The organism is Ottowia sp. VDI28, assembly GCF_049532675.1.
GTDB lineage: Bacteria > Pseudomonadota > Gammaproteobacteria > Burkholderiales > Burkholderiaceae_C > Ottowia.
Window position 1 is genome coordinate 5,405,001 of record NZ_CP149820.1, and the last position, 230,686, is coordinate 5,635,686.

Below are 230,686 nucleotides of genomic sequence, written 5' to 3' on the forward strand. Positions count from 1 at the left end.
AGAGCGCAACCGCTTGCTGCTGGCACGCCTGTTTGCGCGGCCGGCGAATGTGCTGGTGCTCGACGAGCCGACGAACGACCTGGACATCGACACCCTGGAACTGCTGGAAGATCTGTTGCAGACCTATGAAGGCACAGTGTTTCTGGTCAGCCATGATCGCGCGTTCCTCGACAACGTGGCGACCAGCACGCTGGCGTGGGAAGGGCCCGGCTTGTGGCGCGAGTATGAAGGCGGGGTGCAGGATTGGCTGACTCAGAGCGCCCGGTGGCGGGCGCTGCAGGCGCCGGCGGCGAGACGCCGCGCCCACAGAGGCCTCTACTGAAACTGCGGCGCCCGCCGGCAAGGCCGCTGAGCCTTCAGCGGCTGCCACGCCGCTGAAGAAAAAACTCTCCTACAAGGACCAGCGGGAACTGGATGCGCTGCCGCAGCGCATCGAAGCGCTGGAAGAAGAGCAGAACCAGTTACGGGCCGCCCTGGCCGATGGCTCGCTGTATCAAACCGATCTGGACAAAGCGATTGCCATGCAGGCGCGCGAGACCGAGATCGATGCGGAACTGACGGCGGCGCTGGAGCGGTGGGAGATTCTCTCGGCTTGAGAGAACCCGCGCACCTTTCTCAGAGCGTGTTCACGTTCTCAGCCCCTCGTAAACGGCAGCACCAATCGTGAAGGATGCAAGGCATCCCGGTAGATCTTGTGCGTCACAGGCCGGCCGACCGGAAGGTGATAGGCATCCGGCGGCAGCAGTGAGTTGTGTTCGTCGGCCATCGGCTCGTCGTTCATCAGCTCCACCGTCAGCTTGTGGCCGGACAACAGCGTGGCCGCGAAGGGATACAGGCGCAGCACATATTCCTCGATCTTTCCTGGCTCCACCGGCACTGCCCGGGTGTGAGGATGGTGGGGGTTGCCCTCCGTGGTGCGCTCGTCCAGCTCGCGGTGCGACGCCTTCAGGAAACCGGTGGTGAGAAGCTGGCGTTTGCCGTTGGGCGCTTCATCCCACAGGCGCAGAATGAGGTTCGTATCTTCCTGGTCAATCTCCACGAAAAGATGCGCGGCCCCTGTGCCGATCATTTCCACTGGCTTCTCGAAGGCCGCGGTACTCCAGCGCACGCTTTCCACCTGATCGGTGACAGTGAGCGGCGCTTGGTAGAAGCCGTCTGGCGCCGCGTGCTCGGGTCCCATGAGTTCCGGTTCCATGGAAAGCTTGCGGCGCGGACGCAGGTACAGCGGCTGGTAGGCGATCTCCTTGGGCGGCCACTGCGCGGCGCTGGCCACCGTGCGCGTTCCTTCCACGAAGACCTGGACGGCAGGCTCGTCCATGATGCCGTTGTCGATGCCCTTGAGCCAGTAGTCGTACCAGCGGAACATCTTGTCGTGCTCCTCGATCCAGGGGCGCGACTGCATGGGCGGATAGGGGCCGATATCGAGTTTCTTCGGGCCCTTGAGCACGTTGAACAGCTCGATGTGGCCATCGACGGTCCAGCCGCGGCCCTGATCGATCTGCAGGTACACGGGGATGTCGATGTTCCTGGCCAATGTGACCGGGTTGCGTTCTTCATACCACGGGCCGTCAAGGGGGTTCATCACGATGTCGAACCAGAACTCGCGGTTCTTGGGGTACTTCAAAACGTGGACCAGATTGGGCCACGCCGCCACATCGGGATCGCGCAATCGCGCATCGACCAGCTTCTTCAACGCTTCCGGCGGGTAGACCTCCCGCATGCGCGAGCGGACATTGGTATGCGCGATGCCGGAGTCGCCCCCTCGCCCTTCGCGCGCAGCGCGGGGCATGAACCACATGATGCCGCCATGGTAGGTGGTCTCGTAGAAGTCGAAGTGTCCGCCGCTCACGAAGATCGCTTTCAGATGCGGGGGCCGCTCAGCGGCCGCGAGCACCTGCATGGAGCCGAAGTAGGAGATGCCGATCATGCCGACGTTGCCATCGCACCAGGGCTGCGCCGCCACCCATTCGATGAGGTCGTACAAATCCTGGCCTTGCGAGACGCCGCCAAAGTTGTAGTTGCCGATCATCACGCCACCGGAGTCACCGGTGCCGCGCATGTCGCCGATGACATGGACATAGCCCTCGCTGACGACGCGCGCGATGTCTCCAGCCTCTATGCACCCATCCCACATGGGGCTGGGACGGCGCTGTGGCGGCATGGAGAGCGCAAGCGCCTGCAACTCCTTGCCGTAGGCGCTCATCGCGATCAACGCGGGCCGGGGCTTGTCTTCAGGGCCATGGTAGGCGTCTATGGCCAGTTCAACGGCATCGCGCATCGGTACGCGCAGATCCTTGCGGACGGCGATGCGCTTGCCGCCGGCGTTCAATACTTCTTGTGTGCTCATGTCCTTGGGAATCAATCGAGAGTGACGCCGATCTTGCGGACCACGTCGCCCATGCGCACGTACTCCTTCTTCACGAAGCCGGCGAAGTCCTTGCGAGGCAGGCTAGCCAGGGTATAGCCGCGGTTGGCCATGGTTTCGCGAAACTCCGGATTGGCCAAGGCGCGAGTGGTAGCGTCATGCAGCTTGTCCAGCCGTGCCATGGGCGTGCCCTTGGGAGCGAACAGACCATCCCACGAGAAGATCTCGTAGCCTGGCACCGTTTCGGCGATGGTGGGCGTATCAGGCAACATGGAGATGCGCTGCTTCAGGGACACAGCCACGGCACGCAGTTTGCCGCCCTTGACCTGTGCCGCCAGCGGCGGCACCACATCGATCATGAAAGACACCCGGTCGGCCATCAGATCGACGTAAGCGGCAGAAGAGGCCTTGTAGGGCACCGGATTGACTTCGATGCCAGCCATCTGCTGCAGCAAGGCACAGGCCAGATGCGATACCGTGCCGTTGCCGCCGAATGCACAGCTCAGCTTGCCCGGATGCTGCTTGCCATAGGCCACGATGTCCGCGACCGAGCGGAACGGAGAGTTAGGCCCCACGACCAGCACCAGAGCGGTTGAGCCGAACATGGCGACAGGTTCGAAATCGTCGGGGGAATAGCCCGTTTTCTTGTACAGCGCGTGGTTCGTCCCCATGGTGCCCATGGTGCCGAAGATCACCGTGTTGCCGTCGGGCGCGGCCTTGGCGACGTAAGCCGTGCCGATGTTGCCACCCGCCCCAGGACGGTTCTCGACAATGATGGTGGTCCCAAGTGTTTTACCCAGCTCATTGGCGAACAAGCGCGCCAACGTATCTCCGCCCCCGCCGGGCGAAAACGGGGCGACGAAGGTGATCGGCTCCTTAGGCCAATCCAGGGGCTTGGCTGCCGTCTGGCCCACCGCAGCGGCGGAAGCCGCGAGGGTGGCAAGCACAAGCGCCCCCTGCCGCAGCAAACGCGCGAAGGGGTTGTGCACTGTCGCAATCATGAGATTCTCCTGTTCATGGATGGGTGCCCGAGAACGCAAACACGTTCCTGGAGCTTCATGCTCCGAGATGAGTCCGGCACCGAAACCGCCGCATCTTAGGAATCCGGGGTATATAGGTCAAATTGATATTGATCATGAAAAAAAATGGTTTGAATTCATAATGCAAGCACCCTAGACGGCGCATCCCGATGAACCCCGAGAATTTCGACCTCAACCTGATCCGCGTCTTCCTGGCTGTGGCGCGGCATCGCAATGTCACCGAAGCCAGCAGGCGCCTGCATCTCACCCAGTCCAGCGTGAGCCATGCGCTCTCCCGCCTGCGGACGGTGTGCAAGGATCCGCTGTTCGTGCGCTCCAGCGGAGGTATGGTGCCGACGGCAGTGGCACTGGCCATGGTCGAGCCCCTGGAGCAGGCACTGAAGTCAGTGCATCAGACGCTGCACGACGCCACCCCCTTCGACCCCGCCACGAGCGACAGGCAATTCCGGCTGCTGATGACAGACATCGGGCAGTCGAGCTACCTGCCTCCCCTGCTGGGCTATCTGGGCAAGCATGCGCCGCACGTGAGCATTCAGGTGCGGCATTTGTTGATGGATGCCTATCAAGCTGCGTTCATCAAGGGGGAAGCGGACCTGGCTCTGGGCTATGTCCCCGCCTCCTACAGCGGATTCCATCGCCTGAAGCTCTTCGCCGTGCCGCAAGTCTGCATGCTTCGGAACAAGCATCCCCGGATCCGCGGATCAATCACGCTGGAGCAATACCTGGAGGCCACGCACATCGTGGTCGAGCCCTTCGGACGCGGGCCCGGTGTGGTGGAAAGAGCCTTGTTCAAGGCCCACCTTCAACGCAAGGTCGCGGTTCGCCTACCCAACATCTTTGCGGGGCCAGCCATGGTGCGTGCCACCGACCATGTGATGACCCTGCCGGCTCAGACCCATTTTCTTCACGAAAATCTCGTGGGCGTGCAGATCCTGCCGCTCCCTTTCGAGGTGGAGATCATGGATGTCGAGATGCTCTGGCATGAGCGCACCCATCATGACTCCGGCAACCGTTGGCTGCGCGGCGTGATTTCAGAACTCTTCTCGACACCGCCTCCGGGCGCGCAATGATCGACGGCAGATCCACCGAGGAAAGCAACCTACTTTTTCTGGGGGCGTTGCCAGTTGTCGAGACTCATCTGGCGGCCACGGGCCACGCTCAATGCGCCGGCGGGCACGCTTTTGGTAATAGTGGAGCCCCCGCCAATCGTCGCGCCAGCACCGATGGTGACGGGCGCGACCAGCACGCAGTTGCTACCCACATGAACGTCGGCCTCGATCACGGTGCGGTGCTTGTTGGCGCCATCGTAGTTGGCCGTGATGCTGCCGGCGCCGTAGTTGACGCGCTCGCCCACTGTTGCATCGCCCAGGTAGGCCAGATGGTTGGCCTTGGCACCCGCCGCCAAGGTCGAGTTCTTGACTTCGACGAAATTGCCGATGTGCACCTCAGGACCCAATTCAGCCCCAGGGCGTAGGCGCGCATAGGGACCGATGAGGGCGCCTGCCCCGACCGTGGCGCCCTGCTTGCCGCCATCGATATGCGTGAATGGATGGATCACCGCACCGGCTTCGATGCGGGCATTGGCGATCACACAGTGAGCGCCCACCTTCACGCCGTCGGCCAGCGATACCGCGCCTTCGAAGATGCAGCCAACATCGATCTCCACGTCCTGGCCGCAATCAAGCGTGCCGCGCAGATCGAAGCGGGCAGGATCCAGCAGGCGCACACCTGCTTCCATCAACCGCTCTGCTGCGCGCCGCTGCACGCCTCGCTCCAGTTCGGCCAACTGCACCGGGCTGTTGACACCCGCAACTTCCATTTCGTCCGCGATCGTCAGCGCCGCCACAGAGGTTCCGTGGGCCACGGCGTGTTTAACGACATCGGTCAGATAGAACTCCTTCTGGGCGTTGTCGTCACGCAATAGCGCCAAATACTTCTTCAGCAGCGCCGTGGGAGCGGCCATGACCCCGCTGTACCACTCGGTGATCGCGAGCTGAGCGGGCGTGGCGTCGCGCGCTTCGACGATGGCCAGCACGGGGGCATCGCCTCCGCCTGCGGTGGCGCGCACGATGCGGCCATAGGCGCCGGCGTTCTCGCCGGTATCGACGGTGAGCAGCGCGATCTGCCGGCCGCCGCACTGATCGACCAGACGCCGCAGCGTGGCGGGCTCGACCAAGGGGACGTCGCCGTTGAGGATGAGCGTGACGCCATCGTCGGGCAACAGGGGCGCCGCTTGCTGAACCGCGTGCCCGGTACCCAGTTGAGGTTCCTGGCGCACGAACTGAAGCGGCGGCTGCCCTGCCCTGGCTTGCGCATCAACCGTGCAGAAAGCCTCGACCTCCGAGGCGCCGTGCCCGACTACCAGCGTGGCGCCACGGGCGCCGAGCTGGGCAGCTGCGGTGAGGACGTGGCCGAGCAGCGGCCGGCCGGCAAGACGGTGCAACACCTTGGGCAGACGGCTTTTCATGCGCGTTCCCTTGCCCGCCGCCATGATGACGACGTCGATGGGATAAGCGGTTGGAGATGCGATCGGTGTGGACATGGAGGCGAATTATCAGCCCCCCGCCGATCTCACGTAAGTCAAAGCAACAGGATGCTGCGGACAGGGGCTTTCATTCGATGGTGCAACGGAAGCTGGCAGCTTGCTTGGCGTCGCCACCGATGAAACGCGGGTAAGCGGGATAGCGGCACATCGGCCGGGTCGCGCTGACCGTGTATGGCGGCACCGTTTGCTTGGCGCTAAGTACAGGTGCGTCCGGCGGCGTCTGGCCCTTCTCCACCCAGTCTGTCGACATCGTGATGAGGTCCACGTACTGAGGCTGAGCGGTCCGCTCAGGCAAGCTCTGCACAGCACCTCCATGGTCACCATTGGGCAACATGTAAAAGCGTACGTGGCGATCCACCATGTCCTGGCCGAACCGCTCCACCAGCTTGTCGTAGTAGCGCATCACGGTATGCGGGTTGGACGAATAGTCAGAGCCCTGAGCCTTGATGATGAGACGACCGCCTCGGTCGAAGAATCGGCTGAGGTCGGTGTTCGTCGTGTCGATCAGGGCTGACGACGCGATGAGACGGTCCTTGAAGGCTGGAATAGAGAAATCAACCAGATTGAACGACGGATCCTTCAGGATGCCATAGCTCACAGTGGCGCCCGGTTGGCCCAGCGCGGGCTGCGCGGCCCGCGAGGGCTGGGGCGTGGTGTTGAGCCAGCCGCCTTGCGACTCGCGCCCCACCTCGTAGCCCGGGAACTGCGACCACCCATTGGCCAGTTCGAAGCCGAAAGCGGTAGGCGCGTGCATCTGGTTCAACGTGGCCATCTGCGCATCGGAAACGCAGGTATCGCCCGTGTCTGCACCGCCAGCGCAGCGGATGGCGGCGTACGGCTGCGGAACCTTCAGCGGATCGAAGCGCGCGGCGCATGCGAGGTAGTTGGAGATCACCCCATCGGTGAGACCGTCGAGCGAATCGCACTGGCGCAATACCTCGGCCCCAATGGCGGCTTGCTTCGCTGGCGCGATCCAACCCGCGCCGGTCTGCACCGTTGCAAGCAACGTCTTGTGCACGACATGGGCCGTATACCCGATGAGAGGCGAAGTGGCCACGACGCCGTCGTAGTCTTCGGGATAGCGTTGCGCGACCTCCATGGCCTCGCGGCCGCCCTGCGACTGTCCCATGAAATAGGAGACTCGCGGCTTGGCTCCGTATAGCGCCTGTATCACCGCGAAGGCAGCGTCGTGCGTCTTCTTGAGCGACGCGTGGCCGAAGTTCAACCATGCCTCGTCGTTCAACGCCCACGTCGCGGTCGTGCCGGCCTCCTGATGCCCTGAGTCGCCGCCGAACATCCCGTAGCCGCCGGACAGCGGATAGGGAGCATCCGGCGGGAAAGCCCCGCTGATGGGAGAGCCGGACGCACCGATCGTGGCGAGGTTGGCCGGGATACTGCCATTGAGTCCGCCACCGCCGACCTGGATGGTTTTCTGGTTCCAGTGGGTAGGCATGTTCAACTGGAATTTGATAGGCGGCGCCGCAGCATCTACCGGGTGAATGGAACCAAGGATGCGGCAGTATTCAGGCACCGCATGGGTGACGCTTCCGGCACCGGCAGCTTCAGGCGCTGCTGCGATGACCTCGGCTGAGGTGATGGTCATGCCTGAGGTAGGTAGACCAATGGCAGAAGACGAGAAGCTCCGTCCTGCCAGTGACGCGCAGGAAACACTGGGCGAGATCACCGGCAGCGTGCTAGTGTCGACGAATTGCAGCGTGCCGCCGCCGCAGGCCGTGAGGCCCAAAGCGGCGGCCATGGCCCACGCCCAGGGGCGCATGGCCGGGCCGTGCAAACGCGGCCGGCGGAGAGAAAAGTCGTCACGGGTCATGCATGCTCCTTTTTGGATGGAATCGCGGTTGGTGCGTGGACTCTATGCAGGCCTCCGCGCAACGACTACCCGCGGTTCATCAAGGCAGCTATGCAACACCTCAGGGAAATCCCGCCCCATGAGCGCAGCTTTCATCCTGCAAGACCGTGACCGATCAACCGCCGTGAAAGCCCCTACGCCGGACACCCTATCCCAACAGCCTCTCAGCGGGCATAGGATCTACAGATCTTTCGGCGCCCTTCGCGTCATTCCCGCGCAGGCGGGAATCCAGGGGGCATTCAGAAGCTGCACTGGATTCCCGCTTGCGCGGGAATGACGGCGAAAGGAGATGTGTAGAAACTTATGCTCAGCGAGGAAAAGGACCCGTCCCGCGGAGAACGCAGCGAAGCCTACTTCGATACTCAGCCGTCGACCGGCTCCGTCGCTTTGAACGAAGGGCGCTCACACAACTTGGCATGCCATCGGGCCAGGTGCGGCGCCTGGGCACGCCAGCCGAAGCTGTCGAAGCGGTAATCCATGTAACCCACAGCGCAGGCCAAGGTAATGGTGCCGATGGAGAGTGGAGCCGCTTCCAGCGCCGCTGCCTCGGTATCAAGCAGGCGCAAGGAGGCGCGGGCTTTCAACTCGAAAGCGTCCATCAGGTTCTGCAGCGGTTGAGCGCGCTCGCGCTCGTTGCGCCAGAGAATGAGGACTTCGAGCAGCCCGTCGCCGAAAGCGTGCCAACGCATGGACTGCCAACGGCTTTCCCCTTCTTGCGGAAACAAGGAGCCGCCGGCAAGGTCGTTCAGGTATTCGCAGATCACCACCGAGTCGAACAGCACCGAACCATCGGGGCGTACAAGGGTTGGAATCTTCGAGAGCGGATTCACCGTCATGATGTCCGGATTGGGCTTGAGCATGGCCGCGACGGAGCGCACGAGTTCCAACTGTGGAAGAAGCCCAAGCTCGTGCGCACAGATCATGACTTTGCGCACATAGGGTGACTTGGGGGACCAGTGAAGGGTTAGTTTTTGGCTCATCAGATGACCTCCGCGGCGCGCAGCGCCTCGATAGCAGCGGGCGTGTAGCCCAGTTCGGTGAGGATGCTTTCGTTGTGCTCGCCCAGCAGGGGGGCGCGGATTGGATGGGCATGGGTTCTCCGTCGAAGCGGATGGGACTGGCCACCAAGGGCACGCTCACGCCGGATGGGTGCGGGACATGCCGCAGCATCTGTCTTTCGAGTACCTGAGGCTCCTGGAAGACCTCCGCCACATTATTGATCGGCCCGCAGGGAACGCCCGCGGTATCGAGCGCGGCGATCAACTGCTCCCGGGACCACCGGGCAAACTCCGCGCGCAGCAACCCCGAGAGTTCGCCAATGTTCCGCACCCGCTGCGCATTGATGGCAAAGCGCTCATCGGTGGCCCATTCCGTCTTGCCGAGCACCTGGCACAACTTGGCGAACTGGCCGTCGTTTCCGACAACGAGGATGACGTCGCCATCCGCGCAGGCATAGACATCCTGAGGTTGGATATTGGGATGGGCATTGCCGTTGCGTTGCGGCACCTTGCCACTCACCAGGTAGTTCATGGCCTGGTTGGCCAAAGTGGCCACTTGCACATCGAGCATGGCGATGTCGATGTAGCCGCCAATGCCGGTTTCATTGCGCCGCGCCAACGCGGCGAGCACGGAGACCGCGGTATACATGCCCGTCATCAGATCGACGATGGGCACCCCCACCTTCTGCGGACCGCCTCCGGGTTTGCCGTCCTTCTCGCCAGTGACGCTCATGAGGCCGCCCATGGCCTGGATCAGGAAATCATAGGCCGGCTGATCGCGGCGCGGGCCGGTCTGCCCGAAGCCGGTCACGGAACAGTAGATCAACCGAGGGTTGATTTTGCGCAATGAGGCTTCGTCGAGACCGTAGCGCGCCAAGGTACCGGCCTTGTAGTTTTCCAGCACGATGTCGGCGCGCTTGGCCAGTTCCTTGACGATCGCCTGCCCTTCAGGCTTGTCCAGGCTCACGGTGATGGAACGTTTCCCGCGATTGACGGCCAGGTAGTAGCCGGCCTCCTTGGTAGGCCTGCCCTCGGCATCCTTGAGAAAGGGGGACCCCAGCTACGGGTGTCGTCGCCCGCGCCGGGCCGCTCGACCTTGATGACTTCGGCGCCAAGATCAGCCAAGACCTGAGCGGCCCAGGGTGCCGCCAATATGCGGCTGAGATCAAGGACCTTGACGTGGGACAGCGGGCCAAGTTGCGTGCTCATCTGGATCGGGTGCGGTTAAAAATGCTAGAAAAATGTCAGGGCAGGAAGGCAAAGACTCACTTGTCGGCCAGCATTCCCAGTGTGCCGAGCAGTTGCCGCATGGCGGCCTTGTCCTTTTGTACAAAGGCTGTTGTCTCGGCCGGAGACATCTGCAGTTGCTCGGCCCCTTGGGCAGCCAGCACCTTCTGCCATTCGGGATCGGTGCTCACGCTCTCGAAGGCCTTCCTGATGGTTTCGACGACTTCTGGCGGCGTGCCCTTGGGCGCAGCCAGGGTGTACCAAGTCGCGGTGGCGGTGTTGCCATAGCCCAGCTCGGCCATGGTGGGCACTTGCGGCAGCAGCGGAGTCCGGCGCGCGCCACCGTAGGCAAGCGGCTTGATCCGCCCTTCATCGATGAAGGGCTTCACGGCGGCCAGATTGAGCATGCCCAATTGCACCTGCCCGCCCAGCAGGTCCTTCAGAGCTGGCGCCGCGCCGGCATAGGGAATGTGCGTGATGCGGATCTGGGCAGCCTGGGCGAAGGCCTCGGCACCGAGATGGGTAGCACCGCCCGTCCCCGCCGAGGCGTAATTGAGCGCCCCCGGATGCTGGCGCGCATACGTGATCAAACCCTGCAGATCGGCAATGCCGGCGGCGGGATGGACCACCAGGACATTGGGCTGGTTCGCCACCACGGCAATGAAGGAAAAATCACCAATGCCATCGTAGGGGATGCGCTGCATCAGCGGCGTGACCACATGCCCCGCTGAGGTGCTGATGAGCAAGGTGTAGCCATCCGGCTTGGCACGCGCGACAAAACCTGTGCCGATGGTCGCGGCACCGCCCGGCTTGGCTTCGACAATGACGCTCTGATTGAGGCGCTTCGACAGTTGTTGCCCCAGTGCGCGGGCCATGGTGTCGGCCGGACCTCCGGCGGCATAGGGGTGCACCAGCGTGACCGGCCGGACCGGCCATGAACCTTGGGCGTGAGCGAAAGGAAGCGCGGCAACGGCGGCCGACAGCAACAATGCACGACGAGCAAAAGAAGCGACAGAAGAGATAGCCACGATGTCTCCGGATGGAATAAGTGATTTGAGGGGCAAGAAATGGTTCAGGACGATGAACTGCCGGAAGATTCGCCTGGTGCCCAGCCCTCGCCTCCGGGAGGTTTCTGCAGCATGGGGCGGTGAAAAATTTCTCCAAGCCCCGAATAGAAAGGACCGCCCAGCCGGGCCAGCGGCCGCATGGCCTCGGCATTCACTCGGTGCCCGTCGTAAACACGGTCTGCCAGATGGAACGCGATCACCTCGCCTATGTAGAGCGTGTTGATGCCGCGCCCGAGCTTCACGATCTGGTCCAGGCGGCACTCCATCTGCACCGGAGAGCGGGCTATGCGCGGTGCACGCACATGCTTGCTGGGCAACAGACCGATGCCCAGCATCTCGGTCTCGCTCACTTCGGGACCAAACTCCTGGGCCGTGCGGTGCATCACGTCCATCTGGTCCTCGGTCGCCACGTTCACGACAAATTCGCGGGTGGCCGCGATGTTGCGAGAGGTGTCTTTGATGTTGCCGCTGCCCGGCCGCAGGGCGATGTTGACGGCCAGCATGGGCGGGCTGGTGGCCACGTAGTTGTAGGAGCTGAACGGCGCCGCGTTCACGCGCCCTTGCTCATCAACCGTCGTGATCCATGCAATGGGCCGAGGGACCACGCAACCCACCAACAGGCGGTAGGCGGTTTCTGTATCCAGGGCGTTGCCATCGACGAGCTGGTAGCTGTCTTGCGCGCCAGCCATGCGGGGTTGCGGTTGTTGGTCTGCCATACCGCCATTCTTGCGAAGCGCCTTCCTCCCGGAAAGAGGTCATCTGTCATAGCTGGTTTGCGCTCCGCGTGGGTTCCTAGGGCATGTTCGCATTAGCCATACAGGCGTTCAGGGTTCACGGAGAGTACTTGCTGGACCATGGCGTCGTTTCCAGCCCAATCCATGAACATATCGAGAAGCCGCACCGGGTCCGGACTAGGCGTCACCCGCAGATGAGGCCAATCGCTGCCCCATACCAGGCGTTCTGGGTTGGCGGCGATCATCGCTTGCTGGAAAACGCGCCCTGCCTCCCAATCCGGCTCCTGCAGCAGATTCCGGTAGGCGCACAACTTGACCCAGACGTGGCCGCTCTCCAACAGATCGAGCAGCACGCGGAAACCCGGCTCCTGGGGGCCCGCCTTGGCATCGAAACCGCCCATGTGATCGATCACGACAGGAACGGGCAGCTCGCGGAGGTGGTCCGCAATCTCCGGGAGCACCTTGCAGTCCGTCCAGAGTTCGGCATGCAAGCCCTCGTCAGCCAGCGCAGGCGCCAGCGCCTGCAGATTCGCCAGCGATGCGCTGCCTGCGAAATTGGCGCCAGCACCGCTGCGATGGCTGAAACGTGCGGCGCGCACACCGCGCTCGCGCAATCCACGCAAAGGCAGCGGGCTGCCCGGCCTGACCACCACCACGCCACGCAGCGCGGGTTGCGCAGCCAAGGCATGCAGCAACAACGAATGATCGTCGCCATAGGCGCTGGGATGCACCAGCACGCCGTGACGCAGGCCAAGGCGGCGAAGCAAGGCCATGTATTGCGGCTCCAGCGCCTCTGGCGGTGTATAGCTGCGGTCTTCTGCCAACGGAAAACGTTCGTAGGGTCCGAACAGGTGTGCGTGGCAATCCCAGCCATTTAGGAGCGTGTCGGCACTCATGCGATGCCCTCCTGCTGCGGCAGTGCGAAAGCGGGCTCCACCCCCTCGGGTAGGGGGATCTCGTGGCAATTGAGGGTCATGGCGACCATGGTGTAGTAGCCGATCAAGGCCGTGAGCTCCACGACCGTGCGTACGCTGAAACGTTCGACGACGGCTTGATAGGTGGCATCGGAAACGGACTTGTGGCGATTCAACTCGGTGGCATAGCGCCAGATGACGGCATCGTCCAATGACATGCCGGGAGGCTCCTGCTGTGCCAGCAAGGCCTCGAGAATAGGCGCTTCGATACCGGCCTTCTCTCCTTCGATGCGGTGGGCATACCACTCGAAGGGAGATTGGCAGGCCCGGCCCGTGACCAGGATCGCGAGCTCGGAAAGCCGCGGCGGCAGCGAAGTCTCGTAGCGAAGGATGGCACCCAGCGCTTGCCATCTCTCCGCCAGCTCGGCGTTATGCAGCGCGGCACGCAGCGGACCTTGAATTTTTCCGCGCGGGCCGGAGACGATTTTTTCCAGAACAGCGCGCTGGGCGTTGTTCATGTCGTCCGCGGGAAAGAGTGGAATACGAGGCATGGCGGATGGACCTTTGACGGGGATCAACGTCCGGTGAAAACCGGCGGGCGTTTTTCGGCAAAGGCCGCCTGGGCTTCCTTCGCATCATCTGTCTTGGCAATCTGGGCCGTCATGTCCTGCTCATAGCGGTAGCCGTCGCGCAGGCTCATGTCCTCGATGACGTTCAGCGTGTGCTTGAACATTCGCGTCGCGACCGGGCTCTTCGAGGCGATATTGCGCGCGATCGAATACGCCTTGGGCATCAATTCCTCTGGCGGCACGCAAGCCTCGACGATCCCCAGGCGATGGAGTTCCGGGCCATCGACGCGCGTGCCGGTGAGCGCCATGAACCGCAGCCTCGAATGGCTGAACAGGCGCATGGCATGCCGGCCGCCGCCGAGCAGGCCCACGTCGACTTCAGGCATCCCGAGCGAAGCTTTCTCGGAGGCGATCAGGATGTCGCTCGAAGCCACCATGGCCAGGCCCGAGCCGAGCGCCGCCCCATTGATAGCCACGATGACGGGTTTGGCGCATTCACGGATAGCGTGGAAGCATTCGCGCGTGCGGCGTGAGTGTGCCGGCAGGTCACCAGGACCCTTGATCACATCCTTGCGGCCCTTCAGGTCCGCCCCGGCACAGAACACCTTGCCAGCGCCGGTCAGAACCACCGCGCGCACGTCGTCCATCTCGGAGATGCGATCCAGGGCGAGGGTGAGTTCGTCATTCAGCACGCGGGTCAGCGCATTCACCGGTGGCGCATTCAGCGTCAGCGTGGCGACGTGATCCTCTATTTGGACTTGAAGCTGAGTGAGGTCGTTCATGGGTGTGTCCTTGTTTTCCAGAGATAAACGGGGCAAAAACGGGCAATGACCGTTTTCAATCGAGATGGATGCCCGCCTTTTTAACCAATGAGCCCCAACGGCTGGACTCTGATTGCATCAGTTTGCGGTATTCCTCAGGTGTGGTGCTGATGGCGACGGCGCCAAGGTTCGCAAGACGCGTCTTGACATCAGGCGTGGCCAGCGTGGTCACCAACGCTTGACGCATTTTCTCGAAGATGGGAGCGGGCATGCCTTTGGGCGCAATGATGCCGTAGTTGGATTCGGCCACCACACCCGGCAAGCCCAGCTCCGCCGTGCTCGGCACACCTGGCAACAGCTCCGAACGCTGCGCGCTGGACACCGCCAGAATCTTTACCCCCCGCGCGGTAAAAGCCCGCACGGCTGGCAGATCGGCCGCCAGCACCTGTACTTCGCCCCCGAGCAGGCCGGCAACGGCCGGGGCCGCGCCTTTGTAAGCAATGTGCACCATGTCGATGCCGGCCTCCTGGGCAAACAGGGCGGCGCCAAGGTGCGGCGTGGTGGCATTGCCTGCCGAACCATAGTTGAGCTTGCCCGGCTCTTTCTTGGCCAGCGCGATCAACTCCTTCAGATCCTTCACCGGCACCTGGGGCCCTACAGTAATGACCTGCGGCACGCGGGCCACCAGCGACACGTAGTTGATCTCGCTGACGTTGTAGGGCATTTTCTGCAAGTGTGGCAGCACAGTGATGCCACCAGGCACGCCAAAGCCAAAAGTGTAGCCATCAGGTTCCGCCTTGATGGCCGCGTCCATGCCGATGATGCCGCTGGCGCCGGCACGGTTGTCGACGATGATGCTCTGGCCAAGCGTTTCACTCAGGCGTTGCTGGATGGCCCGTGCGATTTGGTCCACCGGCCCGCCGGGCGGGTAAGGCACCACGAGCCGGATGGGCTTGGTAGGCCAGTTGGTTTGGGCTTGCGCGGGCATGGCAATGCCAGCCAGCACGAGAGAGGCGAGTGCGAGCAGAGAACGCTTATTCATGAGAAGTCTCCTGAAAATAAAAAAAGAAAAGAGAGAGTTCACTCGTCTTGCATGAGCAGAATGAACTGCGCCACAACGGCAGGGCGTTGCTGGCCCTCAATCTCGAATTCACAAAGAGTTGTGATACGAGTGCCCTGCCCCAACCGCTCCGCGGCCTGCAGCGTCTGGTGCAGCCGCACGCGCGAACCCACAGGCACGGGCGCGGTGTAGCGGACGCGGTCGGACCCATAGTTCAGCCCCTTGCCGCGCCGCTCCACGCGGAATATCTCCCGCTGCAGACGGGGCACGAGGGCCAGCACGAACAAGCCGTGGGCAATGGTCTTGCCTTGCGGCATCTCGCGCGCGGCTCGCTCGGTATCCACATGGATCCAGAAATCATCGCCGGTGACTTCGGCGAAGCCGTCGATGTGGCGCTGCTCGATGGTGAACCAATCACTGGAGCCCAGCCTTTGGCCGACATAGCCGAGAAAGTCGGCAGGGGTTTGCAGAATCAACATGCCTTCGCGCTCCTCAGGTTGGAAGCTCCAGCACGGTCTTGGCCAGGATATTGCGCTGGATCTCGTTGCTGCCAGCGAAGATCTTGGCGTTCATCGCATTGAACAGCGGAGCGACCACGTGCAGATCGATCTCCTCGGTATGGCAGTGATCGCGGCAGGCGCCATAGTCCTGCGCGGATTCGATCAGCAGCAGCGCCAGACGTTCATAGGTTTCCGTGGACCATATCTTCAGCATCGAGATCGTCGGTGGAATGGGCTCGCCGCGCTTGGCGAGTTCGGCGAAGCCCGCATAGGCTGCGCCGAGATCGGCCGTATCCAGTTGCAGCTCCGCCAGCCGGGCGGCAAACGCCGCGTCCTCGAACAAGCCGCGCTGGCGGGCCAGTGCCTCCACCTGATGCAAGGTGTGCTGCGAGTGCTTGGGACTACCCGTGAACAGGCGTTCAAAGCCGAGCAGCGCTTTCGCCACCGTCCAACCCTGGTTCAGCTCGCCGACCATGTTCTCGAGAGGTACCCGGACGTCGTCAAAGAACACCTCGCAGAACTCCTGCTCGCCCGCGATGTTCCTGATGGGACGTACGGTAATGCCGGGGGTTTTCAGGTCCACCAGCAGGAAGCTGATGCCCGCCTGCTTCTTCACGGTCTTGTCGGTGCGGACCAGCATGAACATGTGGGTGCCGTCGCTGCCCCAGGTGGTCCATGTCTTCTGGCCGTTGACGATGAAATGATCTCCTTTCAGGACCGCCTCGGTACGGACGGCGGCGAGGTCGGAACCCGCGTTGGGCTCGGAGTAGCCCTGGGTCCAGACATGCTCGCCCGCCAGCACCTTCGGCAGGAAGCGCTGGCGCTGCTCCTCGGTGCCGAAGCGCATCAGGATCGGCCCGATCATCACCAGCCCTTGATCGGGCGGACGGGCCACACCCCAAGCCTCGGATTCCTCGATATAGGCGATCAGTTTTTCCGCGGGCAATCCCAGCCCGCCATATTGCCTGGGCCAAGCCGGTGCCAGCCAGCCCAGACGCGAGAGCGTCATGTACCAATCCCGGGTCTCGGCCCAGGTCTGCCGGTAAGGCATGTACCGGCGATCTTGCGGGTAGTGGGCCGCGAAGAGCGCGCGCACCAGCGCGCGAAACTGCGCCTCAGGCATGGCCTGCCAGTCCTGATCAGGCGAAAAGTCGGGCGTGTCCAACCGTGCCGCAGAGGGGGACATCGCCTCCGCGGGCCTGGTCACTTGCTGCCAGCGGCGCCGATGCGAGGCGGCGTTGCCCCAACGGCTGGCGAGCGTCATGGCGCGCTTGAAGTACAGGCCCACATCGTATTCATTGGTGGTACCGATGGCGCCATGCATCTGGATGGCCATGCGCGTCATCTCGGTAGCCGCGTAGGCGCAACGCGCCTTGACCCGGCTGGCAACGGCAGGCAGGTTCGCCTCGGTGAGCGATGCCACGCCTTCGCGCAGGCAGGCGGCGGCGAGCTCCACCTGGATAAGGCCGTCAACCAGGCGATGCTGCAGGGCCTGAAAGCTGCCGATGGGCTTACCAAACTGCACCCGGGTGTTGAGGTAATCGCGCGTAAGTTCCAGGCTGCGGCGGGCAATACCTACCAGCTCCGCGCTTTGCGCGATGCGGGCCATGTCGTTGGCTTCGCGGAGCGCAGCGGACGCCACATCACCCCGGGCCATCAACAGGCCTGGCGCGGCGTGCAAGTGCAGCGTGACAATGGCACTGCCGTCCACGCCACACTGCTGCTCCACGCGCAACCCTGGCGCATCCGCGGCCACCCAACACAGAACGAGCACTCCCTCTTCCCGTGCCGAGACGATCCAGCCATCGGCGCCGGGGCCGGGCCGAACGAAAAGCTTGCGGCCTGAAAGCAGTGTTTGCCCGTCTTCCTGACACGCAGTGGCCACGCCCTGTTCAGGATCGATCTCACCCACCCTTTCCTGCCATGCCACGCCGCCCACCTGTGCGCCCGACTGCAGATCGGCAAGCAGCTGGTCGCGAACACCGCCAGCGGGCAGGCGGCTCAGCAGCGCGAGCGGCTGCACGCCGGCATCGACCAGCGGCTCAGGCCACAAATACCGGCCAGCCTCCTCGGTGATGGCCACCAGCTCCGGCATGCCCAGCCCGAGGCCGCCATCGGCCTCGGGCACGAGGATGGACAGCCAGCCCAGTTCGGCCGCGGCATTCCAGGTGGCGCGGTCGAAGCCGCCACCTGCAGCCTCCAGTTCACGCACCCTCTGGCGCTGATCCACACCGCCGAGGAAACCCGCGGCACTGTCCCGGAACATGGCGATGGATTCGCTCTCAACCATCTCAAATCACCTTGGCGGCCCGCAATTGGGCCAAACGTTCATCGTCAAACGAAAGCCGTTCCTTCAGCACCTCTTCAGTGTGCTCACCCAGCAGCGGCGGAGCGCGGCGGTACTCGACGGGCGTGGCGGAAAACTTCACGGGATTGGCCACTTGCGGCACGCTGCCTGCCGCGGTGTGAGGCAGATCGAAGCGCATCTGCCGGTGCACGATCTGCGGATCGGTAAAGACCTCGGCGAATCCATTGATCGGACCTGCAGGAACCCCTGCGGCTTCGAAGGTGTCATACCAGTCGCGCACGCCGCGTGTCAGCAACACTTCGGAGATCAAGGGGATCAGCACCTTGCGGTTTTTCGCGCGCATGGGGTTGGTGGCAAAACGCTCATCGCTGGCCCATTCAGAGTGCCCGAGCTCGCGGCAAAGCGCCGTGAACTGGGTATCGTTGCCCACCGCGATCACGATTTGCCCATCGGCGCAATCGAAGGACTGCCATGGGCAGGTGATCGGCGATACATTGCCCAGGCGCGGCGGTTGCTGGCCGGAAACCAGGTACATCATGCCCACATGCGAGATGGCCGCCACCTGAGAATCGAGCAAGGCCAGATCGATATGCTGGCCTTCGCCCGAGACCATGTCACGATGCCTCAGCGCCGCCAGAATGGCGCTGGTGGCATAGAAGCCGGCCGTGATGTCGCCCACGGAGTAGCCGACGCGCATCGGCCCGCCGCCCGGCTCTTCGTCGGCATGCCCGGTGATGCTCATCAGCCCGCTCATGGATTGGAACAAGGGGTCGTAGCCAGGCAGATGGCTGTAGGGACCCGATTGCCCGAAACCGCTGATCGAGCAGTACACCAGCTTCGGGTTGACTTGTTTCAGGGACGCGTAGTCCAGGCCATAGCGCGCCAAATCCCCTGCCTTGAAATTCTCGATGACGATGTCGCAGCCCTTGGCCAGATCCCGCACCAGCGCCTGCCCTTCCGCCTGTGCAATATCCACGGTCACCGAGCGCTTGCCCCGGTTCATTGCAATGAACGAAGAGGTCTCGCGCGTCTCGCCGCCTTGCGCATCCCGCACGCGCAGGCCCTGGTGGCGCACGTCGTCGCCGCGCCCCGGACGCTCCACCTTGATCACATCGGCCCCGAAGTCGGCCAGCATCTGCGCTGCCCACGGGCCGGAAAAAACGCGGCTCAAGTCGAGCACACGAACGCCGTTCAAGCTACCCATGAAATTTGGCTCCTCTTGGTATGCTGCGAATTTAGGCAACACCAGCCCCGTGAGCCAGACTGCCCACGCGCATAACTGCTATGCAGGCGTGCCCTGCGCGAAGCGAAGAATGGCCTCCCGGTCCTGGTCCAGGGCCGGCACGCGCGGCAGCCGGCCGGGATACCCTTGGCCGGACACCAGAATGGGCGTCACCGGGGCTCGTTGACCGCCTCCCCCTCGATCTCGGGCAGCACGCCCCGGCTGGCCACCTGGGGATCGGCCATCATGGTGGCCACGTCATTCAGCGGCCCTGCCGGCACGCCGGCATCATCCAGCCGCGAGAGCCAATGAGCCACGGGTGCAGATGCCAATGCGTTTTCGATGGCGGCCTTCAACGCCGCGTGATTCACTACCCGCAACCCGCGCTGGGTAAAACGCGGGTCGGCCAGGAGTTCCGGCTGGCCCAGAACGGCGGCCAGCCTGGCAAACAGGTGATCCGAGCCCGCCGCGATGACCAGATGGCCGTCGGCCGCCCGGAACGCATCGAATGGCGCCGCACCTGGGTGGCGCGCCCCGAGCGGTTCAGGCGACTGCCCCGTGCACCACAGATGGGGAATGGCGCCTTCCAGCATGGCGATCTGCGCCTCGAACATGGAGACATCCACATGCGCGCCCTGCCCCGTGCGAGAGCGCCGCAGCAGCGCAGCCTGAATGCCGTTGCAGGCAAACAGCGCGGCAGACAGGTCGCCGATGGAAGAGCCCGCCCGCGTGGGTGGCCCGCCCGGGTGCCCGGTGACACTCATCATGCCGCTCATGGCTTGCACCACCACGTCGTAGGCGGCGCGGTCGCGGTAGGGGCCCGTCTGGCCAAATCCCGAAATGGAAGCGAGCACCAGGCGCGGATGCCGCGCCTTCAGCTTGTCCCAGCCGTAGCCCAGGCGTTCGAGAACCCCGGGACGGTAGTTCTCCACCAGCACGTCAGCCCGATTCAGCAGCCGTTCGAAGATCGCACGGTCATCTCCAGACTTGAGATCGAGGGCGATGGACTCCTTGCCACGGTTGACGGCGGCAAAGTAGGCGGAGCTTCCGTCTGGCGACATCGGGAGGAAATGCCGCGCCTCGTCGCCTGCCCCCGGTTGCTCCACCTTGATGACGCGGGCGCCCAGATCGCGCAGCATCATGGTGCAATAGGGTCCCGACAGGACTCGGCTCAGGTCCAATACAACAAAACCATCCAACGGCCCAGGCGATTGGGTTGAGTCCATGACAGGAAGAAACCAGGTCCGGGCCCGGCGAATTGGTAAAAAGATCCTGCTTGATTCTGAGAAGCCGTGATGCCTCGCGCAAGCCGCCACGCCGGATAGCAGCCTTGCACTTGCGCGCAAGGCTAAGCGGCATTCGTTCGCTAAAGTCCGTGCCAAACAGAAGACTTCAGGAGACTTCGTGCAAATCACTCAAAAACTCGACCGCCGCGCCTTTGTGCTCGCCATGGCCGCTGCCGCCACGCCCCTGCCCGTCTGGGCCGCCTTTCCTGATAAGCCGCTGCGCATGGTGGTCCCATTTCCGGCGGGAGGCGCCGCCGATGTGATGGCGCGCGGCCTGGCCCTCCATATGGGGGAGCATCTGGGCCAGCAGGTCGTCATCGACAACCGGGGCGGTGCTGGCGGCACCATGGCCGCGGAAATGGTCGCGCGGGCGCCAGCCGACGGCTATACAGTGTTCTTCGCCACGATGGGCACGCACGCGATCAACCCCTCGCTGTACCCGAAGCTTCGCTACGACCCGGTCAAGGATTTCACACCCATTGCGCTCACGCACATCACACCGCGCGTCCTGGTCGTGGGCCCCTCGATCAAGGCACGCAGCGCCGCCGAGTTCATTGCGCTGGCCAAGAGCAAACCAGGCTTGATCACCTATGGTTCCGCAGGTAACGGCAGCTCCAGCCATCTCTCCGGCGCGCTTTTTGCCACCATGGCGGGCGTGGATTTGCAGCATGTTCCCTATAAGGGCAGCGCGCCGCTGCTCACGGATCTGCTGGCGGGCCGGGTAGACGCCACGTTCGACTCCTATACGGTGTATGAGGAATTCATTCGGACCGGCCGTGTCCACGCCCTCGGCGTGACATCGATCAAACGCATGGCGGCGCTCCCTCAGGTGCCGACCCTGGATGAGGCTGGCCTCAAGGGCTATGAGGTGTCCAACTGGCTCGGTCTGCTGGCACCTGCGGGAACGCCGGGCGAAGTGGTGGCACGGTTGAATGCGGCTGTCGTTGCCGCCATGGCGGATGCCGGCCTGAAGAAGCAGCTCACCGCGCTGGGTATCGAGCCTGTGGCCACCACGCCCGAGGAATTCAGCAAGCTCATCCGCAGCGACATCCCGAAATGGGAGCGCATCGTGAAGGCCTCGGGAGCGCGTGTCGAGTGAAGGCGCCGGCTGGCCGCGAGCGTCAACTCGTGCAGGCCGGGCATGTCGGCCTCGACGTGATCTCGGAAGGTGCAGGCCCCACGCTGGTGCTGCTGCCTTCGTCGCTTCGCGATTCGGAAGATTTCGACGAGCTCGCGGGTCTGCTGGCTGAAGCGGGTTTTCGGGTGCTGCGCCCGCAACCCCGCGGCATGGGAAGCAGCAGCCCACCGCCGCCGGGCATGACGCTGGGGACACTGGCGGACGATGTCGCCGCAGTGATCGAATCGTTCGCCGCAGCGCCTGCGGTGGTCATAGGCCATGCATACGGCCACTGGGTTGCGCGCATGACAGACCTGCGCCACCCGCGTCTGGTGCGCGCCGTGGTGGTGCTGGGCGCAGCGGCACGGGAGTTTCCGGCAGGCATGGCCGAGGCACTGGCCACGGCTTCGGACACTTCCCGCCCTGAACCGGAACGCCTTCGTGCGTTGCGCCTCTGCATGTTTGCCCCTGGAAACGATCCGCACAGCTGGCTGCAAGGATGGCATCCCGAATGGCGGACCGCCTATCGCGAAGCGGCGCAGCATCCGCCAAGATCCGAATGGTTCGCCTGCGGTCACGCGCCCCTGCTCGACCTGCAGGGCGCACAAGATCCCTGGCGGCCACCGGCCACCCGGCGCGAGCTGGCCGACGCACTGGGTGCCAAGGTCACTATCCATGAAATCGACCATGCCAGCCATGCGCTGGTGCCGGAGCAACCACGCGCGGTCGCGGACGCCATCACCGGCTGGTTGCGGTGTCTCGGGACTCAGGTTGGATAATCCACCGCATGCACAAACCCAAGGCTTCCGATTTCGAGCTGGACATCACCGCCGATCTTCAGAAGTGGCGATCTTTCGTCGCGATCGGTGAATTGGGCAGCTTGACGCGCGCTGCGCTTTTCCTCGACAGCAGCCAATCCTTCCTCAGCAGGCAAGTGAACGCGCTGGAACGCGAATGTGGCGCACGCCTGTTCAATCGCACAGGGCGCGGCGTGGAGTTGTCGGAAGCGGGCCAGCGACTCTTTCCGCAAGTGAAGGAGTTGCTGGAACGCGCCCAAGCCCTGGAACACGACATCCGCGCGGACCTGCACGAGCCTGTGGGCAGCGTGACCGTCGCATCACTCCCCTCCATCAGCACCATCCTTATTGGCAGGCTCTTTGCCGAAGTGCGGGCCAAGCACCCCGGGGTCAATCTGAAGATACTGGACGGCTCCAGCGGGCAAGTGGAAGAGTGGTTGACCGATGCGCGCGCCGATCTGGCAATTCTCTACCGCTACAGCCCGACGCCGCCAGACCAGGAAGAAGCCTTGGCCACGGTCGATAGCTATTTGATTGGTGCCAAGGGCGACCGTCTCACCTCGCAACCTTCCGTGCCCTTTTCGAGCCTCGATGGCCTGCCCTTCATCCTCCCTGCCGCGCCGAACGGGTTGCGCACCGCGCTGGATGCCGGCGCGCGCAGAAGCCGGATCACCATCACACCGGCGATCGAGGCGGACTCGCTGCCGCTTCAAAAACAGCTTTCTGCGGACGAGGGGCTCTACACCGTACTGCCCATCCATGCTGTCTGGAACGAAATCCAGGAGGGCAAGCTGCAGGCCACACGAATCGTCGAGCCCTCGTTTTCGAGGATCGTATCGCTGGCCTATTCCAAGTCGAAGGGGCCTACGCGGGCGGTCACCGCTGTGGCCGCCCGATTGACCGACATCGTCGGGCAGATCGCGCGCCAGGGGATTTGGCTTGCGAACTAGCCCCGACACCCGGTCTACCCCGGCCAGACGTCAATGGATCGCCGCGTACATGATGGCTTCCTGGGTGGCCTCGGTGGAAGAGAACTCGGTCACGACCTTGCCTTGCTTGGCCACCAGGATCCGGTCGGAGAGCGCCATCACCTCCGGCAGGTAGGAAGAAATCACCACCACGGCCTTGCCGGCATCCGCCAGCCGGTTGATCTCGGCGTGAATCTCCGCGATGGCACCCACGTCAACGCCTCGGGTAGGTTCGTCGAAGATGATGAGATCGGGCTCCTGCACGAGGGATTTGGCGATCACGACTTTCTGCTGGTTGCCGCCTGACAGTTCGATGACCTTGGCGGCTTCCTTGCTGACGGCGCGCACGTTCAAAAGCTTCGTCCAGTGCTCGCCTACTTCGCGCGCGCGGGCACGCGAGACCAGACCGCCCGCGCCGGGAAGCTTGCCCAGCAGGCCCATGTAGATGTTCTGGGCGATCGACATGGTTTCGAAGAAGCCCTCGAACTTGCGGTCTTCGGTGATGTAGGCGATGCCGTCACGCACTGCTTTGCGTGCCACGCGGTAACGCACCGGCCTGCCCCGCAGCAGGATTTCTCCGCCATGAAAGAAATCCCGCTTGATCAAACCCGCTACCACCTTGAAGGTCTCGGTACGGCCGGCCCCGACCAGGCCGAACACGCCGGTGATCTGCCCCGCGAAGACCGAGAGAGAGTTGTTCTTGACCATGTTGGCCATGCGCAGGTTACGCACGGAAAGCACGCACTCGCCTTGCGGGCGCACAGCGTCCTTCTTCTGGCCGTAAAGGGTTTGCGAGAGGTCCCGCCCCACCATGGCCTGCACGATGCGGTCACGGTCGAAATTCACCTTGTCGTCGGTCACCACGTGTCTGCCATCGCGCAGCACGGTGATCCGGTCAGCCAGCAGCAGCGCCTCTTCCAGCGCATGGGAGATGAAGATGACCGATACGCCGCGCGCCTTGAGGTCGAACACGAGATCGAAGAAATATTTCTTTTCCTCCGGCGTGAGGCTCGCCGTGGGCTCGTCAAAGATGATGATGCGCGCCTTGTGCAGCACCGCCCGCGCAATCTCCACCATCTGCTTCTTGGCAGCGCCGAGCATGCCCACGGTGGCCGTGGGATCCACGTCGAAGTTCAGGGATTGCAGGAACTGCTGTGCGGCAATGTAAACACCGCGCAGACGGTTGAAGAACTGCTCCTGACCCAGAAAGAGGTTTTGCGCGACGGTCATCGTGGGGACCAGGCTGGTTTCCTGGAACACCATGGCGATGCCTTCATGCCGCGCCTGCAGCGGCGTGTGCAGTTGCACGGGACGTCCGTCCACCAGCATCTGCCCCGAAGAAAGTGGGACCACCCCGGCCATGACCTTCGTCAGCGTGGATTTGCCAGCGCCGTTCTCGCCCAGCAGGGCGTGGATCTCGCCCCGTCGCAGCGCGAAATCGACTTCCTCGATCGCCGGCACGCCCGCATATTTCTTGGTGGCCTGCCGCAGCTCCAGCGCATGGTCACCCGCTTCGCTCACTGGCGTTCGTTCGCTCATCGTGCTCCCCCTTGCGGCGCGTGGCCTTGGTCCTCCGCAAGCGACACTCGCAGCAAGCGCCCGCTTCCCTTGGATACGGCGTACAGGGCGCCGCCGAATTCGGCCACCGCCGTGATGCCATGGTGATGGCCGTCCACCTGGCTGTGCAGTGACGAGATAACCTGGCCTTTCGCATCCACCCGGACCACCAGTCCATAGGAGCGCGGCGGCGCCCAAGGCTTGAGCATGCCCATCTGCTTGACGCCGGCACCCTGCAAAGGCTCGAGAAAGCTCTTGCCGGAAGACAGCGCGGGCGCGATCCAGTAGCGCGGGTCAATCTCCGCCACCATACGGCGGCGGTAGGCATCTTCGCGCAGCACGAACTCCACCAGTTGAGTCCTGCACACGAAGCAGCTGAGCCAGAAGCCTCCGCCCTCGGCTAGCGCCATGCGAGAGGAATACCCAGGCAGATCCGCCAGCAGCGCCGTGGGCGCCGCCTTGCCGCCCTGGTACAGCACTACCCGGTGCCGCCAACTCTCGCTGGCAAGAAGTTGGCCGCCGGGCTGCGGAAGCACCCCGAAAGCATGGCGCAGTCCGCTCACCAATTCCTGCGCGCCACCGCTCTGCGGAGCCCAGGCGCAGACCCGGCCCGAGGCGCCATGCGTCATCAGGTCATGGCACCAGCGCTCGGGCTCGAACGAGGCGGAACCTTCCGTCAGCAGCCACCGCTGGCCTTCGGGATCGAAGGCCAGCGCATTGACGCTGCGAAGGGGACGCCCCGCTGCTTCAGTCAATGTATCGGTGGCGGCACCATAGACAACGGCCCCCGGAGCAAGCAACTGCACCTTCCCCCCCCAAGGCCACGGCCAGGGTGCCGTCAGGCGCGGCGGCCAAGGCAGTGATGGGCTGATCGAAGCTCCGGACCTGCGCCAGCCCCGCCGCGTCCAGTTTGTGCAGTGCGGTGCCGGCGGCAATCCACAGCGCGCCCGGGGTGCTGGCGAGGTCATCGATGCCGGGCAGTTCGGCCACCACCGCGGCGTGATCGAGCGCACGATTGGGTTTGAGCACGCCATCCATCACCGGCACGGCGATCGCCGCGCTGCCGCGGCCCAGCAGACGGTCGGTGAATCCGCGAAGGGTATTCAGCATCAGGCGTTCCTCCAGCGCTGCTCGTATTGCGCGAAGCCGGGATCGGCCCCTTCGAGCTTGTAGCGGCCAATGCGGTTGTTCGAGATGCCGCCCAGGTAGAGGTAGCCGCGGTGCTCGCGCATGGAAGTGATCATGGGATGGTTTTCGCCGCCCAGATCCCACAAGGTTTCAAGCACCTGGCCGGCTTCGTTGAACTTCAGCACGCAACCGGTGTTGATGTTGGGAAACAGCCATTCGTCCCCCGCCACGCGCGTGGCCATGCGGCGGCGGAAGCCCGGCATGCGCATGGCGAGGTCATAGGCAGGCGCGCGCATGCCCACCAGGGCCAGCCAGTAGTTGCCGTCGGAGGCGAGGTTGATGTTGTCGGGATAGCCGGGCAGGTTGTCGATCACCATCTGCACCTGGCCTGCCTTTGGTCCATCGAACCAGTAGCGCTTGATGCAGCAACCCCAGGTTTCGGCGAACAGGATCGACTGGCCGTCGCTTGCGATGGCAATGCCGTTCGGGAACCGCAGCCCGCGCAGCACGGTGCGTGTGGAGCCATCACGCGGGTCATAGCAAACGATGCGTCCGTTGCCACGCGCCTCCAGCCCGTCCACAGGCCACTCGTGCATTTCATAACGCACCGTGGCTTCGCTGAAGAAGATGCGCCCGTCGTCGGCGATGTCCAGATCGTCCGCCAGGCGCAGGCGGCTGTCGTCGTTGATCGACGTCCAGCTGCGGTTGGTCTCGTCGGTCACTCGCTCGACCTTGCGCTCGGGCGTGACCCGGTACAGGCCCATGCCCCCTACGCACACGAGCAGGTTGTCCTGGCGGTCGAAGGCCATGCCGAGGGTCTGGCCCCCGATGTGCGCATAGACCTCCATGCGCTGGTAGTCCGGCGCGAAGAAGCGGATCACGTCGCCATGGCGCGAGCCGGCGTAGAGATTGTCTTCACGGTCCAGGATGACGTCTTCAGGCGATTCGATCTGGCCGAGGCCGATCTGCGTGACGTCGCGCAGCTTGTTGTTGACGGCGTAGGCACCGCCCTCTTCTGCGGTGCAGGGAGGCGACGGCGGGAGCGCGAAGTAGGTGGGGCTCACGTAGACCTTGCTGACGATCCGCTGGCGGTTCTTCAGCCAGCGCACATCGATCACAGCGGCCAGCACCAGGATGGAAGCCAGCACCATGCGGATCACCCCGCCGGAAGCCGACATGGACGTCAGGCCGTTGGTGATCAGGAGCACCAGCAGCGTGCCGACCAGAGCTTTGGCGACCGAGCCTCGGCCACCGCCCAGGCTGATGCCGCCGAGCACCGCGGCCGTAAGCACCAGCACCTCCATGCCCGCGCCGATGTCGGCGCCGGCCGTGGCCAGGCGCGAGGCGAAGAAGCACCCGGCCACGCCGCAAAGGGTACCGGAAGCCACATAGCACAAGGCCACCGTACGGCGCACGGCAATGCCGCTGTTGTAGGCGGAGCGGCGCGAGCCGCCGATGGCCATGATGTGCCAGCCTGCGCGCAGGCGGGTGAGCAGCATGTGGCCGGCGATCGCCACCACGGCGTAGGCCCAGGCCACGGTGGGCAAGCCAAGGAACGTGCCATTGCCCAGGAAATCCCAGACTTCCGAATCAGGAAGCGATCCCGCGATCTCGGTGGAATACTGAAGGCTCAGGATCTCGTAGACCGAGCGGAAGATGATGAGCGTGATGAGCGTGGTCAGAAAAGCGCGCAGCCGCAGGTAACCGATCAGCACCCCGTTGACTGCGCCGAGCAAAGCGCCGCACACCAGCGTGGCCAGCACCGAAGCGGCCACCGGCCACTTCAGCACATGCATGCACATCAGCGCGCAGAAGTTGGTAAGCGCGAAGGTGGAGCCAACCGACAAATCGATGCCCCCGACAATCATCACCAGCGCCAGGCCGAGCACGATGAAGCCGATCTCGCCCGCCTGCCGCAGGGTATCGGCCACCATCACGGGCGACCAGAAATTGGCGATGAACTGGCCCGAGGCCAGCAGCACCGCCACCAGCAGCAGCACAGGGATGGCGGTCTCGGTCCAGCGCTTGGACAGAATCTCGCCCACCCAGTGGTCAGGCCAGTACCGGTAGCGCAGGCGGGTGAGCGTTTCGTTCATCAGTGCTGCTCCGGCTCACTTATTTGGTAGCAGCAAGCTTCCAGCATGTGCCTTCGGCACTTGCGTTTTCCTTGGTGATCGGGATGAGCGTGGTATAGATGCTCTGCTTGGCCGCGCCCGGTTTCACACCACCTTGCACCAGCCACTTGATCATGGCGGCCATGTTGGAGGCTTGCGTGGGCACGTCGTAGCTCACGTCGAGATCGAAAGCGCCCGATTTGACCTGATCGCAGGCCCCTTTCTGTTCGCCGCCGCCGGACGTGGCGAGGAAGACCTTGCCCGTGAGGCCCGCTTCCTTGATGGCAGCCGCGGTGCCGATGTCCATGCCGTCCCAGAAACCGACGATGCCGCAGAGATCAGGGTTCTGCTTGAGCACCGTCTGCGTCAGGCCCTTGGCCTTGGCGGCGTCCCAATCGGCGGCCTGGTTCGAGACCACCTTGATCTGCGGGTTCTTCGCCAGCACGTTTTCCACCCCCTTGAGGGTGTAGGCGCTCGTGGCGGCCGTGGGCGCTCCCTGCAGGATGGCGATCTTGTTCGACTTGCCCTTGCACGCCTGCACCACGGCCTCGGCGTTGCGCTCACCCACGTCGACCCAGTCAGCGCCGATGAACGCCGTGGAGGGCTGTGCCGAACTCATGTTGATCTGCACCACGTAGATGCCTTCGGCCTCCGCCTTCTTGATGAGCTTGGCGTAGGTCTGCACGTCAGGGTTGTGGAGCACGATCACTGCGGGCTTCTCGGCCATGAGCGCGGTAAAGGCCTGCGCGCCCGCATTGGTGTTCCAGTTGGGATCGCGCGCGACAATTTTCATGCCCAGCGGCTCCAGCTCTTTCTTCAAGCCGGCGTACCAGCCCTGGGCAAGATCGAAGCCCATGGCCACGGGGATGTAGCCCACGGTTTTGCCGGCCAGTGCCTTCTTGTAGGCATCGCGGAAGGGTTCGTTCAAGCCCTTGCCCTGGGCAGCCGCATACTGCGAGGCTGCCAGCGCGAGTGCAATGCCCGCGATCCTGGCGGTGGTGGCAAGCGTGCGTGCGAAGTTCATTGCATGTCTCCTGTTGTGAATGGTCTTGGGATGTGGCGCCAAAAAAGCCGCCTGGCGCCCGGGCTTGGATTCAGATATCTCCTTGCTGCGCGGTCTCTTCGTTGCGCGGATTGAGCAAGGAGTCGATCAGGATCGCGGCGAGCAGCACCATCCCCTTGATGATGTTCTGCACGGAATAGGACAAATCCATGATCGTCATGCCGTTGAGCATGGTGCCGATCAGAAGCGTGCCGATGATCACGTTGAACACGCCGCCCCGGCCGCCTGACAGGCCGATGCCGCCGAGCACCACGACCAGCACGACGTCGTAGATCATGGTGGAATTGAAGATGCGCGTAGGCATGCTGCTCACGGACGCCGCCATCACCACGCCCGCGAAAAGACCGATGAGCGCGGCCAGCACGTATTGCAGCAACATCATGGGCCGCGTCGGCAGGCCGGTGGCACGCGCGGCAAAGGGGTTGTCGCCGATCGCGTACACGAATGCGCCGGCACGCATGCGGCGCAGAAAGAAAGCCATGGCCGCGGCGGCGATGCCAAACATCACCACCGGCATCGGCACCCCTGCCACCGCGCCCCGGCCCATCCACGCCACAGGGTCGAGCGCGGCGGGCCATTGCACCACCTCCAGTTGGAAGAAATAGGCCTGTCCCAGCCCGGCGAGAAACAGGCCCGAGGCCAGCGTGGTGAATAGCGAAGGCACCTCTGCGTAGGCGATCAGCCAGCCGTTGACCAGACCGAAAACCAGCGCGAGGCCGAGCGCGATCAAGGCGGCCGAGGAAAGCGGATGGCCACCCTGCACCAGCTCCAGCAGCAGACCGGAAGGCACGGCGAGCGCGGCGATCATGGAGATGTCAATCCCGCGGCCGATCACCACCACGGCCATCCCCAGCCCGAGGATGCCGAGAAAGGCCACGTTCTGGATCAGGGTGAGCAGGTTGTCCACACGGGCAAAACCCGGCAGGAACAAAGCGAAGCCTATGAAAAGCAGTGCGAACAGAGCGAAGACGATGCTTTGCTGAGTAGCCTTGAATTTTTTCATTGCATCCCCTTCAACTCAATGCTGCATGCAGCGACTGCCGCAGCTCGCGCTTCATGACCTTGCCGTTCAGGTTGCGCGGTAACGCCTCGGTGCCAATGGTCCATGTCTCCGGCACGGAGTAGTCCGCCATCCTCTCGGCGCAAAAGGCTTGCAGCGCGGCGGCCTGGGTGCTGCTGCCCAGGGTGCTGACGCACACGAAGGCATGCACCCGCTCGCCCAACACGGCGCAAGGCACACCGACCAGCGCCGCCTCGATCACCTGCGGATGTTCCATCAGGACGCTTTCCGCCGTGGCACAGAAGATCTTGTAGCCCCCGCGGTTGATCACGTCTTTCTTGCGGTCGAGGATGCGCACATAGCCATCGGCATCCATGCTGCCGATATCGCCGGAGCGCCAATACCCGCCGCGGAATTCACTGGCCGTGGCTTGCTCGTTGCGCCAGTAGCCCGGCACCACCATCGGTCCGGCGATCCAGATTTCGCCCACCTCGCCGCGCGGCACTTCATTGCCGGTATCGTCCACCACGCAGATCTCGCCGCAGGGCACGGCCAGGCCCACGCTGTCGCGGTGTTCGGCGGTCATGCCGGGCGGCATGATGGTGGCGGGCGAGCAGGTTTCCGTAGCGCCGTAGGCGTTCATCAGGGTAAGGCCAGGCAGGCGCGAGGCCACGCCGTCGATGGTGGCCGTGGGCATGGGCGCGCCGCCGTAGGCGCCGATGCGCCAGGCGCTCAGGTCGTGCTGCTCCAGATCAGGCAGCAGCAGGCACAGGTTGTACATGGCGGGCACCATCACGGTATGCGTGATGCGCTCAGCCGCGGCCAGTTGCGCGAAATCGGCTGCCTTGAATTTGGTCATCAGCACCGAGCAGCCCTGCGCATACAGCATGGTGTAGAGCTGAGCGACCAGCCCCGTCACGTGGCTGAGCGGAACGGCAATCATGCTGCGATCGGCTTGGGCCAGCGTCATCGCATGGGCGTAGTGCATCACCGAATGCACGATGTTCAGGTGGGTCAGCATCGCCCCCTTGGGGCGCCCGGTCGTGCCCGAGGTGTACAGAAGGACGGCCAGGTCTTCCTCGTTCGCGGCATGCGCGGCGGCAAGAGGCTCCGCCTGCACCAGGTCGGTGAAGGACCCGAACCCCGGCTGCGCCGCACCGGTCGAGAAGCGGTGGCGCAGCAGAGGAAGCGCTTCGGCGGAGGGCACCAGCTCTTGCAGGTATTGCGCACAGATGATGGCCGCGGTGCCGGCATCGCCGAGCGAGAAAGCAAGTTCGTCGGTACGGGCCCGCGCGCTCACCGGCATGGCCACCGCTCCCAGCCAGGCGCAGGCATACACGGCGATCACGAACTCAGGCCCGTTGTCCAGGTACAGGGCCACGCGGTCGCCCGGCTGAATACCGTGCGCGGCCAACCCTCCGGCGCACTTGGTGGCCGCATGATGCAGCTCGCGCCAGGACAAGCGCACCCCCTCGCAGACCAGCGCGTCTCCGCCGGGGTGCTGGCGTACGGCATCCGCCAGCATCTGGGCGACGCTGACGGGTCTTTCGGCAAAGCAGCGCACTACCCTGTCTTTGAAGTGCACTTCGCGTCGCATGTCGGGCATGCCATCTCCCCATTGAGACCATGAAGATGAGGTGGTTTGCGAAGGCCGTACCGGCGAGGGCGCGCTGAGCACGCCATGCATGAGCATCTCGATGCAGTGCTGCACGGCATCCTGCAGGCTGCGCGCCGGATGGCTTTCGGGGCGGTACCAGCGGCCGATGCCGCTCAGCGCGCCCACCACGGTGTATGAGGCCATCGCCGCATCGCCAGGGCCGATCCAGCCCTCGGCCATGCCGGCTTCGATAAGCCTGTGGAATTCGGTGTCGATCTCTCCCTTGAGCGCCCGCAGTTCGCGGCGCCGGGGCTCGGCCAGCGGGTCTTCGCCCACGCGGATGACGCAGAGGCCGAAATCGCTGGTCACGATGCCAGCGTAGCTTTCCATGACCGCCCGCAGCCGCTCGCGTGGTGGCAAGCCGCGTTGCATGGCTTCCCCGATCCCTGCCCGCAGGGCTTCCAGACCGCGCTGGACGCACTCGAACAGGATCTGCTCCTTGTTCTCGACGTAGTGGTAGACGGTGGGTTTGCTCACCCCGAGGCTGCTGGCGATATCGTCCAGCGAAGTGCCCTGAAACCCCTTGGAAGTGAACAGCCTGGCCGCCGCCAGCAGCACGGCGTCCTTCTTGGCATGGCGGTCCTGCTGCCGCTCGGTGCGGCTTTGCCAAGGCGATTCGACCAAATCAGTAGGCATTCGACTTCAGGGGTGCATCATCAATCGAGTGGATCCGGAACTGCATGGATAAAGGAGCTTTTTCAAAGAGGAAACTCATTGGGTACTCTTGAGTAACCTCCTTTACTGACCGGCATTTTGCGGACCATGGGCAAGCGCGCGAAGAGAGGAATTTCCCTTAGCTGCAGTGCAGCATTCATGATGGGGAGGTGAGGCGGCGGCTGGCAGGAGACGGTTCCCGGCTGGCGCAAGCCCCGCGCCGGCGCGCTGGTCAGTCCAGCGTTTTCCGGTAGCGCATGAGCGCGACGATGCCCATGGCCGCCATGAAGCCCAGCATGGGCCACAGATCGGGCAGCACATCAGACAAGGTGCTGCCCTTGAGCATGATGCCGCGCACGATGCGCAGGAAGTGCGTCAGCGGCAACACCTCGCCGATCCATTGAGCCCAGCCCGGCATGCCGCGGAACGGAAACATGAAGCCGGACAGCAGGATCGAGGGCAGGAAGAAGAAGAAAGTCATCTGCACCGCCTGCAGCTGGTTCTTCGCCAGCGTGCTGAAGGTAAACCCCACGGCCAGGCTGGCCAGGATGAAGATGCCGATCATGGTCATCAGGAGCGGGAAGCTGCCCACCATCGGGACCTTGAACAACGCCCGGGCCACCAGCAAGATCACGGCCAGTTGCACATACCCGATCACCACGTACGGCGCGATCTTGCCCACCATGACCTCCAGGGGGCGTACCGGGGTGGCCAGCAGATTTTCCATGGTGCCCCTCTCGCGTTCGCGTGTCATGGCGAGGCTGGTGAGCATGACCATGGTCATGGTGAGAATGGTGCCGATGAGGCCTGGCACGATGTTCACGCGGGAAAGGCCTTCCGGGTTGTAGCGGCGGTGAACGCGCACTTCGTAAGGCGGGGCGCCGCCCTGGAGTTGGCGCAGCGGCCCGACCAGGTCGTGCGCCAGCGCCTGCGAGGTAACGCCGCTCAACGCCGCCAGCGCGGTGGCCGATGCGGTGGGATCTGTCGCGTCCACGGCCACATACAGGACCGGGCGCTGGCCGCGCAGCAGATCATGCTCGAACCGCGGCGGCACGACGATCACGAATTGCGCTTCGCCGCGCGCCAGCAGATCATCGGCCTGCGCCTCGCCAATACCGCTGGCGACCACGCGAAAGTAGCCGGTGTTCTGCATGGCCGTCACCAGGGCGCGTGTGAGCGGCCCGTCGTCCGCAGCCACGATGGCCGCAGGCAGATTCTTGGGATCGGTGTTGATGGCATAACCGAACAGCACCAGTTGAAGCACAGGGATCAGCACCGCCATGGCGAAGGTCAGCCGGTCCCGCAGCATCTGCTGGAATTCCTTGACGAAGACAGCCGTTGTCCGCGCGAAGGAGAAAGAGCTCCCATGCGCCCCCGCTGCGAGCGGTCCGCTGCCTCCTTGCGTCATGAGCCGGCCCCTTTCGCCCCACCCTCCCCGAAATTGTCTTGAGCCTGGCCGATCAGGCTGATGAAGACATCTTCCAGGTTCGCACGCGCACGCGCCACATGCACGCCGGGACGCTGGGCGAGTGGCGCCACGGCCTGCTCCAGCAGGGCCTCGTCCTGGCCCGCGACGTGCAGACTGGAGCCAAAGGCCGCCACGCTCTGCACGCCCGGCGCCGCCTTCAGCGGCTCCGCCTCGGCAGCCGCGCCAGGCCCCGAAAGCTCGAATACGGTCAGGCCGGCGGCATCGACGATCTGGCTTTCGGTACCGCGCGCGAGCACCTGGCCGTAGGCGATGTAGACCAACTCGTGGCAGCGCTCGGCTTCATCCATGTAGTGGGTCGAAACCAGCACCGTGATGCCGCGCGCCGCGAGCTGATGGATCTGGTCCCAGAAATCGCGCCGTGCCTTGGGATCGACACCGGCGGTCGGCTCGTCGAGCAGCAGCAGGCGCGGCTGGTGTATCAAGCATGCCGCCAGCGCCAGGCGCTGCTTCCATCCGCCGGACAGGGTACCCGCCAGCTGCCGCTGCCGTTCGCTCAACCCGAGTTGGGCCAGCGCCTCGTCCACAGCCTGGCGGCGGTCCTTCAGCTCGAACAGGCGCGCCACGAAATCCAGGTTCTGGCGGATCGACAAGTCTTCGTAGAGACCGAACTTCTGCGTCATGTAGCCGACCTGCCGCTTGATGGCCAGTGCATCACGCTGGAGATCGAGGCCTAGCACCGACCCCTCGCCAGCATCAGGCGTCAGCAGGCCGCAGAGCATGCGGATGGTGGTCGTCTTGCCGCTGCCGTTGGGGCCGAGAAAGCCGCAGACGCGGCCCGTGCGCACCTGCAGATCCACGCCATCGACCACCGCGCGGCCACCGTAACGTTTGGTCAGGCCGCGCACGTCGATGGCGAGCGATTCCATGGCGGCGGCCTGTGCGTTCATCACCTGCTCATGGCGCTGCAACGGGCTGCACACCGATCGGCTGGCCGGGCTTCAGGCGGATGGCATCCTGGGGCGCGGGCCGGGCCTCGACCATGAACACCAGCTTGGCGCGCTGCTCGTTCGAGTAGATCACCGGTGGGGTGTATTCAGGCTGTGTGGCCATGCGGCTGATACGGGCTTGGATAGGCGCGCCGCACCCGTCGCAGACCAGTTGCACCGCCTCGCCGATCTTGAGGCGGCCAAACTCTGCTTCAGGCACGAAGAAGCGTGCCTTGATATTGGCTGGCGGCAGCAGCGAGACCACCGGCTGGCCCGCGCTCACGTATTCTCCCTGGCGGAAAAAGGTATCGGCCACCTGGGCGTCCACAGGCGCGCGCTGCTGCTTCTGCGCTCGCCGCCATTCAGTTTGCCGCAGAGCGGCGCTGGCGGCCTGCGCCTGGGCCTGGGCAGCCACGCGCTCGTCCGCACGCGCGGGCAACTCGGCCGTGCGCAGGCTGGCCTCCAGCTCACCCACGCGTGCGCGGGTCTGCGCGGCGGTGGCGCGTGCGGTATCGAGTTCACTGGCGGAAACTGCTCCGCCAGGGGTCAGGGTTTGCCGCCTGGCCAGTTCCTCCTGCGCCAGCAGTGCCTGGGCACGCGCCTGGGCCAGCTGCGAGCGGATCACCGCGATTTCTTCTGGCCGGCGCCCCGTCTGGATGTTGGCCGCCTGGGCGCGGGCCGCCTCAAGCTGCGCACCGGCCTGCGCCTCGGCGGCTCGTTCGGCCTCGTCTTCGAGCACGAACAGCGCGGCGCCTGCCTTCACTTGATCGCCAGGCTGCACGGCCAGTTGTTCCAGGCTTCCTCCGATGGGAGCGGCCATGTAGATGTAGTCGCCTTCAGCGTAGCCCGACCACCCCTGCGGCGGCGCCGGCGTGCAGGCCACGATCACCAGAGTCAAGCAGGAGGCAAGCAGACGCATGACTACAGGGCAGATGTCGAGGGCAGATCGACCAACCCGTGCTCCAGCATGCCGATCACCTCTTCGGCAAAGTCCGCATAGCTCAGCGGACCGCCGGGGCGCAACCAGGTGAATGTCCAGTTGATCATGCCGAACAAGGTCATGGTGATGGCCATCTGGTTGTGCGCGTTCATCCGCGCGGGGTAAGCACGCCGCATGAAACGGCCCACGGCGGCGACCACATCACGCTGCCGGTTGAGGATGATTTCGCGCTGTTCGGTGGCCAGGAACTGGGTGCTGCCCAGCAGCGCCGCATGCCGCGTGGCGGAGGTTTCATACTCGCTCAGGAAGGCGCGCACCAGCTCGTGCAATGCGGCGCGGTCATCCATGGCCTGCCGTTCGGCCCGCGCCTCGGCCTGGCCGATGATGAGCAGCAGCTTCTGCGTATACCGGTCCAGCAGATCGAAAAGAATGGCTTCCTTGCTGCTGTAGTAGTGATAAAGCCGCGCCTTGGAAGTGCCACAGGCCGCCGCGATGTCGTTCATGCTGGTGGCGGGGTAGCTCTGCTGCGCAAAGCAAGTCGCCGCGACCTCGAGGATTTCATCTCGGCGCTGGTCGTGTGAAGCGGAAATAGGACGGGCCATGGGCTTGATTATCCGGCGAGGGCGACCATCTCAGCCACCGCCGCCACCCGAGCGCGCCGCACCGCGTCTCCGATCTGCTCGCCAGCAGCGCCCCGGGCCTGCGCCGCACGCGCGATCTCATCAGTGGCCACGGATTGGGCAGCGGCCAAGGCCTGCATCAGGCGCGCCCCTTGCGGATACGCCTGCTCCTGCATCCCCTGGCGTCCGCGCGCGTCGCATTCGCAGGCCAGGAGAATATCCGGCAGGCGCCCCGGCTTGCGGAAGGCATCGCAGCGCTCCAGCAACCGCACCAGGGCCGCCGCGCCCAATTCGCCGCTGCGATGGATATTGCCGTGCTCACGCGCCACCACGTCGGCCAGCGCATGGCAGTCCGTAGGCACCCGAAGGCGTTGCGACAGCGCGCGCAGCAGCTTGGCGCTGCGCTGCTCATGGCCAATGTGGCGCGGCAGAATATCCGCTGGCGTAGTACCTTTGCCAAGATCATGCGTAAGGCATGCGTAGCGCACGGGCAGCGAAGCCTGCAGGCGGGCCGCCATCTGTAGTACCAGCATCAGGTGCACACCCGTATCGACCTCGGGGTGGTATTCGGCGCGCTGCGGCACACCCCAGAGGCGATCGACCTCGGACAGGACCACACGCAGGGCGCCACATTCGCGCAAGACCTCGAACATGCGCTCGGGATGCTGCTCCATCAACCCGCGCGAAAGCTCCTGCCACACGCGTTCGGCCACCAGATGGTCCGCCTCGCCGTCCTGCACCATATCCCGCATCAACGCCATGGTTTCAGGTGCGATGGAGAAATCATGGAAGCGCGCCGCGAAACGCGCGAGCCGCAGGATTCTCACGGGGTCTTCGCGAAAGGCTTCCGTCACGTGGCGCAGCACCTTGCCGGCCAGATCGCGCTGGCCGCCGAAGGGGTCGATCAGGCCGCGGGCGGGATCCTCGTGCGCGGCCATGGCATTGATGGTCAGATCGCGCCGCGCCAGATCCTCCTCCAGCGTCACGCTGGCGTCGGCAAACACGGTAAAGCCCCGGTAGCCGCGCCCGCTCTTGCGTTCGGTACGCGCCAACGCGTACTCCTCGTGCGAGGTCGGATGAAGGAACACAGGAAAATCCTTGCCCACGGGCACGAAGCCTTGCGCCGCCATTTGCTCCGGCGTGGCTCCCACCACCACCCAATCCTGGTCCTGCACCGGCAAGCCCAACAAGCGATCGCGCACCGCGCCGCCAACCATGTAAATCTGCATCATTGAATATTACCCCCGAGGGAGCAGGGAGTTATGTACCCGGGAATGGCCATGCTTTCCTGCAAGGGTCTTCAAGGGGAAGCAAGGAGTGCTATCGTTGCGGCATGCATGGGACATTGACTGAAAGCGCGCGCGAGACAACCGTTCTTGATGAAGTGGATGTGCTGGTATTGGGCGGCGGCCCGGCCGGACTCGCGGCGGCGGCCTCCGCGGCGCGTTCCGGTGCGCGTACGATGCTCGTGGAGCGTTATGGCTTTCTCGGAGGCATGGGCACGGCCGCAGGCGTGACCAATTTCTGCGGCCTGCACGCCAACGTGCATGGCACCCTTCGGCAGGTGGTGCACGGTGTGGCCGGCGACCTGCTTTCGCGCATGGAAGCGCTCGGCGGCCTGAACACCCCCCATCTGCTGTTTGGCGGCCGCATTGCCGCGCAGGCCTACGACACAGCCGCATTCAAGATGGCCGCGGATGAACTGTTGGCTGCCAGCAGCGTGCGCGTGCTGTTGCACGCCTGGGTCGCCGGCGTGGCCATGCGGGATGCAACGCACCTGGAGGCCGTGTTCGTCGAAACCAAGTCGGGGCGCTTTGCCATCCGCGCACGCTGCTTCATCGACTGCACGGGCGACGGCGACGTGGCAGCGCTGGCCGGCGCGCCTTATGAAAAAGGCACCGACGGGCACGGGATGATGTACCCCTCGACCATGATGCGGGTAGGCGGCGTGGATCCCGCGCGCGCGGGTGAAGCCTGGACCACCGTGGGGGCACTGATGGAACAAGCCACGGCGCGCGGCGAGCGCTTCGCGCGCAAGGCCCCCATCCTGCGGCCACAGAAGAACACCACCGAATGGCGGGCCAATGTCTCCCAGCTCGCGCGGCCGGACGGCGGCCCGGTGGACGGCACGGACGCCCTGCAGCTGTCCGCCGCGGAAGCCGAGGGCCGAAGGCAGGCCGCGCATTTCCTGCGCTTTCTGCGCCGCGACGTGCCCGGTTTCGAAGCCGCCTATCTGCTGGACACGCCGCCGCAGATCGGGGTACGCGAGACGCGGCGCGTGCTTGGCGACTATCAGCTGAGCGAGGAAGACGTGCTCTCGTGCGCGAGTTTCGGCGACACCGTCGGCGTGAACGGCTGGATGGTGGAAGAGCACGTGGCCGGCAACGTCAGCTTCCGCTGGCCGCACGGCACCGGCACGCCGGAAGGCCAAGCCGCTTGCCGGGGGTTCAATCACCTGCCGTGGCGGATGCTGCTGCCGCGCGGCCAGGACAACCTGCTGGTGGCAGGACGTTGCGCGTCGATGACCCATGGAGGCCAATCGGCCGCCCGCGTCTCGGGCGGCTGCTTCGTGATGGGCCAGGCCGCGGGGACAGGCGCCGCGATGGCGCTCGCGCAGGGTGTGGCGCCACGCCGCATCGATACCGCCAAACTTCAGGAACAATTGCTGTCCGCAGGGGCCTTTCTCGGGCTGGACGGCGAAGCGCTTTCAAATCCCATCTAGAACGACAGACAAGAGAGACCAGAAGATGCAACGCAGACACCTCATGGCCCTGGCCGCCGCGGCCGCCGCGCCCCACCTGCCCGCCTTCGCGCAGGCGCCTCAGGAGGCGCATTGGCCCACGAAGCCGATCCGCATCCTGGTAGGCTTTCCTGGCGGATCGACGCCCGATATGTCCGCGCGCGCCATCGCCGAACCGCTGGCCCAGGCGCTCGGCCAGCCGGTGATCGTCGACAACAAGCCCGGCGCCAGCGGCAACATCGCCGCCGATGCGGTGGCAAAAGCCACGGACGATCACACGCTGGGCGTGGTGATCAACGGCAACCTGACCTCCTCCAAAACGCTCTATCCCAAGCTCCCCTACGATCCGGCGCGTGATTTCAGCTACCTCAGCCTGCTGACCACCGCCCCCCTGATCCTGGTAGCGCCTGCCAACCTCCCAAGCGGCGAGGCCTTCTTCGAGGAAGCCCGGCGCCAGGGCGACAAGTGGAACTATGGCTCCGTGGGCCCTGGTTCCGTGGCGCATCTGGGCATGGAGCTTCTCAAGGCCCGGGTGCCTGGCCTGAAAGCGGTGCACGTGCCCTACAACGGCAACCCGGCCGTGGTGACCGCACTGATTGGCGGCCAGGTGCAGATGGCGCTGATGCCGCCGGGGGTGGCCATGCCGCAGATCAAAGGCGGCAAGCTCCAAGCCATTGGCCTCACGACCAGTGGCCGCAGCGCCCTGGTGCCCGAGCTGCCCTCGCTGGCGCAAGAAGGTGTGAAAGATTTCAACCTGGAGGTATGGACGGCGCTGATCGGCCCGGCAGGCTTGAGCGCCGCCGCGCGGCAGCGCATCACCGCCGCGCTGGGGCCCATCATGAAAACCGCCGAAGTGCGCCAGCGCATGTTCCAGCAGGGCTGGCAGGCCGTGGGCACCTCGCCGGAGGGTCTGGCTCAGCGTGTGCGCCAGGAAACCGCCCTGCTGAACGGTATCATCAAGGCGCGCGGCATCAAGCTCGAGTAACGACATGAAATCGCTGGGCAAACGTGCAGAAGGCTTGCGCCTGGAGCGCATGGAGGCCTCGCCTCGCTGGGCGGGTGCGGGTTTTCGCAACGTGGCACCCATCGCGCCCGGCCTGCGCGACACCACGGTACCCATGCCTACGCTGCGCGAATTCCTGCGCCGGGGCGAGCGCCGCGTGCCCGATGCGCCTTTGCCGGTGCTGGACCCGCGCCAGACCTGGCTGCGCCGCCCTGACACCGGTTTGCGCACCACTTGGCTGGGACACTCCACGGTGCTGATCGAGATCGACGGCTATCGCGTACTGACCGATCCTGTCTGGGGACCGCGCGCCTCGCCTTCCGTACTGTTAGGGCCCAAGCGCTTCCAGCCCATGCCGGTGGCGCTGCGCCAGATGCCTGAGGTGGATTTGATCGTCATTTCGCACGACCACTACGATCACCTGGACTACCCCACCATCAAGGCCCTGGTTAAAAGCAAGGTGCCCTTTGTGACCTCGCTCGGCGTGGGCGCGCACCTGCAAGCCTGGGGCATCGCTCCGGAACGTATCCACGAGCTGGACTGGTGGGAAAGCTTCACGCTGCCGGGTACAGGCCTCTCCGTCACCGCCGCGCCCTCGCAGCATTTCTCAGGCCGCACCCTGAAAAGCCGCAATGCCACGCTGTGGTCCTCACTCGTGATGCGCGGGCCGCGCCATGCTGTGTTTTTCAGCGGTGACACCGGCTTGACCGGCGAGTACGCTCGGATCCGGGAGCTCCTCGGCCCCTTCGATCTGGTGATGCTGGAAGTAGGCGCCTTCCATCCCGCCTGGGGAGATATTCATCTGGGACCCGACCATGCGCTCGAAGCGGCGGTCCTGTTGGGCAACGCTCCTTTGCTTCCGGTCCACTGGGGCACTTTCGCGCTGGCGATGCACGCGTGGGACCAGCCGCCCGAGCGCTTGCTGGAAGCCGCCCCGGGTTTCGGCACGCACCTCGTGATGCCCAGGCTGGGCGAAGCGGTGGAGCCCGCGCATTCGGAAGCCGTCACACCCTGGTGGCGCCATCCGCATGTGGAGCCGCTGAAAGCGCAGGCCCCAGCCGAACCGCCACCCACCGCGGCGACCACGCCATTGCCTTGGCCATTGGATTGACCGAAAGCGCCCGGCGAGAACCCGTTACCGAGACATCCTGTAAGGCTCTTCGAACGCCAGAAAATCCTGCTCGGCCATCGCATCATCGATCCAGGCCTTGATGCCCGGCAGTGCGCACAGATGTTCGATGTAGGCCGATACTTCGGCCGGCACGGGCAGTCCGTAGGTCCGGATGCGCATGACCACCGGCGCGAAATAGGCATCTGGAATGCCGAAGCCGCCAAACAGGCATGGCCCGCCATGTTGTTTCAGCAGTTCGCTCCACATCTCCACCAGGCGCTGCAGGTCAGCGCGAACGGCGGATTGATCGCGCAGGGCCAGGGCACCGACCTGCGGCAGGTTGGCCTCGATGTTCATGGGAAATGCCGTGCGCAGCGCGGAAAAACCCGAGTGCATTTCAGCGCAGACGCTGCGGGCGCGAGCACGCGCCTTGGCGTCTTTCGGCCACAACTGCTTATCCGGAAATTTTTCGGCGACATATTCGGCGATGGCCAGCGTGTCCCACACCGCCAGGTCGCCGTCCAGCAGCAGCGGCACCTTGCCGACGGGCGTGAGACCGGCGAGCGAGCGCTTGAACTGCGAATCGGCTTCGAAAGAATCGAAGCGCACCACCTCCTCCTCGAACGGAATTCCGGCCTGCTTGAGCAGCACCCAAGGGCGCATCGACCAGGATGAATAGTTCTTGTTGCCAACGTAGAGTTTGAGCACGATGCAGGGCCTCCGAACAATCTGAGAACGTAAGAGTGTATTAACTAAGCCGTGAACTACCGCCCCGCGCGGCGGCGCATTTCGTCGAACCGGGTGGCTACACCGGCATCGCCCAGGAACAAGGGCGCCACGCCCGCCAGTGGCGCCGCGGAGACGCCCAACGCGGCCAGCCCGGGCAGTTGCCCGCTGGCTACGTTGTCCACGCGCAGCGAATCCAGGTTGTCGCGGCTCATCAAGGGCGAGGAAGAAAGCAACTCCATCATGAGCGCCTCCAGCTTGCCCACGGCCATGGGCATGCCGAGCACCGGCCGGCCCCGGCCGCCGCGAACGCCAGCCCAACACCCGGCCAGACGCACCAGTTCGCGCAAGGTGAATACGTCCGGGCCGCAAGCTTCGTAGGTCTGGCCAATGGCGGCCTCGTCATCCAACGCATTGACGATGCCGCGTGCGACATCGCGCACCCAGACGGGCTGCAAACGGGCATCGGCACCTGCGAGCAGCATCACGGGCAGGTATTTTTGCAAGCGCGCGAACAGGTTCATGAAGTGGTCTTCACGGCCGAAGATGACGCTCGGGCGCAGCATCGTGAGATCGAGCGTGCCGCTCTTCGCGGCCTCTTGAAGCTGAAGCACGGCCTCGCCTGCCGCCTTGCTGCGCTGGTACCTCGAAGGCCCCTTGGGGTCGGCGCCCAACGCGCTGACGTGCACCAGGCGGCGCACGCCAGCCTGCGCACAGGCGCTGGCCACCTGGCGCGGCCACTCGGCGTGTACCTGGGTGAAGGCTTTTTCGCTACCATGCAGAATGCCCACGAGGTTGATCACCGCATCGCAGCCGGGCAAAAGACGCGCCAGCACACCCGGCTCGAACACGTTGGCCTCTTCCAGCTGCAGGCTCGGCAAACTCAGCAGATGCTTGCCCGCCGCGTACTGGCGCGTGGGCACGATGATGCGCCAGCCCTGCCGCTGCAGGTGCTCGCACACATAACGGCCAACGAACCCGCTGCCGCCAAGAACCAATGCGCGTCGCATCATTTCCTCATTTCCTGTTTTTTTCCGGTTGAATGAAGGTGGTCTGAAGGGTGGACGAAAGCCATTTCTGAAGAATCAGCCAGAGACCAGTTCCTTACTCATGTCGGGGGTGTTGGGGGGCAGCGGTCCCACGGTACCCAGCCGCTCCTTTAGCGACTGCGGCTTGCCGCTCAGGATGCCCGCGTAGTCGACCGTGTTCGACAGCACCTTCTTCACGTAGTCGCGTGTTTCCGAGAACGGAATGTTCTCCGCCCAGATGGCGCCTTCCAAAGTCGGCCCCGTACCCCCCGGCGCGCGCCATACCCGCGGACGGCCAGGGCCTGCGTTATAGGCCGCGGCGGCCAGCGGCATGGAATCCTGGAAGTCATCGAGTGCCAGCTTGAGGTAGCTGGTGCCGATCAGGATGTTCGTGTCGTGCTGGTAGATCTGATCGGGCGTGAAGCCGGTCAAGCCGATCTTGCGCGCCGTCCAGCGCGCGGTGGCGGGCATGACCTGCATGAGCCCCGAGGCGCCTACGCCCGAACGCGCCGCGATGATGAAGCGGCTTTCCTGCCGGATCAGGCCGTACACATAGGCCGGGTCAAGCCCTATGGAGCGCGACTGCTTCACCACCGCGTCGCGGTAGGGCATGGGAAAGCGCTGGCTGAAGTCCATGAACGCGCGGGTACGCTCGCTGGTGTTGATGCACCGATCCCATACTTCGCGCTGGCAGGCCAGATCGGCAGCGGCGTACAGCTCGCGGTCGGCCATGCCGCCAGGCGTGTGCAGATTGGTCGTGTAGTTCCATTCGCGCACGCCTTCGCTGCGCAATCCAATGCCGATGGCCATCAGCCCGCGGTTCAAGCCCGGATTGCCGCGGGCGGCGGCTCTTTCGGCGTCGGTCAGCGGCGGCGGCGCGGCGGGCACCGCAATGGAGCGGCCCAGCTCTTCCTGTGCCAGCTTCTCGTAAAAACCCTGCACGCCGGCGATGCTCTCCAGCAGCTGGCGCGGCAGCGCGCGGTCAGCATCGCTGCGGGCCTGGGCATTGAGTGCGCGCGCGCGCCAATAGACCCAGATGGGTTCCTTCTGCGCTTCGGCACTCATGGCCTCGACGGCCGCACCCACGGTGCGCCATTGCCCCTGGCGCATGGCGGCGCGGGCTTTCCAGGCCAGCATGTCGTCGCTCAGGTCCTTGTCGCGCTTGACCTTGGAGAAATACTGCAGGGCGTTGTCCTGCAGCTTGAGCGCGGCCTGCCGGCCGATCACGCCCCAGAGCCAATGGTTCTCCTCGGGCCTGAGCTGCACGCTCCACTTTGCTTCCAGCTGCGCGGCGGCCTGATCCGGGTCCTGCGCAGCCAGCTTGATGAGCGCCAGCACGATCAACTCCTGGCCCTTGCGCGTCCCCACCGCCGCGCGGCTGGCAAGATAGCGCATGGCGCCATTTTGGATCTGCGCCACCACCGGCGCGACATCCGGCGCGTCGAGCCCGACCGCCGCGCGCGCCACGTTGGGGCGGTTGTTTTCCATGGCCAGGCGCGCCTTCATCCAGAGATCATTGAACGGCAGCTTCCCGGCCTGGTGCAGCAGATCGGCGGCCAGCAAGCAACCATCGTCGAGATCACGCTGGGCAAACCAGTCGCGCCGGACTTCGGCCGCCGCATCGGCACTCACGGAGCGGCCTTGGGCCAGCTCCATGGCCACCGCATAGCAGCGCACTTCACGGTCATCCTGCATGCGAAAGCGCGGCCACTCAGCGGCGAAGCTCTGCCAATCGCGCCGCTTGCCTGAAAGCAGCAGCCAATCGTTGCGCAGGCGGTCCTCCTGATAGGTGCCTGGATAGCGGGCCAGGAAATCCTGCACATCCAGCACGCTGGCGTCTTCCAGCCGCGCCTTCAGCTCCCAATAGGCCGCCCAGGGTTCGAGCGCATGTCCGCGGGCTGCCGGCAACAAGGCCGCCAGGCGTGCCTTGTCCCCGCGCCGGTACGCCTCGCGCATATCGAGGATGACGCTATCGCTGGCGGGCCCGGCCGGCGCGGCAACCGGCTCGGCGGGTACGCCCTGCTGCGCCGCCGCCAGCCCTGTCCACAGGATGCCGCAAGCCAGCACAATCAGAGGGCGGCTGAACAATGTCAAAATCTTCGGGAAATACATCAGAGCCATTATGGACAAATCCCTCGGTAAGAAGGCGTTACGAGAACGCCTGATTCAGCAGCGTCTGCACCTTGAAGACCGATTGGCGCGCGCCGACATGCTGCAGCGCGTCATGCGCATCTGGCTCGTCGACCGCCCAGACACCGTGATCGGCGCCTACTGGCCCATCAAGGGCGAGTTCGACCCCTTGCCCGCCCTGCATCGCTGGAAGGAAGACGGCGAACTGCTCGATGAGCCGCAGCGCCGACGCATCGGCCTGCCGGTGATCGACAAGGTCCACAAGACACTGAGCTTCCATGTCTGGTATCCCGGCTGCCCCATGGAAGAAGACGCCTACGGAATACCCAAGCCCAAGGATACAGAAGTCATCGCCCCGACGCTGCTCTTCGTACCTTGCGTGGGCTATGGGCCGGGCGGTTTTCGGCTGGGCTATGGCGGCGGCTTCTATGACCGTACCCTGGCGGCGCTGGAACCGCGCCCCTACACCGTGGGACTTGGATTCACCAACGGATTCATCGATGATCTCGAGCCGGAGCCGCACGACCAGCCGCTGGATGCCATCCTGAACGACAACGGGATCGTGTGGCCGGTGTGACAGGATTCAAATAGCACACCGGCCGCCTGCCGTCAGTCCAGGTCGTTCACCAGATCCGGATCATCGCCCTCTCCGATCGTGTTGCGCGTGAGGCGGGCCTGCGCTGCCAGCCATTGGGCAAAGGCCTGCACCTCGGGTCTCGCGCTGCTTCGGGGGCCCACCAGAAGCCAGTAGGCCATGGGCGAATGAAGCCGCGCCTCGGGGAGCACCTCGATCAAGTCGCCGTTGGCCAGATTTTCAGCCACCAGCGGCGGGCGGGCCAGCACCAGCCCTTGCCCGGACAGCGCGGCCTGCACCATTTGATAGGCGTAGTTGAAACTCAGCCAGCGCTTGGGCTGCGCATAGCTTAGCCCGTTCGACACGAGCCAGCGGCGCCAGGTAAGCCATTCGAGATGAGGCGTGTAGGCATCGCCGGCTTCGATCAGCGTAAAGGCCAGCACGTCGCTCGGCTGGCGGATGGCCTGGTTGCTTTTCAGAAGCCACGGGCTGGCCATGGGGGTAACCGATTCGCCGAACAGGCGCCGTGCCGACGGCGGCATGTTGACCGCCGGGGCATAGCGTATGGCCACGTCGATATCGGCCAGATCGAGATCGAACGCCGTATCGGAGGCATCTATCCGGATATCGATATCGGGATTTTCGCGCTGGAATGCCTCCAGGCGCGGAATCAGCCACATCGATGCAAATGATGCAAAAGTAGTGACGGAAACATGCCTGCGCCCGGCGCTCTGCCGGATCTGCCGAACGGCGGCATCGATGCGCGGCAAGGACTGCGCCACCGCCTGAAGCAGTTGCATGCCCGCCGCGGTCAGCTCCACCGCGCGAGTGTGGCGCAAGAACAGCGCCACACCGATTTCATCTTCCAACGCCTGGATTTGGCGGCTGACAGCCGACTGCGTGAGCGCCATCTCCTCGGCGGCCATGCGGAAGTTCAAATGCCGCGCCACGGCATCGAACGCGCGCAAATGGCCAGCCTGAATGGGCCGGCTGCGCAAATGGGTTTGCGAATGGAGCATCGCCGAAGGAATGGGTGATTGATGTTCTTCTGGAATCAATAGCCTTGCTCAAATTCATTGGACTGTCAATCCGAACAAGCGGAGGATCATGCCTACCGAATCTTTTTATTCACACATCACCGTCAGGAGCCCATCATGTCGACCGCCGCCCACTCTCTGCCCCTGTCTGCCCGCACCAGCGGCGCCTGGACCCTGGCGGCGGGACGTGCCATTGCGATGCGGCCGCGCCAGAATGGTGAGATCCTGATCATTAACGGGGCCGTCTGGGCCACCCTCGACGGCCCGCATGAGGGCCTGGAAAGCGGCCCGCTGGGCGATCTGTACCTGCAAGCCGGCGAACGGCTTCGCCTGATAGCGGGCCGGCAGGTGGTGCTGGAGCCTTTCGTGCCCCGTGGGGCCCGTCCCCAACTGGCCTCCGCCGTGAAGTTCGACTGGGTGCCCAGCCCGCAAGCCTCCGCTGCGGACTCCTGGGAAGCTACCGTGGCTCAGCCGGCCGACGACCTGGGCCGGGCACTTGGCGAAGCCCAGCGCGCGTTCGGCCGCCTGGTGCGCGGCGTGCTGGCTTGGGGCGGTGAACGATTGGCGCCCCGTACCCAACGCGCGTTCGACTGATCCGGCGCCGGTACACTCCGCTTCAGTCGCGGCCTTGCCGTATAGGCTTGTCCCAATATGGCGGGTCCATGAAGGCGGCCTGGAGCATTTCCAGAAAGCAGTGCACTTTCGCCGTCATGTAGCGATTGGGCAGATACAGCGCATACAGTGCGCTGTTGACCGTGGGCGTGTAGCCCGCGAGCAACTGCACCAGCCGGCCGGATTGCAAATGCTCACCGACGAGGTAGCTGGGCAGCAGGGCGATCCCCAGGCCGGCCAGAGTGTGGTCGGCAATGATCGCACTGTTGTTGACGTGAAAGCGGGCATGGGTCGGCACGTTGTACAGCGCATCACCCCGTGTGAAGCTCCAGCGGCCGTGCTTGATGACGCTCGGGTAGTGATAGCACTGATGCTCCGTCAGATCGGCAGGCATGGTCGGCGTACCGTAGCGGGCCAAATAAGCCGGGCTGGCGCATACCGCCCAGTGAATGCTGGCCAGACGCTTGGCAATCACGCCGTCGTCCAGATGATTGGTGATGCGCACCGCGATGTCGAAATCGCCCAAGGGAAGGCTTTCAAGCTGGTCGGACACCTTCAGCTGCACCTCGACGTGCGGGTAGCGCTCGGTAAAGCGCGAGATCAACGGCCCCAGATGCTTGACGCTGAATAACAAAGGAGCCGTGAGGCGCAGCGTGCCGCTGGGTTCGGCCTGCAAATCCTGCACCTGCGACATCGCTTCCTCCGCCAACAACAGGATGTGGCGGGAGGATTCATAAAAGGTCTTGCCGATTTCCGTCAATCCCACCTTGCGTGTGCTGCGCTCCAACAACTGCACACCCATTTTCTTCTCCAGCCGGGCGATCTGGCGGCTCACGGTCCCCGTAGACACGTGCAACTCGGCCGCTGCCCCCGAAAAGCTCATGCAGCGGGCCACCCGCACAAATACCGCAATCAAAGACAGGCTGTCTGTGTCCATGGTCTATTGTTGCATTAAAGAAATAATCATTTTAATTTTTATCATTTATCTGCTTCAAATACATCAATATACTTTGCCGCATCGTGCCATCGACGGCTGCGCGCGTCGCTGCGTGTATGTCTGTGGGCGGCGCTGTTGTCCATGGCTCTCCCGGAAGAAAGTGTTTTCATGAGCGAAGGTTCGGAACCCATCTCCATGCACCAGCAAACAAACGTGACCCACGTGGGCCGCGACGCCAAACTGTCCAACGGCCTGGTCAACATTCCGCCTTACCGCGGCTCCACCGTCCTGTTTGACAAAGTGGAGCAACTCAAGAGCAGCAGCGGGCATCGCGCCTATGGCCGCTGGGGAACACCCACCAACCGTGCGCTCGAATCGGCGCTGGCCGAGCTCGAAGGCGGCGCCAACGCCATGCTGACGCCCTCGGGCCTGTCAGCCATCACCACGGCCCTCCTGGGCAGCGTGAAGCCGGGCGACCATGTTCTGATGGTCGACAGCGTCTACCCGCCCGTGCGCAGCTTCTGCGATACGGTGCTCAAGAAAATGAATGTGGACACGACCTACTACCCGCCGCTGGCCGGTGCGGGGATTGCCGAGCTCATCCAGCCCAACACCACGGTCGTCTATACGGAATCGCCCGGCTCGGGCACCTTCGAGGTTCAGGACATTCCGTCGATCTGTGCGGTGGCCCGGGCGGCCGGTGCCCGCGTGCTGATGGACAACACCTGGAGCACAGCGCTGCTCTTCCCCGCGTTGGAACATGGCGTGGATCTATCCATTCACTCGCTGACCAAGTACGTGGTGGGCCACTCCGACGCGCTGCTGGGCGCGATCGTGGCGCGTACCCGCGAGCTCTACCTGGATGTGCGCGCTTTTCACGGCGCGCTGGGCATCACAGTCTCTCCCGACGACGCCTTCCTGGGCTTGCGGGGTCTGCGCACCTTGTCCGTGCGGCTGAAGCAGCACCAGGAAAGCGCGCTGCAAGTGGCCCAATGGCTGCGCGAGCAGCCTCAGGTTCGCGAAGTGCTCTACCCGGCGCTGCCCGGAGCGCGGGGCCACGAACTCTGGAAGCGCGATTTCAAGGGGGCCAGCGGCTTATTCGGCGTCGTGCTGCACCCCACCTCCGAGGCGGCTGTCATTGCCATGCTCGACGGTATGCGGCTGTTCAAGATGGGCTTCAGCTGGGGCGGGTTCGAGAGCCTGATTATCCCGGTGAAAGCGGGCAGCCACCGCCTGGCAAGCCCGATCTCCGCGGGTGATGTCTGCCTGCGGGTACACGTGGGATTGGAGCATCCCCAGGATCTGATCGCCGATCTCGGCGCAGGTTTCCAGAGACTCTCGGCCTGCGCTGCCTGATACACGGCCGCACGCGCCAAATCGCATTCTTTCCACAACAAACCAAGAGACAAAAGATGAAGCAAACGATCAAAGCGGTTTCCCTCTGCGCGGTCTTCGGGCTGTCCAGCCTGGCGGGTACTTCCGTGCGGGCGGATCAGCTCGACAACATCAAGGCGGCCGGTGCGCTCAAGTGCGGCGTCGGCTCTCAGTACAAGCCGTTTTCCTTCGTGCAGGATCCCAAGTCACGCAAGTTCGTGGGCTATGACGTGGACGTCTGCGAAGCCATCGCCGCGAAGATCGGCGTGAAGCCCGAGCTGGTCTTCATCACGGGCGCCACCCGTGTGACCGATCTGCAATCGGGCCGCACCGATATCGCCCTGGCCAACCTCACGCACACGCCCGAGCGGGCGCAGTTGGTCGACTTCAGCGACAACTACTTCGCCAGCGATGTGAAGGTCATGGTGCCGGCATCGTCGTCCGTCAAGAACTTCGCGGACCTCCGCGGCAAGCGCATGGCCGGCATCAGCGGCTCGCAACACGAAGTCAAGGTGCCCAAAGTCATCACCGGCGTCGATCTCAAGGTCTTCCCCTCGCCGGCCAATGCTTTCCTGGCTCTGGAACAAGGCAAGGTCGAGTCCATGGTGGGAGACGAAACCTCGCTCGTTGGCCTCATCGGCAGCAAGCGGGACAAGTGGCGCATTCTCGATCAGCCCGTGGATACGCAGCAGATCGGCATTGGCGTGCGCAAGGGTGAAACGCGGGTACAGGCAGCCGTGAACGACACCTTGAACGAGCTGGAAAAGTCCGGCAAGGCAGCCCAGATCTTCGACCATTGGTTCGGCAAGGATTCCGAGGTCGGGTTGAAGCGCAGCTTCACGTTCGGTCCTTACAAGCAGCCCTGAGCGGGCATCGGAAGCTGGAAGATAGGCTGGGTTCGTGGACGCGTTGACTTCCATCGACTGGGGCGTCATGTTCCGTGCCGAATACCGGAGCATGCTGCTCAAGGGTATTCTGAACACCCTGGGCCTCACGGGCGGCGCCATCACCGGTGGCCTGCTGCTGGGCATGGTCGTGGCCTTTGCCCGGCTGGCGTCATCGCGCTGGATCCGGCTGCCGGCCACTGTGTATGTGGAACTGGTGCGCACCATTCCGCTGCTCGTTCACGTGATGTTCTGGTATTTTGCCGTGCCGGAGATGCTGCCTGAGGATCTCCGGCGCGCGCTTTATCAGCACGACGTGGGCTTTTATGCCTCGCTGGTGGCGCTGACTCTCTACTCGGCAGCCTTCATCTCCGAGGACATCCGCAGCGGCATTCGCGGGATCCCCCAGGGGCAGGCCGAGGCGGCCCACTCGCTCGGATTCGGCTTCTTCGATACGTTCCGTCTGGTCATCCTTCCGCAGGCGCTGCGCGCCACGGTACCGCCGCTGCTGGGCCAGGCCATGAACATCACGAAGAACACCACCGTGGCGCTGATGGTCGGTGTGGGCGAGCTGGCCTTCGTCACCCGCGCGGTGAATGACGCCTCCTTCCTGAGTGTGGGCGTCTACGCTTTCACCACGGTCTTCTTTTTGCTGATCGCCATTGTGCTGACCGCGCTGGGCAAGTGGTATCAGCGCCGATATCCCGCGAGGTAGCAGGCAATGTGGGAAATTCTTGAAACCTACTGGGTGCAACTGGCGATCGGCTACTACCCCGATGGCCCGCTGGGAGGGATGGCGATGACGCTGATCCTGGCGCTCGTGGGCCTGCTGCTGGCAATGCCCGCAGGATTGATCGTGTGCCTGGGGCTGATCAGCCGCTGGCGGCCGCTGGCGCGGCTGGTGGAGCTTTTCGTGTTCTACATGCGCAGCGTACCGCTGATCGTGCATCTGCTGTGGGTCTATTTCCTCCTGCCTCTGGTGATCAAGGGTGCGCCGCTGTGGCTGGTGGTGCTGGTGGTGATGACGCTGTTCAACGGCGCCTATCTGTCGCAAACCATCCGCGCCGGCATCGAATCCCTGCCCAAGGGGCAGTACGAGGCGGCGCGCTCGCTAGGCTTGCCGCATGGCAGGGCCATGCGGCACGTGATCCTGCCGCAGGCGCTGCGCAACATGCTGCCCAGCATCGTCAGCCAGTTTGTGATGCTGATCAAGGAAACAGCGCTGGGCTCGGTCATCGGCCTGCACGAGATGACACTGGAGTTCATGGGCCTGAACGACACGCTGGGCGACAAGGCTATTCCCATCTTCACATTGCTGGGTATTTCCTACTTCGTGCTGTGCTATCCGCTCACCCTGCTCGGCCGCTATCTGGAGCGCCGCTTCGCCAGCCCCGCGCGCAACGCTTCCGCCTCCACAGCCCAGGCCCCTGCGGCTCAGGCCTGACCTTTGACAAGCCCAAGATGTCGGAAAAACCCAAATCCATCGAGTTCCAGGGCGTGAGCAAGCGCTTTGGCGACAACCCGGTCCTGAAAAACATCTCCATCGACTTCCGCCAAGGCGAAGTGGTGGTGATCTGCGGTCCCTCCGGTTCGGGGAAATCGACGCTGCTGCGCACCATCACGCGGCTGGAAAGCATCGACTCAGGCCACATTCTCATCGAAGGCAAGGAGCCCGGCCGTTCCGCGAAGGACGTGAATACCATGCGCCAACGGGTGGGCTTCGTGTTCCAGAACTTCAATCTGTTTCCGCATCTGACGGTGATGGACAACATCTGCCTGGCCCCTCGCCAACTGCTCAAGCTGTCCGATAAAGAAGCCAAGGAGCGTGCCATGGTGTTGCTGAACCGGGTGGGGTTGGCAAGCAAGGCCGATGCTTCGCCCAACCAGCTTTCGGGCGGCCAGCAGCAGCGGGTAGCCATTGCCCGCACGCTGGCCATGCAGCCGCCGATCATTCTGTTCGACGAGCCCACCAGCGCACTGGATCCCGAGATGGTGGGCGAGGTTCTGGCCGTGATGCGCCAATTGGCCGACGAGGGCATGACCATGCTGTGCGTAACGCACGAAATGGGTTTTGCACGCGAAGTGGCCGACCGCATCGTCTTCATGGCCGACGGCCAGATCATCGAGGACGCCTCTCCCCAGGAATTCTTCTCCGCCACGCGCAGCGCTCGCGCCAAGGCTTTTCTCTCTGAAGTCCGCCATGCCTGAAACCACTACAACGATACCCGCGATTGACGGTTCCACACTCACCAACCAACTCTTTCAACTGCTGCGCCTGAAGACCACGCCCGTGGGCATTCAGATGTTCGAGCGGGTGGAGGACATGGAAGCCGTACCGAAGATCCGCCGTCCCAACGGCGCCATCTATACGACCGACCAGATCATTGGCCAGGCCGCCCGGCTGGGCTTCACAGTCGGCATTACCGCCGCCGATCTGGTAGGCCCGCAGTGCGCCGCCGTGATCGGACTGGCGCCGCAGAATGAAGAATGGCAAGCCGGCAAGCCCTTTGCAGGCGTTTGGTTCGCCACCGAGGAAGACGCCGCCGCGCACCAGCGGGCGATGCACTGCGTACCCTATGGGCGCTATCAGGCGATGGCGGTCTCGCCCTTGTCCAGCGGGCGGCTCACCCCTGACATCTGCCTGGTGTACGCCAACCCGGCGCAGATGATCCTGCTTATCAATGGCTTGCAGTGGACAGGCTACCGCAAGCTTGAATGGGGCGCTGTGGGCGAGTCGGCCTGCTCCGATTCCTGGGGCCGTGCGCTGGCCACGGGCGAGCCCAGCCTGTCGCTGCCCTGCTTTCCCGAGCGGCGCTATGGCGGTGTGCCCGACGACGAGATGCTCATGGCCCTCAAGCCCGAGCATCTGGCCAAGGCACTGCAAGGACTGGCCGCCCTGGCGCGCAACGGCCTGCGCTATCCCATCCCGCCGTATGAGGTGCAGTCGGACGTCCGTGCCGGTATGTCCGTGAGCTACGGCAAGAAGTAACCCATGACAGCCAATACCGAACAGACCAACGCGGGCATCCGCGCCATTCTCAATCCGCGATCGATCGCCTTCATCGGCGCATCGGACGATGTTGCCAAGTGGGGCGGCGTACTGCTGCATGTGCTGCAGAAATTCAAGTATGGGGGTGCGATCTATCCGGTCAACCCGAAGGCCGAGTCCATCCAGGGCTTGCCCGCTTACCGCAGCATAGGCGAGATCGGCCAACCTATTGACCTGGCCGTCATCTCCATTGGCGTGGATGCCGTGGAACAGGCCATGCATGAATGCGCGGCGGCCGGTGTGCGCGCCGCCATGGTGGTCACTTCGCAGTTCGCCGAATCAGGCGCGGAAGGGGCGGCCAAACAGGAACGTGTGCTGGCGGTGGCGCGGCAAGCCGGCATCGCCATGATCGGCCCCAACTGCATGGGCGTGCTCAACGCCAACGACAACATGGCCCTGCTCAACTCCACCGCGTTGGTGGAGTTCTTCGGAGATATTCCGCGCGGCCGCATTGGCGTGGTGAGCCAGAGCGGCGCGGTGGTGGGCGCGATGATCGCCCGTGCGGGCTTCGTGGGTGCAGGCTTCAGCAGTTGCGTGTCGCTGGGTAATCAGGCCGATCTGGAGATCTGCGATTTCTTCGACTACCTGGTGGACGATCCGGCAACGGATGTGATTTGCCTGTACATGGAAAGCGCCCGCTCGGTGGAGCGCATGCTGGCCATTGCGCGCCGGGCGCGGGCGGCGGGCAAGCCGGTCCTGATCACCAAGGCCGGCCGTACGCCGCATGGCCAGAAGGCGGTGGCCTCGCATACCGCAAGCATGGCAGGCGCCTATGACACCTTCCTGGCGCGTTGCCGCAATGAAGGCATTTTGGTGCAGACAGATGCGCTGCAAATGCTGCTGACCGCGAAAACACTGCAGGCCTTTCCCTTGCCCCGCGTGCCTGGTGTGGCGCTTTTCAGCGGCTCGGGCGGGCAAGGCGCCCTGGGCAGCGATGCGCTATCGGACTACGGCCTGGTTCCGGGCGAGCTGAGCGCGGAGACTCGCAGTGCACTGGCACCCTTTTTCACCGAAAGCAATCAACAGTTGCCTTATGACTTGGGCGCGGCGGTCTCGGGCCCTGGCAGAAACCACCCCAACCTGCTGGAAGGCTCGATGGAGCCCGTCTTCGCCGACCCCTCCGTGGGCGCTTGTGTCTACCTGATGACACCGCAAAGCAGCATGGATGGTATCGCGAAGCTGTTCACGGCCATGGGACGCAAGCATGGAAAGCCAGCGCTCATGGCCAACTGTGCCAGCGGTATCACTGAAGACATGCGCCAGGCCTTGCTCGGGTTGGACGCGCCGTTCTTCCCAAGCCAACACGAAGCTTTCCTGACCCTGCGCGACCTGGAATGGCTGCGCAACTATGAGGGCCCGGACGCTGTAGAGGCTGTCCCACCTCTCTCAGACGAATTGCAGGCGTTTACGCAAGCACTACCTGAGGGCATGCAGGACGAAGACACCAGCAAGGCACTGCTGGCCTTGGCGGGTATCGACGTCGCGGCAGGAAAGCTGGCAGCCGACGCCAGTGCCGCGGTGCGCATTGCCGATAGCCTGGGCTACCCCGTCGTGCTCAAGATCGTCGCCGAGGGCGTGACGCACAAGAGCGACATGGGCGGCGTGCAGCTCGACCTGCGGGATGCCGAGGCCGTGCACACGGCCTTCGGACGCGTCCGCGAGGCTGCCGAAGGCCTGGCAGGCGCGGTATTCCGGGGCTGCCTGGTTCAGCCGATGATCCGGGCCGAGTCCGAACTCATGATCGGTACCTTGCATGATCCTGAGTTTGGTCCTTTCCTGCTGATTGGCGCAGGCGGTACGCTGGTAGAGTTGATGAAGGACACGCAACTGCTCCCGGCGCCAGCCAGCCCGCAGGCGGTCGAGCGCGCCATCCGCGGCCTGCGCTGCTTCCCGCTGCTGGACGGTTACCGGGGCAGAGCCCCGGCAGACCTGGCCAAGCTGGCTCACCTCGGGCACCGCGTTTCGCTGCTGGCTGCCCAACTGGGTGCGCGCATGCCCGAGATGGACATCAATCCGCTGGCAATCCAGGGTGATCGCGCCGTGGTGCTCGATGCCCGCCTGCGCTGGTTGCCCCGGCCTTAGGCCACTCTCGCGGCAACCTCGCCCCCACCCTCTCCCACCAGTGGGGGAGGGTGAAAGACTGTCAGTGCATTCCCTGAGCTCGGAAAGCGGCCTTGGATATGAGGTAGGCTAGAGGCTGATCACGAGGAAGACAACATGTCGCACAAGCTCTCACCTACAGAAATGGCCCTGCGGGAAGCCGCGCGCGAGTACCACCGGGCACCCACCCGCGGCAAGATCGCCGTCACCCCCACCAAACCCCTCTCCAACCAGCTCGATCTCTCGCTGGCCTACTCACCGGGCGTGGCCTATCCCTGCCTGGACATTCAGGCCGACCCATCCAAGGCGGCAGAGTTCACCTCCCGCGGCAACCTGGTCGGCGTGATCACCAACGGCACCGCCGTGCTGGGCCTGGGCGACATTGGGCCGCTGGCCGGCAAGCCGGTGATGGAAGGCAAAGGCTGCCTGTTCAAGAAATTCGCGGGTGTCGACGTGTTCGACATCGAACTGGACGAGCGCGACCCCGACAAGCTGGTGGACATCATCGCCTCGCTCGAACCCACCCTGGGCGGCATCAATCTGGAAGATATCAAGGCGCCCGAGTGCTTCTACATCGAGACCAAGCTGCGCGAGCGCATGAACATCCCGGTGTTCCACGACGACCAGCACGGCACGGCCATCATCTCTTCCGCCGCCCTGCTCAACGGACTGGAGCTGGTGGGCAAGGAGATCGGAAAGGTCAAGATCGCGGTGTCCGGCGCGGGCGCGGCAGCCATTGCCTGCCTGGACGTGATGGTGGCGCTGGGCGTAGACCCCAAGAACGTGTTCGCCTGCGACTCCAAGGGCGTGATCTATGAAGGCCGCCCGGGCGGCTACGACGTCTCCAAGGCCAAGTACGCGCAAAACACCGATGCGCGCACCCTGGCCGACGCGGTCAAAGGCGCGGACGTCTTCCTGGGCTGTTCCGCACCTGGCGTGCTCAACGAAGACATGGTCAAGAGCATGGCCGACAAGCCGGTGATCCTGGCCCTGGCCAACCCGGAGCCCGAGATCCGCCCCGAGCTGGCCAAGGCCGCGCGGCCGGATTGCATCATCGCCACAGGCCGCTCGGACTACCCGAACCAGGTCAACAACGTGCTGTGCTTCCCCTACATCTTCCGTGGCGCGCTCGATTGCGGCGCCACCAAGATCACCGAGGAGATGAAGCTGGCCTGCGTGCGCGAGATCGCCGCCCTGGCCAAGGCAGAAACCAGCGCCGAAGTGGCCGCCGCCTATGCCGGCAAGGATCTGCAGTTCGGCCCCGACTACATCATCCCCACGCCGTTCGATCCCCGCCTGATCCTGCGCATCGCGCCCGCCGTGGCCGAAGCGGCGGTAGCCTCCGGCGTAGCCGAGCGCCCCATCGAGGACATGGACGCCTACCGCGCCAGCCTGGCCCGCTTCGTGTACCAGACCGGCATGGTGATGCGGCCGGTATATGAAACCGCCAAGGCCGTGCCAATGGAGCGCAAGCGCGTGGCCTATGCCGAAGGCGAAGACGAGCGCGTGCTGCGCGCGGCGCAGATCGCGGTAGATGACAAGCTGGCACAACCCATTCTGATTGGCCGCCCGGCGGTGATCGAGCAGCGCATCAAGAAGGCCGGCCTGCGCATCCGCCTGGGCCATGACGTGCAGAACGTGAACCCGGAGGACGATCCGCGCTTCCGCCAATACTGGGAAACGTATCATGGCCTGATGGCACGCAATGGCGTGACCACCGAAGCCGCCAAGGCCGCCGTACGCCGCTCCACCACCATCATCGCGGCCCTGATGGTCCACTTGGGCGATGCCGACACCATGCTGTGCGGCACGCTGGGGCGCTTCGACCAGCACCTGGAACACATCGAGTCGATCATCGGCGTCGAGCCCGGCGCGCCGGGCCTGGCCACGCTGAATGCCCTCATGCTGCCGGACCGCACTCTCTTCATGACGGACACCTACGTCAACGAAGACCCGAGCGCCGAGTTGCTGGCCGGCATTGCCAAGATGGCGGCCCATGAGGTGGGCAACTTCGGCCTGCCGCCCAAGGTGGCCTTCCTGTCCCACTCCAACTTCGGTTCGTCCAAGCGCCCTTCGGCACTGAAGATGCGGCGCGCCCGTGAGCTCTTCCGCGAGCTGGCGCCGGAGATCGAATGCGATGGCGAGATGCATGGCGATACAGCCCTGTCTTCCGTGCTGCGCGATCGCGCGGTTCCCGACAGCACTCTCAAAGGGGACGCCAACCTGCTGGTGTGCCCCAGCCTGGATGCAGCGAACATCCTCTTCAATGTGCTCAAGATCACCGTGGGCCATGGCGTCACGATCGGGCCGATGCTGTTGGGCACAGCGGCGCCAGCACATGTGCTGACGCCTTCCGCCACGGTGCGCCGGCTGGTGAACATGACGGCGATCTCTGTGGCGGAAGCAGAGGCGCGAAGGAAGTAACGCCCCCTGAGTCGCTTACGCGCCTTCCCCCCGAGGGGGACGCACCCGGCGGCCTGGCGAAGCCAGCTCCGCGGGTGCCCGCGGATGGCCTGCTCCGCGGCCTCTCGAAGATTTTGGGCATCACGATGTGATGCCAGTGGCTCGAAGGTAACCAAGCTAAAGAAACGCGAGGGCTTGTGGTGGACTGCGCTATCATTTTTTGATGATTCGATCTGCCTGTGCCGCGCTTGCGGCGATTTCCTTCGCATTCCTCATCGGCCCGGCCGCCCTGGCTCAAGATACGCCGCCCACGCTGGATCCGGCCGAATTCAGCGCTTGCCTGAATACCTTGCGTGGCACCCCTGCGTTCAAGGCCATTACCCCTGACACCTTCACACGCTTCGCGGAAGGGCTGGTGGCTGATCCTTCGGTGTTGGTGTCGCTCAACCGCCAGCCGGAGTTCACCATGCCGGTCTGGGATTACCTGGCCGTGCTGGTCGACGACGAACGCGTGGCCGACGGCCGCGCGGCCTACGCCAAGTGGCAAAGCACGCTGCAACAGATCGAGCAGCAAACCGGCGTGGCGGCGAATGTGATCGTGGGCGTGTGGGGCGTGGAGAGCAACTTCGGGCAGATCCTGGGCGGCCGGCCGCTGGTGCAATCGCTCGGCACGCTGAGCTGCTTCGGGCGCCGGCAGTCCTATTTCCGCGGAGAATTCGCGGCCGCCCTGCGCATCCTGCAGGAGGGCCACATCGCCCCTGAAAAACTCACGGGTTCCTGGGCAGGCGCCTTTGGACAGACGCAGTTCATGCCCAGCACCTTCTTCCGCAGCGCGGTGGATTTCGATGGCGACGGCCGCCGCGACATCGTGGACAGCGTGCCCGATGCCCTGGCGTCCACCGCCAAGTTCCTGCAGAACGCAGGCTACCGGCGCGGCGAGCCCTGGGGCTTCGAGGTGAAGCTGCCTGCCGGCTATGACACCAGCGCCTCCGGCCGCAAGAACAAGCAACCCATTGGCAGTTGGCGCGCCGCCGGCCTGACACTGGCCGATGGCTCACCGCTGCCGGACAGCCTGCCCAGCGCCGGCCTGCTGGTTCCCGCGCGCGGCGGTCCGGCATTTCTGGTGGGGCGTAACTTCGACACGCTCTACAGCTACAACGCGAGCGAGAACTATGCGCTGGCGATTGCCCAGCTGTCCACCCTGATCATGGCGTCAGGCAGCGGAACCGCCTTCGCGACACCCTGGCCCACCGATGACCCAGGCCTCAGCCGCGCTCAGAACCGTGAACTCCAGATCCTGCTGATCGCCCACGGCTACGACATCGGCGGCGCCGATGGGGTGCTGGGCCCCAAGACACGTGAGGCAATCAAGGCGGAGCAGCAGAAGCTCGGCATGAAGCCTGACGGACGGGCGGGGCAAAAGCTGTTGAAGGCGTTGCAGTAGGGCAGGCACTTGTAGCCCTTCTGGCTCAGCGCTCCCCTGCTCTCAACTCGTGCACGAGCCTGATGCCCACCAAGGTATAGCGGGTGGTGGCGGTGTTCCAGTTGCGGAAGCCGCAACGCGCGTAGACCGGCCATGTATGCCATGAGCCCCCCGGCGCACGTGAACGGAGCCCGTCTCAGGCCCTTGCGGATTGTCAACGGGCGATCGGGCGTAGTAGTCGTCCCCGTGGAAATCGCTCACCCACTCCCAGACATTGCCCACCATGTCATGGAGCCCGAAGGCATTGGGCGCGAAACTGCCGACCGGTGCCGTGAAGGTATAGCCATCGTTGCCGGGGGTGGCTGTCGCCTGCCACTGGGGCCACAAAGGGGCCGCGGCCCGGTCGAAGGTATTGGCCGTCTGCGCGAGCACGGCCCTGTCGTTGCCATGCGGGTAATAACCGGTCGTGCCTGCACGGCAGGCGTACTCCCATTCGGCCTCGGTGGGCAGCCGGTAGCGCACGCCTTCGGTACGCGTGAGCCAGCTCGCCAAGGCCTGGGCATCGTTCCAGGTCACGTTGACCACGGGGTGGTCATCCCCTTGGGCGAAACCCGGGTTTTGCCATGAGTAGCGCGGATCGCGCCCCTCGAAGGCATCGCCGCGCGCAGTACGGCTGGGATCGTAGTCGCGCCGGTAGCCGTAGCCCCCGGTACCATCAGCCACCGATTCGGGCACGTAACCCGAGGCCGCGAGAAAACGCCTGAACTGGCCGACCGTCAGCTCGTGCTGCTCCATATAGAAAGGCTGCGTGATGCGCACGGCATGCAGCGGCCGCTCGTCCCTCAGCGCGGTCAGCCGGGCGCGTTCGATGGCGGGAAAATCGCGCGCCATTTCATCTACCGAGAACCGGTTGCCCATCATGAACTCGCCAGCGGGCACGCGCACCATATGCATGCCCAAGGCATTCACCTCCATCTCAGGCGCCGCCCGGTTCCCGGCACAGGCGCTCAATACCGTCGCAGCCAGGGCAATGACAAGACGAAACGATTTGAAGTTGCGCATCGGAATAGAGTGTGTCAACGACAGCAGTGACGGCGCATTCAAAGCAACACGCCAAGAACGTGTTGACGATCCCAGCGCCGGTATCATCATCGCATGCGCGCTGCCTCCCACACGACTGTTTCCGCGCCCTCAACCGGCCCGAACCGCCGCCCTATGCTGGGCGCGGTGCTGGCGCTCGCCTATGGGCTCTGGTGCATCGGGGTGCTCTGGCTGCAGCCGCGTTCGCCATTGGCGGTTCTGAGCTTTCTGGCCCCGTGCGTGCTGTTCATCTGCTCCTGGGCCTGGCGCCAGCACCGTTTGCTCGGCGCGGCGCTGGCATTGCTGCTGCCATCGGCGATCTATGTCGCCTACCGGCGCCACGCCGATCAGGCGGAGCTGTTTTATGTGGGTGAATACTTCACCGTCTACCTCACCCTGTGCCTGTGGTTCGCGGCTTCGCTGCGCACGCAGCCGCTCATCACGCGTGTGGCCCGCCGCGTACACCCCTTGACGCCGGCCATGGAGGCCTACACCGTGAAGCTCACGCGCGCCTGGTCCTTCTACTTCCTGGCCATGGCGCTGCTGTCGGTAGCGGTGTATGCGTGGATCGGGTTGAAGGCCTGGGGGTTCTTCACGCTGGCGATCTCGCCGCTTTCGCTGCTGGGTTTTTTCATCATCGAGCACCTGCTGCGCTATCACTGGCACCCGGAGTTCGAGCGCGCGTCGATCGGGCAGGCTATCAGGAGCTGGCGCGAGGGGTGATGCCCGCCTGGGACCGCCAAGCTCCAGCTTGGCAGGCGGCGTGCCCAGATACCCCGGATTGCCAAGCTGGAGCTTGGCGGTCCCAGGGGTCAGCGCATGGCGCTGAGCACTTTTTCCGCCGTGGCCGGCGCGCTCATGCAGACCATCGCCCGCGCATCGCTACCCGCCTCTTCCCGCGCCGCCGCGACCGCATTCCGGACAGCCTCCCACACGCTGATGGCCAGCATGAAAGGAGGCTCCCCGACTGCCTTACTGTTGAACACGGTGTCTTCCGGGTTGGCCTCCGGCCACAGATGCACGGCAAAGTGCGGGGGCACGTCGGCGGCAGTAGGGATCTTGTAGGTGCTGGGCGCCTTGGTGGCCAGCACGCCCTTCTCGTTCCAGACCAGTTCCTCGGTGGTCAGCCAGCCCATGCCTTGAATGAAGCCGCCTTCGATCTGGCCGATATCGATGGCCGGGTTGATGCTGCGGCCCACGTCGTGAAGGATATCCACGGCCAGCACGCGGCTTTCCCCCGTGCGGGTGTCGATGGCGACCTCGCTGCACGCAGCGCCATAGGCAAAATAGAAGAATGGCCGGCCGGTGAGCGTCTGTTTGTCGTAGTGGATCTTGGGGGTACGGTAGAAGCCGTCGCTCCATAGCTGGATGCGGTTGGCATACGCTTGGCTCACCACGTCTTCGAACGCGCGGGAGGTCTTGGGTGAAATGATCCGGCCGTGCGCGAATTCCACTGCGCCAGCGCCGCAGTCATCGAGTCCGGCCACGAAAGCGGCCAGGTTGTCGCGCACCGTGCGGGCAGCGGCCTGGGCCGCTTTTCCGTTCAAATCAGTCCCGCTGGACGCCGCGGTGGCGCTGGCATTGGGCACCTTGCTGGTATCGCTGGAGGTGACGAGCACGCGCCCCAGCGGCACGCCCAATTCATCGGCCACCACCTGGGCCACCTTGGTGTGCAAGCCTTGCCCCATTTCGGTACCGCCGTGGTTCACCTGCACGCTGCCGTCGGTGTATACATGCACCAAGGCGCCCGCCTGGTTGAACAGCGTGGCCGTGAAGCTGATGCCGAACTTGACGGGCGTGATAGCCAGGCCGCGCTTGATGGTCTTGTGCTGCGCATTCCACAAGGCCACCTCCTGCTGCCTCACCCTGTAACGCGACATGCGCTCCAACTCGGGGATGAGATCGTGGAGGATGTTGTCTTCCACTTTCATCCTGTAGGGCGTGGTGTCCCTGGGCGGAACCGCAGCCGCGCCTTCCCCGACGGCGAGCCAGGGGGCATACAGGTTTACCATGCGCACGTCGAGCGCATCGCACCCCAGGTGCCTGGCAATATCGCCCACCACGGTCTCGATGGCGATCACGCCCTGCGGGCCGCCGAAGCCGCGGAAGGCAGTATGGCTTTGCAGATGGGTCTTGCAGCGGTAGGAGTTGATCTCCACGTCGCTCAGAAAATAGGCATTGTCGGCATGGAACACGGCACGGTCGGCCACCGGCCCGCTCAAGTCGGCCGAGAAACCGCAGTTGGCCATCATGTCGAGCCGGAAGCCCAGAATGCGGCCCTCGCCGTCGAAGCCGACCTCGTAGTCATAGGCAAACGGATGGCGCTTGCCGGTGATCTGGAAATCGTCGTCCCGGTCGAGGCGCAGCTTGACGGGGGCCTTGACCTTCAAGGCCGCCAACGCCGACCACACAGCCAGATGGCCGGCCTGCGTTTCCTTCCCACCGAAGCCGCCGCCCATGCGCCGGCACTCCACCCGCACCGCGTGGCTGGCGATGCCCAGCGCGTGCGCCACCCAATGCTGCACTTCGCCTGGATGCTGCGTGCTGCTGTGAACAAGCCACTGGCCCTGCTCCTGCGGTACCGCCAGGGCAATTTGTCCTTCGAGGTAGAAATGCTCCTGCCCGCCCACCGCGAAGCTGCCCTTCAGGCGGTGCGGTGCCGTGCGAATGCCGGCGGCTGCGTCGCCGCGCGCCACCGTGACCTTGGGCAGCACGAAGCTCTGGGCCGCCATAGCCTGCGGGATGGTCAAAATAGCCGGCAGGGGCTCGATGTCCAGCACAACCTGCCGTGCCGCGTGGCGCGCGGCCTGCACGCTGTCGGCCACCACGAGGCCAATCACCTGCCCGGCGTATTCGACCTTTTCCCTCGCGAACACCGGTTCGTCATGCACGAAGGTGGCCAATACCGGATCACCAGGAATATCCGCCGCGGTGACGATGGCGCGCACGCCAGGATGCGCCATGGCGGCTGCCGCATTAATGCCGCGCAAGCTACCGTGCGCGACGGGCGACATGATCGGCGCGGCATACAGCGTGCCCCGTGGTTCGGGCAGATCGTCCACATAGGGCGCCAGGCCCTGCACCTGTGCCCGGGCACTTTCATGCGGGTGGGAGCTTCCGCAGGCCGAAGCCTCGGTCTGGCGCACCTGGATCATGCGAGGTCCTCCAGCGTCAGGTCGGCCAGCGGTACCGGCGCACCGGGCTGCGTTTCCTCGAAAAACCGGAGCAGCAGGTTCCCCAGTACCTCGCGCCTGTAAGCGCTGCTGGCCCGCATGTCGCTGATGGGCTCGAACTCGGCGCGCAGCACCTGGGCGGCAGCTTCGAGCACAGTGGCGTTGAAAGGCTGGCCCATCAGCGCCGCTTCGGTCTTGCAGGCACGCGCGGGCACCGCGGCGACGCCGCCAGCACCCACGCGCACGCCTTGAATGACGCCGTCCTGGGCGTGTATGGCCACGCACAGGCATACAGCGGAGATGTCGTCTTCGAAGCGCTTGCTGATCTTGTAGGCGCGAAGCATCTCCTGGGGCTGTGGCCGCGGCACGATGATGCGTGCCAGCACCTCATCAGGCGCCAGCGCCGTCTTGCGGTAGGCGAGATAGAAGTCCTCGATCGGCAGCACCCGTTCGCCGCGCGCACTGGCCAGCACCACTTCCGCCCCCAGGGCGATCAGAAGCGGCATCGAGTCGCCGATGGGGGAGCCATTGGCCACATTGCCGCCCAATGTGCCGCTCTGGCGCACCGGCAAACCGGCAAAGCGCTCGAAAAAATGGGCCAGTTGCGCCCGCTCGGCCGCCAGCGCGGCAAAAGCATCGTGCAAAGTGGCGCCCGCCCCAATGCTCAGGGTTTCGGCGCGGAGCTCGAGGCGCCGCAGCTCGGCCACGCGCGTGACGTCAATCACGCGCTCGTAGCGTTTGTGCCCCTTGGTGATCCACAAGCCTGCATCGGTGCAGCCAGCCACGAGTTGCGCCTGCGGATGATCGGCGCGCAGGCGCAGCAGCTCGGCCATGGTGCGCGGCGCCAGGTATTGTGAAGAGCGCGGGGTATCTCCGTTCAAGCCTTGCAGCTTGTGCAGCAACCCGGCCTCATCCATGGCAGGGGCTGGCCAGTGGTGCATGGTCAGCGCGGCATCCACGATGGGACGGTAGCCTGTGCACCGGCAAAGGTTGCCGGAAATGGCGGCTTGCGCCTGCGCCCGGGTGACCGGCGTGCCTGCCTCGCACTGCTGGAAAAGCGTGAACAGGCTCATCACGAAACCCGGCGTGCAAAAGCCGCATTGAGAGCCGTGGCACTCGACCATCGCCTGCTGTGCGGGATGCAGCGAACCGTCTTCGGCGGCAATGTCCTGCGCCGTCCAGACCACCATCCCATCGATCGAATGCGCCAGGCGGATGCAGCTGTTGATGGCCCGGTACTCGAGGCGGCCGTCCACCGCCTCGGCCAGCGCTACCGTGCAGGCGCCACAATCGCCGCTGGCGCAGCCTTCTTTCACGGCCGTGCAGTGCATATCCTCCCGCAACAGCTCCAGAAGTGTTCTGTCGGGTGGTACATTGTCCAACTCCACGAGGGCGTTGCGGTGAACGAAGCGAAGAGAATCCTGGCTCATAAGTATGGGTATGTCGTACCTATAAGTATGGTGCGAAAACAGCAAGGTAACCAGCATTGCCGGAAAGCATTGTGCATGCCGGTAGTGCCATTCCTGGCGCTGAGGGCAACGCTGAATAAGTTCTCATGCACGTCGCATCCCTGGGCTCGGGCAGTCTGCGGGGTTAAAAATGCTCGCGATATCGCCCGATATCCCTGCGCTTTTCGCCCCCGCATCCCATCCCGATCCAGGGCGCGCCGCACACGACAACTTATTCAACGTTGCCCTAGCTCTTTTCATTTCGCGAGCCGATGACCTCAATTCAGCCAGCTTCCGACACGCCCTTGCGTCTGCAGCTCACGGGCATCACCAAGCGCTACCCCGGGGTGGTTGCCAACGACGGCATCTCGCTTTCCGTACAGCCGGGAGAAATCCATGCCGTGCTGGGTGAAAACGGCGCCGGCAAGAGTACCCTGATGAAGATCATCTACGGCGCGGTCAAGCCCGACGCCGGCGAAGTGATCTTTGACGGCCAGCCCACCCATATCCGCAACCCCCAGGAAGCGCGGGCGCTAGGCATTGCCATGGTGTTCCAGCATTTCAGCCTGTTCGAAACCGCCAGCGTGGCTGAAAACGTGTGGCTGGGATTGAACAAGCGCCTCACGCTGCCCGAAGTCACGCGCCAGATCACCGAAGTGGCCAGCGCCTATGGGCTGGAAGTGGATCCGGACCGCCCGGTCCATACGCTCGGCGTGGGCGAGATGCAGCGGGTGGAAATCATCCGCGCCCTGCTCACCCGCCCGCGCCTTCTGATTCTCGACGAGCCCACTTCCGTGCTGACGCCGCAGGCGGTGGAAAAGCTCTTCGTCACCCTGCGGCAGTTGGCCGCCGAGGGCTGCAGCATTCTCTACATCAGCCACAAGCTGCACGAAATCCGGGCGCTGTGCACGGCCTGCACCGTGATGCGCGCCGGCCGGGTCACGGGCGTGTGCGATCCGCGCCAGGAGAGCAACGCCTCGCTCAGCCGCATGATGATCGGCGCAGAGCCGCCCGCGCTGGCGCACCACGAGCGCACGCCAGGCGACCTGGCGTTGCGGGTACAAGGGCTGGATCTGAAGCGCGAATCCCCTTTCGGCACCGATCTGGCCCATATCTCGCTCGACGTACGGGCTGGCGAGGTCGTGGGCATCGCCGGAGTGTCCGGCAACGGCCAGCGGGAGCTGCTGTTCGCGCTCTCGGGGGAGGATCAACGGGCTCCAGCGTCTTCGATTTCCATCCTGGGCCAGGCTGCGGGCAAGCTGCCACCAGGCAAACGGCGGGCGCTGGGCTTGCATTTCGTGCCTGAAGAGCGGCTGGGCCGAGGCGCTGTGCCCGAGCTGCCCCTGGCGCACAACCTGCTCCTCACGCGGCGCGAGGCCGTGGGCCAGTTCGGCTGGCTCCGCACAGGCCAGCTCTACAAGCAAGCGGCAGGCATCATCGAGCGTTTCAAGGTCAAGGCCGCCGGGCCCCAGGCGCCCGCCCGCTCGCTGTCGGGCGGTAATCTGCAAAAGTACATCATGGGGCGCGAGATAGATGCGAAACCCCGCCTGCTGATCGTCGCCCAACCCACATGGGGAGTCGACGTAGGCGCCGCGGCGCAGATCCGCAGCGAGATCCTGGCTCTGCGCGATGCCGGGTGCGCCGTGTTGGTAGTGAGCGAAGAATTGGAAGAACTTTTTGAAATCTGCGATCGCCTGCATGTGATCGCCAAAGGACATCTCTCCCCCTCCATTGCCCGGCGCGACGCCACCGTGGAGCAGATCGGAGAATGGATGAGCGGGCTCTGGCACGACGAGGCGTCCGCCCCGAGCCCGGTGCAACAGGAGGGTGCGCATGCTGCGGCTTGAACCACGGCCCACGCCCTCCCGGTGGTGGTCCTACGGCTCTCCTCTGCTCGCGCTGGCGCTCACCGTACTGATCGGCGTGATTCTGTTTGCGGTGCTTGGCAAGGATCCGCTGCGCGGCTTGCAGGTGTTCTTCTGGGAACCGATCAAATCCACCTACGCCCTGAGCGAGCTGGGCCTGAAAGCCACCCCGCTGCTGCTGATCGCGCTGGGGCTGGCCGTGTGCTTCCGCTCCAATATCTGGAACATCGGCGCTGAAGGGCAGTTCGTGGTCGGGGCCATCGCGGCGGGCGGGGTCGCGATCGCGACGGACAAGGATGTCGGGCCCTGGATCTTCCTGGTGATCCTTCTGGCGGGCACACTGAGCGGCATGGCCTGGGCGGGCATCACGGCCTACCTGCGCGACAAATTCAATGCCGGAGAAATTCTGGTCAGCCTGATGCTGGTGTACGTGGCGATCCAGTTGCTGGGCTACCTGGTCTATGGCCCCTGGAAAGACCCGGCCGGCTATAACTTTCCGCAAACACGCACATTCGACCCCTCCGATCTGGCGCCCCGCCTGCTGGCGGGCCTTCGCGTCAACATTGGCCTGGTGATCGCGCTGGCGGGCTCGGCGCTGCTGTGGCTTTACCTGTTCCGCACCCGCAGCGGCTTCGCCCAGCAAGTGGGCGGCCTCGCTCCCTGGGCGGCACGCTACGCGGGGTTTTCCTCGCGCAAGGCGCTCTGGGTGGCACTGCTCATCTCCGGCGGCACCGCGGGCCTGGCAGGCGCGCTGGAAGTCACGGGGCCGATCGGGCAACTGACCCCCTACATCCCCGCCGGCTACGGCTTTACCGCCATCATCGTCGCCTTCGTGGGGCGGCTGCATCCGGTGGGCATGGTGCTCTCGGCCATTTTGCTCAGCATGTTCTATATCGGGGGAGAGCTGGCCCAATCGCGGCTAGGCCTGCCCAAGTCCATATCCGGTGTATTCCAGGGTCTGCTGCTGTTCATGCTGCTGGCCTGCGATACGCTGGTGAACTACCGTATTCGCGCAGGAAAGGCAGGTACCTGATGGAATACGCCCTGCTCCTTGCCGCCACGCTGAATGCAGGCACCGTGCTGGCCATCGCCGCGCTGGGTCTGCTGATCAACGAAAAGGCCGGCATCGTCAACCTGGGCGCCGAAGGCATGATGCTGTGCGCCGCCATCGCCGGCTTCGCCACGGTGGTGCACACCGGTAACGACTGGCTCGGCTTCGCCGCCGGCATGGCCGCGGGCGCGCTGCTGGCGGCCATCCTCGGCTGGCTGGTGATCTGGCTCAATACCAATCAATATGCCACGGGGCTCGCTCTCAGTCTCTTCGGCGGAGGGTTCTCGGCTTTCGTGGGCATTGGCTACGTGCAGGCCAAGCTGCCGGACCGGCCCCGCTTCTCGATCCCCATCCTGGGCGATCTGCCGTGGGTGGGCCCTGCGCTCTTCCGGCAGCATCCGCTGGTGTATGGCGCCATACTGCTCGCGCTGGGCCTGATCTGGTTTCTCTACCGCACGCGCGCCGGTCTCGTGCTGCGCTCGGTGGGCGAGTCACCCGCCTCGGCGCATGCGCTGGGCTACCCCGTGCGGCGCATCCGGCTGGCCGCGGTGGTGGTCGGCGGTGCCCTGTGCGGGCTGGCCGGCGCCTACCTCTCTGTGATCTACACGCCGCTATGGGTGGAGGGCATGGTGGCCGGCAAAGGCTGGATCGCGCTGGCGCTGACCACCTTCGCCACCTGGCGCCCGGCCCGCGTGCTGCTGGGCGCCTATCTGTTCGGCGGCGTGACCATGCTGCAGTTCCACCTGCAAGGCCAGGGCGTCCAGGTGCCAAGCCAGTTCCTGACCATGCTGCCCTACCTGGCCACCATCGTGGTGCTGGCGCTGATCTCGCGCAATCCGACCTGGATCCGCATCAATATGCCGGCCTCACTGGGTAAACCCTTTTACCCCGGGGCTTGAAGTAGAAGCTCCGTGAGTCGCTTACGCGTCTTTCCCCCGGGGAAGGGGGACGCACCTGGCGGCCTGGCAAAGCCAGCTCCGCGGGTGCCTGCGTATGGCCTGCTCCGCGGCCTTTCAAAGCTTTTGTAAGGCAACGCTGAATAAGTTGTCGTATGCAGCACGATGGGTCACTAAAATGATCCCTTTTCCATTTTTTCAAAGGGGCCGAGGGACGACATGACCGATTTGAACAAACGATCGCTGCTGAAGGCGGCAGCCCTCTCGGCCGCCATGGCCGCCGCGCTGGCCGCTTGCGGAAAGAAGGAAGAAGCCGCGCCCACCGCCGCCGCGCCCGCACCGGAACCCGCGGCCGCCAGCGCGCCCGCGCCCGCCAAGCCAGAACCCCTGAAGATCGGCTTCGTCTATGTGGGCCCCGTGGGCGACGGCGGCTGGACTTTCGCCCACGACAATGCGCGCAAGGCCATCGAGAAGGAATTCGGCGACCGCATCTCCACCACGTTCGTTGAAAACGTGCATGAAGGCCCAGATACCGAGCGCGTGGTGCGCGATCTGGTGAGCCAGGGCTCCAAGCTGGTCTTTACCACCAGCTTCGGCTTCATGGAGCCCACGCTGAAAGTGGCGCAGGACCACCCCGACGTCAAGTTCGAGCATGCCACGGGCTACAAGACCGCCCCCAACATGCGCACCTACGACAGCCGCACCTATGAAGGCGCGTATCTGGCGGGCGTGGTCGCGGGCGCGATGACCAAATCGAACACCCTGGGCGTGGTGGGTTCGGTGCCCATTCCCGAAGTGCTGCGCAACATCAACAGCTTCACGCTGGGCGCTCAATCCACCAATCCCAATATCAAGACCAAGGTGGTGTGGGTGAACGACTGGAACAACCCGCCCAAGGAAACCGAGGCTGCCACGACCCTGATTAACGGCGGCGCCGATGTGCTGTTCCAGAACACCGACTCCCCTGCCGTGCTCAAGACCGCCGAATCCATGGGCAAGCGCGCCTTCGGTTGGGACAGCGACATGACCTCCTATGGCCCCAAGGCCCACCTGGGTTCGGCCATCATCAACTGGACGCCCTACTACACCAAGACCGTGGGCGAAGTGCTTGACGGCAAGTGGGCCACCGGCGAAAGCTGGCTGGGCGTGAAAGACGGTGCGATCGACCTGGTCTCCCTGGCTTCTGACGTGCCCGACACCGTCAAGACCAAGGTGGATGAAATCAAGGCTGGCCTGAAAGATGGCAGCTTCAGCATCTGGAAAGGCCCGATTGCCGACAACGCCGGCACTGAAGTCCTGACCAAGGATCAGGTCGCCGACGATAAATTCCTGCGCGGCATCACCTTCTACGTCAAGGGCGTTGAAGGCAAGGTTCCTGGCGACAAGAAGTAATCCGCTCCGCCCACGCCCTGTGCTGCCCTGGCAGCGCAGGGCGTTTTGGTTTTATAGCCCCCCTCATTCACACCCATCTGCCAAGGTCCTCATGACAGCCGATCTGCGCAAGCGCTCTTTCATCAAACTGGCCACCCTGAGTGCACTCAGCGCCTCCATGCTCGCCGCCTGCGGCAAGAAAGAAGAGGCCGCCCCGCCTCCGGCCCCCGAAGCCGCCGCCCCGACAGCAGCCACCTCAGAGCCGCTGAAGGCTGCATGGATCTACATCGGCCCCGTGGGCAGCGCGGGCTGGAGTTTCGCGCACGACCAAGGGCGCAAGGCCATGGAAGCCGAGTTCGGCGACAAGATCAAGACCACGTTCGTGGAAAGCGTGCCCGAAGGCGCCGACACCGAGCGCGTGCTGCGTGACCTGGTCAGCCAGGGCAACAAGCTCATCTTCGGCACCAGCTTCGGTTTCATGGAAGCCATGGTCAAGGTGGCCAAGGATTTCCCCGACGTGAAGTTCGAGCACGCCACTGGCTACAAGACCGCCGACAACATGAATGTGTACGACTCGCGCTTCTACCAGGTCACCTACCTGGCAGGCGTCGCGGCCGCGCACACCACCAAGACCGGCACCCTGGGCTTCGTCGGCTCCTTTCCGATCCCCGAAGTGCTGCGCAACATCAACGCCTTCACGCTGGGCGCGCAGTCCGTCAAGCCTGACATCAAGGTCCGCGTGGTCTGGGCCAACACCTGGTTCGACCCACCCAAGGAAACCGAAGCCGCGAATTCGCTGATGAACGGCGGTGCCGATGTGCTGCTGCAGAACACGGACTCCACCGCGGTGCTGCAAGCCGCGGAAAACGCCGGCAAGCTCGCTTTCGGCTGGGATTCCGACATGAGCGCTTTCGGCGGTAAGGCCCACCTGGGCTCGGTCGTGGTCGATTGGAGCAACTACTACCGGAAGACCATCAAGAGCGTGTTCGACGGCTCCTGGAAAGGCAACCAGATCACCCGCTGGGGCGTGCCGGAAGACCAAAACCAGTTGGTGTCGGTCTCCGGGCAGATTCCCGCCGAAGCCAAAGCCAGAATCGATGAAATCAAGGCCAAGATGAAAGACGGCAGCTTTGACGTCTTCATCGGCCCCCTGAAAGATGCCAGTGGCAAGGAGCGCCTGGCGGCCGGTGTGCGCGCCGATGACGACTGGATGGGCAAGATCGACTTCTTCCTGCCCGGCGTCGAGGGAAGTCTGCCCGCGTCAAAATAAGCCCTACCGCCCATCCTCGGATGGCAGGCCCCACGAGGACGGAGAAGTAAGCCATTCATCTCCGCCCAAAATACGATAAAAAACTGCAAATGCTTGAAAAAACCCTGTGGCATCCCGTGGCCCTGAGCCACGCCGTCGGCGCGCAGCCGATGGCCGTCCATCTGCTGGGCGAGGAACTGGCGCTCTGGCGCGACGGCGAAGGCGCCGCCCACGCCTGGGCCGATCAATGCCCGCACCGCGGTGCTCGCCTGTCGCTGGGCCGAGTGGCCGAGGGCCAACTGGAATGCCCTTATCACGGCTGGCGCTTCGACGCGGACGGCCAGTGCACGCATGTCCCCGCCGTGCCTGATTTCCAGCCTAGCGCCCGCCACCGCGCCCGGACCTTTGACACCCGCGAGGCCTACGGCATGCTCTGGGTGCGCCTGGCAGCGCCCGAGGCAGGCGCCAGCCCCCTCCATGACTTCCCGCTCTTCGCCGCGGAGGCCGAGCCCCGCCTGCGCAAGACCACCAGCGGCCCCTATCTGGTCGCCGCCAGTGCGCCGCGCATCATCGAGAACTTCCTCGACATGGCGCACTTCGGTTATGTGCACGAAGGCTGGCTTGGCAGCCGGGCGCACACCACCGTGCCGCCCTACAAGGTCGAGCCGACACCACATGGCGTGCTGGCCACCGGCTGCCTGGCCTGGCAGCCTCGCTCCTCGATCCACGCGGCCAGCGGCGCCCAGGTGGAGTACACCTACGAAGTCACCTCGCCCTACATGGCCGTGCTGACCAAGCAACCCGAGGCCGGCAGTACCGCCATCGAAGGCTTGTGGGAGTCGATCGCCATGTTCGTCTGCCCCGTCACCGAGGAAAGCAGCGTGGCCTGGACGCGCATGGCCATGAACGACTTCGAATCTCCGGACGCGCGCCTGATCTCGTTCCAGGACACCATCTTCGGCCAGGATCAGCCTGTGCTCGAATCACAAAGGCCCAAGCGCCTCCCATTGGCACCCGACGCCGAAGTCCACTCCGCCGCCGATCGCATGTCGGCCGCGTACCGGCGCTACCTGCGCGACAGAGGCATCCAGTTTGGTGTGATCACCTGATGGCCCAGCCCTCTCTGCCCGACAGCTTGACGCGACTGCTGGCGGCCCTGCCGAAAGCGGAGTTGCACGTGCACATCGAAGGCACGCTGGAGCCCGAGATGATCTTCGCGCTCGCGGCACGCAACGGCGTGAGCCTGCCCTACGACAGCGTGGAAGCGCTGCGCCGCGCCTACGCCTTTACTGATCTGCAGAGCTTTCTCGACATTTACTACGCCGGCGCCAGCGTGCTGCTGCACGAGCAGGATTTCTACGACATGGCCATGGCGTACCTCGAGCGCGCCGTGGCCGACCACGTGGTGCGCGCCGAAATCTTCTTCGACCCTCAGACCCACACCGCGCGCGGCGTCGCCATGCAGGCCGTGATCGGCGGGCTGCACCGCGCCTGCCAGGATGCGCGGCAGCGCTGGGGCATCAGCGCCGAGCTGATCCTGTGCTTCCTGCGCCACCTGAGCGAGGACGATGCCCTTGCCACACTGGAGGCGGCGCTCCCCTGGCGCGACCGCTTCATCGGCGCCGGCCTCGACTCCAGCGAAGTCGGCCACCCGCCGGCCAAGTTTGCCCGCGTCTTCGAGCGCGCCCGTGCAGAAGGCCTGCACGTGGTGGCCCACGCCGGCGAAGAAGGCCCGCCCGAGTACATCTGGCAGGCGCTCGACATCCTGAAAGCCGAGCGGATCGACCACGGGGTGCAGGCGGTTCATGACCCGGCACTGATGCGGCGGCTGGCCGAAGAGCGCATACCGCTCACCGTCTGCCCGCTCTCGAACCAGAAGCTGCGTGTGTTTCCCGATCTGCGCCAGCACAATTTGCCAGCGCTGCTGGAAGCAGGCCTGTGCGCCACCATCAACTCCGATGATCCGGCCTATTTCGGCGGCTACATCAACGACAACTTCGCGCAGACCTTTGCCGCCACCGGCATGGTGGCGGAGCAGGCCTATCAGTTGGCCGCCAACAGCTTCGAGGCGAGTTTCGCCCCCGAATCCGAGAAATCCCGCTGGCTGGAGCAGCTCAAGCGGTAGCGTGCATAGCGCCCACCGGTAGCTTTAATCGATACGCAGGCACGTCCCCGTGACCGCGGCCGTGACTGCATGGACAATAGGCGCTCCCCGCCACGCCATCCACATTCGCCTGCCGTGCCCTTCGCCCATCTGACCAACGCTGACCTCGTGAACCTGGCCTGGTACCAGGTCGCGGCCTTTGGTTTGTTGTATTTCACAGCCCTGTATCTGGGAGGCGCCCTGCTGACCCTGGCGCTCACGCGGTGGGTCTTGCCGCGCCTGGGCCATGGATCTGTGCTGGACCTTCGCCCGATCACCGCAGGCCAACGGGCGCGCGAATGGCGCCTTTCGGCCACCTCCATCCTCATCTTCGGCACTGGGCTCGTGGTGCCGTGGCTGGTACTGAAATGGGGCTGGGCACGCGTGGCGGACGACGCGGGCGGCGTTCGCATCGCCACTGAAATCGTGGCGCTCACGCTGTGGAACGAGGTGCATTTCTACCTCTGCCACCGGCTGCTGCATACCAACAGGCTCAAGCGCTTTCACCTCGATCATCACCGGTCGGTGGTTACCACGCCCTGGGCTACCTACAGCTTTCACCCTGTGGAGGCCGCCCTGCTGGGCGGCGTGATCGTGCCGGCCATGCTGGTGCATGACTTCAGCTTCCCGGCGCTCGCCATGCTGCCGGTCATCAGCATCCTGTTCAACAACATCGGACATTCCAACTACGATTTTCTGCCGGGTGCGGCGCACGACCGCTGGTGGCTCAATGGCGCGCGCCGGCACCACCTGCACCACGCCTGTTACAAGGGCAACTTCGGGTTCATGCTCCCCTTCATGGACCGCTGGTGCGGCACCGATCTTCCCATCGACGCCGCGAACGCACGCCTGGCTCGGGGCCGCTGAACATGACGCACCCCCAGGATGCGCGCAGCGTGGTCTGCCTGCTGGCATGGCCGATGCTGCTCGCGCTGCTCTACGGAGGCTGGCTGGGCGAGTGGGCGCATGGCGTGGCCTATGCGCTGCTCATCTACCTGAGCCTGGCACTGGTCGTGATCGAGCACAACCACATGCATCTGCGCATCTGGCGCCGGCGCGGGTTGAATCGGGCAACCGATACCCTGCTCTCGATGTTCACCGGCCATGCCTGCCATGTATTCCATGCCACCCACAACGCCAATCACCACAGGTACCACCATGGCCCGCTGGACGCGGCGCGCACCTATCGCTTCGCGCAAGGCGATACCAATCACCTGGCGGGTTACTTGCTGCACCCCGCCCAGGCGCTCGGCGTATTGTGGCCGCTGATCCGCCACTGGCATGCCCGCCTCAAAGCGCGCGCACCCGCAGTGCAGCGCTACTACCAGCGCCAATGGCTGTGGGTAATCATCTTCCACACCGTGCTGGCCGCCATCAATCCGCTCGCCTGGGGACTTTATGTGCTGCTGCCGCAGATGCTGGCCCTGCACTGGCTCCTGGGTGCCAATTATCTGCAGCATGCCCATGCCGACGGACACTCGCGCCTACAGTTCGCGCGCAACTTCACAGGCGGCGTCAACCACCTGTTCTTCAACATCGGCTACCACACCGCTCACCATCTGCACCCCAAGGTGCACTGGAGCGAGCTGCCCGCCTGGCATCAACGCTATGCCCCACAGCTGCATACGCGCCTGACCGAAAGCTCACTGCTGCGCTACGTGCTGGTCACGCTCACGATCGGCATGCTGCGGCCGGGCGCTGCCAGCCTCACGCTCATGCGGCCGGCCCCATCGCCAACCCGCGCGCGCCCGCTCCCGGAAGGAGAGGGCACGGGAAATCCGAATTTTTAAAACCCCATCTTCTGCTTGTTCCCAGGGAGCATCCTTCTTGCCCACCGCCTACCAAAGCGCCTACGTCACCGGCCTCGGCCACTACCTGCCCGGAGATCCTGTTGGCAATGACGACATGGACGCCTATGTCGCCCCGCTCAACCGCGCCTCGCGCCGCATCAAGCAGCGGATCCTGGCCGAGAACGGCATCCGCACGCGCCACTACGCCATTGGCCCCGACGGCCGCACGCGCGAGAGCCACGCTCACCTGGCAGCCGAAGCGATCCGTGCCTGCCTGCGCAGCGGCTCCTCCGAGCTGGACACCGTGTCGCTGCTGGCCGTGGGCTCCTCGGGCGGCGATGCGCTGATGCCTGGTTTCGCCAACATGATCCAGGGCGAGCTTGGCGCACCTCCCATGCAAACGCTCTCGTCCCAGGGCGTGTGCGTGGCGGGGGTTTCGGCCCTGGAGTTCGCGGCCCAGGCGGTGGAACTAGGCAGCCATGCACGCGCGCTCGCGGTAGGAGTGGACATGCCTTCGCGCATGTTCAAGCACTCGCGCTTCGGGCCGGCAGGCTACGACATCGACTTCGATGCGCATTTCCTGCGCTGGATGCTCTCCGACGGCGCTGGCGCCTGCCTGGTGAGCGCCACCCCGGCCCCCATCGGCGCCAGCGGCCTCGCCTTGCGGCTCAAGTGGACACACCAGAAAAGCTTCTCGGGCGACTACCCGGTGTGCATGCAGCTAGGCCTTACGCATGACCGCAGCCAATCCTTCCTGGATTTCGCCACCTCCGCCGAGGCGGAAGCCGCAGGCGCGCTCTCCCTGCGCCAGGACATCCGCCTGCTGCCGCATGTGTTCGACGTGGGCATCCACGAATACGTGAAGCTGGCACACGAAGGCTGGATCACGCCCGGCCGCGTCGATCACTTCCTGTGCCACTACTCCTCGGCCAAGTTCGCTCCCGTCATCGACGATCTGCTGCGCAAGGCCGCCCTGCATATCCCGCCCGAGCGCTGGTACAGCAACCTCGCCACGCGCGGCAACACCGGCGCGGCGTCGATTTTCGTGATGCTGGCCGAATGGTTCGCCACCCGCTCGCCGCAGGCCGGCGACACCGTGCTGTGCTTCATCCCTGAATCGGGCCGCATGACGGCGGCTTTCATGTGCTTCGAGGTGGTGCCCGCTACGGAGGCGGCTCCCTCCGTGGTGCCCCTTCCACCCGTACCCTCTGCAGCGTCAGCCCCCACCGCACAGCTGCGTCCCGAAACGCTGGTAGCGCCGCACGACCCCGACAGCGGCGACGATGCGCTGCGCCCCGTGCTGACCGCGCTGGCCAGCGTCTGGCAGGACTACCGCTCCCGCGTGTGGCGCGCTCCCGTGATGCAGCAACTGGTGCACGGCCGCTTCGACCAGGCCGCCTACCAGCGCTGGACGGCCAACTGGGTGCCGCAGGTGCGCGAAGGCAGCAAATGGATGCGCGAAGGCGCTGCTTCGCTCGATCAACGCTTTCTGCCGCTGGCCGCCCTGATCGGCCAACATGCCGGCGAAGAGCAGGACGACTTCATGATCCTCTATGAGGACTACCGCGCCGCGGGCGGCGAACTGCCGCTGGACCAGCTCAGGCGCAACCCCGGCGGCGACGCGCTCAATGCCTACCTGCATGGGGTGGCCGCCACTCCCAACCCGCTCGGCCTGCTGGGCGCCATCTACATCATCGAGGGCACCGGCCAGCGCATCGTGCCGGCGCTGCTGCCCCTGTTGCGCGAGCAGGTGGATCTGCCAGCCAGCGCCTTCCGCTTCCTGGCCTACCATGGCGCCAACGACGAGCACCATCTGGCCCGGTGGTTGCAGGCCGTGCAGATCGTCCTGGCCATCGAACCCGAGGCGGCCGGCCGGATCGTGCAAACTGCGCGCCATACTGCGCAGCTGTATGCGCTGCAATTCGAATCCATCTGACGCCCCATTACCCGCCCTACGACCGTGAGCTCCACCCTGGACCCCAAGGACATCCCGCACGACCCGCGCGACCCCAATCCGTGGCTGGCCACCTACCTGGACCAGAGCACGCCGCTCGACGACAGCGTCAAGCGCGCCTGGCTGGCCGACGCCGCCTCGGGCTCGCGCCAATACCTGCTGCCCCTCATACGGCCGCTGGCACGGACCTGCATCGTGCTGATCCAGTTGGCCAAAATCGTGGTGCCGCCCAAGTGGGCGGCTTCACGCCTGCTGCACCGCATCCTGGCCTGGGGCATGCGGGCCACGTTGTCGCCGCAGGCCAACTGGCTGATCCTGCGGCACTTCCACCTGGGCTCGCAGATTCTGGCCTTCATCGCGGCCAATTCGGGTGTCAAAGTCCCGCTGAGCCCTCTGGAGCCCATGGACATCGACGATTTGAAGGACGAACTGTTCCTCAAGCACGACCTCAATCTGTTCAACTTCGTCATCAACCTGAACAAGGCCTTGCGCGCCGAAGGCCGCACCCTCAGGCCGCTGCCGCGGGAACAGCTCGATTTCAGCATGCTGGAGCAGCCGGCCCTGCAACTGTCCGACATGCCCGATGGGAAACTCAATGGCATCGACCTACAGTCGGCCATCGAGATCTTCACACCGGTCTACCAGCTCTTCCTGACCGATCATGACTTCTGGCGCGCCTCCAACTCGCTGCAGCTGGATGAAACCATCGGCATCTACTGCGCGACCATCCTGAACAGCCCGGAGCATCTGATCCTGCTCAACAACAAGCATCCGCTGGTGCCCATGAGCACCCTGCGGGCCGGCTACCGGCTGGTGCTGCATGGCCTTTCGACCGAGATGCTGCACTGCCTGCTGATGCAGATGAAGGCAGCTCAGACCGGGAATGCGCCCGGCGGCCTAGGCTCGCCCCCTGTTTGATCAGTCTTTGCGGCGGAGTCCGCGTATGTCCAGAGACCTGCAGCGCTCAAGGACAGCCAACAGCCATGCATGGTCGAATGAATCAAATTGCAATTTCAAAAATAATTAGAAACAGAAAATCTTACGCCCGCTTAATCCTTCGTCAAGTTGCAACCCTCATCTGACCCGGCACAATCATCCCATGCACTCTTGGCGCGCTGCTCTCCTCCGCTTCGACCTTCACGGCCAAGCCATTTACGAGGCCGATGGCCTGCTCGTCACCGGTCCTGGCTCCAGCGGGCCGGCAGTGATCGTCGCGGCGGGTAGCCACGCCGAACTGGCGCCCCGCTTCTCGCACGTGCCCTGCACTCACCTGCCCGGCCGCCTGCTGGCCCCCGGTTTCATCGACATGCATGTGCACTACCCGCAACTCGATGTGATCGGCTCACCCGCCGAAGGCTTGCTGCCTTGGCTGAACGACTACACCTTCCCGCATGAATCGCAATTCAGTGATCCCGCGCACGCGGCCGTAGTCGCGAGCTTCTTCTGTGACGAGCTGATGCGCCACGGCGTCACCACGGCACTCACCTTTGCCACCTCGCACCCCGCCTCCGTCGACGCCCTTTTCGCGGAGGCCCGCAAGCGCCGCCTGCGGCTGATCACGGGCAAGGTGCTGCAAGACCGGCACTCGCCAGATGGCGTGCGCGACCAAACCGGACAAAGCCTGGCCGATACCGAAGCGCTGATCCAGAAATGGCACGGTGTCGACCGCCTGGGCTATGCCATCACCCCCCGCTTCGCCCCTTCCAGCACGGAGGAACAGCTGCGCGGCGCGGGCGAATTGGCAGCCGCCTACCCCAGCACCTGGATCCAGTCGCACGTTGCGGAAAACCTGGACGAAATCGCCTGGGCGCGCGCGCTGTTTCCAGACGCGCGCTCCTACCTGTCCATCTATGCAGACCACGGCCTCATGCGCGAACGCGCCGTGTATGCCCATTGCATCCACTTCCACGACGAGGACCGCGCCTTGATGCGGGACACCGCCACGGCCGCGGCCGTGTGCCCCACCAGCAACCTGTTCCTGGGCAGCGGTTTTTTCGATTTCGCTGGCGCCGAGCGGGTGCCTTTTGCTCACGGGCTGGCAAGCGACGTGGGCGGCGGCACCAGCTTTTCACCCTTCGTCACCATGCGTGCCGCCTACTTTGCCGGCCGCGAGGGCCAGACCAAACCCGGCATCAGCCTCCCGCCCGAGCGGCTGTGGTGGCTGCATACGGCGGGCGCGGCGCGCGCGCTCGGGCTCGAAGGCGTGGTGGGCAACCTGCAGCCAGGCTGCGAAGCGGACTTCGTGGTCCTCAACCCCCAGGCCACGCCCCTGCTGGCCCGCCGCACCAGCCAGGCCAATAGCCTGGCGGAATTGCTCTTTGCCATGATCGTGCTGGGCGACGACCGCGTCGTTGAACGCACCATCATCGCCTGAACAGAATCCTTGCAGGGCGGGCACTTGTTGCCCACCCTACAATGTCAGCCCTTCCCGCAAACCACAGGCACGCGCGCGCAATGAGCATCAAAAGCGACAAATGGATCCGGCGCATGGCCGAGCAGCACGGCATGATCGAGCCGTTCGAACCCGGCCAGATACGGCATTCGCCCAACGGCGAAAAGATCGTGAGCTACGGCACCTCCAGCTACGGCTACGACATCCGCTGCGCGCCTGAATTCAAGGTATTCACCAACATCCACTCGACCGTGGTGGACCCCAAGAATTTCGACGAGAAGAGCTTCGTCGACATCAACGCCCCAGTCTGCATCATTCCGCCCAACAGCTTCGCGCTGGCGCGCACCGTGGAGTATTTCCGCATCCCGCGCAACGTGCTCACCATCTGCCTGGGCAAAAGCACCTACGCCCGCTGCGGCATCATCGTGAACGTCACGCCGTTCGAGCCCGAATGGGAAGGCTACGTCACGCTGGAATTCTCCAACACGACTCCCCTGCCCGCCAAGATCTATGCGGGCGAGGGCTGTGCCCAGGTACTGTTCTTCGAAAGCGACCCTGACGACGTCTGCGAAACCAGCTACAAGGACCGCGGCGGCAAGTACCAGGGCCAGGTTGGCGTGACCTTGCCCAAAACCTGAGAGCGTCTTGAGAGCGTGTTCAAGGAGCGTCAGCGCACGCGCCACGCTCTTGTGAACTTTTTCGCACGCGCGCTTGTCCTACGCCACTTTCCGGCGGCTGCCGAACCACAACGCCGCCGCTTCTTCGTAGCATCCGCCCATGGCTACGAACACCGCCCATTCCAATTTCCAGGACGTGCCGCCTCGCGCCCCCAAAGCGCATAGGCAAGGCCTTACCGCCGGCCGCGCGGCAATCGCCTTGGCCTGGGCGGCGGCGGTGCTTCTGATGCTCATGGCCATTGCCCATGTCGCGCAGGGACAAGTCGACAAGGGGTCCAGCCTGCAGGATCCGCCTCAGCGTACGCCTTCGGCCAGTCGTTTCTACTCCAGCAACGACGGCGTGCATACCGCCGACCTCAGGCCCGCTTCTCCCGCACCCGCCATAACGGCTGACGCTAGCTGATGGCCCCCGCGCCCAACCGCGCATCGGCCTTGGTGACGAGTGCCGTGCGGATCCCTATGCGCAAGCCTTCGGCCATCTGCGCCAGCGGCATGCTGGGCTCGCCCTGTTCCGGCAGGAGCGGCAAGTGAATAAAGCCCCCGCGCGTTGCTTTCAAGCCCCGGCCCGTGGCCAGCAGATGCATCAACCCATAGAACACCTGGTTGCAGACGAAGGTGCCGGCTGTCTGGGACACTTCGGCTGGAATGCCTTTCGCCTGGATTGCCGCCCGCATGGCCTTGATCGGCAAGCTGCTGAAATAGGCGGCCGGGGCGCCGTCGACCACCGGCTCATCGACAGGTTGTTCGCCGGCGTTGTCGGCGATGCGGGCATCGTTCACGTTGATCGCTACACGCTCGATCGATATGGCATGGCGCCCCGCCGCCAACCCCAGGCAAATCACCAGCGCGGGTCTGTGCTGGCGTACCAGGGTGCGCAGCACCGTCAGCGACGGGCCGAACACGGTCGGCAACTGCTCGGCCACCACGCGATGGCCGGCGATGCGCTTGCCATGCAAGGCTTGCGCGGCGAGCCAACTGGGGTTGAGAGCATCGCCCCCGAAAGGATCAAAGCCGGTGACCAGCACGGTTGGCACACCAGCAGGTTGAGTTGAAGCTACCATTCAGATAATTTAGCGAATTTAGCGCATCAGCGCATTTTGGAGTTACCCATGAAATGGGAAGGCAATCGGCAGTCGGACAACGTGGAAGATCGTCGCTCTGGCGGTGGCGGCGGAGGGGGCGGATTCGGCTTTGGCGGGCGCTCCATCGGCGTCGGCACGATCGTGATCGCGCTGGTGGCATGGGGCGTGTTCGGCGTCAACCCGCTGACCACGATCGGCGTGCTGAGCGGCGGTGGCCCGGCTCCTGTGCAACAACAGCAAGGGCCAGCGCAAAAGCCTCCAGCCAACGACGCACGGGCCGCCTTCGTCTCCACTGTGCTCGCCTCCACCGAGGACGCATGGGGTCAGGTATTCCGCGAAGGCGGAGCCCAGTATCGGCCGCCCAAGCTGGTGCTCTTCCGTGGCGTCACCCCGACCGCCTGCGGCACCGGCCAGGCCGCAATGGGGCCGTTCTACTGCCCGGGAGACCAGAAGGTGTACCTGGACATGGATTTCTTCGACACCCTCAGCCGCCAGTTGGGCGCACCGGGCCAATTCGCCCAGGCCTACGTGGTGGCGCATGAGGTCGGCCACCATGTGCAGACCCTGCTGGGCACCACCCAGAAGGTGGACGGCATGCGCGGACGCATCAGCCAAGCGCAGCAGAACGCCCTCAGCGTGCGGATGGAGCTGCAAGCCGATTGCTATGCCGGCATCTGGGCCAACAAGTCCCAGCAGGCCAAGAACTGGTTGGAGCAAGGCGACATCGAATCCGCCATGAATGCCGCCTCGCGCATCGGCGACGACACCCTGCAGCGCGAACAGACCGGCACCGTGCGTCCCGACAGCTTCACTCACGGCTCCAGCGCCCAGCGTCAGCGCTGGTTTGCCACTGGCCTGAAGACCGGCAGCTGGCAGGCCTGCGACACCTTCAACGCCCAGAATCTCTGAGATCGTGAACACGTTCTGAGAGCCATGCCTTTCAAGGTCTTTGGATAGCGCTCTGTGCCACCGGGTGTGAATGCTGGCGGTCCGGTATTTCTAGATGGCTGTCGGGCACTGCGATGAGGAGATTGGGGAAGCCGCAGCCGGTTGGAAGTGGCGCTGTGAAAGCCCCCACCCCAGCCCTCCCCCAAAGGGGGAGGGAGCCAAGCCAGCGGAGCGCAGCGAAGCCCGTTGATTCGCGGGCCGAGCGCAGCAATGGCCCGAGCCATGGGTCCCCTCTGGACGTGCCGAGGAGCACAGAGCGAGGGGTGGGCAAGGGCACTGCAAGATGCCCTTGCTTCGTGCTCTAGCTTGCTGCAGCTGTTTGAGCGGCGTGAACGTAGTGAACATAGCGAGTTCTGCAGCACCACCCCCTTGATCGAGCACCGCAGGTTGCCCGGAGCGAAGCGCAGGGACACGTCCAGTGGGGTCGCCTTTCTTCTGCCTACTCTTCTTTGGCGACGCAAAGAAGAGTAGGTGCACCGCCGGGGGCAATCCCGGCCTCCGACCTTAAATCAAATAGCAGAAAGTCATTAGGAAGCAAGGAGCCGTTCAGATCAACCAGCCGTGAAAGCCCTCACCCCTGCCCTCTCCCAGAGGGAGAGGGAGTAAAACCAAATGCCCACCCTACAAGCGAACGAGCCCCCGCATGGCAAAGACCTTGAAAGGCATGGTTCTGAGAGCCTGAGGGCGCAAGCACGCTCTGACACGCTTTGTCACCACGCAGACGGCCCGCCGGGCTTCTGCGAGAGCAACCCCCAGTATGCTTTTTCTTCCCCGGTAGCCCCTGTTTCAGCAGGGTTATGGCAACCGATGGAAATCCTTTTTAAAAACATACTTACCGGAGCCCCTGAATGCCCGCTCGCCGCCCCTGCGCGCCTCGCCGTTCATCTCTTTCAACACGGAAGCTCGCACTGGCGGCCAGCGCCAGCCTTGTCCTGCTCAGCGCCTGCGGCGGGGGTGGTTCGGACGACAACGGCGGCCAATCAGGCACCGGTTCCACGCTGGGCCGCTGGGCGCCCTTTGCCTGCGGCGACACCCTCGTCGGTGGTACCGACACCCAATCGCGCGGCTACATGCTGTACTCGCGCGGTGCGGACAACACCATCAACGTCACAGGCAACGAGTTCCTCTATTCGGCCCCTAACTGCGGCGGCACCCGCACGTTCTACCAACCCGAAAGCGGACTGCTCACACAGGCCCGCCTCACGCCCCAAAGCGTGGAAACCTATGGTAGCTATATGCTGCGCCGCTATCAAAACGAGAATTTCAACCCGCAAACGGGCCAGGTATTCAACAGCTATCAGGTCACCTACACGACCGCGCCCACGGGCGCGATCTGCCTTATGTCCATGACCGAATCGTTGACGGCGCAGGACATCGTCGAATCCCATGAATCCGACAGCAGCCAGCCCCTGAACTGCGGTTCGTGGGAAGCCCTGGATGGCGGCCAGTTCAGGCTGTAACAGACCTTCATACAAGCGAAATAGGCGCGCCGGCGCGTCAAGAGGGATAATACGGGGTTCATGAGTAACTCCTATTCCAACCTCGCGCTGGCAGAACCCCTCAAACGGGCCGTAGCCGACATGGGCTACGAAAACATGACTCCCATCCAGGCCCAGGCGATCCCTGTGGTGCTGGAAGGCCGTGATGTCATGGGTGCGGCACAGACAGGTACCGGCAAGACCGCTGCCTTTTCGCTGCCCCTGCTGCAGCGCCTGCTGAAGCACGAAAACGCCAGCACTTCACCCGCCCGCCACCCCGTGCGCGCGCTGGTGCTCCTGCCCACGCGCGAGTTGGCCGACCAGGTGGCCGGCCAAGTCAAGCAGTACGCCAAGTACACCCAGCTCCGCAGTGCCGTGGTGTTCGGCGGCATGGACATGAAGCCGCAGACGGCCGAACTCAAGCAGGGCGTCGAGGTGCTGGTGGCTACGCCGGGGCGCCTGCTGGACCACATAGAGGCCAAATCCGCGGTGCTGAACCAGGTCGAATACGTGGTGCTCGACGAAGCCGACCGCATGCTCGACATCGGTTTTCTACCCGATCTGCAGCGCATTCTCAGCTACCTGCCCAAAACCCGCACCACGCTGCTGTTTTCCGCTACCTTCTCGCCCGAGATCAAGCGCCTGGCCGGCAGCTACCTGCAAGATCCAGTCACCATCGAGGTCGCCCGGCCGAACGAAACAGCCTCCACGGTCGAGCAGCATTTCTACATGGTCTCCGACGAGGACAAGCGCCGTGCCCTGCGCCAGGTGCTGAAAGACCGCTCGGTGCGCCAGGCCTTTGTTTTCGTCAACAGCAAGCTCGGCTGTGCCCGGCTGGCCCGCGCCCTGGAGCGCGACGGCCTGAAAACCACCGCCCTGCACGGCGACAAGAGCCAGGACGAGCGCCTTAAGGCCTTGTCCGCCTTCAAGGCCGGTGAAGTCGACCTGCTGGTGGCCACCGATGTCGCCGCACGCGGCCTCGACATCAAGGATGTGCCCGCCGTATTCAACTTCGACGTTCCCTTCAATGCCGAAGATTATGTGCACCGCATCGGCCGCACCGGCCGTGCAGGCGCCTCCGGTCTGGCGGTCACCATGGTCACCAAGGCCGACGGCCGTCTCATGGGCGACCTGGAAAAGCTGCTGAAGAAAAAAATCGAAGTCGAGCATCTCGAATTCGAAGAGGAAAAACCGCGCGGCCGCTTCAACGACGGCCGCCGTGCCTGGAACGAAGAGGGCGCGCCCTCGCGTGAACGGCGAGGCGACCGGCGCTCCTTCACGCCTCCCGCGCCGCCGGCCGATCCCTTCTTCGACCGGCCCTACGAAGCCCCGAGCGATTCCGCCGAGCAACCGCCGGCCTGGGAAGCCAATGCCCGTCCCGCGCGTGCTGGCATTTCGGCCAACATCAAGCCCAAACGCAAAGTGGCGGCCCTTTTCAAGGCGAGTACCCCGTCTTCCTGAGCAAGAGGCACTGGATTCTCGCCTGCGCGGGGGCCAGCCATCCGAGAATGGCGAGCACCCGCGAAGCCCCTCGCCTCAACGCACCCAGTGCGTCAGCGTGTGGATCAAAAGCCCCACCAGCCCCCCCACCAGCGTACCGTTGATGCGTATGAACTGCAAATCGCGGCCGATGTGGCGCTCCAGCTCGGTGGTCATCTCCTTCGCGTCCCAGGCCCGCACGCGCGCCACGATGTAGCGGCGGATATCCTCCCGGTACCGCTCGATCAGTTGCGGCGCCGCCGCCTGCAACTCGCCATTGATCCAGTTCCGGACGGCCTCATCCCGCGCCAGCCGCTCACCCAAGGTTTGCGCGGCTTGCGTGATACGGCGGCGGATCGATGAATCGGGCTGGCTCATATCCGTTTGCAGCCAGCCCAGCAGTTGCGTCCAGAGTTGATTCACATAGGCCCCGAGCGCCGGGTTGTCCAGCACCTCTGCCTTCAAGCGCTCCCCGCGCTGGTGCACCACGGGATCGTCTTTCAGGCGATGCACGAAACCGCTCACCAGTTCGTCAAAACGCAAGCGCAGGTTGTGCTCCGGATCGTCAGCCATGTCGATGATGGTCTTGGCAATGATCACCACTACTTTTCGGGTGGCCATCCGGGCGGCCATCTGATCCAGGCCCACGTACTTCAATGCCTTGATCTCGCGCGCGATCGCCTCGGTAATGGTGTCTTGAACGGCGTCTTCCCCCAGCAGCCGGGCCAGTTGCAGCAGCACGCCGTCGAGCAGTTCCTGATGGCGGCGGTCCTGCGTCATGGCTTCGAGCACCTGGCCCGAGAGCCGCGTGACGTCCACCTGGCGCAAGCCGCTGGCCGCCAGACCCGCCACGAATTGGCGCACGCGGTCGTCGTCCAGAGCGCCGGCAGCCCACCGCGCCACGGCCACCAGCCTTTCGCCCACCTGCTCCGCATGAGCGGGTACCGCGAGCCAGGCGGCCACCCGCCCCGCGGCATCAAACTCGCGCACGCGCGCCAGCACCTGGTCAGTGGCCAGAAAGTGCTGGCACAGGAAGTTGGCCAGGTTTTCGCCAATGCGATCCTTGTTCTCGGGAATGATGGCCGTGTGCGGGATCGGCAGGCCGAGCGGATGGCGAAACAAGGCCACCACGGCAAACCAGTCGGCAATGGCCCCTACCATCGCCGCTTCGGCGAACGCCGCCACGTAACCCCAGGCCGCGTGCCGGGGTGCCTGCCAGGTGGCCAGCGCATAAAGCAACGCAGCGGCCAGCAACAAGCCCAGTGCCAGCCGCTTCATGCCGGCGGGCGACGACTGAAGACGCGTCATGCCTGGCCGCCCGGCGCCTGAGCCTGCTCGCAGCGCACCTGGATCAATTCCCGCTTCTTCGCGCCCCGCCCCAATTTCACCGCGCTCAAGGCACCGCCCCAGACGCAGCCGGTATCCAGCGACAGGATGTCCGGCCGGTTCAGCCACCCCAGGGTAGACCAATGGCCAAATGCGACCACATCCCCCGCAGTCCCGCGTTCCGGCACCTCAAACCAGGGCAGGTAGCCTGGCGGCGCGTCCTGGGCGCCACCCGACTTGGTTTCGAACTCCATGCGGCCTTCTGGCGTGCAATAGCGCAGACGGGTCAGCGCATTGACGATCACGCGAAGGCGCTCGGCCCCCCGCAAACCATCATCCCACTGATCAGGCTGATTGCCGTACATCTGGTGCATGAACGCGCCCCAATCCGCGCCGCGCAGAACCGACTCCACCTCACTGGCCAAGGCCAGGGTCTGATCGGCGCTCCACTGTGGCAATACCCCGGCGTGCACCATCAGCACGCCCTCCTCGCGCAACGCCATCGGCCGCCAGCGGAGCCAATCGAGCAGTGCAGCGCTGTCAGGCGCTTGCAGGATATCGGCCACCGTATCGCCGCGATGCAGCTTGCGTACGCCTTGCGACACCGCGAGCAAATGCAGGTCGTGATTGCCCAGCAGGCACTGCGCGGTATCCCCCAGCGCCATCAGCCGGCGCAGTACCCCCAGCGACGCCGGACCGCGATTGACGAGATCGCCCAGCAACACGAGCCGGTCGCGGCTGGGGGAGAAAGCTATTTTTTCGAGCAGGCGGCCGAGCGCAGCATCACAGCCCTGCACGTCGCCAATCATGTAGAGTGACATAGTGTGTATTTTCTACCGGGCAGGATCCCGGTCTATATGGATCTACTGTTGATCGTCTTCCTCACGCTGCTCAACGGCGTGTTCGCCATGTCCGAACTGGCACTGGCATCGAGCCGCAAAGCCCGGCTGGCGGCCATGGAAGAAAGCGGCGATACCGGAGCGGGCGCCGCGCTCAAACTGCTCGAGAACCCGACCCAGTTTCTCTCCACCGTTCAAGTGGGCATCACTTCCATCGGCATGCTCAACGGCATCGTCGGCGAGGCGGCCTTCAGCGGCCCGGTGGCCGAATGGCTTGAAGGCTTGGGCGTGAGCACCTCAGCCGCAGGCGTAGCCGCCACCGCCCTGGTGGTCACGATCATCACCTTCACGACCATCATCTTCGGCGAACTGGTGCCCAAGCGCATCGGGCAGCTCTATCCCGAAGCGGTTTCGCGCCTGGTCGCCAAGCCCATGAGTTGGCTGGCCACCATTGCCAAGCCTTTCGTGAAACTGCTCTCGCTGTGCACGCAAGCCACGTTGAAACTGCTGCGCATCGACAACGCACAGGAACGTGCCGTGACGGCCGAGGAAATATCGGCCAGCCTCGAAGAAGGCGTGGACGCCGGCTTAATCGAAGAGCACGAGCATCAGATGGTGCGAAATGTTTTTCATCTTGACGATCGCCCCCTGACTTCGCTCATGGTGCCGCGCAGCGATATCGAATGGCTGGACGCCAGCCAAAGCGTCAGCGAAGCGCTTGATTATGTGGCGGGGCGCGGTGAAAAAGGCGCGCACTCATGGTACCCCGTATGTCGTGACGGACTTGATGACGTGGTCGGCGTTATCAGCGTGGCCAGGCTTCTTGAGCTCGGCCGCCAATCCAGTGATTTGATTGAAACTCATGTCGCTCACGCGGCTTTTCTGCCTGAAACATTGAGCGGCATGGAAATGCTGGAACAGCTGCGCGCAAAATCAGGCCGCCTGGCGCTTGTGGTGGATGAATATGGTGTTGTCCAGGGATTGATGACACCGCGCGATCTGCTTGAAGCGATTACCGGTGAATTGAAGCCTGATGCCCATATGGAAGCCTGGGCCACTCCCATGGCCAACGGTTCGTGGATTCTCGATGGATTGATGCCCGTGGGCGAGCTGAAAGCCCGGCTGGACATCAAGGAACTGCCGCAGGAAGACAAGGGGCGCTACAACACGCTGGCCGGCCTGCTGCTTTCCGTGGCGGGGCATTTACCCGCCGTGGGCGAGCAGATCGAGTGCGCGGACTGGTTATTCGAGGTGAACGAGATGGAAGGCCGGCGTATCGAGAAAGTATTGGCAAGGCCAATTGATTCGCTGCCTAATTGATGAACGCGAGTTTATCCGGGAAAAGTGATATATTCAGGTTCTTCCAATATTCAACTGGTTTCATCATGGCAACATACAAGGAACTCCTGAAGCAGCAGGAAGAATTGGCACTCCGCATCGAAGAGGCCCGTAAGTCGGAGATTTCCGATGCAGTTCAAAAAGTGCGTGCACTGGTGAGCGAATATGGGCTGAGTGCTGAAGATGTTTTTTCCTCTGGCCGCCGCAGCAGCAAGCCCCGAGCCACGGGTAAAGTGGCGCCCAAATACCGTGACCCTGCCACCGGCCAAACCTGGACCGGCCGCGGCAAGGCGCCGAAATGGATCGAAGGCCAGGATCGGGCCAAATACCTGATCGCTTAAGCTGGCTCCGGCCTTTCAAAAAGAAAAAGCACCTTTTGGTGCTTTTTTTCGTGCGATTAATTACATTTCATTAAAAATCAACCGCATTCACGGTAAAGCCCGCATTTCACTTCGTCTCGCCCGGCCCGTCTAAAAAGCGGCAAGGGCCATGAGGGCGGTACACCCCCCAAAGTTCCGGGGGGGGCCTGGCATCCCCACCTTGCCCTGAAAAACGAAGGGGCAAAGACGCTCTGGCGCAGGTTCTAGGATAATCGCCTCATTGCATCCAACAAGGAGTTCCCCCACATGAGCGACGACACCCAACAGCGTATCGATGAACTCGTCAAGAGCCATCCGATCGTCCTGTTCATGAAAGGCGACGCCAACTTTCCGATGTGCGGCTTCTCCGGCCGTGCGATCCAGATCCTGAAAGCCTGTGGCGTCGACACACGCAGCCTGGCCACGGTCAACGTACTGGAGAACGAGGCGGTGCGCCAGGGCATCAAGGAATACAGCCAATGGCCCACGATTCCCCAGCTCTATATCAACGGCGAATTCGTTGGCGGCTCGGACATCATGATGGAGATGTACGAATCGGGCGAACTGCAGCAGATGGTAGGCGCGAACGCCTGATGAGCCTCTAGCGCTCACGCAGCGCGCCGGGATGCGCGACGGACGCAGCGGACCTGAAAGGGCTGCCCCAACAAAAACGGACGCCGAAGCGTCCGTTTTTGTTGGGCAGACTGAAGCGCCTATTTGCGCACCATCACTTCCACACGGCGCGAAGCCGAGTTGGACGCCGCCGAGGTATCGGTGGCATTGGCAGGTTTTTCCAGCAGCGTTTGATCCTGCGGCACACCCGCCGCCACCAGCGCGGCTTGAACCGCCTCTGCACGATGCTTGGAAAGCTCGGCATTCTTGGCGGCATCACCTGTCGCGTCGTTGAAACCGGAGATGACCGCCTTGGCATCGGTGTGGGCTTTCAGGTAATTCACCAGTTCACTCGACTTGGCCGCAAACTCGCCCGAAACATCGATCTTGCCGGAATCAAAATACACCTTCAATGCGGGGGTCTCGTTGGAAAGCCAGGCCACCACGCCTGCGCCTGCCGGTTCCTCGCTTGCCTGAGCACCCGTACCGGATGCGCCAGATGCGCCAGATGCGCCAGATGCGCCAGAGGCCCCAGACGCATCAGATGCGCTGGCTGCCGCGTCCGGCGCGGAGGCTGCGCCAGTGCTCGCCGCCGGTCCTGGGCCAAAGCTGCCGATCGAGCCCGAAGCAGCTGGCTCTGGCGCGCTGGCGGCAGGTGCGGTCGCAGGAGCATCCGTGGGCGCAGAGCCTTTCGAGCAGTAGTTCAAGCCGAGGAGCGCCGCGATCACCACGATGATCCAGGGCAGCCACTTCATCATTCCGCCGCTCCCGGCCTGAGCCGCAGCCACACTGCTGGCAGCCGGCGCCGCCAGCAGGCTCGCGCCGGCCGCAGCCAAGCTGGCCACCTCCGGCGGCATGCTGGAAGGAATGCTTCCACCCGGCGTCAGTTTGCCGACGACAGCTGGCAGCAGGTAGCCCAGTGCCGAGGCCGCATTTTCGCGGTCGACGCCCAGTTTGGCGGTCAGTTGAGAAAGCAGGCCCCCGCTGGAGCCGAGAACGGTCTCAAGCTGGCTATTGCTCACGGGCTGAGCCGCAGGCCCACCGCCCAGCCAGGACTGGATGACGGGGCCCAGGCCGGCCGCCTTGAATTTTTCCAGGAACCCCATCAGGCCCCCCGTCTCCTTGGCCGTCATATAGGCCAGCAGCATCTGCAGCAACGGCAGCGCCTTGTCGCCCACGCCAAAACGTGCACCGACTTCTCGGATCAGGACATCAAACATAAAAGGACCTTTCTTTTCAGGTAATGAGTAGAGCGCGCGGTTTTCACGGCATTGAGAACGACCAGGAACGTGATTACGTTCTGAGGAGGCCTGCGCAGTACCCCTCGATTTCGCCGAAAACCATTATAGGAAGCGAGATGAAGCCAACGTGTCATCCAGTTCCTACACGCCCGACACACCCGCTGTACGCGCCCCATAGGCGCCTTACACGCGCAAAACCCTCTTTTCCCGCCAATACCACTGTATAAACCTGGGAACAGCAGTTGATAGACCGATATCTTCATAAAAACCGCATGAATACCCGCTTTCCATGCTTCCTTCCACTCGATTCACAGGGTGAGCGCGCATCGCACCCGCGAATGCCATGAGCTTTACCCAGCAACTGCTGATCATTGTTCTGCTGATCGCCGCCAGCGCATTTTTCTCCGTGGCCGAAATCTCCCTGGCGGCCTCGCGCCGGTTGCGGCTACGCCAGCTCGCGGATGAAGGCAACGAGCGCGCGTTGCGCGTGCTGCGCATGCAGGAACAGCCGGGCCACTACTTCACCGCAGTGCAGATAGGCGTGAACGCCATTTCCATTCTCGGCGGCATCGTGGGAGAAGGGCTGCTCAGCCCCTATCTGAGCCGCTGGCTGGGCCTGTGGATGCCTGAGAGCCCAGCCGCCACGCTGGCGTTCATAGGCTCGGTCGCGGTGGTCACTTCACTATTCGTAGTGTTCGCCGATCTGATGCCGAAGCGCCTGGGCATGGCCGAACCCGAGCGCGTGGCGGTCAGCGTGATCGGGCCGATGGAAAAATTCCTGCTCATATTCAAGCCCGTGGTGTGGCTCTACACCAGCTTCACCGACGCAATGATGAAGCTCTGCGGCCTGCCGACCCAGCGCGACGACCGCATCACGCCGGACGACATCCTGGCCCTCGCCGAAGCGGGCACGCAGGCCGGCGTACTGGCACGGCCCGAACAGCAGGTGATCGAGAATGTGTTCGAGCTCGATACGCGGGCGGTTTCCAGCGCCATGACACCACGGGACCGCGTGGCCTGGCTCGACAAGGACGAGACCGATGAAGTGGTGCGCACCCGCATCGCCGCGGAACCGTTTTCCACCTATCCGGTGTGCGACGGCGAACTCGACCGTGTGCTGGGCTATGTACAGGCCAGGGACCTTTTCCAGTGCGTGCTCAACGCCCGGCCGATCCGCCTGACAGACCCGACCCTGCTGCACAAGGTGGTCGTGGTGCCCGACCGCCTGACACTGTCGGAAGTGCTGCTGCAGTTCCGCCACCAGCAGGAGGACTTCGCAGTCATCGTCAACGAGTACGGCACCGTGGTCGGGCTGGTCACGCTCAATGACGTCATGAGCACGGTCATGGGGGAACTCGTCACTGAAGACGAAGAACTGATCCTGCGCCGCGACGACGGCTCCTGGCTGATCGACGGCCACACGCCAATGCAAGACGTGCAACGCGCCCTGGATCTTACGGAATTGCCGGATGCGGGGGAGTACGACACGCTGGCGGGGTTCCTGATGGTGATGCTCCGGCGCATGCCCCGCCGTACCGACAGCGTCCATTGGGATGGCTATCGGTTCGAGGTGATGGACGTGGACAACTACCGCATTGACCAGGTCCTGGTCACGAAAGCGATGGCGTCCTCTGAGAAAGCGGGCGAATCTTCGTAGGATGCACGCCCCGCCGCCAAACCTCACGCGACACTATCAAGCACCGGCTATCCAGCGCTTCTGCGCCCCATAAACTGCGTTCGGGTATTGCGGCTTGCCCCGCGATCCGTTGTAGCGTCCGAGGGCCATATAGGTGTCCCCCCGTTCACGGTCGAGGTAGTGCCGGAGGATGACGCAACCGAAGCGCAGATTGGTCTGCATATGGAATAACTTGCCAGGGTCGCCATCGCCGATCACGCGGGTCCAGAAGGGCATGACCTGCATATAGCCCCGCGCGCCCACGCTGGAGACAGCGAATTTCCGGAAAGCGCTCTCTACCTGGATCAAACCCAACACCAGGGAAGTCTCCAGCCCGGCACGGGTGCTCTCATACCAGACGGTTTGCAGGAATTCGATGCGGCTGGCGAAATCCTTCTTGCGGCCATAGAGGCGGTCGCTCATGCTCGATAGCCAGCGAAGATAGGCCAGACGGGCCGCGGTGGAGCTGAAAACCGGCACGGGTGGCGCACTGTTGGAGACCGCCGAACTCAGCGCCGTGCGCACCGAATCCATCATCGGCTCCTCCAACTGGCCGCCCGCCCAGGCCTGCCCCGGGGTAATCCATGAGCCGGCAATCACAGGCGCCGAGAGCAGGAGATTTCTTCTGGAAACCCCCGCCACGTTCACCGTTTTGCCGGCAACGCCCTTAATGGCCAAAGGAGTACCTTCGAGCAGCGCTCATGCCCCGAGCTTGCCTTTCATGAAAGCCGCGATCTCGCCTGCGGCGACCTTGGTGGCGGCGGCATCGCGCCGGTGCTGGTATTCAACCTGCCCCTCTTTCAAACCCCGGTCGCCAATCGTCACGCGGTGCGGCACGCCGATCAGTTCCCAGTCGGCAAACATGGCGCCAGGGCGCTCGCCACGGTCGTCCAGAATCACGTCCGCGCCAGCGGCCAGCAGATCCTGGTACAGGCTTTGCGCGGCTTCCTTGACCGCTTCGCTGCGGTCCATGCCCACCGGGCAGATCACCACGGTAAAAGGCGCAATGGCATCGGGCCAGATCATGCCCCGCTCGTCATGGTTCTGCTCGATGGCGGCCGCCGGCAGGCGTGTGATGCCGATACCGTAGCATCCCATCTGGAAATGCTTGGGCTTGCCATCTTCGTCGAGGAAGGTGGCGTTCATCGACTTGCTGTACTTGGTGCCCAGGTAGAAGACATGGCCGATCTCGATGCCGCGTTCGATGGCCAGCACCCCATTACCGTCAGGCGAAGGATCCCCGGCCACCACGTTGCGTATATCGGCCACCTGATCCGGCTCGGGCAGGTCACGGCCCCAGTTGACGCCTGTCAGGTGGAAATCCTCTTCGTTGGCACCGCACACCCAGTCGGCCATGACCGCCACTTCACGGTCAGCCACGATCTTGACGGGCTTTTGCAGCTTGATCGGCCCCAGGTAACCCGGCTTGGAACCAAAGTGCTCCACGATCTCCGGCACGGTGGCAAAGCGGAAGCCCAGATCCAGCCCCGGCACCTTGCTGACCTTGATCTCGTTCATGTCATGGTCGCCACGCAGCAGCAGCAGCCAGATCTGCGATTTGGCGACTTCGCCCTGCTCGTCGAGGGTGTCGGTGGCCAGCACCAGGGACTTGACCGTGCTGGTCAGCGGAATGCCCAGCAGTTCGGCCACATCGGCACAGGTACTCTTGGCGGGCGTGGGCGTCTTGACCATCGCCTGTACGGCCGCCGGACGCGGACCGGCAGGCGCGGCGCTTTCCGCCTTTTCCATATTGGCGGCGTACTCGCTGCCGGTGCTGTAGACAATGGCGTCCTCGCCAGTGGCGGCGATCACCTGGAATTCTTCGCTCAGATCACCGCCGATCGCGCCCGAATCCGCGGCGACGGCGCGGTAACGCAGCCCGAACCGGTCAAAAATGGCCCGGTAGGCCCGTGCCATGACCTGGTAGCTCGCCTTGGCGCCGGCTTCGTCCCGGTCGAAGCTGTAGGCGTCCTTCATGATGAACTCGCGCCCGCGCATCAGCCCGAAGCGCGGACGGCGCTCGTCACGGAACTTGGTCTGGATCTGATACAGATTCTTGGGCAGTTGCTTGTAGCTGCGCAGATCCTGCCGGGCGATGTCGGTCACCGCCTCTTCGCTGGTCGGCTGCACGACGAAATCGCGGTCATGCCGGTCCTTGATACGCAGGAGTTCGGGGCCCATGGTCTGAAAGCGCCCGGTCTCGCGCCACAGTTCGGCCGGCTGCACCACCGGCATGGTGCATTCCACGGAACCCGCGCGGTTCATTTCCTCGCGCACGATGGCCTCGACCTTGCGGATCACGCGCAGGCCCATGGGCATGTAGGTGTACACACCAGCGGAAAGCCGCTTGATCATGCCGGCCCGCGTCATCAGCTGATGGCTGACAACTTCGGCATCGGCCGGGGCTTCCTTGAGGGTCGAAATCAGGAACTGGGAGGCTTTCATCGGCGCAAGAATAGGTCTGTTTGAGCCATGGGGTTAGTGCCCCCCTCTATACACATTTAAACGTGCATAATGACTGCAACTATTGAAATTTTGAGGTTCGATTATGCTCGACCGGGAAGGCTTTCGCCCGAATGTCGGCATCATCTTGCTCAACCAGAGGAACCAGGTATTTTGGGGCAAGCGCATTCGCACCCATTCCTGGCAGTTTCCGCAAGGTGGCATCGATCGCGGCGAATCGCCCGAACAGGCCATGTACCGGGAGTTGCACGAGGAAGTCGGGCTGCATCCAGAGCACGTGCGCATCGTGGCCCGGACCCGAGACTGGTTGCGCTATGAGGTGCCAGACCGGTTCATCCGCCGCGACGCGCGCGGACACTACAAAGGCCAGAAACAAATCTGGTACTTGCTGCAGCTGATCGGCTATGACTGGCAGCTGAACCTGCGTGCCACCAATCACCCTGAATTCGACGCCTGGCGCTGGAACGACTATTGGGTTCCGCTGGACGTGGTGGTCGAGTTCAAACGCGGCGTCTATGAAATGGCGCTGACCGAGTTGGCCCGCTACCTGCCGCGCAACGAGCACCGCAACCGCTATTTGCGGGGCGGCATGCGCCCGCGCGAGCAAGACAGCATGGCGCCCATGCAACCCCAAGGTTCATTCGAGAACCGCAAGCGGGCACCGACGTTCGCCCTGCCTCCTGACGCCACCCTGCCCGGCGCCACGCAGGAAGATGCGCCGGATAGCCACTTCAAGCAGCAGGGAAATCAGTGAAGAAGTTGTTCATCCCCTCCCGCTTTCTCCAGGTAGCCGCGGTGGCGGCCCTGGTGGGCCTTGGGCTGCCGGCGGCCGCCCAGGAAGAGCCCGACATGAAGCCCATGACCCGGTATGCGGGCGACGACGCGCCCGAGTGGAAGGAAGACACCCCGCCACCGCCGCCCGCCTACGGTGTCAAGAACCTGATCGACATCGAAATGCCCGCCGCCTCCACGGTCCGGATGGGGGTTGATCCCGACACCATCTCCCTCAACAAGGAAACCGGCATCGTCCGCTACATCGTGGTGGCCCGCGGGCCCAGCGCCGTCAATGCCATGTACGAGGGTATCCGATGCGCCACAGGGGAATACCGTGTCTATGCCCGCCAGACACCGGGCAATGACTGGTCGTTCAGCCCCGAGGGCGAGTGGAAGAGCATGCGCGGCCAAGTCAATTACCGGCATCCCTATCGTCTGGCGCGCGATGGAGTCTGCATCGGCACCATCCCCAACGGATCCGTGCAGGAGATGGTGCGGGCGCTCAAGTCGCCGAAAGGCACGCTGTACGACGACTAAGGGCTCCGTGGGAGTGTAGGGTGTGCACGAAGTGCGCACCCTACGGGCCTCGCCGGGCGGGGAATTGCCTCAGCGGCTCAGCACCAGGTTGTCCCGGTGCACCATTTCCGGCTCTGCGGTGTAGCCCAGCAGAGCCTCGATCTGGCTGGAAGGCTTGCGGCACAGAAGACGGGCCTCGGCACTTGAATAATTGGCCAGGCCCCGCGCGATCTCAGCCCCTGCGGCATCGCGGATCGCCACCACGTCGCCGCGCGCGAATACGCCGTCCACCCCCGTCATTCCCACCGGCAGCAGACTCTTGCCTTCGCCGCGCAGCTTGGCGGCGGCCCCGTCATCCACGCTGAGCGCACCGCGCAACTGCAAGTGATCGGCCATCCATTGCTTGCGCGCCTGCGTCTTCTGCGTGGGTGCCACCAGCAGGGTACCAATACGCTCCCCGCGTGCCAGGCGCAAAAGCGCATCCGGCTCCCGCCCCCAGGCAATCACGGTAGAGGCGCCGGAGCCTGCCGCGCGGCGCGCGGCCACGATCTTGGTCAGCATGCCCCCCTTGCCGATGGAAGAGCCAGCGCCGCCCGCCATCAACTCCAGCGCGGGATCACCCGCACGGCCCTCGTGTACAAACTCCGCAGCCGGGTTCTGGCGCGGGTCGGCGGTATAGAGCCCTTTTTGATCGGTCAGGATCACCAGCAAATCGGCCTCGACCAAGTTGGCCACCAGAGCGCCCAAGGTGTCGTTGTCGCCGAACTTGATCTCGTCGTTGACCACCGTGTCATTCTCATTGATCACGGGCAACACCTTGTGCTGCAGCAGCGTCAGCAGCGTGGAACGTGCATTCAGATAGCGCTCGCGGTCAGCTAGGTCGGCATGCGTCAACAGCACCTGGGCGCTGCGCAGCCCCTGCTCGCGCAGCTTGGTCTCGTACATCTGCGCCAGGCCCATCTGCCCCACGGCGGCGGCGGCCTGCAGCTCGTTGACTTCACGCGGGCGCTTCGCCCAACCCAGACGCTTCATGCCCTCGGCAATGGCCCCGCTGGACACCATGATCACCTCACGCGGCTCGCTCAGGCCCGCGTCGCCATTCTCCAGCAGCGCCATCTGCCTGCACCACTCGCCGATCGCCTGCTCATCGAGCCCGCGGCCTTCGTTGGTCACCAGGCTGGAGCCCACCTTCACCACAATGCGGCGCGCTTGGCGCAGGACTTCCGACGTGCTGTCTTGGATCATATTTTTCTGAAGGCTCTGGACTCTAATTCACTCCATCCTTCCCGCCTGCGCGGGAATGATGGAGTTCTTGCGCAACCTCTATTCACGCAAAACGCGGATCGGGCGCGGCCTCGGGCTCCTCGGCCTTGTGTTCGGCGCTGACATACTGATAGATCGCCTGCACCAGGGATTCGCAACCCTCGCGGGTCAATGCCGATATCTCGAACACAGGTCCCTTCCAGCGCAAGCGCTTGACGAAATCCTTGACACGCGCGGCACGCTCTTCGGCCGGCACCATGTCGAGCTTGTTGAGCACGAGCCAGCGCGGCTTCTCATACAGCGCCTTGTCGTACTTCTTCAGCTCGGCGATGATCGCCTTGGCCTGCGCCACCGGGTCAACGCCTTCGTCGAAGGGCGCAATATCCACCATATGCAGCAAAACCCGCGTGCGCTGCAGATGGCGCAAGAACAAATGCCCCAGGCCCGCCCCCTCGGAGGCGCCCTCGATCAAACCCGGAATATCGGCCACCACGAAGCTCTGCTCCGGGCCGACGCGCACCACCCCCAGGTTGGGATGCAAAGTGGTAAATGGGTAGTCAGCGATTTTCGGCCGCGCATTGCTGACGGCGGCGATGAAGGTGGACTTCCCTGCATTCGGCATGCCGAGCAGACCCACATCGGCCAGCACCTTCAATTCGAGCTTGAGGCTTTTCTTGTCGCCCGGCCAGCCAGGCGTTTTTTGGCGCGGCGCCCGGTTGATGGCGCTCTTGAAGCGCATGTTGCCGAAACCGCCGTCTCCGCCCTTGGCGATCATGATCTTTTCGCCCGGCGTGAGCAGCTCATAGAGCACTTCGCCAGTCTCGGAGTCGGAGATGATCGTGCCGACCGGCATTTTCAGGACAATGTCGTCGCCCGCGGCGCCGAACATGTCCGAGCCCATGCCATGCTGCCCGCGCTTGGCTTCGTGCCGGCGGGAGTAGCGGAAATCGACGAGCGTGTTCAGAGCCTGGTCGGCCACCGCGAATACATGGCCGCCCCGGCCGCCATCGCCGCCGTTGGGACCGCCGAATTCCTTGTATTTCTCATGCCTGAACGAAACGCAGCCATTGCCGCCATCGCCCGCGGCGATATCGATGAAAGCCTCGTCAACGAACTTCATGATGATTCTCCTGGCGTCATGCCGAGATTGTCGCGCCTAAGAACGTGTTCACGCCCTAAAAACACAAAAGCCCCGCAGGGCGGGGCTCTGGCGCACAGGAACGTGACGTTCCCAGGCGTCAGTGATCAGGCCGCTGGGGTGACCACGACGGTCGACCGGTTCTGCGCGCCCTTGACGGTGAACGACACGTGGCCGTCAACCAATGCAAACAGCGTGTGATCCTTGCCCACGCCGACGTTGGTGCCGGCATGGAAGCGCGTGCCGCGCTGACGGACGATGATGGAGCCGGCGCTAACGACCTGGCCACCAAACACCTTCACGCCCAGCATCTTCGGCTTGGAATCGCGCCCGTTTCGCGTTGAGCCGCCGCCTTTTTTCTGTGCCATGGTGCTTTACTCCTAGGACTTACTTGGCGCCGTTGATCGCGCCGATTTCGATCTCGGTGAAGCACTGGCGATGGCCCTGGCGCTTCTGATAGTGCTTACGACGGCGCATCTTGAAAATGCGCACTTTGTCGTGCTTGCCATGCGCAACGACCTTGGCCGTCACTGTGGCGCCGGACACCAGGGGTGCCCCGATCTGCAACTCGCTACCGCTACCGATAGCCAGCACCTGATCAAGGGTGATTTCCTGGCCAACGTCCGCAGCAATCTGTTCTACTTTAATTTTTTCGCCGGCAGCCACGCGATACTGCTTGCCACCGGTTTTTATGACCGCGTACATATGAACCTCTTCATGATTTGAAAAGCCTCTGCCAAACCCATTTCCGGCAGAACCGCGCATTTTAGCAGCAGTTTTGGCATTCGGCAAACGGGCACTCTGCCCCCGAGAAGGGGTTTCTGCCCAAACCTATAATCCGAGACAGTCACCGAGCCTGCGTGCTCGCCCTCCATTTCCCGGTATTTCACCCTTGTCCGCCTCTTCCACGACTACCAGCCAGGCCCTCGGCATCGTTGCGGCCGATATGCGCGAAGTCGATGCCACCATCGCCCGCCGGCTCGATTCAGGCGTGCCCCTGGTCGGCGAGGTGGCTCGCTACATCATCTCGGCAGGCGGCAAGCGCCTGCGGCCCGTGCTGCTGCTGATGGTCTGCGGCGCGCTCGATTGCCGCAGCCCGCAGCGCTTCAATCTGGCGGCGGTGGTCGAATTCATCCATACCGCCACCCTGCTGCACGATGATGTGGTGGATGAATCCACCCTGCGGCGCGGCCGCAGCACGGCCAACGAAGTGTTCGGCAATCCGGCCAGCGTGCTGGTGGGCGATTTTCTCTACTCCCGCGCTTTCCAGATGATGGTGGATGCCGGCAGCATGCGCGTGATGCAGATCCTGGCCGATGCCACCAACATCATCTCCGAAGGCGAAGTGCTGCAGCTGATGAACATGCACGATGCCGCCCTCGACGAAGACGGCTACCTGCGCGTGATCCGCTCCAAGACCGCCAAGCTGTTCGAGGCCAGTGCCCGCCTGGGCGCCGTGCTGGCCGGTGCCACGCCTGAGATCGAGGCCGCCTGCGCCGAATACGGCCAGTCCCTCGGCACGGCTTTCCAGGTCATCGACGACGTCCTCGACTACGACGGCGATACCGCCGAAATGGGCAAGAACCTGGGCGACGACCTGCGCGAAGGCAAGGCCACTCTGCCACTGATCCTGGCCATGCGGCTAGGTACACCGGAGCAATCGGCCCTCCTGCGGCAAGCGATCGAAACAGGCAGCACCGAAGAGCTGTCCACCATTGCCAATATCGTGCGCCAGACCGGTGCCCTGGACCGCACCCGCGCGGCCGCCGCCGAGCAGGCACAGAGGGCCATCGATGCGGCTCGCATGCTTCCGCAAAACGAGTACACCAACAGTTTGCTAGAATTAGCGGCTCAGCTTTTGTTGAGGCGCTCCTGACTTACAAATCAGGAACGATTTCGGGGTGTAGCTTAGCCTGGTAGAGCGCTACGTTCGGGACGTAGAGGCCGGAGGTTCGAATCCTCTCACCCCGACCAGGACAGCACAGAAAAAGCCCAAGTGGATCAACCACTTGGGCTTTTTGCTTGTGACTGCCGCTGCATTCCTGCTCTTGGCCGAAGACTTACGAGTAGCATTACCGTCTGGTTTGAAAGTTTTGAGCGCCTACTCGCCAAATGCCTCGAGCACCAACAACTTCCGCTCCAGCCGCTTCTCCGGCATCTGACCCCAATTTCGTTCACTCGTTGGCAAAGGGGCTCGAAATACTGTCCGCCTTCTCGGAAGGCGATCTGTTGGGCAATCAGCAACTGGTGGCGATCACCGGGTTTCCGAAAGCCACGGTGTCCAGGCTCACGTCCACCTTGGTGCACCTGGGTTACCTGCGCGTTGACCCCAAAACCCGCAAGCTCATTCTGAGCTCCCGCTTGCTCGGCATGGGCGCTACGGTGCAGCGCAGGATCGGCCTGCAGCGCACGGCTTACTCACTCATGAACGCTTTGAGCGCAGAGACCGGCCTCACGGTCATGATGGAAGCACGAGACCGGTTGGGCATGGTCATTCTCGAGGTGGTGCGCCCGCCTTCGGAGACCCGGCTGGTGACCAACACCGATGTCGGTGTGGTGCTCCCGATCGCCAACACATCTTCCGGGCTCGCCTACATCGTGGCGGCGCCTGTCAAGGAGCGCACCCAGATTTTTCAAGGCTTGAGAAAGCGCTTTCCCGAGGATTGGAACACTCTGCGCGAGCGCATCGAACGTGCGCATCTGGAGTACACCCGCTATGGTTTCGTCACGTCACTGCGCTCATGGGAGCGCGAGGTGAGCGGCGTATCCGTACCGTTTGCGCCGACGCCTCATTCCAGCGTCTACGCCTTCAACATTGCAGGTCCCACTGCGCAAGTTCCGGTGACTCGCCTGCGCAAGGAACTGGGCCCCAGATTATTGCGCTTTTGCAATGAATTACGCCTGGAGATGCGAGACGCGCCAGGCCCCAGACTCTCGCAACCCGAAATCTATGAGCCCTGACCGGCTCCGGCGTTCCCGCTGCGCATGGCGACTGCGCTGCCCGCCAAAACAAAAGTAACTCACGAATACGGACTGGTTTCAGCGTAGTGCGCGGCCCATCCAGTTCACCAGCGCGCCGGCAACCGCTTGAGGTTGCTCCATCGGTGCCAGATGCCCTGCGCGCTCCACTATGCGCAGTTCCGCGCCAGGGATGTTCTCTGCGTATGCGGTCAGGACCGCGGGCGGAAATACCTTGTCGTCCGAGCTCGCCAGGACCAGCGTAGGCCGCTGGCCATCGAGCAGATGGCTGCGGTCTTTGCGGGCAGCCGTGGCACGCACATGGGCGGCATAGGTGTCTGGGCCATAAGCTTGCACCATGTTCCGGCGCGCCGCCATCAACTCCGCGTTGGCAAGGCTGTCTGGATGAAACGCGTTGGCTGCCTGCGCTTCCACCATGTCGAAATACTGGCCTTGCTTGACGGCCTCAAGCGCTGCCAGGCGCTTCTGCGCCGTCGCTTCGCTGTCTGCGAAAGGCGCGGTACAAAGCAGGGCGATGCCCTCGATACGCTCGGGCGCTTGCGCCAGCATCGCCAGCGCCACGTAGCCGCCAAATGAAAAACCTGCCAGCCAGAAGCGCTCGGGCAGCCTCGCCAAATGATCGGCCGCAATGGCTTCCACGGTATCGAGCGCCGGATTGTCCAGTGCATGTCCGCTTACGCTGGAAGGCAGGGCCGCCAGCACTCCGTGGAACACCGCATGGGTATTGTTGAGGCCTGGCAGCAAGACCAGATGCGTCTGCGAACGTGTCTCGCCCTTATCTGCCGAAGTACCGTATCCCATGGTTAAGCGCTTTTCGGCAGATAACGCGGATCGCGGTTTTCGCCCGCGATGCGATCGCCCTCCACCCAGGCAGCGTGCGTTCCCGCCGAAATCCGGTGCGGAAGGATGATGCGTGCCAGCGGCCCCCTGGCGATGTCATTGGCGGGAATCACCCAGCACTCGGAGCGCTCATCCACCATGTTGTTCACGAAGGTGACCACATAGCCATCGTCTTCGGCTGTCGCGCCAATCCGGCGCGCCACGTGCGGCTCGCTGCCAAAGCAGCCCTTGCCGTACTCAAGCGACTGGGTCTGACGCGTCAGCATGTCGTAACGCTTGAGCCCTCTAAACAGCCACTCGCCCTTCTCATACAACACGTTGAAGCTGTAGCGGTAGGGGCGCCCCACGTAGTCGTTGCTGACCATGGGGAATTCGGTGATTTCGTCGTCGATCTGCTCCTCGTGTGTCTGACCCGTTTTAAGGTTGAAGCGCCACCGGTACATCAGCGTCGGATTGTTGTGCTTGTCCAGGTGCGCGCGTATCTTGTCGTACGCCGCCTGGCGGCCTTCGGCCATCGACTGACCCACGTTGGGCTTGTGCGGCGTCGGCATGATGCAACCATCCATGACCACTTCGTCGCCGTCTTCATAGCAGTTGGCCAGATGCAGGATGTGGCAGGGCGTACCTTCGAACCACCGCACTGACTCCGAACGGCCGTACCGCGGCAAAATACCGAAGCGCGCCGGCCTGTCCTGGAAAAAGCACATCTTGCGCTGCCCCTTGGCGAGCAGTTCTTCGTCGAAGTGAAACGGCAGATCGTGCAGGATGGTGTAGTTCTTGGTCACCCCCAGGTCATGCGGCCAGCGCGCGCCAGGCAGCTCTATAGGCACGTAGTGCACCAGGCGGTTGTGGCGATCCACCACGCCATAGTTCATGTAGGGCGGACGCTCCGGGTAGTTGAAGAACATCATCTCGCCGGTTTCGGAATCGACCTTGTAATGCGAGGCCACGCCGTCGTGCACAAAGCGGGCCCAGTTTTCATCGGGGCCCAAGGTCTCCAGCGTGACGGGATCCACCCGCCATGGTTCGCTGCCTTGCGACATGGTGGCCAGCAGCTTGCCTGCATGGATCTTCACGTCGGTGCCGGCGTTGTCCTTCATCGCGCCCATTGCGCCCCAGCCGCGGCGTGCTTGCAGTTGCGGGGCGAGCAGGCCCGGCCACAACGAGCGGCCCGCCGCCTGCTCCGCCAGAAAGCCCGTGGTTTGAACGAAGCGGTTGCGATACGTGGCGCGCCCGTCCTCGAAGTGCATGGAGTGCAGCATGCCATCGCCATCAAACGGGTGGTAGATGCCCAGCGCTTCATGCACCTGGTTATGCGTATTGCGCACATAGATGCCGTGCAGGTCGCGTGGAATCTCTCCGATGACTTTCATGCTGCCGGAGTCGGCCACCCACTCTTCCATCGTCGGCGTGAAGGGGCCGAGAAGAAAGGGGTGATCGGTGTCTTCGGCGATCGTTGACTTGTAGGTATGAAGGAGCTTCTGCATGTTGAATACCACTGATGCGAATGGAAGATTCAGTCGAGCTTGACGGCACCTGAGCGGAGCAAGGCGGCGTACCGCTCGGTGCTGGATTGCACGATCTGACGGAATTCCGCTGGCGTGTTGCCAACTACCTGGTAGCCCATTTCCGCCAAGCGGGTGCGCACTTGTGGTGCGCTCACTGCACGCACAATCGCCTGCTGAAGCTTGTCGACAATGGGCTTGGGCGTTCCTTTGGCGGCCACATAACCCACCCAGCCGTCAGATGAAAAATCGACGCCCAGTTCCTTGAACGTCGGCACGTTGGGAAAGGACTGCACGCGCTGCTGAGCCGACACGGCCAGGGCCCGTACCTGTCCGCTTTCGATGAAGGTCTTGCCGGCATTGGAAACCAGCGCGTATTGCAACTGCCCCCCGGTGACGTCATTGAGCACCTGCACTTCGCCCGTATAAGGCACGTGCTGGGCCACGATGCCCAGCTTCTGGGCCATCATCACGTTATTGAAGTGAAAACTCGTGCCCGCGCCTGGCGTTCCGTAGTTGAGCTTGCCAGGATTCTGCTTGGCGTAGGCGCTGAAATCTTTCAGTGTCTTGATGTCGAGCCTGCGATCCACCACCAATGTCAGGAAGGTGTCGACCGCGATGGTCAGGGGCTCGAACTGCTCCAGCGGCTTGATCTTGTAAGCCTCGTTTGTCAGCGGCAATGTAACCATCGTCGCCGGCACCACCAACGCAAATGTGTAGCCATCGCGCGGCGCCTGGAGCATAGCCTGCAAGCCGATCTTGCCGCCTGCGCCCGAGCGGTTCTGGATCACCACGGGGGTGTTCAGTTCCTTGCCGAGCTGCTCGCCCACGATCCGGGAAACGATATCGGTCAGTCCGCCCGGCGGATAGGGAACGATTAAGTTGATCGGCCGCTCGGGCCAGCCAGCGGCCTCAGCCGGACTCGCACCACCCAAAGCCACGAGCGCCAACGCGGCCAGTTTCATCGTCAGGCGTCTGTTCGTCATAGAGATCTCATCTTGCTTGAAATGGTTCTGAAACAGAGGTACTCAGCCCCTGTTCTGAACACGTGAACGGATGAAGCCCAGCAAGTGCTGGTTGAACACCTCGTGCTGCTCCGCAAACGCGTAATGCCCAGCGTCTTGAATGCAGAAATAATCCGCGTGAGGGACAAACTTGTTGCGGATGTTTTCCATACCTTCCGGTCGTCCTACCTTGTCTTGCGCGCCCGCGAGCAACAAGGTGGGAACCCTCACATTGCGCAGATTGGACGCGCCTTCGTACGCCACGATCGCTTCGATGGCGGAGCAAAAGGTATCGGCCTTGGTGCTCAGCGCCACCCCGCGCACCAGATCAACCATGGGACCGCAAGAGCCCTTCGCGAACATCGAGTCAATCACGGCCCCGGCAGTTTCCTGGAAGCTCTTGCCATGGCGCAGGGGCTCCACGCGTTCAGCCAGGAAGGTCTTTTTGTCTTCCTCGCTCTTTTCAGAGAAAGACGCCACCGTGGCTGAAATCACGATGGCGTTCACCTTGTCAGGACGTGCCGCGTAGATCGCTGGGGTGGAGACACCCCCCATGCTGTGGCCGAGCACCACGTTGGTGGAGGTCCCGCACTGGTCAATCAGATTGCCGAAGGTCTCCGCCAGACGCGGGATGGACAACCCCCCTTCGGGCAGCGGACTCAGGCCGTAGCCCGGCGCATCCCACGCGACCACGCGCAAGCCAGCCCTCACCAGAGTCTCCATCTCATACCTGAAATAGTCCTTTGAGCCGTACGCGCCGTGCAGCAGGAACACAGTGGTCTCACCTGCACCGGCTACCTGGTAGTCAGGAAATCGATACGCTTCAGCAGTCATTGAAGTCTCCAGAAAGTAGATCATGCGCCGGCGCAGGATGCGGCCCGCAGACATTGAATGCACCTGGCCCCGCCGGGCAACTCTCGCGGGTCAAGGCTTGGCGTCAATTCTGTGACCCTGCTCCGCCAGCTCATAGCTTGTCTAGCACCCAGTTCCGGACTCCGGAACAAAAATCGAATGCAACCTCGGTCAGTCGGGTGGACATTCAACTCAGTTCCGGCAAGTGAAACTGAGGCCATCCGGCAGTCGCTGTTTGCGCGCAGGTGTTGGACAGTACGCCCGCTTCCAGATGAGGTCCGCAGGCGAAGCATCCGATAGCCCTCCAGGCTGTTCCTTGTGAACGTATTGGCACGGAGCGCGACCTCCTGTCAGCCCTTTGATAAATCACGGAGACCACAACCTGTATGCGCTCGCAGCACAACCTCCATCGCGTCCCTTTCTCGTCCAAACTAGCCCTGGGCATTGCACTGGGCAGCCTTTCTCTCACTGCTTTCTCGCAATCTGGTGTCACCCTGTTCGGCGTTGCCGACCTGGGCGCACGGGTAGTGACAAACAGCGCGGGTACTACCCAGCGGATGTACAGCGGCAACAACTCCACATCGCGCTGGGGCATGCGCGGCGAGGAAGATCTGGGCGGCGGCATGAAAGTCGGTTTCTGGCTGGAAAGCACTGTCAACCTCACCGACGGCACAACCACCTCATCGCAGTTCTTTGACCGCCGCAGCACGCTCTCCTTTTCTGGACGCTTTGGCGAAGTCCGCCTGGGCCGCGACTACACCCCCGCGTTCCGCGGCTATGGCACGACGGAAGTCTTCGATTTCTCAGGCTCCGCGAGCATGATCACCCTCTTCAACGGTTCGGCATCCACCGTGCTCAAGCGCGCCTTCGGCGGCAAGACTTCCAGCAATGGCCGTGCCAACGGGGCAGTGCAGTACTTCACACCGAACACGCTTGGCGGCTTCAACCTTTCCGCCATGTACGCCAACAGCGGGGAAGGCAGTGTTTCAGGCGATTTTGACTACAAGGGCCTGCGCGTGGGCTATGAAAATGGCCCTTGGAATGTCACCGCGTTCGGCGGCGTCACCAACATCAAATCCGTGGGTGAAAACTACCGCATTCGCGGCGCCGCGATCAACTACCGCACCGGCGGCGCCAAGCTGGTCGCCGGTGTCGTCGATATGCGCTACTTTGACTCGCGCCAGACCAACTACACCGTGGGCGCGGTCTGGCCCTTCGGCCTCCATCAGATCAAAGCCACGTGGCACCATATCAACCAGGCAGGAAGCAACACCACCGGCGGTTCCATCGGTCGCGACGACGCGGACCTGTTCGCGCTGGGCTATGTCTACAACCTCTCCAAACGCACAGCCCTCTACGGCACGCTAGCCTATCTGAAGAACAAGGGGCGTGCGAGCTTTGGAATCACAGGCGGTGCGCCGGGCGCAGAACCCGGCTCCACTTCACACAGCTATGAGTTGGGATTGCGACACACGTTCTAAGCCACGGCCTTCTTGGGCAAAGCACCGCGCAAGGACAGCACAGCGGAGCTGGCTTCACCAGTTTCACTGAACTCCTTGACGTATCAACGCGCATTCAGCCTACACAAGCGGCCGCCTCTCTCGCCTTACCATGTTCAGACTCGACTGAACATGGAAATCGTGAGAGAACTCCATGAGCACCTCTGATGCATTTTTCACGGTAGTTTTGAATACGGTTGCCAAGGAGCTCTCGGATTTGCCTGACCCCGAGCAAGCGACTCGCATCGTTTTCAAGTTGCTGCTGGCCGCCGTTCTAGGAGGATTGCTGGGCTTTGAGCGGGAAACAAGCGGCAAGGCCGCCGGACTACGCACGCACATGCTGGTGGCCATGGGATCGGCCATGTTCCTGACAATAGCCCAACTGCTCGGTATCAGCGCGCAGGACTCGAGCCGAGTGATGCAGGGGGTGATCGCGGGAATCGGTTTTCTCGGTGCGGGGGCCATTCTGAAGCCCGCGAAGGAAAGCGAAGAAGACGTCAAGGGCTTGACGACAGCAGCTGGAATCTGGTTCACAGCGGCCATCGGCGTCGCTGTGGGTGCGGGAGAAGAATCCGCAGCCATCCTTTGCACGATTCTCGCCCTAATAGTGCTCATGGTGGGACCTTGGATCACCAAGGATCGTCCACCCAAAAAATGATTCAGCGGCAGGAGGATTCTCGCCAGCTAGCGCGAAGCCATCCAGGCCAGGAGCGAGGCACGCATCGCTTCTTCCACCGACATGTCGATCGGAGTGGTCCAGTTGCGTGGCACGAACACGGTGTAGCCACCGATCATGTAGCCCATCGGCAAGTAAACGGCCACATGGTCCAACTCAGCCAATCCGGGCGGCAAACCATTCATGTTCTTACGTGTAATCAGCCCAACAATGGTCATCTCGTTGTTCGGCAGCTTCAGCATCACCACCTGTTGCGACGGCTTGCCCCCTTGGTTCGGCGCGAAGTAGTCAGCAAAACTCTTGAGCGAAGAATAGATGCTCTTGACCACGGGCAGGTTGTTGAACGGCAATTCGAGCCACGACAGCAGACGTGCCGTCATAGGCAAGGAGATGAGAAACCCCAAACCCAGAATGAGGGCCGCGCCAATCAAGATGCCCAAGCCTGGCAGATAGAAATCTCCCACCAACGGCCTGACCGCCCCCATGGCGATCGACTCCAGCCAGGTGACGAAAAGGTAGAGCACGTAAACCGTGAGTGCCACGGGCAGGAACGTGATCAAGCCGCGAAAAAAATAAAGATAAATCGATTTCATAGTGCTTGGCGGGTGGTTGCTTGCAAGACGCTCGTAACGATGTTCCAGCATATCAGCGGCCCTTCCTTACGCTGCATACACACCGAATGGTCGTCCTGGCGCGTGACGAGAAAAGTGACCGGGTTGCCCGCAATGCAATGCCGCCTCCTTCTGCGTCATCCCGCGGGCACCACACCACTTTGATGCGAGGCTGCGTTCTTGAAGCACGCCGTCTTCCTCGAACGGATGTGCCGCGTACAGGAGGTTTTCGGCGTTGCCCGTGCAGACACGGGTTGGCAAAAGCACCGCTCTGGTGCAATATCCTGACAGCTCCCCCGATATCGGCGAAATTTCATGCGGGGAGTGAGCCTGCCACTTCATCCATGGCGAAGGCAGGCAGCCCGGCGCCGGATGTGCAGCCTGCCCTGTAGCAGGAGGCTTGCGCTATCCGGCTTGATGCGATTCACCTCGCAAGACAATAACAGGCAAGGAGACAACACATGCTCACGAGAAAATTCTGGCCGCTGGCACCGCTCACAGCAGCGGTCATCCTTCTGGCCAGTTGCGGAGGAGATGGCGGAGACGACAACACCCGTGATCTGATCGTAGACAACGACCCCACCAGTTGCACCATCCGGGGCGATGGCGGCTCGTCGATCGTCGTGGGTTCGGGTGTGGCAGGAGACCCCGCGGCGCCGGAAGCCGCCTCGGGTTACCGGCTGGGCTTGACGGCCAAGACTTCGAGCCGCTATATGGCTGTGGCGAACACACCGCTGGCGGTCAAGGCAGGCTGCGACATTCTCAAATCGGGCGGTACGGCCGTGGATGCCGCCGTGGCCATGCAAGCCGTGCTGGGGCTCGTGGAGCCGCAGTCGAGCACCATCGCAGGCAGCGCCTTCATGGTGTATTACGACGCCAAGACGAAAAAGGTCATGGCCTACGATGGCCGTGAAACCGCGCCGGCTGCGGCCACCGGCTACTATCTGAAACGGCAGGATCAAGCGGATCCGAACTCGCCGACACCAGTGCCTTCCGCTCGCCGCAGCGGCCGGTCGATTGGCGTGCCCGGTGTGCTGCGCATGCTGGAGATGGCGCAGAAGGAGCACGGCAAGCTCGCATGGAATGGCCTCTTCGACTACGGCGTCAAGCTCTCGACGGATGGCTTTCAGATTCCCGGGCGCCTGGGTGCGGCCATCAAGAGCAATGCCAACAGCCTCGCGCTCGATGCCAATGCCATGGCCACCTACTTCCACGCGGATGGGACTCCGCGCGAGACCGGCGAAACCATGACCAACCTGCCTTATGCGAACACGCTGAAGGCCATCGCCGAAAAGGGCGCGGACGCGCTTCACACAGGCGAGATCGCCAAGGCCATCGTGGAGAAAGCCGCGCAATCGGTGGGCGATGATCCCGCCAAGACGCCCATCACGCCCAGCCTCATGACCATGAGCGACCTGGCAAACTACCAGCCCAAGAAGCGCGAGCCGGTGTGCGTGAACTATCGGAGCACCTATCACATCTGCTCCATGGCGCCGCCCTCCTCCGGTGGTATTGCGATCGCCCAGTCGTTCGGCATCCTGGGCCAGTTTGCCCTGCCCCAGTACGGGCCGGCGAACCCGTCCAATGAGGGCGGTGTTCCCAGCGTCATGGGAGTGCACCTGGTGTCGGAGGCTGAGCGTCTGGCGTACGCCGACCGGGACAAGTATGTGGCAGATACCGACTTCATACCGCTGCCCGGCCAAGGCTTCTCCACGATGCTGAACCCCGATTATCTGAAGGCCCGTGCCAGCCTCATCAATCTCGATCAGAGCATGGGCACGGCGGTAGCTGGCGATCTCGGCGACGTTCCGCTGGGGATAGACAAAACGGTGGAGCACGGTACGACGCACCTTTCGGTGGTGGACGCCTATGGCAACGTGGCTTCGATGACGACAACAGTCGAATCCAGCATGGGTTCGTTCCACATGGTCGACGGCTTTCTCCTGACCAATCAGCTCACGGACTTCTCCGCAGATCCAGCAGATGCCAGCGGCACGCCGATCGCCAACCGCGTCGCCCCGGGCAAGCGTCCGCGCAGCACGATGGCACCCACGCTAGTCTTCAGGGGTGATCAGCCAGGCGATTTCGTCATGGCCACGGGCTCGCCCGGCGGCGGCAGCATCATCCAGTATGTCGTCAAGACCGTGGTGGGGGCGCTGGACTGGGGGCTCGATGCACAGCAGGCCACTTCGCTCGTGATTTTCGGGGCGAGCAACAGCGCGACCACCAGCGTGGATGGCTCGAATACCTCGTTGGATCTGACCGCCTTGATTGCCGGCCTGGAAGCCAAAGGGCATCGCGTCAACAACGGCGCTCAGTCCAGCGGTGTCGCCACCATCATGCGCGTGACGCAAGGGAACAAGACTGTGCTGCAGGGTGGGGCTGATCCGAGGCGGGAAGGGATCGTGCTGGGGGATGGGGCACTCTGACCTCGGTGCTGTTTCTTGGTAGGAGTGGTAGGGGCGGCTCTACGGCCCTTCTCTTCCACTCCAGCCCGTCATCGTGATTGTTTCCTGAACAGAAAGGGTCTTGTTCAATTTAGCTAGTGTTTACCCTAGTCCTTAAGGCGCAAACTACGTCTTACGGAGCCGGCCAAAGCCTTCCAAGCCAAAAGCCTCCTCCGCGGTGAATCCCAAAGTAGTCAAAACGGATTCAACGAAGAGGGGGCTGCCACGGTGGCAGTCTCGCTGGTCCAAAAGATTGAACAGATTGAACTGAAAAGGAAAGAATCATGCAAGCCAAGAACATCGCCCTCGCTACCGTCCTCGCCGCTGTTTTCGCTGGTAACGCTTTTGCCGCCCAGCCCGCTGCCGGCGAAGGCCCCCTGTTTCTGAACGAGCCGGCCACAGTGAGCACACTGACCCGTGCTGAAGTGACCCAGCAAGCCATCGCCAACCTGCCGGCCACCGATGCCAACCTGCTGGCTGCCAAGGCACCCGTCTCCGCCAGCAAGGTCACCCGCGCTGAAGTGCGCCAGCAAACCCGTGAAGCCCTCGCTGCCGGCTACCAAGTCAAAAGCGGCGAAATGAGCTGATCATGCCTTCCGGCGGCCTGCAATGGCCGTCACCACCCAAAAACGAGACGCTTGCCGTCTCGTTTTTTTATGCTCAGAACGGATAGCGGCGCGGCCCCGTCCGCACGGTGATCCATCGCAGATCGGTGAATTCGGCTACCCGGGCCTCACCGCCGAACCGGCCCCCGCCGCTGGTCTTGACGCCACCAGCCATGCGCAACGCCAGCTTCATGCGCCTGCAAATGTGTGGGCGCGTAAAGGCTGCAGCAGGTAAGCCGTGTGCCGAAACCTTCCTTTATCATCAGAATGCCAAATAGCCGCCGTGTGCTATGGCGGTTTTCTGCGTGGCCGCTTTGCACATACTCTTCGGAAGCATTGGTTGTCTATTCACGAACTCAGGGCTCTGCAAGTCGATGACTGAATCCTCGAAGACCCCATATATATACGCCTTCGTTCTGCTGGTCGCAGTGTTGGGTGTCTATCTGCCCGGGTTGGAAAACGCATTGATTTTCGATGACCTCCGCCTGGGCGATGGCACGATTTTCAGCCAGTACGGCAACCTGCTGCAGTTCAAGCAACGCATGCTGTCGTATGGCAGTTTCGTCTGGGTACAGGAATGGCTGGGTGAAGGCTGGTGGAAGCAACGCCTGCTCAACGTGGCCCTGCATCTTGGCGTGGTGGCGGCGCTCTATGCACTGCTCAAGGCCTTGGTGGGCTTCGCGCGCTTTCCGCAAGAGGTCGAAGCGCGGGAGGACTTCGAACGCTCCCGCACCGCGGCTCTCCGTGTCGGCGTGGCCTTGTTCGCGCTCAACCCCGTGGCCGTGTACGCGGTGGCTTATCTGGCTCAGCGCTCCATCGTCATGGCCACGCTTTTCGCGGTGCTGGCATGCTGGATGTTCGTGCGCGGCCTGCAGACAGGCCGGATGATCTGGTTTGCAGGCGCCGCGTTCAGCTACGTGCTGGCTGTGCTCTCCAAAGAATACGCCGTCATGACGGCTGCCTTGACGGTGCCGTTGTACATCCATGTCTGCCGCCCCTCCTGGAAACGCGTGGCAATCGTGGCGGCCGTCGCCCTGCTGGCATTGGCTGCAGCCACGGCCGTGCTCTGGAGCATTTATGGTTCCGTGATCGGCCAGTTGTTCGATCCCCGCTCCATCGGGCTGGCCAAGCAGTTGGAGGCCTTGCGTCCTGGCATCACGGCGTATATCTATCCATTGAGCATACTGAACGAAGCGGCCCTGTTCTTCATGTACGGCGTGCTCTGGGTCTTCCCCAACGTGCAGTGGATGTCGATCGATCTACGGCCCGTATTTCCACTGGGGTTTGCGTCCTTTCTGCACGTACTGGGCGCCCTGAGCTACTTGGCGCTGCTGGTGGCCAGCCTGTGGCTGGTCGTGCGCCGCAGCAACCTGTGGGGCCTGGCCGCGCTCCTGCTATTGTTTCCCCTGTTGTGGTATTTCACCGAATTTTCCACCGCGTGGGTGCAGGATCCATTCGTGCTGTACCGCAGCTATCTCTGGGCCGTGGCACTGCCGGGGTTGGCAGCTATTGCGCTCACCACTTTCAAGCCACGCAGCATCTACATACTGGGCATCGTGCTGGGACTGGCCTTTGGCGCCTTGGCGCTGAACCGCGTGACCTCCTTGAAGAATCCCGGTAGCGCGTGGGGCGATGCCGCGGAAAAGATCGATCCCCAGGGGCCTGCCAATGCCGTGGGGCGTGGACGGGCCTTTCTTAATCTGGGCTCCTATCAGCTGGAGAAAGGGCTCCTGCCCGAAGCTGAGCGAGCATTCACCACGGCGGCAGCGCTGGATGATCTAGGCGGCAATGCCGAGTTCAGCCTGGGCATGATCCTGCAGCAACAGAAAAAACATGCCGAGGCGCTAAAGGCATTCGACGCCGCCCAGGCCAAGGGCTTCGGTGGCCAGGCCCTCTACTACCACCGGGGGGAATCCGCCTTTGCCTTGGGGCAGTTCGAACAGGCCTTCAAGAGTTTCGATACCGCTTTGAAACTTCCCGCCGAGGCCCTCGAAGGGGCAGACAAGATGCAGCAGATGCTGCGCCTGCGCCATGCGGAAACCGCCATTGGCGCCAACCAGTTCGATGCCGCCATCCAGAGCTTCGCCTTGCTGCTGCGGCAAAGCCCCGGCAATCCGAATCTGGTGGCAGGCCTTGGCATGGCGCTGATCGGCAAAGGCGACAACGCGCGCGCCATCACGCTGTTCACCCGACTGCTGGCCCGCCATCAGGTCCCCGCCGCGTACTACGGGCGCGGCATTGCACACTATCGGGCGGGGTATCAAGCCGAGAGCCTGACGGACCTGGATCAGGCTATTCGGCTGGATCCGCGCAATCCGCAATACCGCGCGGTGCGGGAGCAAATCGCGGCAGGCACGCTGCCCAAGCGCTGAGCATGCGCGTTCTGCACGTCGGCAAGTTTTATCCACCTTACCGCGGAGGCATGGAGGTCTTCCTGGCAGACCTGCTCGATGAGCAGCGCCGCCAGGGCATCGATGCGCATGCCGTCGTGCACGGAGACCCGCAGCCTGACGACCCGGCCTGGGTGCGGCGCGTGCCGGTGCAATTCAACTTGGTCTACGCTCCCATGGCACTCGGGTTCCGCCGGGCCCTCGGCCAGACTATCGACCAGTTGAAGCCCGATGTGCTGCACCTGCACATGCCCAACAACTCCGCGCTGTGGGCGCTGACGCTTCCCGCCGCGCGCAAGGTGCCCTGGGTGGTGCACTGGCATTCCGACGTGGTGGTGTCGAACATCAAATGGTCGGTGGCCATGGCCTACATGCTGTACCGGCCTTTCGAGCAAGCCTTGCTGGAGCGCGCGCAGCAGGTCTTTGCCACATCACCGCCCTATCTGCAGGCGAGTGGCGCGCTGCGCCGCTGGCGCGGCAAATGCGAAGTCGTGCCCCTTGGCATCAACTTAAGCACCCCTCCTCCTGCTGAACCGCTGGCAGAGTCTCTGCAATGGCGTCCCGGCACACAACTGCGGCTGCTGTCCATCGGCCGGCTAACTTATTACAAAGGCTTCGAGACCCTGATCCAGGCCGTGGCAACCCTGCCCAGCGTGGAGCTGTTGATCGCGGGAGATGGTGAACTCCGCGACGCACTGCAGGCGCTGATAGACAACACCACGCCCGCCGGTCGCCCTGCCGCCACACGCCTGCTAGGCGCCGTGGATGATGCGCAGAAGCACGCCCTGCTGGCCCAGTGCGATCTGTTCTGCCTCGCCTCTCGCGAGCGCACCGAAGCCTTTGGCATCGTGCTGCTGGAAGCCATGCAGCACGCCCGCCCTTGCCTGGTCACCGATCTACCAGGCTCCGGGATGCCCTGGGTTGTCTCGCACGCGCGCTGCGGCCTGCATGTGCCTTTTGAAGATGTAAGTGCATGGCGCAGCACCATTGCCCGCCTGCAGCATGATCTGCCCCTGCGCACCCGCCTCGGCCTGGCGGGCCGCAAGGCCTTGCATCGGTCCTTCGGCATCGAGCCGTGCGAACGGGCAATGGCCCGCCACTATCGCGGCCTGGCGCCTGGCACGCAAGCCGCGGCGCCTACGCGTGATCTGATGGTCGTCATCGCGACCCACAATAACGCCAACGACATCGTTCATCTACTGCAGCGCGTGCGCGCCCTCGTCAATGCTCCCGTTCTGGTCGTGGACAACCGCAGCACCGACGCGACATGCCACTTGGCCGAGCAACACGGCGCACGCGTGCTGCGCCCCCTTCTCGCCATGACATCATGGGGCAGCCTGCAGACAGGCCTGCGCTACGCGCTGATACAGGGGTTCGCATCTGCCGTCACCATCGATGCGGAAGGCCGCTACGAAGTGGAAGAACTACCGACACTGCTGGCCGCTGGCCGCCAGGCCGATGTGGCAGTCGCTTACTTTGCCGCCCAAAACAGTCTGCCGCGCCGCGTCGCTTGGCAATGGTTCCGTTGGGTCACGGGGTTGGATCTGCGAGATTTTGTGTCCGGCTTTCGCCTGTACAACCGTACGGCCATGGAAGCAGCCGCCTCCGCCGAAGCGACCTTGTTGGACTACCAGGATATCGGCACCTTACTGCTGATGCGCCGCCGGGGCCTGCGCATGACCGAAATAGCGCTTTCAATGCATACACACAGGACAGACCGCTCCAAGATCTTCAGATCATGGGCCAATGCAGTACGGTATGTCGCCGTATCGTCCTTGCTCGGTATCGCGCACGGAAGAAACACAGCCGCCGCGCAACGGCCAAAATGAAGACGCTTACCCAAAAGCGCTTCTAGCTGGAAACGGCCATTGCGCGCACTCGTCAGTGGGGTTTTATAAGAAGGTCACATTGACTCCAGCAGCATGAAAATGAGTTTATGCAAACCGCGCCAACATTGACTGAGAGAAGACTCATGGGAATGAATTCCGAACGGCTCTGCTCACCCCACCTTAAACGGCTGGAAGCGGAGAGCATCCACATCATCCGGGAGGCTGTGGCAGAGGCACAAAACCCTGTCATGCTCTACTCGATCGGCAAAGACAGCAGCGTCATGCTGCATCTGGCACGCAAGGCGTTTTACCCCGGAGTTCCGCCATTGCCTCTTTTGCACGTGGACACGCGTTGGAAATTCCAAGCCATGTACGAATTCCGGGATCGCATAGCCCAGGAATGCGGCATGCCCTTGCTGGTCCACATCAATCCGGAAGCCGTGGAAAGGAACATCAATCCATTCGACCACGGCTCCGCACTGCACACCGACATTACCAAGACAGAGGGGCTGAAGCAGGCCCTCAACCAACACCAATTCGACGTCGTGTTTGGGGGCGCCCGCCGGGATGAAGAGAAATCGCGCGCCAAAGAGCGCGTGTTTTCTTTCCGCACCGCCACACATCGGTGGGATCCGAAAAATCAACGCCCGGAGCTCTGGAACTTGTACAACACACGCAAGAACCCCGGGGAAAGCATTCGCGTGTTTCCGCTTTCAAACTGGACCGAGCTCGACATCTGGGAATATATCTATCGCGAAGGCATTCCCGTCGTTCCTCTGTATTTCGCTCAAACAAGGCCTGTTGTGGTGCGCCCCGGCATGATTCTGATGGTGGATGACGACCGCTGCCGGCTACTGCCAGACGAAGAGATTCAACTTCGCAAAGTCCGCTTTCGAACCCTTGGATGCTATCCACTCACCAGTGCCATTGAATCCGAAGCAGAAAGTCTGGAAGACGTCTTGTTGGAACTCATCAACACTCGCCAATCGGAACGGCAGGGCCGCAAAATTGACACCGACAGCAGAGGATCCATGGAGAAGAAGAAGCAGGAGGGCTACTTCTGATGTCACGCCTGCCGAAAGCCGCGCAGCAACCGCCTCTGCGCTCTCCTGCCAAGATTTCTGACCTGAATAGCTGGATTGCTCAGCGCGCACAGCAAGACACGCTCCGCTTCATCACCTGCGGGAACGTGGACGATGGCAAAAGCACCTTGATAGGCCGCCTGCTCTGGGAGTCCCAGCAAATATTCGATGACCAGTTGGCAGAGCTGGCGGTGGATTCCAAGCGCCACGGCACGCAAGCCGAGCAAGTAGATTTGGCCCTTCTTGTAGATGGCCTGGCCGCAGAACGTGAACAAGGCATCACGATTGACGTGGCTTACCGCTTCTTCTCGACCCCGCGCCGAAAGTTCATCGTGGCCGACACCCCTGGGCACGAGCAATACACCCGCAACATGATCACGGGGGCATCTTCAGCGGAGGTGGCAGTGGTTCTGGTCGATGCGCGGCATGGCCTTCAAACCCAAACCAGGCGGCATGCCCGGCTTGCGTCGCTCATGGGCATAAGACACATTGCATTGGCCATCAACAAAATGGATCTAGTGCAGTTCGACAAAGCGTGTTTCCAGACCATCGCGCACGAGTTTGAGGCGCTTGCCAACGAACTGGGCATTGCAAGTGTCACCTCCATGCCCCTCTCCGCACTACAAGGAGACAACATCACTCGCCGCTCCAAGCGCACACCATGGTATGACGGCCCAACCCTCATGGCTTACCTGGAAACCATCACGGTGGACACGGCGAAAGAGGAGCGTTTCGTCTTCCCCATCCAATGGGTCAACCGCCCTCATGGAAACTTTCGGGGCTTGAGTGGGACGGTCGCCAGTGGACACATCAGCGTAGGCGAGACCGTGCGCGTCACGGCGTCTGGACAGACCTCACAGATAGAAAAAATCGTCACATTCGATGGTGATATGGAACGTGCGGATAAAGGTAGCGCCGTCACCCTGGTACTGAGTACCGAGATAGACGCCTCGCGGGGCGACATTCTGGCCAGTGCGACCACACCGCTGGAAATGACCGACCAGTTCTCAGCCACCATCATCTGGATGCATGAAGACGCTGGGCTGATAGGTCGAAGCTACGACCTGAAGCTGGCCACTCAATGGGCAAGCGCCTCCATCACGGGCATCAAGCACCGCCTTGACGTCAACACCGGTGCGCACGAGCCCTGTCGTCAATTGGGTCTGAATGACATTGCCGAATGCAATCTAGCCTTGGGCCGTCCCGTCGTTTTCGACACCTACCAGACATCATCAGCCTTGGGCAGCTTTATTCTGGTTGACAGATTCAGCCGAGCTACGGTCGCCGCGGGTCTTGTTGCACACAATCTCCGGCGCGCTCAGAATGTTCACCGGCAACTTCTCAGCATTACCCGTCAGGACAGGGAAAGGCTGAACAATCATCAAGGCAAGGTGATCTGGTTCACGGGATTGTCAGGGTCTGGCAAGTCCACGATTGCCAACGCATTGGAAAAGGAGTTGCATGCACAAGGCAAGCGAACCTACATTCTTGATGGAGACAATATCCGCCAAGGTTTGAACAAAGATCTCGGATTCACCGATGCCGACCGCGTGGAAAATATCCGCCGGGCGGCAGAGGTCGCCAAACTGATGATGGATGCCGGATTGATTGTCATGACAGCCTTCATCAGCCCATTCCGAGCAGAGCGGCAAATGGCCCGAGAACTCATTGGTGAAGAAAACTTCATCGAGGTGTTCGTTGACACGCCGCTCGAAGTATGCGAGCACCGTGACCCCAAGGGCCTCTACAAAAAAGCCCGCCATGGGCTGCTTCCCAATATGACCGGGATCAACAGCCCTTACGAACCGCCAGACACCCCTGCCGTGGTGGTGGAAGCCGCCACCACGGCCACCAAAGACGCCGTCGCACAAGTCATGCGCGTTCTATCCACCACTTCCGGTACCTGCGCTTAGCCCCTAGAAGCACCGCGCCAGCCGCGCCACCACACGGCATAAGGTTGAGCCAACCACCACTTGAGAGGCACCTTCCCGTAGTGGCGTCGCACTACGGCCATGGCCTCTTGATAATGCAAGCGCCGTTGCGTGTTAGTTTTTGTCTGGCTATGCACGCGATTGACCGCCACCATGTCCGGCACTCTGACAGGCGCTCCCCCATAACGGTAGAGCCGCCACCACAAATCGTAGTCCATGGCCATGTGCAAGCTGGAATCGAGTCCACCCACGGCCTCCCAAGCGTCGCGCCGCATCAGCGTACCAGGTTGGGAAATGGCATTCGCCCTCGCCATCACCCATTCACTGAAAGGCAGCACCATCGAACGGCGCCGCCGGCCCGTCCGCTCAATCCAATCCCAAGTATTTCCATAGGCCATGACCGCCGCAGGTTCGCGCTCAAGTGCAGCCAGCAGCAGGGGAAGTCCCCGTGGTAACAACCAATCGTCGCTGTTGAGCCAACAGACATAAGGTGCACGTCCTCTGGCAATGCCTTCATTGATAGCCTCCGCTTGCCCGCTGTCAGAATGGCTGCGCCACCCCGCCAGACGCTCGTTCCACCGGTCGAGCACGGCCAGCGTCTCGTCGTCCGACCCTCCATCCATGACGAAAACCTCGACCGGCACCTCCTGGGCCAGGATCGACGACAAGGCCTGCTCCAGAAAGCGGCCCTGGCGAAACGATGGTACCGCCACCGTGACCTTTGCCTGCTCTATGCTCATGCCGCTCCATACCGCTGCAGAAAATCCGCATACGCGAGCGCAATCCCTTCGCGCAGCGGCGTCGAAGCTACCCATCCTCTTTCGCGCAAGCGTCCCACATCAAGCAGCTTGCGCGGCGTCCCGTCGGGTTTGCTCGCATCGAACACGATTTCACCCCGGAAGCCCACAACCTCCATGACCGAAACCGCCAGTTCACGGATCGTCACATCTTCGCCCGTGCCGATGTTGTAGAGCCCTTCTCCCACACCCCACTCCATGAGGCGCACACAGGCATCCGCCAGATCGTCTACGTAAAGAAACTCCCGCATGGGCCGCCCCGAGCCCCACACCACCAATTCCGCATCTCCGCGCACTTTCGCCTCGTGCGCCTTGCGGATCAGCGCTGGCAGCACATGGCTATTGTTCAAGTCATAGTTATCGTTAGGGCCGTAAAGGTTGGTTGGCATCACCGAGAGGTATCGTGTGCCATGCTGTTGATTGAATGCCTCGCACAGCTTGATGCCAGCGATCTTGGCGATGGCGTAGGGCTCGTTGGTCGGCTCCAGCGGACCAGTGAGCAAATAGTCCTCGCGTATCGGCTGAGGGCAATCACGCGGGTAGATGCAACTCGACCCCAGAAACATTAGCCTGCGCACGCCACTGCGCCTCGCCGCTTCGATCACATGGCATTCCATCGCCAAATTCTGGAAGATGAAATCGGCCCGCTGGGTATTGTTGGCCTGTATGCCGCCCACCCGGGCTGCTGCCAGAAACACGTAGTCGGGGCGCTCCTGCTCGAAGAAGGCCTCCACCGCGGCCTGCCGTGTCAAGTCCAGCTCCGCATGCGTGCGTGTAATCGGATTTCCATACCCACCGGAGCGCAGGCGGCGCACAATCGCCGAACCCACCATGCCTCGGTGGCCGGCCACATAGATCCGCCGGGGAGGCAGCTCAGTCTCATTCATGGAAGTCATAGGCTGAAAAACCGTGCTGCTTGACCAGCGCATCGCGCTTGGCGCTGTTGAAGTCTTCGCGCGCCATCTCGGCGACCAACTCCGCAAACGGGATCTTAGGCGCCCAGCCCAGCTTTTCCCTGGCCCGCGTAGCATCACCCAACAGCGTCTCCACCTCGGTCGGGCGGAAATAGCGCGCATCGACGCGCACGATCACCCGTCCCTGCGCATCGCGTCCCACCTCGTCTACCCCTTGGCCACTCCATTGGATAGAAATACCCAATTCGCGGGCACCGCCTCCACGAAATCACGCACGCTGTACTGCACACCCGTGGCAATGACGAAATCCTCCGCCCGCTCTTGTTGCAGCATCAGCCACTGCATTTCCACATAGTCCTTGGCATGCCCCCAATCGCGCCTGGCATCCAGATTACCCAGGAACAGACACTCCTGCAGCCCGAGCCTGATACGCGCCATGGCACGGGTGATCTTGCGTGTGACGAAAGTCTCTCCTCGCACCGGAGACTCGTGGTTGAAAAGAATGCCATTGCAGGCGTATATGCCATACGCTTCACGATAGTTGACCGTGATCCAATAGGCATAGAGCTTGGCCACGGCATAAGGGCTGCGCGGATAGAACGGCGTTGTCTCCTTCTGCGGCACTTCCTGCACCAAGCCGTACAACTCCGAAGTGGACGCCTGGTAGAAACGCGTCTTTTTCTCCAGCCCCAGGATCCTGATGGCTTCCAGCACACGCAACGCACCCAGCGCATCGGAATTCGCGGTGTACTCCGGCTCCTCAAAAGACACCGCCACATGCGATTGCGCCGCCAGGTTGTAGATTTCATCAGGCTGCACCTGCTGAATGATCCGAATCAGGCTGGAGGAATCGGTCATATCTCCATAGTGAAGTATCAAATGCCTGTCCTGCTCGTGCGGATCCTTGTAGAGATGATCAATCCGGCTGGTATTGAAAAGCGATGAGCGGCGCTTGATACCATGGACTTCATAGCCTTTTTTCAGCAGGAACTCAGCAAGATAGGAACCATCTTGCCCAGTTACTCCCGTAATGAGCGCAACTTTTCCTCTATCCATTTCATCTCCAAACATCGGATTGATCCTCATTTCAACCTAGCCGAGGCCAATCAGGCGCACCAGCCCCGGCAGCAATCAAGGGGCTACCACGTCACGGACTGTAGCGGCACGCCCAAGAGCCTGCCATCTTCGCCGCCTTTGAACGGATAGACGGTAATTGCCAGCTCATGCCATCCGGTCGAGTGGATGTGCGCATCAATGACGAGACGGGTAGGCTCAATGCTGATCGAAGAACGAGACTGCACCCGCCCATTCAGCCGAACAGCCAGTATTTCGGTAGGATTGATCGGCCGGACGGCCGTCCATTCAAGTACCACGCGCTGACACTCGCCCGCATGCAGAGGCAGCATGAGTTGGAAGCACGGAAGAGTCCAATTGATCTCACCCTGCTCGGTTCCCTCCGCGTCATGCGTACCGAAGATGTGTGCACATGAGGCACCTCCAGCGGCTTGCCAGCGCCCCCTTGAGGGAAATCATCTATACGCGCGTTGGCTTGCCACGATACTTCTTGCTCGCTCTCGACAAGATAGGTATAGCGGCCTTTTCGCACCAGGCATGCGAACCACTCGACGAACCGGTGATGCGCCATAGCTGCATCTTCACGGTCAATCGCCTTCTCCAGCCGCCGCCTTACCCCAGAGGCCTCCTTGACAGCGCTTTCCAGTTGTTTTCTCAAGTCCGGGTGGGACATGTCCCGGCTTTTCGCTACCCACGAAAGATAGGATCTCAGCGGGCCAGCTGTTTCGCCGTGCAGGATTTTCCGCAGCGCCAGTCCCAGCGTTTTCCAGGAATCCATGGCCGGATACGACATCAGCCGGTTACGCTCCTGTGGTGATTGGGCAAGCGCGGCTTCCAGCTCCGGTATCTTGGGGAAAAGCATGGCAGCAGCTTCCCCGGAATGCCGATGCAGGTATTTGATCTGCCCATAGGAAAAATCAACCGTAAAGGCTTCAAGATCGTCATATTCGCCTATATAGCCGTGGCTGACCACGGCCCGCTCGGCCACCCCCAGTTTCAAGCCAAGCATCTTCATCGTGGCGGCAAAGAGCCATTCGGCAAAATGCCCGAACTCGCCCCGGAATCCGCCCACCGCATCGTATGCGGTCCGCCGGATGACAAAGCACTGGTCCAATACCCGCAGCCAGTCATGCGATTGAAGTTTGCCGCGGATATCGTTGCTGTAAATATCGCACTCGATGCGGGACAGCAGGTTATCGGTCAAGCCATGCGTCGGTGCGCTGAACGCATCCCAGTCGGGGTTTGCATCAGCTATTCCAACCAGATAGCTCAGCGCGCCGGGCTCGGGAATGCAATGCGATTCGGAAAATAAAAGCAAGCCGGAACCAGCTTGGCAAGCCACTTTCTCGATCAGCATCATGTCGTGTGCCTGATCGAACTCCAGCAGCAGGTCCCGATCCGCCAGGAGGGAACGGATTTCCTCAAGTTCGTTGCGGTCAAAATCTGCCGGCACGCCAATAAGCACCCGGTATTGGTGGCGAGGATAGTCCTGCTCCTGGACCCAGCCCCGGATGCAGGCTGTTGCCAGTCCACGGTGATATTCCAGCGGAATGACGACCGAGATACGGGGCATGGCGTGCCTGTCACCGGAGCAGGCGCCGAGCAGATCCGAATTCGCGGCAACCAACGTCACTTTTTCACCCGATAAGCAAGATCGAGGGCCATATGCTTCATCATATAAGGCCATAGTGCCCCGCGTATCTGCTGCCAGGTCACATCCCGGCCCAAAGCACGCTTGCGCAACTGAGCCATTTCGCCCATACCGACATCGTTGATCTGTGCAGAGGTTTTCTGCGCTTCGTGAATGCGAAACGCGCCCAGGAAGTCTGGCATGCGGACCATGCGCGCCCCGGCATCGCGCAGGCGCAGCAGCAGATCCCAATCCATGGCAAAACGGAAGCTCTCGTCAATCCGGCCGCCAGCTTTCTCCCAAATGGTTCGCCGCCAAAACAGAGTTTCCTGGGGAACAAAATCGGCCCAGGACAACACTTCGTCATCGTGCGCAGGCAGCACCCATCGGCCAATTTCCCGATCATCGTCATCAATCAGAATACGGTGACCATAGACCACATCCACCTCCGGGTGCTGTGCGAAATATTCCGCGACCCGATGCAACGCGCCCGGCATCAGCAAATCATCCGAGTTGAGCCACGCCATGATCTCTCCCCTGGTGCGGCCAAAGCCGAGGTTGATCGCGTGGGACTGCCCTCCATCCTTTTCCGACAGCCACCCCGTCAAGCGATCGCCGTATTGCTGAAGCACATCCACCGTGCCATCAGTGGAGCCCCCGTCCTGCACAAAATACTCGAGCTTCGAATAACCTTGGCTCAGCACACTTTCAATGGTCCTCCCAATAAATTGAGCTTGCTGGAAGGACGGGGTGATGAGCGAGATCGAAGGCAGCGACTCCGCCGGAAGACTGCAAGCATATGGATCAGGCAGCTTCAGCTTGCGCGGCGGATATTGATTGAGCGTGCCCAAGCGCGGATGCAATGCTGCCCGCGCACGGCGATAGACAAAACTCAGCGGAAGAAGCACCGGCGACAGCACAGAAAACAGAGGGCGGTATGCAGCCAGGGCACGAGCCTGCTCCTGAATCACAGCCTCCTTGCGGACCAGTTCCCGCTCCAGCTCAGCATAACGTGCAAGCTCTGCCGGGGTCTTGCTGGCAGCCAGATCTTGCCCCATGTCATCGCGGGCGCTCGGGGTAGCTTGCTGGCTTTGCAACTCCTTCAGCGCATTGTCCAATCGCCGTATCGTGGCTTCTCTGGCTTCGCAGTCCTTGATGAGAATCTCGACATATTCCTGGTGGCGGGCCAGAGCCTCAGGAGCCAGTTCCGCGACCACTGTGCGCACCAACGGCAGATCGGCCATGTCACGAATGAACAACACATGCCCCCGGTCACCGTGTATTGTCCAGGGCGCATCCCACTCCAACGATTCGGTGCGCCCATGCCGCCGGATGACCACCGAATGGCAGTAGCTGCGCGAGGTGGCCCAGGTATGCAGGTCGGCGAGCGTGTAAGGACTTTTTCCGGTGGCTTCGGGCGTTGCGCCCTCATATTTGGCCAGGACGAATCGCGGACACGGAACATCAAGACCGCACAGCACGGCAAGATCGTGCCCGCCTGTGTCCACCTTGAGTAAATCAATGGCGTCTGGTAGCCGTTGTTCAAAGGGGTCGGAAACCGCCTGCGCAGGGAAATCAACCACCACAGGGCTGGCAAGTCGCGACATCAACTTCGCCGACAGACGGTAGTCGAGCCTTTCAGCTTGGCTTTCCCCCTGCACATAGGAGTGCTCGGAAAGCCAAGACGCGAACTCACGCTCGACACGCAGGTACAGGTTTTTTTCTACCTCATTGAGATTTTCGGGCGGAGGTTGAAAAGTGCGGTGCGCGGGCAAAATCATCGTCCGCGCGTCGTAGCTGATTTTCTCGGCTGCCTGCCTCTCGGCAAAGCTTGTGTCGACGCGGGAAAGCAGCACCTCATCAGTCTCGCGGGACAAGCTTTCCGCCCCATATTTCGCGTCCAACATGCGCCGCAAATGTTGCAGGGCGCCAGCGGGATCGCGTTCGACTTGCTCATAGCGCAGGATGGCGTCAGCAACCCGCCCCCAGTCACGGCCTGCCTGCACCCAGGCGTCCAATTGGCCCATGGTGCAATCCGACGAGAACTTGCGGAAGTTGCTTACCGCTGCCGTACGAATGTCGCGATACGAATAAATCACACAATCCGCAGCATTGGCAAGCGCAACACTATAGTGATGGCATTTGGCGAGTACGTTTCCCACCGATTCCGCAAACTCGGCCTCGGTCTTTGCGTCTCCAGGGTCAATCCAAAGGGTTTTCAAAGGCTGCCCACCGAGTGCTTCCCGCACCGCATTGAATGCCCAGGTGGTCATCGAGCGGGGCATGCCGCAGATCAGTATCTTCATGCAGAAGGCTCTTCGCTGTTACGGGGCTGCTTTGGGGCTGTTTTTGTCACGAGTACACGGCCATAGGTGTCATCAAGCCGCACGATGTCATCTTCACCCAGATAGGATCCTGACTGCACCTCGATGATTTCCAGTGGCAGCTTGCCCGGGTTGGCCAAGCGATGCGCGTGGCCGATGGGAATGAAGGTGGACTCGTTCTCGGAAAGCAGCATCACCCTGTCGCCATTGGTCACCTCGGCCGTCCCTTTGACCACGATCCAGTGCTCGGCCCTATGGTGGTGCAATTGCAGGCTTAAGCTGGCACCCGGGTTCACCACGATGCGCTTGACCTGGAAGCGTTCGCCTGCGTCGATGGAGTCATACCAACCCCAAGGCCTGTGCACCTTGCGGTGCGACCCAGCCAACGCCTGCCCGCGCGCCTTGAGCTCTGCCACCACGCTTTTCACGGACTGTGTGTGGGATTTGCTGGCAACCAGCACGGCATCGGGGGTTTCCACCACCACCAGGTCCTTCACGCCCACCCCCACGACCAGCCGGCTGCTGGAAACCAGCAAGCTGCCCTGAGACTCGACATTGAGCGTGTCGCCGAGGGCAGCATTCCCCCGCTCATCGTGGTCCAGAACCTGCCATAGGGCGTCCCATGCGCCCACGTCTGACCAGCCAGCCACCAGAGGAATCATGCACGCTGGAATGCCGCATGCCGGATCGGACGGCAAGCGTTCCATGACGGCATAGTCGATCGAATCCGAGGGACAGGCCAGGAAGGCATCTGGATCTGGCCGGATGAAATCCATATCGGCCTTGGCGCCTTCCATGGCACTACGGCAGGCAGCGAGCATGTCGGGGCGAAACCTGGTCATGGCGTCGAGCCAGACGCTGGCGCGCACCACGAAGAGACCGCTGTTCCAAGAATAACCGCCCTGCGCCAGGTACCGCCGGGCGGTTTCAGGATCGGGCTTTTCCGCGAAGCTCCGAATGGAAAAAAGGCCGTCTGGCCCCGCCTCGCCTTGCTGGATGTACCCATAGCCCGTTTCCGGACGATCGGCTACGACACCAAAGGTCACCATCGCACCTCGCGCAGCGGCCCGCCAAGCCTTCTCTGCGGCTCGGCAAAAAGCCGCTTCGTCCCCGACGGCATGATCCGCCGGCATCACGATCAGCACGGAATCCGGGGCACCGCCCGACAGCGCTTGAAGCGCGGCGAGCGTCAGCGCCGGGGCGGTATTGCGGCCTCCGGGTTCGAGCAAGATGCGCGGGTGCTCGATGCCCGCCTCGGCAAGTTGCTGCGCGGTCAGAAAGCGGTGCTCGGCATTGCACACGATGATGGGACTATCGGAAGCTGGGACATTCGCGTTCATTTCCCGCAAGCGCAGTGCAGTGTGCTGAAGCATGGTACGGCTGCCGCCATGGAGCGCAAGAAACTGCTTGGGATAGGACTCACGTGACAACGGCCACAGGCGCGTACCGCTGCCGCCGCACAGGATGACGGGAATCAGTTCTGGAAAGCTCATGAGATGACGCTGGGAGGACTGGTTTGGCGCAGGCTTTCAAGATCAGCCTCCAGCAAAGCCAGGCGCTGGTTCAAGCGGCGCACATCCCGTTCGATGCGAGTATTGAGCATGTCGGCGTGCAGTGCCTTGAGCAGCAGCACCATATTGGCCAGCAACAGCAGCAAAGCAGGCGGATAACTGAAGCCTGTCAGGCCTGCCAGCTTGTCGATCAAGCCAGGCCAGGCGCCCAGCCCAGCGACTGAGGCAGCCACCGCCACCCAGAACAGACCATGCATCAGATACAGATGGTCGCGGCGGATCAGATAAAGAATCAATAACGCCAAACTCACCCCAAGCAGGGTAGTGGTGACTTGCAAGGACGCCATTCGGGATCCACTCCTTGTTACTCGCTCGGCAAACGGGATGATAGATGCCATGGACATCCCTGGATCGCAGGCCTCCCGCCACGGATCGCCGGAATTGTAAGACGGGAGTTCACACCCCTACGTGAATGTGCAGGGAAACCACCTTCCGCCTGAATATGGGGATATTGCAGACCAAGGAGGCCTGCTCAATAAATATCAGCCAATGGCGAAAGGGCCAGACAAAACAGTTACCATTGGTTAACTCGGTGTCCGTGCTCCATCGCGATCTCTTGAATGAAGCTTGACGTTATTCTTGCGGCCGATGCCTTGCACCCACCGCTCACCGGTATCGGCCGCTACACCTATGAGCTTGCCAAGCGCCTGGCAAGCCATGAAGACATTGCACGGCTGCGTTACTTCTCCCTTGGGCACTGGGTAACAGATCCCCTTGGAGCGCTGGATCAAACCAGGGCCGATACGACAGCGGCGGCAACGGCTGCCAAAGAGCCGTCCTCACTGCGTCGTTGGCTGGCCAATAGCCGCTTGGCCGTGCGTGCCTACAAGGCTATCTCACCCACGCTGTTCGGCTGGCGCCTGCGTGGCAACCCGCAAGCGATTTACCATGCGCCCAACTACATCGTGCCCCCCTTCGACGGCAGGACGGTCAGTACCGTGCACGATCTGTCACATATTCTGTACCCGCAGTTCCATCCCCAGGCGCGGGTGGATTACCTGAACCTGGCCTTTGACAAAAGCCTGGCGCGCACTGACCGGGTGATCACCGTATCCGAAGCTGTGCGCCAGGAAATGCTGGGGCGCGGCCTGATGCCGCCCGAGCGCATCACCGCCATCCATTCCGCGGCCGATGCGGCCTTTCACCCCCGCACACCACAGGTACTCGCACCCGCCATGCAGGCCCTGGGGCTGCGGGCTGGCCAGTACTGCCTGTTCGTCGGCACCGTAGAACCTCGCAAGAACGTGGAGCGCCTGCTACAGGCTTACGCCTTGCTTCCGGCGGCTATGCGCCGGGAATGGCCCCTGGTTGTGGCTGGTGACCAGGGCTGGAACTCTGAGTCCATCCATGCAAGCCTGAACAAGGCCCAGGCAGAAGGCTGGTTGCGCTACGTAGCATTCGTAGAGCAGCGCTGGCTGCCTTCCCTGTATGCGGGTGCGCGGCTGATGGCGTACCCGTCGCTATACGAGGGCTTTGGTTTGCCGATCGTCGAGGCCATGGCCAGCGGCACTCCCGTGCTCACCTCAAACACCTCTTGCATGCCTGAAGTGGCCGCAGGCGCCGCCAGATTGGTCAACCCGCTGAGCGTAGAAGATATCGCTCATGCCTTGAGCGAATGCTTGAGCGACGAAAATTGGCAGACCGAAGCCCGGGCGAAGGGGCTGGCTCGCGCCGCCAAGTTATCGTGGGACCGGTGCACGGAAGAAACCGTGGCAGTCTACAAACAACTGGCGTAATTCCTCAAACGGTAAGTACATCCTGGGAGTGCGGCGTCAGGCCACGAATCTATAGCCGATTCCCGCTTCCGTGAGCAGATGCCTCGGGCGCGAAGGATCGGCCTCGATCTTCTTGCGCAGATTTGCCATGTGCACTCGAACATAGTGCGTGTCCTCAGCGTGGCCGGGGCCCCAGACAGCCTGCAGTAGTTGCTTGTGCGTGACGACCCGCTCAGGATACCCCGTTAGATAGGTCAGCAACCGATATTCGATGGGGGTCAGATGAAGTTGCTCGCCTGCACGATTGACGTGGCGCGCAGCCAGGTCGATGGAAATCTCTCCAAACACAACCAATGGCTCGCCTGTAGCGGCCTGTTCGCGATGGCGGCGCAACTGGGCGCGCACACGCGCCAGCAACTCGCCCGCGCCGAAAGGCTTGACCAGGTAGTCGTCGGCGCCGGCATCCAGCGCGGCGATCTTGTCCGCTTCGCCGCTGCGCGCCGACAGCACGATGATGGGCATGGCCGACCAGGTACGCAGATCGCGGATCAGATCCACACCATCGCCGTCAGGTAACCCCAGGTCAAGAACCAGCGCATCGGGACGGCGCGTACCGGCTTCGATCAAGCCTCGCTGCAGGTTCTCGGCTTCGAACACTTCATGGCCTTCGCTTTGCAAAGCCAGGCGGACAAAGCGGCGGATCTCGGCCTCGTCTTCAACGATCAGGATGCGGGCAGCGCTCATGATGCATTGTCCGCCAGGAGTTCGCTGCCGTCGCCCGTGGGCGGCGTGCCACGCGGCAGGGTGATGACGAAACGTGCGCCGGCGATGCGGTGGTTCTCGAGGCGGTTCTCGCCATGGATGCGCCCGCCGTGCGCCTCCACGATGGCTCGGCAGATGGCCAACCCGAGCCCGATGCCCGGCGTGGCCGTCTCCTTGCTGCCCCGCTCGAACTTCTCGAACACCGCGTCTTCGCGCGCCGGCGGCAAACCGGGGCCATCGTCATCCACGGTGATACGGACCGCATCGTCCTGCACCTCCGCGCCGATGCGCAAGGCCGTGGCCGGAGGGGTGTACTTCACGGCGTTTTCCAACAGGTTGACCAGCACACGCTCGATCAAGGTGGCGTCCAGGTGCAGCAACGGCACATCGGGCGCCAGTTGCACCTCGACAGGCCGGTTGTGCAGGACTTGCGCGCAAGCCGCAAGAGCGCTTCCCAATACCTCCTCCAGCGGCAGCCATTCCAGCCTCAACTGCACTATGCCCGATTCGAGCCGTGCCATGTCCAACAGATTGCTGACCAGTGCATTCATGCGCAGCGCCGAAGCCCGGATGGCATCGGCCACCTCGGTCTGCGGCGCGGTCAGCGGTGGAGGTGTCATACCGAGCGCATCGGCCAGCCCGACCAAGGCCGCCAGCGGCGTGCGCAAGTCGTGCGAGATCGCCGATAGAAGCGAGTTGCGCAGGCGCTCCGACTCGATCTGCACCGTGCTGCTTTGCGCCACCTGGATGTAATGGATCCGCTCCAGCGAAATCGCCAGCAAGGATGCACAGGTTTCGAGCAACTGGCGCTGTTCCGGTGCGAGCAGTTCAGCACGCGCCAACTGTACCGCGAGCACCCCACGCAAGCGCATGGGTGCCTTGAGCGGCAGCATCAGGCAACGGCTGGCCGGCAACGTGTGCGTGCCAGGCCCGGCGGGCTCCCCCTTTCGAAGCTCCACTGGGCCACGGCCATGTCCACCTCAGCGCTGGCGCCGTCCTGGCTGCTCAGGCGGTTGTCATCGTCAGCCACCAGCAGCGCCGACTTGGCGCCAAACTCGGCCCGCAGGAAACGCGCACCCACCTCGGCGACCTGCTGCGGCATCAAGGCCGCCGACAGATCGCGCGACATCTGATAGAGGCCGCGCACACGCCGTTCGCCTTCGGTGGCGGCTTCAGCCTGCGCACGCAGGCCCGCGGTCAACTGGCCGATCACCAGCGCCACCACCAGCATGACCCCGAAGGTGATCACATATTGCACATCGCTGACGTGGAGCGAAAGCCGCGGCGGCACGAAGAAGAAATCAAACAGCGCCACGCCCAGAAAGGCCGCCAGCGTGGCCGGCCCGCGCCCATGGCGCAATGCCACGCCCACCACGGCCAGAAGGAACAGCATCACGATGTTGGTGAGTTCCAGCACGCCATGCAGCGGCGCCGCCAGCAACGCCACCAGGCCACAGGCTGCCGCCGCGGCGGCGTAGCCTCGCCAACGGATGGTAGAGCCGCCGCCTTCGGGTTCGAGCGTGCGCGTTTTCCTGGCGGCTTCATTCGGCAGCGGCACCTGAAGCACGTCCATATCCGGCGTCAGTTCCGCCAAACGCTCGGTGAACGACAGTCCCCAGCGCTTGCGCCCCGCCCGCCGGCCCAGCACAAGGCGAGAGAGGTTGTGTTCGCGCGCGTAGCGCGCCAGCGTCTCGGCCACTTCAGCACCAGCCGGTGTGGCCACAGTCGCCCCCAGATCCTGCGCCAGCTTCAACGCGCGAAGCGCCTGCTGGCGATCCGCCTCGCTCACACGCTGGCGTGAGGGCGCCAGGACGAACACGGCATGCCAGGGCAGATCCGTCTGCGTGGCCAGACGCGCCGCACTGCGCACCACGGCCTCGCCCCCCGCACCAGGCCCTATGCAGGCGAGCAGCGCATCGCGCGTGGGCCACGGCCGCTGCCCACGGCCATCGGCGCTGCGGCGCCAGTGCTGCATCTGGGAATCCACCCGGTCGGCGGTACGGCGCAGCGCCAATTCACGCAGCGCGATCAGATTGCCCTTGCGGAAAAAATGCGCCGCCGCACGTTCGGCCTGCTGCGGAATGTAGACCTTGCCAGCCGCCAACCGGGCCAGCAGCTCGTCGGGCGGCAGATCCACCACCACCACCTCATCGGCGGCATCGAACAGCGTATCCGGTACCGTTTCGCGGACGCGAATACCGGTGATGCCGCCCACCACGTCATTCAGGCTTTCGAGGTGCTGCACGTTCATCGTGCTCCACACATCGATGCCCGCCGCCAGCAGCTCCTCCACATCTTGCCAACGCTTGGGGTGGCGCGAGCCGGGCGCGTTGCTGTGCGCCAGTTCATCCAGGAGCACCAATGGCGGCGCCGCACCACCCACATGGGCAGCGCCGAAAGCCAGCGCGGCGTCGAGATCGAACTCCTTCAACACGCGCCCCGTATGGGACATCTCCTTCAGCGGCAGAAGCGGCAACCCGGCCACCCTCGCCTGGGTCTCCGCCCTGCCGTGCGTCTCGACCAGACCAACCAGAAGCGGCACCCCCTGCGCCTGGGCAGCGTGTGCGGCGGACAGCATGGCATAGGTCTTGCCTACGCCGGCGGAAGCGCCGAAGAAAATCTTCAGCCTGCCACGGCGAGCTTGCACCTCTTCCTGCTGCACGCGTGCCAGCAGGGTGTCGGGGTCTGGACGCTGGTCGTCGAGGTGAGCTGTGGCCGAGGTGGGCATGGTTTGGTTAGAACGTGTTTACGTTCTGAGAGCCGTGAACAGAGCTCTGCCAACTTGATACGCATCGAGAGCCCCCATCCCAACCTTCCCCCAGAGGGGGAAGGAGCAAAGACAGCGAAGCCCGTTGATGCCAGGGCCGAGCGCAGCGATGGCCCGAGCAGGGCTCCCCGCCCCTCTGGCCGTGTGTATGGACCGGGGACATGGTGGACACCTGTTCGGGGACATGGTGAACGGTTTTTTGGATATTAAACAATGACTCTGCCGGCCTGTATAGACTGATCGCGCAGATCAATGCGAGCAATTCGAAGGGTGCTCCAGAACACGTCATAGCATCCATCTTCAGTGGGATCAGCTCGTACGGCTACCTGCTGGCCTTTGAAGGCCTTGCCGACCTTCCAGAGGCGGTTTTTCCAAGAGATGGCGCCTTGCTTTTGCACCTGGCGCACCTGCTCGGCGCTGGCGTATTCAGGCTCTGCGGGCCGCTCGCAGTACGGCCTGGGACTGGCCCGGTATCGCACGATCGGCACTTGCATGCCCAGCGCCTGGTGAGGGCGCTGCTGGTTGTACATCTGGCGCCAACGATCAAAGGCTTGCTGGGCTTCGCTCAGGTTGGCAAGAGGCAACCCCTGCAGCAGCTCCGCCTTGAGTGTGCGGTGAAAGCGCTCATCTTTGCCTTGCGTTTGAGGATGGTAGGGCCGTGAGTGGCCCACTCGAATCCCCTGACGCATCAGCCACAGATCCAGGCTGGTGTAGTGACAGCCATCGTAGCCACCCCATGGGCTGCCGTTGTCCATGGTCATTCGAGCGGGCACACCATAGCGACGCATCACCATCTCAAGACGCTGCACCACGGTGGCTTCCTGCTCATCGCCGCACGCCTGCAGACACACGGCATACCGGGAGTGGTCATCAAGAATCGTCAGTGGGTGGCAGCGTCCGCGCAGCATGGCTACGTGGCCTTTGAAATCCATCTGCCACAGATCGTTGGGCTCAGGGTGCTCAAAGCGCCTCCAGGGCGTGGCTGCCTCACTGGCCTGACCCAAAATCAAACCATGGCGACACAAGATCGCATGCACGGTGCTCACTGCAGGCACTTTGACTCCTAAGTTCATCAATCTGTGCGTGAGCTTGCGTGCGCCCCAGGCGGGGTGCTCCTGGCGTAACTGACAGACTTGCTGCTCGAACTCAAGCGGGCATTGATTGGGTGAATGCTTAGGCCTGCGGCTTCGATCGCTCAAGGGCTGAAGCTGGCGAGCACGCTCAAGCCATTTGTAGCCTGTAGTGGGGCTAATGCCAAAGCGCAAGCACAGTGCTCGGATATTGGATTGTTCGTGCTGGGCGAGCGCTACAAATTCTTCGCGTAGGGACATGGCTGAGCTTTCCTGCCAAGGCATCGGTGACCTCCTATAAGGCTGTTCGATACCTAAGCTTGATCTGTTCACCATGTCCCCGAACAGGTGTCCACCATGTCTCCGGTCCATACAGACGTGCCGAGGAGCGCAGAGCGAGGGGTGGGCAAGGGCACTGCAAGATGCCCTTGCTTCGTGCTCTAGCTTGCTGCAGCTGTTTGAGCGTAGTGAACGAAGTGAACGCAGTGAGTTCTGCAGCACCACCCCTCGGTCGAGCACCGCAGGTTGCCCGCAGCGTAGCGGAGGGATACGGCAAGTGGGGTCGCCTTTTCTTGGGTCACCTTCTTTTGGCGACGCAAAAGAAGGTGACTGCACTGCCGGGGGCAATCCCGGCCTCCGACCTTGGATCAAACAGCAGAAGATCATCAGGAAGCAGAAGACCGTTCAGATCAACCGACCGTGAAAGCCCTCACCGGATGGCCGGCCCTCCCAACCCTCTCCCAGAGGGAGAGGGAGAGGGAGAGAGAAGAGACACTCACGCGGAATGGATGACCGATATTGAAGCATCAGGCCCATCCTAACCCGGCGATCACCATATCGATCAGCTTGATGCCAATGAAGGGCACGATCACTCCCCCCAACCCATAGACGAGCAGATTGCGGCGCAGCAGCGCGGTGGCCCCCACGGCGCGGTACTTCACCCCCTTGAGCGCCAGAGGAATCAGGAACACGATGATCAGGGCATTGAAGATCACCGCCGACAGAATGGCCGAGGACGGGCTGGCCAACTGCATCACATTCAGCGCGCTCAAGGGCGGATAGGTGCTGACGAACGCCGCCGGGATGATGGCGAAATACTTCGCCACGTCATTGGCGACACTGAACGTGGTGAGCGAGCCACGCGTCATCAGCATCTGCTTGCCGGTCTCGACGATCTCGATCAGCTTGGTCGGGTTGCTGTCCAGATCGACCATGTTGCCCGCCTCTTTCGCGGCCTGGGTGCCGGTGTTCATGGCCACAGCCACATCCGCCTGTGCGAGCGCCGGCGCATCGTTGGTGCCGTCGCCCGTCATGGCCACGAGCTGGCCCCTGGCCTGATGCTCCCGGATCAGCGCCAGCTTGGCTTCCGGCGTGGCTTCCGCCAGAAAATCGTCGACACCTGCCTCCGCGGCGATGGCCGCGGCCGTCAACCGGTTGTCCCCCGTGATCATGACGGTCTTGATGCCCATGCGGCGCAGCTCGGCGAAGCGCTCCTTGATGCCCCCCTTGACGATGTCCTTTAGCTCCACCACGCCCAGCGCACGGGCGCCATCGGCGACCACCAGCGGCGTGCTGCCGCGCCGCGACACCTCCTCGACGGCCTGCAGCAGCTCTAGCGGGAAATGCCCGCCCAGTGCCTCCACGTGCTGGCGCACGGCGTCGGCGGCTCCCTTGCGGATAGCCCGGCCGCCGCTCAGGTCAACACCGCTCATGCGGGTCTGCGCGGTGAAATGCACAAACTGCGCGCCGAGCTTTTCGACATCGCGCTCACGCAGATTGAATTTCTGCTTGGCCAGCACCACGATGCTGCGCCCTTCGGGTGTTTCATCAGCCAACGAAGCCAGCTGCGCGGCATCGGCCAGTTGCTCCTCGCTCACGCCGCGCGCGGGGAGAAATCTGCTGGCCTGGCGGTTGCCCAGGGTGATGGTGCCGGTCTTGTCCATCAACAGCACGTCCACGTCGCCCGCCGCCTCGACGGCCCGGCCCGAGGTCGCGATGACGTTGGCTTGCATCATGCGGCTCATCCCGGCCACGCCAATGGCCGAAAGCAAGCCACCGATAGTGGTCGGGATCAAGCACACCAGCAGCGCCACGAGCACGGTGATGCTGACCACACTGCCACTGCCAGCCTGCGCCACGGCGAAGGAGGAATATGGCCACAGCGTCACGATGACGAGCAGAAACACCAGCGTCAGGCCCACAAGCAGGATCGTGAGCGCGATCTCGTTGGGGGTTTTCTTGCGGCTGGCGTTTTCGACCATGGCGATCATGCGGTCGACGAAGGTCTCGCCGGGATTGACCGCCACGCGCACCACGATCCAATCGGACAGCACGCGAGTGCCGCCCGTCACGGCGGAAAAGTCACCGCCCGATTCGCGGATGACCGGCGCCGACTCGCCCGTGATGGCGCTTTCGTCCACCGAAGCCACGCCGTCGATCACCTCACCGTCAGCGGCGATCACGTCACCGGCCTCGATCAACATGATGTCACCCTTGCGAAGGCTCTCGGCTTCGATGGGTGTCCAGGTCAGTTCGCTGCGGCTGGCGCGGTGGTATACGGCATCCTGCAGTTTCTTGGCCCATGTTTTCTTCTTCAGGCCCCTCAGGCTGGCGGCTTGCGCTTTGCTGCGCCCTTCAGCCAGGGCCTCAGCGAAATTGGCGAACAGCACGGTGAACCACAGCCACAGCGAGATCGCCAGGATGAAGCCCGCCGGTGCTTCCCCCTGACCGCCGAGGGCCTGGAAAAACAGGACCGTCGTGAGCATGGCGCCCAGATAGACCACAAACATCACCGGATTGCGCCACTGGGCGCTCGGTGATAGCTTGCGCAGCGCATCCCGCAGGGCTTGCCCTATCAAGGCACGGTCGAACAGCGCGATGGTTTTCTTGTCAGACATGACGGCCTCCTGCCTACTGCTTAGCCAGTGAATCCAATGCGAGATTCAGGCGCAGCACATTGACTCTCGGCTCCCCAAGCAGACCGAACACGCGTGTTTCGGTGTTCTGGGCCAGCACCTGCCGGACCTGCTCCAGCGCGAGACCACGCGCCTTGGCCACGCGCGCCGACTGGGCCTGTGCATTGGCCAGTGAGATATGCGGATCGAGCCCCGAGCCCGAAGCGGTCACGGCATCGATCGGCACCAAAGCGTCGGCGGCCAGGCCGTTGGTCCGCCGATAGTCGGCCACGCGCTGAGCCACGGCGTCCGCCAGCGCCTGGTTGGTCGGGCCCTGGTTGCTGGCCGCCGAAATGCCCGCGTTGTAAGGCATGCCGATGGTTTTCGCGGCATCCCGGGGGTCGGGCGCCGTCGTGGCACTGGGACGCGGATGAAAATAGCGCGCCTGCGTGAACGACTGGCCGATCAAGGCAGACCCGAGCACCACGCCGCCTTGCTCGATCAGGCTGCCATTGGCCTGCCGTGGCAGCAGCAGTTGGGCCACACCGGTAGTGAGCAGTGGATAGGCCAAGCCGGTGAGCAAGGCCAGAAAGACCGCGCTGCGCACGCATGGGCCGGCCAGCCCTTTGAGCAGCGAGCCAGTGCTCTCTTGTACTTGAATGGAGGAATTCAGGGTATTCATGGTGTGTGCCTCAGGGATAAAGATGGCCCGCGGTCATCTGCAGTTGCTCGACCACCGGGCCGAGCGCCAGCGCCGGCAGGAAAGTCAGGCCGCCGACCACCAGCACCACGAACACCAGCAAGCCCATGAACAGCGGCGTGGCGGTAGGAAACGTACCGGGACCGGCCGCGACACGCTTCTTGGCGGCCAGCGAACCTGCCAGGGCCAGCAAGGGCAGGAGTGTCAGGTAGCGGCCGATCAGCATCGCCAGGCCGATGGTGGTATTGAAGTACGGCGTATTGGCGTTGAACCCGGCGAAGGCGGAGCCGTTGTTGGCCGTGCCCGACGCGTAGGCATACAGCACCTCGGAGAATCCGTGCGGGCCGTGGTTGCCAAGACTGGCCCCGGTATCCGGCCACAGGCAAGCCAGCGCCGTAAAGCCGAGGATCGCCGCCGCATGGGCCAGCATGGACAACATCACCAGCTTGATCTCGCGGGCCTCGATCTTCTTGCCCAGGAACTCCGGCGTGCGGCCGATCATCATGCCCACCAGGAAGACGGTGAGGATGGCGTATTGGATCAGGTTGACGAAGCCCACGCCCTTGCCACCGAATACGCAGTTCAGCATCATCTGAGCCAGGGGCACGAAGCCGCCCAGGGGCGTGAGCGAATCGTGCATGGCGTTGACCGAGCCCGTGGTCGCCGCCGTGGTCGTGGACACGAACAGCGCCGTATCCGCGATGCCGAAGCGCATCTCCTTGCCCTCCATGTTGCCTCCGGGCTGCGTGGCCGTGATCGACTGATCAGCGCCGGCTTGGGTCAACAGGGGGTTACCGGCCTGCTCGGCGCTGTAGACCATGGCCAGAAAGCCGATGAACATCACCAGGAAGGCGCTGAACAGAACCCAGCCCTGGCGCTTGCTTTTAAGCATGGTGCCCAGCGTGACCGTCAGCGCCGCAGGGATCAGCAGCATCGAGAGGATGTGCAGCAGATTGGTCAGAGGTGTCGGGTTCTCGAACGGGTGCGCCGCGTTCGTGTTGTAGAAGCCTCCGCCATTGGTCCCGATGTGCTTGATGGTCTCCAGGCTGGCCACCGGCCCGATGATGATCTGCTGCCGCGCGCCCTCCAGAGTGGTGGCCGTGGCCTGCGAGGCCAGCGTCTGGGGCACGCCTTGCCAGACATGGACCAGCGCCAGCACCAGGCATACCGGCAACATCACGCGCCACAGCACGCGTATCAGGTCCACCCAATAGTTGCCGAGATCTTCGCTGCCCGCGCGGGACAGCCCGCGGATGAAAGCTCCGCCTGCCGCCAGCCCGGCCGCGGCGCCAGCGAACATCAGGAACGTGATGACCACCATCTGCGTGCCATTGGACAAGCTGGCCTCGCCCGCATAGGCCTGCCAGTTGGTGTTGGTGATGAAGGAGGCCGCGGTGTTGAATGCCAGATCCGGCGCCTGCGCCGGGTTGCCCAGACCGTTCCATGGCAAGACACCCTGCAGGCGCAGAAACAGATAGCCCAGCGCCATCATGGCCGCGTTGGACAAGAGCAGGGCCAGCCCATAGCGCACCCAGCCCATCCGCTCTGATGGATCGATGCCCAGCGCGCGGTAGCTCAGGCGCTCCACGCCCCAGTGGCGCTCACCGGTAAAGACACATGCCAGCCAGCGGCCCGCCGGTACGGCCAACGCCGCCACCAGAACCAGCACAAGGGCATATTCAAGAATGAGGAGTCCCATGGCGAGAAGCTCCTTACAGGCGCCGCAGGGCTAATACAGCCCAGGCAGTAGCGGCGAAAAATGCCGCCGCGAGAGCCACGAAAATCAGGTCTTGCATGGCGGCCTCTCAGAATTTCTCGGGGCGCAGCAAGGCGTATCCCAGGTAAATGAGCAGGCCGATAGCCCCTGCCCCGGCCAGCCAATAGATCAAAGCGAGAGAGTTCACCGACGTTCCTTTCAATCCTTTCAGGGTTGAAGGAATGCTAGGAAAAGGGCCGTCAAGGCGTTGCCAAGATTCAGCCGGTGCGCATCAAGAAAATGTAAAGATCCGGCGTTTTGAGGGTCGGCAGGGCAGGCATTGACACGGGAGAGAAGCTTTCAGCCTTAAATTCAGGCTTTTCACCCGCAATCTGTCGACTGGCCCATACAGAACCGCGCCCGCCCGGCTCTTAGCGTTTACATATGCTCACCAATCGGCGATGATTGAATAAGTCTTTTAGCTGCTTTTTTGACTGATGGCCATCGCCGAACCCATTTCCAAGACTCAGACTCCCGCGCTTCCCGGCCTGGGCCGGGCATTGGTCATGGCTGGCAAGCTCAGCCAGCAAGCCGCGGAAGACATCTACCGGAAAGCGCGCGCCCACAGCAAGAATTTCGTGGCCGAGTTGACCGAGTCCGGCGCGGTTTCGGCAGCCGACCTGGCACATACCATGTCGACTGCTTTCGCGGCCCCCTTGGTCGACATCGACGCCATCGACCCGGCGCGCCTGCCGGAAAACCTGCTGGACACCAAACTCTCGCAAGCCTACAGGCTGCTGGCGCTGGGCAAACGCAATAACCGCCTGATCATTGCCACCGCCGACCCGTCGAACCTCGAAGCAGCGGAGAAAGTCAAGTTTTCCACGCAGATGGGCGTGGAATGGGTCATCGCCGAGTTCGACAAGCTCTCGCTGCTGATCGAGACGCTCAACAAATCCACCTCGCAGGCGATGGAAGGCATCGTCGGCGCCGATTTCGAATTCGACGAGTCCTCCCTGGAATCCTCCACCCCCGAGGAAAAGGAAGAGGCCCCCCAGAACGACGTGGAGGATGCGCCGGTCGTCCGGTTCCTGCACAAGATGCTGATCGACGCGTTCAACATGCGGGCGTCCGATCTGCATTTCGAGCCGTACGAACATCATTACCGCGTGCGTTTCCGGGTGGACGGCGAGCTCCGCGAGATCGCGTCTCCTCCGATCGCCATCAAGGAAAAGCTGGCTTCACGCATCAAGGTGATTTCACGCCTGGACATCTCCGAGAAGCGGGTACCCCAGGACGGGCGCATGAAACTCAAGGTCGGCCCCGACAGGGTGATCGATTTCCGGGTCAGCACCCTGCCGACGCTGTTTGGCGAGAAGATCGTGATCCGTATCCTCGACTCGAGCAGCGCCAAGCTGGGCATCGAGGCCCTGGGCTACGAGCCCGAGGAGAAAGATCGCCTGCTCAAGGCGATCAAGCAGCCCTACGGCATGATCCTGGTCACGGGACCCACGGGTTCGGGCAAGACGGTGTCGCTCTATACCTGCCTGAACCTGCTGAACAAGCCCGGCGTGAACATCGCGACGGCCGAAGACCCTGCTGAAATCAACCTGGCGGGAGTGAACCAGGTCAACGTGAATGACAAGGCCGGCCTGACGTTTGCGACGGCGCTCAGGGCCTTCCTGCGGCAGGATCCGGACATCATCATGGTGGGTGAGATCCGGGATCTCGAAACGGCGGACATCGCGGTCAAGGCCGCGCAGACCGGCCACCTGGTGCTCTCCACACTGCACACCAACGACGCCCCCGCCACGCTGACACGTTTGCGCAACATGGGTGTCGCACCGTTCAACATCGCCTCAAGCGTGGCGCTGATCACCGCCCAGCGCCTGGCGCGGCGGCTGTGCCCCCAGTGCAAGGCGCCCGTGGACATTCCCCGCGAAGCCCTGGTTGAGGCCGGTTTCGACGAGGCTGAGCTCGACGGCAGTTGGACCCCTTACAAGCCCGTGGGCTGCTCCAGCTGCAACAATGGCTACAAGGGAAGGGTCGGCATCTATGAGGTGATGCCAGTCAGTGAGGAAATGCAGCGCATCATCCTGCGCGACGGCAGCTCGCTGGAGATCGCCGAGCAGGCACGCGCCGAAAACGTGCGCTCGCTGCGTCAATCAGGGTTGTACAAGGTCAAGTTGGGCGTGAGCTCCCTGGAAGAAATTCTGGCTGTGACCAATCTATAACCCTGCCATAACCAGAAAGAACACCGCATGGCAACCCGAGTCGCCACACCTGCCAAGAAGACCGCCGCCAAGGAATTCGTCTTCGAATGGAAAGGCAAGGACCGCAACGGCAAGATCGTGCGCGGTGAAACCCGGGCCGGTGGCGAAAACCAGGTGCAGGCTGTGCTCAGGCGGCAGGGCATCCTGGCGACCAGCATCAAGAAGCGCCGCATGCGCTCGGGCAAGAAGATCAAGCCCAGGGACATCGCCATATTCACCCGCCAGTTGGCCACCATGATGAAAGCGGGGGTGCCCCTGCTCCAGGCTTTCGACATCGTGGGCCGAGGCAACCCGAACGCCAGCGTGACCAAGCTGCTGAACGACATCCGCATGGACGTGGAAACCGGCACTTCGCTCTCGGGCGCGTTCCGCAAGTACCCCATGCACTTCAGCAGCCTGTACTGCAACCTGGTGGAAGCCGGTGAGGCGGCGGGTATTCTGGAGTCCCTGTTGGACCGCCTGGCCACCTACATGGAGAAGACCGAGGCGATCAAGTCCAAGATCAAATCGGCGCTGATGTACCCGATCGCGGTGCTGGTGGTGGCCTTTGTCGTGGTGTCGATCATCATGATCTTCGTGATCCCGGCGTTCAAGGAGGTGTTCACCTCGTTCGGCGCTGACTTGCCGTCGCCAACTTTGGTCGTTATCGCGATCAGCGAGTTCTTCGTGGCTTACTGGTGGCTCATCTTCGGCGTTCTGGGGGGTGGTATCTACTTCTTCATGCAGGCCTGGAAACGCAACGAGAAGATGCAGAAGTTCATGGACCGGCTGTTGCTGAAGGTGCCGATCTTCGGCCCGCTGGTCGAGAAAGCCGTGGTCGCACGCTGGACGCGCACGCTCTCGACCATGTTCGCCGCGGGCGTGCCCCTGGTGGAGGCGCTGGATTCGGTGGGCGGCGCCGCGGGCAACTCGGTCTACCAGATAGCCACGGAAAAAATCCAGCAGGAGGTCTCGACCGGCACGAGCCTGACGGCGGCCATGTCCAACGTCAACCTCTTTCCCAGCATGGTGGTGCAGATGACCGCCATTGGCGAGGAATCCGGCTCGCTTGACCACATGCTGGGCAAGGCGGCCGATTTCTATGAAGCGGAAGTCGATGAGATGGTGGCGGGGCTCTCCAGCTTGATGGAGCCGATCATCATCGTGATCCTGGGCGTCATCATCGGCGGTATTGTGATTTCCATGTATCTGCCCATCTTCAAGCTCGGCCAAGTCGTTTAATCCAATTCGTTTAATTCATGTTTGAAATCGGTTGGCTGCAAGCCGTGTTAGGTGGTGTGTTCGGATTGCTCATCGGCAGTTTCCTCAATGTGGTCATCCACCGCCTGCCGAAGATGATGGAGCGCCAATGGGCGGCGGACTATGCGGCGGCCACCGCGGAGCTTTCCGGCCAGGAGGCGGCTGTCCAGGAAGAGGCTGAACGCTTCAATCTGGTGGTGCCGCGTTCGCGCTGCCCGCACTGCGGCCATCAGATCAGCTGGCACGAGAACATTCCGGTGCTGAGCTACCTCTTCCTGCGCGGTAAATGCTCGGCATGCGCGGCCGCCATCAGCGCGCGCTATCCGCTGGTGGAACTGGCTACCGGAGCCTTGTTTGCCTGGTGCGCCTGGCGTTGGGGCCTTACTCCCGCCGCCGCCGCCTGGTGCCTTTTTACCGCCGCACTGGTGGCGCTCACCCTGATCGACTGGGACACTACCCTGCTGCCTGATGACATCACCCTGCCCCTGCTTTGGGCCGGCTTGATCGCCTCCCTGCTGGGATGGACGGGCGTATCCATCTCCAATGCCGTGTGGGGCGCGGTGGCTGGTTATCTTTCGCTGTGGCTGGTGTTCTGGGGTTTCAAGCTGGCCACGGGCAAGGAGGGCATGGGGTATGGTGACTTCAAGCTGTTCGCGGCTCTCGGCGCCTGGTTCGGCTGGCAAGGGCTGGTACCCATCATCCTCATGGCCTCGGTGATCGGGGCGCTGGTGGGCATTGGCATGAAATTGACCAGCTCACTGCGCGAAGGCGGCGTGATCCCCTTTGGGCCATTTCTCGCCATGGGGGGCATCACCGCCATGCTGTTCGGCCCTGAGTCGATCCTGCGCGTCATTGGCCTGGCTTGACTTTCCTGGGACCGCCGAGCTCCAGCTCGGCAGCAGCTTTCGCAAGGTACCGGAATGCCAAGCTGGAGCTCGGCGGCCCCCGGGAAACATCCCGAGCTACCATGTAGCCTAGATGAAAAAACTTTTCGACTCGGCCTGACGGGCGGCATCGGGAGCGGCAAGAGCACCGTGGCGGGCATGCTTGCCGAGTGCGGGGCTGCGATCATCGACTCCGATGCCATCTCGCGCGCCACCACGGCGGCAGGAGGCGAGGCGCTGCCGGCCATTGCCGCGAAATTCGGCCCTCAGATGATCGGCGCCGACGGCGCACTCGACCGGGCCGCCATGCGTCAACTGGTGTATGCCGACCCTGGGGCCCGGCAACAGCTGGAGGCCATCATTCACCCGCTGGTCGGGCAGGAGACCGACCGCCAGGCCCGCGCCGCCGCCGAGCAAGGCAAGCCCCTGGTGTTCGATGTGCCGCTGCTGGTGGAATCCGGCGCGCGCTGGCGCAGCAAGGTGGATCGGGTACTGGTGGTCGACTGCCCACCCGAAACGCAGATCGCGCGCGTGATGGCGCGCAGCGGCCTTGCCCGAGAAGAGGTGCAGCGCATCATCGATGTGCAGGCTTCCCGCGCGGCGCGCCTGGCTGCGGCTGACATCGTGATCCACAACGGCGAGGGTGTTTCGCTCACGGTATTACGTGAAAATGTGCAAGTGTTGGCGAATGCCCTGTTTGACGCTGGCAGCTTGGGACTATGATTAGGGCGTCTTCATACGCTACAGCCCGGCAGACCCCGCCCCAGGCAGCCAAGGCAACACCCGCGTGATACTTTACGAATATCCCTTCAACGAGCGCATTCGCACTTACCTCAGGCTGGAGCATCTGCTTGAGCGTCTCGGTCAATTGATGCCCCGGGAATCAGCGCTTGATCATCATTTCGCGCTCATCACGATTTTCGAGATCATGGATGTCAGCAGCCGTGCCGATCTGAAATCGGACCTGCTGAAAGATCTGGAGAAGCTGAAAGTCCACATGACGGCGTTTCGTGGCAACCCGGCCATTTCCGAAACCTCGCTAGACATGATCCTTGGGCAACTGGAAGACAGCTTTACCCAACTCAGCGGGCAGATCGGTAAACCGGGCCATGAACTGACCGACAACGAGTGGTTGATGAGCATCCGCAGCCGCGCCGTGATTCCTGGCGGGACGTGCGAATTCGACCTGCCGGCCTATCACGCGTGGCAGCACCACCAGCCGGCCTCCCGGCGCGCCGATCTGGAGGAATGGGCCAGCACCTTGGGCCCACTGGCGCGGGCACTGGGCCTGCTCATGCAGATCCTTCGTGACTCCGGGAAACCACAAAAAGTCATGTCCGTGGCCGGGCAGTTCCAGCAGGCGCTCCCTCAGGGCCGAACTTTCCAGCTGCTGCGCCTGCGCATCGACGAATCGATCGGATTGATCCCGGAAATCAGCGGCAACCGGCTTGTGGCCTCGGTACGGATGATGAAGCACGAGGCCGACGGCAAGCTGCATCTGGCCCGAGAAGACGTGCCGTTCGAATTGACGCTTTGTTCATGAAAGAGCCCCCAACCACTCTTCCCAAAGCAGCAGCCGCCAAGCCGCGCACCGTACGCTGCCCTGCCTGCGGCGGCCCCAGTCTATATGCGCCGGAGAACCGCTTCCGGCCGTTCTGCAGTGAACGCTGCAAAACGCATGACTTGGGCGCCTGGGCTAGTGAGAGCTTCCGGATGGAAGTGCAGGAAGATGATGGGGCGGACGGGTTGGAGAATGGGACGCCGCTGCAATAGGTGTCATGGCGCGGCGATCGCCTGTGTCCCATGGATTTCCCGGGCAGGAGGTTGAAGAGGTTGACAGAGGAGTGCAGCGAAGCTTATTGATGAGGCCTGCGCGTGCCCACAGCAGCCTCTTCCTCCATCCATTTCAAGACAGGCAATGCACCAGGCAACACAGGTGTGACCGTCACCGGCAAGTTTTCCCATGCAAACGACTGCCCCTCCCGCATGGAAAGCTCTCCTTGCCAAAGCGTGATCTTGCAAAAATTCAACCGCACCAGGGCATGCGGATAATCCACCATCTGCTCACGCCAGCGCATGACATTCGCAGGATCGACATTGATCCCCAGCTCCTCGTGCAGTTCACGCGCCAGAGCCTGCTCCACCGTTTCACCCGCTTCCAGCTTGCCGCCCGGGAACTCCCAGTAGCCCTCGTAAACCTTGCCCGCGGGCCGCGACGTCAGCAGAAAAGCGCCACCGGGCCGATACAGGACGCCCACACCGACTTCAACCACGGAGCGCTCTGCGCCGCCTTGCTCACGCGGCAGATGCGTATCGGCCTTGATCAGAGGCTCGCTCACGCCTGACCCGCTCCCCGCCCGATGAAATCACGCGCGAACTGATAGGCCACACGACCCGAACGGGACCCGCGCTCCAGGGCCCATACCAGAGCCTCCGGGCGTGCTGCCGCGATGTCCGCCTGCGATGCCCCGAGCGCTGACAGCCACTGCGCCACGATCGCGAGGTACTCATCCTGGCTGAAAGGATAGAAGCTGATCCAGAGACCGAAGCGCTCTGAAAGAGAAATCTTTTCCTCGATGACCTCGCCCGGATGCACCTCACCGTCCTCGGTGTGCTGGTAGCTGAGGTTCTCCTTCATGTACTCGGGCAGCAGGTGGCGCCGGTTGCTGGTGGCATACACCAGCACATTGGGCGTGTTGGCGGCCACCGAGCCGTCGAGAATGGATTTCAGCGCCTTGTAGGAGCCATCACCTTCCTCGAAACTGATGTCATCGCAGTAAATGATGAATTTTTCGGGTTGGCCGGCCACCACGTCCACGATGTCGGGCAGATCGATCAAATCGGATTTGTCGACCTCGATCAAACGCAGGCCTTGCGGCGCGTAGGCGTTCAGGCAGGCCTTGATGAGCGAAGACTTGCCGGTGCCGCGGGCGCCCGTCAGCAGCACATTGTTGGCCGCGCGCCCTTCCACGAACTGGCGCGTATTGCGCTCGATCTTTTCCTTCTGCGGATCGATTTCCTTGAGATCGGTCAGAGCAATGCCTCCCACATGGCGCACCGGCTCCAGCGAGCCATGTCCGCTGGAGCGCTTGCGGTAGCGCCAAGCCACCGACTGGCCCCAGTCGGGCGCTGAAAGCGGCTGCGGAAGCACCGCTTCGATACGGGTGATCAGTTGCTCTGCACGCGCGATGAGGCGCTCAAATGGTTCGCTCATGAAATCAGGATCTGTAGTCGGCGTTGATACTTACATAGTCATGGCTCAGGTCGCATGTCCAGACCGTGTCGCTCGCCGTGCCGCGGCCCAGAAGCACGCGTACCGTGATCTCCTGCTGCTTCATCACGCGCTGGCCGTCTTCCTCCTGGTAGGCCGGATGGCGCCCGCCTTGGGTAGCCACATGCACCTCGTCCAGGTAAAGATCGATGAGGGTCTGATCGAGATCACCGATACCAGCGTAGCCTACCGCCGCCAGAATGCGGCCGAGGTTAGGGTCGCTCGCGAAAAAAGCCGTTTTGACCAGCGGCGAATGCGCAATGGCATAGGCCACCTGGCGGCACTCTGCAGCCGTCTTGCCGCCTTCCACGCGGATGGCGATGAACTTGGTCGCCCCTTCGCCGTCGCGCACGATGGCTTGCGCCAGCTGGCGCGCCACGCCGAGCATGGCTTCCTTCAACGCCCGGCCGTCAGCCGAATCGAGCGAGCTGACGGACGCGTTGGCCGCCTGGTTGCTCGCGATCACGATGAAAGAATCGTTGGTGGAGGTGTCGCCGTCGATCGTGACGCGGTTGAACGAGCCTTCGGCGAGCTCCAGGGCCAACTGGTTCATCACAGCCTGATCGACCCGCGCGTCGGTCGCCAGAAAGCCCAGCATGGTCGCCATGTTGGGGCGGATCATGCCCGCGCCCTTGCTGATGCCGGTGATCGTGATCTCGGCGCCGCCCACCATCGCCTTGGCGCTGAACGCCTTGGGAACAGTGTCGGTGGTCATGATGCCCTCGGCGGCGCGGGCCCAATGAGCCCCCTTGGCGTCGGCAATCGCAGCAGGCAGGCAGGCGGTAATGCGATCCACAGGCAGGGGCTCCATGATGACGCCGGTGGAAAACGGCAGCACCTGCTCCGGCGCGATCTTCAGCAGCTCTGCCAGCGCCGTGCAAGTTTGGCGTGTGCGCGCCAGGCCGTCTTCGCCCGTGCCGGCATTGGCATTACCCGTGTTCACCACCAGCGCACGGATAGGTCCGCCCTTTTTCAGATGCTCCCGGCAAACCTGCACCGGCGCGGCGCAGAAGCGGTTGCTGGTGAACACGCCGCCGACGCTGGCGCCTTCGTCCAGCAGGATGACCGTGAGGTCTTTCCGGTTCGCCTTTCGGACCCCGGCTTCGGCGATGCCGAGGCGCACACCGGCTACAGGAAACAGCTTGGAGGGGTCTGGAGCGGAAAGATTGACGGGCATTTGAGGCTTTCTAGGGTTCCCAAAGGACAAGGGTATCTACAGATCTCTCGGCTTTCTCTCCGTCATTCCCGCGCAGGCGGGAATCCAGGGGCGTTCAGAGGCTGCACTGGATTCCCGCCTGCGCGGGAATGACGGGGGAAGGAAAGCATGAGATGGTAGAGGCCTTCCCCCCGAGTGAAGAGAAGAAGTGTCAGTTCAGCGCGCCATGGCATTGCTTGTACTTCTTGCCGCTGCCGCATGGGCAAGGGTCGTTGCGGCCGACGCGCGGAACAGCGCCCGCGGCGGCGGCGGCAGCCGCGGCAGTCTGGCCCAGTTGGGCGCCCGGCACGGTTTCAGCCTCGCCGGTTTCGGTGGGCGAGGTGTAGGTCACGTTGCTGAACTGCTCGGCACGCTGCTCCAGATCCTCGGCGGCCTGCTCGACCTCATCGCCGGACTGGATCTTCACCGTCATGAGGGTGCGCGTGACTTCGTTCTTCACCACATCCAGTAGTTGACCGAACAGTTCGAAGGCCTCGCGCTTGTATTCCTGCTTGGGCTGCTTCTGCGCATAGCCGCGCAGATGAATGCCCTGGCGCAGGTAATCCAGCGCGCTCAGGTGCTCGCGCCAGTGGCTGTCGATGTTCTGCAACAGCACCGCACGCTCGAACGGACGGAAATTCTCCGCGCCCACCAGCTCCACCTTGGCGGCATACGCCTCGTCGGCGGCTTTCAGCACCTTCTCGAGGATGTCCTCGTCGGTCATGGCGGCCGAGGCTTCGATCTCCTTCTGCAGAGACAGATCGATGTGCCATTCGTCTGCCAGCACCTTCTCCAGGCCAGGAATATCCCACTGCTCTTCCACGGAATCGGCGGGTACATACTGGTGCACGAGATCGGTGAAGCACCCCTGGCGCAGGGAGGAGATCTGCGCCTCGAGGTCGTTGGCATCGAGAATCTCGTTGCGCTGCTGGTAGATCACCTTGCGCTGGTCATTGGAGACGTCGTCGTACTCGAGCAGCTGCTTGCGGATGTCGAAGTTGCGGGCTTCGACCTTGCGCTGCGCGCTTTCGATGCTGCGGGTCACCATGCCCGCCTCGATCGCTTCGCCCTCGGGCATTTTCAGCCGGTCCATGATGGCGCGCACACGATCGCCTGCGAAGATGCGCATGAGCGAATCGTCCAGGCTGAGATAGAAGCGCGAGGAGCCGTTGTCACCCTGGCGGCCCGAGCGGCCGCGCAGCTGGTTGTCGATGCGGCGGCTTTCGTGCCGCTCGGTAGCGATGATGCGCAGGCCGCCGAGCGACTTGACGTGCTCGTGGTCCTTCTGCCATTGCTCGCGCAGCGCAGCCACCTTGGCCTGGCGGGCGGCATCGTCGAGCGAGGGATCGGCCTGCACGGCCTCGATGGCCTTCTCCACGTTGCCGCCGAGCACGATGTCAGTACCCCGGCCAGCCATGTTGGTGGCGATGGTGATCATCTTCTGCCGGCCGGCCTGCGCCACGATGTCGGCTTCGCGCTCGTGCTGCTTGGCGTTCAGCACCTGGTGGGGAAGCTTTTCCTTCTGCAGGAGTTCGGCGATGATTTCGGAGTTTTCGATCGACGTGGTGCCCACCAGCACCGGCTGCCCGCGCTCATAGCATTCGCGGATGTCAGCGATGGCGGCGTCGTATTTTTCCTTGGTGGTCTTGTAGACGCGGTCGAGCTGGTCGTCGCGCTTGCTCGGCCTGTTGGGCGGCACCACCACCGTTTCGAGGCCGTAGATTTCCTGGAACTCGTAGGCTTCGGTGTCAGCGGTACCGGTCATGCCGGCGAGCTTCTTGTACAGGCGGAAGTAGTTCTGGAAGGTGATCGAGGCCAGAGTCTGGTTCTCGGCCTGGATCGGCACGCCTTCCTTGGCTTCCACGGCCTGGTGCAGGCCATCGCTCCAGCGGCGGCCAGACATGAGACGGCCGGTGAATTCGTCGACGATCACGATCTCCGGGCCGCGCTCGCCTTGCTGCACTACGTAGTGCTGATCGCGGTGGTAGAGATGGTTGGCCCGCAGCGCCGCATACAGGTGGTGCATCAGCGAGATGTTGGCCGGGTCGTACAGGCTGGCGCCCGGGGCGATCAGGCCACGCTCGGCCAGGACGCGCTCGGCGGTTTCGTGGCCCTGCTCGGTGAGGTAGACCTGATGGGCCTTCTCGTCGACAGTGAAGTCGCCCGGCTTGGTCACGCCCTCGCCGGTGCGCGGATCGGCTTCGCCTTCCTGGCGCGTGAGCGCCGGCACCACCTTGTTGATGGCCAAGTACATGGCCGTGTGGTCTTCCGCCTGGCCGCTGATGATGAGCGGGGTGCGGGCTTCGTCGATCAGGATGGAATCGACCTCGTCGACGATGGCGTAGTTGAGCTGGCGCTGCACGCGGTCAGCCGGCTCGTAGACCATGTTGTCGCGCAGGTAGTCGAAACCGAACTCGTTGTTGGTGCCGTAGGTGATGTCGGAACCGTAGGCGGCCTGCTTTTCGTCGCGTGCCATCTGGGGCAGGTTCACACCCACCGTGAGGCCGAGAAAGTTGTAGAGGCGGCCCATCCACTGGGCGTCGCGGTTGGCGAGATAGTCGTTCACCGTGACCACGTGCACGCCGTTGTTGCTCAAGGCATTGAGGTAGACCGGCAGCGTGGCCGTAAGTGTCTTGCCTTCGCCGGTGCGCATTTCGGCGATCTTGCCTTCGTGCAGCGCCATGCCGCCGATGAGCTGCACATCGAAATGGCGCATCTTCATCACGCGCTTGGAGCCCTCGCGCACCACGGCAAAGGCTTCGGGCAGCAACTCGTCCAGGCTTTCGCCCTTGGCCACCCGGTCCTTGAATTCCTGGGTCTTGGCGCGCAGCGCCTCGTCCGTCAGCTTTTCAAATTCAGGCTCCAGGGCGTTGATGCGCGCCGCGGTCTTGCGGTATTGTTTGAGCAGGCGGTCATTGCGACTGCCAAATATCTTGGTGAGGAGATTGGTGGCCATGCGTACGCGGCCGCCATGCGCGTTCGGAAACGGCAGGCAGCCAAAACCCCTAAGACGTCAGAAATGAATACGGAAACTGAGGGCGGTTGGCCTGAAAACAAGCAGACAAAGCCATCCACCCCTCGCTCGCGCGGGTAACTGAACATTTTACCTGTGCATGAAGACGGTCCGCCGTCGGCATAATTGAGGACCTCCATGAATCTTCGCCGACATTCCGCCCTTTCCCTGCTTCAAGCCGTGGAAGAGGCCCCTACCCTCTCGCATTTGAGCCGGCTGGCCGGTGAATCAGCCAGCCGGTTGGCGCTGATCCGGCCCCTGATTCCCAAGCCCTTGCAGGGGCTTGTTCAGGCCGGCGGACTGGAGGAAGGCTGCTGGTGCCTGCTGGTGCCGAACAACGCGGCGGCGGCGAAACTGCGGCAAATGGCGCCTTCCCTGCTGGAAGTGTTGCAGGCGCGCGGGCACGCGGTGCAGAAATTGCGGATCAAGATCATGACGAACACAGGAATGGCAGGCAACCTGCGCTGAAACACCCCTGGGACCGCCAAGCTCCAGCTTGGCAGCAGCGCTTGACAGATACGCCAAGCCAAGCTGGAGCTTGGCGATCCCAGGGTGTGCTCACGCCCCGACGGTCACGTGGTAGAGGCCCCAGGGACACTGCGCGAAGCGCTCGGCCAGCGGCTTGGCAGCCAGTTCAGGGATGCGATCGGCATCCAGTACCGCCCAGAGAGGCCCCAAACCGCCCAGAGGCATGGGCTTGCCGTCCAGATGGGTAGCCACAATCAAATTCAGGCGCTTAGCCTCGCCCAGCGTGATCGGCACCGTGTAGCCATCAATGGCGCGCAGCCCCAGGGGCGTGGCCGCCTCATCTGGCGCGCCGGCGGCGCGCAGCACATCCGCCAGCAGCGGGCCCCGCAACGCATGCACCTTGGCGTCGTACTCGAGCGTGGGGCGGATGGTTCGGACCGGCAACTTCAGCAGCGCCGCGAAATCGAATACGTGGGCCTGTGTAAAGCTTTGCTGCTGCTTGGCCATCATCTGGTCGAGGGCCTTGTCCAGGGGGCCCCGGTTGGCCTTGCTGATGGAGCCCGTCACCGTCAGTAGACCTGGGCCTGCCGCCCCGCTGCCCTTGGAAGGCGTGGCCGAAGCTTGACTCCCGATAAGGGCCAGTGTGGTGGCGGCGAGAAATTGGCGCTTGCCGGTCATGGATTGAGACTCCTGTGTTGTATTTCTATTTGTAATCCACCGGCTGCCGGAGGTCAAATGCGACTGAGCCGTTCAGCCCCCAAACCCGCGCCTACACCAGACCCCTGCGAAGGAGAAAGAGCCCTCACCCCCACCCTCTCCCGCATACGGGAGAGGGAGTCAAGCCAGAAGACCCAGAAGGCCGCGGAGCAGGCCATGCGCGGGCAACCGCGGAGCTGGCTTTGCCAGGCCGCTGGTTGTGTCCCCTTGAGGGGATGGCACGCAGTGCCTCAGGGGGAGCCAAGGTCCAGCTTTGCCAGGCCGCTGGTTGCGTCCCCTGGGGGAAGGCGCGAAGCGCCTCAGGGGGGCCTATCTCGGCAAATCGCTGACACCCATCAGGAACTCATCGACCGCCCGGGCGGCCTGACGGCCTTCGCGGATCGCCCAGACCACCAGCGATTGGCCGCGCCGCATGTCACCGGCGGCGAACACCTTCGGCACATTGGTCGCGTAGCCACCGTCAAAATCAGGCGTGGCCTTGGCGTTGCCGCGTGCGTCCTTCTCCACGCCAAAGCCTTCGAGGATGGTTTCCACCGGGTTGGTGAAGCCCATGGCGAGCAGCACCAGATCGGCAGGCCACTGTTTTTCGGTGCCCGGCACTTCGGTCAGCTTGCCGTCCTTGAATTCCACCTGCACAGTGGTCAGGCCGTTGACCTTGCCTTTTTCGCCCGTGAACTGCTTGGTGGAAATGGCGAATTCGCGCTGTGCGCCTTCCTCATGGCTGGAACTGGTGCGCAGCTTGATCGGCCAGTAAGGCCACACCAACGGCTTGTTCTCCTGCTCGGGCGGCATGGGCATGACCTCGAACTGCGTCACGCTCTTGGCGCCGTGGCGGTTGCTGGTACCCACGCAGTCGCTGCCGGTGTCGCCGCCACCAATGACGATGACATGCTTGCCATCGGCACGAATCTGCCCTTTCAGCTTGTCGCCAGCATTGATCTTGTTCTGCTGCGGCAGGAACTCCATCGCGAAATGGATGCCGTCAAGATCACGCCCCGGCATAGGCAGATCGCGCGAGGTCTCTGATCCACCGGTCAGCAATACGGCATCAAAGTCTTGCTGCAACTGCTCGGGACTGATGCTCTCCTTGGCCCAGTTGGTCACCTTGCTGCCCTTGGGCATGGCGCCGACCAGCACGCTGGTGCGGATTTCCACGCCCTCTGCCTGCATCTGTTCGGCGCGGCGATCGATATGCGATTTTTCCAGTTTGAAATCGGGAATGCCGTAGCGCAGCAGGCCACCGACGCGGTCGTTCTTCTCGAACAGCGTGACATCATGGCCGGCGCGCGCAAGCTGCTGGGCCGCCGCCATGCCGGCCGGGCCCGCGCCCACCACCGCTACCTTCTTGCCGGTCTTGATCTTGGGAACCTGAGGCGTCACCCAGCCTTCGTCCCAGGCGCGGTCGATGATGGCGTGCTCGATCGACTTGATGCCTACCGCATCGTCGTTGATGTTCAGCACACAGGCTGCCTCGCAAGGCGCGGGGCAGATGCGGCCGGTGAACTCGGGGAAGTTGTTCGTCGAATCGAGCACCGCGAAGGCGCTTTTCCAGTCACCGCGGTACACCAGATCGTTGAAATCGGGAATGATGTTGTTGACAGGGCAGCCGTGGTTGCAGAACGGCGTGCCGCAATCCATGCAGCGGGCGCCCTGCAGCTTGGCCTGCGGGTCATCCAGGCCGATGACGAATTCCTTGTAGTGCTTGACGCGTTCGGCAACCGGGGCGTAGCCCTCCTCGATGCGTTCGAACTCCATGAAGCCAGTGACTTTTCCCATGTGGTGCTTTCGTATTTCTTTCGTGGGCGTGGTGGGCTCGGCAGCTATGTAGGAGCGGCTTCAGCCGTGAAAGGCTGTTCGCGGGGGCCGGCCATCCGGCTGAAGCCGCTCCTACAGATCTTTTGGATCACTTGGCTGCTACAGCTTCCTTCTTCTTGGTGGGGGCGGCCTCCGCGGCGGCCGAAGCCTGTTTCCGGGCGTGGATCTCGCCCAGCGCACGTTTGTATTCGTTGGGGAATACCTTCACGAACTTGGTCCTGGCCTCCGCCCAGTTGTCGAGCAACTCACGGGCGCGGCGGCTGCCGGTCCAGCGGTTGTGGTCGGCCAGCAACGCCTTCAACTGTTCCTCGTCGGTCTGGCCGCGATGCCAGATGGCGCTGTCGCCCCGCACGCGTTGCTCGGAAGCCGGCAGCACGGGCTCCAGGGCCACCATGGCCGTGTTGCAGCGCTTGGCAAACTGGCCGTCTTCGTCGTACACGTAGGCGATACCGCCCGACATGCCCGCGGCGAAGTTGCGGCCGGTCTTGCCGAGCACGGCCACCGTACCGCCGGTCATGTATTCGCAGCCGTGATCGCCGGTGCCTTCCACCACCGCGGTGGCGCCAGACAGGCGCACCGCGAAGCGCTCGCCGGCCACGCCGCTGAAGAACGCCTCGCCGGTCGTGGCACCGTACATCACCGTGTTGCCCACGATGATGTTCTGCTGCGCCTGCCCACGGAAGTCCAGGCTGGGGCGCACCACCACACGGCCGCCCGAAAGGCCCTTGCCGGTGTAGTCGTTGGCATCGCCGATCAGGTAGAGCGTGATGCCGTTGCACAGGAAAGCGCCAAAGCTCTGGCCGCCCGTGCCCTCCAGCTGAATATGGATGGTGTCGTCGGGCAGGCCTTCAGGATGCACCTTGGTGACCGCACCCGAGAGCATGGCGCCCACCGAGCGGTTGACGTTGCGCGCGGTATCGAGAATCTTGACAGGCTCGCCCTTGTCGATGGCCTGGCGAGATTTCTCGATGAGACGGTTGTCCAGGGATTTGGCCAGGCCGTGATCCTGCCCGTCGACGTGGTAGCGCGGCACGCCGGCCGGCACTTCCGGCCTGGCGAACAGGCGGCTGTAGTCGAGGCCCTTGGCCTTCCAGTGCTCGATGCCTTTCTTCATGTCGAGCAGGTCGCTGCGGCCGATGAGGTCGTCGAACTTGCGGATACCCAACTGCGCCATGATCTGGCGGACTTCCTCGGCGATGAAGAAGAAGAAGTTGACCACGTGCTCGGGCTTGCCGCTGAACTTGCGGCGCAGCACCGGGTCTTGCGTGGCCACGCCCACCGGGCAGGTGTTGAGGTGGCACTTGCGCATCATGATGCAGCCCTCGACCACCAGCGGTGCGGTGGCGAAGCCAAATTCATCAGCGCCCAGCAGCGCGCCGATGGCGACGTCGCGGCCGGTCTTCATCTGGCCGTCGGCTTGCACGCGGATACGGCCGCGCAAGCGGTTGAGCACCAGCGTTTGCTGCGTTTCAGCCAGGCCGATCTCCCAGGGGCTGCCGGCATGCTTGATGCTCGACCAGGGCGACGCGCCCGTGCCGCCGTCGTGCCCGGCAATCACCACGTGATCGCTCTTGCACTTGGCCACGCCAGCGGCGATGGTGCCCACGCCCACTTCGCTGACCAGCTTGACGCTGATGTCGCTGTGCGGAGCGACGTTCTTCAGATCATGGATGAGCTGCGCCAGATCCTCGATCGAGTAGATGTCGTGGTGCGGGGGCGGGCTGATGAGGCCCACGCCCGGCACGCTGTGGCGCAGCTTTCCGATGTAGTCGCTCACCTTACCGCCAGGCAACTGGCCTCCTTCGTCGGGCTTGGCGCCCTGGGCCATCTTGATCTGGATCTGGTCAGCGCTGGACAGGTATTCGGCGGTCACGCCAAAGCGTCCCGAAGCCACCTGCTTGATGCGCGAGCGCATGGAATCGCCCTCGTTCAGCGCGTAGTCGACCTCGAACACATCCTTGCCCAGCAGCTCGGACATGGTCTGCCCTTGCTTGATCGGGATGCCCTTGAGTTCGTTGCGGTAGCGCTTGGCGTCTTCGCCGCCTTCACCCGTATTGCTCTTGCCGCCGATGCGGTTCATGGCCACAGCCAGCGTGGCGTGCGCCTCGGAAGAGATCGAGCCGAGCGACATGGCGCCGGTGGCGAAACGCTTGACGATTTCCTTCGCCGGTTCGACTTCCTCGATCGGAATGGCCTTGGCCGGGTCCACCTTGAACTCGAACAGGCCCCGCAGCGTCATCAGGCGCTTGCTCTGGTCGTTGATGAGCTGAGCGTATTCCTTGTAAGTGCTCCAGTTGTTGGCCCGGGTGCTGTGCTGCAGCTTGGCGATGGCGTCAGGCGACCACATATGGGCTTCGCCCCGCGTGCGCCAGGCGTATTCACCGCCGGCATCGAGCATGTTGTTCAGCACCGGATCGGCGCCATAGGCCGCCTGGTGGCGGCGCACGGCTTCTTCGGCGATCTCGAACACGCCCAGGCCGCCCACGCGGCTGGGGGTGCCGGTGAAGTATTTTTCGACGGTCTCGGAGTTGATGCCGATGGCCTCGAAGAGTTGCGCGCCGCAGTAGCTCATGTAGGTGGAGACGCCCATCTTGGACATCACCTTGGAGAGCCCTTTGCCCACAGCCTTGATGTAGTTGGCAATCGCCTTCTCGGCGCTCAGATCGCCCGGCAGATCCTTGTGGATGTTGGCGATGGTTTCCATGGCCAGCCAGGGGTGCACGGCCTCGGCGCCATAGCCTGCCAGCACGGCAAAGTGCTGGATCTCTGCAGCGCTGCCGGTTTCCACCACCAGGCCCACGCTGGTGCGCAGGCCTTCGCGGATCAGGTGCTGATGGATGCTGGAGAGCGCCAGCAGCGCCGGAATGGCCACGCGATCGTGCGCTACGGCCCGGTCGCTGATGATGAGGATGTTCCGCCCGATCTTGATGGCATCCACCGCTTGCGCGCAGAGCGAGGCCAAACGGGCTTCCACGCCTTCGGGGCCCCAGTTGAGCGGGTAGGTAATGTCGAGCACGCTGCTGGAGAACTTGCCCTGGGTGTGCTGCTTGATCTCGCGCAGCTTGGTCATGTCGTAGGCATCCAGCACAGGCTGGCTCACCTCGAGGCGCATCGGCGGGTTGACCTGGTTGATGTCGAGCAGGTTCGGCTTGGGACCGATGAAGCTCACCAGGCTCATCACGATGGCTTCGCGGATCGGATCGATCGGCGGGTTGGTCACTTGCGCGAACAACTGCTTGAAGTAGCTGTAGAGCGGCTTGTTGCGGTCAGACAACACGGCCAGGGGGCTGTCGTTGCCCATGGAGCCAATGGCTTCTTCGCCAAACGCGGCCATGGGGCTCAGCAGGAATTTCACGTCTTCCTGGGTGTAGCCGAAGGCTTGCTGGCGGTCGAGCAGCTCGGGCGAAGTGGCTTCGACACCGGAAGATTGCGGCTCGGTGTCGCTGACTGGCAGCTCCTCTGCATCCAGCCCGGCCACCGGCACCGCCACGTCATCGAGGCGGATGCGCAGGTCCTCGATCCAGCGCTTGTAGGGCTTGGCGTTGGCAAGGCTGGCCTTGACTTCCTCGTCGTCGATCATGCGGCCCTGATCCAGATCGATCAGGAACATCTTGCCGGGCTGCAGGCGCCACTTGCGGACAATCTTGTGCTCAGGCACCGGCAGCACACCGGATTCGGAGCCCATGATGACGAAATCATCGTCTGTGATGCAGTAGCGGCTGGGACGCAGGCCGTTGCGGTCGAGCGTGGCGCCGATCTGGCGGCCGTCGGTGAACACGATGGACGCGGGGCCGTCCCAGGGTTCCATCATGCTGGCATGGTACTCATAGAACGCGCGGCGGCGCTCGTCCATGGTGCTGTGCTGCTCCCAGGGCTCCGGGATCATCATCATCACGGCCTGGGCCAGCGGGTAGCCGGCCATGGTCAGCAGCTCCAGGCAGTTGTCGAACGTGGCGGTGTCGGACTGGTGGGCAAAGCTGATGGGGTAGAGCTTCTGCAGATCGGCCTGCAGCACGGGCGAGCTCATCACGCCTTCGCGGGCGCGCATCCAGTTGAAGTTGCCCTTGACGGTGTTGATTTCGCCGTTGTGCGCCACATAACGATAGGGGTGCGCGAGCGGCCACTCGGGGAAGGTGTTGGTGGAAAAGCGCTGGTGCACCAGGCCGAGAGCGGAAACACAGCGCTCATCCTTCAGATCCAGGTAGTAGGTGCCCACCTGATCGGCCAGCAGCAAGCCCTTGTAGATCACCGTGCGGCTGCTCATGCTGGGCACGTAATATTCTTTGCTGTAGCGCAGACCCAGCGCCTGGATGTGGGCGCTGGCGGTCTTGCGGATCACATAGAGCTTGCGCTCCAGCGCATCCTGCACGATGACATCCGCGCCCCGGCCGATGAACACCTGGCGGATGATGGGTTCCTTCTCGCGCACCGCGGGCGACATGGGCATGTCGAGGTCCACCGGCACATCGCGCCAGCCCAGCAGCACCTGGCCCTCCAGGCGGATCGCGCGCTCGAGTTCTTCCTCGCACGCCAGGCGCGAAGCGTTTTCCTTCGGCAGGAAGATCATGCCCACGCCATACTCGCCCAGCGGCGGCAGGGTCACACCTTGCTTGGCCATTTCCTCGCGATAGAGCGCATCAGGCATCTGGATCAGAATCCCGGCGCCATCACCCATCAGCGCATCAGCGCCCACCGCGCCGCGATGGTCCAGGTTCTCCAGGATTTTCAGCGCCTGGGTGACGATGGCGTGGCTCTTTTCGCCCTTGATATGCGCGACAAAGCCGACGCCGCAGGCATCATGCTCGTTCGCCGGGTCATAGAGGCCGCTCTGTTGCAATTGCGATTGCTCGGCAGGCGTGGTCATCGTGGGCTCCGTCTTCTATCTAATCCAGGAAAGACCCCAAGGATAGTGCGGTGCAGCAAAACTTCCAAGAAAAATAAATTGGGGTCAGATTCCAATTTATCCTAAAAATTTCAACTACAAGTTAAATTAGGGACATATCAAAATAGAGAGCAAAAACCCCATATCACATATTGCCTCAATGGCTATTTTCTTCTCTAAAGCAGATCAATCAGGTGCACCTGAATCGGAGTTCTCAGGCGCCACGAGCTTGGACGCCGCAGAAGGACGGCCTACGCGCCCCGGCGAAACCCGGCGGGTGGTGCGCGTTTGCAAATCCGCCACAAAACGCCCCTCGCCCAAAGCCCAACCGCTTTGCACTGCGCGGGTCAGCTTCTCGCGCTGCTCCAGGCTCTGCCCTGCCTTGACCAGTTCGGCGTAAGCCGCCTCACGAGCGAATGGCGTGTTGCCCAACTCCCAGAACAAGGAGTGTGGCGTGATCAGCGGGTCGGAACGCAGGCCAACATAGTGCGCATAGCTGGACCACGGGTAATCGCCTGGTGCGGCCACCATGCCTGCACGTACGGGATTCAGATCGATATAGGCCATGCAGGCCAGCAGATACCGCTCCGCCTCGATCAGGCTGGAACGGTAGCGCCCTTCCCAAAGCGTGCCGGTGCGGCTATGCCGGTCATTGAAATAGCGCACATAGCTCCGCCCGAGCGCCTGCATCATGCGTGGCACGCCCTCATTGGTTTCCGGCGTGAGCAGCAGGTGCAGGTGATTGGACATCAGCACATAGGCATGGAGCGCGACCTTGTTCTCCGCGGAAAAATCGCGCAAGGCACGCAACATGCGCTGATGATCGTCGCTGTCTCGGAAGATGTTTTGACGATTGTTGCCGCGCAGAATGACGTGATGGGGGTAGGCGGCAACGGTGAGTCGGGGAAGGCGGGCCATGGTTAATTATGCTCTGACCCCAATTTCTATCGAGATAACTGGGATCTGACCCCAATTTCTTTTGAATTCTCCTGTCGGCGGCGGAAAGGATGGCTTGCCGCCATAATCGTCGGCATGCCACGTTCCAGCCAACTTCTGCATGCCCAGCGCGAACCTGCAGCGCTGCGCCCCGCCGCCACCGTGCTTTTGCTGCGCGACAGCCCTCAAGGAGTGGAGGTGCTGATGACACGCCGCTCGCTCACGGCCAGTTTCGCGCCAGGGGCCTATGTGTTTCCCGGAGGCGGCATTGATGCTGCGGATGCGGCGGCCCATGGGCAGGCCACGCGCCGGCCGACGCAGAGTGGCGAGCACCTGACACAAGCGATCGCGGCCATCCGCGAAAGCTTCGAGGAATTGGGTGTGCTGCTCGCCAAACGGGACGATGGATCACCCGCTACCGCCGAAGATCTCGCCGCGCTCGATCGCCAGGCGCCCTTTGCCCCGCAATGCGCCGCGCGCGGGCTGAAACTGGCGGCAGCAGACGTATATGTGCTGGCCCACTGGATCACCGACCGCGATCTGCCCCGCCGCTTCGATGTACCCTTTCTCGTGGCCCGCATGCCTGAAGGGCAAACGCCAGTGGCCGACGAGGCGGAGCAATTCGAACCCGTCTGGGTGCGCCCGCAGGATGCGCTGGAGCGCCACAAGGCGGGGCAGTTCTTCATCATCTTCCCTACCATTCGCACCCTCGAGCGCCTGCAGAACTACGGTAACGTGCAAAGCATTCTAGATGCCTGTGCCACCGAGCAGCCCCTGTGGACCAGTTGTCCGCGCGGCGGGCTTCTGGCCGGCAAGGAAGCCCGCTACATGGAGCACGAGCAGCCTTTCGGGGAGTTGGAGTTGGTCACCCCTGATGGGCAGATGCTGCATGCGCTCGACTGGCAGGCCGAGCAGCCTGTGCCGCTGCTCAAGAACGTGCAGCGCCTGACGGCCGGCAACTCCGGTTTCATGACTGGCCCAGGCACCAACAGCTACCTGGTGGGTGATCCGCGCACAGGCTATATCGCCATTGATCCCGGCCCCGCGGACGATGCACACATCGAACGGCTGTGGCGTGCAGCAGGCGGCCACATCAAGTTCATTGTCTGCACGCATTCCCATCCCGATCATTCGCCCGGCGCCAAGCCGCTGCAGGCGCTGTGCAACAACACCAAGCCCCCTATTCTGGGCCTGGCCTCCCTGCCCACCGCCAATGCGGCCAGCCAATTCACGCCGGACGAGATGCTCGCCGACGGCCAGCGCCTCAGTTTGAGCGCCGACGCGCCCGACGGCAAGACTACCCACACCCTGCGCGCCATCCACACACCTGGGCACGCCGCCAATCACCTCTGCCTCCTGCTGGAGGAAGATGGCCTGCTGTTTTCCGGAGACCATATCCTCAACGGCAGCACGACGATCGTCAATCCGCCCGATGGCGAAATGACAGCCTACCTGGAGTCGCTGGACAAGCTCGATGCCGCCTGCGCGGAACAGGACGCCCATTTCATCCTGCCCGCGCACGGTTACGTACTGGGCAGCGCGCGTGCGCAGATCGCCCACCTGAAAAAGCACCGCCTGGCACGCGAGGCGAAAGTTCTGGCCGTGATGCAGGCGGACCCTCAGGGCACGATGGACGACTGGGTGGCCAAGGCCTATGACGACGTGCCTCCGCGCGTATGGCCCGTGGCGAAACGCTCACTACTGGCACATGTAGAGCGGATCCAGGCAATGGGGGACTGCCCTCCCTGAGGCGCTGACGCGCCATCCCCTATGCCGGGCGCCCTGGCATAGGCTGCGCAGAAGAAGCTTCGGTGTGGGCTGCTACGGACAGCCCTTGCCATTTCCTGCGCATGAGGGGTAGCGCAAGGAGAAAGCGAAGCTACACTGGCCCCCACAAATCACACGTTGAGGAAGAGGGGCTTTTATGGCAGCGACCGGCATCCAGCGGGCATCGGCGCGGACCCGAAGCAGTATAGAAGCGCATCCCATCGAATTCACGGGCTCGGGCGGTGAATATTTCCGCGTCTGGATCGTCAATGTGCTCTTGTCCATCGTCACGCTGGGCATCTACACGCCCTGGGCGCGGCGGCGGACGGCCCAGTATTTCTACAGCCATACCCAGGTCGCCGGCAGCCCCCTCGAATTCGCGGCGCAACAGCGCAAGATGGTGGTGGGTTTTCTGATGATGGCGGCGCTCTACCTGGCCTACCAGATCGCCGCTGAAACCGGGCAGGAGCTGGCCTCCATGCTGCTGCTGATCGGCTTTGCCGTGCTGACGCCCTTTCTCTGGGGCAGCGCCATGCGCTTTCGCTTGAGCGCCACGCGCTGGCGCGGCATTCGGCTGGCCTTCACGGCGTCGTGGCGGGAGGTCTATACGGCCAGTTGGCCCGTGTTCGCCATCGCGGCCATTTGGGTGGTGGTGCTTTTCGTGACAGGCGCCATGTCGCCGCCCTCCCTTGGCGGCGCAGAAGGCGATGAGTCGCCGCTGCAGTTGCCGGCTCTGGGCGGGCTGGTCATTGGCCTGGGGATCGTGGGTTCCGCACTGACGCTGCTGTGCATCATCCGGCTTGAATACAACTACCGCAGCCTGCTGGTGCTGCGCGCGCGCATCGGCAACCAAATGGGGCGCTGGAAACCGGTATATATGGATTTTGTCCGCATCTGGCTGGCCACGGCGGGCCTCTTTCTGTTGCTGGTGCTGGCGGTGGTCCTGGCGGTTTCGCTGTTCAGCGGCTCGATGGCCCTGCTGTTCAAGAAGGTGGGCAGTGGAGGGATCGCAGGCATGGTCCTGGTCTTCATGCTGGTCTTCCTCGGCGGTTTCCTGGGGTTGTTTCTGATCTCCCTGCCGGCACGCGCTTACCGGCAGGCGCGCATGTTCCAACTGGTATGGAACAACGTGGGCGTGAGCCACATCGCGCGCTTCAAGACCAATCTGCGCACCTGGCCTTTCATCCGGCTGCGCATCAAGAACATGCTGCTCACGCTGCTGACGCTGGGCTTCTACCGGCCTTTCGCGCTCACCAGCGAGTACGCCATGAAGGTCGACTCAGTGATGCTTTACCTGAAAGGCGGCACGGATCAATTGGTGGGCGAACTGGTAAAGCAACAAGGCGCGTTTGGTGATGCAGCGGCTGATGCGCTGGGACTGGATCTGATTGGATAAGCGCTCTATGCCGCCTTCCTTGCGCGCCATTTGGTTTGATGGCCGCAGCACGCGAGCTCGGCCCGTCACGCTGCAACTGACCCCAGACAAGGGCCGGCCCCGGTTGCGGTTGCAAGCCCTGGATGACGGCCAGACGCTGGAACTCCGGCACGAGCAAGTCGGCTGGCCCGAGCGCTGGAGTGCCGGGCGGGCACCGCGCAGCTTGACGGTCGATCTCGGCGCGCATGGCAGCCTGCAGATCGACGATCCCGCGGCCTGGCAAGCCTGCCTCACCGAAGCGGGGCGCCGCCCTCCTCTGGCCGAACGCATGCAGACCCAACTCAAGGTACTGCTGATCGTGCTGCTGGTGGCGGGGGTCGGCATCTGGGCTTTCTATCGCTGGGGTACTCCCTGGGCTGCCGCGCAACTGGCACGCCACGTACCGCTCGCCTGGGAGCAGGCACTCACAGAGCGGGCTCTGCGGGAGATCGATGCGAACTACGTCAAGCCCAGCAAATTGCCGCCCGAGCGGCAAGCCGAATTGCGCGCCGGCTTCGCCAAGCTGGCAGCCTTGGTGGAGCCTGATCTGCAGCGCTACCCCGGCTATGCGCCGCCGCTCAAGCTGGAGTTCCGATCCGGGATGCCCGCCAACGCCTTCGCGCTACCCGGTGGCACTGTCGTGCTGACCGATGCCATGGTGGAGCAAGCCAGGGCCAGCCAGACCGGAGACACCGCGCTGCTCGGGGTGTTGGCGCACGAGATCGGCCATGTGGAGCATCGCCACACCACGCGCATGCTGGTGGAACAGGGCGTTCTCAATGTGGGGCTGGGTCTTGCGCTCGGCGACGTGTCGAGCGTGGTCTCATTCAGCAGTTCGCTGCTCACGGGATTGGCGTACCGGCGCAGCCATGAGATGGAGGCCGATTGCTACGCCGTCGCCATGATGGGCAAGGCCGGCCTCCCGACCAAGCCGATGACCGATCTGATGCTGTCCATCGAGCGGAGGGAAGAAGAGGATCATCCCAAAGACAAGGAAGCCGCCGCCTCGGCACCACCAGCCCACAAGAAGCCGCGCGAATCAGGCGGCTTCAATTGGCTCAGCACGCACCCGGACACGGCGGCGCGTGCGGAACACCTGTGCCCGGGCGGATAGAGCACTCAGAAGATAGCAGCGCCGACGGCTTCATCAGCCGGCCACGGTATGCGCCACGAACGCGAGAGTACCTACCAGAACCAAAACCATGACCAGCGCGACCAGCAGCAAAACAATGGGGCTTCCCCGCTCCGGGATGTCTTCCATGTCCTGGCGCCGGCCGATACCGATCAGGCTCCAGAGCACGGTCTTGATCTGCTTCAGGATGCTCATGATTGAAATCCTTTCTAGCGCACGCGGTTGACATCGAACGGCGTGACACCGCTCGCGCGGTTTCCCCAGGCCGTCCGCACATAGGAGGCCAAGGCGGCGATCTCCGCATTGTCCAGGCTCTGGCCGAATGGCGGCATGCCATAGGGGCGCGGATTGCCTTCCGTGGTGGGCGTGAAGCCGCCATGGATGATGGTCTTGATGAGGTTGGCGCTGGAGGCCTGCGTGACCGTCCGGAGCCCCGCCAGCGCGGGATAGATCCCGCCCTGACCTTCACCTTTGCCGCCGTGGCATTCGGCGCACTGGGCCTTGTAAAGCTTGGCACCCAGCGCCAGCACCGTGGAGCCGACACGTGTTTCCGGCTGCGGCGCCGGCGCCTGCCGCGGCAGATCACGCAGGAATAGGGCCATGGCCTGCAAATCGGCGTCGTTCAAGTGCTGAGTGCTTCCGTAGACCACCTCCGCCATCGGCCCCATGGCAGCCCCGCGAGCGCTGATACCGTTTTTCAGCAAGCCCTTCACTTCCGCGGTGCTCCAGTCCTGCACGCCTGCTTCAGCAGGAGCCGCCAGCGATGGCGCATACCAGTTCTGCATGGGAATCAGCCCGCCGCTCAAAGCCGGATTGTCTTGCAAGGCCCCCATGAAGTTGCGCGGCGCATGGCAGGCAGCGCAGTGGCCAAGACCCCGCACCAGGTAGGCCCCCCGGTTCCATTCCGCCGGCTTGCCCGGCTCGGGCCGGAACTCCCCCGGTTGAAAGTAAAGCGCACGCCACACCGCCAGCGCAGCCTGTGTGCTGTAAGGAAAGCGCAGATCATGCGGCTGGTTGGCTTGGCGCACCGGCGGCACCGTGCGCAAGAACGCGTACAGCGCATCGGAATCCTCCCGCGTGACCTGTGTGTACTCCGTGTACGGGAAGGCTGGGTAAAGCAGGCGACCATCGCGTGACCGCCCATGGTGCAGCGCGCGCCAGAAATGATCCGCCGACCAGCGGCCTAGGCCGGTTTCTGGATCGGAGGTGAGGTTACTGGCAAAAACGATGCCAAAGGGGGTGTCGAGCGCTTTGCCGCCTGCATAAGCCTCACCGCCACGCGCTGTATGGCAGGCGGCGCAGTTGCCCGCACGGGCCAGGTAGGCGCCGCGTTGCACCTGTTCCATGCTGGGCGCCGCCGCGGAGATGTTGTCCGACACGGGCTGCTCGCCACGCACGTTCAGCCAGGCCACCCACGCAGCGGCCAAGCCGGCCAGCAGCACGAGTCCTGCCAGCAGTTTGATCGGAAGGGATAAGGAGCGGCTCATGGCTGGGCACTCCCGCATGTCATCGGCAGCGCACGCGGCGCCTGGATGGAGGCTTTGGCGCCGGCGGGTACCGGCTGCATCGACAGCCATGCCGCCATGGCGCCGACATCTTCCGGCGACAGCCGCTTGGCTACTTCGCCCATGCAATCCGGCTGGGCAGCGTGGCGCTGGCCATTTCTCCAGGCGCCGAACTGGCTGAGGATGTAATCGCGCGGCAGCCCGATCAACCCGGGCATGGCGGGAGCCACCCCCATCATGGCCTCACCATGGCAGGCGGCGCAGGCGGGGATCCCGCGCGCCGCATCGCCTTGGCGCACCAGTTGTTCCCCGCGCGCCAGCGATGCCCGCAGTGCGGCGCCCGATGCAGTGGGCGGCGGCGGAGGCGGGTAAGGAAGGTCCAGATTGGCGAAGTAGCGGGCGATCTCCAGCAAGTAGGCATCAGACATCTGATCGACCAGGTAGGCCAAGGTGGCGTTCTTGCGCCGGCCTTCGCGAAAGTTCACCAACTGGTTGAACAGATAGCCCGCCGGCTTGCCTGCGATGCGGGGAAAGTAGCCCTCGTTCGTGGCGCGCCCCTCCTGGCCGTGGCAGACCACACAGGCCTGCATGCGCTGGGCCATGGTGTCCGTGGGCGGCGCCGCGACCGAAGGCGACAGCCCCCCGCAGGCCAGCAGGAACGCGGCGATCACACGGCACGAAAGAAGGGCTTTGGCTGTCATGGCGGTTTTCACAGAAGACCAGCTGAGTCTGCCTGTCAAACGCTGATCTGATAAGTCACAGATGTTCTTAAAAAAACCGTATCAGATTCAATCCCCCCGCCTGATCCTCAATGATCTTGTGCATATCAGATCAGTAGTCAAGAATACGCTTCATTTGATATCAGATTCACATCCGATTGGCTTTCCATGAAGAAATACGAAGCGCTGGCCGAGGAGATAGAAGCCCTGATCGCGTCTGGAACGCTGCGGCCGGGCGAGCGGTTGCCCTCCGTGCGGGAGACCATTGCTTCACGCAGCGTCAGCCCCTCCACGGTCTTCGGCGCGTATGCCTTGCTGGAGGCACGCGGACGCATTGAAGCGCGCGCGCGTTCAGGGTATTTCGTGAAAGCGCCCGCGCACCAGCGCCACGAGCCGCTGCTCGCGCACCCGGAGCCGAACTCGCGCCCGGTGATCGTGAACGACCTGGTACTGGAAGTGCTGGGCTCCATTCGCGAGCAGGGCATCGTGCCGCTCGGGTCGGCGTTCCCGAATCCTGAGCTCTTTCCTCTGGAGCGTCTCGCGCGTGAAACAAGCGCGGGCTTGCGGGAACTGGAGCCAGAACAGCTGCTGCATGACCTGGGGCCGGGCAATCAGGAGTTGCGCCGCCAGATCGCGCTGCGCTATGTCAGCAATGGGGTGGTGGCCGGTACCGACGAGATTGTGGTGACCAGTGGCGCCATGGAGGCGCTGAACCTGTGTCTGCAAGCCGTCACGCGGCCGGGTGATGCGGTAGCGATCGAATCGCCCACTTTCTACGGTTGCCTGCAGGCCCTGGAACGGCTGCAACTGCGGGCGGTCGAAGTGGCGACACATCCTCGCGACGGTGTACAGCTCGAATCGCTTGAAAACGTCCTGCAGCGCGAGCAGGTGAGGGCCTGCTGGTTCATGCCGAACTTCCAGAATCCGCTAGGCGCGCTGATGCCGGTGGAGCGGAAAAAACAGCTGGTGCAGTTGCTCACGCGGCATGAGATTCCACTGATCGAAGATGACGTCTATGGAGAGTTGTATTTCGGCGTGCGCCGCGCGCTGCCAGCCAAGGCATTTGACAGCGCGGGATGGGTCATGCACTGCAGCTCGATGTCGAAAAGCCTGGCACCCGGCTATCGCCTGGGGTGGACAGCGGCCGGGCGTTTTGCGCGGGCCGTGGAGCGGCTCAAGCTCTCCAGCACCCTATCGGTAGCTGTTCCCTCGCAGTTGGCCGTGCTGCGCTACCTGCGGGCCGGCGGCTTCGACAAGCACCTGCGCCACCTCCGGTCCTTGCTCGCCATGCGGCGAGAAGAGGCGCTGCGTTGCATCACGCGCCATTTTCCTTCGGAAGTGCGTGTGACCCAGCCGCAAGGCGGTTATTTCGTATGGGTGGAGCTTCCCGCCCAGGTAGATGCCCTGGAGCTGCACCGGCTGGCTCTTTCGCAGAGCATCAGCGTGGCGCCGGGACCGCTGTTCTCCGCGGATCAGCGGTTCAGGCACCACCTGCGGCTCAATTACGGGCATCCGCGATTCGAGCAATTGGAGCCGGCTTTGAAGACGTTGGGGCGACTGGTAGCGGGGTTGATGAAGCGGCCGGTGATGGAGAGTGAGGGGTTGAGGTGACGCCGTGAAAGCCCCCTTCCCAACCTCCCCCCAGTGGGGGAAGGAGTAATACAGCGAAGCCCGTTGATTCGCGGGCCGAGCGCAGCGATAGCCCGAGCCACGGGTCCCCTCTGCCCGCGCTGAGAAGCGCAGGGCAAGGGGCGGGCAAGGGCACTGCAAGATGCCCTTGCTTCGTGCTCTAGCTTGCTGCAGCTGTTTGAGCGGCGTGAACGCAGTGAACAAAGCGAGTTCTGCAGCACCGCCCCTTGACCGAGCATCGCAGGCTGCCCGGAGCGCAGCGCAGGGACGCGGGCAGTGGGGTCGCCTTTTCTTGGGTTACCTTCTTTTGGCGACGCAAAAGAAGGTGACTGCACCGCCGGGGGCAATCCCGGCCTCCGACCTCAGATCAAACAGCTGAAGGCATCAGGAAGCAGAAGGCCGTTCTGATCGACCTCCAGTGAAAGCCCCCACCCCCACCCTCCCCCAAAGTGGGAGGGAGAAAGCCACCCTCAAAAGCGCCCTGAAAAATCAAGAAAAGTGTGAAGCCCACCGATAAGCCGGATTCTGTGCATCACGGTTGCCCGCAATGTGACCGCCATCAATCTGGGCCGGGGGTCGCCCACCCGGCTCAATGCCACCTACCCGCACACTCAGCGAGCCGCCTCAACGTGTGCCTACTTGGTGTTGCTGCGCGCAGAGATTGCCCGTTTCACCCGAACTCAATCGGCTCGTCTCTGTTGCTCTGATCCTCACCTCACGGTGGAGAGCCGTTAGCTCCTGCGCTGCCCTTTGCAGTCCGGACGTTCCTCCAGTGCGCCCTTTCGGGACATGCACCGGCGGCGGTCTGGCGGGCTTCACGGGTGTGATTATTCCATTGAATGCGAACGGCATATCCATATACCCCAATTTGTCGAATAACTGCGCCAGAATGTCTCCCTGACTTACTCCTGCAGGAGACCTTGCCATGAAAGCCAACAACATCCTGGAAACCATCGGCCGCACACCGCATGTGCGCATCAACCGCCTGTTCGGCCCCGATGCCCAGGTATGGATCAAGAACGAGCGCGCCAACCCCGGCGGCTCGGTCAAGGACCGCATCGCGCTGGCGATGGTCGAAGACGCCGAGAAGAGCGGCAAATTGAAAGCTGGCGGCACCATCATCGAGCCGACGAGCGGCAACACCGGTGTCGGCCTGGCCATGGTGGCCGCCGTCAAGGGGTACAAGCTGATTCTCGTGATGCCCGACAGCATGAGCATCGAGCGCCGCCGCCTGATGCTCGCCTACGGCGCCACGTTCGACCTCACCCCTCGTGAAAAAGGCATGAAGGGCGCGATTGCCCGTGCCGAGGAATTGCTGGCACAGACACCCGGCGGCTGGATTCCCCAGCAGTTCGAAAATCCTGCCAACGTCGCCGTGCATACCGCCACCACGGCAGAGGAGATCCTGGCCGACTTCCCTGAGGGGCTGGACGTGCTGATCACCGGCGTCGGCACCGGCGGCCACCTGACCGGCGTGGCGCGCGTGCTGAAGGCCAAGTGGCCTCAGTTGAAGGTATTCGCCGTCGAGCCGACGCAATCGCCCGTGATCAGCGGTGGCGCGCCCGCCCCCCACCCCATCCAGGGCATCGGCGCTGGCTTCATCCCCAAGAACCTCGACACCGGCCTGCTGGACGGTGTGGTCCAGGTGGAAGCCGAAGCGGCGCGCGAATACGGCCGCCGGAGCGCCCGCGAGGAAGGCACTCTGGTGGGCATCAGCAGCGGCGCCACGTTGGCCGCCATTGCGCAGAAGCTACCGGAGCTGCCCAAGGGCTCTCGTGTGCTCGGCTTCAACTACGACACGGGCGAACGCTACCTTTCGGTGGAAGGCTATCTGCCAGCCTGATTAAGGGTTTCCATTAGAAACAAATCAGCTCGAAAAGTCTTTCAATCGGGGAAACCCGCCAGACACTGCGGCGTCCACTGCTCTAACAAGAGAAGAGGCCGCGATGCCCGGCTGCCCTATCCTTTTGATCAAAGACTTTTATGCCTTACGTGAAGACCGCCCTTGCCGCCGAAGCACTTCGGCAGCGTAGCGGCGGCATTCTTGCGCAGCGCCAGCGCACGGCCTTGATTCTGTTCGACGGCAAGCGCTCGGTCGATGAAGTGCTGCGCCAAACCGCCGGCTTGGGCGTGCAACCGGACGACATCACCCATCTGGTGAAAAGCGGCCTCTTGCAAGAGGAAAAACCAGAGCCTGCCAATAGCAAGTCTCGGGCAACCTCAGAAACGCCCAAAATCTCCGAATCCCCAGCGCCCCAAATGAACGGCGAGCTGACGATCGACGAACAGCAACGCCGATACAAAACAGCCTACCCGCTGGCCACACAACTCACCGCTACGCTGGGGCTGCGCGGTTTCAAACTCAATCTGGCAGTGGAACGCGCCGAAGGCTACGCAGGCCTGCGCGAACTGCTGCCCAAGATCGAGGCTGCGGTAGGCCCCGAGCGGGCCACTGACTTGCGCGCGGCACTGGACGGAGCGGCGCGCTGAATCGCTTGGGAAAGTGTTTATAAGCACGGCGCTTTTCCGCTTCACGAGCGGGCAGACGTATCATCAGCGCCTTTCATGCTCTGCTTGATCACTACAAGCCGCTCCCCATGATCCGCCTCTCCGAACTCCGCCTGCCCCTGGCGCAAGCTGACGCGCCTGAAAGCGCCCTGCGCGCGCTGGCCGCACAGAAACTCCAGATTCCCGAAACCGCCATCAGCGCGCTCCAGGTCTTCAAGCGCAGCTTCGACGCGCGCAAGGCCGATCTGCTGGCCGTGTACATCGCAGACATGGCCCTGGCCGATCCAGCCCAGGAAACCGAGCTGCTCACGCGCTTTGAAAAAGACCCGCATGTGCAGCCCACGCCCGACATGGCCTGGCACCCCCTGTGACAGCCCCCGAGGGTTGGCAAGGCGAGCGCCCCGTGGTGGTCGGCTTTGGCCCCTGCGGCATCTTTGCCGCACTGGTGTTGGCGCAAATGGGGCTCAAGCCCATCGTGCTGGAGCGCGGCAAGCCTGTGCGCGAACGCACGCAGGACACCTGGGGGCTGTGGCGCCGCAGCCAGCTCAACCCCGAGAGCAACGTGCAGTTCGGCGAGGGCGGCGCCGGCCTGTTTTCCGACGGCAAGCTCTACAGCCAGGTGCGCGACCCTCGCCACCTGGGCCGCAAGGTCATGGAGGAATTCGTGGCGGCGGGCGCGCCGGAAGAAATCCTGTGGGTGGCACACCCGCACGTAGGCACCTTCAAGCTCGTGAAGGTGGTGGAAAATTTGCGCGCGCAAATCACAGCCTTGGGCGGCGAGATCCGCTTCCAGCAGCGTGTGACAGATCTGCTGCTGGAGGGCGACGCCCAAGCGCCCTCTCTGCGCGGGCTCCAGGTTGAAGATCTTCAGACCGGCCAGCGCCATGAGCTGGCCACCCGCCACGCCGTGCTGGCGCTAGGCCACAGCTCGCGCGACACCTTTGCCATGCTGTACCGCCAGGGCGTGGACATGGTGGCCAAACCGTTTTCCATTGGCGTGCGCATCGAGCATCCGCAAGGCGTGATCGACCGCGCCCGCTGGGGTCGCCATGCCGGCCACCCGTTGCTGGGTGCGGCGGACTACAAACTGGTGCACCATGCCGGCAACGGCCGCGCGGTGTACAGCTTCTGCATGTGCCCTGGCGGCACGGTAGTGGCAGCCACAAGCGAGCCAGGCCGTGTGGTGACCAATGGCATGAGCCAATACAGCCGCAACGAACGCAATGCCAATGCCGGTATGGTGGTCGGCATCAACCCGGGTGATTTTCCGCATGCGGCTGAGGCTTTCGAGGAAACGCTGGGAGAAGCCTTCGGCGTGGAACACCTGCCCCTCGGCCAGCCTCACCCGCTCGCGGGCATCGTACTGCAGCGCCAGTTGGAATCAGGCGCCTACCAACTAGGCGGCGCCAGCTATGCGGCGCCCGCGCAACGCGTGGGTGATTTTCTGGCTCAGCGGGCCAGCACCGCGCCGGGCGACGTGATTCCCTCGTACAAGCCTGGCGTGCACTGGACTGACCTGGATGCCGCCCTGCCTGACTGGGCGACGGCCGCCATGCGGGAAGCCCTGCCTGTCTTCGGCCGCAAGATCAAGGGTTATGACATGGCCGATGCCGTCATGACAGGTGTGGAAACGCGCACCTCATCACCAGTGAACATTCGCCGCGGAGAGAGTCTTCAGAGCCTGAATGTGCGCGGGCTATTCCCTGCGGGCGAAGGCGCAGGCTATGCGGGCGGCATCCTCTCCGCCGGCATTGATGGTATTCGTGTGGGAGAAGCGGTGGCGCAAGCGGTAGTCAACACGACCCGGACGTGAATCGGGGCAGGCTTGAAACCTGCCCCGATCGGAGATCAGCCCTTGTAGTTCTGCAGCGCGGCGATGCGCTCTTCCATGGGCGGGTGCGATGCGAACAGCTTGCCCAGGCTGCCGGTGATGCCCATGGCCTGCATGGTCTTGGGCAACTCACCCGGCTGCATGCCACCCAGGCGCTGCAGGGCATGGATCATGGGCTGCGGGCGTCCGAGCAGGTTGGCGGAGCCTGCGTCGGCACGGAATTCGCGGTAACGCGAGAACCAGGCCACGATCATGCCGGCCAGGAAGCCGAACAGGATATCGAGCACCACGGTACTGACGAAGTAGCCGATGCCGGGGCCGGAATTGTCGTTGCCACGGCGGAGCGCGCTGTCGATCAAGGAGCCAATCAGGCGGCTCAGGAACACCACAAAGGTGTTCATCACGCCTTGGATGAGGGTCATGGTCACCATGTCGCCATTGGCCACGTGCGCGATCTCGTGGCCGAGCACGGCCTCGATCTCTTCGCGGGTCATGCCGCGCAGGAGGCCGGTAGACACCGCCACCAGGGCGGAATTCTTGAATGCCCCCGTGGCGAAGGCGTTCGGCTCGCCCTCATAGATGCCCACCTCGGGCATCTGGATGCCCGCCTTCTCGGAGAGCCGGCGCACGGTTTCGACGATCCAGGCCTCATCGGCGTTGGCGGGCTGATTGATGATCTTCACGCCCATGCTCATCTTCGCCATGGGTTTGCTCATCAGCAGCGAGATGATGGCGCCGGTGAAGCCGATCACCAGCGAGTAGATCATCAACTGCCCAACCTGCACATTGGGCCCGACGAAGCGATTCAGGCCGAACAGGCTGGTGACGATGCCCAGCACCGCCATGACGGCGACGTTGGTCATAACGAACAACAGGATGCGTTTCATCGGGTCCCTTTTTTCCTTGGTGGAGTGAGTGCGGCGTTTGCCGGAGTAAGTATCTGGGGCGTATTGGAACAAATTTCAATGGAAGGGTTCCATGGACTTGTCCCCGAAAAAATCAACCCGGACGGCTGATGAGGGTTTTACCCCTGAAAACGCTCGCGTCATCATAAAACCCGGCCTCTTCATTGCCGGCCCACCACCCCGGTACCCCCAGCAGCGGCAGCGGCGCGAAGGGCTTGGGGGCCATCCTCCCGGCACTCAGCCATTCGGCCAGCCAGGCGTCGGCCTGCTCCAGGGTTTCAAGGTGCGCCGGGGCCGGCAGCACATGGGCCGTGATGGATTTGTAGGGCGACACCAGTTTTTCCAGCGCGGCATGGCCGATTACCCACAGCCGAGCCTCTTTCCAGAGCGGGCGCAGAGAGCCGAACAGATCCAGCCAGCGCCGCTCGCGCAGCGCATCCTGCAGAGCTTGGGGAGCGCCCAGCAGCACACCGCTCTCGTCGAACAGCGTCACGGCGTCGCGCACAGGGCCGCGCGTGGAACGCACGCCATCACGGGTGATTTCCGTGGCCTGCAGCGCGTTCAGGCGGAGTTTGGTGCGAGGGTAACGCGACCAGATCAGGCCATTCAGAAAATCGTGCAGGTTGTCACGGGAGGGCACAGCGCGCTGCTTGAAGATGAAAAGCTCATAGGGCAACCCTTCGGGCAGCGCATGCTGAGGCACGAAGCGCACGGGGGCGCTGCGGGCGGCGTTCAGCGCCTCGGCCACGGGTGCACCCGCCGCCCAGCGCGCGAGGGCCTCTTCACCTGTGGTGCGTACGGGCGCCCACCAGGGGGCCGCCCAATCGATCTCTGGAGCTTGGGTTACCATGCCTGCCAATCCTGCCATAAAGCCTTGAGACAACGCTGCTCGCTTCATGTGACACTTTCCCCTGCACGAGCCTGCCGTTCGCGGCCTCAAAGGCTGCCGCAAAGGTCCCAAACATCACTCTCGTCATTCCCGCGCAGGCGGGAATCCAGGCGGCGGTGAAAAGGTGGCACTGGATTCCCGCCTGCGCGGGAATGACGGAAGGGGACTTTTGCGACGCCCTCTAAAGCCGCTCCGACAAGAAGATCCATGATCTCGACCATCCTGCTTGCGCTGTACATCATCCTGGTCCTGGCCGTGGCCGCCCGCGTGCTGCTGCGTGACGACCTCAAACCCGACACGCGCATGGCATGGCTGATGATGCTGGTGCTGCTGCCCTATGCCGGCGTGATCATGTACTACCTGCTGGGGGAAGTCAGCCTGGGCCGGCGCCTGACCGGGCGGCACCAGACGGTGGCGGCCTTCCTGCGCCGGCATTGGCCGAACGATGCAGGCGTGCGCGGAGCGCTGGGCAAACCTGAGGAGCTCGAAGAGATCATCACCCCCCGGTGGCAGGGTGTGTTCCGCTACGCGGCGTCCATCAATGGATTTCACCCCATGCCCGGCTGCCGCGCCGAGGTGATGAACGACAACGGCGCCACCCTCGCACGCATGCTGGCCGACATGGACGCCGCCGAGCATGAAATCAACGTGCTTTACTACATCTGGCTCAGCGACGGCATGGGCAACGATATCGCGCAGGCCTTGATCCGCGCGGCGCGCAGAGGCGTGACCTGCCGCGCGATGGTGGATGGCCTGGGCTCGCGCGCGCTCACGCGCACGCCCCTGTGGCGTGCCATGCGCGAGGCCGGCGTGCAGGTAGCAGTGGCCCTGCCGGTCAGCAACCCCTTGAAGGTCATCCTCACCAGCCGGATCGATTTGCGCAATCACCGCAAGATCACCGTGATCGACGGCCGCGTCACGTATGTCGGCAGCCAGAACTGCGCCGATGCGGCCTTCCTCGTGAAAGCCCGGTATGCGCCGTGGGTCGACATCATGCTGCGCCTGGAGGGCCCGGTGGTAGCGCAAACCCAATTGCTGTTCGCCAGCGATTGGGTCCAGGTGACGGGCGATGATCGTTTCAACCCGCTGGTGCAGGCTGCAGAGCCGTACCCCGATGGCTTTGCCGCCCAAGTGGTGGGAGACGGGCCGACCGAGCGCAGCGGCTCGACACCTCAGCTCTTTGCCACGCTGATCGCCAACGCGCAGCGGGAACTCACGATTTCCACACCCTATTTCGTGCCTGATGCCACCGTACTGGAAGCGTTGTGCGCGGCCGCGTGGCGCGGCGTGAAGGTGACGCTGATCTTTCCGCGGCGCAACGATTCGTGGATCGTCGCGGCCGCCAGCCGCAGCACCTACCACCGGCTGCTGAAATCAGGCGTGTCCATCCGCGAGTTCCGCGGCGGGTTGCTGCACGCCAAGACCTTGACGGTGGATGGAGAACTCACGCTCGTCGGATCAGCCAACATCGACCTGCGCAGCTTCGATTTGAATTACGAGAACAACCTGCTGTTGCAGGACGCGGACACCACGGCGGCCGTGCGCGCGCGCCAGCAGCATTACCTGGAACAGTCTGACACCGTGACGCAACAGCAGGTTTCCCAATGGCCGTGGTGGCGCCATATCTGGAACAACGTGATGGCGTCGCTGGGGCCTGTGCTTTAGAACACGTTGACGATCGTAGTTCGAGCACAAAACCATATAAGACGGCTTTCTTCCCAACTCCCCGGCCCCTTTTGGCCGTTACCATGCAAGCAAACTCAAAGGTAACAAGGCCTTCTCATGGACCAGCCGCCCGCCACACCCCACCGCCGCACCCGTGGCCGTGACATTCATGAACAGCACCGCGTTGCCACGCCGCTGGAGCTGCTGTTCGATTTGACGTTCGTGGTGGCCGTGGCGCTGGCCGCGGCGCAGTTGCACCATGCCGAAGCGTCTCATCATGTGGGGCAGGCGCTGCCAGGCTACCTGGTGGCCTTTTTCGCCATCTGGTGGGCCTGGATGAACTACACCTGGTTCGCCTCCGCCTATGACAACGACGATGCCATCTATCGCGTTTTCACGCTGATGCAGATGGGCGGCGTGCTGGTGTTCGCGACCGGTGTGCCGGGTTTGTTTGAAGGGCAGTTTTTCCTGGGCATCCTGGGATACGCGCTGATGCGGCTGCCCTTGTGCATCCAGTGGGTGCGTGCCGGGCTGGGTGACCCCGAGCGGCGCAGCACCTGCTGGCGTTATGCCGCGGGTGTCGCCGTGGTCCAAGTGCTGTGGTTGCTGTTTGGCGCGGCCCGCTCGCAGGACTGGCTGCCCGCAGGTGCCATTTGGCCCTCGCTGGTGGCCCTGGTGGTGATGGAACTGCTGGTGCCGCCGTGGGCAGAGCGCGGGACTATGGCCACGCCCTGGCACCCCCACCATATCGCCGAGCGCTATAGCCTCTTCACCATCATCATCCTGGGCGAAGCCATCCTGGGCACCACCAACGCCATCGCCAGCCTGGTGCAGGTGCATGGATCCTCGTTCGATCTGATGCTGGTGGGCCTGGGCGGCACTTTGCTGGCGTTCTGTCTCTGGTGGATGTACTTCTTGCTGCCCTCCGGCGATGCCCTGCACCGGCACCGCGAGCGCGCCTTCGGCTGGGGCTATGGACATTTTTTTGCCTTTGCCTCGCTGGCCGCCGTGGGCAGCGGGCTTGAGGTGGTGGCAGACCGGTTGAAGATCGTCAAGGATGCCGCCACGCCCAATAGCGAGGCTGCATCGGCCCTGTTTGCCATCAGCGCGGTGGCGATTCCCCAGGCCCTGTTCGTGTTCGTCATCTGGGCGCTGCACCGTTATGCCACGCGCGCCCAGGACAGCCAGCTTTCGCTGGTGCTGCTGGTGCTGGCCTGCATCGGCCTGGGTCCGCTGGCGGTGGCTCAGGGCCTGCCGCTGCCCTGGGGATTGATGCTTTTGTCGCTGGGGCCGATCATCGCCATCGCCTACAACGAACTGGGGCACAAGCGGAAGGCGGAGAGATTTTTGGTGCGCTAGGCCAGCCTGATAGGCTTCTGGATTCCCGCCTGCGCGGGAATGACGAGGTTCAAGCCGCCAAGCGCCAGGGCAGCGCTTCACCACCTCGAAGCGGTTTCACCACGGTCTCGCCAAAAGCCACCTGCTCCGGCACGGCCCACTCCTGCTTTTGCAGGGTGACCTGGCCGCTGTTTCTGGGCAGGCCGTAGAAATCAGCGCCGAAGAACGATGCAAAGCCCTCCAGCTTGTCCAGTGCGCCAGCGGCCTCGAAGGCTTCCGCATAAAGCTCCAGTGCGGTCAAGGCGGTGTAACAGCCGGCACAGCCGCTGGCGTGCTCCTTCAACTGTGCGGGGTGTGGAGCGGAATCGGTGCCCAGGAAGAACTGGGGGCTGCCGCTGACCGCCGCCTTCACCAGCGCCTGCCGGTGCTCCTCGCGCTTGAGCACGGGCAGACAGTAGTAGTGCGGGCGGATCCCGCCCAGGAAAATGGCGTTGCGGTTGTAGAGCAGATGGTGCGCGGTGATGGTGGCGGCCGTGTAGGCGTCGCTTTGCGCCACGTATTGCGCCGCTTCCTTGGTGGTGATGTGCTCGAAGACGATTTTCAGCTCGGGAAAATCCTGGCGCAAAGGCTTGAGGACCCGGTCGATGAACACGGCCTCGCGGTCGAACAGATCGATCTCGGTGTCGGTGACTTCGCCGTGCACCAGCAGCTTGAGACCCGCCCGCTGCATGGCTTCCAGCGTCTTGTAGGTCTTGCGGATATCGGTCACGCCGGCATCGCTGTTGGTGGTGGCGCCGGCCGGATAGAGCTTGAGGGCGTGAACGCCTGCGTCCTGGGCCCGGGCAATCTCGTCGGGTGGCGTGACATCGGTGAGGTAGAGCGTCATCAGCGGCTCGAAATCCACGCCCGCAGGCACCGCTTTCAGGATGCGCTCCTTGTAGGCCAGCGCCTGCACCGCGGTCGTCACCGGCGGCTTCAGGTTGGGCATGATGATCGCGCGGGCGAACTGGGCGGCGGTGTGGGGCACCACGGAGTGAAGTGCGGCGCCATCGCGGACATGAAGATGCCAGTCGTCGGGGCGGGTCAGGGTGAGGGTTTGGGGGGCGGTCATGGGAGGGATTTTCTCAGAACGCGTTTGGCCTCAGAGGCTCAAACATCGTAGGTTGGTGCTGAGCGCAGCGATGCCCAACGATCGGCGGTTGTACACCAACGCGGCATGTTGGGCATCGCTACGCTCAGCACCAACCTACAGTTCCCGGCAGAAATCAAAAGGCCGCGGAGCAGGCCATGCGCGGACCACCGCGGAGCTGGCTTCGCCAGGCCGCCGGTGGTGTCCCCTTGGGGGAAGGCACGCAGTGCCTCAGGGGGGACCATTTCATGCCGTGTAATCGCCACTGGCCTCCGGCTGGAATTCAATGGCGCGTACCTCGACGGAGGACTCCTTGCCGTCGGCGCCATGCCAACGGGCGACTTCACCCACGCGCAAGCCCAGCAGGCTCGTGCCAATGGGCGACAGCACCGAGATCATGCCCTTGGCCGCATCGGCATCGGGCGGATAGCAAAGGGTAATGGAGCGTTCAGCACCACCGGCAGCATCTGCCACACGTAGCTTGGTGTGCATGGTGACGATATCGGGCGCGATCTCCTGTGCACGCACCAGATCGGCGCTGTCGATCACTTCGCCCAGTTCCTCGGCCTGAGGGGCTGTGGCGCTGCCGTACTGGCGCGTGAGAAGGTTGTAGATGCGCACATGGTCGAGTTCGGTCATGACTCGGCGAACAACTTGGTCGGTGGAAGACACAGGCAAATCTCCTGAAAGCAAAGAAGAAAAGCGCCGGCGGCCTGAGCCCGACGATCTGTGTGAAGGCGCTGGAGAGAGAAGGGAGAGAAGAGCGATCGTCGGGCTTAGAGGGGTGCGGCCGGTTGACGCATTCCTCGGCGCAGTGCCGCCCCTTGAAGCTCGGAGCCGCTGGCGCTGCGCGCGCGCGTCGGCGCCACGCGGGCCCAAGCGGCCAGCGTGCACAGAAATCGTGCGCTCAGGGTTTGCATGGGGGCATGATAGCCGTTTGACACTCGAAAGGCCAGCCAAGGCCCGCTAAGATGGTGCCCACGCGCCCAAAGTACCTTTCGCGAGTACTTTTGTGCGCATTTTTTTGCCGCCGGGCCGCCCCAAGGCAAAAAAAGCTTCCTCAGAACGGATTTACGATCTCAAGGAAGCCATGGGCCTCGCGAAGCGGGGAAGTGTGGGGGCCATTTTTTTACTTGCATCCAATGTCCGCTCCTCCATCTTCCGGCAACGCACAGTCTGCCGACACCTCCGGGCAAGAGTCCTCCACACGCGTCCCGCTCAAGATTGAAGACTGGCTCACGGTCCTCATCATGGGCGCGTTGGCGCTGATCACCTTCGCCAATGTGCTGGTGCGCTATTTCACCGACGCCTCCTTTGCCTGGACCGAAGAAGTCTCGGTGTTCCTGATGATCGTGCTCGCCATGGTGGCGGGCTCGGCCGCCGTGGCGCGCAACCGGCATATCCGCATCGAATACTTCGCCGATTCAGGCCCTCTTAGCCGCCAGCGCGCGCTGGCCAAGTTCGGCGCGGCCATGGTGGCGCTGCTGTTCGGGCTGATCGCGGTGCTTTCGGTGCGCCTGGTCTGGGACGATATCCAGTACGGAGAAACCTCGCCCGGTATCGGTGTGCCTCAGTGGTGGTATTCGATCTGGCTCCCGATCATCTCGGTGGCCATCACCTTGCGGGCCATCGGGCTGATGCGGCGCGGCGGCGTGCCGGCGGCCGATGACCCGGCCCTGCCCACCTCTGCCGAAGTGAAGGCTGAGGAGCACGCGCCATGATCGCCACGCTGCTTTTCGCTGTCTTCATCGGCATGATGCTGCTGGGCGTGCCCATCGGCGCGGCGCTCGGGTTGGCCGGCGCGGCGGCGATCGCCCTGGCCAACAGCGATGTCCAGTGGTTCGGCCTGCTGGCAGTGCCTCAGAACTTCTATGCCGGCCTGGGCAAGTACCCGCTGCTGGCCATTCCGATGTTCGTGCTGGTGGGTTCGATCTTTGATCGCTCCGGCGTGGCGCTGCGGCTGGTGAATTTCGCCATTGCCATCGTCGGGCGCGGGCCGGGCATGCTGCCGCTGGTGGCCATTGCCGTGGCGATGTTTCTGGGCGGCATTTCAGGTTCCGGCCCGGCCAACGCCGCAGCGGTGGGCGCAGTGATGATCGCGGCTATGAACCGCGCAGGCTATCCGGCCAGTTACTCGGCCAGCGTGGTGGGCGCGGCGGCGGCGACCGACATCCTGATCCCGCCTTCAGTGGCGTTCATCGTCTATTCGGTACTGGTGCCGGGCGCCTCCGTGCCCGCGCTCTTTGCGGCCGGCATGATCCCCGGTGTGCTGGCGGGCGTGGCCTTGGTCGTGCCTGCGGTCTGGCTCGCGCGCAAGCACCGCATGGGCGCCCTGGAAGCCACCTTGCCTCGCCCGCCTTTCTGGAAAAGCTTTCGCGAAGCCATCTGGGGGCTTGCAGCGCCTGTGCTGATTCTGGGCGGCATGCGCGCAGGCTGGTTCACCCCCACCGAGGCGGCGGTGGTGGCGGTGTTCTACGGCCTGTTCGTGGGCATGGTGATCCACCGCACCATGACCGTGCGCGACCTGTTCCCGATCCTGAAGGAATCAGGCGAGCTTTCAGCGGTGATCCTGCTGGTGGTGTCCCTGGCCGGCATCTTCGCTTATTCGCTGTCCACGCTGGGCGTGATTGACCCAATCACCAAAGCCATCGTGAACTCGGGCCTGGGTGAATATGGCGTGCTCACGCTGCTGATCGTCATGTTGATCACCATTGGCATGTTCCTCGACGGCGTTTCGATTTTCCTGATTTTCGTGCCGCTCCTGTGGCCCATCGTGCAGCACTACAACTGGGACCCAGTGTGGTTCGGTGTACTGCTGACGCTGAAGGTGGCGCTGGGCCAGTTCACGCCGCCGCTGGCCGTGAACCTGATGGTGTCGTGCCGCATCGCCAATGTGCGCATGGAAGAAACCGTGCGCTGGGTCGGCCCCATGCTGCTGGCCATGGGGCTGGTGATGGTGGCCGTCATCATCTGGCCCCAATTGGCGCTCTGGCTGCCGCATGTGCTTGGGTATTGAAATTCCCCCTGAGTCGCTTACGCGCCTTCCCCCTAAGGGGGGACGCACCCAGCGGCCTGGCAAAGCCAGCTCCGCGGGGGCCTTGGCATGGCCTGCTCCGCGGCCCTTTCGAGTTTTTGAGTTTCATGCGGCGGGGTAACGTGCTACGCCGTGGAAAATTGATATGTTGTTTTTAAAGAGGAGACTGAAACTATGATCAAACTTCGACGCACCCTGCTCGCCCTGGCCGCCACGGCCACTGCCATGACCGGGCTCACCTTCTCCGCGCCTGCCGCGGCGCAGAACTACAAGAGCGAATACAAGATGTCGCTCGTCTTGGGCACGGCTTTTCCGTGGGGCAAGGGCGGTGAGCTCTGGGCCAACAAGGTCCGGGAGAAAACCGGCGGCCGCATCAACATCAAGCTGTACCCCGGCGTATCGCTGATCCAGGGCGACCAGACGCGTGAGTTTTCCGCGCTGCGCCAGGGCGTGATCGACATGGCCATCGGCTCTACCATCAACTGGTCGCCGCAAGTCAGGCAGCTCAACCTGTTCTCGCTGCCCTTCCTGGCGCCCGATTACGCCGCCGTTGATGCGATGACGCAAGGCGAGGTCGGCAAGCGCATGTTCGAGATCATCGACAAGGCGGGCGTGCTGCCCCTGGCCTGGGGCGAAAACGGCTACCGGGAGATCAGCAACTCCAAGCATGCCATCAAGACACCGGCCGACCTGAAGGGCCTGAAGATCCGCGTCGTCGGTTCACCGCTGTTCCTGGAAACCTTCACCGCACTGGGCGCCAACCCCACGCAGATGAGCTGGGCCGACGCACAGCCCGCGCTGGCCAGCGGCGCCGTGGACGGTCAGGAAAATCCCATGAGCATCTTCACTGCCTCCAAGCTGCAAACGGTGGGGCAGAAATACCTGACCATGTGGGGTTATGTGGCTGATCCGCTGATCTTCGTGGTGAACAAGGAAGTGTGGAACTCCTGGACTCCGGCCGATCGTGAAGCCGTGCGCCAGGCTGCACTCGAAGCCGGCAAGGAACAGATCGCCCTGGCCCGCAAGGGCATGGTGGAGCCCGGGCAGCCGCTGCTCAAGGAGGTCGAGGCCACGGGCGTGACCGTGACGCACCTCTCCCCTGCCGAGCGCGAAGCCTTCGTGAAAGCCACGCGGCCCATCTACACGAAATGGAAAGGGCAGATCGGTGCCGATCTGGTGAACACCGCTGAGAAGGCGATTGCGGAGCGCAAGAAGTAAGCAACGAAGCCGTCACGCACCCTATATCCGTTCACGCTGGCCCACCCCTTTTTCCATTTCGGCTCAAGCCGAAATCCAGCAATTCGCGGGCCGAGCGAAGCGATGGCCCGAGCAGGGCTCCCGCCCCTCTGGACGTGCCGAGGAGCGCAGCGCATGGGGCGGGCAGGAGCACTGCAAGATGCTCCTGCTTCGTGCTCTAGCTTGCCGGCGTTGTTCGAGCGGCGTGAACGAAGTGAACATAGCGAGTTCGACGGCACCGCCTCATGCGTGAGCACCGCAGGTTGCCCGGAGCGTAGCGGAGGGACACGGCAAGTGGGGTCGCCTTTCTTCTGCCTACTCTTCTTTGGCGACGCAAAGAAGAGTAGGTGCACCGCCGGGGGCAATCCCGGCCTCCGACCTCAGATCAAACTGCAGGAGGTCATTAGGAAGCAGAAGGCCGTTCAGATCAACCGGCAGTGAAAGCCCCCATCCCAGCCTTCCCCGGAAGGGGAAGGAGTAAGACCGCTAAGCGCAGCGCGGCGCAGCCTATTGACACCCGCGTCACCGCAACACGAACCGAAACGCCGCCCCCACACCGGCTTGCGGCATCAATCGGATCGTGCTCTGGTGCAACTGCAGAATACGGTGAACGATCATGAGGCCGAAACCGCCTGAGTGCGAGCCCTGCGCCGCCGCATAGCCGGTAAAGGCAGGGCGTTCGAACAGATGCTCCCGCATCGCCTTGGAAACGCCCGGGCCGGTATCTCGTACGGTCACCTCGATGCCGCCCTTCGCATGCGGCTGCAGCTCCACCATGATCTCGCCGCCTTCCGGGGCGGCACGTACCGCGTTGTCGATCAGATTCACCAGCACACGCTCCATCATCGCCAGATCGGCCGTGATCGGTGGCAGCTCGGGCGCGATGTCAGCCACCAGGCGCTGCCGCTTGGCCTCTGCCGCCAACTCGAACTTCTGGAACACGTCCTGCAGGAGATCGGTGAGAAAAAACCGCTCCATCTCCGGCTTGACCACCCCATACTCCAGCCGCGCAAGCTCGAACATCTCCTGCGCCAGACGGCCGACCTTGCGGCTTTGCTCCAGCGCAATGTCGAGATAGCGGCGCCGTTCGTCGGGCTCGAGCGCATCGGCCTTCATGCGCAAGGTTTCCAGATAACCGTGCAGAGAGGTCAGCGGCGTGCGCAGGTCATGCGAGAGGTTGGCAAAAAGCTCGCGCCGTTGTTGGTCCTGCTGACGAAGCGCCTGCCACTGCTCGTCGGTGCGCTGCGCAAGCTGCTCGAAACTCTGGCTGAGCAGCGCGATCTCCCCGCCGCTGCGCGCCGCGCGCTTCATCAACGGCCTGGCCTGCGGCAGCCAGGACATGCCATGCGCCTCCAGGCCCCGCACAGCCTCCGCGAGTGTGCGCAAGGGGCGTGTAATGAGGCGGAACGCCGTGAGCCCCGCGACCAGGCTGAGCAGCGCCACCAGTGCCATGGACCACAGCGCGGCACTGACCGTGTTGCTTGTGCTCAAGCGCGCGGCCAGAGATTCGCGGCTTTCGCCTTGCAAAATCACATACACGTAGCCCATATCGCGCGCGCCCATCTTCAGCGGGGCTGCACTGAAGACTTTTCGGCCTTCCGGGTTGCGTGGATCATCTCCAAGCACAGGAAGCGCGCCACCGGCCATGAGTTGGCGTATCGGTGCCAAATCCACCTGCGTGCGTTTGACCGCGCCCTCCGGCGCCGAATAGGACTGGATGCGACCGCTCGCATCGAGCAGGTAGACCTCCACGCTCGGATTCACCGCCATGAGCTTGTCGAACAAGCCATGCACCGCGGCAGGGTTGAAGCCTCGCGGCTCCATGAGCTCCGGATAACCGGCGATCTGAGGGGCCAGATCCAGCGAAAGGCGCTGAACCACCTCCCGCTCGTGGCGTTCGGCACCGCGCATCTGCAGCACCATGGAAGCGGCGCAACAGGCCAGCAGCAGCACCACGAACACGGCCGACAGGCGCTGAGAAAGCGAAAGGCGCTGCATCATGGCCCGGAACCCTCCGCGAACTTGTAGCCGCGTCCCCAGACGGTGAGGATGCGCTTGGGATCGGCCGGATTCTTCTCGATCTTCGTGCGCAGCCGGTTGATGTGGGTGTTCACCGTATGCTCATAGCCGTCGTGCTGGTAGCCCCAGACCTGATTGAGCAGATCGAGCCGTGAAAACACCTTGCCGGGTTGGCGGGCAAAAAAATACAGCAGATCGAACTCGCGCGGCGTGAGCTCCAGGCGCTGTCCGTCGACCTGGGCGTCGCGTGCGATCGGGTCGATACTGAGCCCGCCGAGTGCGAGCACACCGGCATCGAGCCTGGCATTGCGCGCCAGTGCTTCGCTGCGCCGCAACAGCGCGCGTACCCGGGCCACCAGCTCCATGACCGAAAACGGCTTGGCCAGATAGTCGTCGGCGCCCAGCTCCAGCCCCAGGATGCGGTGCACTTCGCTCGAGCGGGCACTTGTGATGATGATGGGGACATAGTAGGTCATGGCACGGGCGCGCCGGCAGATCTCCAGGCCGTCCACGCCCGGAAGCATCAGATCGAGCACCAGCGCATGCCAGCCTCCGCGCTCAACGGCGGCCAGCCCCTCGCGCCCATCGGCCACATGTTCCACCTCGTACCCCTCATCGCTCAAGTGCATGCGCAGCAGCTCGGCGATGTGGTGATCGTCTTCGACGATCAGGATGCGCTTGGGTGAGTCCATGGGCGCATTCTCCCGCAGGAACACGCGCCAAAGTATCACGATTTATTGAACTGTTGGTGAGGACTCCGGGACCAGGGGCACTCAACAATGCGCCCATGTCTCGCACCACCTCATCACCACCCGCCCCTCAGGCGCTTCAGCCTGGGTGGCTGCGCATCACCCACTGGCTCAACGCCGTGGCCGTGCTGGTCATGGTGATGAGCGGCTGGCGCATCTACAACGCGTCGCCTCTTTTCGATTTCACTTTTCCTGCCGGGATCACCCTCGGCGGCTGGCTCGGGGGCGCGCTGCAATGGCATTTTGCCGGCATGTGGCTGTTCGTGCTCAACGGGCTGGTCTACCTGGCTCTCAATCTGTCCACGGGCCGATTCGCGAGAAAGCTGTTCCCCGTGACGGCCCGAGGGGTGTTGCGCGACGCCTGGCTCGCCTTGACAGCGCGCTTGTCGCACGCGGACCTGAGCCGCTACAACCAGGTTCAGCGGCTGAGCTACCTGCTGGTGATTGCAGATCTCATCCTGCTGGTGCTGAGCGGCCTGGTGATCTGGAAATCCGTGCAGTTTCCGCTGCTGCGCGAGCTCATGGGCGGCTACGAGATGGCAAGGCATATTCATTTCTACAGCATGGCCGCGATGGCCGCCTTCGTGGCTGTGCATCTGGTCATGGTGGCGCTCGTACCTCGCTCCCTGCTCACGATGCTGTCCGGCAAGCCCACATGGCACCGCGCGGACAAGGAGGCCTTGCCGTGAAATTCTCTCTCTGGCACCGCGCCAACGCGGAAACCGTGGTGGCCGAAGCGCGCAAGCAGCTCCTCAAGCAAATCCCGTCAACATCCCGCCGCCAGTTTCTCTCGCACGGGTTGACCCTGGGCGGGCTCGGCTTGCTCAGCGGCTGCAGCATCGACGACAACGCCTCGGCCGAGGCCGCACTCAGCCGTATTTCCCGCCTCAACGACCGGGTGCAAGGCTGGCTGTTCGACCCCACCCGCCTGGCGCCGACCTACCCCGACTCGATGATCACACGGCCCTTCCCGTTCAATGCTTTCTACAGCGAAGACAAGGCGCCGCAAGTCAACGGTGACACCTTCCGCCTGGAAGTTTCCGGCCTCGTCGCCGACAAGCACCGTTGGCAGTTGCATGAGCTGCGTGCACTGCCTCAACACTCGCAAGTCACGCGCCATATCTGCGTGGAAGGCTGGAGCGCCATCGGCAAGTGGGGTGGTCCGCGCTTTGCCGATTTTCTACGTGCCGTGGGAGCCGATCTAAGCGCCCGCTACGTGGGTTTCCAATGCGCCGACGACTACTACACCAGCATCGACATGGCCACCGCCCTGCACCCGCAGACGCTGCTCGCGCTCGATTGGGACGGACAGCCGCTGCCGGCGAAATACGGCTTTCCGATGAAGCTGCGGATGCCCACCAAGCTGGGCTACAAGAACCCCAAGCACATCCAGGCCATCTTCGTGAGCAACACCTTCAACCGTGGCTACTGGGAAGACCAGGGCTACAACTGGTTCGGCGGAAGCTGACAAGGGTGCGCTCACGCCAGGTTCTCCCTGCGGCGCAGGCCGCCTTTTTCTTCAACCACCACCCAAGGACTCGACATCATGAAAAACGCACTCACCACCGCCTTCGCCCTGTGCCTGACCCTGGGCACCGCCTCGGCTTTCGCGGCCGACTCCATGGCCAAGGACGCCATGTCGAAGGCTCCCATGGGCATGGAGAAATCTTCCATGAGCAAGGAAGCCATGCACAAGGACGGCATGGGCAAGAGCATGGAGAAAGGAATGGAGAAGGGAATGGACAAGGGCGCCATGGCCAAGAGCGGTCAACCCGCGATGGATCACATGGGCAAGGATGCGATGGGCCAGAGCAGCATGTCCAAGGATGCCATGTCGAAGGGCAGCATGAGCAAGTGAGGCTGCAGCCTGGGATCGCCAAGCTCCAGCTTGGCCGGCGGCGTGCGAAAGTGGCGCTGCTGCCAAGCTGGAGCTTGGCGGTCCCAGCGAGACAGCGCGAACAGGAAGGCGCCGGCTCGCGCCTTCCTGTTCTTCTCCGGTTACTCCTGGGTCACGGTATAGCGGATATCCGCCGGCGCGCCCGCGGTCAGATCGCCCGGTTTGACATTGCGGAAGGCGTTTTCCGCATCCGCCCCTGCCTTGGCCGCCGCGGTGACCATGGTCAGGAACGCAGCTTGGTCCACGCCGGCCTGAGGATTGAGCGCCACCCGGTAACTGCCATCGGATGCAATGCTGTTGACGGAGTTACCGCCCGTGAGAGTGGACACGGTGTAAGCCCCGGCGGGCAGACCCTGCTTCTGCAGCGCCATCATGGAGCGGGCCGCGGCATGCAGGGCGCTGGTGCGGCCATAGTTGCTGCTGCTATGGCCCCCTGGCCCCTGGAACTCGACCAGAACGGACTGCGAATACGCCAGGCCGCCACTCAGGCTGCCGAAAAGAAACAAAGCGGTAGAGATGGTTTTCTTCATGGTGTGACCTCTTGTCTCGTATTCAATTCAGTTCACGGGTGCGGACACCGATGGGCCCCACCGAAGGCTGGATCACGGTACCGTCGGACAGGTTGTAGCCTGCGGTGATGAGCACCGCGGTCATCGCACGCTGGATACGCAGGTTCTGGCGCTTGGGATCTCCGCGGGTGCCCCACTCCCAGAAGGCATGGGTGCCGCCACCCGCCACATTGGATGCCAAGCCCCAGTTGTAAGTCGGAACCCCCGTGTTGGCCGGCACGTTGTCATTCAGGCTGCTGGAGCCCGTGGGCACCTTTGAATCCTTGTGGACGTCCACGCCCACCGTCATCCCCGCCTGCCAGCCGGCCTGCAGCGCAATGTTGGCTTTGTCGCCATTCACGAATGCCGGCCGCAGCCCATACCAGACCAGGTCCATCGTGACCGCATCGCTGGCGTTCTCCTGTTTGCCATAGCGCGCGTTTTCCGCCGCCAGGCCTGCCTGGAACAGGGGTTGGATGCTGTCCCTGACTTCATTGAGCGTGTCGGTGCGCTCGGAACGCATATCCACCAGCAACGTGCAGCTCGGGATCACCGTACTGCCCGGTGCGGGTTCTTCGCAGAACGCCTGGCCAACGGTATAGGTGGTCTTCAGTGCATCGGGGCGCTGCTCGGAGGGCGTCTTGACGTCCGCGATCTGCGCAATGGCCGACGCCATGGCTTCCACCGCGCTCGGCCCACCGTCGCCTGGGTTGGCCGGTGCCTTGTACTTCATCTCGAAGCGATGGCTGCCGGTGAAGTTGATCGCGCCTCCCCCTCGTTGCCGAAGTTCGCCACGAAGTTCAGCGGGTTCGATCCCGTGCCCAGGTTCTGGTCAAAGCCATAGAGCTGCTTCATGCCCGCGAGGTTGCCTTTGCCTTCCTCGCCCGCAGTGCCGCAGATCCAGACGTCATACACCGGCTTGATGTTGTGTTTCTTGAACATGCGCGCGAGGGTGAAAAGGGCCGATGTGTTGCCCATCGCGTCTGTATAGCCCGGCACGTAGATGCGCGCGGCGCCCCCTGTCTTGGCCGCATCCTGGCTCGCGAACCAGCGGCTGGCCCATTCATAGTTGGCGTCTTCGATGATGCGCCCTGAGGCATCGAACGACAGCTCACTGGAAATCGCGTTCAATTGGGAAGGCGCGGTGACCACCGGATCATTGAATGGCTGCAGTTTGATGGGTTGGAACGGATTGCTGTCGGGGGGCAACACCTCTGGGTTCACCACATCGATGTGCGACTCCACCAGCACCTTGGGATATTGGCCCTTGTACGACTGAGCATCGGGAGAGCTGGAATAGGTGCCCTTGATTTCCACGCAGGCGTTGTAGACCGGCAGACCGTCGACCAGTTGGACGTCGGTTCCCGGCAGGTTGCCGTCCGCGGAAGTCTTGATCTCCCCGCGGGAAAATCCCCATTCATCGGCCATGCGGCGGTGCACCTCCCCGGCCATCCGATATTCATAGCGCGAGGGCGATGCGATGCGCACCAGCTCCATATGCTGATCGAAACTGACCTTCGCCGTGGCATCCGTATTCAGTTCGGAGACGATGTCCAGGATGGTTTTGTCAGCATTCAGCTTTTTCGAAGCCTCGGCAATCGCGGGATCGATTTCGGGCACGCCGTTCACGATGGCCGTGGGGGCGGGAAGCGGAGTGGATCCTCCACCCGAATCGTCGTCGGAGCCGCCGCAGGCTGTCAGGAGCAGCGCAGTCGAAACCGAATAGAAAACAGGCAAACTTGCGCGGGAATTTCTACGTTTCATCGAATATCTCCTTTAATTTTTAATATGCAGAAAAAACATCAATCAAACAGCATCAAAAACCGGAACCAATGCCCCCTTTCGAAAAAACAAACAAATACCTTCATCGCCAAATAATAAAATCAAGATAATTAATAAATAAATATTAATTCATCTTATATCGAAATTTGCGGGAAGTATGTAAACAAGGGTGACTATCTCCAGCCGAGCAGGAGCGCGACGGGCGCACGTCTTTTCCTCCCGCATCCTCTGGCGGAATGAAAAGGAATCCTGGAGAGAGGGGGGCTCTGTCAGAAAAAGAGCGCGCTATCCCACCGGCCGCGTTCAACCGCGCGACGCACGTGTTCCCTGGGACCGTAGGGTGTAATGGGGCCTGGTCCGCGGCCTACCATCTGGAAAAAAGTCTTGCCCCCTCTCCCGCACGCGGAAAAGGGGGCCGTTAAGAGTATCAGTGCTGCAGGATCTTGCCGAGGAAGTCCTTGGTGCGCGGCTGACGGTTCTCGGGGTGGTTGAAGAACTCGTCCTTGGAGCAGTCTTCCAGGATATTGCCGCCGACGTCGATGAAAATCACGCGGCTGGCCACCTTGCGGGCAAAGCCCATTTCGTGCGTAACGACCATCATGGTCATGCCCTCGTGGGCCAGGCCCACCATGACATCGAGCACCTCGCCCACCATTTCCGGATCGAGCGCGGAGGTGGGCTCATCGAACAGCATCACCACCGGATCCATCGACAGCGCGCGGGCAATGGCCACGCGCTGCTGCTGGCCGCCGGAGAGCTGGCCTGGGAATTTGTCCTTGTGCGCCATGAGGCCCACACGGTCCAGCATCTTGAGGCCACGGGTCTTGGCTTCATCGGGCTTGCGGCCCAGCACCTTGATCTGCGCCAGGGTCAGGTTCTCGGTCACGGAAAGGTGCGGAAACAGCTCGAAATGCTGGAACACCATGCCCACCTTGCTGCGCAGTTTGGGCAGGTCGGTCTTGGGCGCTGAAAGCGAGGTGCCGTTGACGATGATTTCGCCCTTCTGGTAGGGCTCCAGGGCGTTCACAGTCTTGATGAGGGTCGACTTGCCGGAGCCGGAAGGACCGCACACCACCACGACGTCGCCCTTGTTGATGTCGACGCTGCAGTTGTTAAGCACCTGCACAGGGCCATACCACTTGGAAACGTTCTTGATTTGGATCATGGGGTCGGACATGGCGAACTCCTTAACGAATGATGGCGATCTTCTTGTGGATCCGCTTGACCACGTAGGACAAGCTGAAACAGATCACGAAATAGACGACGGCGGCCAGCAGATAGGCTTCTTCGGGCCGGCCGAAATTCTTGCCGGCCGTCTCGAACCCTTTGAGCAGGTCGTAGGCGGTAATGATGTACACCAGCGAGGTATCCTGAAACAGGATGATGGTCTGCGTCAGCAGCACCGGCAGCATGTTGCGGAAAGCCTGCGGCAAGATCACCAGCTTCATGTTCTGGCCGTAGGTCATGCCCATAGCCTGCCCTGCGAAGACCTGGCCACGGGGGATCGACTGGATACCCGCGCGCATGATCTCGCTGAAATAGGCCGCCTCGAAGGCGATGAAGGTGATGATGGCCGAATACTCCGCGCCGATGGGCCGGTCGATGATCATCGGCACCAGCAGGAAAAACCACAGCAGCACCATCAAGAGCGGAATGCTGCGCATGCCATTGACGTAGATAGCCGCTGGCACCTCCAGCCACTTCTTGCCCGACAGGCGCATCAGCGCCAGCAGCGTGCCAAAGAATATGCCACCCAGCGTGGCCACCGCGGTAAGGAAGACGCTGAAATACAGGCCCTTCAGGATGAAGTCGTTGATCAGCGACCAGCTATAGAACGAAAAATCGAGGTTCAGCATGTCAGTGGCCTCCTCCAGTACCGGCGGATACGAAACCAGGCACGCGCATCTTCTTCTCGATGAAGGCCATCACACGGTTGATGATCAATGCCGAGATGATATAGAGCACGGTCACGCCGATGTAGATCTCGATCGGACGGGAGGTCTCCTCGCCGCCCTGCAGCGCAAACTGCGTCAGCTCCGAGATCGACACCGCGAAAGCCACGGAGGAGTTCTTGAAGATGTTCATCGACTCGCTCGTGAGCGGCGGCAGGATGATGCGGTAGGCCATGGGCAGCAGCACGTAGCGGTAGTACTGCGGCGTGGTGAAACCCATGGCCATGCCTGCGTAGCGCTGGCCGCGCGGCAACGCCTGAATGCCCGAGCGCAACTGCTCGGCCACCCGCGCCGAGGTGAACAGGCCCAGCGCGCACACTACCAGCACAAAGGGCGGCACGTCCCTCATGGCTGGAATCACCTTGGGCACGACAAAGTACCACAGGAACACCTGCACCAGAAGCGGCACGTTGCGGAACAATTCCACCCATGCGTTGCCAAAACGCACCCAGCCGGGCCGATCGGGCAAGGTGCGCAAGGTACCAATGATCGACCCGACCACCAATGCCACCAGCAAGGATGTCAACGAGACCGCCACGGTCCAGCCCCAAGCGCCCAGCATCCATTGAAGATAGGTTTGGTCGGGACCACGCGCGAAGCATGTGTTGACCACTTCGTTGGTCAAGGTGTCCTGACAAAACACCGAGAAATCCAGAGCCATCCGACCCTCCTTCGCTTCCATCAAAAAGAACCCCGCCCCACCTACATATTACCTATGTACGGGGGCGGGGTTCGTTCTGTCACCCCTTGGTACGGCCAGCCATTATTTGGTGGCGTAGTCTTCCATGGGCTTGTTGTTCAAGTTGGCCCAGGCTTCCTTGGTGCTCTCGGAAGCGGGCATGTTCAGGCTCACGTTGTTGGGCGGAATGGGTTGCATGAACCACTTGTCGTAGAGCTTGGCCAGAGAGCCATCCTTGACCTGGCGCGCAATGCTGTCGTCGATAGCTTTTTGCAGCTTGGCGTCGCCCTTGGGCAGCATGCAGGCGATCGGCTCGACCGACAGTGCCTCGCCGACCATCTTGTAGTCTTTCGGGCTCTTGGAACGGGATGCATTGGCCGCCAGGATGGAGCCATCCATCACGAACGCATCGGCACGGCCGGATTCGAGCAGCAGGAAGCTGTCGGCGTGGTCCTTACCCATGACTTCCTTGAAGTCGATGCCTTCGGCGCGCTTGTTCTTCCGCAGCGTTTGCACGGAAGTCGTGCCGGTGGTCGTGGCCACGGTCTTGCCCTTGAGATCAGGGATGCCGTTGATGCCCGAGTTCGCCTTGGTCAGGATGCGCACTTCCTCGACGTAGGTGGTGTAGGCGAAATCCACGTCTTTCTGGCGGGCCTTGTTGTTGGTCGTGGAGCCGCACTCGAAATCGATCGTGCCGTTCTGGATCAGCGGAATGCGGTTCTGCGAGGTGATGACCTGGTAGTTGATCTTCAGCGGTTTGCCGAGGCTCTTGCTCAGGTCGTCGATGATGCGCTCGGCCATTTCGGTGTGAAAGCCGACATATTTGCCATTGCCGATCGTGAATGCCAGGCCGGAAGAGTCACGCACGCCCAGGTTGACCGCGCCGCGTTCCTTGATCTTGGCCAGGGTGTCGGTTGCTTGTGCCATGGCGCCACCAGCGGCCAGCGACAGCGCGACCAGGGCGAGAAGATGCTTTTTCATGCAATCTGTCCTTTGTTTCAAAAGGGTTTAAGAAATGGCCTAAGCCTTCATAATGCCATTCTACGAACAGGGCGCCACAGGTATACCCCTAGAAAACCCCCACAAGGCGGTATTCCATCTCGAGATTGGTGGAAATTCACACCTGTGAGGCAGTTTCCTGCACACGCTCGGCGCTCTGCTGCAAGGCCCACATGTCAGCGTAGCGCCCGCGCGCCGCCAGCAATTGAGGGTGCGTTCCGCGCTCAATGATACGGCCGTGCTCCATGACGATGATCTGATGGGCATCCACCACCGTGGAAAGGCGGTGCGCGATCACCAGGGTGGTCTTGCCGCGGGCGGCATTCTGGATCTCGGCCTGAATGGCGCGTTCATTGCGTGAGTCCAGCGCGCTGGTGGCTTCGTCAAAAATCAAAACAGGCGGGTCTTTCAGCAAAGTGCGTGCGATCGCCACCCGCTGCTTCTCGCCGCCGCTCAGCTTCAGGCCCCGCTCGCCCACCATGGTTTGATAGCCCTTTGGAGTGCTCGCGATGAAGCCATGGATGTGCGCCGCGCGGGCCGCCTGTTCCACCTCCGCATCGCTTGCCTGCGGGCGGCCGTAGCGTATGTTGTAGGCGATGGTGTCGTTGAAAAGAACGGTGTCCTGCGGCACGATGCCGATGGCGCGGCGCACGCTGCCCTGGGTTACGCCGCGGATGTCCTGCCCGGCGATGAGAATGCGGCCCTGATCCCCGGAATCTGCTGAAGCACCGACGTCGTAGAAGCGGTACAGAAGCCTCGCGAGCGTGGATTTGCCCGAGCCTGACGGCCCGACCACGGCCACTGTCTTGCCTGCGGGAATCTCAAAGCTCACGTCGTGCAGGATGGGTCGATCCGGCTCGTAGGCAAAACTGACCTGATCGAAGCGCACGTCCACGGGCCCGTTGGTTCTGAGATCCTGCGCGCCCGGCGCATCGGCGATTTCGCGCTCACGGTCCATCAGCGTGAACATCTTCTCCAGATCGGTCAGGTTCTGCTTGATCTCGCGGTAGATCACGCCCAGGAAGTTGAGCGGAATGTAGAGCTGGATCATGAAAGCGTTGATCATCACCAGATCGCCCAGCGTCAGCTTGCCGTCCACCACGCCCTGCGTGGCGCGCCACAGCATCGCGACCAGGCCGACGGCAATGATGAGCTGCTGGCCGGTATTGAGCATGGAAAGCGTGCTCTGGCTCTTCAGCCGGGCATCCCGCAGCTTCTGCAGGCTTTCGTCATAACGGTGCGCCTCGAAGCTCTCGTTGTTGAAGTACTTGACGGTTTCGTAGTTGAGCAGCGAATCGATCGCCTTGCTGTGCGCGGCCGAGTCGGATTCATTGGCCTGGCGACGGAACTTGGTGCGCCACTCGGTCACGGTGACGGTGAAGCCGATGTATAACGCCAGCGCCGCGAGTGTGATCCAGGCAAACACCGGATCGAACTTGACCGCCAGAATACCCAGCACCATGCCGACTTCCACGAGGGTGGGAAAGATCGAGTAGAGCGAAAATGAGATCAGCGACTCGATGCCGCGCACCCCGCGCTCGATGTCGCGTGTCATGCCGCCGGTCTGGCGCTCCAGGTGAAAGCGCAGGCTCAGCGCATGCAGGTGCTCGAAGGTCTGCAGGGCAATCTGTCGCGACGTGCCCTGCGTGGCCTTGGCAAACACCAGTTCGCGCAGCTCGGTGAAGACCGATGTCATGAGCCTCAAGGCCCCGTAGGCCAGCAGCAGGCTGGCCGGCACCACCAGCACCGCCTTCGGGTCGCCCGGCTTGATGCTCATGGCGTCGACCAGGTCCTTGAGCAGCACCGGCACGCCTACATTGGCAAGCTTGGCGCCAATCACGAACAACAGCGCCGCGCCAACGCGCCATTTGTATTGCCACAGGTAGGGAAAAAGCCGTGCCAAAGTACGCCAATCCGAGCGGCGGGCACCACCGCCCGCCGAAACCTGTGCCGTGGGATGTAAAAACCGTTCGCCGCCGCCGCGCATGTTGGAAAATCGCCTTTCTTTCTCTTTTTTTCAGATAGTGCCCATGTCACACATCACAAGGCCGCTCGACCAGCACCTGCGCCCCCCAATACCGCCCCCGTGCAAGGGGAGGTGGTGCAACTGCCGGACGACCATACCTTGGTGCTGAAGGTCATCCCGCTGCCGGGCGATGCCAACGCCAATGGCGATATTTTCGGTGGCTGGGTCATGGCACAGGTGGATCTGGCGGGCTCGGTCTTGCCAGCGCGCTACGCCCAGGGGCGCATGGCCACCGTAGCGGTGAATCAATTCATCTTCAAGCAACCGGTGCGCGTGGGCGATATTCTTTCATTTCTGGCCAAGATGGAGCGTATCGGCCGCACTTCCATGACCGTGAACGTGGGGGTATATGCGGAACGCTTCAACAATCAGGGGCAATACATCAAGGTGACGGAGGCGCAGCTGACCTACGTGGCGATTGATGATGAGGGCAAGCCCCGCCCGGTGCCGGTGAGATAAGCCCCCCTGAGGGGGACGCCGTCAGCGGTCGCCGTTAGTCGTCAGCCGTCTACTGGTTGCAGCGGGGTTTCGAGGATCAGTTGGTAGAACGCCACGTCGAGCCAGCGTCCGAATTTGAACCCGGCCTGCCGGACCGTGCCTGAGTGGGTGAAGCCCAGCTTTTCATGCAAGGCGATGCTGGCGGCGTTGGAGGCATCGATGGCGCCGATCATCATGTGCAGTTGCTGCTCGCGAGCGGCCTCGATGAGCTGCTTCATCAGCGCCGGGCCCAGGCCCCGTCCGCGCTGGTCCTTGTGCACGTAGACCGAGTGCTCCACCGAGTACTTGTAGGCCGGGTAGGCACGGAAGGTACCGTAGCTGGCGAAGCCCAGGAGCGTTCCCGCTTCATCCACCGCGCCGATCACCGGGAAGCCGCCGCGGGTCTTGGCCTCAAACCACCCCTGCATGCTTTGCATGGTGCGCGGCTGGTAGTCGTACAGCGCCGTCGAGGTGACGATGGCATCGTTCAGGATGTCGAGGATCGCGCCGGCATGCGCCTCGGGAGTGCAGGCGATGAATTTCATGGGACGATTACCTTCGTTTTTCTTTGATGACTGCTCTATCCATGCCAGCGTCATACCGGCGAAAGCCGGTATGACGGGGAAAAGAACCCGCGAAGAGCGCTCGCCCGAATGGCTGCGGAGCAAGCCAAACGCGGGCACCGGCGGAGCGGGCTTGGCCCGGCCGCCAGGTGCGTCCCCCCGAGGGGGAAGGCGCCGAAGGCGACACAGGGGGGTCAAAGCTTGCTGAAGTCTGGATTTCTTTTTTCCATGAACGCCGTCATGGCTTCGCGCGCGGCTGGCTCGCCCAGCAGGCGGGCAAAACTGGCGCCCTCTTCGCTGATGCGCTTGAGCAGCGCTTCCTGCTGGCGGCTGCCCTTCATCAGGCGTTTGGTCTCGATCAGGCTGCTCATGGGTTTGGCGGCGAGCTTGCGCGCTTGGGCCTGAGCCAGGGCGTTGGCTTCGGAAGGCGGCACGATGCGGTTGACCATGCCGACCTCCAGCGCGGCCTCGGCAAAGAAGGGCTCGCCCAGCAACAGCGCTTCCGCGGCCCGGTGGTAGCCGAACATGCGCGGCACCAGCATGCTGGAGCCCGCCTCCGGGCACAGCCCCAGGTTGACGAAAGGCATGGAAAACGCGGCGTTGTCGCCCGCATAGACGAGATCGCAGTGCAGCAGCATCGTGGTGCCCACGCCCACGGCGGGGCCGCATACCGCGGCCAGCAGAGGTTTGGGAAAGGTGGCGATGCCGCGCAAGAAACGGAACACCGGTGAATCCATGCCTTGCGGCCCGTTTTGGAGAAAGTCCTGCAGATCGTTGCCTGCAGAGAACACGGTTTCATGGCCCTGAATGACGATCACGCGCGTGGCGGCGTCGTCCGCGGCCTTTTCGATCGCAGTGGCCAGCGCGTCATACATGGCCACATTGATGGAGTTCTTGCGCTCCACGCGGTTGAACGTGAGCGTGAGCACGCCGGCGTCATGGTGGGAAAGGATTTCTGACACTCTTATTCCTTGTAATAGACGATCTGGTGAGTGGTGGCCAGCAGGTGGCCAGCTTCGCTCCACAACTGGGCGCTTTGATCGAAAAAGCCGTTGAAGAAGGATTGTGAACGCGCCTGGCCGAACAGATAGCCGTCGCCGATGAGCGCCAGCTCGTTGGCGTCGGCATGGAAGTACACCGTCATCGAGACGGTGCCGATGGGCGTCATGCGCGCACGGCGGCGCCAGATACGTGGGAAGAAGGCGTCGGCCAGAGCCGTCAGGCTGGCGTAGTCAAGCGGGCGCGGAGGGTGGTCACGCAGCCACAGCTGGGTCAGGCTGTCGGTTTCGGCATCGTCCCAGCGCTGAGGGAGGGCGCCGGCCACCAGCCGCATTTCATAGCGGCTGACCCACGGCACGCGGTCGGTGAAGGGCGCTGCCGGCACGCTGGCTGGGGGAGACACCATGGGCATGCGCTCGTCCGCGGCGCTCCAAGTGGTGCGCCGCACGGCCGTGACCGCCGTGGCGGTAAGCATCACCATGTCGGAGTTGTCCGGGGCTGTTTGCCACAGGGTGATCGTCCAGTGTTGAGTGGAGCGGTTGGTGCGCACAGGCCTGGCCTCGATGCGAAATGGCCCATCTACCAGGCCAGCGGCGAAATTCACCGTGAGCGACACCGGCTCTCCCAGGCGCTGCGGATGCTGCAACACCGCCTGCATGGCCTGCGCTGCCGTGATGCCGCCAAACGGGCCGACCATGTTGGCATAGGCTGGATGGGTGCTGCCCTCGAACTGCCGGAGCGTATCGGTGGCCTTGGCATCGGCGCCGGCTGCACTCGGCACGAGGTTGACGGCTTCGTCGAAGGGGTGCAAGGTGGTTTCGGAGGCGCTGGTCATGACGGTATCGCTGAACGAGACGGGCTATTAAACCGCAAGCACGGCGGGGGTGTCAGACGCGCTCGAAAATACCTGCCGCGCCCTGCCCCATGCCCACGCACATGGTCACCATGCCGTATTTCTTGTTGTGACGGCGCAGCGCGTGCACCACGGTGGCCGAGCGGATGGCGCCCGTCGCACCCAGAGGGTGGCCCAGCGCAATGGCACCGCCCATCGGATTGACCTTGGACTTATCCAGGCCCAGCGTGTTGATGACCGCCAGCGACTGCGCGGCGAAAGCTTCGTTCAACTCGATCCAATCCAGGTCATCCTGCTTCAGGCCGGCGTTGCGCAGCGCGGCGGGAATCGCTTCGATCGGGCCGATGCCCATGATGTGCGGCGGCACGCCCCGGGAGGCAAAGCTGACAAACCGTGCCAGCGGCTGAAGGCCAAAGCGCTTGACAGCTGCTTCGCTCGCGAGAATCAGCGCACCCGCGCCATCGCTGGTCTGCGAGCTATTGCCCGCGGTCACCGTGCCTCGCGCAGCGAACACCGTGCGCAGCTTGGCCAGCCCTTCGGGCGTGGTGTCGCCGCGCGGACCTTCGTCGATATTGACGGTGCGCTGCGCCAGGGTGACCTCGGCGGTCTTGAGATTGACGCTGCGGGAGGTCACTTCCACAGGCAGGATCTCGTCCGCGAACTCGCCGGCCTTGATGGCGGCGATCGCCCTCATGTTCGATTCGTAAGCGAAAGCGTCCTGCTGCTCGCGCGAGACCTTCCACTGCTGGGCCACTTTCTCGGCCGTGAGGCCCATGCCATAGGCGATGCCATAGTCATCGACATTGGCGGTGTCCGCGAAGATGGCTGGCGACAGCGAAGGCGAGTTGCCCATCATCGGCACCATGCTCATGCTCTCGACGCCAGCAGCGATCATGACCTCCGCCTCGCCCACGCGGATGCGGTCGGCGGCCATTTGCACCGCCGAGAGGCCCGAAGCACAGAAACGGTTCACCGTGATGCCGCCGACGGTCTTAGGCAGCCCGGCCAGCACCGCGCCGATGCGCGCCACGTTCAGGCCCTGCTGGGCTTCCGGTATGGCGCAGCCGCAGATGATGTCTTCAATGACCGCGGGATCAAGGCCCGGTGCCTGCGCGACCACGGCGCGCAGCACGTTGGCCAGAAGGTCGTCGGGGCGGGTGTTCTTGAAATAGCCCTTGTGCGAGCGGCCGATGGGGGTACGGGTGGCGGCGACGATGTAGGCGTCTTGGATTTGTTTGGTCATGGCGAGACTCCGTAGGCTTGGGTATAGGGTTCATCCCCTTTGCGCGGGGAGATTGAGATAGGGACATGCAGCGCCGGCAATCGTGTGGCGATGGTTTGCAGCACCCCTTCCAGATTCAAAAATGGTGCATTGGCCGGAAAGCGCAGCACGGCAAAGCCCTGTGCGCTGAAAAATGCATCCCGCACAGCATCGTGTTCCTGCTGCTCGGCATGTTGAGAGCCATCCACTTCAATCACCAGTTTCGGGTCCAGACACGCAAAGTCCGCGATATAGCGGCCCAGCGGATGCTGGCGGCGGAATTTGACGCCCAGTTGTTCACCGCGCAAGCGAGACCAAAGGCGGCGCTCAGCTTCGGTCATGGCTCGGCGCAAGTCCCGGGCGAATGACTGAACAGGGGGCTTGGATTGATATTGCATGTTGAGTTTTTCTCCCGCATGCGGGAGCACTTTTTGCTCCCTCCCCCTCTGGGGGAGGGCTGGGGTGGGGGCTCTCGGAGCGTCTGCAATGGCAGTGCGCTTTTTGAGCCCACATCCCCGATCGCTATGGCAGAACGAATAGCCTTGGTGCATTGACACGCCGTGAAAGCCCCCATCCCAACCTTCCCCCAGAGGGGGAAGGAGCCAAACACACTCTCCCGCCCGCGGGAGAGCACTTGATCAGTTCCTCACCGGCTTGCCCGTCGCCAGCATCCCCATGATCCGCTCATGCGTCTTCGGGTTGCCCAGCAGCGAGGTAAAGGCCTGGCGCTCCAGAGTCATCAGATACTCCTCATCCACCATCGTGCCTGGATCGACATCGCCGCCGGTCAGCACGTTGGCTATCAGGCTGGAAACGTGAAAATCATGCTGGCTGATGAAGCCGCCATCGCGCATGTTCACGAGTTGCCCCTGGATGGTCGCCTTGCCGTCCCTCCCGGCCACGGCGAACTGGCGCTTCTGTGGCGGACGGTAGCCCGCGCGGTGCATGGCCTTGGCTTCATGGATGGCCACATAGAGCAGTTCATCCTTGTTGGGCACGACCACGTCGCTCCAGAGCAGGTAGCCGAGCTTGCGCGATTCCAGCGCGCTCGTGCCGACCTTGGCCATGGCAGCCGCCGTGAAGCCTTCGGTCAGGAAGGGCAGCAGATCCTTGCCTGTGCTGGCCTGGGAATTCTCGAACGCGCGGCGGGCCAGGTAGGTAAGGCCGCCAGCGCCAGGCACGAGGCCGACACCCACTTCCACCAAACCCATGTAGCTTTCCATGATGGCCACGCGGCGCGAGGCATGCACGGCCAGTTCGCAGCCGCCACCCAACGCCATGCCGCGGATGGCCGCCACTACCGGCACGTTGGCGTAACGCAGGCGGAGCATCAGATCCTGCAGCTCTTTTTCCATCGAGTCGACCAAGCCCGCACCGCCCGCCACATAGCCCGGCAGCATGGCTTGCAGATCGGCGCCCACGGAGAACGGATCGTCGCCCGGCCAGATCACCAGGCCCTGATACCCGCTCTCAGCCAGTTCGATGGCCTGCATCAGGCCTTCGCCAGCCTCGGGGCTGATGGCGCGCATCTTCGTCTTGAGGGTGGCGATGACGATGTCGTCGTCGAGCGCCCAGACACGGATGGCATCGGTTTCGTGCAGCGTCTTGCCTGCGGCCTCCGGACGCGGACCGCCTTCGCCCAGCAGCAGTTCGGGAAAGAGCTGGCGCTCGTAGACCGGCAGTTGGCGGCGCGGCTCAAAGCGGCCAGTGGAAGGGTTCCACGACCCCTGCGCCGTATGCACGCCACCGGCTTCGGCCACGGGACCTCTGAAAACCCACTCGGGCAGAGGCGCTTTCGAGATGGCCTTGCCCGCGTCGATGTCTTCCTGGATCATCTTGGCCACTTCCAGCCAGCCGGCTTGCTGCCATAGCTCGAACGGCCCTTGCTTCATGGCGAAGCCCCAGCGCATGGCCTGATCGACGTCGCGCGCCGTCTCGGCAATGCTTTGCAGGTGCACAGCCGCGTAATGGAAACTGTTGCGCAGGATCGCCCACAGGAATTGGCCTTGCGGGCCTTCGGCATTGCGCAGCAGTTTCAGCCGCTCGCCAGCGGGCTTTTTCAGCATGCGGCCGTAGACCTCATCGGCCTTCTGGCCGCTCGGCACATACTCGCCGCTGTTCAGATCGAAGCGCAGGATGTCGCGGCCCGCTTTCTTGTAGAAGCCGGCGCCGCTTTTCTGGCCCAGGTTCTTCAGCTCCAGCAGCTTGGCCAGCACGGGGGGCGTGCCAAAGCTGTCGTAGAACGGGTCGGTTTCCGGGTTCAGGTTGTCCTGCAAGGTCTTGATGACGTGGCCCACGGTATCGAGGCCGACCACGTCAATGGTGCGGAAGGTACCGCTGGGCGCACGGCCCAGGCGTTTGCCGGTGAGATCGTCGACGATGTCGAAGCTGAGGCCGAATTTCTCGACCTCCTTCATGGTCGTCAGCATGCCGGCGGTGCCGATGCGGTTGGCGATGAAGTTGGGCGTGTCCTTGGCTCGCACGACACTCTTGCCAAGCGCACTGGTGACAAAAGCCTCCAGATCGTCCAGCACCTGAGGCTGGGTAGCGGGTGTCGCGATCAACTCCACCAGGTACATGTAGCGCGGCGGGTTGAAGAAATGGATACCGCAGAAGCGCGGGCGCAAGGCTTCGGGCAGTGCCTCGCTCAGTTTCGTGATCGACAGTCCAGAGGTATTGCTCGCCAGGATGGTGTTCTTGGAGACGAAGGGCGCAATCTTGTGATAAAGATCGCTCTTCCAGTCCATGCGCTCGGCAATGGCCTCGATGATCAGATCGCAGCCCTTGAGCTTCTTCAGATCGTCTTCATAGTTGGCTGCCTCGATCAGCGCGGCATCCTCGGCCACCCCCAGGGGCGAAGGCTTGAGCTTCCGGAGGTTCTCGAGCGCCTTCAGCACGATGCCGTTCTTGGGCACCGGTTTGCCATCTTCACCCGGCTTGGCCGGCAGATCGAACAGGATGACCGGCACCTTGACGTTGACCAGGTGGGCCGCAATCTGCGCGCCCATCACGCCGGCGCCGAGCACGGCGACTTTCTTCACGTTGAATCGGGACATTTTTATTCCTTTTCTGAACCGGGACCTTTGCCCACCGTCATTCCCGCGCAGGCGGGAATCCAGGGATGTTCAGAGGCTGCACTGGATTCCCGCCTGCGCGGGAATGACGGAGCAACGCCCTGGCGCTCAGGTTCCGTGTGTCTTGCCTTGGTCTTTACTGGACCCTGACCCAGGTCTGCGTGCGCCCGAAGGGACCGATGGAGCCGCGCACTTCGAGCTTCTTGCCGCCTTCGATGGGCGTCAGACGTAAGGTGTAGTCACTGCCCTTTTCAGGATCGAGAATGCGGCCGCCTTCCCAGACGTCCTTGCCGTCGGCCTTCTTGGCGCCGCGGATGATTTCCAGCCCGACCATGGGCTTATCCTTGCGGTCGTCCGTGCATTTCTCGCACACGGCCTTCGGATCAGCGTCTTTCTTCAGCGTTTTCTCGATGCGGCCATTGAGCACACCGCCAGCGTCCGCAATGACCACCTGGGCCTTGGGCTCGCCGGTGGAGTCATCGATGCTGCGCCAGGTGCCGACGGGCGTCATTTGCGCCCAGGCAGCGCCGCCAACCAGCATCAGCGCCGCCGCCGTGATGGAAAGATGTCCCCTGCTCATGCCAGGGCCTCTTCAGTATCCAGCAGGTTCGACACGCCGGAGCGCGCGGTGCGCATCAGGCTCGCGGTTTCGGGGAACAGGCGCGCGAAGTAGAAACGCGCGGTCTGCAGCTTGGCCTTGTAGAACGGATCGGTGTTGCCCTCGGCGATTTTCTTCAGCGAGACGCTGGCCATGCGAGCGAAGAAGTAGCCGAACACCAGGTGGCCCGCGACGCGCAGGTAATCCACGCTGGCACCGCCCACTTCGTCCGGGTTGGTGAAACCCTTGAAACCGATCTCGGTGGTGAACTTGATCATCTGATCGGCCAGATAGCCCAGCGGATTGATGAACTCGCTCATCTTCTCGTTCACGCCTTCTTCCTCGATGAGCGCCCCCACGAGCTTGCCGAATTTCTTCAGCGTGGCCCCCTGGTTGCTCAGGATCTTGCGGCCCAGCAGATCGAGCGACTGCACGGTGTTGGTGCCTTCGTAGATCATGTTGATGCGCGCATCGCGCACATATTGCTCCATGCCCGTCTCATGGATGTAGCCATGCCCGCCGAAGACCTGCATGGCGTGGTTGGTCGCGGCAAAGCCGTTGTCGGTGATGAAGGCCTTGACGATGGGCGTGAGCAGCGCGACCATTTCATCGCTGTTCTTGCGCACCTTCTCGTCAGGGTGGTAGAGCGCCTTGTCGAGCAGCATGGCGCAATAGATCGACATGGCGCGGCCACCCTCGGCATAGGCCTTGGCGGTAAGGAGCATCTTGCGCACATCGGGGTGCACGATGATCGGGTCGGCGGGCTGGTCCTTGGCTTTCACGCCAGACAGGCTGCGCATCTGCAGGCGCTCCTTGGCATAGGCCAGGGCATTCTGGTAGGCCACCTCGGTCAGGCCCAGGGATTGGTTGCCCACGCCGAGGCGCGCGGCGTTCATCATCACGAACATGGCTTGCAGGCCTTTGTTCGGCTCACCCACCAGCGTGCCCACAGCGCCTTCGATGCTGATCTGGGCCGTGGCGTTGCCATGGATGCCCATCTTGTGCTCCAGGCCGGTACAGAAGATCGGGTTGCGGTCACCCAGGCTGCCGTCGTCCTTCACGTGGAATTTGGGCACCACGAACAAGCTGATGCCTTTGCTGCCCTTGGGCGCATCGGGCAGGCGGGCCAGCACGAGGTGCACGATGTTGGCCGTCATGTCGTGCTCGCCGGCGCTGATGAAGATCTTGTTGCCGGTGATCTTGTAGGTGCCATCGCCCTGGGGCTCGGCCTTGCTGCGCAGCAAGCCCAGATCGGTGCCGCAGTGCGGCTCGGTGAGGCACATGGTGCCGGTCCATTCACCGCTGGTCAGCTTGCCCAGGTATTTCTTCTTCTGCTCTTCCGTGCCGTAGGCATGCAGGGCCTCGTAGGCGCCATGCGAGAGGCCGGGGTACATAGTCCAGGCCTGGTTGGCCGAGTTCATCATCTCGTAGACGCACTGGTTGGCCACGAAAGGAAGGCCCTGGCCGCCATAGGCCGGATCGCATGCCAGCGCCGCCCAGCCGCCTTCGACGAATTTGGCGTAGGCCTCCTTGAAGCCGGCGGGCGTCTTGACCTCGTGCGTGGTCTTGTCGAGCACGCAGCCTTCGAGATCGCCATTCAGGTTCAGGGGCTGGGTGACTTCGGCCGCGAACTTGCCGCCCTCCTCCAGCACCGCGTTCAAGGTGTCCGCATCGATTTCGGCATGACGGGGAATTTCCTTGAGCTCATCGACCACGTTGAGCACTTCGTGCATGACGAACTGCATGTCGCGCAGGGGGTTGTAGGTAGGCATGGTTGAATGGTTCCTTGAGTGCGAAAGTGGCAGGAAGAAGGAGAAAATCTAGAGAGTCAGGAGCGTAAGAATCAATGGTGTCAATGACATCAATGGCGTCAGTTGCGGACGCTGTAGCGTGAGAGCACGCTTTCGAAGCCGCGCATGGTGCGCTCTACCGCGCCGGGCATATGCAGGAATCGCGCTTCATAGTGCAGGCCGAGGATCAGTGCGTGGATTTCGAACGCCACCTGGCGCTCATCGGTGTCCGGGACCAGATGGCCGGCCTCGCGCGCCTGCCGGATGGCACGGCTCATGGCGTCCAGCCATGAACCGACCGACTGGACCAGTGCGTCGCGCACCGGACCCGGCCGGTCATCGAATTCCACGGCGCCGCTGATGAAGATGCTGCCTGCGTCCAGATCGATGCTGGTGTGATTCATCCAGTTAGCGAACATGGCGCGCAGACGAGGCAGGCCGCGCGGCTCCTGCATCGCCGGGTAGAACACCTCGCGCTCGAAGCGGTTGTAGTACTCGCTGACCACCGAGATCTGCAGTTCCTCGCGTGAACCGAAATGCGCGAACACGCCTGATTTGCTCATGCCCATGGTTTCGGCCAGCGCCCCGATGGACAAGCCTTCCAGCCCGACCTGAGCGGCCATGCGCAAGGCGGCGTCCACGATGGCGGCCTTGGTCTGCTGCCCCTTGGGCAGGGCGCGCGCCGCGGAAGCGCCCTCTGGGGTCGCTTCACGGCGGGCAGAACGTGAGGAAGTAAGCATGTTCCAAATAAAACGAACGATCGTTCTATTTTGCATCATGCGCATGACAGTGCCAAGTCTGTTGCGGGGAATTGATGTAAGTATTTACCCGTAGGCACCAAAGTCCATAGGCCGAGGTGAATCGGGGGGTCCGAGAACGCCACAAAAGCCCCCTCCGTCATTCCCGGACAGCCGGCCCCGCTCAGGCGGGAATGACGAGAGTGATGGTCAGGGCTTTTGCGCCCCCTCTGAAGCCGGCCCTACACGAAAACGCGAAGCGCTCTACGAGGCGATCAACAGCGCCAGGCTCTGCTCAAGATGCTCCGAAGGGGAAAGCCTGAATCCCGAGCGGACGAAGCGTTGCAGGCGCCCCGCCATGAAAGCAGCCAGTACCGACGCCCGGACCACGGCATCGCGGTCCGGTGTCAGGGGGCGCCCTCGCCATCAGCCGCGCCTTCGCGCAGGTTCTGGCGCAGCACCGCCTCGAGTTTGTCGAACAGGAAATTCATGCGCTGCTGCAGGCGCTCGTGCTCGTACACCAGCGCATCTCCCACCATGACGCGGGTCATGCCAGGGTTTTTCTCGCCGAACTGCAGCACCATGGTGACCACACGGGCGGCGCGCACCTGACCCGAAGCCTCACGCTCGGCGATCTGGTTCACGAGGCCAAACACGCTGCTTTCGATGAAGTCGATCAGCGCTTCGAACATCTGCGCCTTGCTGGCGAAGTGACGGTACAACGCAGCTTCGCTCACCTCCAGGCGGGCAGCCAATGCAGCGGTGGTGATGCGCTCCGCACCCGGACGCTCCAGCATCCCGGCCAGAGTCTGCAGGATCTGCACCCGCCGCTCCCCCGGCTTGGGACGCCTGCGCGCAGGCGTCACCGGTTCGGTCACGGCCTGCGAGTCACCGTCCGGACTTGCCACGGGAAGAGAATCGTCGGCTGGCTGCATGATGAATCATATGTGTCGAAATGATTCTACCGATCTTTCTCTCGGGAATGTAGGTCGAAAACCCTGCCTTCCGGCGCAGGCAGAGATCAGCAACCGCGAGGAATCAGGCGCCGCCGCCGGACACCGGCTTTCATCCGGACGGACGCGGCCTTGCAGCCTTACCCGTACGCCTTGATCATCGTCCCGAAGGGCTCGTCGCCCAGGACTTCCAGCAGCAGCGCGTGCGGCACACGGCCGTCGATGATGTGCACCGCTTTGACGCCGCTCTTGGCCGCGTCGAGCGCGCCGGCGATCTTGGGCAGCATGCCGCCGCTGATGGTGCCATCGGCCACCAGATCGTCGATGTCGCCGGGCGTCAGCTCGGGCAGTAGCGCGCCCTTTTTGTCGAGCACACCGGGAATGTTGGTGAGCATCAGCAATTTCTCCGCCTGCAGCACGGTCGCGAGCTTGGCGGCGACGACGTCGGCGTTGATGTTGTAGCTCTCATTTTCGACACCATAGCCGATCGGGCTGACGACCGGGATGAAGGCATCGTCCTGCAGCGCCTTGACCACGCTGGGATCGATCTGGTCGATATCGCCCACCTGGCCCACATCGTGTTCAAGGCTCGGGTCTTTCTGGTCAAGCATCTTGAGCTTGCGCGCGCGAATAAGACCGCCATCGCGGCCCGTCAGGCCCACGGCCTTGCCGCCAGCCTGGTTGATCAGGCCGACAATATCCTGCTGAACTTCGCCGGCCAGCACCCATTCGACCACTTCCATGGTTTCGGCGTCAGTCACCCTCATACCCTGGATGAACCGGCCTTCCTTGCCAAGGCGCTTGAGTGCGGTCTCGATCTGCGGGCCGCCCCCGTGCACCACGACCGGGTTGATGCCCACCAGCTTGAGCAACACCACGTCTTCGGCGAAATCCTGCTGCAGCGCCGGATCGGTCATGGCGTTGCCGCCATATTTGATGACCATGGTCTTGCCATGGAACTTGCGGATGTAGGGCAGCGCCTGGGCCAGGATCTCGGCCTTGTCGCGCGGCGGGATTTGAAGGGCGTCAGTGGTCATGGCGGGCTTGGATTGAATGAAGTGGATTTTTGATGTTAACCCCGTCATTCCCGCGCTGACGGGAATGACGATCATCTATTGTCTACTGACGGGGGGCTGCAGCACGCGCGGTACCTTGAAGCGCACCAGCATCACGTAGGCTGCCACGTAACTGACCGCGAACAGCACGCAAAAGCCCAGCAGTACGCCGCTGTAGCGCCAGAACAGCACCGCGGGCACCACGGTGAGCACGATGAAGCTCCACAGATAGGGCGCGGTGCGGTTGTTGCGCTTGAGCATGTTCTTGGCTTCGTCTTCGTGCAGCACGCTGCGCACCAGGCGCCGGTATACCAACTGGTGCAGGTGCAACGCGTCGGCCATGCCGGGCGAATCGCCGCGCCATAGCTTGCGGTAGATGGAAAACAGCGTCTCCCATACCGGGTAGATCAGCAGCAGCATCGGGAACCAGGGCGAGACCACGGGATGGCGCTGCACCAGCAGCAGGCTGAGCGTGGCGATCAGCAGCCCCCATAGGTAGGCCCCGGCGTCACCCGCAAAAATCAGCCCGCGCGGGTAGTTCCAGACCAGAAAGCCCGCCGTGGCTGCCGCCAGCGCGATAGCCATGGCCGCCAGTTCACGATCGCCCACCTGCAGGGCCACGTGCGCCAGTGCCAGGCACACCACCATCGCCACGGCGCCGGCAAGGCCGTTGTAGCCGTCGATGATGTTGAAGGCATGCGGCAAGCCCGTGATGGCCAGCACGGCGAAACCGATGCCCAGCCAAGGCCAGTGCGTCCAGGCGCCATCGATCCACTCGAAGCCGAGCCGGGGCACCGAGACGCCCAGCAAGAACCAGGCCAGCGCGCCGGAACTCAAGGTAAGCAACAGGCGCCAGCGCACCGTGAGCCGCTGAGTCATGTCTTCCATCACGCCGCCGGCGAACGCGGGCAGCAGCATCAGCAGCCAACGGGACAGCCGGGCATCGAGATCGATATTGCCGGCCATGCCTGCCCACTGGAGCATGGGCAGCGCCGCCAGGCCCAAGGCCCAGCCCGCCAGCAGGCCCAACCCGCCCAGACGGGGCACGTCCCCCAGGTGAAAGCGCTGCGGGGCATCTGGCGAATAGGAAAACGTACGGCGGAAAACCCGGCGCACCCACAAAGTGAACACCAGAGACAGCACGAACGCGAGCAACGCTAGGGAAATCATGAGTGGAGAATTGCCGGGTCCGGGGATGTGAGTTTAGATCGTCACTTTACATGTCTTGTAACAAACGATGCACCCCCTTGCAGGGTGGGCATCCGCCCAGGCGGGCCTGCGCGCCAGGCCAAAAGCCGTGCATGGTAGCATTCACGGTTACCCCAGGGGTATGCGTACCGCGCAAGAGCGTGTGTACGATTTCCGCGCCACGCAAGCGCTTCCAGCCCTCAGGCATCGACGACCTCCATGGCGCAATCTTCTCATCCGCTGCCCTCGCCGCTGCACATCTACGCGCGGCAGATCAATACCAACGAACGCAGCTCTCTCTCGGTTCTGGCCAGCCACATTCCCGCGGGCGCGCGGGTTCTTGATCTCGGGTGCGGCAACGGCGCTGTCGGCCGTTATTTACAAGGCCAGGGCGGCATCGTCATAGACGGCCTGACCATCAGCGCCGACGAAGCCCGGCAAGCCGCCGAGCACTACCGCCGGGTGGAAGTGGCCGATCTCGACGCGGTACGCCTGCAGGATCTGTTCGACGCGTCCAGCTACGACATCATCATCTGCGCGGACGTGCTGGAGCATATCCGCCACCCGGGGCGAACCCTCACGGAATGCAGGCAATTGCTGGCGCCTGGCGGGCGCGTGCTGCTCTCGATTCCGAACGTTTCCTATACCGGACTGATCGCCGAGCTGATGGCCGGAGAGTTCCTCTACCGCCCCGAAGGCCTGCTGGACGAAACGCATATCCACTTCTTCACCCGCCAAAGCCTGCTGAGATTTCTCACCGAGCAGGGTTGGGTGAGCGAACATTTGGAAACCATTGACCGGGAATTGCCCGGCTCCGAGTTCCGTTCGGCCTTCGACGCCCTGCCCCCCTCCGTGGCCCGGCACCTGCTGGCGCTGCCCGATGCGCTGACCTACCAGTTCATCGCGATCATCCGCCCGCTGGCCGCCAGCGAGCAAGCCGCGGCGCCTGCCAGCGAAACTGGCGCCCCTGCCCTCCCCGCGCGCGCCTTCTTCACGGCCGAGCTGTTCGTCGGCACAGCCGGGCCTGGAGGCCAGGACGATCAAGACGGTGCCTCTCAAGCCATTGCCTATACCCAGGAGGGCAAGCTCAGTGCCGCTGGCGTGATTGGGCAGACCCGCCAGACCCTGCGGTTCGATCTGCCGCCCACGCCTGCCCCGCGGGGCCTGCGGCTGGATCCGGCGGACCGCCCGGGCTTCATCCATTTCCATGCGATGCGCCTCTACGCCGCCGACGGCACCCCGCTATGGCAGTGGCATGGCGCCGATGCGGCCGTGCTGGAGAGCGCGCCTCGCCAGGGCATGGTGCTGCGGCCCCTGGGCGATGCGTCGGCCTCGGTCGTCGCGCTACTGTATGAGAACGACCCGTTCATCGAGCTGCCGGTGCCGCCATCCATTGCCGCTGCTGCGGCGGGCGGCCGCCTGGAAGCCGATCTGGGATGGCCAATGTCCGCCGACTACCTGGCCCTGGCCGGCTCCGTCAGCGAGCTCGAGGGCCGGGCCCAGGTCGCCGAACGCCGCGTCAACCTGACCCGCGAGGAACTTCAGTCACGCCACCAGCGCGAATTGCAGGATATCGCCGAGCGCCATACGCACGAGCTGGCCCATCATGCCCAGGAGCTGACCAAGGTTCGGCATGAGTGGCAGGCCCAGAAAGCACGGTTGCTCAAGCAACGAGACGACGCGATTCAACACATCGAATTCCTGGAGAACTCCACCATCTTCCGCGCCAGCCGGCCCTTGGTGAGCGCCAAGATGAAGGTAGACCGCCTGCTCGGCAGGGGCTCCGCACGCCAGGCCCAGCCACAAATGCCGCCCATGCAAGCCTTGACGCCGCCAGATCAGCCGGTCGATATCATCGTCCCCGTCTACCGCGGCCTGGCCGATACGCAATGCTGCATTCTCTCGGTGCTGAACGCCCGCTGCAGCACGCCGTGGCGGCTGATCATCATCAACGATGCCAGCCCCGAGCCGGAAGTCACCTCCTGGCTGCGCGAGATCGCCACCACCGACGAGCGCATCGATCTACTGGAAAACGAAGAAAATCTGGGTTTCGTGGGCACGGTCAACCGGGGCATGGCGCTCTCCGATGCCCACGACGTCCTGCTGCTGAACAGCGACGCGGAGGTGGCCAACGATTGGCTCGACCGCATCCGCGCCGCCGCCTACTGCGACCAGAAGGTGGCATCGGTCACGCCGTTCTCGAACAACGCCACCATCTGCAGCTATCCGCGTTTTTGCGCCGACAACGAACTGCCCGAGGGTTGGGATACCGCCCGGCTGGACGCGCTCTTCGCCAAGGCCAATCCGGGGCAGGTGGTCGATGTGCCCACGGGGGTGGGTTTTTGCATGTACATCCGCCGCGATGCGTTGCAGGCCGTCGGCTTGTTCGATGTCGAGAATTTCGGCAAGGGCTACGGCGAGGAGAATGATTTCTGCATCCGCGCGGCGGGCAGCGGCTGGCGCAACCTGCACCTGCTCGACACCTTCGTGCGCCACGCCGGCGGCGTGAGCTTCGGCGCCGGCAAGACCCCGCGCGAGCGCGCCGCCATGGAAACCTTGCGCCGGCTGCACCCCCGCTATGAAAGCGACGTGATGCGCTTCGTGCAGGCCGACCCCGCCCGTTCAGCCCGCCTGGCAGCCGACGTCGCGCGCATCCAGGACGGCCACCGGCCGGTGATCCTGGCCGTGTTGCACGACCGTCAAGGGGGCACCGAGCGCCATGTGCACGAGCTGGCTTCTGCCCTGCGTGAGCGGGCCCAGTTCCTGGTACTCAGGCCCCTGCCCGGCCAACGCGTCAGCCTTCGCCTGCCCGACCCCGAGGAAAGCTTCGAGCTGGTCTACACCCTGCCCGGCGAGCAAGCCGAGCTGTTGGACACCCTGCAGCGCTTTGGCGTGCAGCACGTGCACTACCATCATCTGCTCGGCAACAGCGATTTCGTCCGCACGCTGCCTCAGCAGCTGGGGGTGGGCTATGACTTCACCGCGCACGACTACTACACGATCTGTCCTCAGATCTCGCTGACCGACCGCAGCAACGGCTATTGCGGCGAACTGGGGGTGTCTCAATGCGCCACCTGTCTGACCGACTCCCCTGCCCCAGGCGGCACGGACATCGTCACGTGGCGCCGCAACTACGCCGAGTTTCTGGCTGAAGCCCGTTTTCTGCTGGCGCCCGCGCGCGATGCGCTGGCCCGCATCGTCAAGCTGGTGCCGGATGCCACCGCCCGCGTGGTGCCCCACACCGACATTGACGCAGCCACCCCGCTGCCCTCGCCCCAGCCAGCGCGCCTGGAAGGCAACCGCCCCCTGAAGGTAGCCGTGATCGGTGCGCTCAGCATCATCAAGGGTGCCGACGTGCTGGAAGACGCCGCGGTAGCGGCTGCCAAGCAGGGTGCGCCCGTGGAATTCCACCTCATCGGCTACGGCTACCGTGCCCTGCGCACCCAGCCGCGCGCGCGCCTGACGGTGCATGGCGCCTATGAGGACAAGGACCTGCCCTCCTTGCTCGAATGGCTGCAACCCGATCTGATCTGGTTCCCGGCGCAATGGCCGGAAACCTACAGCTACACGCTGTCAGCCTGCCTGCTGGGCGGCTGGCCCGTGGTAGCCCCCGATCTGGGCGCCTTCTCCGAGCGCCTGACAGGCCGCGCCTGGACCTGGGTCCACCCCTGGAAGCAGACGCCCGCCCAATGGCTCGCGTTTTTTGAACACATCCGCTCGCGGCACTTCGCCACCGGAGAAGGCCCCTCGCCTGTCCTGCCGATTGAAACCGATGCTCAGCACCAGTTGCTGGCGCAAGCGGGGGTGGGGGATCCCGTCCAGTGGTATGCGCATGAATACCTGGCAGGAATGGCTGCACCCAGCATCGAAGGCCCTGCGCTGGAAACGCTGCTGCGCCATCAATCCACGTCCTCGGCCTCTCCTTCGGCAGAGGGCGGCAAAGGCCTCATGCTGACTATTCTGGTGCGCCTGCGTTCGATGCCAGTGCTTGCGGGCGTGGCGCGGGCCATTCCGCTGCGTTGGCAGACGCGGGTGAAGAGCTGGTTGAAGAAGTAGCGGCCCCATCTTCCCGCGCCTGCGCGGGAATGACGGAAGCGAGCGAGCAACTACTGCTTGCGCAGCACCCAGGCATCCTGGTGATGCCAGAACCACGTAGGCGCGTGTCGCAGCACACGGTCTGCCCCGATATGGCGGGCAATCTGCATCTGCACGAATTTCTCGTCGGTAAAGGCAGTGCCATACTCTTGGGCATCAATGGCATTCGACTCGCTGGAAGGTGCGAAGAAAAAACCATCCGCATTCAAGGTAACGCCCTGGCGCCGAACGGCTTCCTCCCCATGCGTGGTAAACACCAGCAGACCACCCGGCGCCACGCAGTCGTACAAGCGCACCAGCCAGCGCGACCAGCTGCTTTCCGGCAGATGGCTGAACAGCGAGAGGACAAACACCACGTCGTAGCGCTCAGGACAAGCCAGGTCTTCGGGCCGCGCGGCTGAGAGGAAAGACTTGACCTGCAGCGTCTCGCGCGCGAAATCCACGGCGCCCGGCACGACGTCAGAGGCCGTCACCTTCTCTGCGCCAATCGCCTTCACGAGATGGCGCGTGAAGCGTCCGTGCCCGCTGGCGAACTCCAGGAAGCTCTGCACGCCCAGCAAGGGTTTGCCAGCGGACTCCAGCAGCAGCATCAGCTCGGCCAGCGTGCGCCATCCATCGGCCAGGTAGTCGCGCAAAGGATTGATGGAAGTGGGATGGCCGTCAAAGAAGCGGTAGATATCGTCTTCGGGCGAGATCTCGCAGTTCAGGCCCATCCACTCGCCGAAGCGGTCAGCCAGTTGGTGGCGCTCGATCAGGTTGTGGGCCGCCAGGCGTGTGCGCGCATCGGACCGGGCGGCACCCAGCAGCTTGGCAGCGGCCTCGCGGTCGCCGGCAGCCAGCAAGGCTTCACCGTGCTGCAGGAGGAAAATAGCGTTTTGTTCGGATGTCATTTCAATAGCAGGCTTCAAGCCCAATGGTGCGGCAGTTTCACGAGTCCCGGCATCAGCGTGGGCATGACAAAGCTGAAATGCATGAACTGATACCACTGGTCATACACCACCAGCCCGCTTTCATCGAACAGGTACGCGCTGATCACGTACTGGCCGCTGTGCAATGGCAGATTGGGAAAAGTAAGTACCGAGCGCCACATGCCTGGCTCGATCTCGGTCGGCTTGGCGTTCTCTTCGTGCGTGGCCAGCGAGGTGATCCCCACGCCGCGCGACTGCTCGATCATGAAGCCGATATTGGGGCATTCGCGGCCGTGGCCACGCACCGTGATGGTAGCCACCAGGTCACGGCTGTCCAGAAGCGGCGGATCGCCCTCGCCCAGGTTAGCAATGTCGACCGAGAGAATCGTGGCCGTGGCGTGGTGCTGCGCAGGCGGAGGCGCCGCAGGAGAACCATGGGGATCCGCCGCGGTGCTTGCCTCCTCGGCGGGAAAAATCATGGCCTCGGGGGCATGCGCATCGGTGCCTGCAGATGCGTGCGGCGGCGCGGACAGCAGCCGGGTGTGCATTTCATAAGCGCCCAGCACGGGCTCGGTTTCACCGAACTGCATGACCCGCCCGCCCTCAAGCCACAGCGCCACATCGCACAACTGGCGCACGTGATAGGGGCTGTGTGAGCAGAAAAGGATGGTGCACCCATTGCGCCTGAATTGCTCAATGCGCTGGATGCATTTTTTCTGGAAATGCTGATCACCCACCGCCAGCGCTTCGTCGATGATCAGCAAATCGGGCTCCACCGCCGTGACCAACGCGAAAGCCAGCCGCACGACCATGCCTGAAGAGTAGGTCTTCACGGGACGATCGATGGCATCGCCGATCTCGGCGAAGGCCAGGATCTCAGGCTCGATGCGTTCCATGTCGGCCTGGGAAATACCGATCAGGCTGCCACCGAAATAAAGGTTCTGGCGGCCCGTGAAATCAGGGTGAAAACCGGCACCCAGCTCCAGAATGGCCGTGATGCGCCCGCTGCGCGCGACCTGGCCTTGGGAAGGCTGCAGCGTACCGGTGATCAGCTTGAGCAGCGTACTCTTGCCGGCGCCATTGGCACCGACAACCCCCAGGCATTGTCCGCGCTGAAGCTCGAACGAGACATCGCGCAGCGCCCAATGACTGCGGTGCAGTGCTCGGCCCGTCAGCAGGGCCTTCAGGCGTGCGCGGGGAGAGTCGTAGACAAGGTATTCCTTGCTGACGTTGTGCAGACGCAGGGGAGTCGGTTCGGCGTGGTGGATCATGAGCGCGGCTCCCTCATAGCCAATCCACCAATTGATCCCTGCTGCGGGACACGGCCATATTGAGCAGCACCACCAAAACCAGCAGCCACACGCCCATCACCCCCCAGATTTCCAGCGCTGGCCATTCGCCTTTCAGCAAAGCCGATTGATAGCCCATGACTGGCGCCGACATCGGATTCAGCCAGAGCACCCAGCGCCAGCGCTCGGGGAACATCGTGGCAGGAAACAGCACGGGCGACAGAAAGACACCGATGGACAGTAGGAAGCCGATCACCTGGACCACATCACGCAACGCCGCCGCCAATACCGCCAGAAGATACGCCAGCAGAAAGCACAGCAGCACCTGCAGCACATACAGAGGCAGCACTGCCATCACGCCGCGGCCAAAATGGTGCGCCCCCATGTAGGCGGGCACCAGCAGCGCGATCAGCGGGGAAAATACCAAGCTGCTCGCCAGCACCGAACGGGCAGGGAAAATAGCCGGCGGAAGCGGGTTCTTCTGCAGCATGCCGCCCGCATCCAGCAGGCTGTTCATGCCCCGCTGCGTGGCGTCTGCAAAGGCCATCCAGGGCAGCATGCCCACGATCCGATAGGCACCCACGCGGTTGGTCGGCGCATGCTCACCCAGGCGCATGGCAAACACCACGTCAAATACAAGATAGTAGGCAAAAACGGTAAGCAGCGGGGGCAGCCAAGCCCATAAAATGCCGCCCACCGAGCCCGCATGGCGTGCTTCGAATTCGCGGCGGGTAAGCACGCCTACCAAACGGCGCAAGCTCCACAGGGAGCGAAGATCTTCGCTCAAACTACTCAATATATGCATTGCTAAGACTTGAGCTCACTCACCTTGCCGCTGCGCGGAGACTGGGGAAGAATCCAGATGCCAGACTTCCAGGGCAGGAAGTATACGCGTGAGACGCCGCCTGCCTGCCCCATTCACCGAAGCGGGTAGCGGGGGGTGGCATGGCTCTTGGAATGGGACCCTTTTTTTCATGCAGACAAAGAATGATCAGCTTCAGGCAAGAATTTATTTCCTCGACTACGCGCGGATTTTTGCATTCACAAGCGTTCTGATCGGGCACCTTTTCAATAAGGATCTCGAAGAACTGGCCGCCAACCAGGAAGTTCATGTTCTTTTCCGGCAATTGGCGGGTGCGATCCACTATATATGTGCGTTTGGTGGCGCGGGCGTGGTGGTCTTTTTCATCACATCGGGCTATATCATTACCCATGTCATCAGGAATGAAGCGCCGGTAGATTTCATCATCCGAAGAATATTCAGAATATATCCGCTATTCATATTTGCCACGATTACCGAGTTGTCTCTCGCTGCCGCTACTCAGAACACCGTATTTCCGGCATCACGGGAACTTATCCCCAGACTGCTCCTTATCGGGGATTTCACTGGCATTCCTTACGGCCTCGGAGGTGTTGAATGGACGCTGCGGATTGAATTGCTTTTTTATATCTTTATGACTATCCTGAAGGCGGCAGGTCTTCTCCGTCAGGAAAAATCAATACCTGCCTTCCTGTTCCTAGTGACTCTAGGTGTCTTCACCCTACCCACCTTCCCTAACTCCTTTGAATGGACTGATGGGTATTTCAATATATTCTTTCCGTTTCTTATTATCGGAGTTCTTTTTTATCACCTGGAGAATTTTGGCTTAAGGAGTTGGAGCTTCACTTTTTTTGTAGCGGCTATCTTTCTTGGCACGCTGCTCAGAACCCAAGCACTTCAACCCAAATTGATTGGAAACAACTTTGAACTGATCGCGTTGTTCACGTTTTGGGCCTTGTGGCTTTTTCGTAAAAGGATGCAAGGGCATCTGGTGGTCAGAACCCTTTCGGACATGACCTATGCCGTGTACCTTTTCCATCTCTGGTCTTGGGCTTATCTGGGCCAGTTTGTCGAGAAGTACGGCGTCGGCTTCATTCCCGACAGGCTACAGCGGCTGATTCTGCTGCTGGCCTTCTGCCTTCTTGCCACCAAGACCGTTGAGAAGTATGGGATCAAGCTGGGGCGCTTCGCCGGGCGGAAATTGAATGGCCGAGCACATGGCGCTTGACCCTCATTTCCGCATTCTTGCGAGCATCAATCCGCCAGGTGCCTACTTCTCCGCGGCGGGCTGCACCGACGCCGCAATGGCCTCAGCGTCGGGTTCTGCCCCCGCCTGAGCAGCATTCCACACCTCAGCGCGCGATTGGTTGAGCACCTTGGTGCGTGCCTGCTCCATCAACTCAGCCCGCTTGCTTGCAAAGTCTGCAGCCGATTTGGGTTCGCTGGCGGTGGCAGGTTGGGAGTCGTAAACCGATTGCGCATATTTTTCCAACTGTGCGGGCGTGGGCTCATTTTCCCTGGATTTTTTCGCCAGCCAGAGATCCGAAAGCGCATGCTGCTGCGCAAAAGTAACGGCTCTGGCCACTTCCGGCTGCTGATCAAGCCCCTGCTTCTTCGCCTGGGCTGCGAGGTTCTGGCGGATATAGATAGAAAGCGCCATCTGCTCGATGTTGCGGGGATTGGCGAAGAAGTTCTCGCGCTGCGATACGGGAACAATCACCTGGATCGCTGCCCGCACCTGGCCCAAGGTGACTTCCCCTGCCGGCCCCCGTAGCAGCACTGTGCTGTCCGAGGCGGCCTTCGTGGCACTTGCACTTGTTGCTGTGGAAGCAGGCGCTGCCGGAGCTGCTGGTTGCGCATAGGCATGGAGCGAGAAAGAGGCCGCGGCGGCCAACAACAGAGAGGAAAACCCCCGATACAAAATCATCGTCATTGCAACTTTCAGAGATCGAATTTTCGTGAATTTGTCCTCAGGTACTCACTCACGAAATCTGGAAATAAAACCTGAGTATGTCCAAATTGCAGGGGAAACCCTTTGGAACAAGGTACTCGATTTATAGGCCTGAGGCGGTTGGAAACCCCTGCTGGTGGGAGTCTGTATGGGTTGGAAAAGTTTCCCCACGCCGTCAATTCAAGCGATGGCCTGGCGCTTGAAGTATATACGCCCCAATTCTCGATAGATCCGCCATGTACTGCACTTAAATAGCAGCTGAATTTCAAAGTTCTCAACCAATAAAAAAAAGCGGGGTTTCCCCCGCTTTCAATTTCTGTAAGCTCCAGTCAGGCTGATCTTGCGAAACAGCCTGACACGGCTTCTGGCTAATTACTCGCCTGCAGGTGCCGGCGGCGTCACCACCGGAGCTGCAGTGGTCGGGCGCTTGTAGCGGTGCGTGATCGCATCGCCGTAGTTACCAACCATGTTACCCACAGCGGTGTTGAAGGTGTTGGCTGCGTAGCCAATCACCGGCAGACCACCAGCCGGCAGAGTCACGTTCATCCAGCCGGCGCCACCGCCGCCAGGCAGGGAGTCGTCTTTGATGGTGTTGACAGACAGTTGGCCGTTCAGCGCACGGGTGCGGTTCTCACCGAACTGCATCAGAGCCACTTCGCCGCAGAAGCCAGGCTGAGCACCAACCGGCACGCCAGGCGACCACTCACCGCCACCGAAGGTCACTTCAACGGTGGACTCTTCGCGGTTGTAAGCTTTGTAGCCCACGACGCCGGTCTTCAGGCACAGCATGTCGCCATAAGTGGCGTGACGCTGCTTCTCGACTTGAGCGGCCTTGTAGAACGCGTCGTCAGAGATCGAGTTGTGAACGATCGCACCAGTACCTGCTGCAGTGGTCCTGTAGTTGATGGCAGCGTGGTAACGACGGGTAGGTTGCGAGAACACCCAGTCGGTGGAGAAGTCCACACCACCGTCAGCACCGGCGGTCCATTCGTTCATCACAGCTTCAGCCGACAGAGCGTAGCTCAGAGCGGTCGATTGGCTTGCGGCGAACGAATGAGCCTTCACATAAGGCGTAGACAGGTCAGGCAAGTCGAACGGCAGGATCGGCAGGAGACCGGTCGTCGTGCCGCTACCACCGTTAGGAGTGGTCGTCAGCAGAGGATCTGCGGTTTCAGCGAACTGGTCTTGGCTAACACCAGACCAAACCACATCACCAGCAGCATAGGCCGGGAAGTTCGGGCTGGAAGCACCGATCTGCGGAGCGAAGAACAGACGAGCAGCAGCAGGAGCCGGAACGGTACCGCTGGTGTCCACAGCCACAATAGCGGAAGCGGGACCACCGTAGGAAGTCACGTTCTGGCTGTTGTAGATGGTCCAGTTACCCATCAGCTGACCGGTAGGAGCAGTCAGGCCATAGCTGGCTGCTGCTTCTTCGCTCAGGTGATTGTCGGAACGCATCAGGTAGTTCATGACCGACGACGTGCAAGGCGCCACGTTGTTCACGTGCTTGGTAGCCTCGTAGAGGGGCGTGCCTTCCGGAATGTCGGCCATGTTCAGCCACTCGACATAACCCTCTTGGGTATGCGCAGCTTGAGCGGCGGTATCCAGGAACTGATCCAGACGAGTGGTGGTGAAGGGCTGACCCAGGCCGCCGGTGTTGGCAGCGTTCGGGATGTTCGGCAGCACGCAGGTGTTGTCAGGCGTGATCAGGCGCGAACGGCCATCTGCGCCTTGCGACACGGAAGCAGTCCACACGTCGCCAGGAGACATGAGCACCGTGAAGTCAAACACGTCGTCCGAGTTGGCAGCGCCACGGAAACGCACTTTGACGGCCTTGCCGTTTTGGGTATCAGTGTTGACCACCGACAGCAGCGTGCCCGTGTTGTTGGTCGTGCTGAAGTAGGGGGTCACCAGAATGTGGCCAACGCCGGTGTCGTGAGCAGCGTTCAGCGTCTGCGCGACCGAGTTGTTCACATCACCCACCACCCACACAGCGTTTGCAGCGCCCGAGAACCCCAGGCCCCCAAGAGCGGCTACAGCGCCGAGTGCCAATAAGCTTTTCTTCATAGCTATGACTCCATTAAAAAGGTAATTGCAAGGACCAAGCCAGTTCTTGGAATGCTCGGTGATCGTAGCACGGCTTGGTTTAACGATTCAATCTGATTTTTCCTGCTCCTCACGAGACTGTTTTGTTTATGCAACAGTCTTGTGAGGCATCAGACACACTATGACACACCAGGGCTTGCTTCGAGCTTGGACCTGATCTCAGATCTTCTCGAAGAACCACCACTGGCCTTCGTCACGCACCCAAACCTCTTCATGATAGCCGGTAACTTCCGGAATGCTGCGCCTGTAGCGTGGAATCATGATCTCCGTGGTAAGGCGCACACGCACCTCACAGCGGGCGGCCTCACAGGTGGCTTCATGTATTTGAGCGCCTTTCCAGCGGCCAGCGGTACCGAAGCGGCGAATGTACTCCTCCGGTTTGACGACTGCGCGGAAGCCCGGCTGAGTGTAACCATAGGCCTTGACGAAATCCCGCTTGATCAATGCATTCCATCGCTCTTCGGCACGGGCGCGCACCTCTTCTTCAGGTGTCTTGGGGCCGAGGCTGGCGCATCCTGCCAGCAAGGCACCAGATACGAGCGCGGCTGTAGCCAGCAGGGTGCGGCGGCTCGGCAGGGTGGAAAAAGAGGCTAGATTCATAGAGTAGGAACTCCTCATTGAGAACGTTTGGTTGCGCCGAACGGCGAAAGACTCGGCAAGCCGGACGAGGTGAGACCTTGCATGCGGTCCCGAAGTTCACGGCTAATTGAACGGATGTCGTCGTCGGAGCGCACCACGCGCGGGGTGAACACGACCAGCAGCTCGGTGCGGCTGCTGTCTTTTTTCTGCGTGCCGAACAGGCCGCCGATGATGGGAATCGACGACAGGAGGGGTAAGCCGCTGCTGCCGCTGCTGGCGTTGTCCTTGATGAGGCCGCCCAGCACCACGGTTTCACCTGAGCGTACAGCCACCTGCGACTGGATTTGCCGCTGCGTGAAAGTGGGTTGCTGGGTGACGGTGTCAGTACTGCCAACGTCCGTCACCTGCTGATTAATATCCAGCGTGACCAGATCGCCCGCGTTGACCGACGGCGTCACGCCCAGCATCACACCGGTGTCCCGGTATTGGATATTGCCGGTGCTCGCAATGCCACCGGTAGTGATGTAGCCGCCCAAGTTGACCGGCTGCTGGGTACCCACGCTGATGTTGGCGGCGTGGTTATCCAATACCAACAGCGAAGGGCTGGAGATGACCTTGACGAGGGACTTGCTGGCCAGGGCGCTCAGCAACGCGGTGATGCCGCCTCCAGAGTTGCTGATGGCGTAGGTGAAGCCCGTACCTGCCGTCACGCTGGGGAAGCTGAAACTGGTAGATCCGGACGGCAGTGCGATACCAGAGCCGGTACCTGAGCCGTTGTTGATGATGCCCGAACCTCGGTAGCCATTGCCAAAACCATTGTTGAAAGCCCACTGCAGGCCATACTGCAGGCCATCACCCAGCGTCACTTCGACAATGGTGGCCTCAATGAGTACCTGGGCACGCTGGACGTCCAACCGCTTCAGGGTAGTTTCTATGCGGTCATACTCAGACGGCTTCGCATGGATGAGCAAAGTGTTGTTGATGCGGTCGGCCATGACACGCACCGACTGGCCCAGCATGGTGGTACCGCTGACGGACGGTTGCTGCTGGTTGGTAGGCACGTTGCGGTTCAGGGAGTTGGCGCCGAAAGCGTTCCCCCCGCCAAAGGAACTACCGAACCCGCTGGAACTGGTGCTGGAATTGCCAAAGATCGAGCGGGAGTTGCTCCCAAAACCGCTGGAATTGTTGGCCGTACCGCTGGAGGCGGTGCCCAGACCCGGCGCGACGCCCGTGGCGCCCGTAGCGGTGTTGCCCGTGGCCGGGGTGCCGCCATAGATGCCATTGAGCAACTCGGCCAGGTGATCGGCGGAGCCGTTCTGCACCTTGTAGACGAACAGCTGCGGCTCGGCACTGTTCATATTAGGGCGATCGAACTGCTCGATCCAGTAGCGGATTTCGTCGAGATAGGCCGCGCGGGGAGTCACGACGAGCACGGCGTTGATGCGATCAACGGGCATCACGCGCACTGCGCCGAAGAGCGGGCTGCCCTCGCCCAGGGCATTGCCCCCGATGACGGGGCCGGAGCCAGCCCCGGCCGCGCCAGCCGCACCAGCGGCGGAGGGAACGGCGCCCGGCCGGGCGCCAGGTGCTTGCGCCGCGCCCCGGACGCCACCCCGGCCTGCTGAGGCTGCCGTCGCCGCGGACACCACGCCCGCAGCGGAAGCGCCGCTCGTAGGCATGGTGCCGGAGAGCATTTGCAGCGCGGCTTGCACCTCTTCAGGCGAAGTGTGCTTGAGCGGAAATACGCCGACCGACATGCCGCGCAGGATATTGATGTCGAAGGTCTTGACCAGATCAAGCCAGCCCTCGGCCTCGGCGCGGGTGCCCTTCATGATGAGCACGTTACGCATGTTGTCCACGCGCACGATCGAGTCCGATTTGACCATCGGCTGCAGGATATTGGCCATTTCCTGGGCGCCGAGGTATTCCAGCGGAATGACAATGGCCCCGTATCCGGGAGCAATTTTTCCGTTCTCCGGCAGGCGGGGTGTGGAGACGATGGTACTCAGCGCGTCAGGCGTGCCTACGTGGTAGGTGCCGCGCGAATCGCGCGCCATGACGACGCCATTGATCTGCAGCGCGCTTTCGAGCAGGTTGAAAGCCTTGTCGGCATCAATGGGCCCGCGCGTCACGAGCGTAATCGAGCCTGGCAGCGGCGGGTGAACCACATATTCGACCTTGAGCAGGTCGCGCAGCATCACCTGGACCACCTCGGCCGTGGGCGCATCCTGGAAGTTGAAACTGGTGGCCGGTCCCTTGATGGTGGTGGGCCCTTTGTTGCCCGCTTTCAACAGTTGATCGTTGCCACGGATGACGATGGGTTCGGCGTCGGAAGCGTCCTGCTGGGGTTTGGGTGCAGCTTTTCTCTCGGCCGCCGAGGCGGCAGACCACTGAGGCAGTGGCGCAGCGGCCTGCTCGGCCGGCGCTTCAGGCGCTGGCGCGGGCGGAGTGACACAGCCCGCCAGCAGCGCGAGCACAACCAGTGAGAGAGTGGAACGTTGTAGATGCATCTGTAAACCTATCAATATCTTGCAGGAGGAGCCTCAGGGGCCCCAACTCCCCATGGGTGCCGACGCTTTGCCGCCTGGCGGCTCGCTGGGCTTTGCGGCAGGGCGAGCGGGAGCAGGTGCCGCCGTGGCTGGCTTGGGCGGAGGAGGCCGGCTTTTGGAGCCAGAGGGCGGTGCGGGGGGTTTGCCGGCCCTGGGCGGGGCGGCACGAGCTCTGCCGGCCGCATCCTTGCCACCATCGCCTGACGCCGACAGTGGAAGGGGCACCACTCGCTTCTCATCGCCTTTTTCAAAGGTAGCCTGGCTGCTGCCGATATCGCGCAGGGTCCATTCGCCGATCTGCTCCCCGCTGCGGATGAAACGCGACTCGCCTTCGACTTCGGCCAGGACACCGCGCAGCGTAGGCCCATCGATGGTGCCAAGCATCTTGAGCTTGTCCAGCGCTACGGGCGGCGGCGGCGGTACCTCGGCGCCTTCAGCGGCGGAAGCGGCCGGTGAAGGACGCCGGGAAGATGAGAACAATGGCCGGGCAGCGATCTGCGGAAATTCTGCCGAAATATCCGGGCGCGGACCAAGCAATGCTGCGCGGGCGTCGTTCAGGTTGGGCGGCTGGGCGGCGGGGGGCGTCCATCGAGTGGAACGGCCAGGGCCGAACCACAGCAGCGCCAACGCGACCGCCAACAACACATTGAGCCCCAGGAGCAAAGAAGTGACTCTTTTGTTCATGACTGCACCTTCAGTACGAACAAGTTGAGTTGGGTCGTGATGCTTTGCTGTTGCGTTCGCGCAGGCTGGCTGGAGAGCTGAATACTTTCGCTGAAGATCACAGGCTTCTGCTCGGCGGCCATATCACGCAGAAGATCGCGCAGAGCGGTCATATCACCCTCCACGCGCAAATTGAGGCCGATCCGCAAAAAGCCCCCTTCCTCGCGCGCGGGCAACACCTGGCTGCTGGATACCTGCAAGCCGCGGGAGGCCATGGCGGTGCGCAAGCGCTGCAGCGCATCATTGCCCGCCTGCGCAGGATCGCTCTCTGGGCCATAAGCGAGGCGGGCCAGGTTGACAGATAGCTCTTTCTCCGTCGCCTTCAAGCGCTCGCCGCTATCGCGCAGCCCGGCCAAACGGGCATAGCGAGGCTCCAACTGCTCCATCGTACTGGTTGCCCAGTGGTGTTTGGCCGCCACGAAGCCGATGCCGGCGATGAGTACAGCAGCCAGCACGGCGGCGGCGATCAGCAGCCAGACATGCTCGGGGCGCAGGGCCTTGGGGGATCTCAGGCTCATTTGGCACTCCCCGTGCGCAATAGGCCATACACACCGGGATCGAGGGTGATTTCAAGCACGAAGGCTTCTTTCTTGCTGTTGCCCACGCGGGTGGCGGGGGATGGCGAGCGCACCTCGCCAACGCCGCGCTGCTTGCCCAGGCTGCGCACCAACGCGGCAGTGTCGTCGGCCATGCCGTTGATCACGACCTTGGTGCCCTCCATGCGAAGGGTCGACAGCCATGCCTCATCAGGAAGCGTGCGTGTGAGCATATCGAGCACAGGCAAGGGCGCGAGTTGCTGCTCGGCCATCTTGGCGATGGCCTGCAGGCGCTCGGTCTGCTTGACCATCTGTTCGCGCTGGGCCAGCTGCGGCTTGGCCTGGGCATTGAGCGCATCGAATGCCTGTTGCGCTTGAATGGCTTTCAGCCGGGTTTGAGCGGTGGGCGTGACAGCCAGTGCGCCCAGCAACAGCAGTGCCACCAGCAGCAAACCGCCTCTTAGGCTGAGACCGCGTGTGGTGAGGCGCCGCCGCTCGGTGCCGCCATACCTCTCAAATATAAGAGGTGCGAAAGCTTGCGACGCGCCGGCATGGCCATTCAACACGTTACCCGGCAGCACCCAGACTTCCGGCCCGGCTTCGCCGCCGGGCGCAGAGGCTGTTTGCCGAGCCGCCTGTTGAAGGCGTTTTTCGATTTCCTGGGTGGACGTCAAGGCCACATCCACGGCCAGGGTGCCGTCAGGCCCTGGCACGGCAGTGAATGCGCTGGCCGTGCGCTCAGGGGGAATGGGGTCATGGCCGCGACTTCAAGCGCGACGGCGCGCGCCAGATCAGCACGGCCCAGTTGCGGCAGCATCAACTGACGGCGCAGCACCTGCTCGGGCAGCAACTCGATGGCCCGTACGCCGTGGGGATCATCACCCTCGGCGGCACGGGCCACGCCGTGGGCCATGTCCCAGGAACTGTTCTGGCCGTTCGCCTGTGTCAGTTCCACGCGTACGGAGGGAGTCAGCCAGCGCAACGCCCTCGAACGCAGCAGCCATTCGCCCGCCGCGGCCCATTGGCTCGGCCACTGACCGACGTCCAGGCCGAAGAAACGAGTTTGATCAGGGCTTGATGCAAGCATGAAGTTGAAAGTAAGCGCGCCTGGGTTTCTAGGGCGACGATGAAGACAGAATCCGGCGCGTGGCGGAAAACACGCGCCATGGTTCGCCGGAGGGGGTTGCGGTTAAGCCGACGTAACGCGCCAAAAGCAGTATTCTGCCTTCTTCCAGGGGCACTTTGACCGAAATCCGGTATTGATCGGCGGCACCGCGTGAAACAAAGGACTGATTAAGTGTCGACGTGTCGACGCCCACCCCTTGATTGGAACGGCTTTCGGCAATCGCGGAGGCCCGTCCCATGTCGCCGTCAGCCAACACCGCGAGCACCTCAGGAGGGGCCGCCAGCGGATTCACCCCGCCGCCGCGCCCAACCGTGGTGAAAAGGGAACGCACACGCGCATACAAAGCGTAATCAAAGCCGGGAACCAGGAGCAGATCCTCCACGGATTCGAAAAGGTACGTGCTCCCGCCTTCAGCCCGCTCACTACGCCATTGCACCACGGCATTCGCCAGCGCTTCAGCGGCCGATGCATTCATGCCTCCAGCCGTCTTGAACGCTGCGGCAAGCAAGGCCGGGCTCGCACCATTGAGAGGAATCAGCCCATCGAGCGGCATCACCTCTACGTCCATGCCAACGCCTCCGAATTCCTGGGAAACCTGAGTTACACCGCGCGGGCGCTCGGCGCTGACCTGCAAGGCTTGCAGCGTCAGCGCCACAGCGGCCTCCCCGAGCGCCTGGCCGGTGACTTCATCGCGTTGCGTACCCGCCACACGAATCTGCTGACGCACCGTTTGCGCCATGCCAACCACCAGCAGACTCAGGGCAGCCACGATCCAAAGCACGGCGACCAAGGCCATACCGGAGTGGCGGCGATGCAAGCTCCTATCCATAATCACGGCCCCCAAGCCCCTATTGAGCCGGAGACATCCCCCGCGGCGAGCCCGCGCACGGCCACCACGATAGGGGGCCAAGGAGGCTCGGCGCCATGGACCGTGGCCTCAATGGCCTGGGGCAGTACGATGCCTGGCCGCGGCTCCTGCGGCGGCCAGGCCTGCAGCCACTGGAGACTCTCTGGGTCGAGATAGCGCAGGTCGAAGGCCGCGACCGGCTCGGCGACGACCTGCGCGCTGGCGCTGCCCCAATCGGTAAACGTGGAAGCGCCGTTCCAGGGCGCATAGCGCAGCACCAGTTGATGCCCCTCTTGCGCCAGGTGCATGTAGTGGCGTCCGCCCACACCGAAGCGTGCGGGCATGACACCGATCCATGACAAGGAATTCGAAGATGCTTCGAAAAAAATGGCTGGCTGGCTGGCATTGCCGCCCGTGCTCGCAGCGCCGGGCAACCGCCGGATAGACACCTCGCTGAGCACGGAATTCAGCAGGTTGCTGGCCACGCGAAAGCGGTCCGCCGTATCGATGCGCCGCTCGATGCCTTCGCTGGTGTCGCTCATGGCGCGCATGGCGCCGGTGAGGCCGAGCATGAGAAGAGACAGTAGGGCCAGAGCAATAAGGACTTCGACGAGGGTGAAACCGTTATTTTTTTCTTCCTTTTGACATGGGCGATCATGCACCCCTCGCCTCTTTCATCCGTCATTCCCGGATGGCCGGCCCCCGCGCAGGCGGGAATCCAGGAGCGTTGGAGAGGCTGTACTGGATTCCCGTCTGCGCGGGAATGACGGAAGGAAAGGCAGGCTCTCACCAAAAATAAACGTGGGCTCATAGCCGCCCTCCCGCCTGGGGACGGCGCTCGGGACGCAGCGTGGACAACTCATAGCTGCGCGTGTTGCTGCCATCCCCCCATTGCACGACGATCCGCAATTCGTGCAGGCGCGCTGCGCGCCCGTCGTTGTTGGCAGGCGTGGGATGAGGCGCGCTCTGCACCGCCCAGGTGTAGCCGGCGGTCTCACCAGTGGCGCGAATGCCATCGGGCGGCGTGATCTGGTAGGCGGAGAGCAGCGATTGGGCCAAGGTCATGGCCCGCTCCTGGCTGGTAAGCTGGCCGGCTTGGCGAGCGTTGTTCCCCATGACCCGGTACAGCATGCCCAGCGCGATGGCCATGATGGCAAAGGCCACCAGGATTTCAAGCAGCGAGAAGCCCTTGGCGCGGCGACGGCCAGAAACCGGCAGACGAAAGCTCATGGCCCTACCGGCTCCTGCTCAACCCGGCCCGAGAACCAATCCACGCGCAGCCGCACCCCGGTTCCAGAGGCACGCAACAGATCGACGCTGCCGCCGCTGGCGCCGCCGCTGGGCATGAAACGGATGGCCATTTCGCCATTCGCGCCGGATTCCTGCTGAGCCATGACGGCACGCATCTGCAAGGGCTCAGGCACGGTGTGCTGGGTGCGGCCTTCGACACCGAAACTGCGCTGCTGGACATTGACGGCAAAGCGCACCTCGGCGCCCTCGCTTTGGGCGAGGTACCGCGCTGTGCGCATGTCGGTCAGGACAGCGCGCACCGTGTCCCGGTACTGGGCAGACTCGTTCAAGCGGTTGAAGGCAATAGGCACGAGGCCGACGAGCAAGGCCATGAGGGCCATGACGACCATCAGCTCGATGAGGGTGAAGCCGGAGGTTTTGAGTTGGCGGCTCATGGCAAAAAAGGCCCTGCTACCGGAAGCGCCGTGAAAGCCCTCACCGGAAAGGCCGGCCCCGCCCAACCCTCTCCCAGAGGGAGAGGGAGTAAGACCCGGCGCATAGGCCCGCAGATGTTCAAGCTCAGTTCACGTTCCGCACGTCGGCGTTTTCGCTTTCGCCGCCGGGTGCGTTGTCGCCGCCGAGCGAAAGGATCTCGATGCCGCCATTGGGGCCGGGGTTGGCATAGCGGTAGGGGTTGCCCCACGGATCATTGGGCACGCCGCCTTTGAGGTAGGGGCCATTCCAGCCATTGGCCGAGCCAGGTTTGGTGATGAGCGCCTGCAAGCCTTCGGCATTCGTGGGATAGCGGCCAGTGTCGAGCTTGTAGATTTCAAGCGCCTTGTCAATGTCGGCAATCTGCAGCGCGGCCGTCTTCGATTTGGCGCCGCCAAGCTGATTGAGCACGCGCGGCCCCACGATGCCTGCCAGCAACGTGAGGATGGCCAGCACGACCAGCAGTTCAATCAAGGTAAAGCCCCGGCTGCGGCGCTGAAGGGGGCAGACAGGGATTTCTGCATGAATGAAGGGCGGCGCAGCGCAAGTGCTTTCATGGCGCTTTTCTCTCTCGTTAAAAAGTTATCGGGCAAGATCGTTGACGGACAGGATGCCAAGCAAAATGGAAACAATAATGGCAGCGATCAATATGCCCAGTACCAAAATGAGGACCGGCTCCAGCAAGGTCAGCGCGCGCTTGATGCCGGTTTCCACATCGCGGTTCAGGATATCGGCCAACTCAGTCATCATAGGGCCGATGCGTCCCGTCTCCTCTCCCACTCTGACCAGGTTCACAGCCAAAGGTTCAAACACCTGGGTGGACTGCATGGCGGCCACCATGCGCGTGCCCTCCTTCACCATGGGCGCCATTTTGGCCAACGGCTCACGCAGGCGCGCATTGCCTACGGTTTCAGTGGCGATATGCAGGGCGGTGAGCAATGGCACGCCATTGCCCAGCAGGGTGCCAAGCGAACGGGCAAAGAGCGTAAGCTCATACTTATGCAGCAGAGGCCCCAGCACCGGCAGCCCCAGCAGCCAGTTCTGCCACTTGGCCCGGCCGGCCGGTGAGCGCAGCCAGCGCAGAAACAGCCAGCCGATCAGCAGGACGACCGGCAGCAATACCGGCCCATAGCTCCTGAAGCCGTGGCCCAGCATCATGACGATGCGGGTCGGCAGAGGCAGCGCATCGCCCATGTCCTTGAACAGTTGTTCGAACTGCGGCACCACGAAGCCGAGCATGACCACGAGCGAGATCACCGCCACGCCAGCCAGAATGGCCGGGTACAGGGTGGCCGAAACGACGCTCTCGCGCAGGGCACGCAGCCGCTCCATGTGCGCCACCAGGCGCTCCAGCACCTGGGACATCTGGCCGCTGGCCTCGCCCGAGCGCACCATGTTGATATAGAAATCGCCAAAATGCTCGCGGTGCGCGGTGAGCGCGCGGCTGAACGGTGCCCCGCCCTTCACATCTTCCAGAACGGTGTCGAGCAGCGCGCGCACGCTGGGCTTGTGGCTCATCTCGATCAGCACGCGCAGCGCGTTGTCCAGCGCCAGACCGGCGCGCAGCATGATCGACAGCTCGGTGGTCAATGTGAGGATGTCGGCGGCCTTGACCGGGCTTTTATCGACCCGCACCTTGGCCGCACGCAGGCCGGATGATGATGCTGAGGCACTGACCGGCAACGCCGCGGCATCGTCCACACGGATGGGTGTCAGCCCCCGCTCGCGCAGCTGGCGCAGCACGGCGGCGCTTGCCGTGGCCTCCGTGCGGCCTTCGACCAGTTGCCCATTGGCCTGGGCGGCACGCCAGACGAACTCAGGCATCGCTCTGGTCCTGCGTCACGCGCAGCACCTCGTCCAGGCTGGTCGCGCCGGCAGCCACCTTGCGCAAGCCGTCGTCGTAGAGGGTGTACATGCCGGCCTGGATGGCCAGTTGCTGGAGGGCGCTGGCATCCAGCCCCCGCAGGATGCCGCTGCGCATGTCTTCGTCCACTACCAGCAGCTCATGGATGCCGGTACGGCCCAGGTAGCCGGTACCGCGGCAATGATCGCAGCCCTTGGCTTCGTAGATGGGTTCGCCTGCGGGCAGGAACCTGCCCAGGCCGGAGCTTTGCAGCAGCTCGGGCTTGGGCTGTACCGCCGTACGGCAATGCGGGCAGAGGCGGCGCACCAGCCGCTGCGCCAGCACCCCGTTCACGGTGGAAGTGATGAGGTAGCGCTCGACGCCCATGTCCTGCATGCGCACCACGGCGCTGGCCGCGGTATTGGTGTGCAGCGTGGAGAGCACGAGGTGGCCGGTCAGTGATGATTGCACGGCGATCTGCGCTGTTTCGCCGTCCCGCATTTCCCCGATCATGATGATGTCCGGGTCTTGCCGGAGGATCGAGCGCAACGCGTTGGCGAAGGTGAGGTTGATCTGCGAGTGCACCTGGAT

196 protein-coding genes, 1 tRNA gene, 1 other RNA gene and 6 pseudogenes (2 of these 204 only partly in view) are annotated in these 230,686 nt (G+C 63.1%); 81 read left to right on the forward strand and 123 right to left on the reverse strand.

Going from position 1 to position 230,686, the window contains the following annotated elements:
- On the forward strand, window positions 1–322 hold the 3' end of the coding sequence (locus WJU18_RS25730; protein WP_423456696.1) for an ABC-F family ATP-binding cassette domain-containing protein. The gene continues 1,304 nt to the left of window position 1, outside the view; only the last 322 of its 1,626 coding nucleotides appear in the window; its start codon lies beyond the left edge, outside the window; its stop codon occupies window positions 320–322.
- Between the two features lie 118 nt (window positions 323–440).
- Window positions 441–596 (forward strand): hypothetical protein, encoded by a 156-nt coding sequence (locus WJU18_RS25735; protein WP_423461095.1) that lies wholly within the window; start codon window positions 441–443, stop codon window positions 594–596.
- Window positions 597–634: 38 nt separating this feature from the next.
- Here WJU18_RS25735 and WJU18_RS25740 read toward each other — a convergent pair whose 3' ends face one another.
- Together WJU18_RS25740 and WJU18_RS25745 are read right to left on the reverse strand one after the other, a co-directional pair.
- The gene (locus WJU18_RS25740; protein ID WP_423456697.1) at window positions 635–2,347 is read right to left on the reverse strand and encodes a CocE/NonD family hydrolase; all 1,713 of its coding nucleotides are present in this window, start codon (window positions 2,345–2,347) and stop codon (window positions 635–637) included.
- A gap of 11 nt (window positions 2,348–2,358) precedes the next feature.
- On the reverse strand, window positions 2,359–3,366 hold the full coding sequence (locus WJU18_RS25745) for a Bug family tripartite tricarboxylate transporter substrate binding protein (protein ID WP_423456699.1): 1,008 nt from the start codon (window positions 3,364–3,366) through the stop codon (window positions 2,359–2,361).
- A gap of 188 nt (window positions 3,367–3,554) precedes the next feature.
- Between WJU18_RS25745 and WJU18_RS25750 the strand changes: the two genes are divergently transcribed.
- Window positions 3,555–4,475 carry a LysR family transcriptional regulator gene (locus WJU18_RS25750; protein WP_423456701.1) on the forward strand — a complete coding sequence of 307 codons (921 nt, stop codon included), beginning with the start codon at window positions 3,555–3,557 and terminating at the stop codon, window positions 4,473–4,475.
- A gap of 29 nt (window positions 4,476–4,504) precedes the next feature.
- On the opposite strand, the gene glmU is transcribed toward WJU18_RS25750, so the two are convergent.
- The 14 genes and pseudogenes from glmU to WJU18_RS25820 all read right to left on the reverse strand — a co-directional run bounded on the left by glmU (window position 4,505) and on the right by WJU18_RS25820 (window position 20,403).
- Window positions 4,505–5,947 carry a bifunctional UDP-N-acetylglucosamine diphosphorylase/glucosamine-1-phosphate N-acetyltransferase GlmU gene (gene glmU / locus WJU18_RS25755; RefSeq protein ID WP_423456702.1) on the reverse strand — a complete coding sequence of 481 codons (1,443 nt, stop codon included), beginning with the start codon at window positions 5,945–5,947 and terminating at the stop codon, window positions 4,505–4,507.
- Between the two features lie 70 nt (window positions 5,948–6,017).
- Window positions 6,018–7,778: a tannase/feruloyl esterase family alpha/beta hydrolase gene (locus WJU18_RS25760; RefSeq protein ID WP_423456704.1), complete on the reverse strand. Its 1,761-nt coding sequence runs from the start codon at window positions 7,776–7,778 to the stop codon at window positions 6,018–6,020.
- Window positions 7,779–8,179: 401 nt separating this feature from the next.
- Window positions 8,180–8,797 (reverse strand): glutathione S-transferase family protein, encoded by a 618-nt coding sequence (locus WJU18_RS25765; protein WP_423456706.1) that lies wholly within the window; start codon window positions 8,795–8,797, stop codon window positions 8,180–8,182.
- Window positions 8,797–10,024: pseudogene (locus tag WJU18_RS25770) on the reverse strand (CaiB/BaiF CoA transferase family protein). Before WJU18_RS25770 ends, WJU18_RS25765 begins: the two are co-directional and overlap by 1 nt.
- 56 nt (window positions 10,025–10,080) lie before the next feature.
- Entirely contained in the window at window positions 10,081–11,070 is a 990-nt protein-coding gene (locus tag WJU18_RS25775) for a Bug family tripartite tricarboxylate transporter substrate binding protein (RefSeq protein WP_423456708.1), read from the reverse strand.
- Window positions 11,071–11,114: 44 nt separating this feature from the next.
- Window positions 11,115–11,825, reverse strand: a complete 711-nt coding sequence (locus tag WJU18_RS25780) for a flavin reductase family protein (RefSeq protein ID WP_423456709.1) — start codon at window positions 11,823–11,825, stop codon at window positions 11,115–11,117.
- 92 nt (window positions 11,826–11,917) lie between these two features.
- The gene (locus WJU18_RS25785; protein WP_423456711.1) at window positions 11,918–12,739 is read right to left on the reverse strand and encodes an amidohydrolase family protein; all 822 of its coding nucleotides are present in this window, start codon (window positions 12,737–12,739) and stop codon (window positions 11,918–11,920) included.
- Window positions 12,736–13,308 carry a carboxymuconolactone decarboxylase family protein gene (locus WJU18_RS25790; RefSeq protein ID WP_423456713.1) on the reverse strand — a complete coding sequence of 191 codons (573 nt, stop codon included), beginning with the start codon at window positions 13,306–13,308 and terminating at the stop codon, window positions 12,736–12,738. Before WJU18_RS25790 ends, WJU18_RS25785 begins: the two co-directional genes overlap by 4 nt.
- A 23-nt stretch (window positions 13,309–13,331) precedes the next feature.
- A complete protein-coding gene (locus tag WJU18_RS25795) occupies window positions 13,332–14,108 on the reverse strand; it encodes an enoyl-CoA hydratase/isomerase family protein (protein WP_423456714.1) in 777 nt (258 codons plus the stop codon).
- Between the two features lie 55 nt (window positions 14,109–14,163).
- Window positions 14,164–15,129, reverse strand: a complete 966-nt coding sequence (locus WJU18_RS25800) for a Bug family tripartite tricarboxylate transporter substrate binding protein (protein ID WP_423456716.1) — start codon at window positions 15,127–15,129, stop codon at window positions 14,164–14,166.
- Window positions 15,130–15,167: 38 nt separating this feature from the next.
- The gene (locus WJU18_RS25805; RefSeq protein ID WP_423456718.1) at window positions 15,168–15,626 is read right to left on the reverse strand and encodes a MaoC family dehydratase; all 459 of its coding nucleotides are present in this window, start codon (window positions 15,624–15,626) and stop codon (window positions 15,168–15,170) included.
- Window positions 15,627–15,639: 13 nt separating this feature from the next.
- Window positions 15,640–17,937 carry an acyl-CoA dehydrogenase gene (locus WJU18_RS25810; protein ID WP_423456719.1) on the reverse strand — a complete coding sequence of 766 codons (2,298 nt, stop codon included), beginning with the start codon at window positions 17,935–17,937 and terminating at the stop codon, window positions 15,640–15,642.
- Between the two features lies 1 nt (window position 17,938).
- Window positions 17,939–19,159: a CaiB/BaiF CoA transferase family protein gene (locus WJU18_RS25815; protein WP_423456721.1), complete on the reverse strand. Its 1,221-nt coding sequence runs from the start codon at window positions 19,157–19,159 to the stop codon at window positions 17,939–17,941.
- 188 nt (window positions 19,160–19,347) lie between these two features.
- Window positions 19,348–20,403 (reverse strand): CaiB/BaiF CoA transferase family protein, encoded by a 1,056-nt coding sequence (locus WJU18_RS25820; protein WP_423456723.1) that lies wholly within the window; start codon window positions 20,401–20,403, stop codon window positions 19,348–19,350.
- 178 nt (window positions 20,404–20,581) lie between these two features.
- Between WJU18_RS25820 and WJU18_RS25825 the strand changes: the two genes are divergently transcribed.
- The 3 genes from WJU18_RS25825 to WJU18_RS25835 are packed head-to-tail and all read left to right on the forward strand — an operon-like array spanning window position 20,582 to window position 23,327.
- Window positions 20,582–21,562, forward strand: a complete 981-nt coding sequence (locus tag WJU18_RS25825; RefSeq protein ID WP_423456724.1) for a Bug family tripartite tricarboxylate transporter substrate binding protein — start codon at window positions 20,582–20,584, stop codon at window positions 21,560–21,562.
- On the forward strand, window positions 21,559–22,359 hold the full coding sequence (locus WJU18_RS25830) for an alpha/beta fold hydrolase (RefSeq protein ID WP_423456726.1): 801 nt from the start codon (window positions 21,559–21,561) through the stop codon (window positions 22,357–22,359). Before WJU18_RS25825 ends, WJU18_RS25830 begins: the two co-directional genes overlap by 4 nt.
- 8 nt (window positions 22,360–22,367) lie before the next feature.
- Window positions 22,368–23,327 (forward strand): LysR family transcriptional regulator, encoded by a 960-nt coding sequence (locus WJU18_RS25835; RefSeq protein ID WP_423456727.1) that lies wholly within the window; start codon window positions 22,368–22,370, stop codon window positions 23,325–23,327.
- Between the two features lie 30 nt (window positions 23,328–23,357).
- Here the strand turns inward: WJU18_RS25835 and WJU18_RS25840 are convergent, their stop codons facing one another.
- From WJU18_RS25840 to WJU18_RS25895, 12 genes are all read right to left on the reverse strand, one after another.
- Entirely contained in the window at window positions 23,358–24,884 is a 1,527-nt protein-coding gene (locus WJU18_RS25840) for a sugar ABC transporter ATP-binding protein (protein ID WP_423456728.1), read from the reverse strand.
- The gene (locus WJU18_RS25845; RefSeq protein ID WP_423456729.1) at window positions 24,881–25,708 is read right to left on the reverse strand and encodes a hypothetical protein; all 828 of its coding nucleotides are present in this window, start codon (window positions 25,706–25,708) and stop codon (window positions 24,881–24,883) included. The genes WJU18_RS25840 and WJU18_RS25845 overlap by 4 nt, the downstream gene beginning before the upstream one ends.
- The gene (locus WJU18_RS25850; protein WP_423456731.1) at window positions 25,650–26,012 is read right to left on the reverse strand and encodes a hypothetical protein; all 363 of its coding nucleotides are present in this window, start codon (window positions 26,010–26,012) and stop codon (window positions 25,650–25,652) included. Before WJU18_RS25850 ends, WJU18_RS25845 begins: the two co-directional genes overlap by 59 nt.
- Entirely contained in the window at window positions 26,012–28,126 is a 2,115-nt protein-coding gene (locus tag WJU18_RS25855; protein WP_423456732.1) for an ABC transporter permease, read from the reverse strand. Before WJU18_RS25855 ends, WJU18_RS25850 begins: the two co-directional genes overlap by 1 nt.
- Window positions 28,127–28,145: 19 nt before the next feature.
- A complete protein-coding gene (locus WJU18_RS25860; RefSeq protein WP_423456733.1) occupies window positions 28,146–29,168 on the reverse strand; it encodes a sugar ABC transporter substrate-binding protein in 1,023 nt (340 codons plus the stop codon).
- Window positions 29,169–29,238: 70 nt separating this feature from the next.
- Window positions 29,239–30,210 (reverse strand): ABC transporter permease, encoded by a 972-nt coding sequence (locus tag WJU18_RS25865; RefSeq protein ID WP_423456734.1) that lies wholly within the window; start codon window positions 30,208–30,210, stop codon window positions 29,239–29,241.
- A gap of 10 nt (window positions 30,211–30,220) precedes the next feature.
- Complete coding sequence (locus WJU18_RS25870) at window positions 30,221–32,500, reverse strand: AMP-binding protein (protein ID WP_423456736.1); 2,280 nt, start codon at window positions 32,498–32,500, stop codon at window positions 30,221–30,223.
- A 250-nt stretch (window positions 32,501–32,750) separates the two neighbouring features.
- Complete coding sequence (locus tag WJU18_RS25875; protein ID WP_423456738.1) at window positions 32,751–33,926, reverse strand: ABC transporter permease; 1,176 nt, start codon at window positions 33,924–33,926, stop codon at window positions 32,751–32,753.
- Window positions 33,923–34,894, reverse strand: coding sequence for an ABC transporter ATP-binding protein (locus WJU18_RS25880; protein WP_423456739.1), 972 nt, complete (start codon window positions 34,892–34,894; stop codon window positions 33,923–33,925). Before WJU18_RS25880 ends, WJU18_RS25875 begins: the two co-directional genes overlap by 4 nt.
- 7 nt (window positions 34,895–34,901) lie before the next feature.
- A complete protein-coding gene (locus tag WJU18_RS25885) occupies window positions 34,902–35,852 on the reverse strand; it encodes an HlyD family secretion protein (RefSeq protein ID WP_423456740.1) in 951 nt (316 codons plus the stop codon).
- Between the two features lie 2 nt (window positions 35,853–35,854).
- Window positions 35,855–36,475, reverse strand: coding sequence for a TetR/AcrR family transcriptional regulator (locus tag WJU18_RS25890; RefSeq protein ID WP_423456741.1), 621 nt, complete (start codon window positions 36,473–36,475; stop codon window positions 35,855–35,857).
- Between the two features lie 8 nt (window positions 36,476–36,483).
- Entirely contained in the window at window positions 36,484–37,722 is a 1,239-nt protein-coding gene (locus tag WJU18_RS25895) for a multifunctional CCA addition/repair protein (RefSeq protein WP_423461096.1), read from the reverse strand.
- Between the two features lie 104 nt (window positions 37,723–37,826).
- Between WJU18_RS25895 and WJU18_RS25900 the strand changes: the two genes are divergently transcribed.
- The 3 genes from WJU18_RS25900 to WJU18_RS25910 are packed head-to-tail and all read left to right on the forward strand — an operon-like array spanning window position 37,827 to window position 41,347.
- Window positions 37,827–39,215: an FAD-dependent oxidoreductase gene (locus tag WJU18_RS25900; RefSeq protein ID WP_423456743.1), complete on the forward strand. Its 1,389-nt coding sequence runs from the start codon at window positions 37,827–37,829 to the stop codon at window positions 39,213–39,215.
- Window positions 39,216–39,240: 25 nt separating this feature from the next.
- Window positions 39,241–40,218 carry a Bug family tripartite tricarboxylate transporter substrate binding protein gene (locus WJU18_RS25905; protein WP_423456745.1) on the forward strand — a complete coding sequence of 326 codons (978 nt, stop codon included), beginning with the start codon at window positions 39,241–39,243 and terminating at the stop codon, window positions 40,216–40,218.
- A gap of 4 nt (window positions 40,219–40,222) precedes the next feature.
- Window positions 40,223–41,347 carry an MBL fold metallo-hydrolase gene (locus tag WJU18_RS25910; protein WP_423456747.1) on the forward strand — a complete coding sequence of 375 codons (1,125 nt, stop codon included), beginning with the start codon at window positions 40,223–40,225 and terminating at the stop codon, window positions 41,345–41,347.
- Window positions 41,348–41,371: 24 nt separating this feature from the next.
- Here the strand turns inward: WJU18_RS25910 and WJU18_RS25915 are convergent, their stop codons facing one another.
- The 3 genes from WJU18_RS25915 to WJU18_RS25925 form a co-directional block, all read right to left on the reverse strand.
- Window positions 41,372–42,055: a glutathione S-transferase family protein gene (locus WJU18_RS25915; RefSeq protein ID WP_423456749.1), complete on the reverse strand. Its 684-nt coding sequence runs from the start codon at window positions 42,053–42,055 to the stop codon at window positions 41,372–41,374.
- Window positions 42,056–42,111: 56 nt separating this feature from the next.
- Window positions 42,112–43,086, reverse strand: coding sequence for a complex I NDUFA9 subunit family protein (locus WJU18_RS25920; RefSeq protein WP_423456751.1), 975 nt, complete (start codon window positions 43,084–43,086; stop codon window positions 42,112–42,114).
- 72 nt (window positions 43,087–43,158) lie between these two features.
- Window positions 43,159–45,213: a transglycosylase SLT domain-containing protein gene (locus WJU18_RS25925; protein WP_423461097.1), complete on the reverse strand. Its 2,055-nt coding sequence runs from the start codon at window positions 45,211–45,213 to the stop codon at window positions 43,159–43,161.
- Window positions 45,214–45,223: 10 nt separating this feature from the next.
- On the opposite strand from WJU18_RS25925, the gene WJU18_RS25930 reads away from it, so the two are divergent.
- Window positions 45,224–45,808: a 5-formyltetrahydrofolate cyclo-ligase gene (locus WJU18_RS25930; protein WP_423456753.1), complete on the forward strand. Its 585-nt coding sequence runs from the start codon at window positions 45,224–45,226 to the stop codon at window positions 45,806–45,808.
- A gap of 32 nt (window positions 45,809–45,840) precedes the next feature.
- Here WJU18_RS25930 and WJU18_RS25935 read toward each other — a convergent pair whose 3' ends face one another.
- The gene (locus WJU18_RS25935) at window positions 45,841–46,824 is read right to left on the reverse strand and encodes a LysR substrate-binding domain-containing protein (protein WP_423456754.1); all 984 of its coding nucleotides are present in this window, start codon (window positions 46,822–46,824) and stop codon (window positions 45,841–45,843) included.
- A 135-nt stretch (window positions 46,825–46,959) separates the two neighbouring features.
- On the opposite strand from WJU18_RS25935, the gene WJU18_RS25940 reads away from it, so the two are divergent.
- A complete protein-coding gene (locus tag WJU18_RS25940; RefSeq protein ID WP_423456755.1) occupies window positions 46,960–47,436 on the forward strand; it encodes a DUF2917 domain-containing protein in 477 nt (158 codons plus the stop codon).
- A 22-nt stretch (window positions 47,437–47,458) separates the two neighbouring features.
- Here WJU18_RS25940 and WJU18_RS25945 read toward each other — a convergent pair whose 3' ends face one another.
- Window positions 47,459–48,391: a LysR substrate-binding domain-containing protein gene (locus tag WJU18_RS25945; RefSeq protein WP_423456756.1), complete on the reverse strand. Its 933-nt coding sequence runs from the start codon at window positions 48,389–48,391 to the stop codon at window positions 47,459–47,461.
- Window positions 48,392–48,559: 168 nt separating this feature from the next.
- Here WJU18_RS25945 and metC point away from each other — a divergent pair, with 168 nt between their 5' ends.
- From metC to WJU18_RS25990, 9 genes are all read left to right on the forward strand, one after another.
- Window positions 48,560–49,747, forward strand: a complete 1,188-nt coding sequence (gene metC, locus WJU18_RS25950; RefSeq protein ID WP_423456758.1) for a cystathionine beta-lyase — start codon at window positions 48,560–48,562, stop codon at window positions 49,745–49,747.
- A 56-nt stretch (window positions 49,748–49,803) separates the two neighbouring features.
- Window positions 49,804–50,631 (forward strand): transporter substrate-binding domain-containing protein, encoded by an 828-nt coding sequence (locus WJU18_RS25955; protein ID WP_423456759.1) that lies wholly within the window; start codon window positions 49,804–49,806, stop codon window positions 50,629–50,631.
- A 34-nt stretch (window positions 50,632–50,665) separates the two neighbouring features.
- Window positions 50,666–51,364, forward strand: coding sequence for an amino acid ABC transporter permease (locus WJU18_RS25960; RefSeq protein WP_423456761.1), 699 nt, complete (start codon window positions 50,666–50,668; stop codon window positions 51,362–51,364).
- A gap of 6 nt (window positions 51,365–51,370) precedes the next feature.
- Entirely contained in the window at window positions 51,371–52,093 is a 723-nt protein-coding gene (locus tag WJU18_RS25965) for an amino acid ABC transporter permease (protein ID WP_423456763.1), read from the forward strand.
- Window positions 52,094–52,110: 17 nt separating this feature from the next.
- Window positions 52,111–52,857 carry an amino acid ABC transporter ATP-binding protein gene (locus WJU18_RS25970; RefSeq protein WP_423456765.1) on the forward strand — a complete coding sequence of 249 codons (747 nt, stop codon included), beginning with the start codon at window positions 52,111–52,113 and terminating at the stop codon, window positions 52,855–52,857.
- Window positions 52,850–53,638, forward strand: a complete 789-nt coding sequence (locus tag WJU18_RS25975; protein WP_423456766.1) for a DUF169 domain-containing protein — start codon at window positions 52,850–52,852, stop codon at window positions 53,636–53,638. Before WJU18_RS25970 ends, WJU18_RS25975 begins: the two co-directional genes overlap by 8 nt.
- Window positions 53,639–53,641: 3 nt before the next feature.
- Entirely contained in the window at window positions 53,642–55,780 is a 2,139-nt protein-coding gene (locus WJU18_RS25980) for an acetate--CoA ligase family protein (protein WP_423456767.1), read from the forward strand.
- Between the two features lie 135 nt (window positions 55,781–55,915).
- Window positions 55,916–58,222, forward strand: a complete 2,307-nt coding sequence (locus tag WJU18_RS25985) for an NADP-dependent malic enzyme (protein ID WP_423456769.1) — start codon at window positions 55,916–55,918, stop codon at window positions 58,220–58,222.
- A 202-nt stretch (window positions 58,223–58,424) separates the two neighbouring features.
- Window positions 58,425–59,645: a lytic murein transglycosylase gene (locus WJU18_RS25990; protein ID WP_423456770.1), complete on the forward strand. Its 1,221-nt coding sequence runs from the start codon at window positions 58,425–58,427 to the stop codon at window positions 59,643–59,645.
- Between the two features lie 25 nt (window positions 59,646–59,670).
- Here the strand turns inward: WJU18_RS25990 and WJU18_RS25995 are convergent.
- Window positions 59,671–60,686: pseudogene (locus WJU18_RS25995) on the reverse strand (formylglycine-generating enzyme family protein).
- Between the two features lie 93 nt (window positions 60,687–60,779).
- On the opposite strand from WJU18_RS25995, the gene WJU18_RS26000 reads away from it, so the two are divergent.
- The gene (locus tag WJU18_RS26000) at window positions 60,780–61,427 is read left to right on the forward strand and encodes a hypothetical protein (protein WP_423456772.1); all 648 of its coding nucleotides are present in this window, start codon (window positions 60,780–60,782) and stop codon (window positions 61,425–61,427) included.
- An 89-nt stretch (window positions 61,428–61,516) separates the two neighbouring features.
- Here the strand turns inward: WJU18_RS26000 and xdhB are convergent, their stop codons facing one another.
- Entirely contained in the window at window positions 61,517–63,859 is a 2,343-nt protein-coding gene (gene xdhB, locus WJU18_RS26005) for a xanthine dehydrogenase molybdopterin binding subunit (RefSeq protein ID WP_423456774.1), read from the reverse strand.
- Entirely contained in the window at window positions 63,856–65,307 is a 1,452-nt protein-coding gene (gene xdhA / locus WJU18_RS26010; RefSeq protein ID WP_423456776.1) for a xanthine dehydrogenase small subunit, read from the reverse strand. Before xdhA ends, xdhB begins: the two co-directional genes overlap by 4 nt.
- Window positions 65,308–65,597: 290 nt before the next feature.
- Here xdhA and WJU18_RS26015 point away from each other — a divergent pair, with 290 nt between their 5' ends.
- The 14 genes from WJU18_RS26015 (at window position 65,598) to WJU18_RS26080 (ending at window position 81,116) form a co-directional block, all read left to right on the forward strand.
- Window positions 65,598–67,172 carry an ABC transporter ATP-binding protein gene (locus WJU18_RS26015; protein WP_423456778.1) on the forward strand — a complete coding sequence of 525 codons (1,575 nt, stop codon included), beginning with the start codon at window positions 65,598–65,600 and terminating at the stop codon, window positions 67,170–67,172.
- Entirely contained in the window at window positions 67,159–68,223 is a 1,065-nt protein-coding gene (locus WJU18_RS26020; RefSeq protein WP_423456780.1) for an ABC transporter permease, read from the forward strand. The genes WJU18_RS26015 and WJU18_RS26020 overlap by 14 nt, the downstream gene beginning before the upstream one ends.
- Window positions 68,220–69,140, forward strand: a complete 921-nt coding sequence (locus WJU18_RS26025) for an ABC transporter permease (RefSeq protein WP_423461098.1) — start codon at window positions 68,220–68,222, stop codon at window positions 69,138–69,140. The genes WJU18_RS26020 and WJU18_RS26025 overlap by 4 nt, the downstream gene beginning before the upstream one ends.
- A 216-nt stretch (window positions 69,141–69,356) precedes the next feature.
- Complete coding sequence (locus WJU18_RS26030; protein WP_423456781.1) at window positions 69,357–70,529, forward strand: BMP family ABC transporter substrate-binding protein; 1,173 nt, start codon at window positions 69,357–69,359, stop codon at window positions 70,527–70,529.
- A 91-nt stretch (window positions 70,530–70,620) separates the two neighbouring features.
- Window positions 70,621–71,778, forward strand: a complete 1,158-nt coding sequence (locus tag WJU18_RS26035) for a BMP family ABC transporter substrate-binding protein (RefSeq protein WP_423456783.1) — start codon at window positions 70,621–70,623, stop codon at window positions 71,776–71,778.
- Between the two features lie 89 nt (window positions 71,779–71,867).
- A complete protein-coding gene (locus WJU18_RS26040) occupies window positions 71,868–72,866 on the forward strand; it encodes a Rieske 2Fe-2S domain-containing protein (RefSeq protein WP_423456785.1) in 999 nt (332 codons plus the stop codon).
- On the forward strand, window positions 72,866–73,882 hold the full coding sequence (locus WJU18_RS26045; protein ID WP_423456787.1) for an adenosine deaminase: 1,017 nt from the start codon (window positions 72,866–72,868) through the stop codon (window positions 73,880–73,882). The genes WJU18_RS26040 and WJU18_RS26045 overlap by 1 nt, the downstream gene beginning before the upstream one ends.
- A 114-nt stretch (window positions 73,883–73,996) precedes the next feature.
- Window positions 73,997–74,767 (forward strand): sterol desaturase family protein, encoded by a 771-nt coding sequence (locus WJU18_RS26050; RefSeq protein ID WP_423456789.1) that lies wholly within the window; start codon window positions 73,997–73,999, stop codon window positions 74,765–74,767.
- Window positions 74,768–74,769: 2 nt separating this feature from the next.
- A complete protein-coding gene (locus tag WJU18_RS26055) occupies window positions 74,770–75,690 on the forward strand; it encodes a fatty acid desaturase family protein (RefSeq protein WP_423456791.1) in 921 nt (306 codons plus the stop codon).
- 37 nt (window positions 75,691–75,727) lie between these two features.
- The gene (locus WJU18_RS26060; protein WP_423456793.1) at window positions 75,728–77,626 is read left to right on the forward strand and encodes an iron-containing redox enzyme family protein; all 1,899 of its coding nucleotides are present in this window, start codon (window positions 75,728–75,730) and stop codon (window positions 77,624–77,626) included.
- 24 nt (window positions 77,627–77,650) lie between these two features.
- Window positions 77,651–78,562, forward strand: coding sequence for a DUF6999 family protein (locus tag WJU18_RS26065; protein WP_423456795.1), 912 nt, complete (start codon window positions 77,651–77,653; stop codon window positions 78,560–78,562).
- Window positions 78,563–78,743: 181 nt separating this feature from the next.
- On the forward strand, window positions 78,744–80,018 hold the full coding sequence (guaD, locus tag WJU18_RS26070) for a guanine deaminase (protein ID WP_423456797.1): 1,275 nt from the start codon (window positions 78,744–78,746) through the stop codon (window positions 80,016–80,018).
- Window positions 80,019–80,098: 80 nt separating this feature from the next.
- Window positions 80,099–80,674, forward strand: coding sequence for a dCTP deaminase (gene dcd, locus WJU18_RS26075; protein WP_423456799.1), 576 nt, complete (start codon window positions 80,099–80,101; stop codon window positions 80,672–80,674).
- A 139-nt stretch (window positions 80,675–80,813) separates the two neighbouring features.
- Entirely contained in the window at window positions 80,814–81,116 is a 303-nt protein-coding gene (locus WJU18_RS26080; RefSeq protein ID WP_423456801.1) for a hypothetical protein, read from the forward strand.
- Here WJU18_RS26080 and pcp read toward each other — a convergent pair.
- Window positions 81,109–81,774, reverse strand: coding sequence for a pyroglutamyl-peptidase I (gene pcp, locus WJU18_RS26085; RefSeq protein WP_423456803.1), 666 nt, complete (start codon window positions 81,772–81,774; stop codon window positions 81,109–81,111). The genes WJU18_RS26080 and pcp overlap by 8 nt on opposite strands.
- Window positions 81,775–81,822: 48 nt before the next feature.
- On the opposite strand from pcp, the gene ypfJ reads away from it, so the two are divergent.
- The 3 genes from ypfJ to WJU18_RS26100 all read left to right on the forward strand — a co-directional run bounded on the left by ypfJ (window position 81,823) and on the right by WJU18_RS26100 (window position 85,682).
- Window positions 81,823–82,704 (forward strand): KPN_02809 family neutral zinc metallopeptidase, encoded by an 882-nt coding sequence (ypfJ, locus tag WJU18_RS26090; protein ID WP_423456805.1) that lies wholly within the window; start codon window positions 81,823–81,825, stop codon window positions 82,702–82,704.
- Between the two features lie 887 nt (window positions 82,705–83,591).
- A complete protein-coding gene (locus WJU18_RS26095; RefSeq protein ID WP_423456807.1) occupies window positions 83,592–84,203 on the forward strand; it encodes a hypothetical protein in 612 nt (203 codons plus the stop codon).
- A gap of 60 nt (window positions 84,204–84,263) precedes the next feature.
- On the forward strand, window positions 84,264–85,682 hold the full coding sequence (locus WJU18_RS26100) for a DEAD/DEAH box helicase (protein ID WP_423456809.1): 1,419 nt from the start codon (window positions 84,264–84,266) through the stop codon (window positions 85,680–85,682).
- 75 nt (window positions 85,683–85,757) lie between these two features.
- Here the strand turns inward: WJU18_RS26100 and WJU18_RS26105 are convergent, their stop codons facing one another.
- Window positions 85,758–87,008, reverse strand: coding sequence for a DUF445 domain-containing protein (locus WJU18_RS26105; protein WP_423456811.1), 1,251 nt, complete (start codon window positions 87,006–87,008; stop codon window positions 85,758–85,760).
- Entirely contained in the window at window positions 87,005–87,847 is an 843-nt protein-coding gene (locus WJU18_RS26110; RefSeq protein ID WP_423456813.1) for a symmetrical bis(5'-nucleosyl)-tetraphosphatase, read from the reverse strand. The genes WJU18_RS26105 and WJU18_RS26110 overlap by 4 nt, the downstream gene beginning before the upstream one ends.
- Before the next feature lie 36 nt (window positions 87,848–87,883).
- Here WJU18_RS26110 and WJU18_RS26115 point away from each other — a divergent pair, with 36 nt between their 5' ends.
- From WJU18_RS26115 to grxD, 3 genes are all read left to right on the forward strand, one after another.
- On the forward strand, window positions 87,884–89,185 hold the full coding sequence (locus WJU18_RS26115) for a hemolysin family protein (RefSeq protein ID WP_423456815.1): 1,302 nt from the start codon (window positions 87,884–87,886) through the stop codon (window positions 89,183–89,185).
- A gap of 65 nt (window positions 89,186–89,250) precedes the next feature.
- On the forward strand, window positions 89,251–89,544 hold the full coding sequence (locus tag WJU18_RS26120; protein WP_423461099.1) for an H-NS family nucleoid-associated regulatory protein: 294 nt from the start codon (window positions 89,251–89,253) through the stop codon (window positions 89,542–89,544).
- Window positions 89,545–89,829: 285 nt separating this feature from the next.
- Complete coding sequence (grxD, locus tag WJU18_RS26125; RefSeq protein ID WP_423456817.1) at window positions 89,830–90,156, forward strand: Grx4 family monothiol glutaredoxin; 327 nt, start codon at window positions 89,830–89,832, stop codon at window positions 90,154–90,156.
- Window positions 90,157–90,275: 119 nt separating this feature from the next.
- Here the strand turns inward: grxD and WJU18_RS26130 are convergent, their stop codons facing one another.
- Window positions 90,276–91,394 (reverse strand): YidB family protein, encoded by a 1,119-nt coding sequence (locus tag WJU18_RS26130; RefSeq protein WP_423456819.1) that lies wholly within the window; start codon window positions 91,392–91,394, stop codon window positions 90,276–90,278.
- Window positions 91,395–91,758: 364 nt separating this feature from the next.
- On the opposite strand from WJU18_RS26130, the gene WJU18_RS26135 reads away from it, so the two are divergent.
- Complete coding sequence (locus tag WJU18_RS26135) at window positions 91,759–93,072, forward strand: hemolysin family protein (RefSeq protein ID WP_423456821.1); 1,314 nt, start codon at window positions 91,759–91,761, stop codon at window positions 93,070–93,072.
- A 36-nt stretch (window positions 93,073–93,108) separates the two neighbouring features.
- On the opposite strand, the gene WJU18_RS26140 is transcribed toward WJU18_RS26135, so the two are convergent.
- Entirely contained in the window at window positions 93,109–93,768 is a 660-nt protein-coding gene (locus WJU18_RS26140; RefSeq protein ID WP_423456823.1) for a lytic transglycosylase domain-containing protein, read from the reverse strand.
- 21 nt (window positions 93,769–93,789) lie between these two features.
- Window positions 93,790–95,535, reverse strand: coding sequence for a proline--tRNA ligase (locus tag WJU18_RS26145; RefSeq protein WP_423456825.1), 1,746 nt, complete (start codon window positions 95,533–95,535; stop codon window positions 93,790–93,792).
- A gap of 103 nt (window positions 95,536–95,638) precedes the next feature.
- On the opposite strand from WJU18_RS26145, the gene WJU18_RS26150 reads away from it, so the two are divergent.
- Together WJU18_RS26150 and WJU18_RS26155 are read left to right on the forward strand one after the other, a co-directional pair.
- Window positions 95,639–96,307: an RNA pyrophosphohydrolase gene (locus tag WJU18_RS26150; protein ID WP_423456827.1), complete on the forward strand. Its 669-nt coding sequence runs from the start codon at window positions 95,639–95,641 to the stop codon at window positions 96,305–96,307.
- The gene (locus WJU18_RS26155; RefSeq protein WP_423456829.1) at window positions 96,304–96,864 is read left to right on the forward strand and encodes a CNP1-like family protein; all 561 of its coding nucleotides are present in this window, start codon (window positions 96,304–96,306) and stop codon (window positions 96,862–96,864) included. Before WJU18_RS26150 ends, WJU18_RS26155 begins: the two co-directional genes overlap by 4 nt.
- A gap of 69 nt (window positions 96,865–96,933) precedes the next feature.
- On the opposite strand, the gene proB is transcribed toward WJU18_RS26155, so the two are convergent.
- From proB to rplU, 4 genes are all read right to left on the reverse strand, one after another.
- Window positions 96,934–98,088, reverse strand: coding sequence for a glutamate 5-kinase (gene proB / locus WJU18_RS26160; RefSeq protein WP_423456831.1), 1,155 nt, complete (start codon window positions 98,086–98,088; stop codon window positions 96,934–96,936).
- An 82-nt stretch (window positions 98,089–98,170) separates the two neighbouring features.
- Entirely contained in the window at window positions 98,171–99,226 is a 1,056-nt protein-coding gene (cgtA, locus tag WJU18_RS26165; protein ID WP_423456833.1) for an Obg family GTPase CgtA, read from the reverse strand.
- 125 nt (window positions 99,227–99,351) lie between these two features.
- Window positions 99,352–99,612, reverse strand: coding sequence for a 50S ribosomal protein L27 (gene rpmA / locus WJU18_RS26170; protein WP_423456835.1), 261 nt, complete (start codon window positions 99,610–99,612; stop codon window positions 99,352–99,354).
- A gap of 19 nt (window positions 99,613–99,631) precedes the next feature.
- Window positions 99,632–99,949, reverse strand: a complete 318-nt coding sequence (gene rplU, locus WJU18_RS26175; protein WP_423461100.1) for a 50S ribosomal protein L21 — start codon at window positions 99,947–99,949, stop codon at window positions 99,632–99,634.
- Between the two features lie 187 nt (window positions 99,950–100,136).
- Between rplU and WJU18_RS26180 the strand changes: the two genes are divergently transcribed.
- The 3 genes from WJU18_RS26180 (at window position 100,137) to WJU18_RS26190 (ending at window position 102,205) form a co-directional block, all read left to right on the forward strand.
- Window positions 100,137–101,120: a polyprenyl synthetase family protein gene (locus WJU18_RS26180; protein ID WP_423456837.1), complete on the forward strand. Its 984-nt coding sequence runs from the start codon at window positions 100,137–100,139 to the stop codon at window positions 101,118–101,120.
- A 21-nt stretch (window positions 101,121–101,141) separates the two neighbouring features.
- A tRNA-Pro gene (locus WJU18_RS26185) sits at window positions 101,142–101,218 on the forward strand.
- A 138-nt stretch (window positions 101,219–101,356) separates the two neighbouring features.
- Window positions 101,357–102,205: an IclR family transcriptional regulator gene (locus tag WJU18_RS26190; protein WP_423456838.1), complete on the forward strand. Its 849-nt coding sequence runs from the start codon at window positions 101,357–101,359 to the stop codon at window positions 102,203–102,205.
- Between the two features lie 78 nt (window positions 102,206–102,283).
- On the opposite strand, the gene WJU18_RS26195 is transcribed toward WJU18_RS26190, so the two are convergent.
- From WJU18_RS26195 to WJU18_RS26210, 4 genes are read right to left on the reverse strand one after another with little or no spacing between them, the layout of a single operon-like run.
- Window positions 102,284–103,024, reverse strand: a complete 741-nt coding sequence (locus WJU18_RS26195) for an alpha/beta fold hydrolase (RefSeq protein WP_423456839.1) — start codon at window positions 103,022–103,024, stop codon at window positions 102,284–102,286.
- Between the two features lie 2 nt (window positions 103,025–103,026).
- The gene (locus WJU18_RS26200; protein ID WP_423456840.1) at window positions 103,027–104,550 is read right to left on the reverse strand and encodes a carotenoid oxygenase family protein; all 1,524 of its coding nucleotides are present in this window, start codon (window positions 104,548–104,550) and stop codon (window positions 103,027–103,029) included.
- Window positions 104,551–104,579: 29 nt separating this feature from the next.
- Window positions 104,580–105,554 (reverse strand): Bug family tripartite tricarboxylate transporter substrate binding protein, encoded by a 975-nt coding sequence (locus WJU18_RS26205; RefSeq protein WP_423456841.1) that lies wholly within the window; start codon window positions 105,552–105,554, stop codon window positions 104,580–104,582.
- A gap of 42 nt (window positions 105,555–105,596) precedes the next feature.
- Window positions 105,597–106,406: an alpha/beta fold hydrolase gene (locus WJU18_RS26210; RefSeq protein WP_423456842.1), complete on the reverse strand. Its 810-nt coding sequence runs from the start codon at window positions 106,404–106,406 to the stop codon at window positions 105,597–105,599.
- A gap of 404 nt (window positions 106,407–106,810) precedes the next feature.
- Here WJU18_RS26210 and WJU18_RS26215 point away from each other — a divergent pair, with 404 nt between their 5' ends.
- Both WJU18_RS26215 and WJU18_RS26220 read left to right on the forward strand, forming a co-directional pair.
- Complete coding sequence (locus tag WJU18_RS26215) at window positions 106,811–107,905, forward strand: porin (protein WP_423456844.1); 1,095 nt, start codon at window positions 106,811–106,813, stop codon at window positions 107,903–107,905.
- 172 nt (window positions 107,906–108,077) lie between these two features.
- On the forward strand, window positions 108,078–108,581 hold the full coding sequence (locus tag WJU18_RS26220) for an MgtC/SapB family protein (protein WP_423456846.1): 504 nt from the start codon (window positions 108,078–108,080) through the stop codon (window positions 108,579–108,581).
- Window positions 108,582–108,607: 26 nt separating this feature from the next.
- Here WJU18_RS26220 and WJU18_RS26225 read toward each other — a convergent pair whose 3' ends face one another.
- On the reverse strand, window positions 108,608–109,192 hold the full coding sequence (locus tag WJU18_RS26225) for a DUF502 domain-containing protein (RefSeq protein WP_423456847.1): 585 nt from the start codon (window positions 109,190–109,192) through the stop codon (window positions 108,608–108,610).
- A 479-nt stretch (window positions 109,193–109,671) separates the two neighbouring features.
- Here WJU18_RS26225 and WJU18_RS26230 point away from each other — a divergent pair, with 479 nt between their 5' ends.
- Together WJU18_RS26230 and WJU18_RS26235 are read left to right on the forward strand one after the other, a co-directional pair.
- A complete protein-coding gene (locus WJU18_RS26230) occupies window positions 109,672–111,639 on the forward strand; it encodes a gamma-glutamyltransferase family protein (RefSeq protein ID WP_423456849.1) in 1,968 nt (655 codons plus the stop codon).
- A gap of 302 nt (window positions 111,640–111,941) precedes the next feature.
- Complete coding sequence (locus tag WJU18_RS26235; RefSeq protein WP_423456851.1) at window positions 111,942–112,244, forward strand: hypothetical protein; 303 nt, start codon at window positions 111,942–111,944, stop codon at window positions 112,242–112,244.
- Window positions 112,245–112,317: 73 nt separating this feature from the next.
- Here WJU18_RS26235 and WJU18_RS26240 read toward each other — a convergent pair.
- Window positions 112,318–112,509 (reverse strand): annotated as a pseudogene (locus WJU18_RS26240) (salicylaldehyde dehydrogenase); the annotation flags it as partial.
- A gap of 127 nt (window positions 112,510–112,636) precedes the next feature.
- On the opposite strand from WJU18_RS26240, the gene WJU18_RS26245 reads away from it, so the two are divergent.
- The 4 genes from WJU18_RS26245 to cysN all read left to right on the forward strand — a co-directional run bounded on the left by WJU18_RS26245 (window position 112,637) and on the right by cysN (window position 119,476).
- Window positions 112,637–114,634 carry a tetratricopeptide repeat protein gene (locus tag WJU18_RS26245; protein WP_423456852.1) on the forward strand — a complete coding sequence of 666 codons (1,998 nt, stop codon included), beginning with the start codon at window positions 112,637–112,639 and terminating at the stop codon, window positions 114,632–114,634.
- A gap of 2 nt (window positions 114,635–114,636) precedes the next feature.
- The gene (locus tag WJU18_RS26250) at window positions 114,637–116,481 is read left to right on the forward strand and encodes a glycosyltransferase (protein WP_423456853.1); all 1,845 of its coding nucleotides are present in this window, start codon (window positions 114,637–114,639) and stop codon (window positions 116,479–116,481) included.
- A gap of 143 nt (window positions 116,482–116,624) precedes the next feature.
- Window positions 116,625–117,545: a sulfate adenylyltransferase subunit CysD gene (gene cysD, locus WJU18_RS26255; protein ID WP_423456855.1), complete on the forward strand. Its 921-nt coding sequence runs from the start codon at window positions 116,625–116,627 to the stop codon at window positions 117,543–117,545.
- A complete protein-coding gene (cysN, locus tag WJU18_RS26260; protein WP_423456857.1) occupies window positions 117,545–119,476 on the forward strand; it encodes a sulfate adenylyltransferase subunit CysN in 1,932 nt (643 codons plus the stop codon). Before cysD ends, cysN begins: the two co-directional genes overlap by 1 nt.
- Here the strand turns inward: cysN and WJU18_RS26265 are convergent.
- The 7 genes and pseudogenes from WJU18_RS26265 to WJU18_RS26295 form a co-directional block, all read right to left on the reverse strand.
- A complete protein-coding gene (locus WJU18_RS26265) occupies window positions 119,473–120,234 on the reverse strand; it encodes a glycosyltransferase (RefSeq protein ID WP_423456859.1) in 762 nt (253 codons plus the stop codon). The two genes, cysN and WJU18_RS26265, sit on opposite strands and share 4 nt — an antisense overlap.
- On the reverse strand, window positions 120,231–121,178 hold the full coding sequence (locus WJU18_RS26270; RefSeq protein WP_423456860.1) for a GDP-L-fucose synthase family protein: 948 nt from the start codon (window positions 121,176–121,178) through the stop codon (window positions 120,231–120,233). Before WJU18_RS26270 ends, WJU18_RS26265 begins: the two co-directional genes overlap by 4 nt.
- Window positions 121,171–122,261 (reverse strand): annotated as a pseudogene (gene gmd / locus WJU18_RS26275) (GDP-mannose 4,6-dehydratase). The gene WJU18_RS26270 and the pseudogene gmd overlap by 8 nt, the downstream one beginning before the upstream one ends.
- A gap of 253 nt (window positions 122,262–122,514) precedes the next feature.
- Entirely contained in the window at window positions 122,515–123,912 is a 1,398-nt protein-coding gene (locus WJU18_RS26280) for a glycosyltransferase (protein WP_423456862.1), read from the reverse strand.
- A complete protein-coding gene (locus tag WJU18_RS26285; protein ID WP_423456863.1) occupies window positions 123,909–126,215 on the reverse strand; it encodes a glycosyltransferase family 2 protein in 2,307 nt (768 codons plus the stop codon). Before WJU18_RS26285 ends, WJU18_RS26280 begins: the two co-directional genes overlap by 4 nt.
- Window positions 126,212–127,726 carry a mannose-1-phosphate guanylyltransferase/mannose-6-phosphate isomerase gene (locus WJU18_RS26290; protein WP_423456865.1) on the reverse strand — a complete coding sequence of 505 codons (1,515 nt, stop codon included), beginning with the start codon at window positions 127,724–127,726 and terminating at the stop codon, window positions 126,212–126,214. The genes WJU18_RS26285 and WJU18_RS26290 overlap by 4 nt, the downstream gene beginning before the upstream one ends.
- The gene (locus tag WJU18_RS26295) at window positions 127,723–128,091 is read right to left on the reverse strand and encodes a DUF2304 domain-containing protein (protein WP_423456866.1); all 369 of its coding nucleotides are present in this window, start codon (window positions 128,089–128,091) and stop codon (window positions 127,723–127,725) included. Before WJU18_RS26295 ends, WJU18_RS26290 begins: the two co-directional genes overlap by 4 nt.
- A 273-nt stretch (window positions 128,092–128,364) precedes the next feature.
- On the opposite strand from WJU18_RS26295, the gene WJU18_RS26300 reads away from it, so the two are divergent.
- Entirely contained in the window at window positions 128,365–129,540 is a 1,176-nt protein-coding gene (locus tag WJU18_RS26300) for a glycosyltransferase family 4 protein (RefSeq protein WP_423456867.1), read from the forward strand.
- Window positions 129,541–129,576: 36 nt separating this feature from the next.
- Here the strand turns inward: WJU18_RS26300 and kdpE are convergent, their stop codons facing one another.
- From kdpE to kdpF, 8 genes are all read right to left on the reverse strand, one after another.
- Window positions 129,577–130,263, reverse strand: coding sequence for a two-component system response regulator KdpE (gene kdpE / locus WJU18_RS26305; RefSeq protein ID WP_423456869.1), 687 nt, complete (start codon window positions 130,261–130,263; stop codon window positions 129,577–129,579).
- Window positions 130,260–131,174 carry an ATP-binding protein gene (locus tag WJU18_RS26310; protein WP_423456871.1) on the reverse strand — a complete coding sequence of 305 codons (915 nt, stop codon included), beginning with the start codon at window positions 131,172–131,174 and terminating at the stop codon, window positions 130,260–130,262. Before WJU18_RS26310 ends, kdpE begins: the two co-directional genes overlap by 4 nt.
- Entirely contained in the window at window positions 131,174–133,009 is a 1,836-nt protein-coding gene (locus WJU18_RS26315; RefSeq protein ID WP_423456873.1) for a DUF4118 domain-containing protein, read from the reverse strand. Before WJU18_RS26315 ends, WJU18_RS26310 begins: the two co-directional genes overlap by 1 nt.
- Window positions 133,010–133,254: 245 nt before the next feature.
- The gene (locus WJU18_RS26320; protein ID WP_423456874.1) at window positions 133,255–134,403 is read right to left on the reverse strand and encodes an IS481 family transposase; all 1,149 of its coding nucleotides are present in this window, start codon (window positions 134,401–134,403) and stop codon (window positions 133,255–133,257) included.
- A 521-nt stretch (window positions 134,404–134,924) separates the two neighbouring features.
- A complete protein-coding gene (gene kdpB / locus WJU18_RS26325) occupies window positions 134,925–137,015 on the reverse strand; it encodes a potassium-transporting ATPase subunit KdpB (RefSeq protein ID WP_423456876.1) in 2,091 nt (696 codons plus the stop codon).
- 13 nt (window positions 137,016–137,028) lie between these two features.
- Window positions 137,029–137,694 carry a K(+)-transporting ATPase subunit C gene (gene kdpC / locus WJU18_RS26330; protein ID WP_423456878.1) on the reverse strand — a complete coding sequence of 222 codons (666 nt, stop codon included), beginning with the start codon at window positions 137,692–137,694 and terminating at the stop codon, window positions 137,029–137,031.
- Window positions 137,695–137,704: 10 nt separating this feature from the next.
- Window positions 137,705–139,411 (reverse strand): potassium-transporting ATPase subunit KdpA, encoded by a 1,707-nt coding sequence (gene kdpA / locus WJU18_RS26335; protein ID WP_423456879.1) that lies wholly within the window; start codon window positions 139,409–139,411, stop codon window positions 137,705–137,707.
- A gap of 106 nt (window positions 139,412–139,517) precedes the next feature.
- Entirely contained in the window at window positions 139,518–139,616 is a 99-nt protein-coding gene (gene kdpF / locus WJU18_RS26340) for a K(+)-transporting ATPase subunit F (protein WP_423456880.1), read from the reverse strand.
- Between the two features lie 289 nt (window positions 139,617–139,905).
- Here kdpF and pilB point away from each other — a divergent pair, with 289 nt between their 5' ends.
- The 6 genes from pilB (at window position 139,906) to WJU18_RS26370 (ending at window position 145,577) form a co-directional block, all read left to right on the forward strand.
- On the forward strand, window positions 139,906–141,642 hold the full coding sequence (gene pilB / locus WJU18_RS26345; protein ID WP_423456882.1) for a type IV-A pilus assembly ATPase PilB: 1,737 nt from the start codon (window positions 139,906–139,908) through the stop codon (window positions 141,640–141,642).
- Between the two features lie 27 nt (window positions 141,643–141,669).
- Window positions 141,670–142,902: a type II secretion system F family protein gene (locus WJU18_RS26350; RefSeq protein WP_423456883.1), complete on the forward strand. Its 1,233-nt coding sequence runs from the start codon at window positions 141,670–141,672 to the stop codon at window positions 142,900–142,902.
- A 17-nt stretch (window positions 142,903–142,919) separates the two neighbouring features.
- The gene (locus tag WJU18_RS26355; protein WP_423456884.1) at window positions 142,920–143,786 is read left to right on the forward strand and encodes a prepilin peptidase; all 867 of its coding nucleotides are present in this window, start codon (window positions 142,920–142,922) and stop codon (window positions 143,784–143,786) included.
- A gap of 54 nt (window positions 143,787–143,840) precedes the next feature.
- Window positions 143,841–144,527, forward strand: a complete 687-nt coding sequence (gene coaE, locus WJU18_RS26360) for a dephospho-CoA kinase (protein ID WP_423456885.1) — start codon at window positions 143,841–143,843, stop codon at window positions 144,525–144,527.
- Between the two features lie 64 nt (window positions 144,528–144,591).
- On the forward strand, window positions 144,592–145,347 hold the full coding sequence (zapD, locus tag WJU18_RS26365) for a cell division protein ZapD (protein ID WP_423456886.1): 756 nt from the start codon (window positions 144,592–144,594) through the stop codon (window positions 145,345–145,347).
- Window positions 145,344–145,577 carry a DNA gyrase inhibitor YacG gene (locus tag WJU18_RS26370; RefSeq protein WP_423456887.1) on the forward strand — a complete coding sequence of 78 codons (234 nt, stop codon included), beginning with the start codon at window positions 145,344–145,346 and terminating at the stop codon, window positions 145,575–145,577. Before zapD ends, WJU18_RS26370 begins: the two co-directional genes overlap by 4 nt.
- A gap of 83 nt (window positions 145,578–145,660) precedes the next feature.
- On the opposite strand, the gene WJU18_RS26375 is transcribed toward WJU18_RS26370, so the two are convergent.
- The 4 genes from WJU18_RS26375 to secA form a co-directional block, all read right to left on the reverse strand.
- On the reverse strand, window positions 145,661–146,143 hold the full coding sequence (locus WJU18_RS26375) for an NUDIX domain-containing protein (protein WP_423456888.1): 483 nt from the start codon (window positions 146,141–146,143) through the stop codon (window positions 145,661–145,663).
- Window positions 146,140–147,018 (reverse strand): ATP-binding protein, encoded by an 879-nt coding sequence (locus WJU18_RS26380; protein ID WP_423456889.1) that lies wholly within the window; start codon window positions 147,016–147,018, stop codon window positions 146,140–146,142. The genes WJU18_RS26375 and WJU18_RS26380 overlap by 4 nt, the downstream gene beginning before the upstream one ends.
- A 4-nt stretch (window positions 147,019–147,022) precedes the next feature.
- Entirely contained in the window at window positions 147,023–148,252 is a 1,230-nt protein-coding gene (gene argJ / locus WJU18_RS26385) for a bifunctional glutamate N-acetyltransferase/amino-acid acetyltransferase ArgJ (RefSeq protein ID WP_423456890.1), read from the reverse strand.
- 190 nt (window positions 148,253–148,442) lie between these two features.
- A complete protein-coding gene (gene secA, locus WJU18_RS26390; protein ID WP_423456891.1) occupies window positions 148,443–151,226 on the reverse strand; it encodes a preprotein translocase subunit SecA in 2,784 nt (927 codons plus the stop codon).
- Between the two features lie 195 nt (window positions 151,227–151,421).
- On the opposite strand from secA, the gene WJU18_RS26395 reads away from it, so the two are divergent.
- Window positions 151,422–151,751 carry a DciA family protein gene (locus WJU18_RS26395; RefSeq protein WP_423456892.1) on the forward strand — a complete coding sequence of 110 codons (330 nt, stop codon included), beginning with the start codon at window positions 151,422–151,424 and terminating at the stop codon, window positions 151,749–151,751.
- Window positions 151,752–151,841: 90 nt separating this feature from the next.
- Here WJU18_RS26395 and WJU18_RS26400 read toward each other — a convergent pair whose 3' ends face one another.
- From WJU18_RS26400 to WJU18_RS26415, 4 genes are all read right to left on the reverse strand, one after another.
- Window positions 151,842–152,429, reverse strand: a complete 588-nt coding sequence (locus tag WJU18_RS26400; protein ID WP_423456893.1) for a molybdopterin-dependent oxidoreductase — start codon at window positions 152,427–152,429, stop codon at window positions 151,842–151,844.
- Window positions 152,430–152,777: 348 nt separating this feature from the next.
- Window positions 152,778–154,244: a glutamate synthase subunit beta gene (locus WJU18_RS26405; RefSeq protein WP_423456894.1), complete on the reverse strand. Its 1,467-nt coding sequence runs from the start codon at window positions 154,242–154,244 to the stop codon at window positions 152,778–152,780.
- A gap of 127 nt (window positions 154,245–154,371) precedes the next feature.
- The gene (locus WJU18_RS26410) at window positions 154,372–159,147 is read right to left on the reverse strand and encodes a glutamate synthase-related protein (protein WP_423456895.1); all 4,776 of its coding nucleotides are present in this window, start codon (window positions 159,145–159,147) and stop codon (window positions 154,372–154,374) included.
- A 204-nt stretch (window positions 159,148–159,351) separates the two neighbouring features.
- Window positions 159,352–160,083 (reverse strand): REP-associated tyrosine transposase, encoded by a 732-nt coding sequence (locus WJU18_RS26415; RefSeq protein ID WP_423456896.1) that lies wholly within the window; start codon window positions 160,081–160,083, stop codon window positions 159,352–159,354.
- Between the two features lie 114 nt (window positions 160,084–160,197).
- Here WJU18_RS26415 and WJU18_RS26420 point away from each other — a divergent pair, with 114 nt between their 5' ends.
- The 3 genes from WJU18_RS26420 to WJU18_RS26430 all read left to right on the forward strand — a co-directional run bounded on the left by WJU18_RS26420 (window position 160,198) and on the right by WJU18_RS26430 (window position 164,396).
- Window positions 160,198–161,850, forward strand: a complete 1,653-nt coding sequence (locus tag WJU18_RS26420; protein ID WP_423456898.1) for an MBL fold metallo-hydrolase — start codon at window positions 160,198–160,200, stop codon at window positions 161,848–161,850.
- A 175-nt stretch (window positions 161,851–162,025) separates the two neighbouring features.
- A complete protein-coding gene (locus WJU18_RS26425) occupies window positions 162,026–163,264 on the forward strand; it encodes a YjgN family protein (RefSeq protein WP_423456899.1) in 1,239 nt (412 codons plus the stop codon).
- Window positions 163,265–163,271: 7 nt separating this feature from the next.
- Window positions 163,272–164,396 carry a M48 family metallopeptidase gene (locus tag WJU18_RS26430; protein WP_423456901.1) on the forward strand — a complete coding sequence of 375 codons (1,125 nt, stop codon included), beginning with the start codon at window positions 163,272–163,274 and terminating at the stop codon, window positions 164,394–164,396.
- A gap of 33 nt (window positions 164,397–164,429) precedes the next feature.
- On the opposite strand, the gene WJU18_RS26435 is transcribed toward WJU18_RS26430, so the two are convergent.
- Genes WJU18_RS26435 through WJU18_RS26445 form a run of 3 tightly spaced genes read right to left on the reverse strand, consistent with a single transcriptional unit; the run spans window position 164,430 to window position 166,620 of the window.
- Entirely contained in the window at window positions 164,430–164,609 is a 180-nt protein-coding gene (locus WJU18_RS26435; protein WP_423456903.1) for a DUF2970 domain-containing protein, read from the reverse strand.
- Between the two features lie 14 nt (window positions 164,610–164,623).
- Window positions 164,624–165,901: a cytochrome c gene (locus WJU18_RS26440; RefSeq protein WP_423456904.1), complete on the reverse strand. Its 1,278-nt coding sequence runs from the start codon at window positions 165,899–165,901 to the stop codon at window positions 164,624–164,626.
- On the reverse strand, window positions 165,898–166,620 hold the full coding sequence (locus WJU18_RS26445) for a c-type cytochrome (protein WP_423456906.1): 723 nt from the start codon (window positions 166,618–166,620) through the stop codon (window positions 165,898–165,900). Before WJU18_RS26445 ends, WJU18_RS26440 begins: the two co-directional genes overlap by 4 nt.
- A 186-nt stretch (window positions 166,621–166,806) precedes the next feature.
- On the opposite strand from WJU18_RS26445, the gene WJU18_RS26450 reads away from it, so the two are divergent.
- On the forward strand, window positions 166,807–168,249 hold the full coding sequence (locus WJU18_RS26450) for a PLP-dependent aminotransferase family protein (RefSeq protein ID WP_423456908.1): 1,443 nt from the start codon (window positions 166,807–166,809) through the stop codon (window positions 168,247–168,249).
- Between the two features lie 516 nt (window positions 168,250–168,765).
- Here WJU18_RS26450 and rnpB read toward each other — a convergent pair.
- Window positions 168,766–169,084, reverse strand: an RNA gene (gene rnpB, locus WJU18_RS26455) — RNase P RNA component class A.
- A 108-nt stretch (window positions 169,085–169,192) separates the two neighbouring features.
- On the opposite strand from rnpB, the gene cysK reads away from it, so the two are divergent.
- The 3 genes and pseudogenes from cysK to WJU18_RS26470 all read left to right on the forward strand — a co-directional run bounded on the left by cysK (window position 169,193) and on the right by WJU18_RS26470 (window position 172,588).
- Window positions 169,193–170,110, forward strand: a complete 918-nt coding sequence (gene cysK / locus WJU18_RS26460; protein WP_423456909.1) for a cysteine synthase A — start codon at window positions 169,193–169,195, stop codon at window positions 170,108–170,110.
- Between the two features lie 140 nt (window positions 170,111–170,250).
- Window positions 170,251–170,757: a hypothetical protein gene (locus tag WJU18_RS26465; protein WP_423456911.1), complete on the forward strand. Its 507-nt coding sequence runs from the start codon at window positions 170,251–170,253 to the stop codon at window positions 170,755–170,757.
- Window positions 170,758–170,864: 107 nt separating this feature from the next.
- Window positions 170,865–172,588 (forward strand): annotated as a pseudogene (locus WJU18_RS26470) (NAD(P)/FAD-dependent oxidoreductase).
- Window positions 172,589–172,623: 35 nt separating this feature from the next.
- On the opposite strand, the gene htpX reads toward WJU18_RS26470, so the two are convergent.
- Window positions 172,624–173,493, reverse strand: a complete 870-nt coding sequence (gene htpX, locus WJU18_RS26475; protein WP_423456912.1) for a protease HtpX — start codon at window positions 173,491–173,493, stop codon at window positions 172,624–172,626.
- Between the two features lie 112 nt (window positions 173,494–173,605).
- On the reverse strand, window positions 173,606–174,361 hold the full coding sequence (locus WJU18_RS26480; protein ID WP_423456914.1) for a DUF3025 domain-containing protein: 756 nt from the start codon (window positions 174,359–174,361) through the stop codon (window positions 173,606–173,608).
- 246 nt (window positions 174,362–174,607) lie between these two features.
- Between WJU18_RS26480 and cls the strand changes: the two genes are divergently transcribed.
- Complete coding sequence (cls, locus tag WJU18_RS26485; RefSeq protein ID WP_423456915.1) at window positions 174,608–176,065, forward strand: cardiolipin synthase; 1,458 nt, start codon at window positions 174,608–174,610, stop codon at window positions 176,063–176,065.
- Between the two features lie 117 nt (window positions 176,066–176,182).
- Complete coding sequence (locus WJU18_RS26490) at window positions 176,183–177,424, forward strand: low temperature requirement protein A (protein WP_423456917.1); 1,242 nt, start codon at window positions 176,183–176,185, stop codon at window positions 177,422–177,424.
- Between the two features lie 49 nt (window positions 177,425–177,473).
- Here WJU18_RS26490 and pyrC read toward each other — a convergent pair whose 3' ends face one another.
- Together pyrC and rnk are read right to left on the reverse strand one after the other, a co-directional pair.
- The gene (gene pyrC, locus WJU18_RS26495; protein ID WP_423456919.1) at window positions 177,474–178,514 is read right to left on the reverse strand and encodes a dihydroorotase; all 1,041 of its coding nucleotides are present in this window, start codon (window positions 178,512–178,514) and stop codon (window positions 177,474–177,476) included.
- A 264-nt stretch (window positions 178,515–178,778) separates the two neighbouring features.
- Window positions 178,779–179,204 (reverse strand): nucleoside diphosphate kinase regulator, encoded by a 426-nt coding sequence (gene rnk, locus WJU18_RS26500; RefSeq protein WP_423456921.1) that lies wholly within the window; start codon window positions 179,202–179,204, stop codon window positions 178,779–178,781.
- 470 nt (window positions 179,205–179,674) lie between these two features.
- On the opposite strand from rnk, the gene WJU18_RS26505 reads away from it, so the two are divergent.
- The 3 genes from WJU18_RS26505 to WJU18_RS26515 all read left to right on the forward strand — a co-directional run bounded on the left by WJU18_RS26505 (window position 179,675) and on the right by WJU18_RS26515 (window position 182,784).
- Entirely contained in the window at window positions 179,675–180,253 is a 579-nt protein-coding gene (locus tag WJU18_RS26505) for a TRAP transporter small permease (protein ID WP_423456923.1), read from the forward strand.
- Window positions 180,250–181,548 (forward strand): TRAP transporter large permease, encoded by a 1,299-nt coding sequence (locus tag WJU18_RS26510; RefSeq protein ID WP_423456925.1) that lies wholly within the window; start codon window positions 180,250–180,252, stop codon window positions 181,546–181,548. Before WJU18_RS26505 ends, WJU18_RS26510 begins: the two co-directional genes overlap by 4 nt.
- A gap of 243 nt (window positions 181,549–181,791) precedes the next feature.
- On the forward strand, window positions 181,792–182,784 hold the full coding sequence (locus tag WJU18_RS26515) for a DctP family TRAP transporter solute-binding subunit (protein WP_423461101.1): 993 nt from the start codon (window positions 181,792–181,794) through the stop codon (window positions 182,782–182,784).
- A gap of 540 nt (window positions 182,785–183,324) precedes the next feature.
- Here the strand turns inward: WJU18_RS26515 and WJU18_RS26520 are convergent.
- Window positions 183,325–184,803: a sensor histidine kinase gene (locus WJU18_RS26520; protein WP_423456926.1), complete on the reverse strand. Its 1,479-nt coding sequence runs from the start codon at window positions 184,801–184,803 to the stop codon at window positions 183,325–183,327.
- Window positions 184,800–185,513, reverse strand: a complete 714-nt coding sequence (locus WJU18_RS26525; protein WP_423456927.1) for a response regulator transcription factor — start codon at window positions 185,511–185,513, stop codon at window positions 184,800–184,802. The genes WJU18_RS26520 and WJU18_RS26525 overlap by 4 nt, the downstream gene beginning before the upstream one ends.
- A gap of 95 nt (window positions 185,514–185,608) precedes the next feature.
- Here WJU18_RS26525 and WJU18_RS26530 point away from each other — a divergent pair, with 95 nt between their 5' ends.
- From WJU18_RS26530 to WJU18_RS26540, 3 genes are all read left to right on the forward strand, one after another.
- Entirely contained in the window at window positions 185,609–186,259 is a 651-nt protein-coding gene (locus WJU18_RS26530) for a cytochrome b/b6 domain-containing protein (protein ID WP_423456929.1), read from the forward strand.
- Entirely contained in the window at window positions 186,226–187,038 is an 813-nt protein-coding gene (locus WJU18_RS26535) for a molybdopterin-dependent oxidoreductase (protein WP_423456930.1), read from the forward strand. The genes WJU18_RS26530 and WJU18_RS26535 overlap by 34 nt, the downstream gene beginning before the upstream one ends.
- Window positions 187,039–187,116: 78 nt before the next feature.
- Entirely contained in the window at window positions 187,117–187,428 is a 312-nt protein-coding gene (locus tag WJU18_RS26540) for a hypothetical protein (RefSeq protein WP_423456931.1), read from the forward strand.
- 140 nt (window positions 187,429–187,568) lie between these two features.
- On the opposite strand, the gene WJU18_RS26545 is transcribed toward WJU18_RS26540, so the two are convergent.
- The 8 genes from WJU18_RS26545 to WJU18_RS26580 all read right to left on the reverse strand — a co-directional run bounded on the left by WJU18_RS26545 (window position 187,569) and on the right by WJU18_RS26580 (window position 195,414).
- Window positions 187,569–187,997 (reverse strand): peptidase dimerization domain-containing protein, encoded by a 429-nt coding sequence (locus tag WJU18_RS26545; protein ID WP_423456932.1) that lies wholly within the window; start codon window positions 187,995–187,997, stop codon window positions 187,569–187,571.
- Window positions 187,998–188,019: 22 nt separating this feature from the next.
- A complete protein-coding gene (locus WJU18_RS26550) occupies window positions 188,020–188,748 on the reverse strand; it encodes a hypothetical protein (RefSeq protein WP_423456934.1) in 729 nt (242 codons plus the stop codon).
- The gene (locus WJU18_RS26555) at window positions 188,745–189,779 is read right to left on the reverse strand and encodes a hypothetical protein (protein WP_423456935.1); all 1,035 of its coding nucleotides are present in this window, start codon (window positions 189,777–189,779) and stop codon (window positions 188,745–188,747) included. Before WJU18_RS26555 ends, WJU18_RS26550 begins: the two co-directional genes overlap by 4 nt.
- Before the next feature lie 445 nt (window positions 189,780–190,224).
- Window positions 190,225–190,962 carry an amino acid ABC transporter ATP-binding protein gene (locus tag WJU18_RS26560; protein WP_423461102.1) on the reverse strand — a complete coding sequence of 246 codons (738 nt, stop codon included), beginning with the start codon at window positions 190,960–190,962 and terminating at the stop codon, window positions 190,225–190,227.
- Window positions 190,963–190,984: 22 nt separating this feature from the next.
- Complete coding sequence (locus WJU18_RS26565) at window positions 190,985–191,653, reverse strand: amino acid ABC transporter permease (protein WP_423456937.1); 669 nt, start codon at window positions 191,651–191,653, stop codon at window positions 190,985–190,987.
- A 1-nt stretch (window position 191,654) separates the two neighbouring features.
- Entirely contained in the window at window positions 191,655–192,410 is a 756-nt protein-coding gene (locus tag WJU18_RS26570) for an amino acid ABC transporter permease (RefSeq protein ID WP_423456939.1), read from the reverse strand.
- A gap of 102 nt (window positions 192,411–192,512) precedes the next feature.
- Complete coding sequence (locus WJU18_RS26575) at window positions 192,513–193,409, reverse strand: amino acid ABC transporter substrate-binding protein (protein ID WP_423456941.1); 897 nt, start codon at window positions 193,407–193,409, stop codon at window positions 192,513–192,515.
- Between the two features lie 136 nt (window positions 193,410–193,545).
- Complete coding sequence (locus WJU18_RS26580) at window positions 193,546–195,414, reverse strand: ABCB family ABC transporter ATP-binding protein/permease (protein ID WP_423456943.1); 1,869 nt, start codon at window positions 195,412–195,414, stop codon at window positions 193,546–193,548.
- A gap of 111 nt (window positions 195,415–195,525) precedes the next feature.
- Here WJU18_RS26580 and WJU18_RS26585 point away from each other — a divergent pair, with 111 nt between their 5' ends.
- Window positions 195,526–195,912: an acyl-CoA thioesterase gene (locus tag WJU18_RS26585; RefSeq protein WP_423456945.1), complete on the forward strand. Its 387-nt coding sequence runs from the start codon at window positions 195,526–195,528 to the stop codon at window positions 195,910–195,912.
- A 41-nt stretch (window positions 195,913–195,953) separates the two neighbouring features.
- Here WJU18_RS26585 and WJU18_RS26590 read toward each other — a convergent pair whose 3' ends face one another.
- From WJU18_RS26590 to WJU18_RS26645, 12 genes and pseudogenes are all read right to left on the reverse strand, one after another.
- Window positions 195,954–196,475 carry a GNAT family N-acetyltransferase gene (locus WJU18_RS26590; protein WP_423456946.1) on the reverse strand — a complete coding sequence of 174 codons (522 nt, stop codon included), beginning with the start codon at window positions 196,473–196,475 and terminating at the stop codon, window positions 195,954–195,956.
- A 212-nt stretch (window positions 196,476–196,687) separates the two neighbouring features.
- Window positions 196,688–197,455 carry an enoyl-CoA hydratase gene (locus WJU18_RS26595; RefSeq protein WP_423456947.1) on the reverse strand — a complete coding sequence of 256 codons (768 nt, stop codon included), beginning with the start codon at window positions 197,453–197,455 and terminating at the stop codon, window positions 196,688–196,690.
- 2 nt (window positions 197,456–197,457) lie between these two features.
- The gene (locus WJU18_RS26600; RefSeq protein WP_423456948.1) at window positions 197,458–198,327 is read right to left on the reverse strand and encodes an acyl-CoA thioesterase; all 870 of its coding nucleotides are present in this window, start codon (window positions 198,325–198,327) and stop codon (window positions 197,458–197,460) included.
- A 52-nt stretch (window positions 198,328–198,379) separates the two neighbouring features.
- Entirely contained in the window at window positions 198,380–199,588 is a 1,209-nt protein-coding gene (locus WJU18_RS26605) for an acetyl-CoA C-acyltransferase (protein ID WP_423456950.1), read from the reverse strand.
- Window positions 199,585–199,947 (reverse strand): endonuclease domain-containing protein, encoded by a 363-nt coding sequence (locus tag WJU18_RS26610; protein ID WP_423456952.1) that lies wholly within the window; start codon window positions 199,945–199,947, stop codon window positions 199,585–199,587. The genes WJU18_RS26605 and WJU18_RS26610 overlap by 4 nt, the downstream gene beginning before the upstream one ends.
- A gap of 297 nt (window positions 199,948–200,244) precedes the next feature.
- Window positions 200,245–202,662: a 3-hydroxyacyl-CoA dehydrogenase/enoyl-CoA hydratase family protein gene (locus WJU18_RS26615; protein WP_423456954.1), complete on the reverse strand. Its 2,418-nt coding sequence runs from the start codon at window positions 202,660–202,662 to the stop codon at window positions 200,245–200,247.
- 154 nt (window positions 202,663–202,816) lie between these two features.
- The gene (locus WJU18_RS26620) at window positions 202,817–203,260 is read right to left on the reverse strand and encodes a DUF2147 domain-containing protein (protein ID WP_423456956.1); all 444 of its coding nucleotides are present in this window, start codon (window positions 203,258–203,260) and stop codon (window positions 202,817–202,819) included.
- Window positions 203,257–205,050: an acyl-CoA dehydrogenase C-terminal domain-containing protein gene (locus WJU18_RS26625; RefSeq protein WP_423456957.1), complete on the reverse strand. Its 1,794-nt coding sequence runs from the start codon at window positions 205,048–205,050 to the stop codon at window positions 203,257–203,259. Before WJU18_RS26625 ends, WJU18_RS26620 begins: the two co-directional genes overlap by 4 nt.
- A gap of 98 nt (window positions 205,051–205,148) precedes the next feature.
- Complete coding sequence (locus tag WJU18_RS26630; protein WP_423456958.1) at window positions 205,149–205,808, reverse strand: TetR/AcrR family transcriptional regulator; 660 nt, start codon at window positions 205,806–205,808, stop codon at window positions 205,149–205,151.
- 261 nt (window positions 205,809–206,069) lie between these two features.
- Window positions 206,070–206,740, reverse strand: a pseudogene (gene slmA, locus WJU18_RS26635) (nucleoid occlusion factor SlmA).
- A gap of 158 nt (window positions 206,741–206,898) precedes the next feature.
- Window positions 206,899–207,795, reverse strand: coding sequence for an acetylglutamate kinase (gene argB / locus WJU18_RS26640; RefSeq protein WP_423456959.1), 897 nt, complete (start codon window positions 207,793–207,795; stop codon window positions 206,899–206,901).
- 75 nt (window positions 207,796–207,870) lie between these two features.
- The gene (locus tag WJU18_RS26645) at window positions 207,871–208,983 is read right to left on the reverse strand and encodes an MraY family glycosyltransferase (protein ID WP_423456961.1); all 1,113 of its coding nucleotides are present in this window, start codon (window positions 208,981–208,983) and stop codon (window positions 207,871–207,873) included.
- Window positions 208,984–209,220: 237 nt separating this feature from the next.
- On the opposite strand from WJU18_RS26645, the gene WJU18_RS26650 reads away from it, so the two are divergent.
- Window positions 209,221–213,057: a methyltransferase domain-containing protein gene (locus tag WJU18_RS26650; RefSeq protein ID WP_423456962.1), complete on the forward strand. Its 3,837-nt coding sequence runs from the start codon at window positions 209,221–209,223 to the stop codon at window positions 213,055–213,057.
- A gap of 50 nt (window positions 213,058–213,107) precedes the next feature.
- Here WJU18_RS26650 and WJU18_RS26655 read toward each other — a convergent pair whose 3' ends face one another.
- Genes WJU18_RS26655 through WJU18_RS26665 form a run of 3 tightly spaced genes read right to left on the reverse strand, consistent with a single transcriptional unit; the run spans window position 213,108 to window position 216,089 of the window.
- A complete protein-coding gene (locus WJU18_RS26655; RefSeq protein WP_423456963.1) occupies window positions 213,108–213,986 on the reverse strand; it encodes an SAM-dependent methyltransferase in 879 nt (292 codons plus the stop codon).
- Between the two features lie 14 nt (window positions 213,987–214,000).
- The gene (locus tag WJU18_RS26660) at window positions 214,001–215,275 is read right to left on the reverse strand and encodes an ABC transporter ATP-binding protein (protein WP_423456965.1); all 1,275 of its coding nucleotides are present in this window, start codon (window positions 215,273–215,275) and stop codon (window positions 214,001–214,003) included.
- A gap of 13 nt (window positions 215,276–215,288) precedes the next feature.
- On the reverse strand, window positions 215,289–216,089 hold the full coding sequence (locus tag WJU18_RS26665; RefSeq protein ID WP_423456966.1) for an ABC transporter permease: 801 nt from the start codon (window positions 216,087–216,089) through the stop codon (window positions 215,289–215,291).
- Between the two features lie 97 nt (window positions 216,090–216,186).
- Here WJU18_RS26665 and WJU18_RS26670 point away from each other — a divergent pair, with 97 nt between their 5' ends.
- Entirely contained in the window at window positions 216,187–217,341 is a 1,155-nt protein-coding gene (locus tag WJU18_RS26670) for an acyltransferase family protein (RefSeq protein ID WP_423456968.1), read from the forward strand.
- Between the two features lie 42 nt (window positions 217,342–217,383).
- On the opposite strand, the gene WJU18_RS26675 is transcribed toward WJU18_RS26670, so the two are convergent.
- The 15 genes from WJU18_RS26675 to gspE all read right to left on the reverse strand — a co-directional run.
- Window positions 217,384–218,046, reverse strand: coding sequence for a hypothetical protein (locus WJU18_RS26675; RefSeq protein WP_423456970.1), 663 nt, complete (start codon window positions 218,044–218,046; stop codon window positions 217,384–217,386).
- A 390-nt stretch (window positions 218,047–218,436) separates the two neighbouring features.
- Window positions 218,437–220,131, reverse strand: coding sequence for a hypothetical protein (locus WJU18_RS26680; RefSeq protein ID WP_423456972.1), 1,695 nt, complete (start codon window positions 220,129–220,131; stop codon window positions 218,437–218,439).
- A gap of 198 nt (window positions 220,132–220,329) precedes the next feature.
- The gene (locus WJU18_RS26685) at window positions 220,330–220,770 is read right to left on the reverse strand and encodes a hypothetical protein (RefSeq protein ID WP_423456974.1); all 441 of its coding nucleotides are present in this window, start codon (window positions 220,768–220,770) and stop codon (window positions 220,330–220,332) included.
- Between the two features lie 14 nt (window positions 220,771–220,784).
- Window positions 220,785–223,259, reverse strand: coding sequence for a type II secretion system secretin GspD (gene gspD / locus WJU18_RS26690; RefSeq protein WP_423456975.1), 2,475 nt, complete (start codon window positions 223,257–223,259; stop codon window positions 220,785–220,787).
- Window positions 223,260–223,292: 33 nt separating this feature from the next.
- Window positions 223,293–223,982, reverse strand: a complete 690-nt coding sequence (locus WJU18_RS26695) for a hypothetical protein (protein WP_423456977.1) — start codon at window positions 223,980–223,982, stop codon at window positions 223,293–223,295.
- On the reverse strand, window positions 223,979–224,539 hold the full coding sequence (gene gspM / locus WJU18_RS26700; protein WP_423456979.1) for a type II secretion system protein GspM: 561 nt from the start codon (window positions 224,537–224,539) through the stop codon (window positions 223,979–223,981). Before gspM ends, WJU18_RS26695 begins: the two co-directional genes overlap by 4 nt.
- Entirely contained in the window at window positions 224,536–225,270 is a 735-nt protein-coding gene (locus tag WJU18_RS26705; RefSeq protein WP_423456981.1) for a PilN domain-containing protein, read from the reverse strand. Before WJU18_RS26705 ends, gspM begins: the two co-directional genes overlap by 4 nt.
- Entirely contained in the window at window positions 225,228–225,644 is a 417-nt protein-coding gene (locus WJU18_RS26710; RefSeq protein WP_423456983.1) for a hypothetical protein, read from the reverse strand. Before WJU18_RS26710 ends, WJU18_RS26705 begins: the two co-directional genes overlap by 43 nt.
- A gap of 28 nt (window positions 225,645–225,672) precedes the next feature.
- Entirely contained in the window at window positions 225,673–226,500 is an 828-nt protein-coding gene (locus tag WJU18_RS26715; RefSeq protein WP_423456985.1) for a general secretion pathway protein GspK, read from the reverse strand.
- A gap of 14 nt (window positions 226,501–226,514) precedes the next feature.
- A complete protein-coding gene (locus tag WJU18_RS26720; RefSeq protein WP_423456987.1) occupies window positions 226,515–227,192 on the reverse strand; it encodes a prepilin-type N-terminal cleavage/methylation domain-containing protein in 678 nt (225 codons plus the stop codon).
- Window positions 227,193–227,337: 145 nt separating this feature from the next.
- Window positions 227,338–227,760, reverse strand: coding sequence for a type IV pilus modification PilV family protein (locus WJU18_RS26725; RefSeq protein WP_423456989.1), 423 nt, complete (start codon window positions 227,758–227,760; stop codon window positions 227,338–227,340).
- Window positions 227,757–228,215, reverse strand: a complete 459-nt coding sequence (locus tag WJU18_RS26730; RefSeq protein ID WP_423456991.1) for a pilus assembly FimT family protein — start codon at window positions 228,213–228,215, stop codon at window positions 227,757–227,759. The genes WJU18_RS26725 and WJU18_RS26730 overlap by 4 nt, the downstream gene beginning before the upstream one ends.
- Before the next feature lie 124 nt (window positions 228,216–228,339).
- On the reverse strand, window positions 228,340–228,780 hold the full coding sequence (gspG, locus tag WJU18_RS26735; protein ID WP_423461103.1) for a type II secretion system major pseudopilin GspG: 441 nt from the start codon (window positions 228,778–228,780) through the stop codon (window positions 228,340–228,342).
- A 54-nt stretch (window positions 228,781–228,834) separates the two neighbouring features.
- Window positions 228,835–230,076 carry a type II secretion system F family protein gene (locus WJU18_RS26740; protein WP_423456993.1) on the reverse strand — a complete coding sequence of 414 codons (1,242 nt, stop codon included), beginning with the start codon at window positions 230,074–230,076 and terminating at the stop codon, window positions 228,835–228,837.
- Window positions 230,069–230,686 carry the 3' portion of a type II secretion system ATPase GspE gene (gene gspE / locus WJU18_RS26745; protein ID WP_423456995.1) on the reverse strand. Its footprint extends 1,134 nt past the window's final position, so 618 of the gene's 1,752 nt are visible here — the last part of the coding sequence; its start codon lies beyond the right edge, outside the window; its stop codon occupies window positions 230,069–230,071. Before gspE ends, WJU18_RS26740 begins: the two co-directional genes overlap by 8 nt.

Bases quoted from the DNA above. Each gene is read 5' to 3' on its own strand.
- WJU18_RS25740 (WP_423456697.1), bottom strand. From the start codon at position 2,347: ATGAGCACACAAGAAGTATTGAACGCCGGCGGCAAGCGCATCGCCGTC.
- WJU18_RS25745 (WP_423456699.1), bottom strand. From the start codon at position 3,366: ATGATTGCGACAGTGCACAACCCCTTCGCGCGTTTGCTGCGGCAGGGG.
- WJU18_RS25750 (WP_423456701.1), top strand. From the start codon at position 3,555: ATGAACCCCGAGAATTTCGACCTCAACCTGATCCGCGTCTTCCTGGCT.
- glmU (WP_423456702.1), bottom strand. From the start codon at position 5,947: ATGTCCACACCGATCGCATCTCCAACCGCTTATCCCATCGACGTCGTC.
- WJU18_RS25760 (WP_423456704.1), bottom strand. From the start codon at position 7,778: ATGACCCGTGACGACTTTTCTCTCCGCCGGCCGCGTTTGCACGGCCCG.
- WJU18_RS25765 (WP_423456706.1), bottom strand. From the start codon at position 8,797: ATGAGCCAAAAACTAACCCTTCACTGGTCCCCCAAGTCACCCTATGTG.
- WJU18_RS25780 (WP_423456709.1), bottom strand. From the start codon at position 11,825: ATGGCAGACCAACAACCGCAACCCCGCATGGCTGGCGCGCAAGACAGC.
- WJU18_RS25785 (WP_423456711.1), bottom strand. From the start codon at position 12,739: ATGAGTGCCGACACGCTCCTAAATGGCTGGGATTGCCACGCACACCTG.
- WJU18_RS25790 (WP_423456713.1), bottom strand. From the start codon at position 13,308: ATGCCTCGTATTCCACTCTTTCCCGCGGACGACATGAACAACGCCCAG.
- WJU18_RS25795 (WP_423456714.1), bottom strand. From the start codon at position 14,108: ATGAACGACCTCACTCAGCTTCAAGTCCAAATAGAGGATCACGTCGCC.
- WJU18_RS25800 (WP_423456716.1), bottom strand. From the start codon at position 15,129: ATGAATAAGCGTTCTCTGCTCGCACTCGCCTCTCTCGTGCTGGCTGGC.
- WJU18_RS25805 (WP_423456718.1), bottom strand. From the start codon at position 15,626: ATGTTGATTCTGCAAACCCCTGCCGACTTTCTCGGCTATGTCGGCCAA.
- WJU18_RS25810 (WP_423456719.1), bottom strand. From the start codon at position 17,937: ATGGTTGAGAGCGAATCCATCGCCATGTTCCGGGACAGTGCCGCGGGT.
- WJU18_RS25815 (WP_423456721.1), bottom strand. From the start codon at position 19,159: ATGGGTAGCTTGAACGGCGTTCGTGTGCTCGACTTGAGCCGCGTTTTT.
- WJU18_RS25820 (WP_423456723.1), bottom strand. From the start codon at position 20,403: ATGGACTCAACCCAATCGCCTGGGCCGTTGGATGGTTTTGTTGTATTG.
- WJU18_RS25835 (WP_423456727.1), top strand. From the start codon at position 22,368: ATGCACAAACCCAAGGCTTCCGATTTCGAGCTGGACATCACCGCCGAT.
- WJU18_RS25840 (WP_423456728.1), bottom strand. From the start codon at position 24,884: ATGAGCGAACGAACGCCAGTGAGCGAAGCGGGTGACCATGCGCTGGAG.
- WJU18_RS25850 (WP_423456731.1), bottom strand. From the start codon at position 26,012: ATGCTGAATACCCTTCGCGGATTCACCGACCGTCTGCTGGGCCGCGGC.
- WJU18_RS25855 (WP_423456732.1), bottom strand. From the start codon at position 28,126: ATGAACGAAACGCTCACCCGCCTGCGCTACCGGTACTGGCCTGACCAC.
- WJU18_RS25860 (WP_423456733.1), bottom strand. From the start codon at position 29,168: ATGAACTTCGCACGCACGCTTGCCACCACCGCCAGGATCGCGGGCATT.
- WJU18_RS25865 (WP_423456734.1), bottom strand. From the start codon at position 30,210: ATGAAAAAATTCAAGGCTACTCAGCAAAGCATCGTCTTCGCTCTGTTC.
- WJU18_RS25870 (WP_423456736.1), bottom strand. From the start codon at position 32,500: ATGCCTACTGATTTGGTCGAATCGCCTTGGCAAAGCCGCACCGAGCGG.
- WJU18_RS25875 (WP_423456738.1), bottom strand. From the start codon at position 33,926: ATGACGCAAGGAGGCAGCGGACCGCTCGCAGCGGGGGCGCATGGGAGC.
- WJU18_RS25880 (WP_423456739.1), bottom strand. From the start codon at position 34,894: ATGAACGCACAGGCCGCCGCCATGGAATCGCTCGCCATCGACGTGCGC.
- WJU18_RS25885 (WP_423456740.1), bottom strand. From the start codon at position 35,852: ATGCGTCTGCTTGCCTCCTGCTTGACTCTGGTGATCGTGGCCTGCACG.
- WJU18_RS25890 (WP_423456741.1), bottom strand. From the start codon at position 36,475: ATGGCCCGTCCTATTTCCGCTTCACACGACCAGCGCCGAGATGAAATC.
- WJU18_RS25895 (WP_423461096.1), bottom strand. From the start codon at position 37,722: ATGCAGATTTACATGGTTGGCGGCGCGGTGCGCGATCGCTTGTTGGGC.
- WJU18_RS25900 (WP_423456743.1), top strand. From the start codon at position 37,827: ATGCATGGGACATTGACTGAAAGCGCGCGCGAGACAACCGTTCTTGAT.
- WJU18_RS25905 (WP_423456745.1), top strand. From the start codon at position 39,241: ATGCAACGCAGACACCTCATGGCCCTGGCCGCCGCGGCCGCCGCGCCC.
- WJU18_RS25910 (WP_423456747.1), top strand. From the start codon at position 40,223: ATGAAATCGCTGGGCAAACGTGCAGAAGGCTTGCGCCTGGAGCGCATG.
- WJU18_RS25920 (WP_423456751.1), bottom strand. From the start codon at position 43,086: ATGATGCGACGCGCATTGGTTCTTGGCGGCAGCGGGTTCGTTGGCCGT.
- WJU18_RS25925 (WP_423461097.1), bottom strand. From the start codon at position 45,213: ATGTATTTCCCGAAGATTTTGACATTGTTCAGCCGCCCTCTGATTGTG.
- WJU18_RS25930 (WP_423456753.1), top strand. From the start codon at position 45,224: ATGGACAAATCCCTCGGTAAGAAGGCGTTACGAGAACGCCTGATTCAG.
- WJU18_RS25935 (WP_423456754.1), bottom strand. From the start codon at position 46,824: ATGCTCCATTCGCAAACCCATTTGCGCAGCCGGCCCATTCAGGCTGGC.
- WJU18_RS25940 (WP_423456755.1), top strand. From the start codon at position 46,960: ATGTCGACCGCCGCCCACTCTCTGCCCCTGTCTGCCCGCACCAGCGGC.
- WJU18_RS25945 (WP_423456756.1), bottom strand. From the start codon at position 48,391: ATGGACACAGACAGCCTGTCTTTGATTGCGGTATTTGTGCGGGTGGCC.
- metC (WP_423456758.1), top strand. From the start codon at position 48,560: ATGAGCGAAGGTTCGGAACCCATCTCCATGCACCAGCAAACAAACGTG.
- WJU18_RS25955 (WP_423456759.1), top strand. From the start codon at position 49,804: ATGAAGCAAACGATCAAAGCGGTTTCCCTCTGCGCGGTCTTCGGGCTG.
- WJU18_RS25965 (WP_423456763.1), top strand. From the start codon at position 51,371: ATGTGGGAAATTCTTGAAACCTACTGGGTGCAACTGGCGATCGGCTAC.
- WJU18_RS25970 (WP_423456765.1), top strand. From the start codon at position 52,111: ATGTCGGAAAAACCCAAATCCATCGAGTTCCAGGGCGTGAGCAAGCGC.
- WJU18_RS25975 (WP_423456766.1), top strand. From the start codon at position 52,850: ATGCCTGAAACCACTACAACGATACCCGCGATTGACGGTTCCACACTC.
- WJU18_RS25980 (WP_423456767.1), top strand. From the start codon at position 53,642: ATGACAGCCAATACCGAACAGACCAACGCGGGCATCCGCGCCATTCTC.
- WJU18_RS25985 (WP_423456769.1), top strand. From the start codon at position 55,916: ATGTCGCACAAGCTCTCACCTACAGAAATGGCCCTGCGGGAAGCCGCG.
- WJU18_RS25990 (WP_423456770.1), top strand. From the start codon at position 58,425: ATGATTCGATCTGCCTGTGCCGCGCTTGCGGCGATTTCCTTCGCATTC.
- WJU18_RS26000 (WP_423456772.1), top strand. From the start codon at position 60,780: ATGCGCGCTGCCTCCCACACGACTGTTTCCGCGCCCTCAACCGGCCCG.
- xdhB (WP_423456774.1), bottom strand. From the start codon at position 63,859: ATGATCCAGGTGCGCCAGACCGAGGCTTCGGCCTGCGGAAGCTCCCAC.
- xdhA (WP_423456776.1), bottom strand. From the start codon at position 65,307: ATGAGCCAGGATTCTCTTCGCTTCGTTCACCGCAACGCCCTCGTGGAG.
- WJU18_RS26015 (WP_423456778.1), top strand. From the start codon at position 65,598: ATGACCTCAATTCAGCCAGCTTCCGACACGCCCTTGCGTCTGCAGCTC.
- WJU18_RS26020 (WP_423456780.1), top strand. From the start codon at position 67,159: ATGCTGCGGCTTGAACCACGGCCCACGCCCTCCCGGTGGTGGTCCTAC.
- WJU18_RS26030 (WP_423456781.1), top strand. From the start codon at position 69,357: ATGACCGATTTGAACAAACGATCGCTGCTGAAGGCGGCAGCCCTCTCG.
- WJU18_RS26035 (WP_423456783.1), top strand. From the start codon at position 70,621: ATGACAGCCGATCTGCGCAAGCGCTCTTTCATCAAACTGGCCACCCTG.
- WJU18_RS26040 (WP_423456785.1), top strand. From the start codon at position 71,868: ATGCTTGAAAAAACCCTGTGGCATCCCGTGGCCCTGAGCCACGCCGTC.
- WJU18_RS26045 (WP_423456787.1), top strand. From the start codon at position 72,866: ATGGCCCAGCCCTCTCTGCCCGACAGCTTGACGCGACTGCTGGCGGCC.
- WJU18_RS26055 (WP_423456791.1), top strand. From the start codon at position 74,770: ATGACGCACCCCCAGGATGCGCGCAGCGTGGTCTGCCTGCTGGCATGG.
- guaD (WP_423456797.1), top strand. From the start codon at position 78,744: ATGCACTCTTGGCGCGCTGCTCTCCTCCGCTTCGACCTTCACGGCCAA.
- dcd (WP_423456799.1), top strand. From the start codon at position 80,099: ATGAGCATCAAAAGCGACAAATGGATCCGGCGCATGGCCGAGCAGCAC.
- WJU18_RS26080 (WP_423456801.1), top strand. From the start codon at position 80,814: ATGGCTACGAACACCGCCCATTCCAATTTCCAGGACGTGCCGCCTCGC.
- pcp (WP_423456803.1), bottom strand. From the start codon at position 81,774: ATGGTAGCTTCAACTCAACCTGCTGGTGTGCCAACCGTGCTGGTCACC.
- ypfJ (WP_423456805.1), top strand. From the start codon at position 81,823: ATGAAATGGGAAGGCAATCGGCAGTCGGACAACGTGGAAGATCGTCGC.
- WJU18_RS26095 (WP_423456807.1), top strand. From the start codon at position 83,592: ATGCCCGCTCGCCGCCCCTGCGCGCCTCGCCGTTCATCTCTTTCAACA.
- WJU18_RS26100 (WP_423456809.1), top strand. From the start codon at position 84,264: ATGAGTAACTCCTATTCCAACCTCGCGCTGGCAGAACCCCTCAAACGG.
- WJU18_RS26105 (WP_423456811.1), bottom strand. From the start codon at position 87,008: ATGACGCGTCTTCAGTCGTCGCCCGCCGGCATGAAGCGGCTGGCACTG.
- WJU18_RS26110 (WP_423456813.1), bottom strand. From the start codon at position 87,847: ATGTCACTCTACATGATTGGCGACGTGCAGGGCTGTGATGCTGCGCTC.
- WJU18_RS26115 (WP_423456815.1), top strand. From the start codon at position 87,884: ATGGATCTACTGTTGATCGTCTTCCTCACGCTGCTCAACGGCGTGTTC.
- WJU18_RS26120 (WP_423461099.1), top strand. From the start codon at position 89,251: ATGGCAACATACAAGGAACTCCTGAAGCAGCAGGAAGAATTGGCACTC.
- grxD (WP_423456817.1), top strand. From the start codon at position 89,830: ATGAGCGACGACACCCAACAGCGTATCGATGAACTCGTCAAGAGCCAT.
- WJU18_RS26130 (WP_423456819.1), bottom strand. From the start codon at position 91,394: ATGTTTGATGTCCTGATCCGAGAAGTCGGTGCACGTTTTGGCGTGGGC.
- WJU18_RS26135 (WP_423456821.1), top strand. From the start codon at position 91,759: ATGAGCTTTACCCAGCAACTGCTGATCATTGTTCTGCTGATCGCCGCC.
- WJU18_RS26145 (WP_423456825.1), bottom strand. From the start codon at position 95,535: ATGAAAGCCTCCCAGTTCCTGATTTCGACCCTCAAGGAAGCCCCGGCC.
- WJU18_RS26150 (WP_423456827.1), top strand. From the start codon at position 95,639: ATGCTCGACCGGGAAGGCTTTCGCCCGAATGTCGGCATCATCTTGCTC.
- proB (WP_423456831.1), bottom strand. From the start codon at position 98,088: ATGATCCAAGACAGCACGTCGGAAGTCCTGCGCCAAGCGCGCCGCATT.
- cgtA (WP_423456833.1), bottom strand. From the start codon at position 99,226: ATGAAGTTCGTTGACGAGGCTTTCATCGATATCGCCGCGGGCGATGGC.
- rpmA (WP_423456835.1), bottom strand. From the start codon at position 99,612: ATGGCACAGAAAAAAGGCGGCGGCTCAACGCGAAACGGGCGCGATTCC.
- rplU (WP_423461100.1), bottom strand. From the start codon at position 99,949: ATGTACGCGGTCATAAAAACCGGTGGCAAGCAGTATCGCGTGGCTGCC.
- WJU18_RS26190 (WP_423456838.1), top strand. From the start codon at position 101,357: ATGCCTCGAGCACCAACAACTTCCGCTCCAGCCGCTTCTCCGGCATCT.
- WJU18_RS26195 (WP_423456839.1), bottom strand. From the start codon at position 103,024: ATGGGATACGGTACTTCGGCAGATAAGGGCGAGACACGTTCGCAGACG.
- WJU18_RS26200 (WP_423456840.1), bottom strand. From the start codon at position 104,550: ATGCAGAAGCTCCTTCATACCTACAAGTCAACGATCGCCGAAGACACC.
- WJU18_RS26205 (WP_423456841.1), bottom strand. From the start codon at position 105,554: ATGACGAACAGACGCCTGACGATGAAACTGGCCGCGTTGGCGCTCGTG.
- WJU18_RS26210 (WP_423456842.1), bottom strand. From the start codon at position 106,406: ATGACTGCTGAAGCGTATCGATTTCCTGACTACCAGGTAGCCGGTGCA.
- WJU18_RS26215 (WP_423456844.1), top strand. From the start codon at position 106,811: ATGCGCTCGCAGCACAACCTCCATCGCGTCCCTTTCTCGTCCAAACTA.
- WJU18_RS26220 (WP_423456846.1), top strand. From the start codon at position 108,078: ATGAGCACCTCTGATGCATTTTTCACGGTAGTTTTGAATACGGTTGCC.
- WJU18_RS26225 (WP_423456847.1), bottom strand. From the start codon at position 109,192: ATGAAATCGATTTATCTTTATTTTTTTCGCGGCTTGATCACGTTCCTG.
- WJU18_RS26230 (WP_423456849.1), top strand. From the start codon at position 109,672: ATGCTCACGAGAAAATTCTGGCCGCTGGCACCGCTCACAGCAGCGGTC.
- WJU18_RS26235 (WP_423456851.1), top strand. From the start codon at position 111,942: ATGCAAGCCAAGAACATCGCCCTCGCTACCGTCCTCGCCGCTGTTTTC.
- WJU18_RS26245 (WP_423456852.1), top strand. From the start codon at position 112,637: ATGACTGAATCCTCGAAGACCCCATATATATACGCCTTCGTTCTGCTG.
- WJU18_RS26250 (WP_423456853.1), top strand. From the start codon at position 114,637: ATGCGCGTTCTGCACGTCGGCAAGTTTTATCCACCTTACCGCGGAGGC.
- cysD (WP_423456855.1), top strand. From the start codon at position 116,625: ATGGGAATGAATTCCGAACGGCTCTGCTCACCCCACCTTAAACGGCTG.
- cysN (WP_423456857.1), top strand. From the start codon at position 117,545: ATGTCACGCCTGCCGAAAGCCGCGCAGCAACCGCCTCTGCGCTCTCCT.
- WJU18_RS26265 (WP_423456859.1), bottom strand. From the start codon at position 120,234: ATGAGCATAGAGCAGGCAAAGGTCACGGTGGCGGTACCATCGTTTCGC.
- WJU18_RS26270 (WP_423456860.1), bottom strand. From the start codon at position 121,178: ATGAATGAGACTGAGCTGCCTCCCCGGCGGATCTATGTGGCCGGCCAC.
- WJU18_RS26285 (WP_423456863.1), bottom strand. From the start codon at position 126,215: ATGAAGATACTGATCTGCGGCATGCCCCGCTCGATGACCACCTGGGCA.
- WJU18_RS26290 (WP_423456865.1), bottom strand. From the start codon at position 127,726: ATGAGCTTTCCAGAACTGATTCCCGTCATCCTGTGCGGCGGCAGCGGT.
- WJU18_RS26295 (WP_423456866.1), bottom strand. From the start codon at position 128,091: ATGGCGTCCTTGCAAGTCACCACTACCCTGCTTGGGGTGAGTTTGGCG.
- WJU18_RS26300 (WP_423456867.1), top strand. From the start codon at position 128,365: ATGAAGCTTGACGTTATTCTTGCGGCCGATGCCTTGCACCCACCGCTC.
- kdpE (WP_423456869.1), bottom strand. From the start codon at position 130,263: ATGAGCGCTGCCCGCATCCTGATCGTTGAAGACGAGGCCGAGATCCGC.
- WJU18_RS26310 (WP_423456871.1), bottom strand. From the start codon at position 131,174: ATGCTGCCGCTCAAGGCACCCATGCGCTTGCGTGGGGTGCTCGCGGTA.
- WJU18_RS26315 (WP_423456873.1), bottom strand. From the start codon at position 133,009: ATGCCCACCTCGGCCACAGCTCACCTCGACGACCAGCGTCCAGACCCC.
- WJU18_RS26320 (WP_423456874.1), bottom strand. From the start codon at position 134,403: ATGCCTTGGCAGGAAAGCTCAGCCATGTCCCTACGCGAAGAATTTGTA.
- kdpB (WP_423456876.1), bottom strand. From the start codon at position 137,015: ATGTCTGACAAGAAAACCATCGCGCTGTTCGACCGTGCCTTGATAGGG.
- kdpC (WP_423456878.1), bottom strand. From the start codon at position 137,694: ATGAATACCCTGAATTCCTCCATTCAAGTACAAGAGAGCACTGGCTCG.
- kdpA (WP_423456879.1), bottom strand. From the start codon at position 139,411: ATGGGACTCCTCATTCTTGAATATGCCCTTGTGCTGGTTCTGGTGGCG.
- pilB (WP_423456882.1), top strand. From the start codon at position 139,906: ATGGCCATCGCCGAACCCATTTCCAAGACTCAGACTCCCGCGCTTCCC.
- WJU18_RS26350 (WP_423456883.1), top strand. From the start codon at position 141,670: ATGGCAACCCGAGTCGCCACACCTGCCAAGAAGACCGCCGCCAAGGAA.
- WJU18_RS26355 (WP_423456884.1), top strand. From the start codon at position 142,920: ATGTTTGAAATCGGTTGGCTGCAAGCCGTGTTAGGTGGTGTGTTCGGA.
- coaE (WP_423456885.1), top strand. From the start codon at position 143,841: ATGCCAAGCTGGAGCTCGGCGGCCCCCGGGAAACATCCCGAGCTACCA.
- WJU18_RS26370 (WP_423456887.1), top strand. From the start codon at position 145,344: ATGAAAGAGCCCCCAACCACTCTTCCCAAAGCAGCAGCCGCCAAGCCG.
- WJU18_RS26380 (WP_423456889.1), bottom strand. From the start codon at position 147,018: ATGAGCGAACCATTTGAGCGCCTCATCGCGCGTGCAGAGCAACTGATC.
- argJ (WP_423456890.1), bottom strand. From the start codon at position 148,252: ATGCCCGTCAATCTTTCCGCTCCAGACCCCTCCAAGCTGTTTCCTGTA.
- secA (WP_423456891.1), bottom strand. From the start codon at position 151,226: ATGGCCACCAATCTCCTCACCAAGATATTTGGCAGTCGCAATGACCGC.
- WJU18_RS26395 (WP_423456892.1), top strand. From the start codon at position 151,422: ATGAATCTTCGCCGACATTCCGCCCTTTCCCTGCTTCAAGCCGTGGAA.
- WJU18_RS26400 (WP_423456893.1), bottom strand. From the start codon at position 152,429: ATGACCGGCAAGCGCCAATTTCTCGCCGCCACCACACTGGCCCTTATC.
- WJU18_RS26405 (WP_423456894.1), bottom strand. From the start codon at position 154,244: ATGGGAAAAGTCACTGGCTTCATGGAGTTCGAACGCATCGAGGAGGGC.
- WJU18_RS26410 (WP_423456895.1), bottom strand. From the start codon at position 159,147: ATGACCACGCCTGCCGAGCAATCGCAATTGCAACAGAGCGGCCTCTAT.
- WJU18_RS26415 (WP_423456896.1), bottom strand. From the start codon at position 160,083: ATGGCCCGCCTTCCCCGACTCACCGTTGCCGCCTACCCCCATCACGTC.
- WJU18_RS26420 (WP_423456898.1), top strand. From the start codon at position 160,198: ATGCCACGTTCCAGCCAACTTCTGCATGCCCAGCGCGAACCTGCAGCG.
- WJU18_RS26425 (WP_423456899.1), top strand. From the start codon at position 162,026: ATGGCAGCGACCGGCATCCAGCGGGCATCGGCGCGGACCCGAAGCAGT.
- WJU18_RS26430 (WP_423456901.1), top strand. From the start codon at position 163,272: ATGCCGCCTTCCTTGCGCGCCATTTGGTTTGATGGCCGCAGCACGCGA.
- WJU18_RS26435 (WP_423456903.1), bottom strand. From the start codon at position 164,609: ATGAGCATCCTGAAGCAGATCAAGACCGTGCTCTGGAGCCTGATCGGT.
- WJU18_RS26440 (WP_423456904.1), bottom strand. From the start codon at position 165,901: ATGAGCCGCTCCTTATCCCTTCCGATCAAACTGCTGGCAGGACTCGTG.
- WJU18_RS26445 (WP_423456906.1), bottom strand. From the start codon at position 166,620: ATGACAGCCAAAGCCCTTCTTTCGTGCCGTGTGATCGCCGCGTTCCTG.
- WJU18_RS26450 (WP_423456908.1), top strand. From the start codon at position 166,807: ATGAAGAAATACGAAGCGCTGGCCGAGGAGATAGAAGCCCTGATCGCG.
- cysK (WP_423456909.1), top strand. From the start codon at position 169,193: ATGAAAGCCAACAACATCCTGGAAACCATCGGCCGCACACCGCATGTG.
- WJU18_RS26465 (WP_423456911.1), top strand. From the start codon at position 170,251: ATGCCTTACGTGAAGACCGCCCTTGCCGCCGAAGCACTTCGGCAGCGT.
- htpX (WP_423456912.1), bottom strand. From the start codon at position 173,493: ATGAAACGCATCCTGTTGTTCGTTATGACCAACGTCGCCGTCATGGCG.
- WJU18_RS26480 (WP_423456914.1), bottom strand. From the start codon at position 174,361: ATGGTAACCCAAGCTCCAGAGATCGATTGGGCGGCCCCCTGGTGGGCG.
- cls (WP_423456915.1), top strand. From the start codon at position 174,608: ATGATCTCGACCATCCTGCTTGCGCTGTACATCATCCTGGTCCTGGCC.
- WJU18_RS26490 (WP_423456917.1), top strand. From the start codon at position 176,183: ATGGACCAGCCGCCCGCCACACCCCACCGCCGCACCCGTGGCCGTGAC.
- pyrC (WP_423456919.1), bottom strand. From the start codon at position 178,514: ATGACCGCCCCCCAAACCCTCACCCTGACCCGCCCCGACGACTGGCAT.
- WJU18_RS26505 (WP_423456923.1), top strand. From the start codon at position 179,675: ATGTCCGCTCCTCCATCTTCCGGCAACGCACAGTCTGCCGACACCTCC.
- WJU18_RS26510 (WP_423456925.1), top strand. From the start codon at position 180,250: ATGATCGCCACGCTGCTTTTCGCTGTCTTCATCGGCATGATGCTGCTG.
- WJU18_RS26515 (WP_423461101.1), top strand. From the start codon at position 181,792: ATGACCGGGCTCACCTTCTCCGCGCCTGCCGCGGCGCAGAACTACAAG.
- WJU18_RS26520 (WP_423456926.1), bottom strand. From the start codon at position 184,803: ATGATGCAGCGCCTTTCGCTTTCTCAGCGCCTGTCGGCCGTGTTCGTG.
- WJU18_RS26525 (WP_423456927.1), bottom strand. From the start codon at position 185,513: ATGGACTCACCCAAGCGCATCCTGATCGTCGAAGACGATCACCACATC.
- WJU18_RS26530 (WP_423456929.1), top strand. From the start codon at position 185,609: ATGTCTCGCACCACCTCATCACCACCCGCCCCTCAGGCGCTTCAGCCT.
- WJU18_RS26535 (WP_423456930.1), top strand. From the start codon at position 186,226: ATGGCACCGCGCGGACAAGGAGGCCTTGCCGTGAAATTCTCTCTCTGG.
- WJU18_RS26540 (WP_423456931.1), top strand. From the start codon at position 187,117: ATGAAAAACGCACTCACCACCGCCTTCGCCCTGTGCCTGACCCTGGGC.
- WJU18_RS26545 (WP_423456932.1), bottom strand. From the start codon at position 187,997: ATGAAGAAAACCATCTCTACCGCTTTGTTTCTTTTCGGCAGCCTGAGT.
- WJU18_RS26550 (WP_423456934.1), bottom strand. From the start codon at position 188,748: ATGAAGTACAAGGCACCGGCCAACCCAGGCGACGGTGGGCCGAGCGCG.
- WJU18_RS26555 (WP_423456935.1), bottom strand. From the start codon at position 189,779: ATGAAACGTAGAAATTCCCGCGCAAGTTTGCCTGTTTTCTATTCGGTT.
- WJU18_RS26560 (WP_423461102.1), bottom strand. From the start codon at position 190,962: ATGATCCAAATCAAGAACGTTTCCAAGTGGTATGGCCCTGTGCAGGTG.
- WJU18_RS26565 (WP_423456937.1), bottom strand. From the start codon at position 191,653: ATGCTGAACCTCGATTTTTCGTTCTATAGCTGGTCGCTGATCAACGAC.
- WJU18_RS26570 (WP_423456939.1), bottom strand. From the start codon at position 192,410: ATGGCTCTGGATTTCTCGGTGTTTTGTCAGGACACCTTGACCAACGAA.
- WJU18_RS26575 (WP_423456941.1), bottom strand. From the start codon at position 193,409: ATGAAAAAGCATCTTCTCGCCCTGGTCGCGCTGTCGCTGGCCGCTGGT.
- WJU18_RS26580 (WP_423456943.1), bottom strand. From the start codon at position 195,414: ATGCGCGGCGGCGGCGAACGGTTTTTACATCCCACGGCACAGGTTTCG.
- WJU18_RS26590 (WP_423456946.1), bottom strand. From the start codon at position 196,475: ATGAAATTCATCGCCTGCACTCCCGAGGCGCATGCCGGCGCGATCCTC.
- WJU18_RS26600 (WP_423456948.1), bottom strand. From the start codon at position 198,327: ATGACCAGCGCCTCCGAAACCACCTTGCACCCCTTCGACGAAGCCGTC.
- WJU18_RS26605 (WP_423456950.1), bottom strand. From the start codon at position 199,588: ATGACCAAACAAATCCAAGACGCCTACATCGTCGCCGCCACCCGTACC.
- WJU18_RS26610 (WP_423456952.1), bottom strand. From the start codon at position 199,947: ATGACCGAAGCTGAGCGCCGCCTTTGGTCTCGCTTGCGCGGTGAACAA.
- WJU18_RS26615 (WP_423456954.1), bottom strand. From the start codon at position 202,662: ATGTCCCGATTCAACGTGAAGAAAGTCGCCGTGCTCGGCGCCGGCGTG.
- WJU18_RS26620 (WP_423456956.1), bottom strand. From the start codon at position 203,260: ATGAGCAGGGGACATCTTTCCATCACGGCGGCGGCGCTGATGCTGGTT.
- WJU18_RS26625 (WP_423456957.1), bottom strand. From the start codon at position 205,050: ATGCCTACCTACAACCCCCTGCGCGACATGCAGTTCGTCATGCACGAA.
- WJU18_RS26630 (WP_423456958.1), bottom strand. From the start codon at position 205,808: ATGCTTACTTCCTCACGTTCTGCCCGCCGTGAAGCGACCCCAGAGGGC.
- argB (WP_423456959.1), bottom strand. From the start codon at position 207,795: ATGACCACTGACGCCCTTCAAATCCCGCCGCGCGACAAGGCCGAGATC.
- WJU18_RS26645 (WP_423456961.1), bottom strand. From the start codon at position 208,983: ATGATTTCCCTAGCGTTGCTCGCGTTCGTGCTGTCTCTGGTGTTCACT.
- WJU18_RS26650 (WP_423456962.1), top strand. From the start codon at position 209,221: ATGGCGCAATCTTCTCATCCGCTGCCCTCGCCGCTGCACATCTACGCG.
- WJU18_RS26655 (WP_423456963.1), bottom strand. From the start codon at position 213,986: ATGACATCCGAACAAAACGCTATTTTCCTCCTGCAGCACGGTGAAGCC.
- WJU18_RS26660 (WP_423456965.1), bottom strand. From the start codon at position 215,275: ATGATCCACCACGCCGAACCGACTCCCCTGCGTCTGCACAACGTCAGC.
- WJU18_RS26675 (WP_423456970.1), bottom strand. From the start codon at position 218,046: ATGACGATGATTTTGTATCGGGGGTTTTCCTCTCTGTTGTTGGCCGCC.
- WJU18_RS26680 (WP_423456972.1), bottom strand. From the start codon at position 220,131: ATGAAGAAAAGCTTATTGGCACTCGGCGCTGTAGCCGCTCTTGGGGGC.
- WJU18_RS26685 (WP_423456974.1), bottom strand. From the start codon at position 220,770: ATGAATCTAGCCTCTTTTTCCACCCTGCCGAGCCGCCGCACCCTGCTG.
- gspD (WP_423456975.1), bottom strand. From the start codon at position 223,259: ATGCATCTACAACGTTCCACTCTCTCACTGGTTGTGCTCGCGCTGCTG.
- WJU18_RS26695 (WP_423456977.1), bottom strand. From the start codon at position 223,982: ATGAACAAAAGAGTCACTTCTTTGCTCCTGGGGCTCAATGTGTTGTTG.
- gspM (WP_423456979.1), bottom strand. From the start codon at position 224,539: ATGAGCCTGAGATCCCCCAAGGCCCTGCGCCCCGAGCATGTCTGGCTG.
- WJU18_RS26710 (WP_423456983.1), bottom strand. From the start codon at position 225,644: ATGCTTGCATCAAGCCCTGATCAAACTCGTTTCTTCGGCCTGGACGTC.
- WJU18_RS26725 (WP_423456989.1), bottom strand. From the start codon at position 227,760: ATGAGCTTTCGTCTGCCGGTTTCTGGCCGTCGCCGCGCCAAGGGCTTC.
- WJU18_RS26730 (WP_423456991.1), bottom strand. From the start codon at position 228,215: ATGAGCCGCCAACTCAAAACCTCCGGCTTCACCCTCATCGAGCTGATG.
- WJU18_RS26740 (WP_423456993.1), bottom strand. From the start codon at position 230,076: ATGCCTGAGTTCGTCTGGCGTGCCGCCCAGGCCAATGGGCAACTGGTC.